199 protein-coding genes, 3 tRNA genes, 1 other RNA gene and 5 pseudogenes (2 of these 208 cut by a window edge) are annotated in these 230686 nt (G+C 62.3%); 90 read left to right on the forward strand and 118 right to left on the reverse strand.

The window, feature by feature from the left end; all coding sequences use genetic code 11:
• From AB1286_RS02110 to AB1286_RS02130, 5 genes are all read right to left on the reverse strand, one after another.
• A protein-coding gene (locus AB1286_RS02110) for a 3-ketoacyl-ACP reductase (RefSeq protein WP_430361704.1) crosses the window boundary here: on the reverse strand, nt 1-589 show its 5' portion. Its footprint begins 152 nt before the window's first position; the window shows 589 of its 741 coding nt (coding positions 1-589); its start codon is at nt 587-589; its stop codon lies off the left edge, out of view.
• A gap of 97 nt (nt 590-686) precedes the next feature.
• Entirely contained in the window at nt 687-1868 is a 1182-nt protein-coding gene (locus AB1286_RS02115) for an acetyl-CoA C-acetyltransferase (protein WP_430361705.1), read from the reverse strand.
• A 73-nt stretch (nt 1869-1941) separates the two neighbouring features.
• Entirely contained in the window at nt 1942-3771 is a 1830-nt protein-coding gene (gene phaC, locus AB1286_RS02120; RefSeq protein ID WP_430364965.1) for a class I poly(R)-hydroxyalkanoic acid synthase, read from the reverse strand.
• Nucleotides 3772-4184: 413 nt separating this feature from the next.
• Nucleotides 4185-5021, reverse strand: coding sequence for a peptidoglycan editing factor PgeF (pgeF, locus tag AB1286_RS02125; RefSeq protein ID WP_430364966.1), 837 nt, complete (start codon nt 5019-5021; stop codon nt 4185-4187).
• A 30-nt stretch (nt 5022-5051) separates the two neighbouring features.
• Nucleotides 5052-6248 carry an RluA family pseudouridine synthase gene (locus AB1286_RS02130; RefSeq protein ID WP_430361706.1) on the reverse strand — a complete coding sequence of 399 codons (1197 nt, stop codon included), beginning with the start codon at nt 6246-6248 and terminating at the stop codon, nt 5052-5054.
• 71 nt (nt 6249-6319) lie between these two features.
• Here AB1286_RS02130 and AB1286_RS02135 point away from each other — a divergent pair, with 71 nt between their 5' ends.
• Entirely contained in the window at nt 6320-7165 is an 846-nt protein-coding gene (locus tag AB1286_RS02135; protein WP_430364967.1) for an outer membrane protein assembly factor BamD, read from the forward strand.
• A 132-nt stretch (nt 7166-7297) separates the two neighbouring features.
• On the opposite strand, the gene AB1286_RS02140 is transcribed toward AB1286_RS02135, so the two are convergent.
• The 3 genes from AB1286_RS02140 to AB1286_RS02150 form a co-directional block, all read right to left on the reverse strand.
• Nucleotides 7298-9601 (reverse strand): ATP-dependent DNA helicase, encoded by a 2304-nt coding sequence (locus tag AB1286_RS02140; protein WP_430361707.1) that lies wholly within the window; start codon nt 9599-9601, stop codon nt 7298-7300.
• 64 nt (nt 9602-9665) lie between these two features.
• Nucleotides 9666-9881, reverse strand: a complete 216-nt coding sequence (locus AB1286_RS02145) for a DUF465 domain-containing protein (RefSeq protein ID WP_430361708.1) — start codon at nt 9879-9881, stop codon at nt 9666-9668.
• A gap of 88 nt (nt 9882-9969) precedes the next feature.
• A complete protein-coding gene (locus AB1286_RS02150; protein ID WP_430361709.1) occupies nt 9970-10770 on the reverse strand; it encodes a colicin transporter in 801 nt (266 codons plus the stop codon).
• Between the two features lie 134 nt (nt 10771-10904).
• Between AB1286_RS02150 and AB1286_RS02155 the strand changes: the two genes are divergently transcribed.
• Nucleotides 10905-13223, forward strand: a complete 2319-nt coding sequence (locus AB1286_RS02155; protein WP_430361710.1) for a Tex family protein — start codon at nt 10905-10907, stop codon at nt 13221-13223.
• A 107-nt stretch (nt 13224-13330) separates the two neighbouring features.
• Here the strand turns inward: AB1286_RS02155 and AB1286_RS02160 are convergent, their stop codons facing one another.
• From AB1286_RS02160 to ndk, 18 genes are all read right to left on the reverse strand, one after another.
• The gene (locus tag AB1286_RS02160) at nt 13331-13720 is read right to left on the reverse strand and encodes a hypothetical protein (protein ID WP_430361711.1); all 390 of its coding nucleotides are present in this window, start codon (nt 13718-13720) and stop codon (nt 13331-13333) included.
• Between the two features lie 458 nt (nt 13721-14178).
• Nucleotides 14179-16071 carry a potassium transporter Kup gene (locus tag AB1286_RS02165; RefSeq protein WP_430361712.1) on the reverse strand — a complete coding sequence of 631 codons (1893 nt, stop codon included), beginning with the start codon at nt 16069-16071 and terminating at the stop codon, nt 14179-14181.
• Between the two features lie 149 nt (nt 16072-16220).
• A complete protein-coding gene (locus tag AB1286_RS02170) occupies nt 16221-16808 on the reverse strand; it encodes a phosphoribosyltransferase (RefSeq protein ID WP_430361713.1) in 588 nt (195 codons plus the stop codon).
• A gap of 3 nt (nt 16809-16811) precedes the next feature.
• Nucleotides 16812-18158, reverse strand: coding sequence for an adenylosuccinate synthase (locus AB1286_RS02175; RefSeq protein ID WP_430361714.1), 1347 nt, complete (start codon nt 18156-18158; stop codon nt 16812-16814).
• A gap of 127 nt (nt 18159-18285) precedes the next feature.
• Nucleotides 18286-19452 carry an ATP phosphoribosyltransferase regulatory subunit gene (locus AB1286_RS02180; protein ID WP_430361715.1) on the reverse strand — a complete coding sequence of 389 codons (1167 nt, stop codon included), beginning with the start codon at nt 19450-19452 and terminating at the stop codon, nt 18286-18288.
• 107 nt (nt 19453-19559) lie between these two features.
• Nucleotides 19560-19751: a DUF2065 domain-containing protein gene (locus tag AB1286_RS02185; RefSeq protein ID WP_430361716.1), complete on the reverse strand. Its 192-nt coding sequence runs from the start codon at nt 19749-19751 to the stop codon at nt 19560-19562.
• Nucleotides 19752-19792: 41 nt separating this feature from the next.
• A complete protein-coding gene (hflC, locus tag AB1286_RS02190) occupies nt 19793-20701 on the reverse strand; it encodes a protease modulator HflC (RefSeq protein ID WP_430361717.1) in 909 nt (302 codons plus the stop codon).
• Between the two features lie 12 nt (nt 20702-20713).
• The gene (gene hflK / locus AB1286_RS02195; RefSeq protein WP_430361718.1) at nt 20714-22069 is read right to left on the reverse strand and encodes an FtsH protease activity modulator HflK; all 1356 of its coding nucleotides are present in this window, start codon (nt 22067-22069) and stop codon (nt 20714-20716) included.
• 32 nt (nt 22070-22101) lie between these two features.
• Nucleotides 22102-23301, reverse strand: coding sequence for a GTPase HflX (gene hflX / locus AB1286_RS02200; protein ID WP_430361719.1), 1200 nt, complete (start codon nt 23299-23301; stop codon nt 22102-22104).
• Nucleotides 23302-23377: 76 nt separating this feature from the next.
• The gene (hfq, locus tag AB1286_RS02205; RefSeq protein ID WP_430361720.1) at nt 23378-23614 is read right to left on the reverse strand and encodes an RNA chaperone Hfq; all 237 of its coding nucleotides are present in this window, start codon (nt 23612-23614) and stop codon (nt 23378-23380) included.
• A gap of 143 nt (nt 23615-23757) precedes the next feature.
• Nucleotides 23758-25095, reverse strand: coding sequence for a ribosome biogenesis GTPase Der (gene der, locus AB1286_RS02210; RefSeq protein WP_430361721.1), 1338 nt, complete (start codon nt 25093-25095; stop codon nt 23758-23760).
• A gap of 311 nt (nt 25096-25406) precedes the next feature.
• Entirely contained in the window at nt 25407-26552 is a 1146-nt protein-coding gene (gene bamB, locus AB1286_RS02215; protein ID WP_430361722.1) for an outer membrane protein assembly factor BamB, read from the reverse strand.
• A gap of 66 nt (nt 26553-26618) precedes the next feature.
• Complete coding sequence (locus AB1286_RS02220) at nt 26619-27248, reverse strand: tetratricopeptide repeat protein (RefSeq protein ID WP_430361723.1); 630 nt, start codon at nt 27246-27248, stop codon at nt 26619-26621.
• A gap of 57 nt (nt 27249-27305) precedes the next feature.
• Nucleotides 27306-28643, reverse strand: a complete 1338-nt coding sequence (gene hisS, locus AB1286_RS02225) for a histidine--tRNA ligase (protein WP_430361724.1) — start codon at nt 28641-28643, stop codon at nt 27306-27308.
• Nucleotides 28644-28661: 18 nt separating this feature from the next.
• Complete coding sequence (ispG, locus tag AB1286_RS02230; RefSeq protein ID WP_430361725.1) at nt 28662-29966, reverse strand: flavodoxin-dependent (E)-4-hydroxy-3-methylbut-2-enyl-diphosphate synthase; 1305 nt, start codon at nt 29964-29966, stop codon at nt 28662-28664.
• Between the two features lie 92 nt (nt 29967-30058).
• The gene (locus AB1286_RS02235; RefSeq protein ID WP_430361726.1) at nt 30059-31219 is read right to left on the reverse strand and encodes a helix-turn-helix domain-containing protein; all 1161 of its coding nucleotides are present in this window, start codon (nt 31217-31219) and stop codon (nt 30059-30061) included.
• A 138-nt stretch (nt 31220-31357) separates the two neighbouring features.
• Entirely contained in the window at nt 31358-32515 is a 1158-nt protein-coding gene (gene rlmN / locus AB1286_RS02240) for a 23S rRNA (adenine(2503)-C(2))-methyltransferase RlmN (protein WP_430361727.1), read from the reverse strand.
• A gap of 114 nt (nt 32516-32629) precedes the next feature.
• On the reverse strand, nt 32630-33055 hold the full coding sequence (gene ndk / locus AB1286_RS02245) for a nucleoside-diphosphate kinase (RefSeq protein ID WP_430361728.1): 426 nt from the start codon (nt 33053-33055) through the stop codon (nt 32630-32632).
• Nucleotides 33056-33294: 239 nt separating this feature from the next.
• Between ndk and AB1286_RS02250 the strand changes: the two genes are divergently transcribed.
• Nucleotides 33295-33996, forward strand: a complete 702-nt coding sequence (locus AB1286_RS02250; protein ID WP_430361729.1) for a Bax inhibitor-1/YccA family protein — start codon at nt 33295-33297, stop codon at nt 33994-33996.
• A gap of 141 nt (nt 33997-34137) precedes the next feature.
• Here AB1286_RS02250 and rlmD read toward each other — a convergent pair whose 3' ends face one another.
• Nucleotides 34138-35532: a 23S rRNA (uracil(1939)-C(5))-methyltransferase RlmD gene (gene rlmD / locus AB1286_RS02255; RefSeq protein WP_430361730.1), complete on the reverse strand. Its 1395-nt coding sequence runs from the start codon at nt 35530-35532 to the stop codon at nt 34138-34140.
• A gap of 72 nt (nt 35533-35604) precedes the next feature.
• Between rlmD and AB1286_RS02260 the strand changes: the two genes are divergently transcribed.
• Nucleotides 35605-36459 carry an endonuclease/exonuclease/phosphatase family protein gene (locus AB1286_RS02260; protein ID WP_430361731.1) on the forward strand — a complete coding sequence of 285 codons (855 nt, stop codon included), beginning with the start codon at nt 35605-35607 and terminating at the stop codon, nt 36457-36459.
• Nucleotides 36460-36483: 24 nt separating this feature from the next.
• Here the strand turns inward: AB1286_RS02260 and AB1286_RS02265 are convergent, their stop codons facing one another.
• From AB1286_RS02265 to surE, 5 genes are read right to left on the reverse strand one after another with little or no spacing between them, the layout of a single operon-like run.
• Nucleotides 36484-37287, reverse strand: a complete 804-nt coding sequence (locus AB1286_RS02265; RefSeq protein ID WP_430361732.1) for a 3'-5' exonuclease — start codon at nt 37285-37287, stop codon at nt 36484-36486.
• A gap of 26 nt (nt 37288-37313) precedes the next feature.
• Complete coding sequence (rpoS, locus tag AB1286_RS02270; protein ID WP_430361733.1) at nt 37314-38411, reverse strand: RNA polymerase sigma factor RpoS; 1098 nt, start codon at nt 38409-38411, stop codon at nt 37314-37316.
• Between the two features lie 11 nt (nt 38412-38422).
• Nucleotides 38423-39388, reverse strand: coding sequence for a peptidoglycan DD-metalloendopeptidase family protein (locus AB1286_RS02275; protein WP_430361734.1), 966 nt, complete (start codon nt 39386-39388; stop codon nt 38423-38425).
• 5 nt (nt 39389-39393) lie between these two features.
• Entirely contained in the window at nt 39394-40242 is an 849-nt protein-coding gene (locus AB1286_RS02280; protein WP_430361735.1) for a protein-L-isoaspartate(D-aspartate) O-methyltransferase, read from the reverse strand.
• The gene (gene surE, locus AB1286_RS02285; protein ID WP_430361736.1) at nt 40239-40997 is read right to left on the reverse strand and encodes a 5'/3'-nucleotidase SurE; all 759 of its coding nucleotides are present in this window, start codon (nt 40995-40997) and stop codon (nt 40239-40241) included. The genes AB1286_RS02280 and surE overlap by 4 nt, the downstream gene beginning before the upstream one ends.
• A gap of 203 nt (nt 40998-41200) precedes the next feature.
• Here surE and AB1286_RS02290 point away from each other — a divergent pair, with 203 nt between their 5' ends.
• Nucleotides 41201-42175 carry an NADPH:quinone oxidoreductase family protein gene (locus AB1286_RS02290; RefSeq protein ID WP_430361737.1) on the forward strand — a complete coding sequence of 325 codons (975 nt, stop codon included), beginning with the start codon at nt 41201-41203 and terminating at the stop codon, nt 42173-42175.
• 75 nt (nt 42176-42250) lie between these two features.
• On the opposite strand, the gene AB1286_RS02295 is transcribed toward AB1286_RS02290, so the two are convergent.
• From AB1286_RS02295 to ffs, 5 genes are all read right to left on the reverse strand, one after another.
• On the reverse strand, nt 42251-43456 hold the full coding sequence (locus AB1286_RS02295; protein WP_430361738.1) for a CaiB/BaiF CoA transferase family protein: 1206 nt from the start codon (nt 43454-43456) through the stop codon (nt 42251-42253).
• A 43-nt stretch (nt 43457-43499) separates the two neighbouring features.
• Complete coding sequence (gene recR, locus AB1286_RS02300; RefSeq protein ID WP_430361739.1) at nt 43500-44096, reverse strand: recombination mediator RecR; 597 nt, start codon at nt 44094-44096, stop codon at nt 43500-43502.
• A 39-nt stretch (nt 44097-44135) separates the two neighbouring features.
• Nucleotides 44136-44462 carry a YbaB/EbfC family nucleoid-associated protein gene (locus AB1286_RS02305; protein ID WP_102646965.1) on the reverse strand — a complete coding sequence of 109 codons (327 nt, stop codon included), beginning with the start codon at nt 44460-44462 and terminating at the stop codon, nt 44136-44138.
• Nucleotides 44463-44580: 118 nt separating this feature from the next.
• Complete coding sequence (locus tag AB1286_RS02310) at nt 44581-47049, reverse strand: DNA polymerase III subunit gamma/tau (RefSeq protein WP_430361740.1); 2469 nt, start codon at nt 47047-47049, stop codon at nt 44581-44583.
• A gap of 228 nt (nt 47050-47277) precedes the next feature.
• An RNA gene (gene ffs, locus AB1286_RS02315) (signal recognition particle sRNA small type) lies at nt 47278-47376 on the reverse strand.
• Nucleotides 47377-47739: 363 nt separating this feature from the next.
• Here ffs and trxA point away from each other — a divergent pair.
• The 6 genes from trxA (at nt 47740) to AB1286_RS02345 (ending at nt 54270) form a co-directional block, all read left to right on the forward strand.
• On the forward strand, nt 47740-48066 hold the full coding sequence (gene trxA, locus AB1286_RS02320) for a thioredoxin TrxA (protein WP_102647006.1): 327 nt from the start codon (nt 47740-47742) through the stop codon (nt 48064-48066).
• Nucleotides 48067-48252: 186 nt separating this feature from the next.
• The gene (gene rho / locus AB1286_RS02325) at nt 48253-49515 is read left to right on the forward strand and encodes a transcription termination factor Rho (protein ID WP_116136381.1); all 1263 of its coding nucleotides are present in this window, start codon (nt 48253-48255) and stop codon (nt 49513-49515) included.
• Nucleotides 49516-49574: 59 nt separating this feature from the next.
• Nucleotides 49575-50414, forward strand: coding sequence for a M90 family metallopeptidase (locus tag AB1286_RS02330; protein ID WP_430361741.1), 840 nt, complete (start codon nt 49575-49577; stop codon nt 50412-50414).
• Between the two features lie 221 nt (nt 50415-50635).
• Nucleotides 50636-50899 (forward strand): type B 50S ribosomal protein L31, encoded by a 264-nt coding sequence (locus AB1286_RS02335; RefSeq protein ID WP_430361742.1) that lies wholly within the window; start codon nt 50636-50638, stop codon nt 50897-50899.
• 237 nt (nt 50900-51136) lie between these two features.
• Nucleotides 51137-52897 (forward strand): ArnT family glycosyltransferase, encoded by a 1761-nt coding sequence (locus AB1286_RS02340; RefSeq protein WP_430361743.1) that lies wholly within the window; start codon nt 51137-51139, stop codon nt 52895-52897.
• 8 nt (nt 52898-52905) lie between these two features.
• Nucleotides 52906-54270, forward strand: a complete 1365-nt coding sequence (locus AB1286_RS02345) for an MATE family efflux transporter (RefSeq protein ID WP_430361744.1) — start codon at nt 52906-52908, stop codon at nt 54268-54270.
• A gap of 6 nt (nt 54271-54276) precedes the next feature.
• On the opposite strand, the gene AB1286_RS02350 is transcribed toward AB1286_RS02345, so the two are convergent.
• From AB1286_RS02350 to AB1286_RS02365, 4 genes are all read right to left on the reverse strand, one after another.
• The gene (locus tag AB1286_RS02350; RefSeq protein ID WP_430361745.1) at nt 54277-54693 is read right to left on the reverse strand and encodes a carboxymuconolactone decarboxylase family protein; all 417 of its coding nucleotides are present in this window, start codon (nt 54691-54693) and stop codon (nt 54277-54279) included.
• The gene (locus AB1286_RS02355; protein ID WP_430361746.1) at nt 54636-55103 is read right to left on the reverse strand and encodes a MerR family transcriptional regulator; all 468 of its coding nucleotides are present in this window, start codon (nt 55101-55103) and stop codon (nt 54636-54638) included. Before AB1286_RS02355 ends, AB1286_RS02350 begins: the two co-directional genes overlap by 58 nt.
• 112 nt (nt 55104-55215) lie before the next feature.
• Complete coding sequence (gene clpB / locus AB1286_RS02360) at nt 55216-57813, reverse strand: ATP-dependent chaperone ClpB (RefSeq protein ID WP_430361747.1); 2598 nt, start codon at nt 57811-57813, stop codon at nt 55216-55218.
• Between the two features lie 103 nt (nt 57814-57916).
• Nucleotides 57917-58408, reverse strand: a complete 492-nt coding sequence (locus AB1286_RS02365) for an Rrf2 family transcriptional regulator (protein WP_430361748.1) — start codon at nt 58406-58408, stop codon at nt 57917-57919.
• A gap of 239 nt (nt 58409-58647) precedes the next feature.
• Here AB1286_RS02365 and AB1286_RS02370 point away from each other — a divergent pair, with 239 nt between their 5' ends.
• On the forward strand, nt 58648-59148 hold the full coding sequence (locus AB1286_RS02370) for a group III truncated hemoglobin (protein WP_430361749.1): 501 nt from the start codon (nt 58648-58650) through the stop codon (nt 59146-59148).
• Between the two features lie 30 nt (nt 59149-59178).
• Here the strand turns inward: AB1286_RS02370 and moaE are convergent, their stop codons facing one another.
• The 6 genes from moaE to AB1286_RS02400 form a co-directional block, all read right to left on the reverse strand.
• Nucleotides 59179-59670 (reverse strand): molybdopterin synthase catalytic subunit MoaE, encoded by a 492-nt coding sequence (gene moaE, locus AB1286_RS02375; RefSeq protein WP_430361750.1) that lies wholly within the window; start codon nt 59668-59670, stop codon nt 59179-59181.
• A gap of 17 nt (nt 59671-59687) precedes the next feature.
• Nucleotides 59688-59945 (reverse strand): molybdopterin converting factor subunit 1, encoded by a 258-nt coding sequence (moaD, locus tag AB1286_RS02380; protein ID WP_430361751.1) that lies wholly within the window; start codon nt 59943-59945, stop codon nt 59688-59690.
• A 37-nt stretch (nt 59946-59982) separates the two neighbouring features.
• Nucleotides 59983-61239, reverse strand: a complete 1257-nt coding sequence (locus AB1286_RS02385; protein WP_430361752.1) for a molybdopterin molybdotransferase MoeA — start codon at nt 61237-61239, stop codon at nt 59983-59985.
• Nucleotides 61240-61373: 134 nt separating this feature from the next.
• Nucleotides 61374-62825: a threonine synthase gene (gene thrC, locus AB1286_RS02390; RefSeq protein ID WP_430361753.1), complete on the reverse strand. Its 1452-nt coding sequence runs from the start codon at nt 62823-62825 to the stop codon at nt 61374-61376.
• 34 nt (nt 62826-62859) lie between these two features.
• Complete coding sequence (locus AB1286_RS02395) at nt 62860-64185, reverse strand: homoserine dehydrogenase (protein WP_430361754.1); 1326 nt, start codon at nt 64183-64185, stop codon at nt 62860-62862.
• 80 nt (nt 64186-64265) lie between these two features.
• A complete protein-coding gene (locus AB1286_RS02400) occupies nt 64266-65513 on the reverse strand; it encodes a pyridoxal phosphate-dependent aminotransferase (protein ID WP_430361755.1) in 1248 nt (415 codons plus the stop codon).
• A gap of 340 nt (nt 65514-65853) precedes the next feature.
• Here AB1286_RS02400 and AB1286_RS02405 point away from each other — a divergent pair, with 340 nt between their 5' ends.
• From AB1286_RS02405 to AB1286_RS02455, 11 genes are all read left to right on the forward strand, one after another.
• Nucleotides 65854-66228: an Mth938-like domain-containing protein gene (locus AB1286_RS02405; protein ID WP_430361756.1), complete on the forward strand. Its 375-nt coding sequence runs from the start codon at nt 65854-65856 to the stop codon at nt 66226-66228.
• A 108-nt stretch (nt 66229-66336) separates the two neighbouring features.
• Nucleotides 66337-68073 carry a glycosyltransferase family 39 protein gene (locus AB1286_RS02410; RefSeq protein WP_430361757.1) on the forward strand — a complete coding sequence of 579 codons (1737 nt, stop codon included), beginning with the start codon at nt 66337-66339 and terminating at the stop codon, nt 68071-68073.
• A 27-nt stretch (nt 68074-68100) separates the two neighbouring features.
• Nucleotides 68101-68472, forward strand: a complete 372-nt coding sequence (locus tag AB1286_RS02415) for an SMR family transporter (protein WP_430361758.1) — start codon at nt 68101-68103, stop codon at nt 68470-68472.
• A 110-nt stretch (nt 68473-68582) separates the two neighbouring features.
• Entirely contained in the window at nt 68583-69737 is a 1155-nt protein-coding gene (locus tag AB1286_RS02420; protein ID WP_430361759.1) for a DegT/DnrJ/EryC1/StrS family aminotransferase, read from the forward strand.
• Nucleotides 69738-69743: 6 nt separating this feature from the next.
• Complete coding sequence (locus tag AB1286_RS02425) at nt 69744-70778, forward strand: glycosyltransferase (RefSeq protein WP_430361760.1); 1035 nt, start codon at nt 69744-69746, stop codon at nt 70776-70778.
• Nucleotides 70775-71722 carry a formyltransferase gene (locus AB1286_RS02430; RefSeq protein WP_430361761.1) on the forward strand — a complete coding sequence of 316 codons (948 nt, stop codon included), beginning with the start codon at nt 70775-70777 and terminating at the stop codon, nt 71720-71722. Before AB1286_RS02425 ends, AB1286_RS02430 begins: the two co-directional genes overlap by 4 nt.
• The gene (locus AB1286_RS02435; RefSeq protein ID WP_430361762.1) at nt 71719-72795 is read left to right on the forward strand and encodes a bifunctional UDP-4-keto-pentose/UDP-xylose synthase; all 1077 of its coding nucleotides are present in this window, start codon (nt 71719-71721) and stop codon (nt 72793-72795) included. Before AB1286_RS02430 ends, AB1286_RS02435 begins: the two co-directional genes overlap by 4 nt.
• A 42-nt stretch (nt 72796-72837) precedes the next feature.
• Nucleotides 72838-73734, forward strand: a complete 897-nt coding sequence (locus AB1286_RS02440) for a 4-deoxy-4-formamido-L-arabinose-phosphoundecaprenol deformylase (RefSeq protein WP_430361763.1) — start codon at nt 72838-72840, stop codon at nt 73732-73734.
• Between the two features lie 79 nt (nt 73735-73813).
• A complete protein-coding gene (locus AB1286_RS02445) occupies nt 73814-74275 on the forward strand; it encodes a peroxiredoxin (RefSeq protein WP_430361764.1) in 462 nt (153 codons plus the stop codon).
• 328 nt (nt 74276-74603) lie between these two features.
• Entirely contained in the window at nt 74604-76427 is a 1824-nt protein-coding gene (locus AB1286_RS02450) for a PhoH family protein (protein ID WP_430361765.1), read from the forward strand.
• 288 nt (nt 76428-76715) lie between these two features.
• The gene (locus tag AB1286_RS02455; RefSeq protein WP_430361766.1) at nt 76716-77747 is read left to right on the forward strand and encodes a C40 family peptidase; all 1032 of its coding nucleotides are present in this window, start codon (nt 76716-76718) and stop codon (nt 77745-77747) included.
• A 120-nt stretch (nt 77748-77867) separates the two neighbouring features.
• On the opposite strand, the gene AB1286_RS02460 is transcribed toward AB1286_RS02455, so the two are convergent.
• Together AB1286_RS02460 and AB1286_RS02465 are read right to left on the reverse strand one after the other, a co-directional pair.
• A complete protein-coding gene (locus tag AB1286_RS02460; RefSeq protein ID WP_430361767.1) occupies nt 77868-78878 on the reverse strand; it encodes an inorganic phosphate transporter in 1011 nt (336 codons plus the stop codon).
• Nucleotides 78879-78896: 18 nt separating this feature from the next.
• Nucleotides 78897-79523: a DUF47 domain-containing protein gene (locus tag AB1286_RS02465; RefSeq protein ID WP_430361768.1), complete on the reverse strand. Its 627-nt coding sequence runs from the start codon at nt 79521-79523 to the stop codon at nt 78897-78899.
• Between the two features lie 436 nt (nt 79524-79959).
• On the opposite strand from AB1286_RS02465, the gene AB1286_RS02470 reads away from it, so the two are divergent.
• Nucleotides 79960-80229: a helix-turn-helix transcriptional regulator gene (locus tag AB1286_RS02470; protein WP_430361769.1), complete on the forward strand. Its 270-nt coding sequence runs from the start codon at nt 79960-79962 to the stop codon at nt 80227-80229.
• A gap of 146 nt (nt 80230-80375) precedes the next feature.
• Nucleotides 80376-80603 carry a hypothetical protein gene (locus tag AB1286_RS02475; RefSeq protein ID WP_430361770.1) on the forward strand — a complete coding sequence of 76 codons (228 nt, stop codon included), beginning with the start codon at nt 80376-80378 and terminating at the stop codon, nt 80601-80603.
• Between the two features lie 34 nt (nt 80604-80637).
• On the opposite strand, the gene AB1286_RS02480 is transcribed toward AB1286_RS02475, so the two are convergent.
• From AB1286_RS02480 to AB1286_RS02510, 7 genes and pseudogenes are all read right to left on the reverse strand, one after another.
• Entirely contained in the window at nt 80638-81576 is a 939-nt protein-coding gene (locus AB1286_RS02480) for a hypothetical protein (RefSeq protein WP_430361771.1), read from the reverse strand.
• 63 nt (nt 81577-81639) lie between these two features.
• A complete protein-coding gene (locus AB1286_RS02485) occupies nt 81640-81954 on the reverse strand; it encodes a hypothetical protein (protein WP_430361772.1) in 315 nt (104 codons plus the stop codon).
• A gap of 72 nt (nt 81955-82026) precedes the next feature.
• Nucleotides 82027-83207 (reverse strand): IS3 family transposase gene (locus tag AB1286_RS02490; RefSeq protein WP_430361773.1). Its coding sequence is split into 2 segments (ribosomal slippage): nt 82027-82955 and nt 82955-83207, totalling 1182 coding nucleotides; the frame shifts between segments, so codons are not numbered across the junction.
• Nucleotides 83208-84034: 827 nt separating this feature from the next.
• Entirely contained in the window at nt 84035-84856 is an 822-nt protein-coding gene (locus AB1286_RS02495; protein WP_430361774.1) for a competence protein CoiA, read from the reverse strand.
• Nucleotides 84857-84879: 23 nt separating this feature from the next.
• A pseudogene (locus AB1286_RS02500) lies at nt 84880-85224 on the reverse strand (immunity 52 family protein); the annotation flags it as partial.
• A 68-nt stretch (nt 85225-85292) separates the two neighbouring features.
• Nucleotides 85293-86270: a hypothetical protein gene (locus AB1286_RS02505; RefSeq protein WP_430361775.1), complete on the reverse strand. Its 978-nt coding sequence runs from the start codon at nt 86268-86270 to the stop codon at nt 85293-85295.
• 280 nt (nt 86271-86550) lie between these two features.
• On the reverse strand, nt 86551-87273 hold the full coding sequence (locus tag AB1286_RS02510) for a hypothetical protein (protein ID WP_430361776.1): 723 nt from the start codon (nt 87271-87273) through the stop codon (nt 86551-86553).
• 182 nt (nt 87274-87455) lie between these two features.
• On the opposite strand from AB1286_RS02510, the gene AB1286_RS02515 reads away from it, so the two are divergent.
• The 5 genes from AB1286_RS02515 to tnpC all read left to right on the forward strand — a co-directional run bounded on the left by AB1286_RS02515 (nt 87456) and on the right by tnpC (nt 91536).
• Entirely contained in the window at nt 87456-88022 is a 567-nt protein-coding gene (locus AB1286_RS02515; RefSeq protein WP_430361777.1) for a hypothetical protein, read from the forward strand.
• Nucleotides 88023-88051: 29 nt separating this feature from the next.
• Nucleotides 88052-88510 (forward strand): hypothetical protein, encoded by a 459-nt coding sequence (locus tag AB1286_RS02520; protein WP_430361778.1) that lies wholly within the window; start codon nt 88052-88054, stop codon nt 88508-88510.
• A 706-nt stretch (nt 88511-89216) separates the two neighbouring features.
• Complete coding sequence (tnpA, locus tag AB1286_RS02525; RefSeq protein ID WP_430361779.1) at nt 89217-89609, forward strand: IS66-like element accessory protein TnpA; 393 nt, start codon at nt 89217-89219, stop codon at nt 89607-89609.
• A complete protein-coding gene (gene tnpB / locus AB1286_RS02530; RefSeq protein WP_430361780.1) occupies nt 89606-89941 on the forward strand; it encodes an IS66 family insertion sequence element accessory protein TnpB in 336 nt (111 codons plus the stop codon). Before tnpA ends, tnpB begins: the two co-directional genes overlap by 4 nt.
• A 62-nt stretch (nt 89942-90003) precedes the next feature.
• Nucleotides 90004-91536: an IS66 family transposase gene (gene tnpC, locus AB1286_RS02535; protein WP_430361781.1), complete on the forward strand. Its 1533-nt coding sequence runs from the start codon at nt 90004-90006 to the stop codon at nt 91534-91536.
• Between the two features lie 439 nt (nt 91537-91975).
• Here tnpC and AB1286_RS02540 read toward each other — a convergent pair whose 3' ends face one another.
• The 7 genes from AB1286_RS02540 to AB1286_RS02570 form a co-directional block, all read right to left on the reverse strand.
• Nucleotides 91976-93475, reverse strand: a complete 1500-nt coding sequence (locus tag AB1286_RS02540; protein ID WP_430361782.1) for a glycoside hydrolase family 64 protein — start codon at nt 93473-93475, stop codon at nt 91976-91978.
• A 454-nt stretch (nt 93476-93929) separates the two neighbouring features.
• Complete coding sequence (gene dnaB / locus AB1286_RS02545) at nt 93930-96359, reverse strand: replicative DNA helicase (RefSeq protein ID WP_430361783.1); 2430 nt, start codon at nt 96357-96359, stop codon at nt 93930-93932.
• A gap of 148 nt (nt 96360-96507) precedes the next feature.
• Nucleotides 96508-96960: a 50S ribosomal protein L9 gene (rplI, locus tag AB1286_RS02550; RefSeq protein ID WP_430361784.1), complete on the reverse strand. Its 453-nt coding sequence runs from the start codon at nt 96958-96960 to the stop codon at nt 96508-96510.
• Between the two features lie 27 nt (nt 96961-96987).
• Entirely contained in the window at nt 96988-97263 is a 276-nt protein-coding gene (gene rpsR / locus AB1286_RS02555; protein WP_018442035.1) for a 30S ribosomal protein S18, read from the reverse strand.
• 2 nt (nt 97264-97265) lie between these two features.
• Nucleotides 97266-97565, reverse strand: a complete 300-nt coding sequence (gene priB, locus AB1286_RS02560) for a primosomal replication protein N (RefSeq protein ID WP_116136353.1) — start codon at nt 97563-97565, stop codon at nt 97266-97268.
• Nucleotides 97566-97616: 51 nt separating this feature from the next.
• Nucleotides 97617-97994, reverse strand: coding sequence for a 30S ribosomal protein S6 (gene rpsF / locus AB1286_RS02565; protein WP_102646935.1), 378 nt, complete (start codon nt 97992-97994; stop codon nt 97617-97619).
• A 190-nt stretch (nt 97995-98184) separates the two neighbouring features.
• The gene (locus AB1286_RS02570) at nt 98185-99108 is read right to left on the reverse strand and encodes a LysR family transcriptional regulator (RefSeq protein ID WP_430364968.1); all 924 of its coding nucleotides are present in this window, start codon (nt 99106-99108) and stop codon (nt 98185-98187) included.
• 177 nt (nt 99109-99285) lie between these two features.
• Between AB1286_RS02570 and gcl the strand changes: the two genes are divergently transcribed.
• From gcl to AB1286_RS02585, 3 genes are all read left to right on the forward strand, one after another.
• Nucleotides 99286-101061, forward strand: a complete 1776-nt coding sequence (gene gcl / locus AB1286_RS02575) for a glyoxylate carboligase (RefSeq protein ID WP_430361785.1) — start codon at nt 99286-99288, stop codon at nt 101059-101061.
• Between the two features lie 100 nt (nt 101062-101161).
• Nucleotides 101162-101956, forward strand: coding sequence for a hydroxypyruvate isomerase (gene hyi, locus AB1286_RS02580; RefSeq protein WP_430361786.1), 795 nt, complete (start codon nt 101162-101164; stop codon nt 101954-101956).
• A gap of 75 nt (nt 101957-102031) precedes the next feature.
• Nucleotides 102032-102937, forward strand: coding sequence for a 2-hydroxy-3-oxopropionate reductase (locus tag AB1286_RS02585; protein WP_430361787.1), 906 nt, complete (start codon nt 102032-102034; stop codon nt 102935-102937).
• 349 nt (nt 102938-103286) lie between these two features.
• Here AB1286_RS02585 and AB1286_RS02590 read toward each other — a convergent pair whose 3' ends face one another.
• Nucleotides 103287-104309, reverse strand: coding sequence for an asparaginase (locus AB1286_RS02590; RefSeq protein ID WP_430361788.1), 1023 nt, complete (start codon nt 104307-104309; stop codon nt 103287-103289).
• 88 nt (nt 104310-104397) lie between these two features.
• Nucleotides 104398-105324, reverse strand: coding sequence for a CysB family HTH-type transcriptional regulator (locus tag AB1286_RS02595; protein ID WP_430361789.1), 927 nt, complete (start codon nt 105322-105324; stop codon nt 104398-104400).
• Nucleotides 105325-105543: 219 nt separating this feature from the next.
• Between AB1286_RS02595 and lexA the strand changes: the two genes are divergently transcribed.
• From lexA to AB1286_RS02610, 3 genes are all read left to right on the forward strand, one after another.
• A complete protein-coding gene (lexA, locus tag AB1286_RS02600; RefSeq protein WP_430361790.1) occupies nt 105544-106191 on the forward strand; it encodes a transcriptional repressor LexA in 648 nt (215 codons plus the stop codon).
• 24 nt (nt 106192-106215) lie between these two features.
• Nucleotides 106216-106545, forward strand: coding sequence for a hypothetical protein (locus tag AB1286_RS02605; protein ID WP_430361791.1), 330 nt, complete (start codon nt 106216-106218; stop codon nt 106543-106545).
• A gap of 143 nt (nt 106546-106688) precedes the next feature.
• Entirely contained in the window at nt 106689-107270 is a 582-nt protein-coding gene (locus AB1286_RS02610; RefSeq protein ID WP_430361792.1) for a DUF2939 domain-containing protein, read from the forward strand.
• 87 nt (nt 107271-107357) lie between these two features.
• On the opposite strand, the gene AB1286_RS02615 is transcribed toward AB1286_RS02610, so the two are convergent.
• Nucleotides 107358-107861 carry a universal stress protein gene (locus AB1286_RS02615; RefSeq protein ID WP_430361793.1) on the reverse strand — a complete coding sequence of 168 codons (504 nt, stop codon included), beginning with the start codon at nt 107859-107861 and terminating at the stop codon, nt 107358-107360.
• A gap of 237 nt (nt 107862-108098) precedes the next feature.
• On the opposite strand from AB1286_RS02615, the gene nodI reads away from it, so the two are divergent.
• The gene (gene nodI / locus AB1286_RS02620; RefSeq protein WP_430361794.1) at nt 108099-109013 is read left to right on the forward strand and encodes a nodulation factor ABC transporter ATP-binding protein NodI; all 915 of its coding nucleotides are present in this window, start codon (nt 108099-108101) and stop codon (nt 109011-109013) included.
• Nucleotides 109014-109110: 97 nt separating this feature from the next.
• On the forward strand, nt 109111-109956 hold the full coding sequence (locus AB1286_RS02625; RefSeq protein WP_430361795.1) for an ABC transporter permease: 846 nt from the start codon (nt 109111-109113) through the stop codon (nt 109954-109956).
• Between the two features lie 59 nt (nt 109957-110015).
• Here AB1286_RS02625 and AB1286_RS02630 read toward each other — a convergent pair whose 3' ends face one another.
• Nucleotides 110016-110438 carry a hypothetical protein gene (locus AB1286_RS02630; protein WP_430361796.1) on the reverse strand — a complete coding sequence of 141 codons (423 nt, stop codon included), beginning with the start codon at nt 110436-110438 and terminating at the stop codon, nt 110016-110018.
• A gap of 475 nt (nt 110439-110913) precedes the next feature.
• Here AB1286_RS02630 and AB1286_RS02635 point away from each other — a divergent pair, with 475 nt between their 5' ends.
• From AB1286_RS02635 to AB1286_RS02660, 6 genes are all read left to right on the forward strand, one after another.
• A complete protein-coding gene (locus tag AB1286_RS02635; RefSeq protein WP_430361797.1) occupies nt 110914-112419 on the forward strand; it encodes an MmgE/PrpD family protein in 1506 nt (501 codons plus the stop codon).
• Between the two features lie 262 nt (nt 112420-112681).
• Nucleotides 112682-112963 (forward strand): hypothetical protein, encoded by a 282-nt coding sequence (locus AB1286_RS02640; RefSeq protein WP_430361798.1) that lies wholly within the window; start codon nt 112682-112684, stop codon nt 112961-112963.
• A complete protein-coding gene (locus tag AB1286_RS02645; protein WP_430361799.1) occupies nt 112914-113222 on the forward strand; it encodes a hypothetical protein in 309 nt (102 codons plus the stop codon). Before AB1286_RS02640 ends, AB1286_RS02645 begins: the two co-directional genes overlap by 50 nt.
• On the forward strand, nt 113219-113491 hold the full coding sequence (locus AB1286_RS02650) for a hypothetical protein (protein ID WP_430361800.1): 273 nt from the start codon (nt 113219-113221) through the stop codon (nt 113489-113491). Before AB1286_RS02645 ends, AB1286_RS02650 begins: the two co-directional genes overlap by 4 nt.
• A 4-nt stretch (nt 113492-113495) precedes the next feature.
• Entirely contained in the window at nt 113496-113813 is a 318-nt protein-coding gene (locus tag AB1286_RS02655) for a type II toxin-antitoxin system RelE/ParE family toxin (RefSeq protein WP_430361801.1), read from the forward strand.
• A 3-nt stretch (nt 113814-113816) separates the two neighbouring features.
• Nucleotides 113817-114098, forward strand: coding sequence for a helix-turn-helix domain-containing protein (locus AB1286_RS02660; protein ID WP_430361802.1), 282 nt, complete (start codon nt 113817-113819; stop codon nt 114096-114098).
• A gap of 565 nt (nt 114099-114663) precedes the next feature.
• Here the strand turns inward: AB1286_RS02660 and AB1286_RS02665 are convergent.
• Both AB1286_RS02665 and dusA read right to left on the reverse strand, forming a co-directional pair.
• Nucleotides 114664-114739: transfer RNA gene (locus AB1286_RS02665), tRNA-His, on the reverse strand.
• Between the two features lie 80 nt (nt 114740-114819).
• Entirely contained in the window at nt 114820-115818 is a 999-nt protein-coding gene (gene dusA / locus AB1286_RS02670; RefSeq protein WP_430361803.1) for a tRNA dihydrouridine(20/20a) synthase DusA, read from the reverse strand.
• A gap of 125 nt (nt 115819-115943) precedes the next feature.
• Between dusA and AB1286_RS02675 the strand changes: the two genes are divergently transcribed.
• The gene (locus AB1286_RS02675; protein WP_430361804.1) at nt 115944-116921 is read left to right on the forward strand and encodes a PRC-barrel domain-containing protein; all 978 of its coding nucleotides are present in this window, start codon (nt 115944-115946) and stop codon (nt 116919-116921) included.
• A gap of 11 nt (nt 116922-116932) precedes the next feature.
• The gene (locus tag AB1286_RS02680; protein ID WP_430361805.1) at nt 116933-118195 is read left to right on the forward strand and encodes an MFS transporter; all 1263 of its coding nucleotides are present in this window, start codon (nt 116933-116935) and stop codon (nt 118193-118195) included.
• An 83-nt stretch (nt 118196-118278) separates the two neighbouring features.
• On the opposite strand, the gene AB1286_RS02685 is transcribed toward AB1286_RS02680, so the two are convergent.
• Together AB1286_RS02685 and AB1286_RS02690 are read right to left on the reverse strand one after the other, a co-directional pair.
• Nucleotides 118279-118539, reverse strand: coding sequence for a hypothetical protein (locus tag AB1286_RS02685; protein WP_430361806.1), 261 nt, complete (start codon nt 118537-118539; stop codon nt 118279-118281).
• Nucleotides 118540-118590: 51 nt separating this feature from the next.
• Complete coding sequence (locus AB1286_RS02690) at nt 118591-118788, reverse strand: hypothetical protein (RefSeq protein ID WP_430361807.1); 198 nt, start codon at nt 118786-118788, stop codon at nt 118591-118593.
• A gap of 186 nt (nt 118789-118974) precedes the next feature.
• On the opposite strand from AB1286_RS02690, the gene AB1286_RS02695 reads away from it, so the two are divergent.
• Nucleotides 118975-119403: a hypothetical protein gene (locus tag AB1286_RS02695; RefSeq protein WP_430361808.1), complete on the forward strand. Its 429-nt coding sequence runs from the start codon at nt 118975-118977 to the stop codon at nt 119401-119403.
• Between the two features lie 26 nt (nt 119404-119429).
• On the opposite strand, the gene AB1286_RS02700 is transcribed toward AB1286_RS02695, so the two are convergent.
• Nucleotides 119430-120581, reverse strand: a complete 1152-nt coding sequence (locus tag AB1286_RS02700; RefSeq protein ID WP_430361809.1) for an enoyl-CoA hydratase/isomerase family protein — start codon at nt 120579-120581, stop codon at nt 119430-119432.
• A gap of 120 nt (nt 120582-120701) precedes the next feature.
• On the opposite strand from AB1286_RS02700, the gene AB1286_RS02705 reads away from it, so the two are divergent.
• Nucleotides 120702-120914: a hypothetical protein gene (locus AB1286_RS02705; RefSeq protein WP_430364969.1), complete on the forward strand. Its 213-nt coding sequence runs from the start codon at nt 120702-120704 to the stop codon at nt 120912-120914.
• Nucleotides 120915-120930: 16 nt separating this feature from the next.
• On the opposite strand, the gene AB1286_RS02710 is transcribed toward AB1286_RS02705, so the two are convergent.
• Both AB1286_RS02710 and AB1286_RS02715 read right to left on the reverse strand, forming a co-directional pair.
• Nucleotides 120931-121269, reverse strand: a complete 339-nt coding sequence (locus tag AB1286_RS02710; RefSeq protein WP_430361810.1) for a DMT family transporter — start codon at nt 121267-121269, stop codon at nt 120931-120933.
• Nucleotides 121270-121272: 3 nt separating this feature from the next.
• Nucleotides 121273-121770 carry a heme-degrading domain-containing protein gene (locus AB1286_RS02715; protein ID WP_430361811.1) on the reverse strand — a complete coding sequence of 166 codons (498 nt, stop codon included), beginning with the start codon at nt 121768-121770 and terminating at the stop codon, nt 121273-121275.
• A gap of 122 nt (nt 121771-121892) precedes the next feature.
• Here AB1286_RS02715 and AB1286_RS02720 point away from each other — a divergent pair.
• The 9 genes from AB1286_RS02720 to AB1286_RS02760 all read left to right on the forward strand — a co-directional run bounded on the left by AB1286_RS02720 (nt 121893) and on the right by AB1286_RS02760 (nt 129028).
• Nucleotides 121893-121969 (forward strand) — tRNA-Met (locus tag AB1286_RS02720).
• Between the two features lie 340 nt (nt 121970-122309).
• Nucleotides 122310-123710, forward strand: coding sequence for an L-lactate MFS transporter (locus AB1286_RS02725; RefSeq protein WP_430361812.1), 1401 nt, complete (start codon nt 122310-122312; stop codon nt 123708-123710).
• A 12-nt stretch (nt 123711-123722) separates the two neighbouring features.
• A complete protein-coding gene (locus AB1286_RS02730; RefSeq protein ID WP_430361813.1) occupies nt 123723-123854 on the forward strand; it encodes an MFS transporter small subunit in 132 nt (43 codons plus the stop codon).
• A 142-nt stretch (nt 123855-123996) separates the two neighbouring features.
• Nucleotides 123997-124542 carry an NUDIX hydrolase gene (locus AB1286_RS02735; protein ID WP_430361814.1) on the forward strand — a complete coding sequence of 182 codons (546 nt, stop codon included), beginning with the start codon at nt 123997-123999 and terminating at the stop codon, nt 124540-124542.
• A 38-nt stretch (nt 124543-124580) separates the two neighbouring features.
• Nucleotides 124581-125318: a leucyl/phenylalanyl-tRNA--protein transferase gene (gene aat, locus AB1286_RS02740; RefSeq protein ID WP_430361815.1), complete on the forward strand. Its 738-nt coding sequence runs from the start codon at nt 124581-124583 to the stop codon at nt 125316-125318.
• A 76-nt stretch (nt 125319-125394) separates the two neighbouring features.
• Nucleotides 125395-126162, forward strand: coding sequence for an arginyltransferase (locus tag AB1286_RS02745; RefSeq protein ID WP_430361816.1), 768 nt, complete (start codon nt 125395-125397; stop codon nt 126160-126162).
• A 75-nt stretch (nt 126163-126237) separates the two neighbouring features.
• Nucleotides 126238-127275, forward strand: a complete 1038-nt coding sequence (locus AB1286_RS02750) for a quinone-dependent dihydroorotate dehydrogenase (RefSeq protein WP_430361817.1) — start codon at nt 126238-126240, stop codon at nt 127273-127275.
• A 101-nt stretch (nt 127276-127376) separates the two neighbouring features.
• Complete coding sequence (locus AB1286_RS02755; RefSeq protein ID WP_430361818.1) at nt 127377-128174, forward strand: cystine ABC transporter substrate-binding protein; 798 nt, start codon at nt 127377-127379, stop codon at nt 128172-128174.
• A gap of 194 nt (nt 128175-128368) precedes the next feature.
• Nucleotides 128369-129028 (forward strand): amino acid ABC transporter permease, encoded by a 660-nt coding sequence (locus AB1286_RS02760; protein ID WP_430361819.1) that lies wholly within the window; start codon nt 128369-128371, stop codon nt 129026-129028.
• Nucleotides 129029-129046: 18 nt separating this feature from the next.
• On the opposite strand, the gene lepB is transcribed toward AB1286_RS02760, so the two are convergent.
• The 4 genes from lepB to AB1286_RS02780 form a co-directional block, all read right to left on the reverse strand.
• Nucleotides 129047-129742, reverse strand: a complete 696-nt coding sequence (gene lepB / locus AB1286_RS02765) for a signal peptidase I (RefSeq protein WP_430361820.1) — start codon at nt 129740-129742, stop codon at nt 129047-129049.
• Nucleotides 129743-129906: 164 nt separating this feature from the next.
• Nucleotides 129907-130770 (reverse strand): hypothetical protein, encoded by an 864-nt coding sequence (locus AB1286_RS02770; protein WP_430361821.1) that lies wholly within the window; start codon nt 130768-130770, stop codon nt 129907-129909.
• A 254-nt stretch (nt 130771-131024) separates the two neighbouring features.
• Nucleotides 131025-132002 (reverse strand): Gfo/Idh/MocA family protein, encoded by a 978-nt coding sequence (locus AB1286_RS02775; protein WP_430361822.1) that lies wholly within the window; start codon nt 132000-132002, stop codon nt 131025-131027.
• A 194-nt stretch (nt 132003-132196) separates the two neighbouring features.
• Nucleotides 132197-132913 (reverse strand): FadR/GntR family transcriptional regulator, encoded by a 717-nt coding sequence (locus AB1286_RS02780; protein ID WP_430361823.1) that lies wholly within the window; start codon nt 132911-132913, stop codon nt 132197-132199.
• Nucleotides 132914-134024: 1111 nt separating this feature from the next.
• Here AB1286_RS02780 and AB1286_RS02785 point away from each other — a divergent pair.
• On the forward strand, nt 134025-134759 hold the full coding sequence (locus AB1286_RS02785) for a Crp/Fnr family transcriptional regulator (RefSeq protein WP_430361824.1): 735 nt from the start codon (nt 134025-134027) through the stop codon (nt 134757-134759).
• A 50-nt stretch (nt 134760-134809) separates the two neighbouring features.
• Here AB1286_RS02785 and AB1286_RS02790 read toward each other — a convergent pair whose 3' ends face one another.
• The 4 genes from AB1286_RS02790 to AB1286_RS02805 form a co-directional block, all read right to left on the reverse strand.
• A complete protein-coding gene (locus AB1286_RS02790) occupies nt 134810-135046 on the reverse strand; it encodes a hypothetical protein (RefSeq protein WP_430361825.1) in 237 nt (78 codons plus the stop codon).
• 103 nt (nt 135047-135149) lie between these two features.
• The gene (gene rpiA, locus AB1286_RS02795) at nt 135150-135848 is read right to left on the reverse strand and encodes a ribose-5-phosphate isomerase RpiA (protein ID WP_430361826.1); all 699 of its coding nucleotides are present in this window, start codon (nt 135846-135848) and stop codon (nt 135150-135152) included.
• A 125-nt stretch (nt 135849-135973) separates the two neighbouring features.
• A complete protein-coding gene (locus tag AB1286_RS02800) occupies nt 135974-136984 on the reverse strand; it encodes a phospholipase D-like domain-containing protein (RefSeq protein ID WP_430361827.1) in 1011 nt (336 codons plus the stop codon).
• A gap of 374 nt (nt 136985-137358) precedes the next feature.
• A complete protein-coding gene (locus AB1286_RS02805) occupies nt 137359-138228 on the reverse strand; it encodes an IclR family transcriptional regulator (RefSeq protein WP_430361828.1) in 870 nt (289 codons plus the stop codon).
• Nucleotides 138229-138546: 318 nt separating this feature from the next.
• Between AB1286_RS02805 and AB1286_RS02810 the strand changes: the two are divergent.
• From AB1286_RS02810 to AB1286_RS02850, 9 genes and pseudogenes are all read left to right on the forward strand, one after another.
• Nucleotides 138547-139294, forward strand: a pseudogene (locus AB1286_RS02810) (ABC transporter ATP-binding protein); the annotation flags it as partial.
• A gap of 77 nt (nt 139295-139371) precedes the next feature.
• Nucleotides 139372-139632 (forward strand): annotated as a pseudogene (locus AB1286_RS02815) (TOBE domain-containing protein); the annotation flags it as partial.
• An 88-nt stretch (nt 139633-139720) separates the two neighbouring features.
• On the forward strand, nt 139721-140551 hold the full coding sequence (locus tag AB1286_RS02820) for an ABC transporter permease (RefSeq protein ID WP_430364970.1): 831 nt from the start codon (nt 139721-139723) through the stop codon (nt 140549-140551).
• Between the two features lie 15 nt (nt 140552-140566).
• A complete protein-coding gene (locus AB1286_RS02825) occupies nt 140567-141361 on the forward strand; it encodes an ABC transporter permease (RefSeq protein WP_430361829.1) in 795 nt (264 codons plus the stop codon).
• Nucleotides 141362-141396: 35 nt separating this feature from the next.
• A complete protein-coding gene (locus tag AB1286_RS02830) occupies nt 141397-141723 on the forward strand; it encodes a (2Fe-2S)-binding protein (RefSeq protein WP_430361830.1) in 327 nt (108 codons plus the stop codon).
• Nucleotides 141720-143243, forward strand: coding sequence for an FAD-dependent oxidoreductase (locus AB1286_RS02835; RefSeq protein WP_430361831.1), 1524 nt, complete (start codon nt 141720-141722; stop codon nt 143241-143243). The genes AB1286_RS02830 and AB1286_RS02835 overlap by 4 nt, the downstream gene beginning before the upstream one ends.
• Nucleotides 143236-144354 (forward strand): NAD(P)/FAD-dependent oxidoreductase, encoded by a 1119-nt coding sequence (locus tag AB1286_RS02840; protein WP_430361832.1) that lies wholly within the window; start codon nt 143236-143238, stop codon nt 144352-144354. Before AB1286_RS02835 ends, AB1286_RS02840 begins: the two co-directional genes overlap by 8 nt.
• A 31-nt stretch (nt 144355-144385) precedes the next feature.
• On the forward strand, nt 144386-145435 hold the full coding sequence (locus AB1286_RS02845) for an ABC transporter substrate-binding protein (RefSeq protein ID WP_430361833.1): 1050 nt from the start codon (nt 144386-144388) through the stop codon (nt 145433-145435).
• Between the two features lie 235 nt (nt 145436-145670).
• Nucleotides 145671-146444 (forward strand): annotated as a pseudogene (locus tag AB1286_RS02850) (hypothetical protein); the annotation flags it as partial.
• A gap of 1 nt (nt 146445) precedes the next feature.
• Here the strand turns inward: AB1286_RS02850 and rlmB are convergent.
• Complete coding sequence (rlmB, locus tag AB1286_RS02855) at nt 146446-147189, reverse strand: 23S rRNA (guanosine(2251)-2'-O)-methyltransferase RlmB (RefSeq protein WP_430361834.1); 744 nt, start codon at nt 147187-147189, stop codon at nt 146446-146448.
• 127 nt (nt 147190-147316) lie between these two features.
• On the reverse strand, nt 147317-149788 hold the full coding sequence (gene rnr / locus AB1286_RS02860) for a ribonuclease R (protein ID WP_430361835.1): 2472 nt from the start codon (nt 149786-149788) through the stop codon (nt 147317-147319).
• 240 nt (nt 149789-150028) lie between these two features.
• Here rnr and AB1286_RS02865 point away from each other — a divergent pair.
• Nucleotides 150029-150115 (forward strand) — tRNA-Leu (locus tag AB1286_RS02865).
• Nucleotides 150116-150285: 170 nt separating this feature from the next.
• Here AB1286_RS02865 and AB1286_RS02870 read toward each other — a convergent pair.
• On the reverse strand, nt 150286-150717 hold the full coding sequence (locus AB1286_RS02870; protein WP_430361836.1) for a DUF29 domain-containing protein: 432 nt from the start codon (nt 150715-150717) through the stop codon (nt 150286-150288).
• Between the two features lie 894 nt (nt 150718-151611).
• Between AB1286_RS02870 and AB1286_RS02875 the strand changes: the two genes are divergently transcribed.
• Nucleotides 151612-151839: a SymE family type I addiction module toxin gene (locus tag AB1286_RS02875; RefSeq protein ID WP_430361837.1), complete on the forward strand. Its 228-nt coding sequence runs from the start codon at nt 151612-151614 to the stop codon at nt 151837-151839.
• Nucleotides 151840-151947: 108 nt separating this feature from the next.
• Here AB1286_RS02875 and AB1286_RS02880 read toward each other — a convergent pair whose 3' ends face one another.
• The 5 genes from AB1286_RS02880 to AB1286_RS02900 form a co-directional block, all read right to left on the reverse strand.
• Nucleotides 151948-152277 (reverse strand): colicin immunity protein, encoded by a 330-nt coding sequence (locus tag AB1286_RS02880; RefSeq protein ID WP_430361838.1) that lies wholly within the window; start codon nt 152275-152277, stop codon nt 151948-151950.
• 6 nt (nt 152278-152283) lie between these two features.
• Nucleotides 152284-152583 (reverse strand): colicin E5-related ribonuclease, encoded by a 300-nt coding sequence (locus AB1286_RS02885; RefSeq protein WP_430361839.1) that lies wholly within the window; start codon nt 152581-152583, stop codon nt 152284-152286.
• A gap of 442 nt (nt 152584-153025) precedes the next feature.
• The gene (locus AB1286_RS02890; protein WP_430361840.1) at nt 153026-153295 is read right to left on the reverse strand and encodes a type II toxin-antitoxin system RelE family toxin; all 270 of its coding nucleotides are present in this window, start codon (nt 153293-153295) and stop codon (nt 153026-153028) included.
• Complete coding sequence (relB, locus tag AB1286_RS02895; protein WP_430361841.1) at nt 153279-153503, reverse strand: type II toxin-antitoxin system RelB family antitoxin; 225 nt, start codon at nt 153501-153503, stop codon at nt 153279-153281. The genes AB1286_RS02890 and relB overlap by 17 nt, the downstream gene beginning before the upstream one ends.
• 53 nt (nt 153504-153556) lie before the next feature.
• Complete coding sequence (locus tag AB1286_RS02900) at nt 153557-154231, reverse strand: tyrosine-type recombinase/integrase (RefSeq protein WP_430361842.1); 675 nt, start codon at nt 154229-154231, stop codon at nt 153557-153559.
• A gap of 306 nt (nt 154232-154537) precedes the next feature.
• Here AB1286_RS02900 and istA point away from each other — a divergent pair, with 306 nt between their 5' ends.
• The 3 genes from istA to AB1286_RS02915 all read left to right on the forward strand — a co-directional run bounded on the left by istA (nt 154538) and on the right by AB1286_RS02915 (nt 157263).
• Nucleotides 154538-156061, forward strand: coding sequence for an IS21 family transposase (gene istA, locus AB1286_RS02905; RefSeq protein WP_430361843.1), 1524 nt, complete (start codon nt 154538-154540; stop codon nt 156059-156061).
• A gap of 14 nt (nt 156062-156075) precedes the next feature.
• A complete protein-coding gene (gene istB / locus AB1286_RS02910; protein WP_430361844.1) occupies nt 156076-156846 on the forward strand; it encodes an IS21-like element helper ATPase IstB in 771 nt (256 codons plus the stop codon).
• Nucleotides 156847-157200: 354 nt separating this feature from the next.
• On the forward strand, nt 157201-157263 hold the full coding sequence (locus tag AB1286_RS02915; protein WP_430364971.1) for a hypothetical protein: 63 nt from the start codon (nt 157201-157203) through the stop codon (nt 157261-157263).
• Between the two features lie 86 nt (nt 157264-157349).
• On the opposite strand, the gene AB1286_RS02920 is transcribed toward AB1286_RS02915, so the two are convergent.
• The 5 genes from AB1286_RS02920 to AB1286_RS02940 form a co-directional block, all read right to left on the reverse strand.
• Nucleotides 157350-157688, reverse strand: a complete 339-nt coding sequence (locus tag AB1286_RS02920) for a DUF2489 domain-containing protein (RefSeq protein WP_430361845.1) — start codon at nt 157686-157688, stop codon at nt 157350-157352.
• Nucleotides 157689-157700: 12 nt separating this feature from the next.
• The gene (locus AB1286_RS02925) at nt 157701-169475 is read right to left on the reverse strand and encodes a filamentous hemagglutinin N-terminal domain-containing protein (RefSeq protein ID WP_430361846.1); all 11775 of its coding nucleotides are present in this window, start codon (nt 169473-169475) and stop codon (nt 157701-157703) included.
• Nucleotides 169476-169594: 119 nt separating this feature from the next.
• Nucleotides 169595-170479, reverse strand: a complete 885-nt coding sequence (locus tag AB1286_RS02930) for a peptidyl-prolyl cis-trans isomerase (RefSeq protein ID WP_430361847.1) — start codon at nt 170477-170479, stop codon at nt 169595-169597.
• Between the two features lie 54 nt (nt 170480-170533).
• Entirely contained in the window at nt 170534-172384 is a 1851-nt protein-coding gene (locus AB1286_RS02935) for a ShlB/FhaC/HecB family hemolysin secretion/activation protein (protein WP_430361848.1), read from the reverse strand.
• Nucleotides 172369-174498, reverse strand: a complete 2130-nt coding sequence (locus AB1286_RS02940; RefSeq protein ID WP_430361849.1) for a filamentous hemagglutinin N-terminal domain-containing protein — start codon at nt 174496-174498, stop codon at nt 172369-172371. The genes AB1286_RS02935 and AB1286_RS02940 overlap by 16 nt, the downstream gene beginning before the upstream one ends.
• Nucleotides 174499-175129: 631 nt before the next feature.
• Between AB1286_RS02940 and AB1286_RS02945 the strand changes: the two genes are divergently transcribed.
• The 3 genes from AB1286_RS02945 (at nt 175130) to AB1286_RS02955 (ending at nt 178103) form a co-directional block, all read left to right on the forward strand.
• Nucleotides 175130-175990, forward strand: a complete 861-nt coding sequence (locus AB1286_RS02945; protein WP_430361850.1) for a MurR/RpiR family transcriptional regulator — start codon at nt 175130-175132, stop codon at nt 175988-175990.
• A 158-nt stretch (nt 175991-176148) separates the two neighbouring features.
• Nucleotides 176149-177480: an aspartate aminotransferase family protein gene (locus AB1286_RS02950; RefSeq protein ID WP_430361851.1), complete on the forward strand. Its 1332-nt coding sequence runs from the start codon at nt 176149-176151 to the stop codon at nt 177478-177480.
• 68 nt (nt 177481-177548) lie between these two features.
• Nucleotides 177549-178103 (forward strand): carboxymuconolactone decarboxylase family protein, encoded by a 555-nt coding sequence (locus AB1286_RS02955; protein WP_430361852.1) that lies wholly within the window; start codon nt 177549-177551, stop codon nt 178101-178103.
• A gap of 20 nt (nt 178104-178123) precedes the next feature.
• Here the strand turns inward: AB1286_RS02955 and AB1286_RS02960 are convergent, their stop codons facing one another.
• The 4 genes from AB1286_RS02960 to AB1286_RS02975 all read right to left on the reverse strand — a co-directional run bounded on the left by AB1286_RS02960 (nt 178124) and on the right by AB1286_RS02975 (nt 193987).
• Nucleotides 178124-178669, reverse strand: a complete 546-nt coding sequence (locus AB1286_RS02960; protein WP_430361853.1) for a GNAT family N-acetyltransferase — start codon at nt 178667-178669, stop codon at nt 178124-178126.
• A 38-nt stretch (nt 178670-178707) separates the two neighbouring features.
• Complete coding sequence (dbpA, locus tag AB1286_RS02965; RefSeq protein WP_430361854.1) at nt 178708-180105, reverse strand: ATP-dependent RNA helicase DbpA; 1398 nt, start codon at nt 180103-180105, stop codon at nt 178708-178710.
• A gap of 62 nt (nt 180106-180167) precedes the next feature.
• Nucleotides 180168-180599, reverse strand: a complete 432-nt coding sequence (locus tag AB1286_RS02970) for a hypothetical protein (RefSeq protein WP_430361855.1) — start codon at nt 180597-180599, stop codon at nt 180168-180170.
• A 209-nt stretch (nt 180600-180808) separates the two neighbouring features.
• Nucleotides 180809-193987: an NUDIX domain-containing protein gene (locus AB1286_RS02975; protein WP_430361856.1), complete on the reverse strand. Its 13179-nt coding sequence runs from the start codon at nt 193985-193987 to the stop codon at nt 180809-180811.
• A 359-nt stretch (nt 193988-194346) separates the two neighbouring features.
• Between AB1286_RS02975 and AB1286_RS02980 the strand changes: the two genes are divergently transcribed.
• Complete coding sequence (locus tag AB1286_RS02980; protein ID WP_430361857.1) at nt 194347-194964, forward strand: isochorismatase family cysteine hydrolase; 618 nt, start codon at nt 194347-194349, stop codon at nt 194962-194964.
• A gap of 42 nt (nt 194965-195006) precedes the next feature.
• Here AB1286_RS02980 and AB1286_RS02985 read toward each other — a convergent pair whose 3' ends face one another.
• Genes AB1286_RS02985 through nosZ form a run of 9 tightly spaced genes read right to left on the reverse strand, consistent with a single transcriptional unit; the run spans nt 195007 to nt 203796 of the window.
• Entirely contained in the window at nt 195007-197139 is a 2133-nt protein-coding gene (locus AB1286_RS02985; protein ID WP_430361858.1) for a 4Fe-4S binding protein, read from the reverse strand.
• An 11-nt stretch (nt 197140-197150) separates the two neighbouring features.
• Nucleotides 197151-197597, reverse strand: coding sequence for a c-type cytochrome (locus tag AB1286_RS02990; protein ID WP_430361859.1), 447 nt, complete (start codon nt 197595-197597; stop codon nt 197151-197153).
• 12 nt (nt 197598-197609) lie between these two features.
• A complete protein-coding gene (locus AB1286_RS02995; RefSeq protein WP_430361860.1) occupies nt 197610-198026 on the reverse strand; it encodes a hypothetical protein in 417 nt (138 codons plus the stop codon).
• A gap of 2 nt (nt 198027-198028) precedes the next feature.
• Nucleotides 198029-198295, reverse strand: coding sequence for a hypothetical protein (locus AB1286_RS03000; RefSeq protein WP_430361861.1), 267 nt, complete (start codon nt 198293-198295; stop codon nt 198029-198031).
• A gap of 10 nt (nt 198296-198305) precedes the next feature.
• Nucleotides 198306-198824, reverse strand: a complete 519-nt coding sequence (locus AB1286_RS03005; RefSeq protein ID WP_430361862.1) for a nitrous oxide reductase accessory protein NosL — start codon at nt 198822-198824, stop codon at nt 198306-198308.
• Nucleotides 198821-199654 (reverse strand): ABC transporter permease, encoded by an 834-nt coding sequence (locus AB1286_RS03010; protein WP_430361863.1) that lies wholly within the window; start codon nt 199652-199654, stop codon nt 198821-198823. Before AB1286_RS03010 ends, AB1286_RS03005 begins: the two co-directional genes overlap by 4 nt.
• Nucleotides 199651-200559: an ABC transporter ATP-binding protein gene (locus AB1286_RS03015; RefSeq protein ID WP_430361864.1), complete on the reverse strand. Its 909-nt coding sequence runs from the start codon at nt 200557-200559 to the stop codon at nt 199651-199653. Before AB1286_RS03015 ends, AB1286_RS03010 begins: the two co-directional genes overlap by 4 nt.
• On the reverse strand, nt 200556-201815 hold the full coding sequence (locus AB1286_RS03020; RefSeq protein ID WP_430361865.1) for a nitrous oxide reductase family maturation protein NosD: 1260 nt from the start codon (nt 201813-201815) through the stop codon (nt 200556-200558). Before AB1286_RS03020 ends, AB1286_RS03015 begins: the two co-directional genes overlap by 4 nt.
• Before the next feature lie 19 nt (nt 201816-201834).
• Nucleotides 201835-203796 (reverse strand): TAT-dependent nitrous-oxide reductase, encoded by a 1962-nt coding sequence (gene nosZ, locus AB1286_RS03025; RefSeq protein ID WP_430361866.1) that lies wholly within the window; start codon nt 203794-203796, stop codon nt 201835-201837.
• A 335-nt stretch (nt 203797-204131) separates the two neighbouring features.
• Between nosZ and AB1286_RS03030 the strand changes: the two genes are divergently transcribed.
• From AB1286_RS03030 to AB1286_RS03050, 5 genes are all read left to right on the forward strand, one after another.
• The gene (locus AB1286_RS03030; RefSeq protein WP_430361867.1) at nt 204132-205190 is read left to right on the forward strand and encodes an FAD:protein FMN transferase; all 1059 of its coding nucleotides are present in this window, start codon (nt 204132-204134) and stop codon (nt 205188-205190) included.
• A gap of 21 nt (nt 205191-205211) precedes the next feature.
• Entirely contained in the window at nt 205212-206159 is a 948-nt protein-coding gene (locus AB1286_RS03035; RefSeq protein ID WP_430361868.1) for an ABC transporter ATP-binding protein, read from the forward strand.
• Nucleotides 206156-206896 carry an ABC transporter permease gene (locus AB1286_RS03040; RefSeq protein WP_430361869.1) on the forward strand — a complete coding sequence of 247 codons (741 nt, stop codon included), beginning with the start codon at nt 206156-206158 and terminating at the stop codon, nt 206894-206896. The genes AB1286_RS03035 and AB1286_RS03040 overlap by 4 nt, the downstream gene beginning before the upstream one ends.
• An 83-nt stretch (nt 206897-206979) precedes the next feature.
• Nucleotides 206980-207504 carry a hemerythrin domain-containing protein gene (locus tag AB1286_RS03045; protein WP_430361870.1) on the forward strand — a complete coding sequence of 175 codons (525 nt, stop codon included), beginning with the start codon at nt 206980-206982 and terminating at the stop codon, nt 207502-207504.
• 111 nt (nt 207505-207615) lie between these two features.
• Nucleotides 207616-208356: a sulfite exporter TauE/SafE family protein gene (locus AB1286_RS03050; RefSeq protein ID WP_430364972.1), complete on the forward strand. Its 741-nt coding sequence runs from the start codon at nt 207616-207618 to the stop codon at nt 208354-208356.
• Here AB1286_RS03050 and AB1286_RS03055 read toward each other — a convergent pair.
• Nucleotides 208349-209311, reverse strand: coding sequence for a fatty acid desaturase (locus tag AB1286_RS03055; protein WP_430361871.1), 963 nt, complete (start codon nt 209309-209311; stop codon nt 208349-208351). The two genes, AB1286_RS03050 and AB1286_RS03055, sit on opposite strands and share 8 nt — an antisense overlap.
• A gap of 190 nt (nt 209312-209501) precedes the next feature.
• Between AB1286_RS03055 and AB1286_RS03060 the strand changes: the two genes are divergently transcribed.
• The 3 genes from AB1286_RS03060 to AB1286_RS03070 all read left to right on the forward strand — a co-directional run bounded on the left by AB1286_RS03060 (nt 209502) and on the right by AB1286_RS03070 (nt 214552).
• Entirely contained in the window at nt 209502-210326 is an 825-nt protein-coding gene (locus AB1286_RS03060) for a phosphate/phosphite/phosphonate ABC transporter substrate-binding protein (protein WP_430361872.1), read from the forward strand.
• A gap of 207 nt (nt 210327-210533) precedes the next feature.
• A complete protein-coding gene (locus AB1286_RS03065) occupies nt 210534-212096 on the forward strand; it encodes an SLC13 family permease (RefSeq protein ID WP_430361873.1) in 1563 nt (520 codons plus the stop codon).
• 35 nt (nt 212097-212131) lie between these two features.
• Nucleotides 212132-214552, forward strand: a complete 2421-nt coding sequence (locus tag AB1286_RS03070; protein WP_430361874.1) for a hypothetical protein — start codon at nt 212132-212134, stop codon at nt 214550-214552.
• 21 nt (nt 214553-214573) lie between these two features.
• Here AB1286_RS03070 and rbsD read toward each other — a convergent pair whose 3' ends face one another.
• From rbsD to AB1286_RS03100, 6 genes are all read right to left on the reverse strand, one after another.
• The gene (gene rbsD, locus AB1286_RS03075; protein ID WP_430361875.1) at nt 214574-214972 is read right to left on the reverse strand and encodes a D-ribose pyranase; all 399 of its coding nucleotides are present in this window, start codon (nt 214970-214972) and stop codon (nt 214574-214576) included.
• Between the two features lie 5 nt (nt 214973-214977).
• Complete coding sequence (gene rbsK, locus AB1286_RS03080; protein ID WP_430361876.1) at nt 214978-215922, reverse strand: ribokinase; 945 nt, start codon at nt 215920-215922, stop codon at nt 214978-214980.
• A gap of 5 nt (nt 215923-215927) precedes the next feature.
• Nucleotides 215928-216965: a LacI family DNA-binding transcriptional regulator gene (locus AB1286_RS03085; protein ID WP_430361877.1), complete on the reverse strand. Its 1038-nt coding sequence runs from the start codon at nt 216963-216965 to the stop codon at nt 215928-215930.
• 35 nt (nt 216966-217000) lie between these two features.
• On the reverse strand, nt 217001-217999 hold the full coding sequence (locus AB1286_RS03090) for an ABC transporter permease (RefSeq protein WP_430361878.1): 999 nt from the start codon (nt 217997-217999) through the stop codon (nt 217001-217003).
• Nucleotides 217996-219561 carry a sugar ABC transporter ATP-binding protein gene (locus AB1286_RS03095; RefSeq protein ID WP_430361879.1) on the reverse strand — a complete coding sequence of 522 codons (1566 nt, stop codon included), beginning with the start codon at nt 219559-219561 and terminating at the stop codon, nt 217996-217998. The genes AB1286_RS03090 and AB1286_RS03095 overlap by 4 nt, the downstream gene beginning before the upstream one ends.
• A 65-nt stretch (nt 219562-219626) precedes the next feature.
• Nucleotides 219627-220586, reverse strand: coding sequence for a sugar ABC transporter substrate-binding protein (locus tag AB1286_RS03100; protein ID WP_430361880.1), 960 nt, complete (start codon nt 220584-220586; stop codon nt 219627-219629).
• 363 nt (nt 220587-220949) lie between these two features.
• Between AB1286_RS03100 and AB1286_RS03105 the strand changes: the two genes are divergently transcribed.
• Nucleotides 220950-221825, forward strand: coding sequence for an LOG family protein (locus AB1286_RS03105; RefSeq protein ID WP_430361881.1), 876 nt, complete (start codon nt 220950-220952; stop codon nt 221823-221825).
• A 53-nt stretch (nt 221826-221878) separates the two neighbouring features.
• On the opposite strand, the gene AB1286_RS03110 is transcribed toward AB1286_RS03105, so the two are convergent.
• Complete coding sequence (locus AB1286_RS03110) at nt 221879-222091, reverse strand: DUF2964 family protein (protein ID WP_430361882.1); 213 nt, start codon at nt 222089-222091, stop codon at nt 221879-221881.
• Nucleotides 222092-222414: 323 nt separating this feature from the next.
• Here AB1286_RS03110 and AB1286_RS03115 point away from each other — a divergent pair.
• The 3 genes and pseudogenes from AB1286_RS03115 to AB1286_RS03125 form a co-directional block, all read left to right on the forward strand.
• Nucleotides 222415-223368: pseudogene (locus tag AB1286_RS03115) on the forward strand (bifunctional enoyl-CoA hydratase/phosphate acetyltransferase); the annotation flags it as partial.
• Nucleotides 223369-223763: 395 nt separating this feature from the next.
• Nucleotides 223764-225392 carry a PAS domain S-box protein gene (locus AB1286_RS03120; protein ID WP_430361883.1) on the forward strand — a complete coding sequence of 543 codons (1629 nt, stop codon included), beginning with the start codon at nt 223764-223766 and terminating at the stop codon, nt 225390-225392.
• Nucleotides 225393-225733: 341 nt separating this feature from the next.
• A complete protein-coding gene (locus tag AB1286_RS03125) occupies nt 225734-225859 on the forward strand; it encodes a hypothetical protein (protein ID WP_430361884.1) in 126 nt (41 codons plus the stop codon).
• Nucleotides 225860-225929: 70 nt separating this feature from the next.
• Here AB1286_RS03125 and AB1286_RS03130 read toward each other — a convergent pair whose 3' ends face one another.
• Both AB1286_RS03130 and AB1286_RS03135 read right to left on the reverse strand, forming a co-directional pair.
• Nucleotides 225930-227495 (reverse strand): sulfatase-like hydrolase/transferase, encoded by a 1566-nt coding sequence (locus AB1286_RS03130; protein WP_430361885.1) that lies wholly within the window; start codon nt 227493-227495, stop codon nt 225930-225932.
• A 36-nt stretch (nt 227496-227531) separates the two neighbouring features.
• Nucleotides 227532-228878: an MFS transporter gene (locus AB1286_RS03135; RefSeq protein ID WP_430361886.1), complete on the reverse strand. Its 1347-nt coding sequence runs from the start codon at nt 228876-228878 to the stop codon at nt 227532-227534.
• Between the two features lie 228 nt (nt 228879-229106).
• Here AB1286_RS03135 and AB1286_RS03140 point away from each other — a divergent pair, with 228 nt between their 5' ends.
• Together AB1286_RS03140 and AB1286_RS03145 are read left to right on the forward strand one after the other, a co-directional pair.
• Entirely contained in the window at nt 229107-230057 is a 951-nt protein-coding gene (locus tag AB1286_RS03140; RefSeq protein WP_430361887.1) for a LysR substrate-binding domain-containing protein, read from the forward strand.
• Between the two features lie 73 nt (nt 230058-230130).
• On the forward strand, nt 230131-230686 hold the start of the coding sequence (locus AB1286_RS03145; protein WP_430361888.1) for a PLP-dependent aminotransferase family protein. The gene runs 974 nt beyond the window's last position; 556 of the gene's 1530 nt are visible here — the first part of the coding sequence; the start codon lies at nt 230131-230133; its stop codon lies beyond the right edge, outside the window.

Below are 230686 nucleotides of genomic sequence, written 5' to 3' on the forward strand. Positions count from 1 at the left end.
CCGCGCGAATCGATTTCACCATATCCGTGCCGATATAGCCTGGCGATACCGTATTGACCGTCACGCCCTTGGTCGCCACTTCTTGCGCCAGCGCCATCGTGAAGCCGTGAATGCCGGCCTTGGCCGTCGAATAGTTCGTCTGCCCGAACTGACCCTTTTGCCCGTTCACGGACGAAATGTTGATGACGCGTCCGAAGCCGCGCTCCACCATGCCGTCGATCACTTGCTTCGTGACGTTAAACAGGCTCGTGAGGTTCGTATCGATGACGGCCGTCCAATCCTCGTGCGTCATCTTGCGGAACACGACGTCGCGCGTGATGCCCGCGTTGTTGACGAGCACGTCGACCTCGCCTACCTCGGCCTTCACCTTGTCGAATGCGGCTTTGGTGGATTCCCAGTCGCCGACGTTACCCTCCGACGCGACGAAATCGTAGCCGAGCGCCTTTTGTTGCTCGAGCCAAGTGACGCGGCGCGGCGAGTTCGGACCGCAACCTGCCACCACCTTGAAGCCTTGCCGATGCAGGCGCTGACAAATCCCAGTGCCGATGCCGCCCATCCCGCCCGTTACGTACGCAATACGCTGAGTCATGAGTCACGCTCCATTCCTGTTTTTCTGGGGACGCCTTGCGGCGCCCCTCCTCCGTACCGCCGCGCGCGGCCCTTCGCGGCGGCGCTTCGCGCTTCGATCAGAAGCGCTCGACCGCGAGTGCGACACCCATCCCGCCGCCAATACAAAGCGAGGCCAAACCGCGCTTCGCGTCACGCTTTTTCATCTCGTGCAGCAACGTCACGAGAATCCGGCAACCGGATGCGCCGATCGGGTGACCGATGGCGATCGCGCCGCCGTTCACGTTGATCTTCGACGTATCCCAGCCCATCTGCTTGTGGACAGCCAGCGCCTGCGCCGCGAACGCCTCGTTGATTTCCATCAGATCGAGGTCGCCCACCGACCAGCCCGCGCGCTCGAGACAACGGCGCGAAGCCGGCACCGGCCCCATCCCCATCACTTTAGGATCGACGCCTGCGTTAGCGTAGGCCTTGATGCGCGCAAGCGGCGTCAGGCCAAGTGCTTCGGCCTTTTTCGCCGACATGACGAGCACGGCCGCGGCGCCATCATTAATGCCCGATGCGTTAGCCGCCGTCACCGTGCCTTCCTTCGAGAAGGCGGGCTTCAAACTAGCGAGCGCATCCGGAGTTACGCCGTGACGAACGAATTCGTCCGTGACGAAGCTGATCGGTTCACCCTTGCGTTGCAGGATCTCGACCGGAACGATTTCGTCGTCGAAACGTCCGGCCTTTTGCGCCGCCTCGGCCTTGTTTTGCGACAGCGCGGCGAACTTGTCCTGCTCTTCGCGCGTAATGCCGTATTCCTTCGCCACATTCTCGGCCGTGATGCCCATGTGGTACTGGTTGTAGACGTCCCATAGGCCGTCGACGATCATCGTGTCGATGAGCTTGGCATCGCCCATGCGGAAGCCGTCGCGCGATCCGGGCAACACGTGCGGCGCCGCGCTCATGTTCTCTTGGCCGCCGGCAACGACGATGTCGGCGTCGCCCGCGATCACGGCATTCGCGGCCAACATCACGGCCTTCAAACCCGAGCCGCATACCTTGTTGATCGTCATGCCCGGCACGGCCGAGGGCAACCCAGCCTTGATCAGCGCCTGACGCGCCGGGTTCTGGCCTGAGCCGGCCGCGAGCACTTGGCCCAAGATGACTTCGCTCACCTGCTCGGGCTTGACGCCCGCGCGCTCGAGCACCGCGCGAACGACCGTCGCACCGAGTTCCGGTGCGGGGATCTTCGCGAGCGAGCCGCCGAACTTGCCCACGGCGGTGCGAGCGGCCGATACGATCACTACGTCAGTCATTTTGCGACTCCTTGCGGGTGAGGCGGCTCAATGAAAAGCCGCGCATCCTAGTTGGAAATCTTAGCGGGCGCGCTCAATCGCGCTCTTGAACGTAACGCCCCGGCGCGGGCTCGATGACCGGGTATTCGGCCGATCCGAGCTGCGCACGTACCTTCACCTTCTTGCCTCCGTACGGCTCGAGCCACGCCATCCAGTCGGGCCACCAACTGCCGGGCTTCTCGACGGCTTGGTCGAACCAGTCGTCCGGGTTGCCCGGCAGCGTCTTTTCATTGCCTTCGTGCGACCAATAGCTGCGCTTGCCTTTCGCCGGTGGGTTGATGACCCCCGCGATATGCCCCGACGCGCCGAGCACGAAGCGCTGGGGCCCCGTCAGCAAGGGGGCCGACGCATATGCCGTACGCCACGGCACGATATGGTCGTCGCGCGAGCCGTAGATGAACGTCGGCACGTCGATGCGCGACAAATCGAGCGCCTCGCCGCACACCGTCAACGCACCCGGCTCGCGCAACTTGTTCTCGAGGTATGTGTTGCGCAGATACCAGACGTACATCGGTCCCGGCAAATTCGTCGAATCCCCGTTCCAGTACAGCAAGTCGAACGGCGCCGGCGTGCGCCCTTTGAGATAGTTGTCGACCACGTAGTTCCATACGAGATCGTTGGGGCGTAGAAACGAGAATGCGTTGGCAAACTCGATCCCGCGCATGAGCCCCGGCGGCGCGCCGTTGCCGCCGCCGATCGCTTGCTCGCGCATGCGCACGTGGGCTTCGTCGACGAACACGTCGAGCACGCCGGTATCGGAGAAATCGAGCATCGCCGTGAGCAGCGTCATCGACGCCGCCGGATGTTCTCCGCGCGCCGCGAGCACGGCCAGCGCCGCCGCGATCATGGTGCCGCCGATGCAGAAGCCGAACGTATTGATCTGCTCTCGCCCGCTGACGCTCTTGACTACGTCGATCGCGGCAAGCACGCCGTCGTTGATGTAGTCGTCCCAGGTTTTCCCGGCGAGCGACGCATCGACATTGCGCCAGGAAATCATGAAGACCTGGTGTCCGCTCTCGAGCGCATGCGCGACGAGCGAACTCTCGGGCTGCAAATCGAGAATGTAGAACTTGTTGATGCAAGGCGGCACCATCAGCAGCGGGCGCTCGAACACGCTCGGCGTGCGCGGCTGGTACTGGATCAGCTGGATGAGCTCGTTTTCGAAGACGACGGCGCCCTCGGTCGCGCCGATGTTCTTGCCCACGACGAAGCGCGATTCGTCGCTCTGCGAAATCTTGCCGCGACGCATATCCGCCAAGAGATTCATGACGCCTTGGCGCAGGCTCTCCCCGTGCGTGTCGAGCAGCGCCTTTTGCGCTTCGGGATTCAACGCGAGAAAGTTGCTCGGCGAGGCCGCGGCGGTCCACTGTCCGACCGCGAAGCGGATCCGCTCACGCGTCTTCGCATCGGCATCGACCGCATCGGCCAACGCTTGCAGGTAGCGCGCATTGAGCAGATACCAAGCGGCCGTATAAGCGAATGCGGGCGTCGCCTTCCAGGCCTCCGAACTGAAGCGCCGATCGGGCAACTCGGGCGTCGTTTTGTCGGCGCCGCTCGCTTGTTGCAGCAGCGCGAGGCAATCGCGCGAGTAATCCGCTTGCAGCGCTTGCAGCCGCTCGGGCGGGATCGACGCGACGGGGAGCTTCATCCCCGCGAAGGCCTGCTGGGCGTCGGCCATCGAAGGCAGCCCAAGCGAGGGAATCGGCGGCATAGGCGGCATCTGAAAACCGAACGGAAACGCGCCATTGCCCGCATGGCCGTTCGGCGCTTGGCCCGCCATCGCGCCGGGCTGCGCCGCCGGCCATTTGCTCGGATCGGCAAACGAGCGCCAAGCGCCCATCCAACCCTCGAACATCCGTTGCATGTCCGCGTTGCCTGCTTCGGCTTGCTGCTCGCGGCTCGAAGACGTTTCGGTCTGAGAAGAAGTCGATCGACGTTTTGATGCAGTCATACCCGCTTTTGGCCGTGAGTCTCGGAAGACTGGTTGAGAGGCGGGCGTCGAGCATACGTGGGCGAACCCTCGCGACCCTCGCTGCGCTCACCCTTGCGAGCGGTCATTCTTGCTCCCCGCCACGAGGCATGTCAATGCTTCGGACCGATTTTGCCGCAGCGCGATAGGTTTTTTATTATCGTTTTCCCGATGTCGATCGCGAACGCGCAAGCCAAGCCCCACCGGCATGCGCGCCCGGTCGCGCACCGCCGGCCCATGCTCCGCGCGGCCGAGCCTGGGGCTTTCGCGGTATCGCTCGTTGTGCGGCGCGGGGATGCCGAGCCGCGTCAGTCGGCCAGCCAGACAAGCGCCGCCATTCGGCCCGTCACACGGTCGCGCCGATACGAATAAAAACGCTCGCGATCGGTCACCGTGCAGGCGTCCCCGCCGCTCACCCGCGTCACGCCGAGTCGCGCCAAGCGCAGACGTGCGAGCGCGTATAGATCAGCCCAATGCTTGCCGGGCGTTCCCGCGCGCGGCACGAAAGCATGAGCGGTCGCCTCGCGCTCCGCAGGCTTGGCCGCCGCCAGAAAGGCGTCGCGCACCTCGTCGCCGACTTCGAATGCCTGCGGGCCGATAGCCGGCCCCAGATACGCATGGAGCGTGTCCGGGGCGCAATTCGCGAGCTCGGCAACGCGCCGCGCGCTCTTTTCGACAATGCCGGCCACGAGGCCGCGCCAGCCCGCATGCGCCGCGCCCACCGCTCGCCCTTGCTCGTCGCTGAGCAGAACCGGCAAGCAATCGGCCACCATGACGAGACAAGCCACGCCGGGCTTCGACGTCACGCTTGCGTCGGCTCGCACCGGGACGTCCGGCGGCACTTCGTCGGCGAGCACGACCGCATCTGCGTGAACTTGTTCGAGCCATGCGGCACGCACGCCGGCAAGCGAAAGCAAACGTGCTCGATTGGCTGTCACATGAACGGGATCGTCACCGGTATGCAGACCGAGGTTCAGGCCGCCCGGCGCTTCGCCCTCGCCCGTCCAGCGGCCGTAGGGCGGCAAGCTTACGCCGCCCGCGCGCGTCGTGACGAGCGCGCGTACGCGCGGCGGCACATCCCAATCGGGACGTAGGCATTGCGCTTCGGTCAACGCCGGCGGCGCGATATCGGGTTTCATCGTCATCGGTTGTCTTAGTCGTTCGTTGAGCATCCGTCATTCGATATCGGCGTCTTCGTCCTCGTAGTCGCCCTCGAAAACGTCGGACTCGTCGTACCCCTCGTCGTCGAACTCGCCTTCTTCGAACTGAGCGGCTTCCTGCCCGAAGCCAAGCGCTTGGACGAGTTCGGCCATATCGTCGGGCAGCTCGGCCCGCCAACGTATCGGCCGTCCCGTGCCCGGGTGCACGAGCCCAAGTTGCCACGCATGAAGCGCTTGCCGCGCGAAGCCGCCCGGCAACGGCGCGCTCGAGCGGCGGCCCCGTGCGCTGCCGTACACGGGATCGCCGAGCAACGGATGCCCGGCATGCGCGCAATGCACGCGAATCTGATGGGTGCGGCCCGTCTCGAGATCGCAATGAATGGCGCTCACGGTTTGCTGTTTCCAAATCGTCTGATCGACGAGACGGAAACGCGTGCGCGCGCTTTTGCCCGAGGCCCCCGCCACCACGGCCATGCGGGTACGTTCGCGCGGATCGCGCCCGATCGGTGCGTCGATGAGGCCTTCGCCGGGCATTGCGCCCCATACGAGCGCGACATAACGGCGCTTGACGGTACGCGCCTGGAGTTGACGCACGAGATCGGTTTGCGCTTCGAGCGTACGGGCGATCACCATCAGGCCCGACGTCTCTTTGTCGAGCCGATGAACGATACCGGCGCGCGGCAATCCGGCTGCGTCGGGGTAGCGATAAAGCAGCCCGTTCAAGATCGTGCCGCTCCAATTGCCCGCGGCCGGGTGCACGACGAGGCCGGCGGGCTTATTGATGACGACAAGCGTCTCGTCCTCGTAGACGACGTCGAGCGGCACCGGCTCAGGGGTAAACGCAAGCTGCTCCGGCAGACGATCGGGGGTAAGCTCGATGCGCGCGTCGAGCGGCACCGCCTGACGCACTTTCGCCGGCGCGCCGTTCAGCAATACACGCCCGGCTTCGGTCCAGCTTTGCAAGCGGCTGCGCGAGAATTCCGGAAACACCTTGGCGAGTACTTTGTCGAGCCGCTCTCCGGCTAGCGCGGCGGGCACGAGCGCGATGCGCGGCGCGTCGTCCGGCGCATTTGCGGCGCTAAGTATGTCGGAGGCAGAGCAAGCGTTCGAGGTCTTGTCTGCGCGAGCGTCGGCGGGACTGCTGCTTCGGCTATAATCGGCGCTTTCATCGATAGGGCCGAGCATGTTGCCGGAAGGACGTGTGCGGGTCATTGAAACTGGGTCACTGAGTGAGACTGATTGCTAGGAAGCGTGGAGAAATGCGGCGAGCCTTCAACACCATGATGCGCACGGCCTCGTGCGCGGCAAGCCGCGCGGCGAAGCGTGCGGTTCAATCCGCTTCGGCCGGCCTGGCCCTTGCCGCGGCCGCGATGCTCGTGGCAGGCTGCCACGGCCTGCCGCAAAAGACCGACGAGACGGCTGGCTGGGCGAATAACAAATTATACTCGGAGGCCCAGGATGCATTGACGAGCGGCGACTGGGGCAAGTGCGCGAAATACTTCGAGGCGCTCGAAGGCCGCGACCCGTTCGGCCATTTTGCACAACAGGCGGAGATCAACGTCGCCTATTGCAATTGGAAAGACAGCGAGACGGCCGCTGCCGATGAAGCGATCGATCGCTTCATTCGACTGCACCCCGATCACCCCGACATCGCCTACGCGTACTACTTGAAGGGGATGATTCACTTCAACGACGACCTCGGCCTGTTCGGGCGCTTCTCCGGCCAGGACATGAGCGAACGCGATCCGAAATCGCTGCGCGAGTCGTACGATGCCTTCAAAGTCGTCGTGGATAAATATCCCGATAGCAAGTACGCGCCGGATGCGGCCGCTCGCATGCGCTACATCGTGAACGCACTCGCTTCCTACGAAGTGCACGCGGCCGATTACTACTATCGTCGCGGCGCATACGTGGCGGCGATCAACCGCGCGCAGTCGGCGGTCAAGGAGTACAAGAACGCCCCCGCGATCGAGGACGCGCTTCACATCATGATGCTCTCGTACACGAAGCTCAATGAGACGAAGCTTGCCGACGACACGCGCCGCGTGCTCGCCGGGACGTTCCCGGATAGCCCCTACATCACCGGCCACCCGCGCCCCGGCACGAAGAAATCCTGGTGGCAGTTCTAAGCCAAGACCGGCGAAGCGCCCACGGTTCGGCACGTTAGACCCATTAGCGGGCGCGGCGCCGAGCCAAGAAAAAACCGGCCACTTGGGCCGGTTTTTTGTCGTCTTTCGATTGGACGGGCGGGACTTGCCCGCTCAACGCTGCGCTTTGCCTTCCTCGAAAAATTCCCGCACGACCTCGATTTCGCGCGTGCGCTTGAACGGCGGGAGACTTTGCCAGATTCGCCGGCCATACGGTTTATCGACGAGGCGCGTATCGCAGATCATCAACACGCCCCGGTCGGTTTCGGCGCGAATGAGGCGGCCGGCGCCCTGCTTCAACGTAATGACCGCCTGCGGCAACTGATGCACGGCGAACGGGCTAAGCCCCTTTTTCGTCAGCGCGTCGAGCCGCGCCGATAGCACCGGATCGTCGGGCGGCGCAAACGGCAGCTTGTCGATGACGACGAGCGAAAGCGCGTCGCCGCGTACGTCCACGCCTTCCCAGAAGCTTTGGCTTCCGACTAGGATCGCGTTGCCGTAGGCACGAAAACGGTCGAGCAACTCCGTGCGGCTCGCATCGCCTTGGACGAGCAACGGCATCGCCCATCCGCGGGCCTCGATCACTTCACGCAATTTGTTCGCGATGCGATCCACCGCGCGCAACGTCGTGCAGAGGAAGAAAACGCCCCCGCCCGCCGCTTCGATGGCGGGCAACGCAGCTTCGAACACGGCGTCCGTGAAAGCCGGCGACGACGGCTGCGGCAAATTGCGAGGAACGTAAAGCAGCCCTTGCGTACCGTAATCGAAAGGACTGGGCAGCGTCATCGAACGGCGAGCGTCGAGCCCCATCTGCGCCGCATAGTGCGTGAAGTCGCCGCGCACGGACAAGGTGGCCGACGTGAAGATCCATGCGCGCGGCACCCCCGCGCGCTGCTTCGCGAAAATCGGCGCGACCGAAAGCGGCGTTTCATGGAGTTGAACGGAATGGGCGAACACTTCTACCCAGCGAATCCGTTCGTTGAAATCGGCGCCGCCGGACGGTGTTGCCGCGGACGACGCGGCCGTGGCCGCCGGCGCGGGCGTTTCCTCGGCAGGCAGCGATGTCCACCTTGAAAGCTGATCTTGCAATTCGCGCGCTCGCCGCATGCAGGCGCCGAGCGATTCCGCGCGCTCGGCCTGACCGGCAAGCGCGGCCGCGACCGCCTCCAGCGCCGCCTCGAGGGCGTCGAGCGCGCCGTACAGCGGATGATCCTCGCCTAGCTGCGCCGCGGAGACGCGAAGGGTGTCGTCTTTGAACGCGAGCCGGACGTCGCGCGCCGCGCGCTCCAGGGCCGCGCCGAGCTTAACCCATTCGACGGCGTCGCGCGCATGCGCCAAGCCCTCGGCCACCACGTCGCGTGCCAGTTCGAGCAGCTGCGCCGTCGATAGCGTTTCGCCGAAAAAGAGCGTGGCCGTCTCGGGCAGTTGGTGCGCTTCGTCGAATACGATCGTATTGGCCGTCGGCAGCAGTTCGGCCATCCCCGTGTCGCGCAACATGATGTCGGCGAAAAACAGGTGGTGGTTGACGACGACGATGTCGGCCTGCTGGGCCTCGCGCCGCGCCTGCATAACGAAGCAGTCCTTGTAGTTCGGGCACTCCTGACCGAGACAGTTTTCGCGCGTCGACGTAACCATCGACCAGACGGGGGCGGTCTCGGGCACGCTCGCGAGTTCGGCCTTGTCGCCCGTGCGCGTGATCTTGGCGAAGCGAACGATGTCCTGCAAATAGGCCGTATCTTGCCGTGACGGCAAGCGTCCATTGTCGGCCGTGCGTTGCAGATAGTAATGGCACAGGTAGTTGGCGCGCCCCTTGAGCATCGCAACGGACACCGGCACGGCGAGCGCGTCGCGCACGGTCGGCACGTCGCGCTGAAAGAGCTGATCCTGCAAGTGCTTCGTGCCCGTCGAGATGATGACCTTGCCGCCCCAGAGCATGGCGGGGACGAGATACGCAAATGTCTTGCCGGTGCCCGTGCCGGCTTCCACGATCAGCGTGTTCTCGCCGGCCGCGCCTTCCTCGGATGGGGTGTGCTCATCGCGCGCGGCACCCGCGCCCTCGGCACGCGCTTCGCCCTCGCCGCGCAAACGGCGCGCGGGGCGGCGTTGCGCCTCGAACATAGCGGGTTCGGGCATGGCGCGCCCAGACGCCTCCATGGCGGCAGCCACCGCGCACGCCATCTCGATTTGAGATGCGCGGGGCCGGTAGCCGTCGATCGTGCGCGCGAGCAGGCCGTCGTTCGCGAAAATCGCGTCGAGTTCGGCGCGCCGGCGCGGGGCGAGCGCAGCGGCAAGCGCGTGCGGCGAGCGCACGTCCTGCTTGGCGGGCGCCGTCTGCGCGGCGCCATCGGGCTGCCCCTTGGGCGATTGCGGCGCCGCGGCGAGCGGCGCCTCGTTAGAGGCATCGAGCGGTGAATTCAAGGCAAGCGTTTCCCTGCAATGACCGGCGCGAGGCGCGCGGCGCGAACGCTTGCCCGTTCGCCGCTTACGCGTGCCCGTCCGGTTCGAGCTGCAATTGCAGCAACAAGATGTCGTCTTTGACCTTGAGCTTGCGTTTTTTCAGACGCCTTAGCTCAAGGTCGGTGATGTCCGAGGAGACCGCCAGTTTATCGATCATGCGATCGAGTTCGCTATGCTCCGATTGCAGTTGCAAAATACGATCGCGAAGCGTGTTCGGTTGGATCGCCTGATGGCCACGCATGGTCGACTCCTCGGTTCGTTGGGCGCGCCTCCCGCTCCTTGCGGCTAACACGCCCGAGGTTACCGTCCACCAGCAAAACCGCTATGCCTCAGTCGCTGTCCTGCTGCTCCTGTTGCAGACGCTTTTGCTGTTCCTGCTGCTGCTTCTGTTCCTGCTGCTGTTCTTGCGCTTTTTGCGCAGCCTGCTTCTGGCGCGCTTCCACATCGGTCTTGTGCTGCGCCGCATCCGTCTGCTTTTGCGCAAATCGCGCTGCTCGATCGGCTCGCTCGGCCGCGTCCTTCGCCGCGTTCTGCCGGGCCTGATCGAGCTTGCGCTGATAGTCCGACTGCTTGTTGCCGAAAGCCGCCTGATTGGCCGCGCGCTGCGGCGCCTCGGCGCCGCGCTGAGCTTGATCGAGCTCGTGCTGACGCTGCTTTTGCTCGTACGCCTGGGTATTGGCCGCCGCCGTCGCCTCGCGCTGCGGCGCTTGCTGCTCGTCGCGTGCGCGACGCAGCGCGTCTTGCTCGTCGCGTTGCTGCGCATGCGCGGCCCGGCGCTCGTCGTCAAGCGCGAGCTGTTCGGCGTGGATACGCCCGCGCGCGGTGCGCATCTTGTCGCGCGCGCGGTCTAGGCAGGCATTGACGAAAAACTTGCTATAGCAGTTGTGCGCTGCGACACCGTATTCGTACTCGTTTTCAGCGGTGCGGGTGTCAAGCGCCTGCTGGCGCGCCTGGAAATCGCGCGTGCGTGCGGCCGCCGCGTCGCTTGCGGGCGCGTCGGCCGGTGCGACTTGTGCAATGGCGGCCGGCATCGCGAACGAACACGCGAGCGCCGTCGCGGCGAGAGTCGCGGCACGCAGAACAAAGGAAAAACGGGAGGTTGGCAACGTCGTAGGCGGGGATCGGAACATGGTCGAAATTCTAACACCCACGCCCGACCGCCCGGGCATTTGTGGCAAAATGCGCCGCTTCAGCAACCCGGCCGCCGGCCGGCGTTTCCCCATTTTCGGGGCACGCTACCGGGGCCCCGCAGCCAAACGCTTCTATGACGGACACCGTAGCACTCAAGATCGTACAGCGCATCGCGACCGAACTGACCGTGCAGCCGCGCCAAGTCGCCGCGGCCGTGCAACTGCTCGACGAAGGCGCGACAGTCCCGTTCATCGCCCGCTACCGCAAGGAAGTCACGGACAACCTCGACGATACGCAACTGCGCCACCTCGAAGAGCGCCTGCTTTATCTTCGCGAAATGGAAGAGCGGCGCGCCACGATCCTCGCGAGCATCGAGGAACAAGGCAAGCTGACCGACGAGCTGCGCACGGCCATCGATATTGCCGACAGCAAACAAGCCCTCGAAGACCTCTATCTGCCCTACAAGCCCAAGCGCCGCACACGCGCGCAAATTGCGCGCGAGGCGGGGCTCGAACCGCTCGCGCAGGCGCTCTTGGCCGATCCGCGCCTGGATCCGCAAACGGAAGCGGCAGCGTATGTCAACGCCGAAAAAGGCGTGGCGGACGTCAAAGCGGCGCTCGACGGCGCGCGCGACATCCTTTCGGAGCAGTTCGGCGAAACGGCGGAATTGCTCGGCAAGCTGCGCGAGTACCTGACCGAGCGCGGCATCGTTTCCTCGTCGGTCGTGGAAGGCAAGGAAAACGAGGAAGGCGAGAAATTCCGCGATTACTACGATTACGCCGAAACCTGGAAAACGGTGCCCTCGCACCGTGCGCTCGCGTTGTTCCGCGGCCGCAATGCCGGCGTGTTGATGATCAAGCTCGGACTCGGCGAGGAGCTCGACGCGCAGGTGCCGCATCCCTGCGAGGCGATCATTGCTCGCCACGCCGGCATCTCGAATCAAAACCGCCCGGCCGACAAGTGGCTTTCCGACGTCTGCCGCTGGTCCTGGCGCGTGAAAGTGCAGCCGCACCTGGAAAACGAACTGCTCACGCAGTTGCGCGAAGCCGCCGAGCATGAAGCGATTCGCGTGTTCGCGCGCAATCTGAAGGATTTGCTGCTGGCCGCGCCGGCAGGCCCGAAGGCCGTGATCGGCCTCGATCCGGGTCTGCGCACCGGGGTCAAGGTGGCCGTCGTCGACCGCACGGGCAAGCTGCTCGCGACCGATACGATCTACCCGCACGAGCCCCGTCGCGACTGGGACGGCTCTCTCGCCAAGCTCGCCCGACTCGCGGCTCAAACGCAGGCCGAGCTGATCAGCATCGGCAACGGCACGGCATCGCGCGAAACGGACAAGTTGGCGAGCGAACTCATCGCCCGCCACCCTGAACTGAAGCTGCAAAAGATCGTCGTTTCCGAGGCCGGCGCCTCGGTTTATTCGGCGTCCGAACTCGCCGCCAAGGAATTTCCGGATCTCGACGTCTCGCTGCGCGGCGCCGTGTCGATCGCGCGTCGCCTTCAAGATCCGCTCGCCGAACTCGTGAAGATCGAACCGAAGGCGATCGGCGTCGGCCAATACCAGCACGACGTCAATCAGCGTGAGCTCGCCCGCTCGCTCGATGCGGTGGTGGAAGACTGCGTGAACGCGGTTGGCGTCGATGCCAATACCGCGTCGATCGCCTTGCTCGCCCGCGTCTCGGGGCTAAACAGCACACTCGCGCGCAACATCGTCGAGTTTCGCGATGCGAACGGCCCCTTCCCCTCGCGCGAACACCTTCGCAAAGTGCCTCGCCTCGGCGACAAGACGTTCGAGCAAGCAGCCGGCTTCTTGCGTATCAACGGCGGCGAGAACCCGCTCGACCGGTCCTCGGTGCACCCGGAAGCCTATCCGGTCGTCGAGCGCATGCTCGCGAAAATTCGCAAGCAGATCGGCGACGTCCTCGGCAATCGCGAAGCGCTGAGCGGTTTGTCGCCCACCGAGTTCGTCGATGAACGTTTCGGCCTGCCGACCGTGCGCGACATCCTCTCCGAGCTCGAGAAGCCGGGCCGCGATCCGCGCCCCGAATTCAAGACGGCCACGTTCCGCGAAGGCGTCGAGAAAATCTCCGATCTGACGCCTGGCATGGTCCTCGAAGGCGTCGTCACGAACGTCGCCGCATTCGGCGCGTTCGTCGATATCGGCGTGCATCAAGACGGGCTCGTTCACGTCTCGGCGATGTCGACCAAGTTCATCAAGGATCCACACGAGGTCGTCAAAGCCGGCCAGGTCGTCAAGGTCAAGGTGATCGACGTCGACGTCAAACGCCAGCGCATCGCATTGACGATGCGGCTTGCCGACGACGCGGCCCCCGCCTCGCGCGACGAGCGCGGCGGCAGCCGTCCGGGAGGAGCGTCGCGCCCGCAGCAGCGTACGCGCGAGGCGGAACCGGCGGGCGCGATGGCGGCGGCGTTCGCCAAGCTCAAACAGCGCTAAACCGGCGCGTGCTCAGCGAGGGCATGCTACTGCCGACATTGCGTCGGGTGTGGCGTTCCCCCTGAGCCCGCTCACTCCATCGGACGTGCGATTCCGCATAGGGCGGATCAGATGTTCTCGAAATCCGTCGGTAGCGCTATCGAATTGCGCAAGCCATGCTGGGTCGCAGTGTCAGCATATGCCGCAGCATTGACCACTGCGTCCTCAAGGGTCCATACCTGATTGCGGTAGTAATAGCTTGAGGACGTAGTCCAATGATCAATACCCGCCTTCACGCCCGGCAATAACGTCTTCTTCCCGTCGTTAGTGCTGAATACGGGAAACCAGCGACTAAGCGTGCTGCCGCTACGTCCAAGACACACAAAGTAATGCCCCCCCTGAACGGGTACAGCATTGTGCGACACCTCGCTGTTACCGAATTTTGCGGGATCGAGAAAAAGGACCAAACCTTCCTTGATCTCGTCGTGATAATCGTGAGAGGTATTCAGATCGGACATGACTTCACTCCAGGAGTCGAAAGGGATACGCGATGACCCAGCCGACCATCGGACTATCCACGTCGATAGAACCGGGATCGAGCACCTGTGAAGGTGCCGACGCGTCAGTACACGATTGCTACGACCAGTGCTCAACGCAAAAGAGTCGGCGGGTGTAACGACGATAGCGGGCCCGTGCAGCGAGAAAAATGGTGCATTCGCCCTATCACGAGTCGTGTCACGTTCCGCACTGCCAAGACAGGTATTCGGCACCTGTATTCCGGGCTTAGCGGTGTATAGCGGAGGGGTGGAAGACGATCCGGCCACCGGCCGGCACTGACATGACGTATTCGTGCGCGTCGCGGTCATAGTGCTCATGCCGAGTGCGAACGGGCGCATGAACAAAAAAGCCGCGTCTCATCGAACGCGGCTTTTTTTGTTCCTGCGGGATGGGCGACGCAGCACGTCGCCATCTTGCTTTAAATCTCGATCTTCGTTCCGAGTTCTACCACGCGGTTAGCCGGAATGCGGAAGAAGTCGGTCGGCTTGGCGGCGTTCTGGTGCATCCAAGCAAAGATGCGCTCGCGCAGGATCGACATGCCCGGCAGTTGCGTCGGCACGACCGTTTCGCGCGCCAGGAAGAACGACGTATCCATAAGTTCGAATTGCATGCCGCACATGCGTTCGAGCTCGAATAGAACCGCTTTGACGTCCGGCGTTTCGTTGAAGCCGTACACGGCCCGGACGAGATATAAGCCGCCGCCGACGTCCTTGAGCGTGATGCGCTCGTCGTCCTTGACGTAAGGAATGTCGCGCGTGACGAACGTCAAAAAGATCGTTCGCTCGTGCAGCACTTTGTTGTGCTTCAGGTTATGCAGCAAGCTCACCGGAACGAGCGAGTCGCTGCCCGTCAAATAAATCGCCGTACCCGACACACGATGCGGCGGGTGCGCCAACAGCCCCTGCACGAACGGCGCCAGCGGAATACCGTCGGCTGCCGTACGCTCCTTCACGAGCAAGCGGCCCTTGTACCACGTCATCAGCAGGAAGAACAGCAAGGCGCCGATACCGAGCGGCAGCCAGCCCCCTTCGGCGACCTTCAGTAAGTTCGCCCCGAAGAATGCGACGTCCACCGTCATGAATGCGGCGATGATGACGGCCACGAGCGCTTTGTTCCAGTTCCACACCTTGACCATCACGACGCAGGCCAGCACGGTCGTCATGACCATCGTCGTCGTGACCGCGATGCCGTACGCGGCGGCAAGATTGTCGGAGCTCTTGAAAGCAAGTACGACGCACAAAATGATGAACAGCAGCAGCCAGTTCACGACAGGCACGTAGATCTGGCCGATCGCCAGTTCGGAGGTGTGAAGCACCTTCATCCGCGGCACGTAGCCGAGTTGGATGGCTTGGCTCGTCAGCGAATAGGCGCCCGAGATCACGGCTTGCGAGGCGATCACCGTCGCCACGGTGGACAAGACAACCAACGGCAAGAGCGCCCATTGCGGCGCCATCAGAAAGAACGGATTTTCGATTGCCTTCGGGTTTTGCATCAGCAAAGCGCCTTGCCCGAAGTAATTGAGCACGAGCGCCGGCATGACAAGCAGGTACCACGCAAGACGGATCGGCCGCGCACCGAAGTGTCCCATGTCGGCATACAGCGCCTCCGCGCCCGTCAGCACGAGGAAAACCGATCCCAGCACGACATACGCTTGGAGCATATGCGCGTGCATGAAAGAAAACGCGTAATACGGGTTGAGCGCGGCGATGATTTGCGGCGCGTGCATGATGTGGTGAACGCCGAGAACGGCCAGCGTCGCGAACCAGACCAGCATGATCGGGCCGAAGAGCTTGCCCACGAGCGACGTGCCGTGGCGCTGAATCCAAAATAGCGCGACCAGGATCACCATCGTGATCGGCAAGACGAGATGCGAGAGTTGCGGCGTGGCGATCTCGAGCCCTTCCACCGCCGAAATAACCGAGATAGCGGGCGTAATGACGGCGTCGCCATAGAACATACAGGCGCCGAAAATGCCGAGCATCATCAGGAAGCCCGCGAAGCGCGATTTCGTCGAGAACGGCCGCAGGGAGAGCGCCATCAAGGCGAGTACGCCGCCCTCGCCGTTGTTGTCCGCCCGCATCACGAACAGGACGTACTTGATCGACACCACGAAAATAATTGCCCAGAACAGCAGCGAAATCACGCCGAGAATCGAATGATCGGTCAACGCGATACCGTGGGCGGGACTGAACGCTTCTTTGAGCGAATACAGCGGACTTGTGCCGATATCTCCGAAGACGACGCCAATCGCCGCTAGCGCAAGCGACGGCAAAGAATGCTGTCGAAGATCGTCGTGGTTGTTGTCTGTCATAAACGCGACCGGGTGGTACCCGGATAAGCCGAGAGCGAGCGCTATTCTAGCGGTGCAACGATGGGGAATACAGACAAAAAGAGCGGAGTCAGTCGACTCCGCTCAATTGTCGGTGCAGTCACGAATGCCGTAGTCAGACTAAACGCAAATTACGTGCCGGACGGCATATTTTGGGCAACGCCGCGCTTGATCCAGGCGCCAAGATTATGGGGCCGGACCGTATCCCATTCCTCGAACGGCTGGTGAATCCACGGGTTTGTGGCCAAATGCTGGACAAAGTAGTCCGGCTTGACCTTCGAGCAGGCCTTATACCAAAGCACGGCCGAGCGCACCGCCGTGACGGCCGGATAGCGCTCCTTCAGATGCTGCTGCACGCGCGCGAGCGTCACGCCCGAATCGACGAGATCGTCGACGAGCAACACGTTGCCAGACAGATCGCCGCGCGTCATCGTGATGTACTGCGCGATATCGAGGTCGCCCTGCTGCGTGCCCGCCGCTTCGCGATAGGAACTCGTCGCGAGAATCGCAAGCGGCAGGTCGTAGATGCGCGAAAGTTGATCGCCGACGCGCAGCCCGCCTCGCGCCAGACACAGGATGTTGTCGAACTTCCATCCCGACTCGTGCACGCCGAGCGCCAACAACTCGATGAGCCGGTGGTATTCGTCCCAGCTCACCCAGAGGTTTTTGTCGTCGTTGCGAGGATCCGTCATCGCGATCATCGTCATGTTCTGCGTCATCGATTAGACCTTGAACGGATGGCGCAACAAGATCGTTTCGTCGCGATCCGGCCCCGTCGAAACCATATCGATCGGCACACCGGCGACTTCTTGCACGCGCGTGAGGTACGCCTGCGCGTTGGCCGGCAGTTGGCTCCATTGCGTGATACCGATCGTGCTTTCCTTCCAGCCGCCGAACGTCTCGTACACGGGCTCGCAGCGCGCCACTTCAGCCGCGCCGCGCGGCAGTAGATCGGCGCTCTTGCCGTCCACCTTGTAACCGACGCAAAGCTTCACTTCTTCGAGGCCGTCGAGCACGTCGAGCTTCGTCATGCAAAGTCCCGACACGCCGTTGATCTGAATCGAGCGGCGCAGCGCGGCAGCGTCGAGCCAGCCGGTGCGGCGCGGACGGCCCGTCACCGAACCGAATTCCTTGCCGACGTTGGCCAGCGTCACGCCCACGGCTTCCTGGCGCTGGGGATTGTCCGCGTCATAAAGTTCGCTCGGGAACGGACCCGAACCGACGCGCGTGCAGTACGCCTTCGTAATACCGAGGATGTAATGCAGCTTCTGCGGCCCCACCCCGGCGCCCGCCGAAGCGGCACCCGCCACGCAGTTGCTCGACGTGACGAACGGATAGGTACCGTGATCGATGTCGAGCAGCGTGCCTTGTGCGCCTTCGAACAACAGATTGCGGCCGGCCTCGTTTTCCTCGTACAGGCGACGCGATACGTCGGTGACCATCGGCGCGAGACGCTCGGCGTAACCCAGCATCGTGTCCAGCGTTTGCTGAAAATCGACGGCGGCGGCGCCCAGGTATTGGGTCAGCACGAAATTATGGAAATCGAGGTTTTCGCGCAGGCGGTCGGCGAACGTCTGGGGCAAGAACAAGTCCTGCACGCGCAGTGCGCGGCGCCCCACTTTGTCTTCGTATGCCGGCCCGATGCCGCGCCCGGTCGTACCGATCTTGCCGGCACCGCGACGCGCTTCGCGGGCCTGATCGATCGCCACGTGGTACGGGAGAATCAGCGTCGTTGCCTCGGAGATGAACAGACGACGGCTCACGTCGAGGCCTGCGCCTTCGAGCTCGTCGATCTCCTTGAACAGCGCCTCGGGGGACAGCACCACGCCGTTGCCGATGTAGCAAGCGACGCCGGCGCGCATGATGCCCGACGGAATCAAGCGCAAAATCGTCTTCTTGCCGCCGATGATGAGCGTGTGCCCGGCATTGTGGCCGCCCTGGAAACGTACGACGCCTTGCGCGTGGTCCGTCAGCCAGTCGACGATCTTGCCCTTGCCTTCATCACCCCATTGAGTCCCGACGACGACGACGTTGCGTCCCTGGGCTGCATTCACTGCGCTGGCAGACATGTTGTTTCGTTAGCTGGTTAAAAACGTATTCTACCCATGTTCGCGGAAGCTTCCGAATTTTTCCGTTTCGCTTCAACGGCATGGACCATTCGAGCATGACCGTTAGGGCACCTGACGCCCCACCCGGTCAAGCTCCCGCATTCGGTTGGCGCGCCTGTACGACCCAGGCCCCGTCGCGCTCCACGAGCACGCGGTCGAACGCGAACTCGTCGAGCGCATGATCGTGCCCCGGCAATGCCTGAATCACGACCTCGCCCGCGTCGCGCAACGCGGCGACGCGTTCGCGCAACAGATCGTCATGCTTCCAAGGTGCGAGGATGGCGCTGCTGCGCGCTTCGATCGGGGAAATGCGTGCGATTTCGCGCAGATCGAGCGAAAAACCCGTCGCGGGACGTGCGCGCCCGTACGCTTGGCCGACATGGTCGTAACGTCCACCGCGCGCCAGCGCGTTCGGCACGCCGGCGACGTAAGCCGAAAACATCACGCCGCTGTGATACGCATAGCCGCGCAGATCGGCGAGATCGATCGTGACGTCCCCGCCTTCGACACGCGCGGCGAGGAACGCCAAGTCGTCGAGTGCCTGCGTAATCGCCGGCCACTGCGGTAGCTGCTGCCGCGCGCGCTCGATCACCGACGCATCGCCGTACAACGCGGGCAACGCGCGCAGCGCATCGCGTACTTGCGGCTCGAGATCGCGCGTGAGCTCTTCGATACGCGGTACGTCTTTGCCCGCCAGCGCTTCGTACAGCGTCTCGCCGCGTGCACTGGCAGCGGGATCGCGCTCGAACAAGGCGAGCAGCACGCCCGCGTGGCAAAGATCGAGCCGGACGTTTTCGATGCCTGCCAAACGCAGGACGTCCATCATCAGCTGTTGAATTTCGAGATCGGCTTCGAGGCCCGCATGACCGTAGATCTCGGCGCCGATCTGGATTTGCTCGCGCGTGGCGTGCAAGCCACGCGGGCGCGTATGCAATACGCTGCCGGCGTAACAGAGGCGCGTCACGCCTTGCCGATTGAGCAGATGGGCGTCGATGCGGGCGACTTGCGGCGTCGTATCGGCGCGCAGCCCGAGCGTGCGCCCAGAGAGCTGATCGACGAGTTTGAAGGTGCGCAAATTCAGATCGCTGCCGCCGCCCGTCAGCAGCGACTCGAGGTACTCGAGCAGCGGCGGCATCACCATCTCGTATCCGTACGTACGGAAGCGATCGAGCAGCGCGCGTCGCAGTTCTTCGATCTTGCGCGCCTCGGAAGGCAACACATCGGCGATATTTTCGGGAAGCAGCCAGGTCGACATCGGATCAGTCCTACGACGTAAATGAAGGCGCGCGAGGCGCAGCCAAAAGCGAATCGAGCGAAGCGTGAAACGGCACGCGCCTGTCGCGCGAACGGCCGCGGCAGCCGTCAGGTGGCCGCGAGAAGCAGCAGCAGGCCGAGCGCCATGACGATCAATCCTCCGATGCGAATATGGTGCGTCGGCCGCTCCGCTATTTTACGAAACGTGTCGCGCCACGCTGTCGGAAACACGAACGGGAACATGCCCTCGATGATCAGCATCAGAGCAATCGCAAGCAATAACGAGGCAGCCATATCCATGGAGATGCCGGCGCAGCCGATCGATCGGCCGCGCCCCTGAATCAATGTTTGCGTGAAGCCGAGGCGGCCGGAGTGACGGGCGCGCCGCTACCGTCGGGGCTGCGCATGAAGCGGAAAAATTCGCTGTCCGGATCGACGACAATGACGTCGCCCGGCTTGAACACGCCGCGATACGCTTGCAAGCTTTCGTAGAACTGATAAAAGCCCGGGTCGCGACCGAAGGCGTCCGCGGCAATCGCAGCCGCCTTGGCATCGCCCTCGCCTTTGACCGCCTGCGCCGTCGAATAGGCATCGGCTAGCACCGCTTCGCGCTGACGCTCGGCATCGGCCTTGATCTGCGCCACCTCGGTCGCGCTTTGCGCGCGCTCGTCGCTCGCCACCTGTTCCTGCGCGGCGGACATCCGTTTGTAGACCGCCTCCGCGCTTGCTTGCGGAAAGTCGACGCGTACGAGACTCAGATCGACGAGGTCGATACCGAGCGCCTTCGCCTGCGCCGCCATGGCCGCCTTGGCCTCTTGCGCAAGCTCGCCTTGGTGCGAGAGCGCGTCGGCGAGCGTGCGCTTGGCAAACGCCGCCCCAAGCGCGACGCGCATTTGTCCCGCGAGCCGATCCAGCGCGCTTTGCTGGTCCGCATCGGTTTCGGCGAACAGCTTGAGCGCATCGGCCACGCGGTATTTCAACACCGGCGTCACGAGCAAGTCGTTCTTATCGGACGTAGCGAAACGCTCCGCGTCAGTCGAGGCGAGCGTACGGACGCGCGTGTCGACCAACATGGCCGCTTGTAGCGGCGTGGGCAGTTTCACGTGCAAGCCGGGGCCCACGAGCGTGGGATGTTCGCCGCCATGAGAATAAACGACCGCGACGTGCCGCTGATCGACGACGAGCACGGTCGACGCCCCTGCGAACAAGACGGCCACGACGACCACCACGAGCGCAACGATACGATTCATGTCGAGCGCTCCTTATTGCTGCAAGTCGTCTTCGCGCGCACGGCTGCGCAGCGAATCGCGCGAACGCAACGCGTCGCTGGCGGCGGCCGGCTGGCTGGCCGCATTCGGCTCAGCCGGCGACGCCGCCGTGGGCACGGTGGGTGCGGTGCTCGATGCCGCCGACGGCGCGCTCGCTGTCGGCGCGCCGGCAGCCTCGGACGAACCGTGTCGATTGCCCTCGAGCAGCTTGTCCACCGAGAGGTTGACGACGCTGCCGCCCGCCTTACCGCTTACGAAAATCTTGGTCGAATTGGCGTAAATGTCGCGCATGGTTTCCAGATACATCCGCTCGCGCACGACAGCCGGCGCCTTCGCGTATTGGGCGTAGACCTGATTGAAGCGCTCGGCGTCGCCTTGTGCGTCGGAGACGACACGTGCGGCGTAGGCCTTGGCGTCGTCGAGGGTCCGCTGAGCCTGAGCCTTCGCACCGGGCAGGATCTGCCCCGCGTAGGCTTGCGCCTCGGCCTTCGCGTTCGCGCGCTCTTGCTTTGCGCGCGTAGCGTCCGCGTAAGCGCTTTGCACGGCGGCCGGCGGGTCGATCGACATGATCGTGACGCCTGTCACAGCAAGCCCGCTGCGATAGAGGTCGAGTGCTTTTTGGATCGCTTGCGTGATGGGCTCGCGAAGCGCATCGCGATTGCCGCCGAGCAGGCTCTCGGTACTTTGCGCCCCGGCGATCTCGCGTACGGCCGCCTGCGCAGCCTGGGTAACGGCGAGATCCGGATCGGCCGTGCGGAACAGGTAATCCGTTGCCGACTTCACTTGATATTGAACCGCTAGACGCACGTCGACGATATCCCCGTCGCGCGTGACCACCGAAGCGTCTTTCGTGCCGGCGTCGCTCATCGCATTGCCGCGGCCGATCTCGACCGAGCGGACCTGCGCGACATTGACGATTTCATGCGTTTCGAACGGATACGGCATGCGCAAGTGCACGCCGGGTTCCACGGTGCCGCGATATTTGCCGAATTGCAGCACGACGCCCGTTTGACCGTCTTGCACGACGAACACGCCGCTGCCGATATAGATCGCGACGAGCACGCCGATGACGATGCCAACGCCGATGCGCGCTGCGCGCCCGTTATCCGGACGCCGGTCGCCAGGACCCGAACCCGGGCCTTTGCCGCCGAACAGACGCGACAAGCGGCGGTTGAATTCCCGCCACATTTCATCGAGATCGGGCGGGCCGTCTTCATCGCCGGGACCACGCTTCGGCTCGTTCGGCCGCTGGCGACTGCCATTGCCGTCGCCTCGCCCCCAGCGGGGATCGCTGATCGATAGAATGGCGCGCGCACGCAGCCAGAAACTCCGCTCGTTGTATTCGTTCACCAGTGTTCGTTCGCTCGAGTTGGGAGAACCGGTCAATGCAGATCGGAGCGCCGTGTCCACACATCGGACGAGCCCGATGCGTCTGGGTCTTCATGCCCATGCGCCGGCGGTGCCGCTTCCGGCTGCGCCCGCCCGCTATCCGGGAGATGTTCTGAGGTGGCGATTTCGGCGATGGCTGCGCGCAGCGTATCCAAGCCTTGCCCCGTGCGCGCGCTCAAAAAGACGCGCGAAATATTACCATACTCGTCTCGCTCGACCGTGCCGCCGCGAGCTGCCAACTCGGGCACTGCGTCGATTTTGTTGAAGACGAGAACCTGCCGCACGGTTTGCGCGCCGATCTCGCCGAGCACTTCGTTCACTTGGTCGATCTGGTCGAGGCGCACGGCGCTCGATGCATCGACGACATGCAACAGCAAATCGGCGTGAATCGTTTCTTCGAGCGTCGCTCGAAACGCGGCCACGAGTTGGTGCGGCAATTCTCGAATGAAGCCGACCGTATCGGAAACGATCACCTGCCCCGCTTCATCGCCGAGATAGAGCCGTCGCGAGGTCGTATCGAGCGTGGCGAAGAGCTGATCCGCCGCATAGGCCTGCGCTTTCGTCAGCGCGTTGAACAGCGTGGACTTGCCCGCGTTGGTATAGCCGACGAGCGATACGGACATCGCGCGATTGCGGGCCCGTTGGCGCCTTTGCGTACCGTGTTGACGGCGCAGCTTGTCGAGCCGCCCCTTGAGCATCTTGATACGCTCGCCGATCAAGCGACGGTCGGTTTCGAGCTGGGTCTCGCCAGGGCCACGCAGGCCGATACCGCCTTTTTGACGTTCGAGGTGGGTCCAAGCGCGCACAAGGCGCGTGGCGATGTATTGCAATTGCGCCAATTCGACCTGCAACTTGCCCTCGTGGCTACGCGCACGCTGCGCGAAGATATCGAGAATAAGGCTCGTGCGATCGACGACCCGCCGGTTAAGCGTGCGCTCCAAATTGCGCTGCTGCGCCGGCGCCAAAGCGTGATTGAAGATGACGATTTCGACGTCGTTGGCCTCGCAAGCAAGGCGCAATTCCTCGGCCTTACCGCTGCCGACGAATAACGCCGCGTCGGGGCTCGAGCGACGCCCGGTCAAGGTCACGGCGGGATGTGCGCCCGCGCTTTGCGCGAGCAGACTGAGTTCTTCGAGACTGGCTTCGAAGTCGATTTTTCCGAAATCGATGCCGACGAGCGCTGCGTTGATCAAATTGATGGGCGTCTAAATGAGAAGCGGCCGGCGCGCACGCCGATCAGTCGGCGCCGCGCCGGCCGCTAAGATGAGATTAGGCCGCTTCCGCATCCGGATGGAAATTCACCGGACGGGCCGGCACGACCGTCGAAATGGCATGCTTGTAGACCATTTGGGTCACGGTGTTACGGAGCAACACGACGTACTGGTCGAACGATTCGATGTTCCCTTGAAGCTTGATGCCGTTGACCAAATAGATGGAAACCGGCACGTGCTCTTTGCGCAGTGCGTTCAGAAACGGGTCTTGTAACAGTTGCCCTTTGTTGCTCATAGCAAACTCCGTCGTTTTTTTGCAGGTTGGATCCGGATTGGGACGAAGAAAAAGAAATCCGCCGCCAATCGCTACACTATAGCCGATTTTCGTTGTCCCTCGGGCCGCCCAGGCCATCCGGCCAAGGCGCCGCGGGCGCCGAATCAGCTCTTATCGGTGTACGGGTTCGTCGACGAGCGGAACTCTATGCGCAATGGAGTTCCCGTCAGCGAGAAAGTTTCGCGGAAGCGATTTTCCAGATAGCGCTTGTAGGTTTCCGTCACGGCGTCGAGCGCGTTGCCGTGGATGACGATGATTGGCGGATTTTGACCGCCTTGGTGCGCGTAACGCAGCTTCGGGCGCACCGGACCGCGCCGGCGCGGCTGCTGGAATTCCACGGCTTCGATGAGTGCGCGCGTGAGCTTCGGCGTCGGCAATTTCGCCATGGCGGCTGCGTAGGCATCGTCGACCGATCGCATGAGCGGGCCGATGCCGGTCTTTTCCGTCGCCGAGATGAAATGGAACTTGGCGAACTCCAAGAATTTCAGCTTGCGAATCATGTCGGCTTTCGTGCGATCGCGTGTGTGCGCATCGAGGCCGTCCCATTTGTTGACGCCCACCACGAGCGCCCGCCCTTGCTCCACCACGAATCCGGCAATGTGGGCGTCCTGATCGGAAATGTCCTGGCGTGCATCGAGCAGCAAAATGACGACGTTCGCGTCGGCAATCGACTGTAGCGTCTTGACGACCGAAAATTTCTCGATCGCTTCGAACACCTTGCCGCGCCGGCGCAGGCCGGCCGTATCGATCAGCGTGTACTTCTTGCCCTGGCGTTCGAAATCGACGTAAATCGAATCGCGCGTCGTGCCGGGCATATCGAACGCGATCACGCGCTCTTCGCCGATCAGCGTATTGACGAGCGTCGACTTGCCCACGTTGGGCCGCCCGACGATCGCGATTTTCACGCCGCGCGCGCCGCTCTCCTCTTCCGACTCTTCCGGATGGCCCGCATAGGCGATTTCCAGGGAGTCGTTGATCATCTCGGTCACACCGTCGCCGTGCGCCGCCGAAATCGCGCGCGGATCGCCGAGACCGAGTTCATAGAAGTCGGATGCGACGGCCGTGTACTTCATGCCCTCGGCCTTGTTCACGACGAGCACGATCGGACGGCCGGTCTTGCGCAGATAATCGGCGATCGTCTTGTCCTGCGGCGCCAGCCCGTTACGTCCGTCGACGATAAAGACGACGACGTCCGACTCCTCGACGGCTTGCCGCGTTTGCCGCGCCATCTCGTGCAAGATCCCGTCCTTGGCGACGGGTTCGAAGCCGCCGGTGTCCACCACGAGATACGCACGGTCACCCATGCGCCCCTCGCCGTAGTGGCGATCGCGCGTCAAGCCCGGCAAATCGGCGACGAGGGCGTCGCGCGAACGCGTGAGCCGGTTGAACAGGGTGGATTTCCCCACATTGGGGCGCCCGACTAGGGCAATTACGGGTTTCATCTGACGTTATCTAAAAGAGGCATGCGCCACGGTGCCGGCTCGCCGATGCGGCGAGTTGCGGAACCAACGGCGCATCGATACGCCGCATACGGCACGAGCCGGCAGGACGCGCCGGCCCCTAGCATCGCGCTTGCTCGCAAGCGGCCGCAGGGCGCACGACAGTGCGCCACTGCTCGAAAATTATCACGATACGACGGCGTGCAAGGCACCGCGCATCCATCTGCCGGCGGCGTGCCACGCGCGCCGGTACTCAAAAACGCCCGCGGCCGGCTGAGCCGGCCTGCGGTCTACGACCCGACTCGACGAACCGCTCAGTGCGAGACGAATCCGTACAAGTCGCCGTCGTGCGTTTGCACGATCAAGGTATCGCCCACCGCGACGGGCGCGGCCGTGATCGGGCTTCCGTCTGTCTTCGCGCGGGCGAGGAACTTGCCGTCGTCACGCGACAGGAAGTGAACGTAGCCCTTGTAATCGCCGACGACGACATCGGGGCCGAGCAGGTAAGGCGTGCTCAGATCCCGGTTCTTCAATTGGTCGTTCTTCCACAGCGGCTTGCCCGTAGTCGCATCGAACGCTTGGAGCACCGACCAATCGTCGGGCGCCACCACCGCCGTGCGGTCCGCGGCGAGGCCTGCCACGCCCGAGAACGTCTGCTCCCAAACGGGCTGACCGCTGTTCGCATCGAAACAGCTGATGCGGCCTTGGAACGTCACGGCGCAGGCCTCGGCGCCGACGAGCGTCGGCGCCCCGGTTACGTCGTTGATCCGCTCCACTTCGGTCACGCCCTTCGGGAACGACACGGGCGCCTGCCAGTAATCGTCGCCCGTCTTCAGGTTGATTGCCGACAGCGAGCCGCCCGGAAAGCCAGCAAGTACCGCGGCTTGGGCTGCGAACGCCATGCCGGCCGATACACGCAAGTTCAACGGAACGGCCCGGTTGCGATATTGCCAGCGCAATTCGCCCGTGGATGCATTGAACGCGCTGATTTGACCGTCGATCGTGCGCACAACCACATAACCGTTGCCGACGAGCGGCGGCGAGACGATCTCGCCGGGCACCGTCGTCTTCCACAGCAGCTTGCCGTCCCCATCGAGCACCTCGACGCCGCCCTTTTCCGCGCCGACGGCCGTATAGGTGCCGTCGCTGCCCACGCCCGAAGTCAGGTCGTCATGCAGCTTCGTGCTCCAAACCTTTCGCCCGGTCTTCCCGTCGATCTTCGCGACGGACCCGTTCGATCCCGCAGCGTAGACGTAATCGCCAACCACGAGCGGCGAGAAGAAATAACGCCCCGCCTTGCCCACGCTCGTCCTCCAGGCTTGCTCGACTTTGAAGACGGGCTTGAACTCGGTGAGCGGCACCGGGTCACGGCGCGGGTCCTTGGTGGACGAGCAAGCGGCCATCGCAAGGACGGTCATCGCGCAAGCGACGGGCACGGCGAAACGTTTCAGCAAATTCATCGGTGAGCGAGGCTTCGTCAAAGGTTGTTCAGTTAAGACCGGCTAGCGGCGACGCGGACGCGCCACTCAACCGCCGAGCGCGTCGAGCTTGAATTGGATCAGCCGGCGAGCGGACGTATTGCTCTTGCTCAGCGACGAGAGCGCAAGCTGATAAGCACTGCGCGCGTCGCTGCGCTTGCCCGCGGCCGCCAGCAGATCGCCGCGACGATCCGCCACGGCGCCTTGGAAGCCCTCGGGCGGCGTACCGTCGAGCAGCGCGAGCCCGGCGTCGTACGCCTTCTCGTCGAGCAATACGGCGGCCAGACGCAGCCTCGCGATTTCCTTGTACTCGTCGTCCCTCGCGTGATCGATCGCCCATTGCAATTGCGCCTTCGCGCCGGTGACGTCACCCGCTTCATAGAGCGCCTTGGCAGCCGCGAGCGCGGTCATTTGGCCATATGCGGTTCCGCCGTAGCGCGACTCCATATCGCCGGCGTCGCGCGCGATCACGGCCTTATCGGTCCCACGGACCGACTGCTGCACTTGCTCATAGAGCACCGCAGCCTGCGTAGCCTGACGCCGCTGCCAAAAATGCCAGCCGTTCCAAGCGGCCGCGGCGACCAGCGCCACGAGGACGATCCAAGTGGACGCATTGCCCCACTGCGCCCACCAAGCCTTGAAGCTCTCTATCGATTCTTGTTCGTCGTGATAACTCATCGCTAAGCGATTCCTTCTTGTCTCGAGCCGTTCTTATCGTGACCGGCGACCATTGCGTCAGTCGTCGCCGTCTTCGGCGGTTGCAACCATCGCATTGATTAGAAATTCGGTCAAGTTTTCAACCGGCACAGTGCGTTGTTCGCTCTTTTCCGCCGTCGCGGTCTCACGCAGCGGTTTGATGCCGACGGTGCCGTTCGCCACCTCGTCCTCGCCGAGAACGACCGCGAATGCAGCCCCGCTCGCATCGGCTCGCTTCATTTGCGACTTGAAGCTGGCAGATACGCCATCCGCGCTGCAATGAAGGATCACGTCCAGACCGGTATCCCGCAAACGCTCCGCGATGATGAACGCTTGCTCGCGTGCGCTCTCGCCTTGGTGGACGACGTAGACGTCGCATCCCTCTTCTTGCGGGACGAGCGATTCTTCCTTCAGCAATTCGAGGATACGTTCGACACCCATCGCCCAGCCGCAGGCCGCCGTCGGCTTGCCGCCCAACTGTTCGATCAGCGGATCGTAACGACCGCCCGCGGCAACCGTGCCTTGCGCGCCGAGCTTATCGGTCACCCACTCGAACACCGTCAAGTTGTAGTAGTCGAGACCGCGCACAAGCCGCGGATTGATCGTGAACGGGATGTTGTTCGCTTTGAGCAAACGTTGCAGCCCATCGAAGTGCGCACGCGATGCGTCGCCGAGGAAGTCGATCAGCTTCGGCGCATTTTGCGCGATCTCCTGCAACGCGGGATTCTTCGTGTCGAGCACCCGCAGCGGATTCGTGTAAAGGCGGCGCTTCGCATCTTCATCGAGCGCGTCGATATGCTTTTCGAGATAAGCGATCAACTCGACGCGGTGTGCCGCGCGCTCCTCGGCCAGGCCCAGCGAGTTGATTTCGAGACGGATACCGGTCAAGCCGAGATCGTCCCAAAGCCGCTGACACATCAAGATGATTTCGGCATCGGTATCCGGGCCCGCAAAGCCCAGCGCCTCGACGCCCACTTGATGGAACTGGCGATAGCGGCCGCGTTGCGGACGTTCGTGACGGAACATCGGCCCGATGTACCACAGCCGCTTCGGGCCGTCGTAAAGCAAATTGTGCTCGATGGCCGAGCGCACGACGGCAGCCGTATTTTCCGGACGCAATGTCAGATGCTCGCCGTTGAGCGAATCGACGAAGCTATACATCTCCTTCTCGACGATATCGGTCACTTCGCCGATGCCGCGCGTGAAGAGTTGCGTGTGCTCGACGATCGGGGTACGGATGTTCTGATAGCCGTACGCACGCAGCATCGATTTGACCGTCGACTCGAAGAAGTCCCACAGCGCGGCATCCGCCGGCAGGATGTCGTTCATGCCTTTGACGCCGGCAAGCTTCTCGAGCTTTCGCTTCTGTTCTGTCATCGTTGTTCGGTTGACTCGTTAATTTGCGACGCTCGCGCTGCCGTAACGGCGCTCGACGTAATCGCTCACGATTTGCTGGAATTCTTCGGCAATGCGCTCGCCGCGCAGCGTCTTGACCTTTTCGCCGTCGATGAAGACGGGCGCAGCCGGGTTTTCGCCGGAGCCGGGCAAGCTGATGCCGATGTTGGCTTGTTTCGACTCGCCGGGCCCGTTCACGATGCACCCCATGACCGCTACGTGCATCTTCTCGACACCGGGGTACGCGTCGCGCCAGACCGGCATTTGCGCGCGCAGATAGTTTTGAATCTGCGACGCGAGTTCTTGGAACAGCGTGCTCGTGGTGCGGCCGCAGCCCGGGCACGCGATGACCATCGGCGTAAACGAACGCAGGCCCATCGTCTGCAAGATTTCCTGACCGACGATGACTTCGCCCGTGCGCGATGCGCCCGGCTCGGGCGTCAGCGAGATGCGGATCGTGTCGCCGATACCTTCTTGCAGCAGCACGCCGAGCGCGGCCGTGGAGGCCACGATGCCCTTCGAGCCCATGCCGGCTTCGGTCAAGCCGAGATGCAAGGCAAAGGAGCAACGGCGCGACAACTCGCGGTAGACGGCGATCAGGTCCTGCACGCCGCTCACCTTGCACGAAAGGATGATCTTGTTGCGCGGCAAGCCCAATTCGACGGCGCGTTCGGCCGAACCGATCGCCGACTGAATCAGCGCTTCGTACATCACGCTTTGCGCTTCCCACGGCTCGCTGCGCGCGGCGTTCTCGTCCATCATGCGCGCGAGCAGGTCCTGATCGAGGCTGCCCCAGTTAACGCCGATCCGCACCGGCTTGTCATAGCGCGCCGCGGCTTCGATCATTTGCGCGAATTGCGTGTCGCGCTTCGCGCCCTGGCCGACGTTGCCCGGGTTGATCCGATACTTCGACAGCGCTTCGGCGCACGCGGGGTAATCGCGCAACAACAAATGGCCGTTGTAGTGGAAATCGCCGACGAGCGGCACGGTTACGCCCATCCGGTCGAGCTGCTCGCGGACCGCCGGCACGGCCTGAGCGGCCTCCGGCGTATTGACCGTAATGCGCACGAGCTCGGAGCCCGCCTGAGCGAGCTCTTTCACCTGGATAGCCGTGCCGATCGCATCGGCCGTATCCGTATTCGTCATCGATTGGATACGCACGGGCGCATCGCCGCCGATCGTGACGAGTTGGCCGCCCCAGCGAACATCGACCGCGTGCGAGGCGCGACGCTTCGCGGGACCGCCGAAAACCGGCACGGAAGAACAAATCTGACTGCTGCTGTCGGTAGGCATCGAAAGACCCATGAGTCCTAGTTATGCTGCGCGCGCGGCTCGCCGTGCGGCCACGCGCCCGAAATGAAGATCGAGCCGCGGCGCGCCGCCGCGGCATTGGACCATTACGGCAACGTGAAATGCGCGACGTTGCCTTTGTTCGGACCGAATTTCGCCGCGTCGACCGGTTGTCCGTCGAGCGTCATCGATTCGAGCCCTGCGCGGTTGCCCGCGGTGACCTTGAAGGGCGGTACGCCCTGCACTTGCTTCGTCTCTCCGGCGTGGACGAGGCCCGAGAAGACTTCCTTGCCGTCCTTGTCGCGGACGCTAAACCAGCTGTCCTTGGAAACGGTGACGCCGACCGTCGCGACGCCCGATGCCGGGGCCGACGCGGCCGTGGACGCCTGCTCGCTCGTACCCGCTTGCGGCTGTGGCACAGCGGCCTGACTCGGCGCGGGCGCCGCCGCCGAAGCGGCCGCAGGGGGTGCCGCCGGCACCGACGCCGCAACGGTCGCCGAAGCCGTTTGCTCGCCGCTCGGCTGCGAAGCGGCGGGGGCCGACGTCGGCTCGAGGTGGGTGATCGCAGGCGCACTCGCCTCCGTGGATGCCGACCCCGCGTCGGACGCGGCTGCCGCGCCGGAGGCGCCCGCCGATTGCGTAAGGACGAGCCCCGTCGAAGTCGCCCCCGATGCGGGCACCGCAACACCCGACGCCGGACCGGCCGGATTCGCCGCCATGCCGCCCGCACTCGCCTTCAGGCGTGCGAGCCAGGCCGACGAATCGCCGCCCTGGTGCCACATGGCCAGCGCAATGACGACGATGACGCCGGCCGCGACGCCCCACCACCATGAGCGATGCTTCGGCGTGCCGCCGAGCGACACCGAGACGCGCCCCCGCGGCAAATCGGCGCCCGTCGAAGCAGGCATAGACAAATCGGGCTCGGGCTCGCCTTTGACGCGGCGCAATGCCTGCGCGAACGGTTCAGGATCGGTGCCGAGCATCTTGGCGTAGCTGCGGATGACGCCGAGCGCGAACGTGGTGCCGGGCAACTGGCTGATGTCGCCTGCCTCGAGCGCACGCATTTTGTTCGGGGAGACCTTCAGCCGAGCCGATACGTCATCGACGGACCAACCCTTCGCTTCCCGCAATTGCGCAAGACGAGCGCCCACCGCGGCCAGCGAGTCCAGCGGTGCGTACGAGGCGCCGGGCGCCGTCTGCGGCACGGCGCTTGAACGTCCCGAACTCGTCTGTGTGCCTTCTGATTGCGGATGCTGCGGCTCACTCATCCCTGATCCTCGCGTCGATTCTCTTTTTCCACCCCGCGCCCGCCGGGCTCATTCGATGCCCTCGATGCGCGGACCGTCTGTCTCACAACGTTTCGGCGGCGCGCACACAGCGCCGCCTCCCCTTTTCGTCCGCCCGCGTCAGCGCACGGGCCGCACTTCAATGATCTTGCCCGAGGAGCCGCCCGAGGCGCGCCCCATCCGCTGCGCGACGCGCGTGCGATCCTTGACCGCGCCGGCGAGTTGTCCGCAGGCGGCATCGATATCGTCGCCGCGGGTCTTACGCACCGTCGTCACGACGCCCGCATCGATGAGCACCTGCGCGAAACGCTTGATCCGGTCGTTCTTGGAACGCAACAGCCCCGACTCCGGGAACGGGTTGAACGGGATCAAGTTGAACTTGCACGGCACGTCGGCCGTCAGCGCGAGCAATTCGCGCGCATGGGCGTCGCTATCGTTCACGCCGTCGAGCATGCAGTACTCGAACGTGATGAAATCGCGCGGGGCGACTTCGAGATAGCGCCGACAGGCCGCCATCAACTCACGCAGAGGATACTTCTTGTTCAGCGGCACTAAGATGTCGCGCAACGCGTCGTTCGGCGCATGCAGCGATACCGCCAGCGCCACCGGCAGATCGGCGCCGAGCCGATCCATCATCGGCACGACGCCCGAGGTCGATACCGTCACGCGCCGCCGAGACAGGCCGTAAGCGTTGTCGTCGAGCATCAGGCGAAGTGCCGGCACCAGCGCGTCGTAGTTGAGCAGGGGCTCGCCCATGCCCATCATCACGACGTTCGTGATGACGCGCTCGCCTTTGTTGTCCGGCGCGTGCGGGCGGCCAAGCGCCGCGCGCAACGCGAATTCGGCCATCCGAAGCTGGCCGATAATTTCACCCGTCGTCAGATTGCGGGAAAAACCTTGCTTGCCCGTCGAGCAAAACCGGCAATTGACCGCGCAGCCGGCCTGCGACGACACGCATAGCGTGCCGCGCGTCTCTTCGGGAATGAATACCGTTTCCACGGCATTGCCGTTACCGACATCGACAAGCCACTTGCGCGTACCGTCGCCCGACACGTGATCGCTGACCACGGGCGGCATCACGATCGCCGCGCGGTCTTTGAGCTTCGTGCGCAGCGATTTCGCGAGGTCGGTCATGCCGTCGAAATCGGCGGCGTTGTACTGGTGAATCCAGCGCTGCAACTGCTTGGCGCGAAATGCCTTCTCGCCGAGGCTGTCGCAATAGGCGACGAGCCCCGCGGCATCGAGGTCGAGAAGGTTGACGGTAGGACTGCTCGTCATGTTTGATCCTGCTGTTTCAGTGCGGCGCACCCGGGGCAGCCGCGCTAAGGCGCGGCGCCGGGCCGGGCGAGCCGCCCGCGCCAAGCGGCATATGCTTACGTACGTACCCGGCGATCAGCGCGAGTAGACGTTGATTTCCGGGAAGAAGAACGCGATTTCCACGGCTGCCGTTTCGGCGGCGTCCGAACCGTGCACGGCGTTCGCATCGATGCTGTCCGCGAAATCGGCGCGGATCGTGCCCTTGTCGGCCTTCTTCGGATCCGTCGCGCCCATCAGGTCGCGGTTCGTCAGGATCGCATTCTCGCCTTCGAGCACTTGCACCATGACCGGGCCCGAGATCATGAATTCGACCAGATCCTTGAAGAACGGACGAGCGGCGTGAACGGCGTAGAACTTCTCTGCATCCGCGCGCGAAAGCTGAGCCATGCGCGACGCGACGATCTTCAGGCCCGCGTTTTCGAAGCGGCTGTAGATCTGGCCAATCACGTTCTTCGCCACTGCATCGGGCTTGATAATCGACAGGGTACGCTCGATCGCCATAAAAACTCCAAAAAATTAAGGGGTTACGAATTCTAACGAATCTGCAATTGTAGCATGTTCCAGTGTATGATTGCGATCGATCCCCACCTCCGATGAAACTTCGTCCGAAAAGTCGAAAGGGAGCTTGAAACTCCCGCTCATAGGACCGATCTTAGGAGGCGACGGGATGGGCATGCGCGGCCGCCAAACCGGCCCCAAGCGCAACCCGGTTTCGAATGCGTTTAACGCAAGGAGAAAGCATGAACGACTATCCGTATAACGTCGCCCGCGGCGGTGCCGTCGGTTCGGCGGCCATCCGCAACCGCGTGCTCCGCAATACCTACTGGCTGCTCGCGTTGTCGATGGTGCCCACCGTGATCGGCGCCTGGATCGGGGTCGTGAGCGGTTTTTCGCTGTTCGCCGCGACGAGCCCGATGATGAGCATGCTCGCGTTCTTCGCGATCGCATTCGGCTTCATGTTCGCCATCGAGCGCACCAAGCAAAGCAGCCTCGGCGTCGTCTTCCTGTTGGGCTTCACGTTCTTCATGGGCCTGATGCTCTCGCGGCTTCTGACGATCATCCTGCACTTCTCGAACGGCCCGTCGCTCATCATGATGGCGTTCGGCGGCACGGCGGTCATTTTTGCCGCGATGGCGTCCATCGCCACGGTCAGCAAGCGCGATTTCTCGGGGCTTGGCCAATGGCTGTTCATGGGCGTGATCGTCATCTTGCTCGCGTCGGTGGCGAATATCTTCCTGCATCTACCGGCGCTCATGCTGACGGTGTCGGTGCTCGCGATCGTGATTTTCTCGGGCTTCATGCTGTTCGACGTCCAGCGCGTCGTGAACGGCGGCGAAACGAACTACATCACGGCAACGCTTGCGATCTACCTCGATCTGTACAACGTGTTCGTGAACTTGCTGTCGCTGCTCGGCATCTTCGGCGGCAACAACCGGAACTGATCGCCGGCGGGCGCGTTGCGCTCGCTTAGCGTCGCGCCGCCGGTTGGCGGCGATAGGTAGCCTGAAACGAAAAGCCCCCATGTCTGCCTATGCAGCATGGGGGCTTTGTTTTATGCGCCGCGCGCAGCGGCGACGAACGCGTTAATCGCGCTCGAAAAGCGCGATCGACTCCACATGCGACGTGTGCGGAAACATGTTGACGACGCCCGCCCCTTTTAACCGGTAGCCGGCTTCATGCACGAGCAGCCCCGCGTCGCGCGCCAGCGTGGCCGGATTGCACGACACGTAGACGATTCGGCTCGGTAGCGAGCCTTGTCCGCTTTGAGCGATGTCCGCGAGCGCCTTCGAGACGGCGAGTGCGCCTTCGCGCGGCGGGTCGATCAGGAATTTGTCGAACGGCCCCAGTGCGCGCAAATCGTCCGCCGTCACCTCGAACAGGTTGCGACAAGCGAACGAAGTGTGCCGATCGACGCCGTTGACCTTGGCATTGGCGAGCGCGCGCGAGGTCAACGCTTCGCTTCCCTCGATCCCCACCACTTCGCGCGCCAGACGCGCCAACGGCAACGTGAAGTTGCCGAGGCCACAAAAAAGGTCCAGAACGCGATCGCTGCGAGCCGGGGACAACAATCGCAGCGCGCGACCGACGAGCACGCGATTGATGGCGTGATTGACCTGCGTAAAGTCCGTCGGCTTGAACGGCATGCGAATGCCGAACTCGGGCAGCGTGTAATCGAGTTGGACGTCGAGCGGATAGAACGGCACGGCCGTATCCGGTCCTTTCGGCTGCACCCAGAATTGCACCCGGTGCTGATCGGCGAATGCGCGAACGTGCGCCTCGTCCTCAGGCGTCATCGGTTCCAGTACGCGCAGCACGAGCGCCGTGACGCTCGCGCCGACGGCCAACTCGATTTGCGGCAGGCGGTCGCGAATCGACAGACTCTCGACGAGCCGGCGCAGCGGCACGAGCATCGCCGAGACGTCGGGCGGCAGCACCTCGCAGCTCGTCATGTCCGCAACGTAGCTGCTTTTCCTCTCATGAAACCCTACTAACACGCCGCCCTTCTTCGCGACGTGGCGCACCGTCAACCGGGCGCGATAGCGGTAGCCCCACGACGGTCCGTGAATGGGTCGAAAAACGGTTTCGGGCTTGAGCTTCGACAGATGCCAGAGATTGTCTTCGAGCACGCGCTGTTTAATCGCCACTTGCGCGCGCTCGTCGAGATGTTGCATCGAACAACCGCCGCAGGTGCCGAAAAAACGGCATTGCGGCGTCGTGCGCATGCCGCTTGCGCGCAGCACGTCGACGACTTGCGCCTGCTCGAAACTCGCCTTCTTGCGGTAGCTCGAATAAGTGACGCGCTCCCCAGGCAGCGCGCCTTCGACGAAAATGACCTTGCCGGGCTCGCCGTTCTCGGTCGTCAGACGCCCCACTCCACGCGCCTCCATGTCGAGCGAATCGATCTCGATCACAGGCGGTTCGGCGGGCGATGCGCCGCCCTCGGAGCGACGCGCGATACTACGGGGAAATTCGGACACCTGCGGCTTCCTGATGGACATGACACGAAAGGCGAGATTGTAGACGAACAGCGCAAGCGGACGGAGGCGATCGTGAAACTCGTGAGTTGGAACGTGCAATGGGGGCGCGACGCGCTAGGCCGCGTCGATCTCGGCCGAACAATCGACGAAGCCCGGCACCTCGCCGATTTCGACATCCTCTGCATGCAGGAAATCACGCGCGGCTTCGGCGTCTTGCCGGGCGGCCCCGGCCCCGATCAGTTCGAGGAAATCGCCCAAGCGCTACCGGGATTCGCCGTTCTCGACGCCGTCGGCGCCGATCTCCCGTCGCTCGACGGCTCGCCAAGGCGCCGTCAATTCGGCAACGCCATCGCCACCCGCCTGCCTGTCTTGCAGGTCATCCGTCATTCGCTGCCTTGGCCGGCCGATGCCGCCGCCCCCTCGATGCAACGCGTCGCGCTCGAGGCCGTCGTCGTCGCTGACCAAGGTCCGCTACGAATTCTCGTTACTCATCTCGAATTTTATTCGCTGAAGCAGCGTCTGGCGCAGGTCGACGAATTGCGACGTCTACAACGCGAGGCCGCCGACCACGCCGCGCATCCGGCGCCGGCCGAAAATGCGATGGGCCCGTTCGCCGCAACCTCGCGCCCCGTCAGCGCAATCGTATGCGGGGACTTCAACAGCGAGTACGGCTCGCAGGCGTATCAGGCGTTCATCGCGCCATTGGCGGGCGCCCCCGGCTTCGTCGACGCCTGGACCGCACTGCACCCCAGGGCGACGCCGCCGCTGACGGCCGGCGTCTACGACACAGCGCAGTGGAGCGACGGGCCGATCACGTGCGACTTCGTGTTCGTGACCGAGGACATCCGCGCTCGGCTGCGAAGCTGCGAGATCGACGGCAAGACCCAGGCTTCCGACCACCAGCCGATCGTCGTGGAAATCGATTGACTCGAGTGCCGCGCAAAAACGTTTTCAGCGCAGCGTTGCGGACGCGATAGCCGGCTCGGAAAACGCTGCGAGGTATTCGCCCCAGTGAGGCGCGCTCTCTTGCGTAAGCGATTGTTTGACGAAGGCGATTTCGTCGGCGTATTCGTCCGGCGAGAATGCACCACGCATCAATTGGAATCGGCAGTAAAGCAAGTAGGTGTTGACGACGTCCGTTTCGCAGTAGTTACGAATCTCGTCGATACGCCCTTCGCGGAACGCGTTCCAGACCTGGCCGCCATCCATGCCGAGCTTGCCCGGAAAACCGCATAGCTTGGCCAGGGAATCGAGCGGCGCATTGGCTCTCGCTTGATACATCGCGAGCACGTCCATCAAGTCGGTGTGCCGCGAGTGATAGCGGCTAATGTAGTTATTCCACTTGAAGTCGCGATCGTCCTCGCCAAGATCCCAATAGCGCGAGGCCGGGATGCCGTGCACCAGTGCGCGGTAATGCAAAACGGGCAAATCGAACCCGCCGCCGTTCCACGAGACCAATTGCGGCGTGTACTTTTCGATGACGCGATAAAACGACTGAATGAGCGCGCCCTCGCCGTCCTCGACGGTGCCGAGCGAGCGCACACGCAAACCCGCCCGGTCGCGGAACACGCAGGAGATCGCGGCCACGCGCTGGAGGTAGTGCGGGAGGAAATCGCTGCCGGTTTTTTCCCGGCGCGCGGCGAATGCGTGTTCGGCGACATCGGCGTCGCTCATCGAATCGGGCAAATCGTCGAGACGGCGAATGCCGGCGACATCGGGAATCGTCTCGATGTCGAAAACGAGAATCGGAATCATGAATATCTAAAGTACCGCGCCCGCGCCTACAGCACTGCGTCTTTGCGCACGCCGTTCGACGCGAAAAAGCGCTTCAAGCGCACGAGCGCTTCTTGCTGAATCTGTCGCACGCGTTCGCGCGTGAGACCCATTTCGTCGGCCAATTCCTCGAGCGTCGCGGGTTCGATGTGATTGAGCCCGAAGCGCCGCTCGATCACATGACGATGCTTATCGGACAGCCGCGAGAGCCATGCGCGTGTAAGCGTTTCCAACTCGCGATGCTGCACTTCGGCATCGGGGGACTGGCTTTGATCGTCGGAGAGCAAATCGAGCAAAGAGCTAGCCGGATCGAGGTCGAGCGGTGCGTCGAGCGAGGCCGTATGCTCGTTCAACGCCAAAATATCCGTGACCTCGTCGGTCGTCTTGCCCGTCAAGTAGGCGATGTCGTCGATGCTGGCATCGCGCCGCTCGGCCGGCTCACCCGAATTCATCGAATTCTTCTCGAGGTGCCGCTTCGCGCGCAATACCTGATTGAGCTCGCGGATCACGTGCACAGGCAGCCGGACCGTACGCGCCTGATTCATGATCGCCCGCTCGATACTCTGGCGTATCCACCAGGTCGCGTAGGTCGAAAAGCGGAAGCCGCGCGTCGGATCGAATTTCTCGATCGCATGCATCAGCCCGAGGTTGCCTTCCTCGATCAGATCGAGCAGCGGCACGCCGCGATTCAGATAGCCCTTGGCGATGCTGACCACGAGCCGCAGATTGCGCTCGATCATGACCTGCCGAGCCTCGAACTCGCCCGCCTTAGCCAGTCGCGAGTAGCGTTGCTCCTCTTCCACCGTCAGGAGGGGCTTCACGCTGATGCGATTTAGGTAATGCTGAATCGTGTCGGCGGTCAGCTCGGCTTGCAGCAAGGCTCGGAAATCGTCGGGATCCGGGCCGGATTCGGTCGACCCCTCGCGTTCCTCGCCGCCCTCCTCGGCTTGCTCCGAGGAGCTTTCCTGCTCCAACTCGGTTTCGGAGTCGGCGGGGTCCTCCTCGGGCTCGTTCGTCGAAGCGCCCGCGTCGTGCACCAACTCGTGCGTAACGCGGCTGAGCGTGTCCGTTTCGGCTTGCTGCTTGCGGCGCTTCGATGTCGGCATGGTCGTATCGCTTATTGCGGCGGCAAGTATTTCATCGGATCGACAGGTTTGCCCTGTCGGCGGATCTCAAAGTGCAGCATCACGCGGTCGGAATCGGTGTTGCCCATCTGGGCGATCTCCTGCCCCTTCGTCACCGCATCCCCCTCTTTTACCATCAAAGTGCGGTTGTGTGCATAGGCGGTGAGATACGTTGCGTTGTGTTTGATGATAATGAGATTGCCGTAGCCGCGCAGCCCATTTCCTGCGTAGACAACACGTCCTGCCGCGGACGCTTTGACCGCTTCGCCCACGCTTCCGCCGATATTCAGGCCTTTGTTCGTCGAGTCGTCGAACGCGTTGAGGACCGGGCCGCGTACCGGCCACGAGAAGTTGACGTTCCCGTCGGCCATCGGCGAGCTGGCCGACGATGCGCCGGCAGCCGGTTGCGGCGGAATCGTCGTTGCCGTCGCGCCGGGACCCGTACCGTAGACCGGCGGCACGGCCGCGTTCGCGCTCGCTGCCCCGGCGGCGCTGGCCGACGAGGATGGCGTCAGCGGTGCGCCTGTGACCGCGCCCCCGGTGGTCACAGGTGCGGTTGCGACGCCGGGCGTGATTGCGGCTACGTTCGCACCCGGGGGCGCGACGCGCAGCAATTGGTCGACTTCGATCTGATTCGGATTCGCCAGGTTGTTCCAAGCAGCGATATCGCGATAGTTCTGACCGTTCTCGAGTGCGATGCGGTAGAGCGTATCGCCGGGCTTCACGCGGTAGTAACCGGGCGGCGGCGGACCGAGCGGCACGGCCGGCTGCGATGCGCCTTGCGCAACCGCCGGCGCGCCGCTCGTGGCAAGTGCGCTCGAGCGATCGACGACAGGCGCTTGATCGAGCCGCGTGGCGCACGCGGCGAGCGTTGTGAGGGCAAGCACACAGACGACGCGCTGAACGGCGGTCAGCCGAGGCTGTTCGTTGTTTGTTTGCATCGCGCGCAACGTAAACATCGGTGTCAAATCACTCCGGATTTTAAAGGGACAAAGAAAACGCGATCAAGACGAGACTCCCGCCACTGGCTGGCGGATATGCGCTCGATGAGCGTCAGCACCTGGGCCTGAGCACTTTGCGAGCCGACCGGCGCGACGAGCCTACCGCCGACCGCCAGTTGCTCGAGCAGGGCCTGCGGCACATCGAGCCCCGCGGCCGCGATCACGATCGCATCGAACGGCGCGGCGGCGGACAAACCCACGCGCCCGTCGCCATAGTGCAGGCGAATGTTCGGCACCCGCAGCGGCCGCAGGTTGAGCTTCGCACGCTCGTAAAGCGGCTTGATTCGTTCGATCGAATAGACGTCTTTGGCGACACGGCTCAATACCGCCGCCTGATAACCGCAACCCGTTCCGATTTCGAGCACACGATCGAGCGCGCGGCCGGCGCAAGCCAGCTCCAGCATGCGCGCCACGACGGACGGCTTCGAAATCGTCTGGTGATGGCCGATCGGCAGCGCCGCATCCTCGTACGCCTGCACCGCGAGCCCCGGGTCGACGAACATATGGCGCGGAACGGCCGCCAATGCGTCGAGCACCCGAGCGTCGGCAATACCGTTTGCTCTGAGCCGTTCGACCATGCGTTCGCGCACCCGTTCCGACGTCAGCGCGAACGAACTCGCGAGCGGCACGTTGGGTGCGCCGATTTTGTCGGCGGCGTACGACGCCTGCGTGTCAGGCCGGCGCGCTGCATTCTCGCGCGGCGCAAGCGGCTCGCGTGGGCGCGTGCGCTCGCGGGTATCCGCCGCCGCACGCGGCTTGCGCTCGAGATCGGCAAGCCCGAGCGGAAAACGCTTGGCCCGTTCGCTCGTCATGAATCGCGACGCGCGGCACGCGCCCATTCGCGCGTGGCCGCCATCATTTGGGTATGAGTCAAATCGAGCTGGAGCGGCGTGATCGACACCCGGCCGTTCGCGAGCGCATGGAAATCGGTACCCTCGCTCGCGTCGAGCGCGGCACCCGACGGTCCGATCCAGTAAATGGGCTCTCCCCGCGGATCGGTTTGCCGAATGACGGGCTGCGATGGGTGACGCTTGCCGAGCCGCGTGACCTCCCATTCGCCGAGCGCCTCGTACGGCGCATTCGGAATGTTGACGTTCAGCAGCGGATGGGTCGGCAACGGGTGCGCCAGAAAGTGACGGACGATGTCGGCCGCGACGCGCGCCGCATCTTCCAGATGGGCCCAGTCTTTCTCGACAAGCGAGAACGCAATCGCCGGCACGCCGAACATCACCCCTTCCGTCGCGGCCGCGACCGTGCCCGAGTACAGGGTGTCCTCGCCCACATTTTGGCCATTGTTGATGCCCGAGACGACGAGATCGGGCTTGTCGTCGAGCATCCCCGTCAAGGCAATGTGCACCGAGTCGGTGGGCGTACCGTTCACGTAGTAGAACCCGTTGGCCGATCGCCAGACCGATAGCGGACGCGATAGCGTCAGCGAATTGGATGCGCCGCTGCAATTTTGCTCCGGCGCCATCACCGTCACCTCGCCAAGCGGCTTGAGAGCGTGATAGAGCGCCGCAAGACCGGGCGCGAGATAACCGTCGTCGTTGCTCAGTAGGATTCGCATCCGCCGATTGTAACCGAGGAGCGCTGGCGTCTGAATGCCCAAGCGAGCCTATCGACATCGAAACGTTCTTCCGAAAAAAGGCACGGTCGTTCGACTTGATCTACACTGCATCGGCGCCCCGGCAGCGCGCGCGAAACCAACCGTTGGAGTCGTCATTTCGCACCGCGTTGAGAGGCCCCGTCCATTCGCTCGAGGAAATGCCCATGCGCGCCATCCGATGCCATCAGTACGGACCACCCGACACGCTCGTCGTCGATACGTTGCCCGATTTGCAGCCGGGCCCCGGCGAGGTCGTCATCGACGTTAAAGCAGCGAGCGTCAATTTCCCGGACGTGCTCGTCATCGAGAACAAGTATCAATTCAAACCGCCGCTGCCGTTCACGCCGGGCTCGGAGGTCGCGGGCATCGTGCGCGCGGTGGGCGACGGCGTGTCGAACGTGCGCATCGGGATGCCCGTGGCCGCCTTTACGCGCGTGGGCGGATTCGCCGAGCAAGCGCTCGCGTCCGCCGAGGCGTGCGTGCCGCTACCCGAGCCTGCGGACTTTGCCGCGGCGGCCGCGTTCACGCTCGCCTACGGAACCTCGCACCATGCCGTGGTGGACCGCGGCGCGCTACGCGCCGGCGAAACCATGCTCGTGCTCGGCGCCGCCGGCGGCGTCGGGCTCGCCGCGGTGGAAATCGGGAAAGCGCTCGGCGCGCGCGTGATCGCGGCCGCCTCCAGCGACGAAAAGCTCGCCGTCGCGCGCGAGCACGGCGCCGATGCCACGATTCGCTACGACACCGAGAATCTTCGCGAACGAATCGCCGCGCTGACGGACGGCCGCGGACCCGATGTCATCTACGATCCGGTCGGCGGCTCGTTCGCCGAGCCGGCGTTTCGGAGCATCGCCTGGCGCGGCCGGTATCTCGTCGTGGGCTTCGCCGGCGGCGAGATACCGAAGCTGCCGTTGAATCTGCCCTTGTTGAAGGGGGCGAGCATCGTCGGCGTGTTTTGGGGAGAATTCGCGGCGCGCGAACCGGCGCGCAATGCGCAGGCTTTCGAGACGCTATTGCGCTGGCTGCGCGAGGGAAAGCTGCGCCCACACGTGAGCGCACGCTATGCGCTGGAAGATACGCCGCGCGCATTGGCGGACATGGCGCAGCGGCGCGTGACAGGCAAGATCGTCATCACGCCCTGAACCGTTGCGCTCAGACTATCGGCCGCTCGGCATACGCCGACGCGGCATTCGCCCCTCGAAGCGCCGATTTCGGCGCTAGACGATCTTGCGTGCGCGCAGGTCGGCGATCGCGGCGGCATCGTAGCCGAGGGCAGCCAGCACCTCATCCGTATGCTCGCCGAGTGACGGTCCGAGCCAGCGAGTGCCGCCCGGCGTATCCGAAAACTTCGGCGTTACGTTCGGCAATGCGATATCGAGCCCATCTTGCCACTTGAAATGCTCGATCATCTTGCGCGCCGCGAACTGCGGATCGGTGAACATATCGGCGGCACTATAGATGCGGCCGACCGGCACGTCGGCCGCGTTCAAGACATCGAGCGCTTCGTCGATCGTACGTCCGGCCAGCCACGCGGAGATCGCATCGTCGATCTCACGCGTACGGGGCACGCGGCCGTCGTTGTGCGCGAGCGCCGGATCGTTCGCGAGATCGGCGCGTTCGATCGCCACCATCAACCGTTTGAAGATTGGGTCGCTGTTGCCGCCGATGACGATGCTGCCGTCTTTGCACGCGTAAGTGTTCGACGGGACGATGCCCGGCAGCGACGCGCCCGTGCGCTCGCGCACCGCGCCGTAGACGCCGTATTCGGGCACGATGCTTTCCATCATGTTGAAGACGGCCTCGTAAAGCGCGACGTCGACGATCTGCCCTTTCCCGCCGTTCGCCTGCCGATGATGAAGCGCCATGAGCGCGCCGATCACCGCGTGCAGCGCGGCGATGGAATCGCCGATCGAGATACCGATACGCGGCGGCGGCAGATCGGGATAACCGGTGATGTGGCGCAGGCCTCCCATCGCCTCCGCAATGGAGCCGAACCCGGGCCGATCGCGATACGGCCCGGTCTGACCGTAACCCGATAGACGAACCATGACGAGGCCGGGATTCTCGGCACTCAGTACGTCGTAGCCGAGGCCGAGTTTTTCGAGCAGGCCCGGTCGAAAGTTTTCGACGACGATATCGGCTTCGCGCGCGAGTTGCGTCAAGATCCGCTTGCCCTCCGGCGCCTTCAAGTTCAGCGTCACGGACTTCTTGTTGCGCGCCTGAACCGCCCACCAGAGCGAGGTACCGCCGGACTCCGGGTAAAGCATGCGCCATTTGCGCAGCGGATCGCCGCCGCTCGGATCTTCGATCTTGATGACGTCCGCGCCGAACTCCCCCATCAGCCGCGAGGCGAATGGGCCCGCAATCAGCGTACCGAGTTCGAGCACCTTGACGCCCGCAAGCGGGCCGGCCGATGGGCTCATCTGTATCGTCTCCTCCAAGAGCGTGGGCGCGCCCACGTCCGATTTATAGCGAGCGCCGATCGAGCATCGCCCGCGCGATCGTGCCGGCGTCGACGTATTCGAGCTCGCCGCCCACGGGAACGCCGCGCGCAAGCCGCGTCACGGACAACTCGCGCGCTTTCAGCGTCTGCGCCAGGTAGTGGGCCGTCGCCTCGCCTTCGTTCGTAAAGTTCGTCGCGAGCACCACTTCCTTGACCACGCCGTCCGAGGCGCGTTTGACGAGCCGCTCGAAGTGAATTTCCTTCGGGCCGATACCGTCGAGCGGACTCAAGCGCCCCATGAGGACGAAGTACAGCCCGCGGTAGGTCATCGTTTGCTCGAGCATGATCTGATCCGCCGGCGTCTCGACGACGCACAGCAACGTGGGATCGCGCGACTCGTCGCTACAGACGTCGCATACGCGTGCTTCGGTGAACGTGTTGCACTTTTCGCAATGACGCAGATGCTCGGTCGCGAAAAGCAGCGAACGGCCTAGGCGCTCGGCGCCTTCCCGATCGTGCTGCATCAAGTGGTAGGCCATACGCTGCGCGGATTTCGGTCCGACGCCCGGCAGCGTGCGCAGCGCTTCGACGAGCGCGACGAGTGCGGAAGGCTGTTTCATGTCTCGGTGAGCTTCGCCAAGCGGATCGCGAGCGCCTCCTTAAAACGGCAGCTTGAATCCGGGCGGCAGCGGCAGACCGGACGTCATGCCGCTCATCTTCTCTTGCGCCGTCGCCTCGGCCTTGCGCACCGCGTCGTTGAACGCGGCGGCCACGAGGTCTTCGAGCATGTCCTTGTCGTCGGCGAGCAGGCTCGGATCGATCGAGACGCGGCGCACGTCGTTCTTGCAAGTCATCGTCACCTTCACGAGCCCGGCACCCGACTGGCCTTCGACCTCGATCAGCGCAAGCTGCTCTTGCATCTTCTTCATGTTTTCCTGCATTTGCTGGGCTTGCTTCATGAGCCCGGCGAGTTGGCCTTTCATCATGGATGTGCTCCTTGGATCGTGTGGACGTTGCATGCGGTGCTCGCATCAAGGCGGCGCCGCGAATGGATGATGGAAAAAAGCGATTCTGCTCGTTGCGCTACGCAGCTGCATTCGCCGCTTAGCGTGCTCCCGCTCCCGCTTCGGAATCGGGCGTCACCGGCTTGACCGAGCCCGGCACGATACTCGCACCGAATTCGCGAATCAACGACTGAACGAAAGGATCGGAACCGATCGCGCGCTCGGCCTCGCGCTGGCGCTCCGCGCGTGCGGCCGCGTCCAATACCGCCGCCGTGCGGCGCGCCGGACCGACCACGACGCGGACATCGACGGCCGTGCCGAGCTTTTCCGCCAACGCGGCTTTGAGCTTGGCCACCTGGGCGGCGTCAGCGTATTGCGGAACCGGGACGCTCAGCGACAGCGTTTGGCCCTCCAATTCGGTCAACTCGCTGTTGAACGCGAGCTGATGGGCGACCCCCGTCAGCCCGAGGCTACCCGCTAGCGCCGGCCAATCGCCCGAGAACCCGACGGCGTCGAGCGCAATAGACGGCGGCAGCTTGCTGAGGTCGACGGCGGGCGTCGTGGGTACGGCCGGCGAATCGAAGCGCGCGTCGAGCCGCACGTCGTCCGGTCCGGCGCCGAAGACGGGGATAAACCCATCGTCGGGCGGCCCGGCGAAGTAGTCGTCCTCCGAGGACGGCGGCGGATAGTCGTCGAGCGGCGGCATATCGTCCCACGGGGCCGGGGCCGCGCTGCGCTCGGGAGCGGCCGATCGCTCGGGCCGAGGCGACATGGCCTCCGGGGCGCGCGGACGCGGCGTCGGGACGACGACCGGCGTACGAGGCGCCGCGGGTTTGACGGGAGCAGCCACCGCGGGCTTGGCCGCCGGCCGATTGCGATCCGTCGATACGCGCAAGCCCGCATTGCGCAAGACGTCCAAAGCGGCGCTCGCGCCACCCGTACGCGAGCGCGATTCGCCCTGCGACTCGGCGAAAGGATCGCCGGCATCGGCTCGCGGCACGCTCGGCGCCGCCTCGGGCGCAGCGGGCGTCGCGCGAGCCGTCGCGGGCTGCGTCTGCGAATTCGGGGGCGCCGTCGGGGCTAACTCGGGCGACGCGTCGATCTCGGCTTGCAACGCGCGCGTGTCGCCGGCGTCGGCTGTGACCGCCGCCGCTTCGTTCGTACTTGCCGGATCGGGCATCGACGCAACGGCGGCCGTGGACGCACCGTCATCGCGTTCGACCGCGGCGACGGGCGCAGCGCCCTCTCCCGCATCGGTTGAACCGGCTCGGCTCGGCGCCTCGGGCGACGAGGCCGCCGATTGCGGCGCAGGCGCGCGCACCGGCGTCTCGCCCGCAACCGGCTGCGGCGCCGCCGCGTTTTGAGCCGCGCCGCGATTTGCTTGAGCGACAACGGCCGCACCGCGCGCTCCCGCCGGGCCCGCTGACGCACCCGGCCCACCGGGGCGTTTCGGTGCCGGCCCGGCCGGCCCCGACCCGGGCGGCAACGCCGGCTCGAACGCGAGCATGCGCAGCAACGTCATCGTGAAGCCCGCGTACTCGTCCGGGGCAAGACCGAGTTCGGCGCGCCCGAGCGTGGCGATCTGATAGAACAACTGAACTTGCTCGGGCGTGAGCGCGTCGGCGAATCGGCGCAAGTCGTTTGCCTCGGGCCATTCGTCGAGCACGGACGCAGGCGCGAACTGCGCCCAGGCCACGCGATGCAACAGACTCGCCAAATCCTGCAACGCCGTGGAGAACGACAGGCTGCGCGAAGCCATTTCGTCGGCGATCGACAGCACGAGCGGACCGTCGGAGGCGGCGATCGCATCGAGCAAACGAATCAGATAACTCTGATCGAGTGCGCCGAGCATGCCGCGCACGGCTTCCTCGGTCACCTGATTGGCCGAGTACGCGATCGCTTGATCGGTCAGCGACAGCGCGTCGCGCATGCTGCCTTCCGCCGCCCGCGCAAGCAGACGCAAGGCCTGCGGCTCGAAAACGATCTGCTCGGCCTCGAGAATCTTTTCGAGATGCCCGACGATATGGCCGGCCGGCATCTGCTTCAGATTGAATTGCAGGCAGCGCGAGAGCACCGTGACGGGGATCTTTTGCGGATCGGTCGTCGCGAGGATGAACTTGATATGCGGCGGCGGCTCCTCCAGCGTCTTCAGCATCGCGTTGAAGGCGTGGTTGGTCAGCATGTGCACTTCGTCGATCATATAGACCTTGAAGCGCGCATCGACGGGCGCATAAACGGCGCGCTCGAGCAGCGCGGCCATTTCATCCACGCCGCGATTGCTTGCCGCATCCATTTCGACGTAATCGACGAAACGTCCTTCGTCGATCTCGCGGCACGCGCGGCAAACGCCGCACGGCTTCGCCGTGATGCCGGTTTCGCAATTGAGCGCTTTGGCAAAGATACGAGAGAGCGTGGTCTTGCCGACGCCTCGCGTTCCGGTGAACAGATAGGCGTGGTGCAGACGCGCACCGTCGAGCGCGTGCGTGAGCGCGCGCACGACGTGTTCTTGTCCGACGAGCGAAGCGAAATCCCTCGGTCGCCACTTGCGTGCGAGAACTTGATAGGTCATCGCGAAATTGTATCAGCAACGCTGCGGCGCCAATGCGATTGCGCTGTGCGAAGCGACGCAAGAGCACGCAACGAGCGGGCCACGAATCCCAGGGTCCGAGTACGGGGCGAATGCGACGATAAGGGGAAATGCGCGGGAAATGCGATCGCGACGCCGGATACGGCAAGCGTATGCGAAACAGCGGAAGGGGAAACAGCGAGAGAGAAACGAGAGAAGAGAAAAGCGGAAGGTGACGAGCCCGACCCTCGGCACTGGTGGAAAACGGCTGTGGCTGCTTCGTTCCCGACCTGACCAGGTTGACCGCCCCTCCATGCGAGGAGGCCCGTCACGTCGCATTCTATCATCGGTTCAGGCGATTCGCGCAATTTGTTTCGCACCGCACCATCGCCGCACTTGTGCGCGGAAGGGGCGGCCCCTGCCCGGCACCACGTGCGCAAGCGCGCGTGCCGGGGCTATCGCTTCGTACGACGCATAGCAATTTGGGCTAATATGACAACTAGGCGACCCGCGATTCGATTCACGCGAGCCTCGTAGAACGGCTCGTCCTTACGCGCTTTTTATACGAAGCCGGCGCCGCGTCCGATGCCGGTATGCCCGTGCGGCCATGCGCACTCGGAACGATTTCCGGTTTTAGTGTATCGTGGCGAGCAATTTCAGACGCGGGCCTCGAACCCGAAGAGGTACTTTTACATGAGCGAACAAATCAAGCACATCAGCGACGCATCGTTCGAACAGGACGTCGTGAAATCCGACAAGCCCGTGCTTCTCGATTTCTGGGCCGAGTGGTGCGGTCCGTGCAAAATGATTGCCCCGATTCTCGACGAAGTTGCAAAGGATTACGGCGACCGTCTTCAAATCGCCAAGATCAACGTCGACGAGCACCAATCGACGCCGGCCAAGTTCGGCGTGCGCGGCATCCCCACGCTGATCCTGTTCAAGAACGGAGCCGTGGCGGCGCAGAAGGTCGGCGCATTGTCGAAGTCGCAATTGACCGCGTTTCTCGACAGCCATCTGTGATGAGCCTGCCGGGCCTGTTGCAACACGACAACAGGCCCGGTGTGCGGCATAGCGGCCGATAGAGCCGCACGTTCTCTGTGCTATGCTAGAATCATAAGACTTCAAGACGTATAAGTCTCTGAGCGGTTCCGCTCAACTCTCCTCCCACATTTCTTTTCGTCGCACCTTCCCCGGCGGGATTTCCGTATGCATTTATCCGAGCTTAAGTCTCTGCACGTGTCTCAATTGATCGAGATGGCGAACGGCCTCGAGATCGAAAGCGCGAACCGTTTGCGCAAGCAAGAGCTGATGTTCGCCATCCTGAAGAAGCGCGCCAAAACCGGCGAGACCATTTTCGGCGACGGCACGCTCGAAGTGCTGCCCGACGGCTTCGGCTTCCTGCGCTCCCCCGAGATGTCCTACCTCGCGAGCACGGACGACATCTATATCAGCCCCTCGCAAATCCGGCGTTTCAATCTGCATACGGGCGATACGATCGAAGGCGAAGTGCGCACGCCGAAGGACGGCGAACGCTACTTCGCACTAGTCAAGGTCGACAAGGTCAACGGACAGCCGCCCGAGGCCTCGAAACATAAGATCATGTTCGAGAACCTCACGCCGCTGCATCCGAACAAGCCGCTCTTGCTCGAGCGCGAGATGCGCGGCGAGGAAAACGTCACGGGCCGGATCATCGATATGATCGCCCCGATCGGCAAAGGTCAGCGCGGCCTGCTCGTCGCTTCGCCGAAGTCCGGTAAGACGGTGATGCTTCAGCACATCGCGCACGCGATCAAGCAGAACCACCCCGATGTCGTGCTGTTCGTCCTGTTGATCGACGAACGCCCCGAGGAAGTGACCGAAATGCAGCGTTCGGTGGCAGGCGAAGTCATCGCCTCCACGTTCGACGAACCGGCAACGCGCCACGTGCAAGTGGCCGAGATGGTCATCGAAAAGGCGAAGCGCCTCGTCGAGATGAAGCAAGACGTCGTCATTCTGCTCGACTCGATCACGCGTCTCGCGCGCGCCTACAACACGGTGATTCCCGCTTCGGGCAAGGTGTTGACGGGCGGTGTCGATGCGAACGCGCTGCAACGTCCGAAGCGCTTCTTCGGCGCGGCGCGCAACATCGAAGAAGGCGGCTCGCTCACGATCATCGGCACGGCGCTCATCGAAACGGGCAGCCGCATGGACGACGTGATCTACGAAGAGTTCAAGGGCACAGGCAACATGGAAGTGCACCTTGAGCGTCGCCTCGCCGAAAAGCGCGTCTACCCGTCGATCAATTTGAACAAGTCGGGCACGCGTCGCGAAGAATTGCTCATCAAGCCTGAAATCCTCCAAAAGATTTGGGTGTTGCGCAAATTCATCCATGACATGGATGAAGTCGAAGCGATGGAGTTCTTGCTCGACAAGATCCGCCAAACGAAGAGCAATTCCGAGTTCTTCGATTTGATGCGCCGCGGCGGCTAAGGCATCGCGCCGCCTTCGTCGAACGACGAAGGCGGCAACCCTCCCTCTTCTCTCCCCCGATGCTCTCGAAGCTCACGCGCTGGTTCGATACGCGCCGCCGCGAGCGCGCGTTGCGCGAACACGCCATCGAAGATGCGCTGTGGCAGGCAACGCTACAGGGCTTGCCTTTTCTCGGCTATCTCGACGCCGGCGATCTCGTCCGATTACGCGAGATGACGAGTCTGTTCATCGCTCAAAAGCAATTTTCGACCACGCACGAGCTTGAGCTAACCGACAAGATGATGGTCGGCATCGCCGTGCAAGCCTGCCTCCCGGTGCTCAATCTCAGCCTCGATTTGTATCGCGGCTGGGTGGGCATCACCGTCTATCCGGGAGAGTTCGTCATTCGCAAGACCGTCGAGGACGAAGACGGCGTCGTGCACGAAGTGGAGCACGACGCGAGCGGCGAAGCATGGGAAGGCGGCCCGGTCATTCTCTCGTGGGAAGATGCGCAACTGACCGACGGTCAAGACGCGTATAACGTCGTCATCCACGAATTCGCGCACAAAATCGACATGCTGACGGGCGAAACGGACGGCCACCCGCCTCTATTCCGGCGTTGGCACGCCCCACTCGATGCGCAAACCTGGGCCGACGTATTCGATCATGCCTACGATCGCTTTTGCGCCTTCGTCGATAACGTCCCGCGCCGCCGCTGGGCGCGCTTCGAGCGCGAATCGCTGATCGATCCCTACGCGGCGGATCATCCCTCGGAGTTCTTCGCCGTCTGTAGCGAGGCGCTTTTCGTGCAGCCGCAGGCATTCGAGCAGCAATACCCGGAGCTCTACCGCCTTCTGGCGCGCTACTACCGTCAAGATCCCGCGCGCAAAGGCGTTCTCGTCGATACCGATACCCGCTAGCCCTAGCCGGGCCGGTGAAACCAACGCCTGATCGAGCGGCCGCGCCTCTCGCTTTTAGCGCACGAATAATTCGTCAACCGCCTGATTTTCTGGCATAATCTCCGTTTTTCGACCTTAGGCAAGTGGCTCGCGCCTTCGGCATGCCGTACGCTCGCTCCGCTGGAGCAGATTCGCGCGGCCATGCAGCGTGGGTTGGCTACCGCCAGACTAAAGGAAATATCATGAAAGAAGGCATTCACCCCAATTACCGCGAAGTCGTTTTCCACGACCTGTCGAACGGCTTCATGTTCGTGACGCGCTCGACGATTCAAACGCGCGAAACGGTCGAGCACAACGGCAAGACCTACCCGCTCGCCAAGATCGAAGTTTCGTCGGAATCGCACCCGTTCTACACGGGTCAGCAAAAGATCATGGACACGGCAGGCCGCGTCGAGAAGTTCAACAAGAAGTTCGGCGCGCGCGCAGCCGGCAAGGCAGCGAAGTAAGTCCACGCGCCAAGCAATGCGCCCGGCCCTCACGCCGGACCGAACAAAAGGGCAGCAATATGCTGCCCTTTTTTACGACATGGGCAGCCTAACGCTGCCCATTTTCGTTGGTGCGAAGGAACAGATCCGTCGCGTCGCATGGCGGGCGCGGCGGCGCGCGACTACAATGCCGGATCGCGCGCGCCCTGCCGCCCGCCCTATAAGCATGACAACCGCCGTCCGAGACCCGCAGCCTGCATGAGACCCGTCGTTCGCCTTACCGCATCCGCCACGCGCGCGCTTCCGCGCTGGCTGCTGCTTACGCTTTGCATCGTCTACGCGGCGTTCGGCCTGTTCGGCCGCGATCCTTGGAAAAACGAGGACGCGGCGGGCTTCGGCGTGATGTGGACGATGGCCGGCGGCAATGCGCACGATTGGCTGTTGCCGAATCTTGTCGGCAAGTTCATCACCGATGACGGACCGCTCGGATACTGGTTCGGCGCCATTTCGATCCGCGCGCTCGCGCCCTGGGTCGATGCCTCCAACGCGTCGCGCCTCGCTACGGGCTTGCTGTTTTGCGCGACGTGCGCGTTTGTCTGGTATGCGGCGTATCTGCTCGGCCGGCGAGCAGAAGTTCAGCCGTTCAAGTATGCGTTCGGCGGCGAACCCGAGCCGCGCGATTACGGCCGCACGTTGGCCGACGGCGCCCTCCTGATTCTCGTCGCATGCTTCGGACTCGCCGAGCGCGGACACGAGTCCACCCCGCAGCTCTCGCAATTCATGGCCGTCGCCATGCTCGTCTATGCGCTCGTGCGCGGTGCCGACAAGCCGTTGCAGGGCGCGCTATGGTGGGCGTTGGCCCTCGGGATGCTGGCGCTATCGGGCAATCCGTTACTCGTGATCGCATTGCTCCTCAGCACGCTGGCCATGATCGTGGCGGTGCGCGAGCTGCGTTCCGTTTGGCTGCTCGTCGTCGGCCTCCCGCTCGCCGTTGCGCTCTCGCTAGCGTGGCCGCTCGTCATCTTGCACGCGTACCCCGACGATGCGCGGTGGTTCGTCGAGCAATGGATCAACGGCAGCATCAACCGGTTTTCGGCTCCGCCGGGCCACGTCTGGCTCTACGCGTTCAAGAACCTGCCGTTGTTCACTTGGCCCGCATGGCCGCTGGCCCTTTGGGCCTGGGTCAGTTGGGGCGGGTTGCGCCGCAAACCGCACGTGGCGATCCCCGTGTCGGTCGCATTGCCGCTGATCGTGCTCGCGGTACTGCAAAGCCATCAAACGAATCGGCTTTATATCTTGCTGCTCCCGCCGCTGGCGACGCTGGCCGCCTTCGCGCTGCCGACGCTCAAGCGCGGCGCGATCAATGCAATCGACTGGTTTGCCGTGCTCAGTTTTTCGATTCTCGGCATCTTCGTTTGGCTCGTCTGGCTCGCGGCGCAAACCGGCTTTCCGCATCCGCTTGCGCACAATCTTGCCCGGCTCGTCCCGGGCTTCGTCCCTCAATTCAACGTGCTGTCGCTCGCCTGCGCGATCGCGGCAACGGTTTGCTGGCTCGCGCTCGTGCGCTGGCGCATCGCGCGGCACCCCAAGGTGCTCTGGCGCAGCGTCGTCCTATCCAGCGCCGGGACGACGCTCATGTGGGTACTACTGATGACGCTATGGCTGCCCATGGTGAACTACAGCCGGACCTATCGAGACGTCGCGCTGCAAATCGCCGAGCATCTCCCCGACGACTACACCTGCATCTCCCCTGTTCGGCTTGGTGATGCACAACTCGCCTCGTTCGCCTATTTCGCCGATATGCAGTTCTCGTTCAATCAGGACTGCGACGTACTGCTCCGGCAAGATACCGCCGACTTCAGCGCGCCCAGCCCGATGCTCAATTACGCTTGGAAGCTCGTGTGGGAAGGCCGGCGCGCGGCAGACCGAGACGAGCTGTTCCGCCTTTACGTGCGCGTCGATCGGCCCGCGCCCAAAGTCGAGCGGCATCGACACACTATCCGCCAACGTCGCTCCTAGCGTCTCCCATGTTTGCCGATATCCGTAAAATCGCCGCCCTCGCCTGGCCGGTCTTGATCGGCCAATTGGCCGTGATCGCCTTCGGCGTCATGGACACGGTGATGGTGGGCCGGTATTCCGCCGTCGATTTGGCGGCGCTCGGGCTCGGCTCTTCGGTCTACGTCTCGGTGTTCGTCGGCCTCACAGGCGTCGTGCTCGCCATGCAACCGATCACCGCCCAACTGTTCGGCGCGCGGCGTTACACGGAAATCGGCGAGGAAGTGCGCCAGGGGCTCTGGCTGTCGGCGGCCCTCGCCGTGCTCGGGTTTGTCGTCATGTTTTTCCCCGGGCCGTTGCTGGCCATCTCGAAAGTGCCGCCCGCGCTGCACGAGCGCACCGAAACGTATCTTCGTATCGCCGCGTTCGGATTGCCCGCGAGCCTCGTCTTCCGCGTCTATACGTCCCTTGCGAATGGAATCGGCAAGCCACGGCTCGTCATGATCCTGCAAGTCGCCGCGCTGCTGCTCAAGATTCCGCTCAACCTGTGGTTCATCTTCGGCGGTTTCGGCGTGCCGGCGCTAGGCGGTCCGGGCTGCGCGCTCGCCAGCACGGTGATCAACTACTCGTTCGCTGCCATCGGCCTGACGTTGCTCGCCAAGCTCGACATCTTCGAGCAATTCGAGATCTTCAAGCATTTCTGTTGGCCCGAGCGCAAGCGCCAGATCGCCCTGCTCAAGCTCGGCGTACCGATGGGACTCTCGTATTTGATCGAAGTCACCTCGTACACGTTCATGGCGCTGTTCATCGCGCGCTTCGGCACGACGACGCTCGCCGGTCACCAGATCACGGGCAACCTCGGCGCGGTGCTTTATATGACGCCGATGTCGATCGGTATCGCGACGTCGACGCTGGTCGCCCAAGCGCTCGGCGCGCATCGGTATGAGGAGGCTCGCACGTTGGCGCGGCACGGTATCGTCATGGCCTGCTCGATCGGGCTCGCCTACGCGATTCTCGCCTTCGTCTTCAGGCCGGCGATTTTGGCGGGCTATACGACCAACGCGGCGGTCGTCGCGGCCGCCATGCCTTTGCTGCCGATCATGCTCGTCTATCACATCTTCGACACGTTCCAGACGGTAACGGCGTTCGTGCTACGAGCCTATAAGGTCGCGGTCGTACCGACCGTCATCTATGCGTTCGCGCTGTGGGGCGTTGGGCTCGGCGGCGGCTACGCGCTGGGCTTCGACGTGAGCGGCGCTATTCCGCCCTGGCTCACGGGCGCGCGCGGCTTCTGGGCCGCGAGCGCAGCCAGCCTAGCCATGGCCGGCGCCGGTTTATTCGCCCATTTGCGCGCGATCAGCGCACGCCGGATACGCGAAGCACCGGCGGCGCCCTAACGCGGCTTAGGCGGCGGCAGCAGCCGTAGCCGCGTCGCGCGCGGCGAACACCTCGCGCGCCGCGAACAGTGCGTTCAACGCAGCGGGGAACCCTGCATACAGGGCCATCTGCATGAACACTTCGACGATCTCCTCGCGGGTGCAGCCTACGTTGAGCGCCCCTTCGATATGCACTTTCAATTGCGGTTGCGCATTGCCGAGGGCAGCGAGCGCGGCGATCGTCGCAATCTCGCGTGACTTCAGGTCGAGCCCCGGGCGGCTATAGATGTCGCCAAAGCCGAATTCGATCAAAAGCCGCCCGAAATCCGGCGCGATTTCGGCCAGCGACGCGACCACCCGCTCGCCGACTTCGCCGTCGACCTCTTTCAGCTTTTCCCATCCACGTGCGTAGCGGTCGTTGTTTGCGTTCGTGTCGATTGCCATGCTTGTTCCTTTGACGGTTGAGGGTTGGGCTTGTCATCCGTCATGTCGATCAGCATCGCATCGTAGTCGCGGATCTTCTGCTCGATCGCGGCTAGATTGGCCTGCCACTGGCGCAACTCCTCTTGCACCGCATCGCGATGCTCGAGCAGTAACGCGCGCCGCTCGTAAGCGGTCGAGGGGCCTTGGGCTCTCAGTTCCGCGATCGCCTGCATACGAGCGATCGGCATCCCCGTGGCCTTGAGCCGCATCACCAAGCGCAACCATTCGATGTCGACCGGAGAATAGAGCCGGTGCCCCGCCCCTGAGCGAGACACAGCTCGAATCAACCCCGCTTGTTCGTAGTACCGCAGCGTGTGGGTCGAAACACCTAGTGTTTCAGCCATTCGACCGATTGTGAGTGCTTCCGACATGACGACCTCAACGTTAAGACTTCGAGCGCACTCTAAGTCAAGCGCCTTCGCAAAGCAAAAAAAATGGCCGAGCGCGTGAACGCTCGGCCATGACTAGACGACTATCGCGCCGTTAATGCACCACGCGCTCGAACACCAATTTGCCGCCTTCCACTTCGACGGGAATGACGTCCTTGGGCCCGAAGCGACCCGCAAGAATAAGCTTGGCGACCGGATTCTCGATCTCTTGCTGAATCGCCCGTTTGAGCGGCCGCGCGCCGAACAGCGGATCGTAGCCCACCTTCGCAATCTGCTCGAGCGCCGCATCCGACACCACGAGCTGCATGTCGAGCTTCGCGAGACGCTCGTGCAAACGCTGCAATTGGATCTTCGCGATCGACTCGATATTGTTGCGATCGAGCGAATGGAACACCACGACCTCGTCGATCCGGTTCAAGAACTCGGGTCGGAAATGCAGCTTGACCTCTCCCCACACGGCGTCGCGCACGGCTTCCTGCGGTTCGTCGGCCATCGATTGAATCATTTGCGAACCGAGGTTCGACGTCATGACGATCACCGTGTTCTTGAAGTCGACGGTACGTCCCTGGCCATCGGTCATACGGCCATCGTCGAGCACTTGCAGCAGCACGTTGAAGACATCGGGATGGGCCTTCTCGATTTCGTCGAGCAAGATCACGCTGTACGGCTTGCGGCGCACCGCTTCCGTCAGATAACCACCTTCCTCGTAGCCGATATAGCCCGGCGGCGCGCCGATCAGCCGCGCGACGCTATGCTTTTCCATGAACTCGCTCATGTCGATCCGAATGAGGTGCTCCTCGGAATCGAACAGGAACGAGGCCAGCGCTTTGCACAACTCGGTCTTACCGACGCCGGTCGGCCCAAGGAACAAGAACGAGCCGTAAGGCCGGTTCGGATCGGCCAACCCGGCGCGCGAGCGACGGATCGCATCGGCCACGGCCACGATCGCTTCGTCTTGTCCAACCACGCGCTCATGCAACTTCGCTTCGATCTGAAGCAGCTTCTCGCGCTCGCCTTGCATCATTCGCGCAACGGGGATCCCCGTTGCGCGGGAGACCACTTCGGCGATCTCTTCCGCACCGACCTGCGTGCGCAGCAGACGCGGTTGCGTCGGATTGTTCTGCTCCTTCGCTTCGGCTTGCGTCACTTGCTTTAAGCGCGCCTCGAGTTCGGGCAGCTTGCCGTACTGGAGCTCGGCCACCTTCTCGAGCTTCCCTTCGCGCTGCAAGCGTACGATCTCGGCGCGCGTCTTTTCGATCTCTTCCTTCAGCTGCGCACTGCCCTGCACGGCCGCCTTCTCGGCCATCCAGATTTCCTCCAGATCGGAATACTCGCGATTGAGCCGCTCGATTTCCTCCTCGATCAGTTGCAGCCGCTTTTGCGACGCCTCATCCTTCTCCTTCTTCACGGCCTCGCGTTCGATCTTCAACTGGATCAAGCGGCGATCGAGCCGGTCCATTTCCTCGGGCTTCGAATCGATCTCCATCTTGATCTTCGAGGCGGCCTCGTCGATCAGATCGATTGCCTTATCGGGCAGAAAACGGTCTGTAATATAGCGATGCGAAAGCTCCGCCGCGGCGACGATCGCCGGATCGGTAATCTCGACGCCATGGTGCAGCTCGTACTTTTCTTGCAGCCCGCGCAAGATGGCGATGGTGGCTTCTACCGACGGCTCGTCGACGAGCACCTTCTGAAAGCGCCGCTCGAGTGCCGCATCCTTTTCGATGTATTTGCGATACTCGTCGAGCGTCGTCGCGCCGATGCAATGCAGCTCGCCGCGCGCAAGCGCGGGCTTAAGCATGTTGCCGGCATCCATCGCGCCTTCGGCCTTGCCCGCGCCCACCATCGTGTGGATTTCGTCGATGAAAACGATCGTCTGGCCTTCGTCGCGCGCGATGTCTTGCAAGACAGCCTTTAGGCGTTCCTCGAACTCGCCGCGATACTTGGCACCCGCGAGCAACCCAGCCATGTCGAGCGACAACACGCGCTTGCTCTTGAGCGACTCGGGCACCTCGCCATTCACGATGCGTTGCGCCAAGCCCTCGACGATCGCCGTCTTACCGACACCGGGTTCGCCGATCAGCACAGGATTGTTCTTCGTGCGGCGCTGCAAGATTTGGATCGAACGACGAATTTCGTCGTCGCGGCCGATGACGGGGTCGAGCTTGCCGGCCCGCGCGCGTTCGGTCAGGTCGATCGTGTACTTCTTCAGCGCTTCTCGTTGGCTCTCGGCGTCGGCGCTGTGCACCTGCGCACCGCCGCGGACAGCCGCGATCGCCGCCTCGAGCGACTTACGGGTGAGACCGTACTGACGCGCGAGCCGCCCCGCTTCGCCCTTGTCGTCGGCCACGGCGAGCAAGAACATTTCGCTCGCGATGAACGTATCGTTGAGTTGCTGGGCTTCCTTGTCGGCCTGATTGAGCAAGCCGTTCAGCTCGCGGCTGATCTGCACGTTGCCGTCGGTGCCCTGCACCTGCGGCAGGCGCCCGATCGCCTCGTTCAACGCGGTTTGCAGGGCCTGCACATGCACGCCGGCACGCGAAAGCAGCGAGCGCGCGGAGCCGTCTTGCTGCGCCACGAGCGCGGCCAGGACGTGAAGCGGTTCGATGTACTGCTGGCCCCGACCCACGGCGAGGCTTTGGGCATCGGCGAGCGCTTCTTGGAATTTGGTGGTGAGCTTGTCGATTCTCATGAAGAGACCTCCAATTTTTGACTATCACCAAAATGAGGTGCTCTCGGCGGGTTTCAAGCGCTATTTTTGCTTCGCCGTGCCAGGTTTATGCGTTGAACCCGTCCTAAGTCGCCGCAATCGGCACCACGGGCCGGGTGTTCACACTCCCGACGGCGGGCAAACCGAGCAGCTCGGCGAGCGGCGCCGCCGGGCCCGCGAGCTCGCCCAACGTGTATCGATCGAGTTCCGCAAGGAACGCGCCGCGCGCCGCTTCGAATACATGCTTGAGACGGCACTGCGGCTCGATGACGCAGCGGCGCGGCTCGGCACCTTCGCGCGGAAAACAACCAACCAGCGCAAAATCGTTCTCGGTTCCGCGCACCACCTCGCCGATCGTCAAGCTCAACGAGCGCGCATTGAGTCGCAGGCCGCCGTGCCGTCCTCGCACGGTCTCGATCCAGCCCAGTTCGCCAAGCCGCTGAACGACCTTCATCAGATGGTTCTTGGAAATGCCGTAGGCGTCCGAAATGTCGTGGATCGTCGTTAGGCCCTCGTCGCGCACGGCCAAGAACAGCAGCACGCGCAACGCGTAATCGGTGTAGTCGGTGAGTCTCATCGGCAGGCAACGGCTCGATTGGCGCGCGGCGAAAGCGGCGGGACGCAGTGCGCCCCGCGGCAAAACCTCACCGCGCGAAGGGTTGTATGGGCGGCGGCTTGACCATAACATGCATTGGCCGCGCAGGTAATATCATGTGCGCTCGGCGCTTTCCCAATAATTTAGCGTGCTTTGCACGCGGTTTGCGGGGGATTAGATCAAAAACCGCTTTGGACTTTCGTACTTAGATGCCGCCCTCCATGAATTCGAACGACGCGCCCGTAGCAAGGCCCCTCGCGCGTCACGGCGAACCCACCGCTGAGAACATCCGCGAACTGGTGTATGCGTTCTATGATCGCGTGCGTGCCGATGCGCTGCTGGGACCGGTATTCGACGCGGTATTGGAAGGCCGGTGGGACGAGCACTTGCCGAAGATGTGCCTGTTCTGGGGCAGCCTCGTACTGGGCGATAAGCGCTATCGCGGCAACGTCCAACAAGCGCACCAGCCCCTAGAGGGCATCGAACCGCAACATTTCAGCCGTTGGCTGCGTTTGTTTCTCGATACGGTGTGCGACCGCTACGAACCGGCGGCCGCCGTGCGTTTCATGGAACCTGCGCTCAGAATTGCGCAAAGCTTGCAGTTGAGCCGTTTCGGCTGGGATTATGCGATTCCGCCCGAGCAGCAGGCGCTGCTCGATCGCATCGCCCCGAAGCGTCCACGCGACGATTTGTCGCATGAACAACCGGGGCGCGAGGGCTGATCGCGTGGCGATACGGGCGACCGACGGGCGTCAGCCCGGCGGCGTGTCATCCGAGGCCGCATTGGCCCCCGCAATCCCCCAGCGGGCGAGCGCGGCATCGTCGGCCACACGGGCGTCCACCCAGCGCGCGCCGTTCGGCGTCGTCTCTTTCTTCCAAAACGGCGCCTGGGTCTTCAAATAGTCCATCACGAACGAGCAGGCGTCGAATGCGTCTTGTCGGTGCGCAGACGTCGCTGCCGCCAACACGATCTGGTCGCGCGGGAAAAGTTTGCCCACGCGGTGCACGATCAGCACCTCGGAGCCCGGCCAGCGCCGTTTCGCTTCCTGCTCGATGCCATCGAGCGCTTTTTCGGTCATGCCCGGATAATGCTCGAGCTCCATCGCCTCGACGTTTTCGCCTTCGCTCAAATCGCGGACGGTCCCGACGAACGCCACCACGGCACCGATTTTGGGATTCTCGGCACGTAGCGCCGCGATTTCGGTCGACAGGTCGAAGTCTTCCGTTTGCACGCGAACAGTCATTTGCTGGCTCCCGATCCTCAGCCGCCTGTGACGGGTGGGAAAAACGCCACTTCGCACCCGTCGGTGAGCCGTGCGCCGGCATCCGTCATCGTGTGGTTGCAAGCCATACGCAGGGCGCGGCCCTCCGCGAGCGCTTCGGACCATGCGCCCCCGCGCGTACGCAGCCATGCCCGGACGTCGCCGACGGTGGCAATGCCTTCCGGCACCGTCACCGCTTCCCCGGCGAGGCCGACCGCCTCGCGCACGCTCGCAAAATACTTAAGCTCGATCTTCATATTGGATTACCGTTTCGGCGCCCGCAGGCGCACCCCGTCAGCCTAGCAATTCGGAGAATGGAAGAAAACGCACCGTCTCGCCGGCGCTGATCGCGTGATTCGGCGGATTGTCGATCAAGCCGTCTCCCCAAACGGTCGAAGTCAACACCGCGGAGCTTTGATTCGGGAACACATCGAGCCCTCCCGCGCCATTAATGCGGGCACGCAGGAATTCGTTACGCCGATCGGCCTTCGCTTGCGTGAAATCGGCGCGCAGCGAGATGGCGCGGGGCTCGACGTCGCGTACGCCCGACAGACGCAACAAAAACGGCCGCACGAAAAGCAAGAACGTGACGAAGCTCGAAACGGGGTTGCCCGGCAAGCCGATGAAATGGGCCTCTCCGCCTCGGGGCGACGCCGCGTCGCGGCGCACGGCGCCGAATGCTAGGGGCTTGCCCGGTTTCATCGCGATTTGCCATAACGCGAGCCGGCCCTGCGACTCCACAGCGGGCTTCACATGGTCTTCCTCGCCCACGGACACGCCGCCGGACGTCAAGATCAGGTCATGCTCGCGCGCCGCCGCGGCAAGCGCATCGCAGGTGGCATCGAAACGGTCGGGGACGATGCCGAGATCGGTCACGTCGCAGTTCAGGCGCGCCAGCAGCGCCCGTAGCGTGAAGCGGTTCGAGTTGTAAATGCCGCCCGGCTGCAAGGGCTCGCCCGGCATAGTCAGCTCATCGCCCGTGAAGAACACCGCAACGCGCAGGCGCCGCGTGAGTTCGAGCCGTGCCGCTCCGATGGAAGCCGCCAACCCGAGCGCTTGCGGCGAAAGCCGAGTGCCGGCCGGCAAAATGACGGCCCCGCGGCGAATATCCGCGCCTTGTGCGGTGATCCACTCGCCCGCCTTCGGCGTATGCAAAATCGCGACGGCGTCGCCGTCCGTTTCCGTTTGTTCTTGCATGACGACCGCATCCGCACCGGGCGGAATCGGCGCCCCCGTGAAGATGCGCGCGGCCGTACCGGCGGCCAGCGGCTCGGGGCGATGTCCGGCGGGCACGCGTTGAGAAACGGGCAGCCGGCGGTCGCCTTGCAATAGATCGGCGATCCGCACCGCGTAGCCGTCCATCATGCTGGTGTGCGTGGGCGGCACGTCGAGTGCCGATACGACGTCGGCGCTAAGCACCCGGTCGAGCGCAGCGAGCGTCGCGACCGATTCGGTTTCGGCGATGGGTGCGGCTGCGGCAAGCAACGTGGCGAGTGCTTCGGCCGTCGACAGAAGCGGCGCGCGGGGCGTCAATGGAGATGGCGTGGACATCGGCAAGCGATTCTCGCTGCGAAAACTCCCATTGTAGCGAGGCGTCGGCCGATCGGACATAGGACTAGCGGCAAGCTGCGCGTGGGCGCAACTCGCCTGCCGTCTTGATGGGAAACGTAAAGCGCCCTTCGCCGTCAATCGCCCGTGTGGTCGGCGATGAACGCCTTCACCCGGGCTGCGTCGGCCGGGAGTACGTCGAAGCGCTGCGGGAGCGATTCGAGCCCGGCGAATGCAGCGGGCCGCTCGGGATCGCGCCCGAGCGCTTCAAGAATCGTCTCGCCGAACTTGATCGGCTGCGCGGTTTCCAGCACGATCATCGGCACGCCGGGATCCAAGTTCTCGCGGGCGACCTTAAGCCCATCGGCCGTATGCGTATCGATGACCTGGCCGTAGCGCGCATCGACGTCGCGGATCGTTGCAACGCGATCGTCGTGCGTGCTGCGCCCCGAGACGAAGCCGAACTCCCGCACCCGTGCGAAGTCTCCGCTCGCGGCCAAATCGAACCCGCCCTTTTCTTCGACGTCGCGGAACAGTTGAAGCACGCGCCCCGGATCTCGGCCGAGCAGATCGAAGACAAAGCGTTCGAAGTTGGACGCCTTGGAGATGTCCATGCTCGGGCTCGTCGTGTGGTAAGTCTGCGCCGCGCCGCGCACGCGATAGCTGCCCGTGCGGAAGAACTCGTCGAGCACGTCGTTCTCGTTCGTGGCGACGACGAGCTTTTCGATCGGCAACCCCATCATCCGCGCGATATGCCCGGCGCAGACGTTGCCGAAGTTGCCCGACGGCACCGTGAACGAGACGCGCTCGTCGTTCGACTGCGTCGCCGCGAAATAACCCTTGAAGTAGTACACGACCTGGGCAACGACACGCGCCCAGTTGATCGAGTTGACCGTGCCGATCCGGTGCCGCGCTTTGAAAGCGTGATCGTTCGAGACTGCTTTCACGATGTCTTGGCAATCGTCGAACACCCCTTCGACGGCCAAATTGAAGATGTTCGGCTCCTGCAAGCTGTACATCTGCGCGGTCTGGAACGCGCTCATCTTACGATGCGGCGAAAGCATGAACACGCGGATGCCGGCCTTGCCGCGCATCGCATACTCGGCGGCGCTGCCCGTGTCGCCCGACGTCGCGCCGAGGATGTTCAGCGTTTGCCCGTGCTTCGCAAGCGTGTACTCGAACAAATTGCCGAGCAACTGCATCGCCATATCCTTGAACGCAAGCGTCGGCCCGTTCGACAGGGCCAACAGCGACAACTGCGCCCCGTTTTCGACACCGAGCGGCGTAAGCGGCGTAATGTCGCCCGCATTCTCGCCGGCGCGCACGTTGCGATAGACGTCGGCGCGATAGGTACGATGCGTCAGTTGGAGCAGATCGGCTGAGGGAATATCGTCGCAGAACTTGCTCAGCACTTCGAAGGCGAGATCGGCGTACGGCAACGCACGCCAGCGTGCGAGTTCCTCGGACGTCACACGCGGATAGTCGGCCGGCAGATATAAGCCACCGTCCTTGGCGAGCCCGGTGAGCAAGATGTCGGAAAACGTATGGCGCTCACCGATGCCGGCGCCGCGCGTGGAAATGTAGTTCATGGTCAACTCGATAACTTCGATTTCGGTGTCGGACTTAGCCCTGGGCTTCGATCCGCAGCTTGGTGACGTTCGAGACGACGGTCGAAAGAGCCTCGATGCGCGCGATAGCCGCATTCACATTCTTTTCGAGCGTGTCGTGCGTGATGATGATGACGTCGGTCTCGCCGTTGTCCGCGATCTGCTCGGCTTCCTTTTGCAGCAAGGCGTCGATCGAAATGCCGGCCTCGGCCAGGATGCGCGTGATATCGGCCAGCACGCCCGTCACGTCGGCCACCCGCAGACGCAGGTAATAGCCGCTCGTCACTTCCTCGATCGGCAGCACCGGCGTATCGGCCAAGCTTTGCGGTTGGAATGCGAGGTGCGGCACGCGGTGGCCCGGATCGGCGGTATGCAAACGCGTCACGTCGACGAGATCGGCAACGACAGCCGAGGCGGTCGGCTCGGCGCCGGCGCCCTTACCGTAGTAAAGCGTCGTGCCGACTGCGTCGCCGTGGACTTCCACCGCGTTCATCGCGCCTTCGACGCTCGCGAGCAGTCGCTTCGCCGAGATCAGCGTCGGATGCACGCGCAGCTCGATGCCGCGCTCGGTGCGACGCGTAATCCCGAGCAGCTTGATCCGGTAGCCGAGGTCCTCGGCGTATTTGATGTCGATCGACGCGAGCTTGCTGATCCCTTCGACGTACGCACGATCGAACTGCATCGGGATCCCGAACGCGATCGCACTCATGATCGTGAGCTTGTGGGCCGCGTCTACGCCTTCGATATCGAACGTCGGATCGGCTTCAGCATAGCCCAGCGCTTGGGCGCCGGCCAGCGCCGTCGCGAAATCGACGCCGCGCTCGCGCATCTCCGAGAGGATGTAGTTCGTCGTGCCGTTGATGATCCCCGCGATCGACTGAATCCGATTGGCGGTCAGCCCTTCTCGCAGGGCCTTGATGATCGGAATGCCGCCGGCCACGGCCGCCTCGAACGCCACCATGACGCCTTGGGCGCGCGCAGCCGCGAAAATCTCGGTGCCGTGCACGGCCAGCAGCGCTTTATTGGCCGTCACCACGTGTTTGCCCTTCGAGATGGCCCGCAGCACGAGCTCGCGTGCGATGCCGGTGCCGCCGATCATTTCGGCCACGATATCGATAGCGGGATCGTCGATGACGGCGTCGAAATCGCTGCCGAGTTGCACCGTGTTCGCGGCCTCGCCGAGCGCGGCCAGCGCCTTGGCCGGATTGCGCACCGCGATGCGGGCAATCTCGATCCCACGGCCGGCGCGGCGTTTGATTTCTTCCTGGTTGCGGCGCAGCACCGTGAAGGTGCCGCTGCCCACCGTGCCGAAGCCCAACAAGCCAACTTTGATCGGTTCCATGCAGCGTTTTCTAATTTAGATGATTCAATGAAAGGGGAAAGCGAGGCGGCCGGCCGGGGCCGCCCGCCGCAAGCCGCGGCTTACGTGCCGTGACGCTTGCGATAGCCTTCGAGAAAGCGCCCGATGCGGTTGATCGAGTCGGTCAAATCGTCCACGTTCGGCAAGAAGACGACGCGGAAATGATCGGGTCGCGGCCAATTGAAGCCGCTGCCCTGTACGAGCAGCACGCGCTCCTCGAGCAGCAAATCGAGGATGAATTGCTGATCGTCCTTGATCGGATACACCTCCGGATCGAGGCGCGGGAACATGTAGAGCGCCGCTTCCGGCTTGACGCAGCTCACGCCCGGAATCGCATTGAGCATCTCGTAGGCGACCTGCCGCTGCCGGTACAGCCGTCCGCCCGGCGCGATCAGATCGTTGATGCTCTGATAGCCGCCGAGCGCCGTTTGGATCGCGTACTGTCCCGGTACGTTCGGACACAACCGCATCGACGCGAGAATGCCGAGTCCTTCGAAGTAGTCCTTGCCGCGGCGCCGATTTTCGCCGGTCAACCCCGAGACGTACATCCAGCCAGCGCGATAGCCGCACGAGCGATAGCTCTTGGAGAGGCTATTGAACGTGACGGTGACGACGTCCTCCGAGAGCGCGCCGAGCGACGTGTGCTTCTTGCCGTCGTAGACGATCTTGTCGTACACCTCGTCGGCGAAGACGATGAGCCCGTGCTGCCGCGCAATCTCGAGCAGATCGAGCAGAAGTTCGTCCGAATAGAGCGCCCCCGTCGGATTGTTCGGATTGATGACGACGAGCGCGCGCGTGTTTGGCGTGATTTTCGAGCGAAGATCGTCGAGATCGGGCATCCACGCGTTCGATTCGTCGCACAAATAGTGCACCGGCGTGCCGCCCGAGAGGCTCACCGCCGCGGTCCAGAGCGGATAGTCGGGAGCCGGAAGCAGCACTTCGTCGCCGTCGTTGAGCAGCCCCTGCATCGCCATGACGATGAGTTCCGAGGCGCCGTTGCCGATGTAGATGTCGTCAAGTTCGACGCCGACCACGCCCTTTTGCTGCGAGTAGTGCATGATCGCCTTGCGCGCGGCGAATACCCCTTTCGAATCCGAATAGCCGGACGAGGCCGACAAATTGCGGATCATGTCCTGGATGATTTCGTCCGGCGCGTCGAACCCGAACGGCGCCAAGTTGCCGATGTTCAGCTTGATGATGCGATGTCCGTCTTCCTCGAGACGCTTGGCGTGCTCAAGCACAGGCCCGCGGATGTCGTAGCAGACGTTGAGCAGCTTGTTCGATTTAAGAATCGGTTTCACGGCGAGCACAGTTCCTGGGGAGAGCCGAAAGACGGGGGGCGCGGGCCGAGCGCGCGGGTATCGGATGCGCGCAAAGCATTGCTGCGCCCATGTGACGGCGGGTTCGCCGGATAAAACGCGCGCGGCCTGTTCGCCCGTTTGACGGCGCACTTTTGGCGCGCCGAATGGCGACTAATCGGATTTGCTCGCGCGCGTGCACGATGCTGGGCGCCGCGGGGCGGCTAAAAAGTTATAATTTAGCGGATTTCGGCCGAGTTTCGCAATGCACCATTCGTCGCGAAAGCCCCTTTCGGCCTCGATGCGGCCCGCGAGCGGTCATGCCCGGGCCGACGAAACAACGGAAACAAATTTGAAATTACACCAGGACTCGAGCGGCGCGCTCAATACGGTGACCGGTTACGGCACCCATTACGTCGACGTCAATCTCGTGCGTCACGAAACCAGCATTTTGCTGATGCCCGACACGCCTGTACAGGCATGGCCGGTCACGTCGTTCGAGGCGCTCGCGCCCGAACACTTCGAGCTCTTGCTCGAGCAGACACCCGAGCTCGTCGTGTTCGGCAGCGGCGCGCGCCTGCGTTTCCCGCATCCGCGCCTCACGGCTGCGCTCGCTGCCCGGCGTATCGGCGTGGAAACCATGGATTTCATGGCCGCCTGCCGCACCTACAACATCCTGATGGCCGAAGGCCGGCGCGTCGCCGCCGCCCTGCTCATCGAGCGATGAACGCGCGAGCGGCTTGCCTGCCCGCATCCGGCCCGACACATGTCGTGTGGTGCGCGCAGGCAAGCCGCGCCGCCCGCTCACACCGATAGACCTCCCGAACGCCGCCCTATGCCGCTTCAACGATATTCCCGCGCCGACAGCGCCGTCGCATCGAACCGCACGCCGCCCGCCGGGGCCGCGGCGACGTCTTGGCCCGTTAGCGGGCTCACGATCGTCCTTCTCGTCCTTGCACTCGCCCTGCTTTGGTTCGTTCCGCTCGGCTGGCGCCACCTCGTGCCGAGCGACGAAGGCCGCTACGCCGAAATGGCGCGCGAGATGCTCGTGACCGGCGACTGGATCACGCCCCGCTATAACGGCTACAAGTATTTCGAAAAGCCGCCGCTGCAAACCTGGATGAATGCGCTCACGTTCGCCTGGTTCGGCATGGGCGCATGGCAAGCAAGGCTTTACACCGCCCTCGCGGGCTTTGCCGGCGTCCTCGTCGCAGGCTACACGGCGGCGCGGCTCGTCAATCCGGCCGCGGGCTTCGCGGCGGCGCTCGTCCTCGCAAGCGCGCCGTATTGGCAACTGATGGGCCACTTCAATACGCTCGACATGGGGCTCTCCTTTTGGATGGAGGTCACGTTGTGCGCGATGCTGCTCGCGCAGCGCATCGGCATCGGCGCGCGCGAGGCGCGCCGATGGATGTGGGTGTGCTGGGCTGCGATGGCGCTCGCCGTACTGTCGAAAGGCCTCATCGGGCTGTTGCTGCCGGGCGGCGTACTGGTCGTCTATTCATTGATCCAGCGCGATTGGGCGTTATGGAAACGGCTCTACTTGCCGAGCGGCCTCGTCGTCTTTTTCGCTGTCGCGACGCCGTGGTTCGTGCTGATGCAGCAGCGCAACCCCGAGTTCTTCAACTTTTTCTTCATCGTTCAGCAGTTCGATCGATATCTGACCCCCGACCAGCACCGCCCCGGCCCCGTCTACTACTTCGTCTGGGTGCTGCTCGTAGGCTTCCTGCCCTGGCTGCCCATCGCTTGGCGCAGTATCCGTTACGCGTTGGCCCAGCCGCGACAATTGAACGGCTTCGCGCCGGGCAAGCTGCTCGTGATTTGGTGCGCCTTCATTTTCCTGTTCTTCAGCGCGTCGCATTCGAAACTCGTGTCGTACGTGCTGCCCGTCGCGCCGGCGCTCGCCCTCCTGTTCGGGGCGTACCTGCCGCACGTATCGCGTCAAGCGTGGCGCCGCCATCTCGTCGGTTACGCCGTCTTTCTGGTGGCGGCCGCGATCGGCGCCGTATTCATCGCGCGCCTCGGCGATGCGCGAACGCCTAACGCCCTATATCGCGATTTCCGCATCTGGGTATTCGTTGCACTCGGCGTGGCGTTCGTCCTGACCTTAGCGGCGCTCGCGGTCCTCAAACGCACGGAGCGCGGCGTGCTGGCATCGGCGGCCGTGTTCGGCGCGGCTTGGGTCGCGCTCTGCACCATCGCCGGCACCGGCCACGAAGTCTTCGGCCGCCAAAGCTCGGGGGCGCTGCTCGCACCGGCTGTCAAGGCCGAGTTGGCTCGCCTGCCGGCCGATGCGCCGTTTTATTCCGTCGGCATGCTCGACCATACGTTGCCGTTCTATATCGGCCATACGATGATCATGGTCGCCAGCCCCGACGAATTGCTGTTCGGCGTCACGCAAGAGCCGTCGAAATGGGTACCGACGATCGAAGCGTGGATCGCCCGCTGGAATGCCGGCGGGCCCGCCCTCGCCGAGATGCCGCCCGACCGCTATCGCGACCTCGTCGCCCAGCATGTGCCGATGCGCGTCATCGCCCGCGATGCGCGGCGCGTCGTCGTCGAAAAGCCCTGATCGCCCGCAACGCCTTTTTTTGACTTGATGAATCCAATCTCTCTTTTTTGCATTTTGGCCGGCGTGACGTTGAACGCTTGCGCGCAGTTGTTGCTCAAGGCGGGTACGAACGCCGTTGGACACTTCGAATTCACCCGTGCGAATATTCTGCCGATCGGCTTCAAACTCGCCACCCAACTGCCAATCATCGGCGGCCTGGCCTGCTATGTGGTGAGCGTCGTCGTTTGGATCGTCGGGCTCTCGCGCGTCGATGTCTCGATCGCCTATCCGATGCTCTCGCTCGGCTACGTGCTCAACGCGTTCGCGGCCTGGTATTTGTTCGGCGAGGTCTTGAGCGTGCAGCGCCTCGTCGGTATCGGCATCATCTTGCTCGGCGTATTCGTACTGGCGCGAAGCTGAGCGCCCCCCCCCGGAAGCGGCAGCCGCGCTTCGAGACGCATTGAAAAACATTGCCCGGCGCCGCGCGCCGCGCCAACCTAACTACACACTTCGATACTCGAGCCAAGCCCATGACCCAAGACACCCTTTCATTCCTGCCTTTCGTGCGACCCGAGATCGACGAAGAAACGATCGCCGGTGTCGCCGACGTGCTGCGCTCGGGCTGGATCACGACGGGTCCGCAAAATCAGGCATTCGAGGAGCAGCTTTCCGCGTTTTGCGGCGGCCGGCCCGTTCGCACCTTCAACTCGGGAACGGCTACGCTCGAAATCGGGTTACGCATCGCGGGCGTGGGCCCGGGCGACGAGGTCATCACCACGCCGGCATCGTGGGTCGCCACGGCGAACGTCATTCTCGAGGTGGGCGCAACGCCGGTGTTCGTCGACATCGACCCCGTCACGCGCAATATCGATCTCGGTTTGCTGGAAAAGGCGATCACCCCGCGCACCAAGGCGATCATTCCCGTCTACCTGGGCGGCTTGCCGGTCGATATGGATCGTCTCTACGAGATCGCGCGGGCCTACAAGCTGCGCGTGATCGAGGATGCAGCACAAGCCTTCGGCTCGACCTGGCGAGGCGAGCGCATCGGCAAGCTCGGCGACATCGTTTCCTTCAGCTTCCACGCCAACAAGAACCTGACCTCGATCGAGGGCGGCGCGCTCGTGCTGAATAACGAAGACGAAGCCGAACTGGCGCGCAAATACCGCTTGCAAGGCATCACGCGCAAGGGCTACGACGGCATGGACTGCGACCTGCTCGGCGGCAAGTACAATCTCACCGACGTGGCGGCACGCGTCGGACTGGGCCAGCTCGCGCAGATCGAGCGCTTTATCACCCAGCGCAAGGCGCTCGCTCGGGCCTACTTCGCGGGGTTCGAAGGCGGCGCGGCGGTCTCGCTCGGCGTGGGCCTGCCGCTCGCGGATTTCGAGAACGGCAACTGGCACATGTTCCAGATCACGCTGCCCTTGGAGCGCCTGACCATCGACCGCGCGAGCTTCATGCAAAAGCTGCATGACGATTACCGGATCGGCTCGGGCTTGCATTACCCGGCCATTCACCTGTTCACGCTTTACCGCGCGCGCGGCTTTGCGCCCGGCATGTTCCCGCATGCCGAGCGCTTCGGCGCGACGACGGTCACGCTGCCGCTGTTCACGCTGATGACCGAGCGCGACGTGGCCCGCGTGTGCGGCGCCGTCAATGAGATCTGCGAACAATATGGGAAATAAGCGGACATGAGTTATACGGAACACCGACCGGCACAACCGGAAGTCTCGGTCGTCATCCCCGTCTACAACGAGGAAGCGGGACTGCACGCCCTCTACGCACGCCTGTACCCGGCGCTCGATGCGTTGGGCACGAGTTACGAAGTCATCTTCATCAACGACGGTAGTCGCGACAAGTCGGCCGCGCTGCTGGCCGAGCAATTTCGCGCGCGCCCCGATACCACCCGGGTCGTTCTGCTCAACGGCAACTATGGCCAACACATGGCGATCCTCGCGGGCTTCGAAGCGTCGCGCGGCGAAATCGTCATTACGCTCGATGCCGACTTGCAAAATCCACCCGAGGAAATCGGCAAGCTCGTGTCGAAGATGCGGGAGGGCTACGATTACGTCGGCTCCATCCGTATGCAGCGCCAGGACACGCTGTGGCGGCGCAAGGCTTCGCGCGCGATGAACCGGCTGCGCGAGCGGATTACGCACATCAAGATGACCGACCAGGGCTGCATGCTGCGCGCATACAGCCGTGGGATCATCGATACGATCAACCGCTGCGGCGAAGTCAACACGTTCATCCCGGCCCTCGCCTATACGTTCGCCCAGAACCCGATCGAAGTCGACGTCGCGCACGAAGAGCGCTTCGCCGGCGAGTCGAAGTACTCGCTCTACAGCCTCATTCGGTTGAATTTCGACCTTGTGACGGGCTTCTCGGTCGTGCCGCTGCAATGGCTCTCGTTCATCGGCGTGATTTTGTCGATGGGTTCGGCGGGCTTGTTTCTCCTGTTGGTGATACGGCGTTTCGTGATCGGCGCTGAAGTCCAAGGCGTATTCACGCTCTTCGCCATTACGTTCTTCATGCTCGGCGTCATCATCTTCGCGCTGGGCCTGCTCGGCGAGTATATCGGCCGCATTTATCAACAGGTGCGCGCACGGCCTCGCTATCTCGTCCAGACGATCCTCGAAGGGCGCCCCGGCGACGTCCCCTCGACCGCGCGCGCGCCGGCCGTGGCCGGCGGCGTCCAAGCAGGCCCCGAGGAGCGCAGCCGATGAAACCGCGCGCCGTCGTCTTCGCCTATCACAACGTCGGCGTGCGCTGCTTGCGCGTGCTGCTCGCGCGCGGCATCGATGTCGCACTCGTCGTCACGCACGAAGACAATCCGGCCGAGCGCATTTGGTTCGGCAGCGTCGCGCAGGTCGCGGCCGAGCACGGCATCGAGACGATTACGCCCACCGATCCGGCCGGGGCGGCGCTTCGCGAGGCGGTCTCGCGCGCGAGGCCCGATTTCATCTTCTCGTTCTATTACCGGCACATGCTGCCGGCCGAGCTGCTTGCGCTCGCGCCGCGCGGTGCCTACAACATGCACGGCTCGCTGTTGCCCAAGTATCGCGGCCGTGTGCCGACCAATTGGGCCGTGCTGAACGGCGAAACCGAGACGGGCGCGACGTTGCACGAGATGGCGGCCAAGCCCGACGCGGGCGCGATCGTCGCGCAAACGAGCGTGCCGATCTTGCCCGACGACACGGCGCAAGAGGTGTTCGACAAGGTCACCGTCGCCGCCGAGCAGACGCTTTGGCGCGTGTTGCCCGCGCTCGTGGCGGGAGAAGCGCCCCACCTGCCCAACGACCTTGCCAAAGGCAGCTACTTCGGCGGACGCAAGCCCGAGGACGGCCGGATCGACTGGTCCAAACCCGCGGCGCAGGTCTATAACCTGATCCGCGCGGTCGCCCCGCCTTACCCCGGCGCCTTCACCGAGATCGGCGAGGATCGCTTCGTCGTCGCCCGTGCTCGCCTGGCCGGCCTAGAGGCCATGGCCCAAGCGCACCTGGCCGATTTGCCCCCCGGTCTGCACGTAAGCGATAATACTTGTTTCGGCGTGTGCGGCGACGCGCGCGCCATCGTCATTTCCGAGCTGCGGCATCAGCGCGACGGGCAAGAAACCGTCGTCACGCCTTCGCAGTTCGCCCAGCTCACTTATGGTTCCCGCCACCCATGAATTCCGTTAAAACCGAACGTTCCGCCAAGAAAGTCCTCATTCTCGGCGTCAATGGCTTCATCGGCCATCATTTATCCAAGCGTATCCTCGAGACGACCGACTGGGAAGTGTTCGGCATGGACATGCAGACGGACCGCCTCGGCGACCTGACGCAGCATGAGCGGATGCACTTCTTCGAAGGCGACATCACGATCAACAAGGAATGGGTGGAATATCACGTGAAGAAGTGCGACGTGATCTTGCCGCTCGTGGCGATCGCAACGCCTGCCACCTATGTGCAACAGCCGCTGCGCGTGTTCGAACTCGATTTCGAAGCGAACCTGCCGATCGTGCGCTCGGCCGTCAAATACCGTAAGCACCTCGTCTTTCCGTCGACGTCGGAAGTCTACGGCATGTGCGCCGACGACGAATTCGACCCGGAAGCATCGGCGCTCACCTACGGCCCGATCAACAAGCCGCGCTGGATCTACGCTTGCTCCAAGCAGCTCATGGACCGCGTGATTTGGGGTTACGGCATGCAAGAAGGCCTGAACTTCACGCTGTTCCGCCCGTTCAACTGGATCGGGCCGGGCCTCGATTCGATCTATACGCCGAAGGAAGGCAGCTCGCGCGTCGTCACGCAGTTCCTCGGCCACATCGTGCGCGGGGAGAACATCAGCCTCGTCGACGGCGGCTCGCAAAAGCGCGCCTTCACGGATATCGACGACGGCATCAGCGCGCTGATGAAGATCATCGAAAATCCGAACGGCATCGCGTCGGGCAAGATCTACAACATCGGCAATCCGACGAACAACTTCTCGGTGCGCGAGCTCGCCCACAAGATGCTCGCGCTCGCGTCCGAATATCCGGAGTACGCCGAATCGGCGAAGGCCGTGAACCTCGTCGAGACGTCCTCGGGCGCTTACTACGGCAAGGGCTATCAAGACGTGCAAAACCGCGTGCCGAAGATCGAAAACACGATGGCCGAGCTCAACTGGGCACCGAAGGCAACGTTCGACGAGGCGCTGCGCAAGATTTTCGAAGCGTACCGCGGCCACGTGGCCGAAGCGCGCGCACTCGTCGAGCAGCAGTAATCTCGGCTTCGCCGCCCAGCCGCCACGCTTGAAGGACCGCCGTTGCCTCGTATCGTTCTGAAAATCGACGTCGACACCCTGCGCGGTACGCGCGAGGGCGTGCCCAACCTCGCGCGCATGCTCGACCGCTTCAAGGCGCGCGCGACCTTCCTATTCAGCCTCGGCCCGGATCATACGGGCTGGGCGCTGCGGCGCGTGTTGCGGCCGGGCTTCTTGAAGAAGGTTTCGCGCACGTCGGTGCTCGAGCATTACGGCATCAAGCAACTGATGTACGGCGTGTTGTTGCCGGGCCCCGACATCGGCCTGCGGGCGACAGCCGAGATGCGCGCCATCCACGAGGCCGGCTTCGAGTGCGGCATTCACACGTGGGATCACGTCTATTGGCAGGACAACGTGCGCTCGCGCGGGCAAGCCTGGACCGCCGGCGAGATGCAAAAAAGCTTTGCCCGGTTCGTCGACGTCTTCGGCGCGCCGCCCGCCACGCACGGTTCGGCGGGCTGGCAGATGAACGAGCATGCGTTCGAGCAGATCGACGCTTGGGGCATGCGCTACGCGTCCGATGGGCGCGGCCACTCGCCCTATCGGCCTGTCGTGGGCGGCAAGACGCTAAATCACGTGCAGTTGCCGACGACGTTGCCCACACTAGACGAGTTGATCGGCGTGGACGGCTGCGACGAATCCAACGTCGCCGAGCGCCTGCTCGCCGCGACCGAACGCAGCCCCACCGATCAAGTCTTCACGCTGCACGCCGAGCTCGAGGGGCAAAAGCTTGCGCCCATCTTCGAGCGGCTACTGGCGGGCTGGCACGCTCAGGGTCACACATTTGCGACGATGGGCGATTACCATGCCGCGCTGGACCTCGGCCAGTTGCCATCGTACCCTGTCACCTGGGGTGCGATTCCGGGGCGTTCGGGCGAGCTCATCGTCCAACCGGACTGAGCGAGCGCCGCTGGCCCGGCGGCCATGCCACCCGCATCGGCCCACTCGACCATTTGCGCGATAAAAACAGGAGAACCACGTGCCCATTGCAGTCGACCAACCCGTCCCTGATTTTTCGGCCCCCGCGACGGGCGGCGATTTCACGCTGTCCGGCCTGCGCGGCAAGAAGCTCGTCTTGTACTTCTATCCGAAAGACAACACGCCGGGCTGCACGACAGAGGGTTTGCAGTTTCGCGACCTGTATCCGAAGTTCAAGAAGGCCGGCGCTGAAATCGTCGGTGTGTCTCGGGACAGCCTGCGTTCGCACGAAAACTTCAAATCCAAGCTGGAGTTGCCGTTTCCGTTGATTTCGGATGCCGACGAGGCGCTGTGCACGCTGTTTAGCGTCATCAAAATGAAAAAGATGTATGGCAAAGAAGTGCGTGGCATCGAGCGTTCGACGTTCCTGATCGACGGAGAAGGCGTCCTTAGGCGCGAATGGCGTGGGGTAAAAGTCCCTGGGCATGTCGATGAAACGCTGGAGGCTGTACAAGCACTTTGACGCGCGTTATATTGCGTTGCAATGAGTTCCCGTTCACTTCGTCTTGTCCGCTTGAGCGCCGTCGATCAGATCGACGTTTCATCTGTCAGGCGCCGCGCGACGCTCGAAACCGAGCCGCTTGCTCCATCGCAACAGGAGCGGCGGCTTTTTTGTTTTTCGGCGGCTTCGTCGTTGCTCGCCGCCGGTCTCTTGCGAAGGAGCTGATCGAAATCTAGGCGAACCGGCGAACCGAAACCTGAAACGCGCCGTGCGATAGCCGGCCCCCCGCGAACGAGGGGTCGAGCGTTCGACGGCGCACGAGATGCGACCCGATTCTTTGAGGGAAACCATGCCTTTGCCTACCCCGCCCAGCAAGCTCGGCAGTCTATTGCCGCCCGATGAATTCAAGGCGAAAGCCAGGCCGGCGCGTGGCGCCAAAAAACAGGGGACGATGGGGGAGCAAACCGAAGCGGCCGAGTACGGCGCGACCGCCCATGTCGCCGCCCCGATGGGCACGGCCGCCAACGCAGGCGCAACGGTGCGCCCGATGCAATCCTCCCCGGCCGCCGAGCCCGCTCCCGCCCCGCGTAGCCGTAAAACGAAGCAGACCGCCGCGCTATTGCAGCCCGTGACGCAGCCGGCGACGCCCGCCGCCGCCCCGGCTCCCGCGCAAGCACGCAAGCAAGAACCGGCCGCGGTCACGGAGCCGGCCGCGCAAGCGAGCGCCACGCGCGGCGCCGCCAAGCCCCGGACGACGAAAGCAGCCGTGGTCGAGACCGAATTGCGCAAGCTCTTCGTCCTCGATACGAATGTGCTGATGCACGATCCGACCTGCCTCTTCCGCTTCGAGGAACACGACGTCTATCTGCCGATGATGACGCTCGAGGAACTCGACAATCATAAGAAGGGGATGTCGGAAGTTGCCCGCAATGCGCGCCAGGTCAGCCGGACGCTCGATTCGCTCGTGGCGAACGCCGGAGTGATCACCGAGGGGCTGCCGCTCGCCGGACTCGGCAGCCGGGAAGCACTCGGGCGGCTGTACTTCCAGACGAAGCTAGCGGACATCGAGCCCGTCGAGGGGCTACCGCAGGGCAAGGCCGACAATCAGATTCTGGGCGTCGTTCGCGCGTTGCAGCGCGATCGCCAAGATCGTCAAGTCGTGCTGGTGTCGAAAGACATCAACATGCGGATCAAAGCGCACGCGCTCGGTCTGCCGGCCGAAGATTACTTCAACGACCAGGTGCTCGAGGACAAGGATCTCTTGTTCTCGGGCGTACGCGCGCTGCCCCAAGACTTTTGGACGAAGCACGCCAAGGGCATGGAAAGCTGGCAGGAGAACAAGACCGGCACCACGTATTACCGTGTCACCGGTCCGTTGTGTCCTTCGCTGCTCGTCAACGAGTTCGTCTATCTTGAGCCGCAAACGGGCGAACCGCCGTTCCAGGCTATCGTGCGCGAGCTGAACGGCAAAACGGCCGTGCTACAGACGCTACGCGACTACAGCCATCACAAGAACAATGTTTGGGGGATCACCGCGCGCAATCGCGAGCAGAATTTCGCGCTGAACCTCTTGATGAACCCCGACATCGACTTCGTGACGCTGCTGGGTCAAGCCGGTACCGGCAAGACGCTCGTCGCGCTGGCCGCGGGCCTCGCCCAGGTGCTCGACGAGAAGCGCTACAACGAGATCATCGTGACGCGGGCGACGGTGCCCGTGGGCGAGGATATCGGCTTCTTGCCCGGGACCGAGGAAGAGAAGATGCAGCCTTGGATGGGCGCGTTCGACGACAACCTCGAAGTGCTGCAACGCACGGAAGACAGCGCGGGCGAATGGGGCCGCGCCGCCACGCAGGAGCTGATCCGCTCCCGCTTGAAGATCAAGAGCATGAATTTCATGCGTGGCCGAACGTTCGTCGACAAGTACCTCATCATCGACGAAGCGCAAAACCTGACGCCGAAACAAATGAAGACGCTCGTGACGCGCGCGGGCCCCGGCACCAAGATCGTCTGCCTCGGCAACATCGCGCAGATCGATACGCCGTATCTCACCGAAGGCAGTTCGGGGCTGACTTACGTCGTCGATCGCTTCAAAGGCTGGACGCACAGCGGCCATGTCACGCTTGCCCGCGGCGAACGTTCGCGGCTCGCAGACTACGCCTCCGACATCCTCTGATCGACCGCCGGGACCGTCTCGGTTCCGGTCGCCGCGATGGCTCAAACGCCCGGCTTGCCGGGCGTTTTTCTTTTTTGGGGTCGCAGCACTTGCTCGTGCTTGTATGTCGGTGCACCGCAACGCATCCCGGCCGAACTTCAAGTAAATTATGAAGAATTCTTGCCGAAGGCCCGCCGGCAGGGCTACTATCGGCCGCAACAGCGCGTTGCGAGAGGTGCTGCTGCTGGCCGGAGCACTTCCCCTGGCCAGTCCGCGGCCTCGCGTCGTGCACCCACGGTTGATCGCTCCATGAGATCTTGGCTTGTCATTCTTGTCGTGCTGTTCTTGGCCGCGTGCTCGAGCGCGCCGCCGAGGGCCGTGCGCTCGAGCGGCGCGACATTGGGCGAAAACACGTGGCGGACCATGCCGCCCGGCTTCCCGCGCTTCGTCGATCACAGTACCGGCCGCGAGGAAATCTCGATCGAGGCAATGAGCCTCATCGGCATCCCGTATCGTTGGGGCGGCAATACGCCCGACAGCGGGTTCGATTGCAGCGGTCTCGTGAGGTATGTCGTCGCGCGCGCCGCCGAGGTCGATTTGCCGCGAACGACGGCCGATATGAGTCATCGAGGGGAAACGATCGAGCCCGATGAAATCGCACCGGGCGATTTGATCTTTTTCAACACGACAGGCCGAGCCCACTCGCATGTGGGAATCTACGTCGGGAAGCTGCGCTTCGTGAATGCGCCTTCGACCGGCGGCACCGTGCGGCTCGACTATCTGACCAATCCCTACTGGGCCAAACACTTCGACGGCATCCGGCGCGTCGCCGCGCCGCTCAAGCCCAACTCGCCGTTCGATGCGCCGACCGAACTCGCGGCGCCGCGCATGCCGGCGAAACCGGATTCGCCGGCTGCGCAACCAAGACAATCGGCCGTTGCGGCCGTAGGCACGGGCACGGCGACGACAAACGCATTACCGGTTGCCGCGGCGCAGATGCCCGAACAGCCGGCCGCATCGACGGCGCCGGCGCCAACCGTCGCACCGGCGCCCGCCGTCGCATCGACGGCGCCTGCTCCGGTGCCCGCCCCGCCCGCCCCGGCTACCGCCGCGGATGGCGAAGACGCGATCGCGGCCGCAGCCGACGCCTTCGAGCCGCCTCCGCCGGTCGCTCGTCAGGCGGCGCAGCAGGCCCGTCGAGCCGGCGCCGTATCAGTACACCCTATGCCCGCGGAATCGAACGTGCAGGTCATGCGCGCTTCGACGATGCCAAGCGGCGAACGTGCGCCGACTTCGACCAGCGACGACCCGATTGCCCGGTTCGCCAACAACGGCGATTGATCCGCGCGGCTTCCCAAAATGAAAAAAGCGATGCTAGGGCCGCAAGCCCAAGCATCGCTCTTGCACGAGCGTGTCAAGCGACCCATCGTTCCGGGCCGCACCTCGCCTTCGATTCTTCGATTACAGGAACCGGTGTCCGAGCCACCAAGCGGCCGCGGACAGGAGCGCCGAGGCCGGGATCGTTAGAACCCATGCCCAGACGATGCTACCGGCTACGCCCCAACGCACGGCCGATAGCTTGCGCGTCGCGCCCACGCCGACGATGGCGCCCGTGATCGTGTGCGTCGTCGAGACGGGCACGCCGATCGCCGATGCCAGGAACAGCGTGATCGCACCACCCGCTTCGGCGCAAAAACCGCCGACCGGTTTGAGCTTCGTGATCTTTTGCCCCATCGTGCGCACGATCCGCCAGCCGCCGAAGAGCGTGCCGAGACCCATCGACAGATAACATGCGCCGATCACCCATACCGGCGGCGCGGAGGCGGTAGCCGATGCGTAACCGGTGGCGATCAACAGCATCCAAATGATGCCGATCGTCTTTTGCGCATCGTTCCCGCCGTGCCCGAGGCTATACAGACCGGCCGAAATGAATTGCAAACGCCGGAAGCGCCGATCGACTTTGCTTGGCGGCGTTCGGAAGTAGATCCACGACACGGCGGTCATGAAGAACGAGCCCAGCACGAAACCAAGCAGCGGCGAGATGAAAATGAATGCGACGGTCTTCAAGATGCCGTCGATGTTCAACGCCCACCAGCCCGATTTGGCCAGCGCAGCACCCACAAGCCCGCCGATCAGCGCATGCGAGGAGCTCGCCGGGATGCCGAAGCGCCAGGTCAGGATGTTCCAAACGATCGCGCCGGCCAAGGCGCCGAAAATGACATAGTGGTCGACGATCTTCGGATCGATCGTGCCCTTGCCGACCGTCTGCGCGACCTTGAGGTGGAAGATGAAATAAGCGATGACGTTGCAGGCCGCGGCAAACGCGACGGCCTGTTGCGGCTTGAGCACACCCGTCGACACGACGGTCGCGATCGAGTTGGCCGCGTCGTGAAAGCCGTTCATGAAATCGAAGGCCAGCGCGACGATGATCAACGTCGCGAGACCCCATGTGGCGATCTGAATCGATTGCATCGGTATCGTCCGCCCGCGTTACGCGTTTTCCAACACGATGCCTTCGATGATGTTCGCCACATCTTCGCACTTGTCCGTGATCGATTCGAGCAACTCGTACACGGCCTTGAGCTTGATGAGCGTCTTGACGTTGTCTTCCTCGCGGAACAGCTTCGACATCGCCGCGCGCAGGACCCGATCGGCCTCCGATTCGAGACGATCGATTTCCTCGCAGGCGCTGAGGATCTGACGCGCCTGGCTCATGTCCGACAGCATGTTCACGGCGTTTTGGACGTGCTTGGCCGTTTGCGTGCAGATGTGCGCCAACTGGCTCGCCTCCGACGTCATGACCTGCACGTCGTAGAGCGACACGGCCGTCGCGACGTCCTCCATCAAATCGAGGATGTCGTCCATCGTCGTGATGAGCTTATGAATCTCGTCGCGGTCGAGCGGCGTGATGAAAGTCTTGTGCAGCAGGTCGATCGTCTCGTGCGTCAGTTTGTCTGCCGCCTTTTCGCTGGCCTGCACGCGCTGCTTGTGGACTTCGGCTTCGCTGAGGTTGTCGACGAGTCGTTCGAGCTCCTCGCTCGCAGAAACGATGCACTTCGCGTGCTCGTTGAAAATTTCAAAGAACTTGCCCTCGGTGGGCATGAATCGACCGAACATAGGATTAACTAAAACCGCTTAAAATCAATCAGTTATGAGCGCGACACCTACCGCTTCGACGCTTTTTGCGCCTCATACGCATTTCGACTTTGGCCGTTCGCCCGTAGATATCGCGACTTCCCGGGCGACCTCGCACGGCGGCTGTAGGTGACAAATTTGTGACGGCGCACAGTGTACCGGAAAGCGACCTGCCCCCGGTCACCATCGCAACCGGCGTGCCCCTGTCCGTGGCGGCGGCGCAACCGCCACCGTTTCAGCAAGGGCGGCCCCACCGTCACAAAAAAACTGCCGAATTTCGCGTGCCCCAGCAAATGGAGTTCGTTGAACGGATTTGTTCAGCAACGTCTCGGGCCGTCGATAGCCCGAAAGATTTTGGCCGCATGCAGCGACTACAGATGGATCAAAGGAAACGAAAATGGTAAAGGAACCAGCCCGCTTGAGCCGCGCAGACTTTATCACCGGGCTCGTGCCGAAACGCAAACCGGTCGGCAAGGTCAGACGCGAACACGACAGCGCCAAAGGCGGCAATCGCATTTTGCGCCCCGTTGAAGTCGAGGAACGCTCGGGTATCAGCCGCGCGAAGGTTTACCAATTGATAGCGCAGGACGAGAATTTTCCGGCTCGCAAAAAGCTCAGTGCGCGCGTGGTCGGGTGGATAGAGTCAGAAATTGACGATTACATCGCGTCGCTGCCCGATGCGTCATAACCGCTCCGGGAAAAACTGCGCCGCCGAGATGTAACGGAGGCGCAGTTTTTGAGCAGCCCAAGAATTTATTCGGTGCACGCACCGAATTCTCGGATCGGATAAAAGCCCGTTGCGATGGCTCGGGCGTCCCTCTCGACCATCGCGTCGTGAACGAATTTCCGTTTCGCGATTCGCTTGCCAAACGCCTATACGCGGCCTTGGTCGTGCCGAGGCCGCTGGATGAGGTAGATTTCAAGCTCGATGACGAACTCGCCCGGAAAGTTGGCAGTGTCATTTTCGGTTTGCTGGCCGTCCATCAACAGGGACTAAAGCAGCACATTAGCATGACATCCAATGTCGAAGCGGTAAAAAACTCGAAACCACCGACCTATTGACAGTGCAAAAATAAACCGGGCAATGAACCGGTTTTCACCTGCTACGTGAAGTAGCGACATTTTTCATCATCGTGAGCAGCATCTTCGTGAAAGACGGCTTTTGGATATTCAGCGCGACGTGTCCATTTTTCAACTGAACGGAATTCGTCCTGTCCACCTGAACTGGTTGACCGTTCATCATCACAAAGCCATCTTTCACGCCCTTGGCGGTAATGCTGAACACGCCATTATCATTAATGGTATCCGGTTCTTCTTGATGGAATTCCACCCCTTTAGATGCGGTGGATAGCTGCTCCTGCTTAACAGCAAACGTCCCGAATTCTGCCGCAAGCGAATTCGTATTATCAGCAGTTGCATCGCGCGTTGCATACTTTTCCAGAAACTGGAAATTCATAATGTGATTCTGACCGTAGCCGGGGTCTAAAATGTAATTCAAGAACCCTTGGTCTAGCTTTGTGTTACTACTGTTGCTTTGAATCGCCTTTGCCGACGCCGCATCTTCATCACTGAAATAGAAGGTAAGGCGATGGCCCTCATTATCGTATCGCGGCGTATCATTCCAGTTCGACACAGGCGTGCCTTCGGTTTGCCGGTAATATGCAAGCTGAAACGCCACGTAGTCCACATAACGTGGATCCGCCCCCGTCTGCTGTGCATACGCGTACATACCCGACAGTGCGCTGCGATCATCAGCAGTGAGCCACATGACAGGATTTGCGCCGACGTTCGCTTGTGACATTCCGACTAGCGGCGTTGCCGGAACCGCCTGTTCCGAGCCGTACAATCGCGAAAGCATAATCGCTTCGCCGCTAAGACTTACACTATCCGTCTGCGCCGGTTGCGTCGAAGCAGAGGCATATGCAGCAGTCGAGCCAGCCGCATCATTTGTCGTCGGCGTTACGGCCGATTTGACTGTAGCAGCGTTGGCGGTGGTACCGTTGGTCGCCATCGAAAGGTTCGAACTGATTTCCATAAGAGGCCCCATTTCATCAAATCAACGGCCCCGCGTGAGAAAGCAACGCGGGGCGCAGACTCATCAATACGAGTAGTTGTAAGTCACCGTTTCGGTACCTACCGGGTTCAGCCTTGCATGAGGCGATCCGGTCATGTTATGCATAATTCGAACCGACGCGCCTTGGCCAAAGAAATAATTGTTGAAAGCAGCGATATTGTTGTTCGTTCCGGCGGCGAGATTGTAGACACACTGTGCAGGTTGCGTCGTGTAAGGCGCAAAGTAGCAGACGGAAACAGCATCGCTCGTTGCGCCGACATAAGACGTAATCTGAACGTTCAAGCCGGTCAGCGTCTTTGTTGCACCGAGTTGCGAGCCCGGAAAATCAGGTCCGGTCAACGAGAAAAATTCCCCGTCCGACCCACCGGTACTGACCTTGCCCCTGTTTCGCGAATCCCATAGCTGAGAGCTTTATGCGGCTCGCCCCTGCTGAGCGGCGAACCAGTTTTTCTCGAACGTCATGGGGCTGACGTAGTCGAGCGTCGAGTGTAGCCGGCGCGAATTATAAAAGCCAAGCCAGTCGACGATTTCATCCATTGCAGCACGCCGCGTCACGAAGTGCCGACCATGCAGGCGTGCGACTTTCAGCGAACCCCATAGGCTTTCGGTTGGCGCATTATCCCAACAGTCGCCACGCCGGCTCATTGAGGAACGCATACCGTACGCTCTTAGCGAGTCCTGGAAGAGCCCGCTGCAATACTGACTGCCCCTGTCGCTATGGACGATGACGCCAGCGTCTGGGCGGCGCCGGAACCACGCCATACGCAGCGCGTCGGTGACCAGTTCTGCTTTCATGTGTGACTGCATCGACCAGCCCACCACCTGTCTGCTGAACAGGTCGATGATGACCGCCAGATAAACCCAGCCTTCGGCCGTCGCACAGTACGTGATGTCGCTTGTCCAGACCTGATTCGGCGCCGTCGCCGTAAAGTTGCGCGCCAACAAGTTCGGCGCCACCGGCAGGTTGTGGTTCGAGTTCGTCGTCGCGATGTATTTGCGCTTGTGCCGGGCCCGGATACCATGCTGTGCCATCAGTTTGCGTACACGCTCCTTGCCAACGCGAACGCCGCGTGCAACCAGCTCTTTCCACATGCGCGGCCAGCCGTACTCGCCTTTGACCTCTGCGTGAATCGCCTTGATATGCGCCAGCAGCGCATCGTCGCTTACGCGGCTTCGGCGGGGCTTGTCCTGCGCGGTACGTTGCCGCCGCTGATGAAAGCCGCTAGGGCTCACATCGAGCACCTCGCACAGCACCGAAATCGGCCAGTGATGGCGATTGCGCTCGATGAACGCGTACTTCACGTCGACTCCTTCGCGAAGTACGCGCACGCTTTTTTTAAAATATCGCGCTCCATCTTTAAGCGTGCAACTTCGGCGCGCAGCCTCGACAGTTCCATCTGCTCCGGGCTCACCGGCTTTGTGCCGGCCCCGCCAAGCTTGCCTTCCTGCTCAGCCTTCAGCCAGTTGGAAATCGACTGCGCCGGTAAATCCAGCGTCGCGGCGACCGCCGCAACGCTCTGACCGGCCTTGACCAGCCGAACCGCTTCCAGCTTGAATTCGAGCGTGTAGCGCGCCCGCGTCGTCTTGTTCATCTTCTTGACTCTCCTTGCTTGAGTTTAAACGCTCAGCAAGGGATTCGTTTTGCGGGGGCAAGCTCAGTACCGTTCGAATAAATGAGGACGCTCGAAGGCGTCGTTGTTTTCGTGATCGCACCGGTAGTTTGCGCGTGAGCGCCAACAAAAGCGGAAGACAGCACTGCGGCCAACAGCAATTTCTTCGTGATCTGTCGTTTCATAGTTTTTCTCATATGTTGAACAAAAGCCCGAGCGCAACGCCTGAGCTCGGGCCGACGAACCGGATACCTATTCATCAGACGAATTATCGGCACGGGGTCAGAAAAACTTTAGGGACCCGAAAAGATTATTTGCTTTGCATCTTCCGCTAATGGTGCGTCGAGCCCGGCGCTCAGAAACGAAAAACCGGTCATCGAGCCGCTTTCGTTTTACTACCGTTCACGCGACGAATCTGTTACGCAGCTTCCACCAGCATGAAATATTGGCCCGATCGGAAGTGGAGATTTCAGATTTTCGCGACCCTGAACCTCGCTGCACGGTCGTGCAATAAAAAACCCAGCCAATCAATTGATTTAGCTGGGTTTTCGGCACTTCACGGGACGTTGGCGAACGCCCCCGAACTCGCGCTTACATATTCTCGATCAAAATCTACGGATCGCCAATAAGCTGTTGATTCATAACGATCTACATGGCGGCGGTATGCTCGTTCCCCGTCAATTTCCCCGTCACGAAAAAATCCAAACGCCGAACGCGCGCGAAAGGCGAACGAACCCCGACCGTCGCGGAATTCAACATGACGCCGTTGCGAACGAATCGCCGCCCAACACTGCCGGCGAACCCTGCACTCAACCGATGGGATAGAAACGTGTCGCAATGGCGCGCGCGTCCGTCTCGACCATAGCATCGTGGACGAATTTCCGTTTTGCCACGTAGCGCATGCAGCGGAGTCCTGATTCGTCGTACGCCATCAATTGCGCCAGCCAGTCTTCGCCAAAATCGATGTAGACCGGGCATGTGGCATCGAGCCACGTGCGGCGCGGTCGAACCCAATCGTATTGATGATGCCCGCTATACGTCGCGTTCAATTGACTCTCAACTCTGCGTATCGGGTGAATCTCGTGCAAGCCGTCGCCAAGGTCGGCCTTAGTCGCCTTAGGGTTATAGGTCAGGCATTGCGATAGACGAAAGAATGCTCCCTCCGAATCGCGCGTCGCCTTTACCCAAACAAGATCGCGGGCAACCTCCGATGCCGGATCCGGCAGAGCGTGGCAAATATCGAAGTTCCGCCGAAATCCACGCCCGTCGATGATCCACACAAGGTTGCCGTAGAACGCTTCACGCGACACACGTTCGGCATCGGTAATTGCCGAATGTTGCACCTCGACGACGATACCTGTCGGAGTTTTGATATCGGCCCGATGAATTTCACCGTCAGGGGCGACGTGTGAGATTTCGCGGCAGTCAGCAGGAAACAGTTTTTTCCATTCGCGGTGCCACGGCGTTTCGTTCTCCCACCACGGGTCGCAGTCGCGGCGGCTGGCGTGCGCCCAATGGTGCATCACGCGGGGACCGCATTTCGCAATGGCGGCTGCACCGCACGTAGGGCAAGAGCCGTGACCACCTGGAAACGCCTCGCGGCGCTGATCTTCAACGATGGCGAACTGCACCTATCATCCCTCGTTGGCGTTTTTTAGATATCCGCGTAGGACGGCAGCAAGTCCTGATCGACCAAGCGAATTTCGATGCGGTTCGCAACCTCCACATGCTCCGAGTTATCGGCCAAAAATACGGCATCCGTGACGCTCACGATGATCGTTCCGATTTGTTTTCTACTCGTTTCCGGTACAGGAATCAGCGCGCGAGCCTCGGGCACCTGCTGCACTGTGATGACCTTCGGGATGTACAGCATCCAGCGGACACCGGGCTTTTCGTCGAACACATGTTTCTCGGAATACGCTCTTGGCCCGACCAACACATAGACGGGGTTGTGGACTCGGGCGACCGCAGAAACTACGCCCTCCATCGCAGCGAAGTCGGCAAGTTATTGCGCCGGTTCTGTCTTCTCCCGCAGGTCAATCTCCCCCGTAGGAAGAAGCGTTTCAATTATTGGCTAGTAAGGCTGCTGGCTATGCATTTTTTCATAGCGCTTGGACTGGTGGCGCATGATTGTATGTAGTTTTTGCATTCCTCCAACGAGCCGAACATCCCAATAGATGCTGACGAGTCCGTCGTAGTCGGATGGTCGAGAACTATGCTCTTTACTGCGGCACATGCACCAGCAAGGTTGCTAGGGTTGACCGCTGCACCAGCTAAAGAGACCGACTCCAAGACTGATCCGCCAGCCAATATGTATTTGCTATTAATCTTCCCGTCGGACAAGATGTAGAACTTCGGTTCCGCTTGAGCATCAGTAACCGAAAATGAACCCGTGCCGTCATAGGTGATTGATGCCAAATCGGTGTTCATCACCTTTGCGTCAGCACCAAACTTCATACCATCCGTATTGGAAACCGTATATTTCGCAGAAATGTAGCCGCGAATGATGGACACCTTCGCACCGTCCACCGCCGTAAGGCACGCCGGATTTTTAAGAATCGACATAGTTGCTGATTCAGATAGTATCTGGGTTGATATGTCCGAAATATCCGCACGCAAAGAGGGGCCTGTGCTAAGGGAAATATTCAACGCCTGTAGCTGCGGTATCGCATGAGTAAGCAAGTCACCGGGGTCGGCAGAAATCCTGACTGCCCTGTTCGCAGTAAAGCTCGGTATGATCGGCCCAAGATCCGGCAGAGGCAAATCAGCATGGTTATATAAACAAGTATTGGAAATCTCGGTATTGGAATCATCGCCGCGTAGCACTGTCCCTATTGGAAAAGCAATCTTGACCGCTGCGACACGCATGTTGTTTGGCCGTCCGATATCGGTGTTTAGCCAATTGGCTAGGGTGCTTTGATAGGCGGACCACCCGTTGAGTTGAGCACCGATCGGGCTGACCTGTTCTTTATTCGGCGTGCAGAGCAAACAGCATCCGGACATCAGTTCACACGCAGCCAGCAGAGCTGCCATCCCCGTTTTCATAGCTCACTCCATCTGACTCTTCAATACACGAGCCCTTGTGTAGTTATAGACGGCTTGAATGAAATTTTCTACCCTCGTTGTGTTGTTGCGGCCAAGTTAGCATCCATCGGCAGCGCTATTGAGATAGTGCGCCACTGCCCGCTCGATCTGCTTCACATCGCCGTCAACGGTGTTTTCCAACCCAGGTCCCGGGAGGCTGACTTTTTGGCGAAGATACCGCCACAAGTGCAGCGCGTCAGATTCTCCGGTATGTCGCTGCGCGATAGATCGTCTGATTACGTCATCGCCAAGTCGGCACTTCAATAGGCGCAAAGTGCGTTCGGTACAGGAATATTCGTTCGAAAGCCCCGGCGTAGACCGTCGCCCCTCCCGGCCAAGAAATGTCTTGATCGGATGCCGGGTTCCACAAGTTCACAACCATCAACAACCAATACGCGTCGCACGCAAGGTACTTCTTCGCCTGCTCCGTCTTCTCCGCAATGTTTTTTTCGATGCGCGGCAACGCGAGCGAAGGCACGGCGTAGCTTTGCGTTATGCGCCATTTGGCGTCGGGATACTCATGACCGTTCCAGTAAACCCATTGGAGTTCGGGTATGTGTTCGAAGGCGTAGTCGGGAATGGCGTCAGACGGCCCATGCTCGACGCTCCGTCCGAGTTCCGCGATGGCCTTGGCAAGCGTCTCAACCCTGCGTATCGGCTTCTCGAAATTAAACGCGAAATGAAGTTCTATCGGGCGACCGCTTGCGGCGCTATATAGCGCTTGCGCCTGCTTCGCTACAGCGTCGCGGTACAGTTTCTGCGCTTGTTCGCTGTCGGGATTGTCCCCGTCTTCGGGGTACAGGTCTGTAATTTCGATGCCAATCTTTCGCGGCCCGTCGATCACCACGTCCGGCATGTCACCGTACGCGATGGAACTTTCCGGTAGCTCGAAGTCACGCGCGAACATTTCGAAGACCGCTCTTTCCTGCGCCTGTTTCCTGTCGTTCTTTGTAGATCGGCCCATGGCATCCGTCGCTCTGCGTTCGATACGACATACTAGCTTACTCACGCCACTAGGCGCCCTTGCGAAGTGGACTTCCCACGCTGGCCGGATAACATGTACCCTCGCATGAACGGCCATTTCTCAATAGCCGGGCCTAGCGAACAACAACCACGACGCAACTGACCGACTCAGCCGGGGATACTGTGAAATCAAAGGACGGAACAAAAGCCGCAACGAAGGCTACGAACAAGGGTGCATCCAAGCGCATCACGTTGGAAAGAGCCATGTATCAGGATGCGCAATGGGTCATTCACTACGGCGAATTGCAGGAAGCCAAGCTGCGACGTGGCCGTCCTCCCACCGCAGCCAGTACGGAACACCTCTTCCGTATTGTCGGTGAGAAATTGCCTTTTGACGCTTTAGACGACGTTCGCCGACATTTGAAGGACCAAGGGCATTCGACGAACGGCGTATACATCGCTCACGACTCTATGGGTTGCCCTCGGTACATAGGGCGCGGGAACATCTTTCAAAGGCTCGCTGCCCGAAAGAAACGGAATCAGCTAGAGCTAGCGTACTTTTCATTCTACGTAGTTGCAGCGAAAAAGCACGAACGAGAAATCGAGACTCTGCTTATTCGCGCAGCCAGCTTCTTACTCGAATTTAACAACAAGAAAAGACGTGTCGGGATATTGCCCGGAGCCGTAGGAGACTACGAAGCAGGCACCATCTTCTACCAACGGCAATATACTAGAGGCGCACGCCCCTAATTTCAGGCCCCTCCCTTTCAGAGCGAACCTTGACGCTAGAACCCGGTTCGATCGTCTGCAAAATCACTGCGGCCTCAGAATTGGTATGCTCGCAGGTGACATCTCATGACCGATCGGTATTGTCGGCACTTCATCACTGGCAGGACTTGCTCGGCGCGTTCCTGGGAGCCGTGATAGGCATCGTTGGCGCGCTGATCGTCGCGAGCGCTACCAAGCGACGCAGCCGGAATATCGCGGCGCTCCTGCTGCTTCCCGATTTGAAGTCCTACATGTCCATCACCGCCGTCGCCACCATCCCCACCACTACCACCATCACCGCCGTCGCCACCATCCCCACCGCCATCGCCAACGCCGCCCAGAAGAGAGCCGGCATCGCCTACCATGGTGCCGCTGACCTCGACGCCGTTCGCGGCCACAACCGCCCATCCAAGCGAACCGCCCTGCGAATTGTCGAGCAACTCTTTATATCCGCCATACGTGCCTTTTGAGTCGTAAAGGAACTGGAAGGTCGCAATATCAGCACTATGCTACACACAATCACAACTAATTTAACGACAATTGATGAAAATCAATCCGCAAAAACGTCGATTTTGTATGCAAATCCTTTCATTTTTTTGCAACGCACGAAAAAGTGACCGGGAAATCATCGTGATTCCTCTAAGTGATTTAGCATAGCGGCACGGCCGATTGAACACACCCAAAACGTTGCTGAGCACATCGCCCTCCAGCGCTTGCCATCGATCTAGATCCTGTGCGCCGTCTTGATCCACGTGCGCGAACGAAGACGGGTTGAAGGCCAAGACGGCGCCCAAGTACCTAGCTCTCGCGATCCTCGCTTACTTAAATTAAACAAACGAAGAAATCCACCCATTAATCTATCTGGAATTTATCAATATGAAGAAAATTACTTTCCAAACATCCTTCTCCCTTCAAAACTCAGCAACTCACTAACGCATCTCCCCTCGCATTTGAGTTAGGCTGTTTCGCATTATCACCAAAGATGGAGAGTACATATGTTTCCGACACGCGCACGCTTTCGCTTACAGTTTGTAGCTGTCGCTGTGGCCAGCGTGTTAGGAGGAATAGCCGAACCTGTCACTGCGATGTAAGCACCCGGCAAAGTCGCCTTGAAGCTCGAGTGTTCTGACGCGAGCATCGTGTCCATTAACAACTTTTAATGGACAGGTGTACACGATGGAAGAACTCGTAGCGAATCGCGAAGTCGCAGTGCAGCCGGTGCGGCGCCGCCGGCATAGCAAAGAATTCAAGGCGGAAGTGATGCGCGCGGCGATGCAGCCGCACGTGTCAATCGCGGCGGTGGCGCTGCACTATCGTCTCAATGCCAATTTGGTTCGCACATGGATCACCCGGCAAGCCAAGCGGCACGGGGCTACACAGGCCAGTCATTCAACTAATGTGTCACCCGCGGAATTTGTTCCGCTACAACTCGCGGCGCCGCCGAGCGTTGCGCCGGCGCCGGGCGCAATCGAGGTGGAAGTGCGCCGTGGAGCGACGGTGGTCACGGTGCGTTGGCCATTGTCGGCCGCCAGCGACTGCGCTGCGTGGTTGCAAGGTTGGCTGCGGTGATTCGCATCGAGGCGATTTGGCTGGCGACCGAACCGCTGGATATGCGCGCCGGCACCGAGACGATCCTCGCACGTGTCGTCAAGGTCTTCGGCTCGGCACGCCCGCATCACGCGTACTTGTTCGCCAACAAGAACTCGACGCGCATGAAGGTGCTCGTCTATGACGGCTTGGGTATCTGGCTGGCCGCTCGGCGTCTGAACAAGGGGCGGTTCATCTGGACGAATGGGGACCTGATGATCGCCACCGCGCTCAACTCCGAGCAATTGCAGGCGCTGGTGATGGGGCTGCCCTGGCGCACGCTTGCCCACGATCACGCGATCACGGTCGTGTAATGTCCCTAAAGCCGTAAACTGGCTTGCTTCCGCGGCGCGGTGGGTTCTGGCAGACTGCCCGCATGAACCTACCCGCCAATCTCGACGCTATGAGTCCCGACGAACTGCGCACGCTGGCTGCGCAGTTGATGGCTCAGGTTGGCGAGAACGAGCGGGAGCTGCGCTACCGCCAGACGCGCATCGACCAGCTCACGCACGAGATTGCTACGCTCAGGCGCCTGCAATTCGGCAAGCGCAGCGAGCAACTGAACGTCGAGCAGATGAGCTTGCTGAACGAAGCCATCGACGCCGACCTGGCCGCGCTGGAAATCGAGCTCGAGCAGTTGAAGTCGAAGCCGCCCGAGGACAAGCAGCGCCAGCAGCCCAAGCGTGCGCCGTTGCCAGCACGCTTGCCGCGCACCGACATCCACCATGAACCCGACGACATCACGTGCGCCTGCGGTTGCCAGCGCGTGCGTATCGGCGAGGACATCAGCGAGAAGCTGGACTATACGCCGGGCGTGTTCACGGTCGAACGTCACATCCGCGGTAAATGGGCCTGCAAGGCATGCGAGACGCTGATTCAGGCACCCGTTGCGCCCCATGTGATCGACAAGGGCATTGCCACCGTCGGGTTGCTCGCCCAGGTGTTGGTCGCGAAGTACGGCGATCACTTACCGTTGTACCGTCAAGAACGCATCTTTGAACGCGCGGGTCTTGCCATCCCCCAGTCAACGCTGGGCGAGTGGGTTGGCGTTTGCGGTGTGCGATTGCAGCCGCTGGTCGACGCGCTTCGGGAGGTGCTTCTCCAGCACGACGTGCTGCACGCCGACGAGACGCCGGTGCAAATGCTCGTTCCCGGCAAAGGAAAGACACAGCGCGCGTATGTATGGGCATACGCCACGACGCAGTTCACCGACGTGCGCGCCGTCGTCTACGAGTTCGCCGATAGCCGCGCGGGCGAACATGCTCGCAAGTTCCTCGGCAACTGGCGCGGCAAGCTTGTATGTGACGATCACAGCGGCTACAAAGCCGGATTCGAGTTGGGCATCACCGAGATCGCATGTGTTGCCCATGCAAGACGCAAATTCTTTGAGCTGCACGCCAGCAACAAGAGTGCAATCGCCGAGCAGGCGCTGAAATACTACGGCGAACTTTACGCGGTCGAGCGCGATGTCGCAGAACTCACTCCCGATCACAGACGTGAAGTGCGCCAAGAACGCGCTCGGCCGATCGCCGATGCGTTACATCAATGGATGCTCGCCCAACGCAAACTCGTCTCTGAGGGATCGGCGATCGCCAGGGCACTCGACTACAGCCTCAGGCGTTGGGAGGCGTTCACGCGTTATCTGGACGACGGGCACGTGCCCATTGATAACAACTGGCTCGAGAACCAGATCCGTCCTTGGGCCATCAGTCGGTCGAACTGGTTGTTTGCCGGTTCGTTGCGCGCCGGACAACGCGCTGCGGCGATCATGAGCCTCATTCGATCCGCGCAGCTCAACGGCCACGATCCCTACGTCTATCTGAAAGACGTCCTCAATCGATTGCCCACTCATCGAGCCGACGACATCGCCGCGCTTCTACCGCATCGTTGGGTACCTGCCGCAGCTTGATCGCCAGCGCTTTGCGCCCGGGATGCCTTCACCGGGTGCTTACACTGCGATGGCGGATTCGGCGATTTGGTGCGTTGCAAACCCGAATGCGTCCACGGCTACCCTTGAGAGTGCGTTGGACTACGCGTGCGGCGCAGGGGGGAATTGCGCGCCTATCCAGGCCGGCGGTGCGTGCTACTCTCCCAACACGCTTGCCGCGCACGCCTCCTATGCGATGAACAGCTTCTTCCAGAATGGCGGGCAGAATCCGAGCTTTTGCAATTTCAATGGAGCGGCTCAGATCACGAATGTCGACCCGTCCACCCCCGGGTGCCCCTATCCTTATTGACTCGTAGGCATCAAGGCACATAAAACGAAGGCGCGGACAGCGATTGTTGTCCGCGCCTTCATTGTTGATATCGCCGAAAGACCGTCTTCGTCGCGATGCCAATGTCGACCGTTACCAGCCCACTCTGACCGTCGCGATCGTCGGGTTGGTGCCGACCAGCGACGAGCTAAAGCCACTCACGTCGTCGTACGGAAACCCATATGAGAGATTGCCGATCGCATGGGCATGCCAGAACTGAGAATAGGAATTGGTAGGCTGGGTCGTATAGAAAGCGCCGGCGCTGCTCCATAACGCGGGATTCTCCGCAACGTGCCGGTTGAGAGCCGCGCACAATTGCGCCTGGATCTGCAACTGTTTAGCGGTAGCCGCACCCGGTGCGGCGTTTCTCGCGTCATTGAGCACGCCGTTCCCAAGCAGCACCTCGCCTGTCGTCGGCATCGCATTGATGTAATACGTGCCCTGCCCATCCGTGAACTGGAACTGTCCATTGACGACATGCCCCGTAAAGGTCCCTTGGGCGTCGGTAAAGGTTAGGTTTTGCGTCGTATATTGATTCCAGATCGATTGGATGTAGCTGTCCAGATAAGTCGAGTTGGGACCGCCCGCACTGAATCCGCCGTGCCCCGGCGCAACGATGCGATACGGGGCGTGAACCAGCGATTGGAAGGCGGCGGGCACCTGCGCCTGAAACTCCTGGAACAGCGCCGCGCGCGTTTCCGTTTCGCCCACGGTCTTGTCATACCCGCCTTGGCCCTGCAACCGCAGTTGAAGCGGGAAGCCGAACTGATCGACGCGCGTCGTATTGCCGAAGAAATTCGAGCTGTTTATATCGAACTCGATGAAATCGAACGTCACGTCGATGTTCGGATCGGTCGGATTGTCGATATTCGGTCCGGTGTAGCCCGTCACTGGGTTGCCGACCGCTTGCAGATACATCGTACTGCCTAGGCTCAGGTACATACGGGCAGAGGTAATTTGTGGAATCGTGACCGAGTTGCATTGCGACAGCGGAATCGAATAATTCGCATAGCCGATGCCATTCTTCGCCTGCTCCGAATCATCGGATGCACTCATTGGAACGAGTGCGCCAGCGCAATTGACGTGGACATAGGCATTATTATTCGCCGGGTCCATACCCACTATGGTCCAGTACACCTGACTATCGGGGTACGCGCCATTGGTGCCGTTGACTAGATTGATCGTCGTTCCCGCCGCGGGAAATGACCCTTGAGGCGGACTCGATCCGCCCGCCCCCATCGTGAATTGAGCCCACGTCGTGTCGAATGCGGAGCCGTCCGCCTGCCCCACCGTGAACGCATAGTTCACGACATTCCCGGTCGGAATACCGGTTACCGAATACGCCCCATTCGTTCCCGACATCGTCATGGCGACGTTCATTTGCGGATTGTTACCGACTACATAATGCAAAATGATCCATGCACCACCCGACGCGTTGAATGCGACCGTGTTCCCGTTGACCACCGAGTAACTGCCGACCGACGATGGCGGCGGGTTCGACGCCGCTTGGGACAGGCTTGCATTAGTCAGCAAAGCGGCGAAAAGAAGTTTTAGCCAAATATTGAACAGCGACCTGAATTTCTCTCGTCTCATCTTTCTTTCTCCTGAGTGGAATCGATTGGGGATATCGATCGGGAGCTGATTAATCGCGACCTGATTCTTATGCCGCGATAATATGAAAAATACAGATACGAGGCAGTGCTTCTGATGAGCACTCGAAAAACCTGTTGGCGAGGGATATGGCCGCTGAAAATATAGTAGTATGAATGAGAGGTGTCAATGAATTTATGTATGCGCTTCGGCTATATGATTGTTTCGAGCGGCTTATAAACATCAAAATCAGAATGACGGTGTGTTTAGGAAAATACCCTACCCCTCAATAAAATGAGAGGTGAAAAGCCGTGCGGTATTTTTTGTTTTATGTAGTCGATGAGATCGGGAGGAATTCGATCTTATTTCGCACCGAAGAATCGAACGCGCGAAACCCGCTCCCGGCCACACCGGGAGCGAGAACGCAGCAGAGGTAGTCGCGGACGGCAGTGCGTGGTTACTCGCCGCCCATGAAGGTCTGCGGGCCCGCGAAGTTGTCGAACTTCGTGTACTGCCCGTGGAACGTGAGCCGCACGGGGCCGATCGGGCCGTTACGCTGCTTACCGATGATGATCTCGGCCGTACCTTTATCGGGGCTATCGGGGTTGTACACCTCATCCCGATAGATGAACAAGATCACGTCCGCGTCCTGTTCGATAGCGCCCGACTCACGCAAGTCCGACATCACGGGCCGCTTGTTCGGCCGCTGTTCCAAGCTACGGTTCAACTGCGAGAGCGCGATCACGGGCACGTCGAGCTCTTTGGCCAGCCCCTTGAGCGAACGCGAGATTTCGGAGATTTCCGTTGCCCGATTCTCGCCCGAGGACGAGCCCGACATCAGCTGCAAGTAGTCGATGATGATGAGTCCGAGCTTGCCGCATTGGCGTGCCAAGCGTCGCGCGCGCGAGCGCAATTCCATCGGGTTCAAGCCGCCGGTCTCGTCGATGAAAAGCTGCGCCTCGCTCATTTTCTGCACGGCGTGCGTGAGCTTGGGCCAATCCTCATCGGTCAAGCGCCCGGTACGCATCCGGTGCTGATCGAGCCGGCCGACCGAGCCCAGCATCCGCATGACGAGCTGCGTACCCGGCATTTCCATCGAGAATACGGCGACGGGCAATCCGTACTCCACCGCGACGTATTCGCCGACGTTCATCGAAAATGCGGTGTTGTGCGTGACGACGTAATCGTCCGTGACGTAAAGCCGCGACGGGTGCGACACGGAGATGCATTGCGTCTGCGTACGCCGCGTAGGTTCGATCGAAACGACGACCGGCATTTTGCGCCTCGTGCGCCCGCGCTCGAGCCGCTCCCGCTTGCCTTCGAACAGAAAGAGGCTTTGCGGGTCGGGATGGCTAATCGTGCATTGGTAGGCGGTTGCCCCTTCCTGCCGTACGCCGTCACGCACGAACCACGTCTTCTTGGGCGATACCGAGCACCATCCGCCAAGCGAGCGGACGAGTTCCGTCACATCGCGTGCGAGCCGCACACTCGCCGTCGAATATCGCACTGTGCCCCACGACTCGACCCACCCGTCCGTGTCGAGCAGACCACGCAGCAGATCGAGCCGGGCCGGTTTGGCAGCGTCCAGATAAGCGCGCGGGATGAATTTGTCGTAGCTCGTGCACCCCCACAGATCGAGCCGCTCCAATGCCTGCTTGATCGGGTTCACGTTCGGACGCACTGTGCCGGCCATAGCCGGGCGGCGTTTGATGCGCCAGTCGTACTGCCCCGCGTACTCAAGCTGCATGTTCTCGCCGGCGCGCGCGCGCATCCGTGCAAGCGTCTCGTCGGCTTTGACGCTAAAGCGCACCGACGTCCCGCCGATCGCCCCGTCGCCCAGCAACGCGCCGAGCACCCAAGGGTCCACGGGCAACGCTTCGGCGTGGCCGAAATCGCCGCTCGGCAGATCGATCCACAAGCGATTCCGGTACCGCTCGCGCGTCAGCAGCGTCCGCAATTGCGCCGTATCGACAACACGCGGACGCTCCCACCCGCGAAAATGGACTCGCCAAAGGTGTTCGTCACAACACTCGGCCGAACGCCCATCGGAGAACGTTACGCGATAGGCTTGCCGTTCGCCTTGCGGATAGATGCCCGTCACCATCGAGGGAGCACCATCGACGGACGCTAGCGCGTCCCCAAGCTCGAGATCGCCCATCCGCTTCCAGCCGGTCAGCGTCTTGACTCGCGCGTCGAGCGGCTGCGCTTTACCCATCGACGGGCGTCCGGCAACGATGATCAGCTCGCCGCCGTGCATACCGGACGTCATCCGGTCCAAATCGACGAACCCCGTCGGCGTGCCTGTGACGTCGCTCGGATTGGCCGTGTGGTAAAGCGTATCGATGCGCTCGACCACTTCGGTAAGCAACGGCCCGATTTCGAGAAAGCCCTGCGTACCGCGCGCGCCATCCTCGGCGATCGAAAACACTTTCGATTCAGCCTCGTCCAGCAGTTGCCGCACTTCCTTGCCCTGCGGATTGAACGCGTCGGCCGAGATCTCGTCAGCTACCGAGACCAAGCGCCGCAGCACGGCGCGATCGCGCACGATTTCCGCGTAGCGCCGGATGTTCGCGGCGCTCGGCGTATTCTGGGCGAGCGCATTCAGATACGCCAAGCCGCCCACGTCCTCCGCCTTGCCGGACGTGGTCAGCGCCTCGTACACGGTCACGACGTCAGCCGGCCGCGTCGTCGAGATCAGCTTACCGATATGCTCGAAAATAATCCTGTGGTCATACCGGTAGAAGTCGCTCTGGGACAGGAAATCGGCAATGCGATCCCAGGCGGCGTTGTCCAGCAGCAGGCCACCGAGCACCGATTGCTCGGCCTCGATCGAATGCGGCGGGACTTTCAGCGATTCGAGTTGCGGATCGTTCGTCGGTGCGTTCATGGGGAGGCATTATCGCGAAATGGCGGGGCCTTCGCCAGCGGCGAAAACGAGGCCAAAACAAAAAAGGCAGGAACCGGCGCTCCGGCTCCTGCCCTCTTCAATCTATGCGCCAAACCGGGGCGATACCCGGTTCGGCTAGCGGTACGGCTTAAGCGTGCTCGCCGAGCACCGAAACCGTCACGTCGACCGTCACGTCCGTATGCAGCGAAACTTGCACGGGGTGGTCGCCGACCATCTTCAGCGGGCCTTGCGGCAGACGCACTTGCGCCTTTTCGACCGCGAAGCCTTGCTTCGTCAGCGTTTCAGCGATGTCGGCGTTCGTCACCGAGCCGAACAGACGGCCGTCGACGCCAGCCTTCTGGCCGATCTGGATCGTCAGGCCTTCCATCTTCGTGCCTTGCGCTTGCGCAGCAGCCAGCTTCTCTGCGGCAGCCTTTTCGAGATCGGCGCGACGCACTTCGAATTCAGCGATCGCGGCCTTCGTTGCACGGCGTGCGAGCTTTTGCGGGATCAGGAAGTTACGGGCATAGCCGTCCTTGACCTTGACCACATCGCCGAGGTTGCCGACGTTGACGACCTTTTCCAAAAGAATGATTTGCATTCGGATTCTCCTTATCGCGTCGTCTGATTAGGCCTTGTGCAGGTCGGTGTACGGCAAGAGCGCGAGGAAACGTGCGCGCTTGATCGCCGTATCGAGCTGGCGTTGATAGTGGGCCTTCGTACCCGTCAGACGAGCCGGCGTGATCTTGCCGTTTTCGCCGATGAAGTCCTTCAGCGTTTCGATGTCTTTGTAGTCGATGTACTCGACGCCAGCAGCCGTGAAGCGGCAAAACTTCTTGCGCTTGAACAGAGGGTTTTGTTGCTGACGGCGCTTGTCGAATTTCTTACCAGTCGGGCGGGGCATGTTCAGTCCTTTCCAATGTCCTGCAATTCTGTGATGTGAAACACCAAGGTTCTCGCGTTGCGGTTCTTCTTCGCCAGGAAGCCGGTGAAGAGCGTTTCGACGCCCATCTCACACGTTTCGAGCTTCCCGCTAGCGGCACCCGCGGCCAAGGCGGGCATCGTCAATTCAACTTGCCGGACGATGCCGGCCTCGACGACTTCCCCGCGATGTTGCAGCGTACAGCTTGCGATCGGAACGCCCGCCGGCGTATAGCGCAGCGGCTCGCGCTCGACCACGCTAGCCGTAAGTTGCAGCCTGTTCACGAGAGCGGCGAAAAACCGGTGGAACCCAGGTGGCTTAAACCGTGAATACCGTTAAGCCTGCGCTTCGGACGGCTGCGACGAGGCAGCTGCCTTCTTGGCTTCTTCGCGCTGCACTTCCTTCATCATCGGCGAAGGGCCCGTTTCGGCCTTCTTCATCTTGACGATCAGGTGACGCAGCACGGCGTCGTTGAACTTGAATGCGTGCTCGAGCTCTTCGAGCGTAGCTTGGTCGCATTCGATGTTCATGCAGACGTAGTGAGCCTTCGCGAGTTTCTCGATCATGTAGGCCAATTGGCGACGGCCCCAGTCTTCGATGCGGTGGATATTGCCGCCGCGCGCGGTAATCGTGGATTTGTACCGCTCGATCATCGCGGGCACTTGCTCGCTTTGATCGGGGTGTACGACGAAGACGATTTCGTAATGACGCATACACACTCCTTGTGGATTGAAGCCACCCGGGCGTCGATGGCCCGATACCTGGGCGCGAATCCGAATCCCATGGATGATCGCGCGGATCGAGCCAACCGGTGTGGCAAGTGAGAAGCCGGAAAGTATAGCGGATCGGGCGCGGGAGCGCAATTTGCATCTTGCGTTCGGCCCGCCGCCGCCCTGTATCCGGCTAATCGGCCTCTTCCGCGATGCCGCCCCAATAGCCTGGGCGCGCATAGACCTCTTTCAGGTAATCGATGAAATACCGTACCTTCGCCGGCACGTAGCGCAACTGCGGGTAGACGGCGAGGATGTCGTACTCGGGCAACGCGAATTCGTCCAAGACGGTCTGAAGCTCGCCCCGGGCAAGCTGGTCGGCAATCTCCCAGGTCGAGCGCCAGCCGAGACCGAGGCCCTCCGATGCCCATCGGTGCAACAGTTCGCCGTCGTTGCAATCGAGCGAGCCGGTCACCCGCATCGTCACGCGCTTGCCGCCGCGCTGAAAGTACCAGCCGCGGTTTTGTCCGCCCTGAAGATTGAAGGCCAGACAATTATGCGCGAGCAAATCCTCTAGCGACCGCGGACGGCCGTGCCGCGCGAAGTACGCGGGCGTACCGCAGACGACCCGCCGGTTGGTCGCGAGTTTGACGGCGACGAAGTTCGGGTCCACCGCCCCGCCGATCCGGATCGACAAATCGTAGCCCTCGCGCACGAGGTCGACGACGCGATCGGTCAAATTGAACGACATTTGCAGCCCGGGCTTATCCGCTAAAAACGGCGGCGCAAGCGGCGCGACGTGCTTGCGCCCGAACGCCGCCGGCGCCGAGACGATCAAGTGCCCGCTGACGGCCTGCCGCCCGGCGGCCAACTCGTTTTCCGCCTGATCCCAATCGGCGAGCAGCCCCTTGCAGCGCTCCAGAAAAGCGGCGCCCGCCTCGCTCACGACGAGGCGCCGCGTCGAACGGTACATGAGCTTTACGCCGAGGCGTTTTTCGAGTGCGTCGATGCGGCGCCCAAGGATCACGGGCGACACGCCTTCTTCCAACGCCGCCGAAGCCAGGCTGCCCGCCTCGGCCACGCGTACGAATGTTTCGATCTGCTTGAAACGGTCCATCTTCTCGTCCTTGCCCGGCGCCGCCCGGGTGGGCGCCGCTCGCTTCGCATCCATCGATTCAATACTTTTTGTATCGAAATACCGAACCCGAAGCGATCTTATCAAACCTTTCCCGTAGTCCTACAGTGCAACTAACCCGCTATTTGTGCATTGGACGAACAGGAAAAGGAGACACCCATGCCTAAGATGAGAGCCGTCGACGCAGCCGTGCTCGTGCTGGAAAAAGAAGGCATCGAGACGGCGTTCGGCGTACCCGGCGCCGCGATCAACCCGTTTTACTCGGCACTGCGCCGCGCCGGCGGCATCAGCCACGTCCTCGCTCGTCACGTCGAAGGCGCATCCCATATGGCCGAGGGCTATACGCGCGCCGCACCCGGCAACATCGGCGTGTGCATCGGGACGTCGGGTCCTGCCGGTACCGATATGATTACCGGACTTTACTCGGCTCAAGCTGACTCGATTCCTATTCTCGCTATCACGGGTCAAGCACCCCGCGCTCGGCTCTATAAGGAAGACTTCCAAGCCGTCGATATCGAATCGATCGCCAAGCCGGTCACCAAGTGGGCCGTCACCGTGCGCGAACCGGCGCTCGTGCCGCGCGCGTTCCAGCAAGCATTCCATTTGATGCGCTCGGGCCGTCCCGGTCCGGTGCTGATCGATCTGCCGATCGACGTGCAGCTCGCCGAAATCGAATTCGACATCGACACCTACGAGCCGCTGCCGGTCTACAAGCCGAAGGCGACGCGCAAGCAGATCGAAGCCGCGCTCGAGATGCTCAATGCGTCCGAGCGTCCGCTGATCGTGTCGGGCGGCGGCGTGCTCAATGCAGGCGCGGAGGCGCTGCTCGTCGAATTCGCCGAAACGCTCGGCGTGCCCGTCATACCGACGCTCATGTCCTGGGGAGCCATCGCCGACGATCACCCGTTGATGGCCGGCATGGTCGGCTTGCAGACGTCGCATCGCTACGGCAACGCAACGCTGCTCGAATCCGATTTCGTGCTCGGCATCGGCAATCGGTGGGCCAATCGCCACACGGGCAGCGTCGATGTCTACACGAAGGGACGCAAATTCGTGCACGTGGACATCGAGCCGACGCAAATCGGCCGCGTGTTCGGCCCCGATCTCGGGATCGTATCGGACGCGAAGGCGGCGCTCGAACTGTTTATCGAAGTGGCGCGCGAATGGAAGGCCGCAGGCAAGCTCAAGGATCGCTCGGACTGGAGCGACGCCTGCCAAGCGCGCAAGCGCAGCTTGCAGCGCAAGACTCACTTTGAAAACGTGCCGATCAAGCCCCAGCGCGTGTACGAAGAGATGAACAAAGTCTTCGGTCGCGATACCTGCTACGTCAGCACGATCGGGCTCTCGCAAATCGCCGCCGCGCAGTTCCTGCACGTCTATAAGGCGCGCAACTGGATCAATTGCGGCCAAGCCGGCCCGCTCGGCTGGACGATCCCCGCCGCGCTCGGCGTGCGGGCCGCGGACCCGAGCCGTCCGATCGTCGCGTTGTCGGGCGATTACGACTTCCAGTTCATGATCGAAGAGTTGGCCGTCGGCGCACAGTTCAAGCTGCCCTACGTGCACGTCGTCGTGAACAACTCGTACCTCGGGCTGATCCGCCAGGCGCAGCGCGCCTTCGAAATGGATTACTGCGTCCAGTTGGCGTTCGAGAACATCAACGCACCGGAGCTTAACGGCTACGGCGTGGACCACGTGGCCGTGGCCGAAGGTCTCGGCTGCAAGGCGCTGCGCGTGTTCGAGCCGGGTGAAATCGCGCCCGCGTTGCAAAAGGCGCAAGCCTTGGCTGCCGAGTTCAGCGTGCCGGTCGTCGTCGAAGTGATCCTCGAACGCGTCACGAACATCGCGATGGGCACGGAAATCGACGCCATCAACGAATTCGAGCCGCTCGCGGATTCGCGCAACGACGCGCCGACGGCGATCTCGCTGCTCGACTGACGCGTAGGCCGTGCTGCTTACCCGACATATCGAACGCCCCGACGATCGCCGCACTCGCAGCGATCGTCGCTCCCCTGACCGACCGAAGAGTGACCGCAACATGCCGAAATTCGCAGCCAATTTGACCATGCTGTTCAACGAAGTGCCGTTCCTCGAGCGTTTCGAGGCCGCGGCACGCGCGGGATTCAATGCCGTCGAATTCCTGTTCCCCTACCCGTTCAGCCCGGCCGAGCTGGCCGAGCGGCTGGAGGCGAATCGCTTGCGTCTCGTCTTGCACAACTTGCCGGCGGGCAATTGGGAGGCCGGTGAACGCGGGATCGCGTGCCTGCCCGATCGCGTGGCGGAGTTCCGCGACGGCGTAGGACGCGCCATCGAATATGCGAAAGCGTTGCGCGTGCCGCAACTCAATTGCCTCGTCGGCATCCCGACTTCCGACATTTCGCCCGAACGCGCTCGTTCGACGATCGTCGAAAACTTGCGCTATGCCGCCGGCGCGCTCGAAAAGGAAGGCATCAAGCTGCTCGTCGAGCCGTGCAACTCGTACGACATTCCGGGCTTCGCACTCAATCGATCGAGCGAAGCGCTCGAGGTGATCCGCGATGTGGCATCGAGCAATCTCTATCTCCAGTACGACATCTATCACATGCAACGCATGGAGGGCGAGCTCGCCGCGACGTTGCAAAAACTGCTGCCGCGCATCGCGCACGTTCAACTGGCCGATAACCCCGGGCGGCACGAACCGGGCACGGGCGAGATCAACTACGCGTTCTTGTTCGATTGGCTCGACCGGCTGGGCTACAGCGGCTACATCGGTTGCGAATACAAGCCACGCACAACGACGCTCGAGGGCCTTTCGTGGGTGCGCGAGATCGCCGGCGCGCGCGGCGCGCGCTGATGCCCCTTCGCGGGGAAACGCTCGAACGCCCTCGCACCTCCTAAGACGACATACAGCTAAACGGACTACATCGACATGGCAAAGATCGGTTTCATCGGCCTCGGCATTATGGGCGCGCACATGGCGCGCAACCTCCTCAAGGGCGGGCATACGCTCGTCGTGAACGGCGCCTATCCGGTGCCGGACGATTTGCGCGAAAGCGCAACGGTCGAGGCGGATTCGACAGCGGTTGCGCGTGAATCGGAGATCGTCATCTCGATGGTTCCCGATACCCCCGACGTCGCCAACGTCTTGTTCGGCGACGACGGCGTGGCAAAGGGCCTCTCGGCCGGCAAGCTCGTGATCGACATGAGCTCCATCTCGCCGCTCGACACGCAAGAGTTTGCCAAACGCATCAACGCGCTCGGGTGCGACTACCTCGACGCGCCCGTCTCGGGCGGCGAAGTCGGTGCCCGCGAGGCGACGCTCTCGATCATGGTCGGCGGCCCGGAAGCAGCGTTCCAGCACGCCAAGCCCTTGTTCGAACTGATGGGCAAGAACATTACGCTCGTCGGCGAAAACGGCGCCGGACAGACCTGCAAAGTCGCCAACCAGATCATCGTCGCCCTGAACATCGAGGCCGTCGCGGAAGCGCTGCTGTTCGCGGCACGCTCGGGCGCGGATCCCGAACGCGTGCGCCGCGCGCTGATGGGCGGTTTCGCCGCGTCGCGCATCCTCGAGGTGCACGGCGCTCGCATGACCGCGCGCACCTTCAAGCCCGGCTTCCGGATCGACTTGCACCGCAAGGATTTGAACTTGGCCCTCGACGGCGCGCGCCGGCTCGGCGTCGCACTGCCCCACACTGCCAGCGCGCAGCAGCTGTTTAGCGTATGCGCGGCGCACGACGGCGGCAGTTGGGATCACTCGGCGATGCTGCGCGCACTCGAGATCATGTCCGGTTTCGAGATCGCCGAAGCGCCGGCCGAAGCGGTGGCCGCCTGACAGCGTAGCCGTTCAGCAGTATTCGGCCGTTCGATGAAAACCGAACGGCCAGCACGTGGGGCGCCTCGCCGGCACGTGCAAGGCAAGACCGAGGGGCAACCCGGGCATCGCATGATGGCCGGCGAAAACGAGGTCGACACCGAGCACGCGCATGGCAGGCAAAAAGCCGCTTTCGGGCTGAGAGCGGCAGTGGGGTCCGCAGCGGCACCCGGCGACGCCGGGGAAGCCTTGGTCGGTCAGACGTCGTCGTCGGGTGTCCGCCTGTCGGATTGTCACGCTTTCAATCGCCGCGAGCGTTCGCTCGTGCGCTTCAATTTGGGCCCCAAAGGGCCCGCTCTACGCTTTTCGTTCAGTAGGTGTCGAACATGCGCTGCAACGCGACCGGTTCGCGTACGCCCACGACCAGCGCGAGCATCAACAGCACACGCGCCTTGTACGGATTGAGCGAGCCGGCGCTGACGAACCCTAGCGCGTCGTCGGGCGCCGCGCCGTTACGCATGACATGCCCCGAGCCGACCCTTGATGCGCGCACGACCGCGATGCCGTGCGAGCGCGCGTCGGCGAGCGCCGCTTGGACAGACGCATGGATGGACCCGTTACCGGTACCGGCTACGACGATACCGTGCACGCCCGCGGCCACGAGCGCATCGACGGCGATGCGCGACGCACCGGCATAGCTCGTGACGACTTCGACCACCGGCCAGGCCTCGCCCGCCACGAACGGCGTTGCCGCCGTGTGTGCGCGCGTGACGGTTCGCGCGAATTCCACGCGACCATCTTGCACCCAGCCCAGCGCGCCGATCTCCGGCGAGTGAAACGCGTCGACGGCGTAGGTGCTCGTCTTCACGACGTCGCGCGCGCTGTGGATTCGATTGTTGAAAGCGACCAAGACGCCCTGCCCTTGCGCGGCCCGCGAGGCGGCGACGGTAACGGCGCCGAGCAGATTCAACGGACCGTCGGCCGAAAGCGCCGACGACGGGCGCATCGCCGCCGTCATCACGACGGGCTTCGGCGTCTTGACGGTCAGATGCAGCGCGTAAGCCGTTTCTTCGAGCGTATCGGTGCCGTGGGTCACGACGATACCGTCGATGTCCTCGCGCGCAGCCAGCACCGCGATCTGCGCGGCAAGCGTCGTCCAGAGCGACGCATCGAGATCCTTGCTGTCGATGCTCGCCACTTGCTGCGCTTCGATGTGGGCCACGCTCGATAACGCCGGCACGGCGGCCAGCAGCTTATCGACGCCGACGACGCCGGCCTGATAGCCCGAGGTTTGCGAAGCATCGGCCGCCGAGCCGGCGATCGTGCCGCCGGTCGCCAGCACGGCGATGCGCGGCAGCGCCGCTTGAGAGGAGGAAGTTTGGGTCGTAATCATGGGCGCCATTTTAACCGCGCCGCGTATCGCGGCGAACGCCCTGATTTCACCTACCCTCGCTGCGCGGATGCCGCAACGAGGGTGGAACTCAAGCCGCTTCGCGCAACTGCCCCGACATGCCGGCTTCGGACAACTGCGGCGCGAACATTTCGATGAAGCGGTATGCGTAGGCTCGCATGAAGGCCCCCCTGCGCAGACCGACGCGCGTCGTGCTGCCTTCGAACAGATGTTGCGTGTCGAGCGCCACAAGTTCCGAATCGCGCTTCGGATCGTAAGCCATGGCCGCGACGATACCCACGCCCATCCCCAACTCGACATACGTCTTGATGACGTCGGCATCGATTGCCGTCAGCACGACGTCCGGCAGCACGCCGATTTTGGCGAACGACGCGTCGATATGCGAGCGGCCCGTAAAATCGCGGTCGTAAGTCACGATCGGATATTCCGCGACATGCTCGAGCGTCACGCGCTCCCGGCCGGCAAGCGGGTGGCCCTTGGGCACGACGACGATGTGGTGCCACGAGTAGCAAGGGAACGTGACGATGTCGGAAAAACGATCGAGCGCCTCGGTCGAAATCGCGATATCGGCCTCGCCGTCGATCAGCATTTGGGCAATCTGTTGCGGATTGCCTTGGCGCAAGGCCAGTTGCACTTTGGGATAGGCGCGCGTGAACTCGCGCACGACTTTGGGCAGCGCATAGCGCGCCTGCGTGTGCGTCGTCGCGACGACGAGGTGCCCCGTCTGCTCGTCGGCATATTGCCGGGCGACGCGGCGCATGTTCTCGGCGTCGAGCAGCATGCGTTCGATCAGTTGATGCACGGCCTTGCCCGGCTCGGTGAGCCCCGTGAGCCGCTTGCCGCGGCGCACGAAAATGTCGATGCCGAGTTCGTCCTCCAGATCTTTGATCTGCTTGGACACGCCCGACTGGGACGTGAATAGCGCGTTGGCGACTTCCGTCAGATTCAGATTGCGGCGCACCGCCTCGCGCACGAAGCGCAACTGCTGAAAGTTCATGCGAGTGTCTCTCTAGAACAAGCGGAATCGTCGGTCGGCGCCGACTCTCGGCGCCCGGGTCGAGCCAGTCTAGGCGAAGCTTTTTATTCCCAGAACTAATAAATCCTCATTTTTTTATATCGATTCGTACTAAAGCTGCGGTGGGGTCGCAACACAGGGCTTGATCTTCGTCGAATACTGTATAAAAATACAGCAACCTGTCTATCCATACAGTGCGACATGACCAAACTTACCGCAAGGCAGCAGCAGGTATACGATCTGATCCGCCAATCGATCGAGCAGAGCGGCTTCCCGCCCACTCGCGCCGAGATTGCTGCGGCACTTGGGTTCTCGTCGGCGAACTCGGCCGAAGAACATCTGCGCGCGCTCGCCCGCAAAGGCGTCATCGAATTAGCGGCCGGCGCCTCGCGCGGCATTCGGCTGCTGGCGCCCGAGGACATGCCGCATCAGTTCTCGCTACCGCATCCGGCTTTGATGCAGCTTTCGTTGCCGCTCGTCGGCCGCGTCGCCGCCGGCAGCCCGATCCTCGCGCAAGAGCACATTTCGCAGCACTACGCCTGCGATCCGGCGCTGTTTTCGAGCAAGCCCGATTACCTATTGAAGGTGCGCGGGCTATCGATGCGCGACGCCGGCATTCTCGACGGCGACTTGTTGGCCGTGCAAAAGCGCACCGAAGCCAAAGACGGCCAAATCATCGTCGCCCGTCTGGGAGACGACGTGACCGTCAAACGCCTGAAACGCCGTCCCAACGGTATCGAGCTGATCGCCGAAAACCCGGACTACGAGAACATCTTCGTTCAAGCCGGCAGCGCCGATTTCGCGCTCGAAGGCATTGCGGTCGGGCTGATTCGCCCGTCCGAATTTTGATTCCGCACACGTTAGGGAGCCGCCATGGATCGCCTTGCCCGCCTCATGCCTTTCCGCACTTTCGGCCGCTTGCGCCATTTGCGCGGACTCATCCAGTGCCCGCCGCTCGAGGCCGCCGCGATCAGCCCCGCGCGGCAGCCTGACACGGCAACGCAGCCTGCCGCGTTGCCGGCATTCGCGCGCGTCTCGCTCAATAGCGCACTGCATGCCGAACCGGCACGTCGCGCGCCGGTTCGCGTCTATCACGGTCCGTCTCGTGTGATCCTCGTCGGCTCGATCGACGCCGTATGCAAAATGATCGATCGATGCATCGACGATGAACGTGCAGGCGTAGCCGCGGCGCAATGGGGTTGAGACGCTTGCGGGAGAATGGGCGGCATGGGGGATCGTTTCGGCGCGATCGCTGTCAATGAACAACATTGAACATCGATAAAGGCCATCCTTTCATGACCGCAGAGAACCGTTCCAATCCACGAAAGCCACTCACGACAACGCTCGTGACAGGCATCGTATTCATCGTCGTGGTGCTTGCCGTTTTCGCTTACGCCTCGCCCTATCTCGTCCTCAGCCGGCTGAGAGAGGCAGTGCAAGCGCGCGATACGGCAACGATCAATCGCTATGTCGACTATCCCGCGTTGCGAGCTAGTCTCAAGGTCGAAGTGACTCAGATGTTGAGTCGGCGTGTCGATGCGGAAAAGCTTCAACATCCGCTTACGGCATTGGGCGCGCTAGTCGGTATGGCATTCGTGAATCCGCTCGTCGATGCCTATGCGACACCGGACGGCGTCGTCGCATTGCTCAAAGGCATGCCGCCTCGAGGCGAGCCCGGAGAGGCACCGCCGCCGGCCGGAGATCGACAAGCGGGCGCGGCACCGCAAGCCCAAGAAACGCCGGCGGGACCCGCTTCCGCGCCGGGCCAAGTGTCCGCGCCGCGCGCCAAGGCAGATGCCGGCTATCGCGATACGAGCACGTTCGCAGTCACGTATACGCGCGATACCGGTGGCGTGCCCTATAGCGTCATCTTGCATCGCCGCGGCTGGTTCACGTGGCAAATCGACGCGGTCGAGCTCAATCGTTGACGCGCCGATAAGCGACGAGATGAGCCGGACGTCTCCGGCTCGCGTGGTGGCAGCGATCGCCGCAGGCCGGCAGCAATAGAGCCACGCTCAGGTACCGGCGCCGCCAGCCGATGTGGCGGCCGTCGCTTTGACATCGACGGCTTCCTTCTCGTGCGCGGTCGATACCGCAACGAGAATGCTGCAAGAGACGCGATCGAGCAAAAGCGTATTGCCGGAGCCCATCCACCATCGCGACAACCCGCTGCGCGCGCGATGGCCGACGACAATGAGATCGACCTTCAGTTCATCCGCCAAATTGGCGATCTCATCGATCGGATGGCCGAAGGCGAAATGGCCGTGCGCCAGTACGCCGCGTTCGGTCAACCAGTCGACACCTTCTTGAAGAATTTCGCGAGCGGCATCCTCGAACCGGCCGCAAGCCACGTCCGTCAGCAGACCCGCGCTTTGCGCGATACTCGTGCGCATATCGACGACCGATAGCAAGTGCGTTTCCGCTTTGAGATCGAGCGCGAGATCGGCACCGCAACGCAAGGCTTTGCGGCCTTCGCGCGTGCCGTCATAACACAGTAAGATTTTTTTGTAGCTCGCCATTATGGCCTCCGAGCCCGCGCGGATCGCGGTGTGTCGTTTCAATCATGGTGCGGCGCATTTGGACTTGCAAGGCTAGGAAAACGCCTAGATCTCGCTCATCGGCTCATGCACGCATCGCCGCCTGCGCTGCGCCGCACCAGCGAAGCATGCGTTGCCTTCACGAGGACGACAGTGCGCGATGCAATAGAATGGGGCACCGTCGGCCCTGAACTTGTGCGGTACCTCTCGTCCGTCCTCATGTCCAACAACACCATCGAATTTCGCGACGTGGTGAAGCACTACAGCGATAAAGCCGTCGTCGACGGCTTGTCGTTCCATGTTCGCGCCGGCGAATGCTTCGGCCTGCTTGGGCCGAATGGCGCCGGCAAAACCACGACCCTGAAGATGCTGCTCGGGCTCGTCGAACCGGATGCCGGAACAATCGCGCTGTGCGGGTATGCCATTCCGTCCGGCGCGCGTTTTGCGCGTCAACGTGTGGGCGTCGTTCCACAGTTCGATAACCTCGACCCCGATTTCAGCGTACGCGAAAACCTGCTGGTGTTTGGCCGCTACTACGGACTATCGGCGAGCAAGACGCGCGCCATGGTGCCCGAGCTGCTCGAGTTCGCGCGCCTCGAAAGCAAAGCCGATGCACGCGTCGGCGAACTTTCGGGCGGTATGAAGCGCAGGCTGACGCTCGCCCGCTCGCTGATCAACGATCCGGACGTGCTGGTTCTCGATGAACCGACGACCGGGCTCGATCCGCAAGCGCGCCATCTGATTTGGGACCGGTTGCGCTCTTTGCTCGCTCGCGGCAAAACGATCTTGCTTACGACGCATTTCATGGAGGAAGCGGAGCGGCTATGCGATCGGCTTTGCATCATCGAAGAAGGACGCAAGATCGCCGAAGGCGCTCCACGCGACCTCGTCGAGCAGGAAATCGGCTGCGATGTCATCGAAGTCTACGGCCCGGCGCCAACGGTTTTGCGCGATGAGTTGGCGCCCTTTGCGACGCGCACCGAGATCAGCGGCGAGACCTTGTTTTGCTATGTACGCGACGCCGAACCCGTCCATGCACGCCTGGCGGGTCGCGCGGGTTTGCGCTACGTGCATCGGCCCGCGAATCTCGAAGACGTCTTCTTAAGGCTGACGGGACGAGAAATGCAGGATTGAGTGTGATTTTGGCGTGGGTACCCGTTCGGCATGGTGCTCCGCATGATGACGACGAAGACGAATTGAGACGTGCATAACGGTTGACGAGAACGAAACCATGGATGCCCCCTCCTACGAGACGCGTGCGCAGACACGCGGCGCGGCCAAACAGGCGCAAGGAAACCGTTGGCGACTGGCGCTACCGGCCAACGCGACAAACTGGACCGCGGTTTGGCGACGCAACTATCTCGTTTGGCGCAAGCTCGCGGCGGCTTCACTGATCGGCAACTTGGCCGATCCGATGATCTATCTGTTCGGACTCGGCCTTGGGCTGGGCTTGATGGTGGGGCACGTCGACGGCGTGTCGTACATTGCCTTTCTCGCGGCCGGCACCGTCGGCTCCAGCGTGATGATGTCGGCTACGTTCGAATCCATGTATTCGGGATTTTCGCGCATGCATGTGCAGCGAACGTGGGAAGCGATCATGCATACGCCGCTCACGCTTGGGGATATCGTCGTCGGTGAAATTATTTGGGCCGCGAGCAAAGCGATCCTCTCGGGCTCGGCGATCATGCTGGTGGCCGGCGTGCTGGGCTATGCGCAGTTTCCGTCGATGTTGATGGCCCTACCCGTCGTGGCGCTGGCCGGACTCGCATTCGCAAGTCTCGCGATGATCGTGACGGCGCTCGCCCCGTCGTACGACTTCTTCATGTTCTACCAAACGCTGGTACTCACCCCGATGCTGCTGCTTTCGGGCGTGTTCTTTCCGCTGTCGCAGTTGCCGCAGGGCGTGCGTCACGCCGCGATGGTTCTACCGCTAGCCCATGCAGTGGAGCTCATACGCGCCGCTATGCTGGGACGCCCCGTGGAGGGCGTCGCCCTGCATCTTGGCGTGCTCGCGGTGTACGCGATCGCGCCGTTCTTTATCTGCGCCGTCTTGTTTAGGCGTCGTTTGATGCGGTAAAACGCAGGCAAAACGCACGGCCCAACCGCGCGTGCCGAGACGCCAGCGCGTTGCGGCTCTTACTCTTCGTCGTCGTTCCAGGGCACGTCGACGTCGCTGATGAACGCAACCATCGCAAACGGGCGGGCCTCGTGCCGGCCGACCTTGCCGTCCGCGCGTTGCCATTCGAGACGAAACACGACCGACGGCGTATCCGCCAGCAACCACACCGTACGGATCTCATCCGGGTCTGCCTCCGCGACGGGACCGTCGAGCGAGATCAATAGCGTCTGGGGCCAGAGGCCGCCGTCCGGATCGTAAATACGCTCGCCATCGGGAATCGATGTGAACGCTTCGACGCCGATCGTGGCGCAAGCGTCGACGACCATCTTGCCTAGGGCCTGCAAAACTGCCGTGGCGCGCACGGAATTCGCCTGCCGAATCGCGAGATCGCCGCGCGTCAATGCTTGCTCGAGTTTGGGGTGGGTCTTGTGTGTGCCCATGATCGTATGTTGGCTCGCTCGTTTCTCGGGTTGTTCTCGTCGGCGTCCCGTGTCCGCCGCCGTCCAATGGACGAATCGTACCACCTGTCATGCATCGAACCGCTGCTCGATCGCTTAGCCGAACGGGTAACGCGCGTCTCGGAAGGCACATCGCTCAGATCGCGTTCGCCGGATTGCGTCCGTTGAACCGCGCTATCTCCGAACAAACGTCGCATCGAGCGCTCACCTCTGCCGCATAGAAAAATGAAACCAATTTTCACTTTTTAAGCCCTCAAAAACCCTCTTTACCCTCCGCTGACTTCGCCCACAGCTCCGCCGTCTCTGCCAGCTCAAATCTCACAAGGGTTAACGATAGGCTTGACGAAATTCCCGCCAAATAAAAAAATGAAAGTCACTTTCATTTTATCGGATGTCGCAATTTTACATTCCCGGGCAGGGATAAAACGCGACCCGACACCCATGAGGAGACCGAGTTATGTCTAGCACTTTGCCCCGTCGACGCGCGTTTTTGCTCCACGCGCTGGCGGGCACCGCGGGCTTCGCGTTCGCTGGCACTTCATCGCCGCGATCGCTTGGCAATGGTGGGAACGCGGCCGATGTTGCGCCGCAGCCGATCGCCAACCGCCTCGCCGAGTATGTTCATCGGCTGCGCTATGAAGATATCGACGCGAGTGCGCTCGAAGCACTAAAGCTTCGGCTCGTCGACACGTTCGGCTGCGCCCTTGCAGCGTTGAAAGAACCGGTCGTTCAGCGCTGCTTCGATGTGGCCGAAGCGGCGACGAACGGCGCGTCTACGCTGGTCGGAACGGGGCAGCGCACGACGCCTGAGTTGGCCGCATTCGCGAACGGCGCCGCCATCCGTTACTACGATCTCAACGACGGCTATGCGGCCAAGGAAATCGGCCATCCGAGCGACTTCATTTCGGTGAGTCTCGCCGTCGCGCAAGCCGAACGGCGCCCGATTGAGGACTTCGTCTTAGCCTCGCTGATCGCCTATGAAATCGAGTGCCGGCTGTTCGACGCCGCCGCGATCAGCCCGCTCGGCTGGGACAATCCGAGTTATGGCGTCGTCACTGCCGCCCTAACCGCGGGAAAGTTGATGCAACTCTCTGTCGATCAGTTGACTCAAGCCGTCAACATTGCCCTCATCGATCACGTCGCGATGAACCAGACGAGAACTCAAGTGCTCTCGAATTGGAAGGGACTCGCCGACGCCTCGGCGGCAAAGAGCGGCTTTTTCGCGGCAACGCTCGCGCGCCAAGGAATTACAGGCCCAAGTCCGATCTTCGAAGGCAACTTCGGATTCGAGAAGCTTGTCTCCGGCCACCCTATCCCCATCGATACGGCTACCTTCGGGGGCCGAGGACACCCGTACCGGATCGTCGATGTCCTTGTGAAGCCCTATCCGGCACAAGGGCACACCCTGACTGCGGTAGAGGCGGCCATTCGGCTCTCGGCCAAAATCAAGGATCGTTCCCAAATCGAGAAGATCGTGGTCGCGACTACCGAACCGGGGTACAAAATCACCGGAAGCGGACCTTACGTCTGGGCGCCGGCCACTAAGGAAACCGCCGACCACAGCATGCCCTACGTCGTCGGCCGAGCGTTGATCGACGGTACCTTGACGAACGAGAGCTACGCGCCCGAGAAATTAGGCGCCGCCGACGTTCGGGAGTTGATGCAAAAAATTCGTGTCGAGGAGGACCCGGCGCTCACCGCGCTCTATCCCAAGCACATACCGAATCGCGTGTCGGTGTATCTGCGCTCGGGCGATGTGCTATCGGAACGCGTCGACGACCTACCGGGCGCAGCCGGCGCTCCCCTGACCCGTCCGATGATCGAAGCGAAGTTTTGGCGCACGGTGGGCAAAACGGTGACGCGCGAAAACGGCGACGCGCTGATCGAGCGCATTTGGTCGATCGAGCGGCTGCACGGCGTGGACGCCTTGCTTGAAGTCGCACGGGTCGAGAAGGTGGCGTAAGAGCTGGGATCACCTTCGTCGGATTGAGCGAGAGAGCAACACCATGTCGAATGGTGCGGCGCGCTCTTTAGTCTTAAAGCTTGCTCATGAGATTGCAAATCTTTTGCCTTTCGTCATACATTACGCGCCTCACCGCGGTCGAGGACAAGATGCCAGCCCAGTGCGTATTCACTCTAAATGGCAAGAACACCTCAATGCTCTCTTGCAGCGGCTTCGGTGCCGTCGCCGCATTCTTCGCTAATGGCCCGTACGTCGATGTGCGATGAAACATCTCATGCGTTTCGTAATGGCACTTATGCTGACCGGCCCGGTTTTTCTTGGGCTATCGCGCATCGATCCGCTCGCGCGCTGGGTAGGAAGTGAAGCAGCATGGTCCACGCTGTCGCCGCTGTTCCGGTTATTCGATGCGGTTGGAATCGAGGGTGAGGAAACCATATTGCTCTGCGTACTGCTCGTGCTGAGCTTCGTCGTCTCAACCGCCATCATATGGAGTGTTGCGGCTGTGCTGGCGCGTCTGCGCACGAACAGCACAATTACGCATTGATCAGCCTCCCCCTACGGAATGGAAGTACGAATCGAGCGGCGAATACCAAAGGCTCATCGACCCGCAGGCCGTCGCCGCTCGCCTTTCAAGAGACGCCCTGCCGAAGCAGGGCGCCAAGACCGATTTCATTCAAAGCGCGCAGCTAGCCGCGTGGTTCGGTGCGCTCCGCCAGCTCAATTACCCGGTCATGGAAGGGTATCTGGTTGGCCTGCTACTTACCGGCGCGCGCCGGGAGGAACTGGCCGAACTGCGCCGGTGACGCTGCACGGTTTGCGGCGGTCATTCTCGAGTCTGGGCGAGTGGACGGAAGTCCCGTCTGACATCAAGACGCAAATCAGGGGCCCCAAGCCTTCCGCCATCGCTGAACGCCACTACAACGGGCACCCGCTCGACCTGCTGCGCATGTGGCACGACAAGCTGGAAGCATGGATTCTCAAGGAGGCAGGTATCGGCTTCAGGCCCGAGCAGAACCAACAGGGTCAGCAGGCGGTCAGTCAGCAATCTGCAAACATAGCAAAAAAGAGATAAACTGATGACGTGGCATGTTGAACTGATACCCGAGGCCGAAGCCGAATTGATGGAGCTGCCTTCCGATATGCGCGCCCGTTTCCTGCACATTGCGGAGATGCTAGCGGAGTTCGGACCGCAGCGTATAGGGATGCCCCATGTGCGCCCGCTGGAGGGGAAGCTATGGGAAATCCGCATGACGGGCCGAGATGGCATCGCGCGGGCGGTATATGTTACGAGGACTGGGCAGCGGCTGGTTGTGCTGCACGTGTTTGTGAAGAAGACGCAAAAGACCCCGCGCCGTGCCATCGAAACGGCCTACGCCCGGATGAAAGAGGACTGAACAATGACTGACCTCGCAACCCTGAAGAAGCGCCTGCTGGCGGATCCTGCTACCCGGGCCGAGTACGAGGAGCAGGCGCCGGAATTTGCCGTCGCGAGCGAACTCATCGCCGCTCGCGTGCGTGCCGGACTGACTCAGGAACAGGTGGCCGAGAGGATGCAGACGACGCAATCGACCATCGCACGTATGGAGAGTGGCCGCACGATGCCGTCGCTGCGCACGCTATCCCGCTACGCCGAAGCGACGGGAAGCCGCGCTATCATCCGCCTAGAATCAGCGACCTGATCGCTTTGCCCCCGCCTAGCTCGACGGAGCGAAACGCCGCGTCCCGACGCGGGGACGATTTTGCTCATGGCCAAGCCTATGGGTTCACTGTTGACGGGAGGTCTCCGGGCTGTTTTCTGTTCACGTCGCAATACATTTCGAGCCGCAATCATGCCTCGATAGTCGTTGATTCTGGCGATCCATTCTTAGAGTTCTCAGGGAAGTTTTGCGAGCTTCGACATGCCATCATTCAGTACGCCACATCAATCAGGCGGGTCGGCGGCATGCCGGGCGTGGCGTTGGCCGTGGCTCTCGACAATGATGGAGCCAAGAGCGGCTAGCGGCACGGGAAGGGAGAGACTCTTGGCATGCAGTTCCGAGAGTCATGCCAAAACAATCGCGAAGGCGGCACCCACGGCGAGTGACAAATTCGCCGCAAAACGATGCCAAATCGCGCGCGACGCTACAGTGGACGCCTTGCTTGAAGTCGCACGGGTCGAGAAGGTGGCGTAAGAGTTCGATGCTCAGCCGATGCTGGAAAGCAAAAAGCCCGATCACAAGGATCAGGCTTTTTGCTTGAATTCTTTGGGGTGGCTGATGGGACTCGAACCCACGACGACAGGAATCACAATCCTGGACTCTACCAACTGAGCTACAGCCACCACTGTTACTTCTTGTTCTTCGCCGGCGTCGCCAACGAAGAAGCGAGATTATACGAATAGAATTGCCGCTTGCATAGCCCCTAATCGATAATTTCGGAAGGCTCGCGAAGATGGCTGCGCGCCTCGTCGAAAATCGACAGATCGCCGGTTGCTAGCTGCTTGTTGTCCGAAAGCACGCGTCGCCAACCGCGCGCGCCGGCCACGCCGCGGTACAACCCGAGCGTATGGCGTGTGATGGCACCGAGAAACGTGCCGCGCGCGAGTTCGCTCGCGCAATAGTCGATGAGTCCCGCCTCGATTTCTTCACGGGTCTTGGCGCCCTCGCCGCCGTAAAAGCGCGCATCGACGTCGGCCAGCACGAACGGATTGTGATAAGCCTCGCGTCCCAGCATCACCCCATCGACATGCTGCAAATGCAACTGCACTTCGTCGAGCGTCTTGATCCCGCCGTTGATGACGATCTCGAGCGACGGAAAATCGCGCTTGAGGCGGTAGGCGTATTCGTACTTCAAAGGCGGGATTTCGCGATTTTCTTTCGGCGAAAGGCCCTTCAAGATCGCGTTGCGCGCGTGGACGATGAACACTTCGCATCCGGCTTCGGCGATCGTGCCGACGAAATCGCGCACGAACGCATAATCCTCGACGGCATCGACGCCGATTCGATGCTTGACCGTCACGGGAACCGAAACGGCATCGCGCATCGCGCGCACGCAATCGGCGACGAGCTTCGGTTCGTTCATCAAACAGGCCCCGAACGCCCCTCGCTGCACACGCTCGGACGGACACCCGCAATTGAGATTGATTTCCTCATAGCCCCACTGCTCGCCAAGCTTGGCGGCGCGCGCGAGGTCGTCGGGTTCGCTGCCGCCCAACTGCAAGGCCACGGGGCTTTCCTCTGCCGTAAAGGCCAGGTGTCGAGCGACATCGCCGAACAGCAACGCGCCCGTCGTCACCATTTCGGTATAAAGCCAGGTATGGCGCGAGATGAGCCGATGGAAGTAGCGACAGTGGCGATCGGTCCAGTCCATCATCGGCGCGACGGAAACACGGCGAGGACTGGTTGAGGGGAGTGGCGACATGATGAGTAAACAAACGGCAAGCCCGTAATTTTACCTCAGCCGCTAGAATGGAGGCCGCGTGAACGCGGCGGCGCCTGCGAATGCGCCGCCTTACCCGCCGCCGCAGATATTAGGAGCTTTGGTCAATGAACGACGGATCGCCCCGTCAGCGCCTCGTCCGGCGCGCCCTTCTCGTCCTACTGCTAACGATGCTGGCCGGATGCAGCACACTGTTCGGACCACCTCCCCCTACCCCGGCGGAGGACCCCGATCTCAACGTCATGCCCGTCGAGCCCGAGCCGACGGAGCCCGCGTCGGAGCCGCAAGCCTCCGCGCCCACGGCAGCGTCCACGCCCCGCGAAGCGCCCGAACATAAGCGCGTCGCGCCCAAGCCCGTCTATCGGCCGCCGCGCAAACCGCAGCCCGTGCCGCCGCCTCAGCCGGCCAAGCCCGCCCCGCCGCCCCCGTTGATCGCAACGCGCGCGCTCGCAGCCGGCGAAACGCACGGCTTGCTCGATGCGCGCGTGCAACGCCCCGACGGCAAGGTCATCGGACGCGCCATCGATATGTTCGTCGATATGGCCGGCAAGCCGCGCGAGATGCTCGTCAACTTAGCCGGCTTCATGGGCATCGGCGACCGTAAGATGCGCTTCCCCTGGAGCGATTTTCGTTTCGACCCGAAACGCGGCACCGCCCCGATTACGCTCTCGATCGGCCCGAACGAAGCGCCCGCGGCCGCCTCGGCCAAAGCCAAGGAAAACGCGGCCGGCAAACCGGGCGGCGCAGGCGCGAACGATGCGCACCTGCTCGGCGTGATCGACGCTACGACCGAACGCGGCAACGGCGCGCGCGTAGGACGCGTTGTCGATGTGCTGATCGACAGTCATGGAGAACCGCAAGCGGCCGTCGTCGATGTCGGCAGTTTGATTCATGAGCGGCGCAGCATCGCGGCCGACTGGTCCGCGCTGCGTTTCGTTCCGAAGGACGATGCCCTGACGCTACAAACGGATTTGTCGGACGCGCAAGTGAACGCCGCACCGCCTTATATGCCCAATCAACCGGTACGCGCCGTCGCGCCGCCCGCGACCGACGCGGCAGCGTCGGCCGGCCGTCCCAACAAGTAACGAACGCGCAGATGGCAATTACACGAAGTCTTCGCGCGCTCGATTGGCTGAACTTCTTTCTGGCCAACGTCCAGACGGGGTTCGGCCCGTTCATCGCGTCCTACCTGACCGCCAATAAGTGGACCCAGGGCGAGATCGGCATCGCCTTGAGCGTCGGCACAGCCACGGCCATGTTGAGCCAAGTGCCGGCCGGCGCTCTCATCGACGCACTGCGCAATAAGAAAGCCGCCGGCGCCGCGGCGATCGTGGCGATCGCGGCTTGCGCGCTACTACTCGCCGCCAGCCCGACCTTGTTGCCTGTTCTAGCCGCCGAACTCTTTCACGGGTTCGCGAGTTGTATGCTGACGCCGGCGATCGCCGCCATCTCGTTCGCACTGGTAGGCCGCCATGCGCTCGGCGACCGGCTCGGGCGCAATGCGCGCTTCGCCTCGATCGGCAGCGCGTTCGCCGCGGCGGCGATGGGCGCGTTCGGCGAATACTCGTCGGCGCGCGCCGTGTTCTGGCTGACCGCCGCCTTGACCGTACCCGCGCTCATTGCGTTGACGATGATCGAGCATACCGGGCGGGCCGCGCTCTCCTCACGGCGCGAAACGAGCGTGCCCGAGGCGCCAAAGACGTCCGCCGCCGATACCCGCGAACACCGCGAGAGCATCAGTTCACTGCTGCGCGACCGTCGCGTCCTGATTTTCGCCGCCTGCATCGCGCTGTTCCATCTATCGAACGCGGCGATGCTCAATCTCGCAGCAGGCGAAGTGACGGCCCATATGACCGACAACGTGCAACTCGTCATCGCGGCCTGCATCATCGTGCCGCAAATGGTGGTGGCGGCGATGTCGCCGTGGGTCGGGCGCTCGGCCGAACGCTGGGGGCGCCGCCCGCTTCTCGTGTTCGGGTTCGCGGCGCTGCCGGTACGCGCGCTGCTGTTCGCCGGTGTCACGAGCCCCTATCTGCTCGTGCCGGTGCAACTGCTCGACGGCATCAGTGCGGCCGTCTTCGGTGTCATGTTGCCGCTGATCGCAGCGGACGTCGCGGGCGGCAAAGGCCACTACAACCTTTGCATCGGCTTGTTCGGGCTCACGGCGGGTATCGGCGCAACGCTGAGCACGCTCGCCGCCGGCTTCATTTCCGATCGCTTCGGCAATACCGTCAGTTTCATGGGGCTGGCCGCGGCGGGTGCGCTGGCCGTACTGCTCGTTTGGGCGGCACTACCCGAGACGCGCGACGAGAGCGAAGCCGGCTCCGCCGAGCACGCCAGCGAACCGTCGACAACCTGACCGATCGCCCATGCGGCCCGTCGTACGGGCCCATGGCGAGCGGGAAGGGACGCGCATCGACGTATGGAGCGACGCGTGGGCCGCTAAGGCTCGCGCGGCCAAACGCACAACAGTTCGGCATCGACTGCCGCCCGCGCCGCGCCGAGCGCATGCTGGGCTGCGCGCTGCTCGGTGGGCCAGGCATCGTCGACCGAAAGCAAACGCCAATCCAGGGCAATTTCGCTGTCGCGCAAGACGCGATAATGCGATTTCAGGCCTGTCATGACCTGTTCGACGGCGACTTCGAGCGTAAATCCACGATAGCGCTCGATGTAATCGCCCATATCGAGACCGTTCGGTTCCATAGCCGCCCCTCCGATACCGTCTTGCCGCCGGCGCACGCCGACGCCTGTCGCCTAATCGCAATCTCCGGACAAATACTTGCGTCCGTCACAGGTGATTTCGATCACTCCACTGCCGGTTTCGTCGGCAAGGCCCGCGCTCAACAACTCGGCGGCGATCGAGGTGGAGACAAGCGGCGGCGCTTGGCCGACGCCCACTTCGTCCAAGCGCCGCAGCGCCTCGACCGCGTCAGGACTCAAGGATTTGGACATGGCCCACTCCTTAACATGTGCAATCGCACTTTCAGAGTAGCATTTTCTGAGCGTTGCGCAGACCGCGGCACGCCATGCAGCGGGCGATCGAGCCAGCCCCGCCTATAATGTCGCTCGTTTCGATTTTCGCGAACGCGCACGGGCCGCGCCATGCGGTCCGCATCAAGAACATTCGCCCCGCACTACATGCAAAAATTCATTCTGCCTTTCGTCTCGGGATTTCTTGCGGCGCTGTTTTTCCGGGAAGCCACGCTAGGGTTGCTGCATGCCGCAGGCTTGATCGCCGCCACGGGCTTTTCCACCGATCCGTTTCTTCCCCTCGGCATTCCGGAATTCATCGCGAACGCGATCTGGAGCGCCGCGTGGGCAGTGCTGATGGCGTGGCTGCTGCGCGTTGGGCCCGAAGGTGCGGCCCCCTGGTTGCCGGCGTTCGTATTCGGCGGGATCGTCCTGACGGCCGCGCGCATCTTCGTCGTCGACCCGGCGCGCGGAATCTGGCCGAGCGGCAATATGCTGCCGCATCTGGCCGTGAGTTTCGCGGCGAATGCAGTTTGGGGCTGGGGAGCGCTCGTATTCATGCGCGCCTTCATGCGCCCCTCGCAAGACGAATCGTAACGGGCGGAAAACCACCGCCACGTGGCCTAACCGAGCAACTGGCGCAGCGGATGCCCCTCGAGCGACCACGAACTCACGAACATATGCTCGACCTCGGCGCGCGTCACGTCCTCTATGCCGGCGATACGCCAAACGGGACGGTCGTCCTTGTCGACGATGCGGGCACGCACGCCTTCGATGACGTCGCCATGATCGAACATCGATCGCGTCAAATCGAGATCGCGCCGTAGGCAATCGGACATCGGTCCTTCCGCACGTGTCACGACCTCGAGCGCGACGGCCATCGACAAAGGCGAGCGCTCCCGCATGGAACGGATCGCATCCTGAGCCCATTCTCGCCCGCCGGGCTCGGTCTCCGATTCGAGGGACGCGAGAATGGCCGCGACGTCCGGCTGGCTGAAATGCCGATCGATCCACCCTCGCGCCGCGGCTAGCGAGAGCGCGTCGGAATACTCGCCTTGCCTAAGCTGCGCGACGGGCGCGGTGCGGCTGGCGAACCGCGCCACGCAGGCCAGAACGTCCTGCGCATCGGACAGCGGCGCCCCGGCGAGTGCGTCGATCAACGCGGGAATCTCAGACGTTTCCAAATAGGCATCGGCCAACCCGGCATAGATCGCATCGGCCGCACCGATCGTCGCGCCCGTCACAGCCAGATAGCGACCGATCGCACCGGGCGTGCGCGCGAGAAACCAGCCGGCACCGACGTCGGGGAAAAAGCCGATGCGCGTCTCCGGCATCGCCATCTTCGTCGTCTCGCTCACGATCCGCATCCCGCCGGTGCGATGGGCGCCCTGCGAAATACCCATGCCGCCGCCCATGACGACGCCCTGCATAAGCGCGATGTAGGGCTTGCCATACGTGAAGATGGCGTGATCGAGCGCGTATTCCTCGGTAAAGAACGCATCGAGCGCCGCGACATCGCCGCGACGCCCTGCCTCATAGAAAAAACGCACGTCGCCGCCGGCGCAAAATGCCCGCGGATGCAAGCTGCGTGCAACGACCGCCAGCACCCGCGGATCGTCGCGCCACGCGTCGAGCGCGGCATGAATCGCGCGAATCATCGGCAGAGAAAGCGCGTTCAGCGCCTGCGGCCGATTCAACTCGATGAAACCGATACGGTTTTCGACTCGGGTAAGCACTTCGTCGCAGGCGACGGGAATCGATTCTGGCGTGGACATGAGGGCGGGCGAAAAGTCGATAAACGACCAAGGTAGCACGCGCGCGGCGCATGCGGTGTCTTGCGGGCCGTGCCCGTTTTTTGCTACACAATGACAGCCGACATTCAAGCGAACGCCGCCATGGACCAGTACTTTCTCCACGACCGCTCTGTGCCGGAACCCGAGGCATCGACCGCGTGGTTCGACTATGCCGAGCGTCACGGCATCGATGTGCCGCGCGCGATCAGCCTATGGGAAGACGCCGCCACGCCCGACGGCGAAACGAGCCGCCAAGCGGTGGCGCAAGCGGGCATTCGAATTCTCGTCGATCAAGGCGGCGGAGCCGCCGCCTGACCTTCGCAACCGCTCGTCAGTGCGCCTGCATATTCGAGAAGAGGTTGAGCACGACCACGCCCGCGACGATCAGCGAGAGCCCTGCCACGGCAGCCAAATCGGGAACTTGCCGGTAAAGCACCATCGCCACGAGCGTGATGAGGACGATACCGACGCCGGACCAAATGGCGTAGACGATGCCGACCGGCATGGACTTGAGCGTCATCGACAAGCAGTAGAACGCGAGCCCGTATCCTGCGACGACGACCAGCGCCGGCGCAAGGCGCGTGAACCCTTCGGAGGCGCGTAGCGCCGAGGTACCGATAACTTCGGCCACGATCGCGATAGCCAGCCACGCATAACCCGAGCCGCGCATCGACTAAACCTTATCGAGCGCGAGCTCGGCGAAATCGTGTTCGAGCTCGGCGCACAACGCTTCGACGACGAGCTCATGATCCGCGCGCTGCGTCAGTCCCGAAACGGTGACGGAGCCGATCACGCCGACGCCCGCCAGCGTAATCGGGAAAGAGCCGCCGGCCGCCGCATATTCGGCCGCGAGCAAACCGTATTTTTCCGCGAGGGTCGCGCTCGTCTGTTGCAACCGCAAGGCGACCGCGTACGAGCTGCGCCGGAAATGCGCGACGACATTGCTCTTGCGCCGCACCCACGCCGAGTTGTCGGGCGCGGTACCGTCCAGGGCGGAAAAAAAGAGCGGCAATCCAAACGTACGAATGTCGATCGCGATCGTGTGATTGCGGGCGATGGCGAGCTCGCGCAGAAAAACGCCGAGCGTCCATGCGCGCGCGGCATCGAAGCGCGTGAAGACAAGCGTTCGCTCTTGATGGGTGATGGCTTGGAGGTCGTGTTCGAGGTTCATGCGCCGATTCTAGCGTACCGGCAGCGGGCGGGCGTGCGTCGACACGTCGTCGATTTGTTCCCTTCCGTCGATTTGTGTTGCACGGCCTTTTGGTTTCCCCTATAATCTCATCTTTCGACGGACGCGGGGTGGAGCAGTCTGGCAGCTCGTCGGGCTCATAACCCGAAGGTCGTAGGTTCAAATCCTACCCCCGCAACCAAGCGCTTAAGCTAAAAGCCAGTTCAGTCAAAGCGCAACAATCGCGAAAGAAGCTGGAAAGTCCGCCCGAAAGCGCTTTTCAGGAACATCGCGAAAAACACAGAAGCCCGATCCCTTGATCGGGCTTTTTGTTTTTTCGGGCCTAGCTCCGGGCCACTATGTGATCAGCTTGCTGATTAACATGCACCTAAGTCATCCGTCAGAACCCTTTATGCATTCCGGTTTCCTATTGCAGGTACTAACCTCCCCTCATATCGTTGAGTAGGCATCGAATATGTTCGCATGACGATCATGCATGTTCGTTAGCCGATCGACGACAACGATACGAGATGGAGACCCCTGTGAACAGCACGCCCCATTCGTCCGGCCTAGCCGGTTCACCGCCGTTTCTTTCTAAACAGGCGACCGTCGCTAAACCAGGCTTTTCGCGCTGGATGGTGCCGCCCGCCGCCCTCGCCGTGCATCTGTGCATCGGCCAGGCTTATGCGTTCTCTGTTTTCAACGGGCCGCTGACCAAGGTCATCGGTATCACGCAATCCGCCCCCGGCGACTGGTCGCTCACGACGCTTGGGTGGATTTTCTCGCTGGCCATCGTATTCCTCGGACTGTCGGCCGCGTTCGCCGGCAAATGGCTCGAGCATGTGGGGCCGCGTCGCACGATGCTTACGGCCGCAAGCTGCTTCGGCGGGGGCTTCCTCGTTTCAGCGCTCGGCGTCTGGCTACATCAAATCGTTCTGCTTTATCTCGGCTATGGGGTCATCGGCGGCATCGGGCTGGGGCTCGGCTACGTCTCCCCCGTCTCGACGTTGATTCGCTGGTTTCCCGATCGCCGCGGCATGGCCACGGGCATGGCGATCATGGGCTTCGGCGGCGGCGCGATGATCGCCGCACCGCTTTCGGTCGCCTTGATGAATCACTTCAAGAGCGCAACGAGCGTGGGCGTGGCGGAGACGTTCGTGGTACTCGGCATTGCCTACTTCATCTCGATGACGATCGGCGCGCTCGCCATCCGCGTGCCTCCCGTCGACTGGAAACCGGCGGGCTGGGTGCCGCCGGACACCGCCCATAAGATGATCACGCGCAACCACGTGCACATCGACCGCGCCTTGACGACACCGCAGTTCTATCTCGTCTGGCTCGTGCTGTTCCTGAACGTTACGGCGGGCATCGGCATTCTGGGTCAAGCGTCGGTCATGATCCAGGAAAGCTTCAAGAACACGGTAACCGCTTCGGCGGCCGCCGGCTTCGTCGGTTTGCTCTCGCTATTCAATATGGGTGGGCGATTCGTCTGGGCATCGTCGTCCGATAAATTGGGCCGCAAGAACACCTACTTCGTGTTCTTCGTGCTCGGCGCGGTACTCTATTACCTGGTTCCCAGCTTCGCGCAATCGGGCAATATCGCCCTATTCGTCCTGTCCTATTGCGTGATCCTCTCGATGTACGGCGGCGGCTTCTCCACCGTGCCCGCCTATCTCGCCGACCTGTTCGGCACGGCGTTCGTCGGGGGCATCCACGGCCGTCTGCTTACGGCATGGGCTGCCGCGGGCGTCGCGGGCCCGGTGCTCGTCAATTACATCCGTGCCTATGAAGTCGCTCACGGCGTAGCCAAGGCCGACGCCTACACGATGACGGTTCACATCATGGCCGTGCTGCTCGTGGTGGGCTTCGTCTGCAACCTGCTCGTCAAGCGCGTCGATCCGGCTCATCACATGAGCGACGACGAACTCGCGGCCGAGCGCTAAGGAGACCCAACCATGCAAAACGCTACGCAACCCACGCGGCAAACCAGTGCCGTCAAATTAATCGTGTTTTGGGCCTACGTGCTGATCCCGCTGACCTGGGGTGTCGTCAACACTCTGAGGCAAGCGATGAAACTGTTCAGCTAAACGCGCCCGAAGCGCAGCTTGGACGAGCCGGGCCCAGCCCGGCTTTTTCGTTTTCGGGCGAGGCGTCCGAACGCGGCGCCCGTCGTGCTGCATGCGGCGCGCCCGGTGATACACTCGCATCACCCAGTTCCGCACCGTCCCTATGAAATTCTGCTCAGTTTGCGGTCAAGCAGTCAGCTTACGCATCCCCGCCGGCGATAATCGCGAACGCTTCGTTTGCGAACACTGCGGCACCGTGCACTATCAAAATCCGCGCAACGTCGTGGGCACCGTCCCCGTCTGGGAAGACAAGGTGCTGCTGTGCCGGCGCGCGATCGAACCGCGCTACGGTTATTGGACGCTGCCCGCCGGATTCATGGAGATGGGCGAAACGACGGCCGAAGCGGCCGCGCGGGAAACGCTCGAAGAAGCCGGCGCGCGCGTCGAGGTGCAGCATCTTTTCTCGCTGCTGAACGTCCCGCACGTCCATCAAGTGCATTTGTTCTATCTCGCTCGCCTGCTCGATATCGATGTCGCAGCCGGCGAGGAAAGTCTAGAGGTGCGTTTGTTCGACGAGGCCGATATTCCTTGGGACGATATCGCTTTCCCGACGGTTGGCCAAACGCTGCGCTTTTTCTTCGCCGATCGCACCGCCGGCACCTACGGTCTGCACACGGGCGATATCTTCCGCTCACTGCGCGACGGTTGAGCGCCGGCCCCCCGCCGCTCCCATGAACGCGCCCTAGCATGGTCCCCTGGCTCGGCCCCGACGATCCGTTTCCGCCCGTCGCACGTGCGCTCGGCCGCGCGAGCGGCGCGCCGGGCTTGCTTGCCGCAAGCTCCGATTTGCTCCCTTGGCGGCTCGTCGACGCCTATCGGCAAGGCATTTTCCCGTGGTATTCCGAAGGCCAGCCCGTCTTATGGTGGAGCCCGGACCCGCGGATGGTCCTATTCCCGCGCGAATTCAAAGTCTCGCCATCGCTACGCAAAACGCTTAAACGGGTGTTACGCGATCCGCGTTGGGAAATTCGCGTCGACGCCGATTTCTCGGCGGTGATGCGCAGTTGCGCACAGTCGCCGCGCCGCGGCCAGCAAGGCACTTGGATCACCGACCAGATTCTCGACGCCTACACGTCGCTCCATCGTATCGGCGATGCGCACAGTATCGAAACTTGGCTCGACGGCCGGCGCGTGGGCGGCCTGTACGGGGTTTCGCTGGGGCGCATGTTCTTCGGCGAATCGATGTTCGCGGAGGTCAGCGACGCATCGAAGATCGCGCTGGCCGCTCTCGTCGGTCACCTGCGCCGTCACGAAATAGAAATGATAGACTGCCAGCAAAACACGCCGCATCTCGCCTCCCTTGGCGGACGCGAGATCGCGCGCAAGACGTTCGTCGCCCATCTGCGCACCGCCGTGGCCGCGGCTTCCATTCCGTGGCAGTTCGACAAGGCGGCGTTGCTCGAAGTCCTGCCGCATGCGGTGTAGCTTGACGCGCGTGCCGCCGCTCGCCGATATGCGAGCCGGCCCGTTGGAATAACGGACAATGCATTGAGAGCCGCCGATGACTCACCCGAATGAGCTGCCGCTTTCACCGCTTTCCGCGCTGCAATTTTATGCGACCGCGCCGTATCCTTGCAGCTACCTGGAAGGGCGTATCGCGCGCTCGCAGGTCGCGACGCCGAGCCATCTGATCAACTCAGACGTTTATACCGACCTCGTCAAAGCCGGTTTCCGGCGCTCGGGTGTCTTTACCTATCGGCCGTATTGCGAACGCTGCCATGCTTGCGTACCGGTGCGCGTACCGGTGTGCGCATTCATGCCGAACCGAACCCAGCGACGGGTCTGGAAGCGGCATGGGACGCTCGTCGCCGCCGTCTCGCCGCTGCACTACGAGGAAGAGCATTACGTGCTCTACATGCGCTACCAGGCCGCGCGCCATGCCGGTGGCGGGATGGATCGCGACAGCCGCGACCAGTACGAGCAATTCCTCTTGCATAGCCGAATCAACTCGCGTCTCGTCGAATTCCGCGAGCCGGCCAACGCGCCGGACGAGATCGGCGTATTGCGCATGGTCAGCATGATCGACATCCTCGGCGACGGACTCTCGTCGGTCTACACGTTCTTCGAGCCCGATGCCGTCCATGCGAGTTACGGCACCTACAACATCCTTTGGCAAATCGAGCAAGCGAGAAGCTTAGGACTGCCATACGTCTATCTCGGTTACTGGATCAGGGAAAGCGCGAAGATGTCCTATAAGTCGAACTTCAGACCGCTCGAAGGACTCGTGGATGGGCACTGGGCGCCGCTCGACATCACGGAGCGGCCCTAGCAAGGAGTCAAAACGACCACCGAACGGATACCGGTAAAATAGCGAGCTTCATATTTCTTAAACGCCGGCCCTCTAGTGTTCAGCTCCCTTTACCCGCTCGTCCGCTCCCGCCTCTTTCGCATGGACGCGGAAGATGCCCACCATCTCACGCTCGGAATGCTCGGCGCCGCCGGCCGCACGGGGCTCGCGCGCCTGCTTGCGCCGCACGTGCCCGACTTGCCGCGCACCGTGATGGGCATTGCCTTCCGCAATCCGGTCGGCCTCGCCGCTGGCCTCGACAAGGAAGGCGCCTGCATCGACGGGCTCGCCGCCCTCGGCTTCGGCTTCATCGAAGTGGGCACGGTTACGCCGCGCGCCCAACCGGGCAACCCGCGCCCGCGCATTTTCCGTCTCCCCGAGGCCGGCGCGCTCATCAATCGAATGGGCTTCAACAATCGCGGCGTGGATCAGTTCGTCAAAAACGTTCAAGCCGCGCGCTATCGCGGGCCCCTTGGCCTGAACATCGGCAAAAATGCCGACACGCCGATCGAAAGAGCAGCCGACGACTACCTGTATTGCCTCGAACGCGTCTACCCGTTCGCGAGCTATGTCACGATCAACATCTCGTCGCCGAACACGAAAAATCTGCGGCAATTGCAAGGCGCGAACGAACTCGATGCGCTCATCGGGGCGTTGAAGGACAAGCAACAGCGCCTTGCCGATATGCACGGCAAGCTCGTGCCGCTCGCACTGAAGATCGCCCCCGATCTCGACGACGAACAGATCAAAGCGATCGCCGATACGTTGCTGCGCCACCGTATCGAAGGGGTCATCGCAACCAACACGACGCTTTCGCGCGCAGCCGTGACAGGCATGGCCCATGCGGACGAGACGGGCGGTTTATCGGGCAAGCCCGTCTTCGATGCGTCGAACGCGGTTATTCGGAAGCTGCGCGCCGAAGTCGGCGAAGACGTTGCCATCATCGGCGTGGGCGGCATCGCATCGGGTCAAGATGCCGTGGCCAAGCTGGCGGCGGGCGCGTCCCTCGTGCAGCTATACACGGGCTTCATTTATCGCGGTCCGGCGCTTGTGGGCGAATGTGTCGACGCGATCGCGCATGCGGCCCGCATATAAACATAAACAAACGGTATTTATGGCGTGATTGCGTTTTCGCTATCATGGCTGCACCCGCAAGCGCCCCCCTTTTCCGGTGCTTCGCAAAGGAGACTGAAACCATGAAATTCGCGATGTTCAAGAAAGTCCTAACCGCCGGCGTCGTCGGCCTCACCTTCGTCGCTGCGACCGCTCACGCGGCAGACCTGCTCGATCAGGTCAAGGCGCGCGGCACGCTGCGCATCGGCTGCGAAGGGACGTTCCCGCCGTTCGACTCCAAAGCCCCGAACGGCGAGCTGGTTGGGTTCGACGTCGACATCGCCAAGGCTGTCGCCGCGAAGCTCGGCGTGAAGCCGGAGTTCATCACGACGGAATGGAGCGGCATCATCGCGGGCTTGCAAGCCGGCAAGTTCGATGTAATCGTCAATCAAGTCGGCGTGACCCCCGAACGCCAGAAGGTGCTCGATTTCTCGCCCGGCTACACGTTCTCGGGCGCGGAGCTGATCCAGCGCAAGAACGACGACCGTCAGTTCAAGTCGCTCGAGGAGCTGAAGGGCCATAAGCTCGGCGTGGGCCTCGGCACGAACTACATGGATATGGCCAAGTCGGTGCCGGGCATCGACGTCAAGACCTATCCGGGCGCGCCCGAGTATCTGAGCGATCTCGCCGCCGGACGGATCGACGCCGCGCTGAACGACCGCTTGATGGTCGCTTACTTGCTCAAAAACTCGCAGTTGCCGTTGCGCCCGGGCGCGATGGTCGGCACGGGCAACCCGTCGGGGATTCCGTTCAAGAAGGACAACCCGAAGTTCGCGAAGGCGATTGCGGACGCGATGAACCAGCTCGAAGCCGACGGCACGTTCGCGAAGATCTCCGAGAAGTGGTTCGGCATCGACGTCACGAAGCCGGTCGCCAAGTAATTCATCGGCTCGCAGAAAGCATGAACGCGCGAGGGCGGCATCGCTTGGATGCCGCCCTTCGCTTTTGGCGTGGGCCACGTCTCGACGAGTGCGACGCGCCTCTTCAACGCGGCACGGTCGGCGCGTATATCATGTGCGCTCACCTGCCCGACGCCCTCGGGCCGATTCGTTAGCTGTCCTCAACAACAAACGCTATGTCCACCACTACGCTGCTCGTCCAATCGATGCCCGTGCTCGCACAGGGCGCCGTCTTGACGGTCAAGTTCGCGGTTCTTTCGATGATCTTCGGGCTGATCGCGGCCGTCGTTCTCGCGCTGATGGGCATCAGCCATAGCAAGCCGCTCAATTGGATCGCGCGCGTCTACGTGAGCGTGATGCGCGGAACGCCGCTACTCGTCCAGATTTTCGTGGTTTATTACGGACTGCCGAGCCTCGGGATTTCGCTCGACCCGACACCGGCCGGCGTCATCGCGTTGTCTGCGAACGTCGCGGCCTATCTTTCGGAAAGCATGCGAGGCGCGATCAACGGCATTCATCGCGGACAGTGGCTCGCCGCCTACAGTCTCGGCCTTTCGCGCCGCCAAACGCTGCGTTACGTGATCGGCCCGCAAGCACTGCGCATCGCCGTGCCGAGCCTATCCAACAGCCTCATCAGCCTGATCAAGGATACGTCGCTCGTATCCGTCATCACGGTTACCGAATTGCTGCGCAGCGCTCAGGAAATCATCGCCTCGACGTATCAACCGCTGCCGCTTTACCTCGCAGCGGCGGCCGTCTACTGGATGCTGTGTCAGGTCCTCGAATGGGTGCAGCACCGCTACGAACGCCGGCTGGCGCTGCCGACCCGCCATTGAAGGCCGGGCCCGGCGCGCTCAATTCGAAGCGAGCGGTTGATCGAGCGCCGCGCCGAAGCGATTCACGCGCGGCAAAAAGAAGTGCTCGGGATCGAGCGAGAACGCCACGTTGCGTGCACGCCCCATCACCTCGTTGCGCGGAATAAAGCCGAAATAGCGCGAGTCGGCGCTATCGTCGCGATTATCGCCGAGCATCAGGTATTCCCCGGCCGGCACCGTTACGGGACCGAACGAGCTAACAGGACTCGGCGCCATCGGCGACAGGCGCACGACGTGCGAGACGCCGTCGAATCGCTCGGCCAAATAGACGGCCTGCCCGGACGCCACATCGTTCATCGGCGCTTTCGAAAGCGGGCGATAGGCGGCGCGCACGCCGTTCACATACAAGACGTTTTCGCGCAACGCAATCACATCGCCGGGCACGCCGATGACGCGCTTGACGAGCAATTCGTGGGCTGCCTTCGAATCGACCGTCACGATATCGCCGCGCTGGGGATCGGCCAAATGCGCGATTTCGATATGCGTAAGCGGTACACGCAGGTCATAGGCCATCTTGTCGACGAAAATTCGGTCGCCGATGCGGATCGTAGGTAGCATCGACCCCGTAGGCACGACGTTCCAATCGGCGATCGCGCTGCGAAACAGCACCATCAAAAACAGAAACGCGACGAGGTTCTTATTCGAGCGCCAGAGATTGGCGAAATACTTGGACATGAAAGCCGCTCCTTGATGGACTTTGATGCTTCGTGCGGCCGTCAACGCGCGGCATACTCATCCCCGCGATGCGGCAATTGCAAGGCCGCATCGTAGCATGGTCCGCCACCGTCCTAAGAGCGTCCGGTGCCCCGCCTCGCCATCGAGGCACCGGTAGCAAAGGCTTAGTGAAAGTAGAAATCGATCTCCCCGTCAACCGCCGAATTGCTCACGATCACCGTTGTCTTACCGCTTTGCGTGACAGGAGGCTTGGTCGTCGTGCTGATCTGCCAATTGAGGCTCGCGGGAGTCGTCACCCCCTCTCTTCGAACCAAATTGATCTTGCTCATCGCGGTGTACTCATTGACCGGCCAATGGCGCGGTTCGTTGGAAGTGGCCTCGAAGCATTGACATATAGAACTGATATCGTTCGGGCGTTCGACGGTAAGATCCGCTTCCACAAAATTTTCGAACGATTGCTTAAATGTCCAGTAGCTAGCCGAACGGCCGACATACTTGATGACGCCCGTCAGCACTTCCTTGGGCTCCACCGGCAGGAAGGTGCTGTGCACCGCATAGCCACCCACGAACGCCCAATTGGCGATGGTGTAGCCCATCAACCCGTTCGCCCACTGCAAGACCGGCTGCAACGTCCCGCCATCCGCGCCGTTCCATAGAAAGAACGTTTTCTCGTCGGGTTCGTGCGGGTATTCGGGAACAACCCAAGTCGTACTGAACCGCCCGACACGCGTCGCGCCCGCGGACGTGAAATACCCCGGATAAACCACATCTAAGTAATCGCCGGACAATCCGTGCGCTTTGAGGTGCTCGGAACAGAGTCTTTTTGCGCGAGCGCGAGGATCTTCGCTCGATGCGTCTTCGGAAACCGCGCCATGGTCGGCAACGATGGCACCCGATTGGATATCCTTCGAGACCAATCGGCCATTGGACACGCCCACGATCTCACCGGCGCCGACCGCGACGACATCGGACGCCGGCATGTGGCCGTACGGCGTCAATACAAGCCCGTTATTATCCGCCTTAAGCATAATCTCTCCGCGACAGGGATTTGCACTATGTCGATCGGCGCTATCGGCCGCGATCGGCATAGCACGAAAATATCGATAGATTTGAAAGCGATAAGCGCCTTCGATAGGACATCGTATATCGCCTATATCCCATCGAGGCCCTAGCATCGACGCCGCGAAACGCGGCTTCCCAGAGTATGTGAATATCGGGGTTTATCTATCGAATGACGCGGCGGGAATGGCAGCGGCAATAACCTAAACGTCGTGTAAAGCCGCTATTCTCCGGGGAATTTCAAGCCGAGCGTAGCCCTTGCGGCGTCGCACATGGCGATCATCTGCAACGACTTCTCGTGCGTCATCACCGGGCTTTCCAACGCACCGGCGCGAATCAACTCGCAAAAATGCGCCGTCTCGTAGTTGAGCCCGCCGCCTTCGAACGGCACGTTCAATTCGACTACGCGCCCGCCGGCATAGCTGATCGTCGCGCGCACGGGATTCCACCATTTTTCGTGGATCCAAACGTGCCCAAGCGGTCCCGCGAGGAGCGCATCGCCCTTTCCGTCCAAATCGAGCCCACAAAAGATCTGAGCGATGCCCGACTCGTGCCGGCAATGGACGCTTGCGAACGTGTCGACGCCCGACTGCCCAAGCCGTCCGAACGTTTGCACGTCGAGCGGCGCACCGAGCCAATCGACGGCGAGAAACATTTCATAAATGCCGATATCGAGCAACGCGCCGCCGCCCTCCGTCAGCGAGAACGACGGATGATCGGCGGGGACATCGGCGACGGCAAATCCCGCCCGCACGAGGCCGACCTGACCGACCGGGTCATCGCGCAGATGCTCGCGCAACTTTCGGTACAGCGGGAAAAACGGCGGCTTCATCGCCTCCATGAACAGACGTTTCGACGCACGCGCCGTCTCGAGCACGGCTTCGAGCTGCCGCGCGTTCAACGTCGCCGGCTTCTCGCAGAGCACGTGCTTGCCGGCCGCCAATGCCGCGCGGGCGAAATCGGCATGGGTATCGTTCAGCGTGGCGATATAGACGGCGTCGATGTCGCTGGCCAGAAGCTCATCCACGCTTGCGCTTGCTTGCCCGCCATGCCGATGCACAAATGCGTCGACGCTTTCGGCGCGACGCGACCAGACACGGGCAATGCGCGCGCCGGGTACGTGAGCCAGGCCCTGCGCAAAGCGATGCGCGATACGCCCGGCACCCACAATGCCCCAATCGATCGTTCCAGTTTCGTTCATCGTCGGCTCATTCCTCGTTCAATAGCGGCGCGATCGCGGGACCCTATGGTCCTCGATCGAAACGCCCGACATCATAAGACGCACGCGATTGCCATGCGTTCTATTCCCGAAAAATGAAAAGATCGATAAATCATTGCCTGAAATGAAAAGACCGGCCGCTCACGGCGCCGGTCTTGCGCGCGATGCGCGATCGATCATTTCCGGTTGGGCATTTCCACCGAAAACTCACGGCTGATTTCATCCGCCGCAAAGTCGATGACGGCGAGCGCCGCCGCTTCGGCTTCCTTTGGATCTCGCCGCTCGATCGCCTCCACGAGCCGCTCGTGCGTACGCACCGAGATCTCCCATGCACCCGGCTTTTGACTCAGCATCGGGTGAGTGGCCGATAACGCGCCGCGAATGATGGCCGCCATTTGCTGGAAGAACTGATTGCCGCTCGCGTGAACGATGCGTGTATGCAACAGTTCGTCGGCGGCTTGGTAGCCCGCATCGCCGGGCGCGAGCGTTTTAAACACTTCAAACGCCTCGCGAATCGCGGCCACTTCCGACACGCTTGCGCGAGAAGCGGCCTGCGCCGCGGCGCGCGGTTCGATCAGCATCCGAAACTCGATCACGTCGCGCATGAACTGCGGATCGGGCTTCGCTCGAAAACGCCAGTTCACGACGTCCTCGTCGATCATGCGCCAATCGCGCATCGACCGTATCCGCGTGCCCACTTTCGGCCGAACGTCGAGCATATCGCGTGCGAGCAGCATCGATAGCGCTTCGCGCATGACCGTGCGGCTTACGTCGAACTCTTTCGATAGCACGTCCTGCGGCGGCAGAATCGCACCGTATTTTTCCTCGACGATCCCACTCACGAGCCCGTCCATGACCTTGCTCACCAGCGAACGGTCTTTGCCCTGCTCCATAACTCCCCCCGATGCGCCATGCGACGCTTCTTTGCCTGATTCATTGCGCACCTCCCGCCAAACCTCGGCCGGTAAGCGTTACGGTGCTTCGATCCGTCGCGACGCGCCATTGGGAAACGCCTGAACAGGGTTATCCCTCTGACGAAATCGGTGCATGCGGCACACCGCGTTTCGTCCGATCATCTGGCCGCCCCGCCGGCGCGCTCCCATTTAGTTCGGACAACTGCATAATTTCGCGAGCCTGCGGCGACCACCTTGACGCAGCTCACGTCCTCGATAGATTCGACCACGGACGAAACGTTTCGTTGTCCGAAGCAACGTACGACGAATCGTCATGGCTGCACGGTACGTCCGCCGCAACCGTAATACCGTTCGCAATCGCACCCAGATCGATCGGTTCATTCGCCATAGGGGAAATCACGCAAGGACAAGGCATCGCGTCCGTGTCTCAACAATGACTCATTTGCGGCACGCCGCTTTTGCGCGAGCGAACGCGGTCTACGGGCTTGGATCGGCCGGCTCGAAAGGGTTCGCAAAGGAGCCGTTTAAAACGGCGCCGCCGCGGGGACCCGCACCGGTTGGCGCAGGCTGCGGCCGCCTTACGGCAACTGAGCGAGAAGGCCCGTGCGCCGTGCAACACAACTGAATCAATTCTCTCGGCGGCGGCGCGCTCGCCGCGTGCCCCGCCGGGCGGACGTACGCGCCGATAGACCGTTCGCGCCCACCTCGAACCCTAAGCCGATCAAACACTTGGATTCACTATTTGAACGTGCTTTGCAACACGCTAAGGGCCTAGCCGGATGTGCAGATTTGAAACAAAAAGCGGGGGTAGCGCACATTGGGCTCGATGCGGCCGCGCACGCGTCGAGCCCAGCCTCGTTGCGACAGGGCTTGGCACGATCCTCGCGAATGAGGGGCGCACACCGAGCGCTGCCGCACAGACGGCGCAACGGCCAGGGAGAAAGGCCAAAACGACGCCGGAACGTGCGAGCATCATCAGCCGATGATTCAATCCTCGTCGATGCCCGCGCGCTTCGCCCGCCAAGTAACAAACAAGCCGCAAGAGCACGTGTACGAGACGCACGACGCGGCACGCTACCGAGGACCGATCATGTTGACGCTACAATCCGACCTTCACGGCAATCACCTGCTCGGCGCGCTGCCGTCGCACGAATGGCAGGCTCTGACGCCGCACCTTGAATTGGTCCATCTGCGCACGGAGCAATTGCTTTGCGACTGCGGACATAAGATTCACCACGTCTATTTCCCGACCACGGCCATCATCTCGATCCTTTCGATGATGGAAGACGGCGGCTCCGTGGAATTGGCCGCGGTGGGACGCGAAGGCATGACGGGCGTACAAGTACTGACGGGCGGCGAGACGATGCCGAGCCGCGTGCAGGTGCAATGCTCGGGCTTCGCCTACCGGATGAGCGCGCAACAGCTCAAGCAGGAAATCGCACGTTCCGATCTACTGCGCCGGCTGATGCTGCTTTACATGCAGGCCTTGCTGACGCAAGTGGCGCAAACGGCAGCCTGCAATCGTCACCATTCGCTGAGCAAGCAGCTATGCCGGTGGCTCTTGATCGAAATCGATCGCGCCGCGACCAATGAGCTGGCCGTGACTCAACAGTTGATTGCCGACATGCTCGGCGTGCGGCGCGAAGGGATCACGGAAGCCGCCGGCAAGCTGCACGATCAAGGACTGATCCATCACAGCCGCGGCCACATCAAAGTGCTCGACCGCAAAGGCCTCGAAGCCCGCGCGTGCGAGTGCTACGGGCTCGTCAAGCGCGAGTTCGACCGGCTGCTTCCGAGTCTGCATCAAACGAACACGATCGATTGAACGGCGTCCGGCGGGGCGGCTCGATTGCGCCGCCTCTCGCCCGCCTTCGCTCAACGGGCGTCGGACCCGATTCGTATCCGCGCTTGGACCTCGAACAGCGCGGCGAGCATGCCCAGATGAGCACGCTCGTCGGCCGCTTCCTGCTCGGACATTCCGCCGCAGGCCTGTCCGCCGACGACGATGCCAAGCCCTAACGCGTAGTTGCTTGCGAACGCCGTCGGCTCCGCCTGCCCGTCTTTCAGCCGCGAATAGGCCGTATCGAGGGCCTGCCTCAGTTCGCGTTGCATGATCGGATCAATCCTTAAAACGTATGGTGCGCCGCCACGCGCTGCGTCGCGGCGGCTTTTCTCTACCGGGTACCGGGTTATACGGCAAAAACCGATCCACCCTTTAGCCGTTCGAGCGATAGTCGAGGGTTTGTACGCCCTCGTCCGAACCGAGCAAGCAAAAATCGGCGCCGCGGCTCGCGAACAGGCCCACGGTGACAACGCCGGGCCACGCGTTGATTTGCGCTTCGAGCGCGCACGGATCGTGGATCGTCAGATGTTTGACGTCCAAAATTTCATTGCCGTTGTCGGTGATATACGGAGCGCCTTGGACGTTCACACGCAAAACCGGCACGCCGCCCAGCGCCGTCAGCTTGCGGCCGATGGCCGTGCGCGCCATCGGCAGCACCTCCACCGGAAGGGGAAAACCGCCCAGCACCGGCACGCGCTTGGAGGCATCGGCAATACAGACGAATACTTCGGCCACCGAAGCGACGATTTTCTCGCGCGTGAGCGCACCGCCGCCGCCCTTGATCATCGCGCCTTTCGGATCGATTTCATCGGCACCGTCGACGTATACGGGCAGCGATTCCACTTCGTTCAAATCGAACACCTTGATGCCGTGCTGCGCCAGCCGCGCCGTCGTGGCGATCGAACTCGATACGGCGCCGCGATAGCGATGCTTTTGCGCCGCGAGCGCATCGATGAAACAGTTCGCGGTCGAACCGGTTCCGATGCCGATCACGGCACCTTCGGCCACGTTGGCGTTTACATAATCGGCGGCGGCTTGGCCGACCAATCGCTTGAGTTCGTCTTGAGTCATGGCGCGAGGAAAAATTGCAGGCGAAAGGCGTGAGTTTACCGGAGTCGCGCCCGCCCCTCGCAATTCGTGCGGGCAGGCGCTTCCTCTTATGCCGTCAACGCGTCAAGACCGCCCTGACGCAGAGCTCAGAGGAACGGCGATTGCGTCGAATTCGCTCCAGTGCCGTAAAGCGTGCCGCCTCGGAAATCCGATTGCAGCACCGACGCGAGCGATGCCATTGCCGTCGCATCTTGGGTCACGAGCCCCAGTTCGCGATTGCGGGTGAGCGAGGCGACCGAGAAGTTCTCGGAACCGACGAAGGCATCGGCGCTCGACGTACCGTAGTCGGCAAGAATCACTTTCGCGTGGATGTAAAGCGACGCATTCGGGTCGTAGGTGCTGATCAGCACGCCCGCCGCGTTGAGCTTGTCGTAGTTGCTCGCGTACTTCGAGTTGTAGGTCATCGTCACCTGGACTTGCACGCCGCGCTGGGCGGCGTTGACGAGCGCCGTCACGATCTTCGAATTGCTCATTTCCTCGTTTTCGATTTGCAGCGTGCTCGTCGCCGAGTTGATGACCTTGAGGAGCGCGCTCGTCGAATTCGTAGGACTCCAAACCAAATCGTCGCCCGTCGGAGGCGTAACGGCATCGCTTGAGAAATCGGCGTCAAATGTGGTTTCGATGGCGGCGACGTCGTTCGCATCGTGATCGATGACGGCGAAATCTCGCGAACTGGCGTAATAGCGGCTCGTGAGATTGAGCGTCATGACGGCAGCCGTCTGCCCGTCGACGACGATCGCCTTCTCATGCGTCGCCGAGTAGCTCGGGTTCGCCCACACCACGTTCACGCCGTTTCCGCTCAAGTAGTCGTACGCGGCCTGGTTGTGGCTCGATTCGAGGTTCTGATCGAGGATGACCCGCACCGCCACGCCCTTGGCCGCTAGCTGCACCAGAATGTCCTCGGCCTGCGTATCGACGAGTTCGTACATCGTCATATCGAGCGTTTTGGTCGCGGACTGCATAAGCGTGTAGATGGGCGTCAAACCTTGGTCGGGCTCCGTCACGAGCGTCGGAGCCGTCGTAGCGGCGGCGGCGACCTGCGCGCCCGCCGCCAGCATGGTCGCGCAAACGAATGCGCCCAACAGGGATCGCTTCATCAATGACCTCCAGAAATTTGAGATTGCCCCGGTAGGTACTGACTGGTCTTTTACTTTTTCGACGATCGCCAGTCTTTCAAATTCATCTCGATCTGGCGCGCGCTTTATTCCGCGATCCGCATTAAACTCCATTCATAAATACAGAATAAATATCTTTTCCTACAAATACTACCAGGTCACGACCACCCCATCCTCACATGCGTTTTGCCGATATGAAAATCAAACAGATCTTTCCGATTAAATCATCGATTATTACAATAATCCTATATTTCAATTCAATGAAATTGTCGATTCGAACGAATATGCCAATAGAGCCGGGACGGCGCCATCGATGCTCGACTGGCGCCCGGCGAAGCGGCGTGCTCGCGACGCCGTTACGCCCCGAGCGAGGCGCTAAGTCCGTGCGCCGGCCGCCGCTTGAGGGCGACGTCGAAGGGGTTCGTCATGGGGCCGATGAGGTCCGCTTGACGCTTTAACAATTCGACGACCATCGGCAAACGGTCGTCGCCGAGACGAGACGACAACGTGCCGACGCTCAACGCCGCCACGGCCGTTCCCGTGCGATCGAGAATAGGCACGGCCACGCCCGCCATCCCTTCGAGGACGCCGCTGTTGCGCGCGGCGTAGCCGAGCTGCCGTACCCGTTCGATTTCAGTACGCAGATAAACCTCGTCGAGCACGCCATGGCCGCGAATTCGCGGTACGTTAAAGCGGATGATTTCTTCGCGCTCGGCTTCCGGCAAGAACGCTAGGATCGCAAGGCTGCCCTGTCCCACCCCAAGCGCGATCCGCCCGCCGACATCGTTTGTAAACGAGCGAATCGGGAACGGGCCTTCGCATAGATCGAGGCATACCGCATCGAAGCCGCTTTTAGCGAGCAAGAAGATCGTTTCCCCGAGACTCGCGCAAAGCCTCAGCAACGCAGGGCGGCACAGCATCCGCATCCCGCCTGGATTCCCCGCTTGCGCCGCGAGCGCGAAAAAGTCCACGCCGAGCCGGTATAGCTTCGAGCGCTCGTCTTGTTCGACGACGCCCTCGGCGATCAGCGCGCGCAAGATACGGTGCGTCGTGCCTTGCGTAAGCCCGACGATTTTCGCGAGTTGCGTGACGCGCACCCCGCTCGTTTGCTGCGACGCCAACGCACGCACAAGGGCGAACGCCCGGGGAAGCATCCCCACGCCCGGTGCATCCGCATGCTCGTCGCCGCCGTTGAAGTCGTCCTCCGATAGGCGTACCCCGCTCATATCATCGTCCTCCGTCCTCAGGTTCTAATCAATGGAATTTATTCGGGCTTATCGATCGCCCGCGCGGTACCTCAGCTTTCGATACCCTCCGCCCTGCCGCAGTCTTCATCGAGGGATAACCCTCACCGCATGCGATGAAATACTCTCACGCTTCGGTCCGAAACGCGTTCCACTGGCCGGAATATTTTCTATTTTCCTATCGTTGAACGGAATTCGAAATTGACTCGGTCTATATGGCTGGACAGAATCGGCTCAGCCTGATGCCCGATGCCGCTTGCGCATCGCGAGGGCGTACCTATCAGGGAAGGGAGCCGAACCATGTCGTTCCTCACGCTTGCCGACGTTTCGAAATCGTTCGGCAACTTGCATGCAGTCACCGAATTGAATTTGTCGGTGGAAAAAGGCGAATTCGTTTCGCTGCTCGGCCCCTCGGGCTGCGGCAAGACCACCACGCTGCAAATGATTGCCGGCTTCGTCCAGGCAACGAGCGGCCGCATCGTGCTCGACGGCCGCGACATCACCGATACGAAGCCCAATCAGCGCGGGCTCGGCATCGTCTTTCAAAGCTATGCCCTGTTTCCGCATATGACCGTCGCGCAAAACGTGCGCTTCGGGCTCGAGATGCGGCGCATCGGCAAGGCCGAAAGCGACGCGCGCGTGCGCGAAGCGCTCTCGCTCGTGCGCCTGGATGCCCTGGCCGATCGCTTTCCGCGCGAACTCTCGGGCGGGCAGCGTCAGCGCGTCGCGATCGCTCGCGCGGTCGTCATCGCACCGCCCGTTCTACTGCTCGACGAACCCATGTCGAACCTCGATGCGAAGCTGCGCGAGGAGATGCAATTCGAGCTCAGAGCGATTCAACGCCGCATCGGGACGACGACGATCATGGTCACGCACGACCAATCGGAGGCGCTGTCCATCAGCGATCGTGTGGTCGTTATGGAGGCGGGCCGCATTACGCAAGTCGACACACCCTATCGCGCGTACGAACGCCCGGAAAATCGCTTCGTCTCCGAGTTCATCGGCAAGGCCAATCTGTTCTCGGGCACGGTCGTGGCGCACGACGACGCGAACGTGCACGTCTCGATCGGTGCCGATCGCATCGAAGTCGGTCAAGCCCCGCATCAGCGAACCGATCCGTTGACGATCGGCGACGCCGTCACGGTCTGCATCCGCCCCGAGAAGGTTCGCCTCGATCTCACCGGCAACGGCCGCGTGCCTGCAACGGTCACGAGCCGCTTCTTCCTCGGCAGCCAGTGGCTCTATCGCGTGGATTGCCGGCTTGGCGAAATCCTCGTGTGCTGTCAGAACGAAGGCGACGAGCCGATTGCGGAAGGCGAAACGGTCGGCATCGATTGGAAGCGCGAAGCCGTGCGCTTGGTCGCGAGGGACGCCCGCCATGCCTAACGCGACGCTCGAAGCTGCCGCGGCACCGGCCTCGCGGCCGCAAGCCGCACACCCGGAGCGCCGCGCGCCTTGGCGAGCCTATGCCCCGATGTGGTTGCTATGCGCCCCGGCGCTCGCTTTATTCGCGGCGCTCGTCCTCGTGCCCCTCGCGATGACGTTCGTCTTGACGTTCTACCGCTTCGATCCGTCGGTCGGTTCGATCGCCGCGTTCCAGTTCGGCAACTACGTCAACGTCTTGAGTTCGCCCTACTACCAAACGATCTTTTTGCGTACGTTCGGCATCGCGGCAATCACCACGTTGTTGTGCGCAGCCATCGGCGCGCCGGAAGCCTACGTTCTGTCGAAGATGCGCGACCCGTGGCGCTCGGCCTGCCTGCTCGTCATCCTCGCGCCGCTGCTCGTGTCCGTCGTCGTTCGCGCATTCGGCTGGAGCATGCTGCTGGGCACCGCGGGCGTCGTCAACCAAGCGCTCGCGCGCTTCGGTCTCGGGCCGTACAAGCTCGAATACACCAACTTTGCGATCGTCATCGCGCTCGTGCACGTGATGCTGCCGTTTATGGTCATCCCCGTTTGGACCTCGCTGCAAAAGCTCGACCCGCAAACCGAGCAAGCCGCGCTGTCGTTGATGGCCTCGCCCGCCACGACGCTACGCCGCGTCGTGCTGCCGCAGATCATGCCGGGCGTACTCTCGGGCAGCTTGATGGTGTTCGGGCTCTCGGCAAGCGCCTTCGCGATTCCGGGGCTCCTCGGCGGAAGACGGTTGAAGGTGGCCGCCACCGCTGTCTACGACGAATTTCTCGGCTCCCTTAATTGGCCCCTCGGCGCGACGATCGCATTGCTGCTGCTGGCCGCCAACCTCGTCATCATGCTGACCTACTACCGCGTACTCGAGCGCCGTTACGGCCGCGCGATGGGCTGAGCCAAGGAGATCGACATGCGACGCAACGGCCCCTTCGCCCTCGCCTTCCATACGCTCGTCATTGCATTCGTGCTGGCGCCGCTCGTCATCGTCGTACTCGTCGCGTTTACGCCCGACGAAACGCTGACGCTGCCCACGCACGGCATCTCGTTGCGATGGTTCAAAGCGATCCTGCAATATCCCGATTTCATTTCGGCCTTCTTCACGAGCGTGAAGCTCGCCTTCGCCTCGGCCACGCTCTCGTTGACGATCGCATTGCCCGCCGGCTTGGCCATCGCTCGGGCGCGTTTTCCCGGGCGCGACTTTTTGAACGCCTTGTTGCTGTCGCCGCTCGTCATCCCCGGGCTGGTCTTAGGCATTGCGCTACTGCGCTTCTTTGCCCTGATCGGCGCAACGGGCTCGTTCGCCTGGCTTGTCTTGGCCCACACAGTCATCGTGACCCCGTTCGTGCTGCGGCTCGTTCTAGCCGCCGCGACCGGGCTCGATCGCAGCGTCGAGCATGCCGCGCAATCGCTCGGGGCCGATGCTTGGACGACCTTTCGGCGCGTGACTCTGCCCATGATCGTGCCTGGAATTACGGGCGGCTGGCTGCTCGCGTTCATCAATAGCTTCGACGAACTCACGATGTCGATCTTCGTCACGTCGCCGCAGACGGTCACGCTGCCGGTACGCATGTACATGTATGCGACGGAATCGATCGATCCCATGATGGCGTCCGTATCGACGCTCGTGATCTTCGTCACGGCCGGCGCGATGTTGCTGCTCGATCGCATCTACGGACTGAACCGCATTCTGATCGGTCAGCATTGAACGCATCGCCTCATCCTTACTTAGGACTTCGAAATATGTGCCAAGACGAAGCACAGTTGGTGCGCTTAGCCGAAGGCGACCGCCCCCCCGTGTTCTTCTCGCTCGACGGCACCCCTACTCGTGCACTCGAGGGCGATACGGTGCTGACGGCCATTTTGACCGCCCGGCGCACGCTGCGCGTCTCGGACTTCAGCGGCGAGCCGCGCGCCGGGTTTTGCTTGATCGGCGCTTGCCAGGACTGTTGGGTAAGGACCGAAGATGGACGGCGGCTGCGCGCCTGCACGACCGCAATCGAAACCGGCATGCGTCTGCTTACGCACGCTCCCGATACCCAGCGCACACCCACGCAGGCAGCACGATGACTCGTCAAGCACAAGTGGTCATCGTCGGCGCCGGTCCCGCCGGCGTGCGCGCAGCCGAGACGCTCGTCGCCGAGGGCGTGCGTCCGATCGTCATCGATGAAAACGCGCGCTGGGGCGGCCAAATCTATCGTCAGCAACCCGAGGGCGCAGGCTTTCGACGCGAGCCGCGCGAGCTGTACGGTTTCGAAGCGCGCAAGGCTACCGCGTTGCACACCGCGATGGCCAAGTTGCTGCCGCATCTCGACTATCGTCCCCATACGCTGGCTTGGGCGTGCGACACGCAAACAAGTGCGGACTCGACATCGACATCGCCCGTTGACGATTCGCCCCCCTTCGCGGGCCAACTGGCCACGCTGTGCGGTACGCGTGAGCAGAACGTGCCGTTTACGCATCTGATCGTCGCAAGCGGGGCAACCGATCGCGTGCTGCCGATGCCGGGTTGGACGTTGCCCGGCGTCTACACGCTCGGCGCCGCGCAAACCGCGCTCAAATCGCAAGGATGCGCAATCGGCCGACGCATCGTTTTCGCCGGTACTGGACCGTTGCTTTATCTCGTAGCCTATCAATACGCAAAAGCCGGTGCACGCGTGCTCGCCGTGCTCGATACGAGCCGTGCCGGCAAGCAAGCCGCAGCCTTGCCCAAGCTCATGGCACAGCCGTCCGTTCTCGCGAAAGGCATGTATTACGTCGGCTGGCTTCTCGCGCGAGGTATTCGAATCGAGCGCGGCGTGCAGCTCGAACGCGTGCTCGGCGAAGGACATGTCGCCGGTATCGCTTGGCGTACCGATGCGGCGGCGCCCGGTTCGATCGGCGAGCATATCCATACGCTCGAATGCGATGCCGTCGGCTTCGGCTTCGGCCTGCGCCCCGAAACCCAACTCGCCGATATCGCCGGCTGCCGGTTTCGCTACGACGCGCTCAACCGATGCTGGCTTCCCGAACGCGACGACGCGGGACGCACGTCGGTCCGCGGCATCTATGTCGCAGGCGATGGCGCCGGCATCGCGGGGGCCGACGCGGCCGAGGGCGCCGGACGTCTTGCCGCGCTTGCAGTGCTAGACGATTTGGACGAACGCTCGCCCGGGCGCAAGCCGCCGCACAAGCCCTCGCGGATCGACGACGCCGCTTCACTGCGTCGTGCGCAGCTGCGCACGAGTACGTTTCGCGCGGGACTCGAATCTGCGTTCCCCGCGCCGTTCGAACGCGCCGGCGCCTGGCCGGACACGATGACCGTCTGCCGCTGCGAGGAAATCGAAGCCGGAGCGTTACGCCAATGCATTCGTTCCGGCGCGGCGCGCGAAATCAATCGGCTCAAAGCGCTGACCCGGGTCGGGATGGGACGCTGCCAGGGCCGAATGTGCGGCGAAGCGGCCGTGGCACTGCTCGCGCATGAAACGCATCTGCCCCCCGAGGCGTTGGGGCGCATGCGGGCCCAAGCCCCGATCAAACCGATTCCGCTCGCGGCCGCGCTGTGCGACGAGCGTGTCGCGGCCGTACCCGAGGACGCACGCGATGAATGAATCGGCACGCCACTTCGATGTCGCGATCGCCGGCGGCGGGCTCGTCGGCGCATCGAGCGCGCTCGCGCTCTCGCGTAGGGGAATGCGCGTGCTCCTCATCGAGCGCGGCTACTGCGGCGCGCAAGCGAGCGGCGTGAACTACGGCGGCGTGCGCTGCCAAGGACGCCCCGCCGAGCAGCTGCCGCTCGCGATGCGCGCGCGACGAATTTGGGACGATCTGCCTCGGCGGATCGGCATCGACGGCGAATTCGTGGTGTCGGGACATTTGCGCCTAGCGCGCAGCGAGGCCGATCTCGCCGGCCTCGAGGCCTACGCGCGAATGGCCGCCGAACACGGCTTGGCGTTGCAGATCATGTCCGGCGCCGCATTTCGGCGGCGCTATCCCTGGCTTGGCGCCGCCGCGATCGGCGGCTCGCTGTGCGCGAGCGACGGCCATGCGAACCCGCGGCTCGTCTCGCCCGCATTCGCACGCGCGGCGCGCCAGGCCGGCGCGCTCGTCCTCGAGCAGACCGCGCTCACGCAGGCGCACTACGACGGCAAACGCTTCTCGCTGCATGCAGGCGAGGCGACCTTCGAAAGCGACTGGCTCATCAACGCCGCCGGCGCATGGGCGCTTACGCTCGCGGAACGCTTCGGCGACGCCGTCCCCATGAAACCCATCTATCCGAATATGTGGGTAACCGAGCCGCTACCGCATTTTCTCGACCACAACCTTGGCGTATTCGGCGGCGGGATCTACGCCCGCCAAGTCGAACGCGGCAATTGCGTGATCGGCGGCGGACGCGGCCATGGCGACGGGCAATTCGCTCAGCCGTCCTCGGATGCGACGCGAGCCGTCATGCGCGATGCCTGCGCGCTGTTGCCGGCATTGCGCGATGCCCTGCTCATTCGAACCTGGAGCGGCGTGGAAGGCTGCACGCCCGATCACAATCCCGTGATCGGCGCGAGTCGCAACGTGCCGCGCCTCTTGCATGCATTCGGCTTTTCCGGCGGCGGGTTTTTGCTCGCACCCGGCGTCGGCGAAGTTCTCGCCGACCTCGTGATCGACGGCGCCACCGAGACGCCGCTCGACGCATTCGGTGTCAACCGCTTCTCGGCCGTGCCCGCATGACGCTTCGCTCTTCAATCATTAGGAGACCTGAATGAAAGTAATCCGCACTCTCTCGGCCGCCACGATCCTGGCAGGCATGACACTGGCCTCGCCTGCCGCATGGTCGCAGTCGAAGACGATCTATATCGGCATGAACGGCGGGCCGATGGAGAAGGCTTACACGAGCCAAGTCCTGCCGGCATTCGAAAAGGCGAACAATGTACAAGTCACCGTCGTACCGGGTACTTCATCGGATATCTTGGCTAAGCTGCTCGCCAACCGCGCACACCCGCAAGTGCATGTGGCCTTTCTCGACGACGGCGTGATGGCGCGTGCCGTTAGCCTTGGCGTCTGCGAAAAGCTCGAGGATTCGCCCGTGCTCAAGGAGCTCTATCCGTTCGCGCGCATGAAGGACGACGTCGGTGCGGGCGTGCAGCTCGGCATGACGGGAATCGCCTATAACAAGAAGCTGTTTGCCGAGAAGGGATGGGCGCCGCCCACTTCGTGGCTCGACTTCGCCGATCCGAAATACAAAGGCAAGGTCGTCTTTCAATCGGCCTCGAGCAGCACGTTCGGCCTGCATGGGTTGTTGGCGTTGAACCGCATTTGGGGCGGCAGCGAACAAAACGTCGAGCCGGCCTTCACGAAATGGCCCAGCACGGTTGGCCCCAACGTCGTCGAATACATTCCGAACTCGGCCAAGATTTCGGAGATGGTGCAAACCGGAGAAGCGGCGCTCTTCCCGCTTACGCCGACCGGCGTCGCCGACTTGCAGGACAAGGGCTTGCCCGTCGCATACGTGAATCCTAAAGAAGGCCCGGTGCTGCTGCTCGTCGACGTATGCGTCGTCAAGAACAATCCCGACGATCAGCTCGCGCAAAAACTCGCGCAGTTCTTGCTCTCCGCGCCCGCGCAAGAGAAAGCCGCCGAAGCCGGCAAGCAAATTCCTACGAATCATCTCGCCAAAATGCCGGCATCGATGCAGCAAAGCCTCGGCAATATCGACGAGCTCGTGCATAAGGTCACCGTCGTCGACTGGAATGCGATCAACGCGCACCGCGCGCAGTGGGATACGCGTTGGAATCAGCAGATCGAAAGATAACGGTCTACGAAATTGCGAGGTTAAGACGGCGCGTATAACGCGCCGTTTTTATTTTAATAGCATTTATTCGTTGGGCATCGATCGAGAGTCGCCTACCAAATATTGCGGCTATGCCGTCGTTAATCGCGTCGATAAAGTAACGACCGATTTTCAATATTTGGGTTTTTGCAATCGACGATGAAAATCTTAGGCGCGGACATTGCTTTGCCGAACGGCTCGGGACATGCGTCCCGCCGTACGCGTACTGAGCGCCGACATTTCGGACCCCGACGGATACGATCGCGCGGTAGCGGAGAGCGGCCTAACGGTTCGAGATATCGACGGCATCGCGCGCCCTGCCCGTCTCGCCGATTTATTGCATACGAACATGTTCCTGCTGCATAACCGCAGGCTCAAAGTACGCGGCCGCGAGGAGGCGGAAGCCATTCTCGAGCGCAGCTTAGAGGAACTCGATCCCACTCAGTTGCGTGCTGTGATCGACACGTATTTCGGGACCGTGGTGGATATCGCGGACGGCCTGGTGCCGCTCACGCTCGCGCAATTGAAAAACCTCTTCCGCGTGGCCCATAGCGACGCACGAGGGCTCGTGCCGGGCTATGTAGCCGCGGCCGATTTGATCGACATGATTAGGCGTTGGAAACCGCATATTCGCCATGGTTTCCTGGCGGTCGAAGGGCACAGCCCCTGGGCCGAGAACTTGACGCAAGCGGGAACGCCGCGACGTGGGACCCACGCGCGCACCGATCTACTACCGTCGGTGTTCAATTGGGGCATGCACTTCGTGTCGCGTCAGCTCATGATGCCGTTCAACGAATTCATCCTGGCGATGAGTCTTGCCGGATTGAGCCCGCGAGCGGGCGTGCATGGGCGGATTCATCCGGAAGGCTTTCCCGGTCTCGATTTGCTCAGCGATTACCGGTTTTTCAGCATTGCGGACTACGTGCCGCATGATGCGCTAGCGTCGTCCGAGGCGACATGGCAGTCGTCCTCGAACGATCAGGCCTACTGACTTAAGCTTTGATCCCGCGCTGGCGAACGGCTTCGAACAAACATACGCCGCTCGCCACCGACACGTTCAGGCTTTCCACCGTGCCGGCCATCGGGATGCGCATCACTTCGTCGCAGGTATCGTGCGTCAAGCGGCGCATCCCCTCGCCTTCCGCGCCCATGACGATCGCGACGGGACCGTCGAGCTTCGTTTCGTAGACCGTCGCTTTAGCGTCGCCGGCGGTACCGATGATCCACACGCCGGCATCCTTCAATTCGCGCAGCGCGCGGGCCAAATTCGTGACCGTGATGTAGGGCACCGTGTCGGCCGCGCCACTGGCCACCTTGGCCGCGGTGGCGTTCAAGCCCACGGCCTTATCGCGCGGCGCGATCACCGCGTGCGCGCCCGCCCCGTCCGCCACGCGCAGACAGGCACCGAGGTTATGCGGATCGGTCACGCCGTCGAGCACGAGCAGTAGCGCGGGGCCGTCGATACCGTCGAGCAGTTCCGCGAGATTCTGCGCAAGCGGCAAATCGGTTGCGCGCGCAACGACCCCTTGGTGACGCTCGGTATGCGCGAGCCCCCACAGACGCATTTCGTCGGCGGCGATCAAACGCACCCCGGCTTCCTTGGCCGTTTGCAGAAACTCCTGCATGCGACGGTCGCGTCGCGTGGCGTCGTAAAACACTTCTTCGACGGTGGATGCGTCGTGCCGCAAGCGTGCGGTCACCGCATGAAAGCCGTATAAAACTTTGAGACGTGCCATAGCTAAATGAAATCGGTATAACGTCAAGCCTAAAAAGGCGAAAGCACAGCGGCGCTCCGATGCACTCGCTGTGCCCATGAATGCGTCGCGGCGCGACCGAGCGTCGCCGCGAGTCGAACGCGGAAAGTCAGCCCTTCTTGCGAGGGCGTGCCTTCGGTGCGCCCTTGGCCGCCGTGCCGCGTTTCTTAGCCGCTTGAGCTCGGGCGGCCCGTGCTTCGACGACCGCTGCCGACTTGCTCGGCGCCGCCTTCTTGCGCCGTGCGCCCTCTGCCTGCGGCAGCGCACGCACGCGTGGCCCACGTCCCGGCAGCGGCAGCTCGGGCTCTCCGACCGGACGACCGGCGGGGGCTCGCGTGGTGGGGGCAGCCTTGGCCGGCGTATCGCGGACGAGCCGGAAATCGATCTTGCGTGCATCCAGATCGACGCGGCTCACTTGGACGCGCACGCGATCCGAGAGCCGATAGCGAATGCCCGTGCGTTCGCCGCGCAGCTCGTTTTTGATCTCGTCGTATTGGAAGTAATCCGAGCCCAATTCGGTCACATGCACGAGCCCTTCGATAAACAGCGAGTCGAGCTGCACGAAGATACCGAACGAGGTCACGCCGCTCACCATCCCGCCGTACTCCTCACCGAGCTTGTCGCGCATGAAGTAGCACTTGAGCCAGGTTTCGACGTCACGCGATGCTTCGTCGGCGCGCCGCTCGTTGGCTGAGCAATGCAAGCCGAGTTCTTCCCAGATCGCCGTGTTTTCGCGCGAGCGCGTGCGCGTTTGCTCGTCGGCCTGCTGCATCGCGCGAGCGCGCGGCGACAGCGCCGTATTGAGCACGACGCCATTGGGCGCCTCCGGTCGATACTTCGTACCCGACAAGATCGCGTAGATCGCGCGGTGCGTCAGCAAGTCCGGGTAACGCCGAATCGGACTCGTGAAATGCGCGTAGGCATCGTAGGCGAGACCGAAGTGACCGATGTTGTCGGGACTATAGACGGCTTGTTGCATCGAGCGTAGCAGCATCGTTTGCAGCATCTGCGCATCGGGCCGATCGCGGATTTGCGCCATCAGCGCCGCGTAGTCGCTCGCGTGCGGCGTATTGCCGCCGCCGAGCGAGAGGCCCATGCCACGCAGGAACGTGCGCAAGTTCTCTAGCTTTTCGGCGGTGGGCCCCGCGTGAATCCGGTACAACCCCGAATGCTTGTTGCGCTTCATGAAGTCGGCCGCGCAGACGTTCGCGGCGAGCATGCATTCTTCGATGAGCTTGTGCGCGTCGTTGCGCTGGCGCGGCAGGATCTGCTCGATCTTGCCTTGCGCGTTGCAGACGATATAGGTTTCCGTCGTTTCGAAGTCGATTGCACCGCGCTTCTGGCGGGCGGCGAACAGTGCCTTGAAAACGCCGTACAGGTTTTGCAGTTGCGGGACGAGTGCCGCGCGCCGCGCCGCTTCCGGGCCCTTCGTATTCGAGAGCACCGCGGCCACTTCCGTATAAGTGAGCCGTGCGGCCGAGTGCATCACGCCCGGATAGAATTGATAGGCCTTGATCTCACCGCGGGCGGTGATCAGCATGTCGCAGACGAGTACGCAGCGATCGACCTCGGGATTGAGCGAGCACAGTCCGTTCGAGAGCTTTTCCGGCAGCATCGGAATGACGCGGCGCGGGAAGTAGACGGAGGTGCTGCGTTCGACCGCGTCCGAATCGAGCGCCGTATCGGGCCTGACGTAATGCGAGACGTCGGCGATCGCGACGATGAGCCGGAAGCCGTCGCCGCGCCCGACCTTCGTGGGCTCGCAATAGACGGCATCGTCGAAATCGCGGGCGTCCTCGCCGTCGATCGTCACGAGCGGCACATCGCGGAGATCGACACGATGGCGGATGTCGACGGGGCGCACTTCGTCGGGCAGCCCGGCGGCTTGCGCGACCGCGGCGTCGCTGAATTCGTGCGGCACGCCGTACTTGCGCACGGCGATTTCGATTTCCATGCCGGGATCGTCGATGTCGCCTAGCACCTCCACGACGCGGCCGAGCGGCTGCGAATGCCGGCTTGGGAAATCGGTCAGCTCGACGACGACGATTTGACCGACCTTGGCCTTCTTCGTGTTTTGCGTGACGAGGATGTCGTGGTTGATGCGCTTGTCTTCGGGCGCGACGATCAGGGCGCCGTTTTCGTTGAGCAGGCGGCCGATCACGCGTTTGTTGGCGCGCTCGGTCACTTCGACGATATGCCCTTCGGGGCGGCCGCGGCGATCGTAGCCGACGATGCGTGCGAGGACGCGGTCGCCGTGCATGACCTTTTGCATTTCGGCGTTCGGCAGGAACAGATCGTCTTGCGCGTCGTCGCGAATGATGAAGCCGTAGCCGTCGCGATGGCCCTGCACGCGGCCGGCGACGAAATTGGACGGATGAGCGAGCTGATAGTAGCCGCGTTTATCGAGCCGGATTTGGCCGTCGCGCTCCATGGCGCCTAGGCGCTTGAAGAATCCTTCGCGCTCCTGGCGCTTGATCGACAGGGTCTCGGCAATGTCGTTGGCGGCGAGCGGCGTTTCGCTCGTGCGCAGCACACCGAGGATTTCCTCGCGGCTAGGGATCGGGTACGGGTATTTGCTCAAGGGGCGCTTGTCGATGATTGTTCTGGCTCGATACGGTTTGACACGGCAATGCGCGCCATTCTAACACCCGTAGAAGCCGTGGCGACCGCCGCTCGGGGCTGGGCGGGCGTTTTGCGTCGATGGCCGGTCTTGGGCGGGAAATGGGGCTCGGTGCGGTTCGCTTTTCGAAAAATGGCAAAGTGCTTGACAGCCCAGTCTACGACATTTATAGTAGCGATCTTTGTTGCAAAACGCACACCTGCCCAGGTGGCGGAATTGGTAGACGCACTAGGTTCAGGTCCTAGCGGTGGCAACATCGTGGAGGTTCGAGTCCTCTCCTGGGCACCAAGTTTTAGAAAAAGCCAGCGATTAGCTGGCTTTTTTTATTTCTGGTCTCGCGCGAGCGGTGAGCGGGGGGGATTGCGGCGGCGGCCGAGCGGCTTGTGATTGCGCTGTCTCTTGAGCGACTACGTTGGCATTGAACAGGCCGTGGCGGGCTCCTGTTAGCGCCCCTACGATCAGTCCGGCATAAACTCCTCGTCCAACACCTGCTCCATGGACCACGGGCAAGTTTCGGGGAATATATCGAGTCCGGTCTCGCTAACCGCCTGTGCGAGAGCCTTTGCCCATACAACCCGCATCCACGCAGCATCCGCCAACTTCGGTTTCAGGCTGGGTGCCTCATCCAGAAGGTAGGCAACGTCCAGTCGTTGAGCCTTGATCGTTCTTAGCCAACTTGCGCCACGACGCGAGGACTGGAACTGCCACTTGAGCAGGTGCCCCAGCAGGACGGCCATGCGGCTGATTAGTTCGCGTTGTTCGCTCTTGCCCACGTCCTCGATTTCCTCTGCGATGTGCTCGATGTCCAGCGCCGAGAATTTGCCCGCGCGCAACAACGCAGCCTGTTCATTGGCCCATGCCACCACGTCCTTCTCGTAGCTCGTTCCCATTTTTCGGCCCCTAAGCTCAGTCACGCATGGCGCCATTTTAACCACTCCAGTAAGTTCACCCTATTCCTCCGTTTCGCCCTCGGTTTGTGCCTCGGCGTCCAATGCATCTAACGAAGCGGCCACCGTCGCCGGCGGTTCGACCTCTGGCATCAGTGTCACACGCGTCGGCCTCGGCGGATGCTTAGCCGAATGGATATCCTTCGGCGCTCGGATGCTTACCCGCATGGACAACGGCTTCGTCTGGATATCTCCTTGACCGAGCATCGCCAGTCCGACGAAGTTATGCCGCAGGTCGCGAGCACCTTGCGGCGGACGGTGCGGAGGACGGGGCACATCTCGCGATTTGGCCGCAACGCGGCCCGTGGAATCGTCTGTGCGCAACACATGCATCCGGGTTGGTCGGGGGCGCAAGACATAACGCTGCGTTATCAACTGCCGGGAATCGGCTGTTGATAATTGCCTTTGCGTTATGTTCAATCGGCTGATGTCCGACAGGGACGAGGGCAGCCGGCAGACGATTACCCCCAGCCCTTCGTTACCCTCGGCCCGACGGGCCGCAAGAACCCTCCTCGTCACATCTCCAGGCCTACCGGCCCGCTCAAACCCTTCGTGACCAATCCTGGCCACCGGTCAGGATTTCCGGGCCGCTCCAGCACGGCACTTCTTCTCTTCCTCTCGGTATCGGGCCGCATGGCCCGCACTGGCATTACTGCCCAGCGTACTAGGCCGATCGGTTAATAGTTAGGACTACTTATTTTTATTACAATCAAAGACTTAACATCGCAGCTAACGGGAGAAAGGCTACCCCTTCCATCGCCGTAAACGCAGCGCGGGCCGCATGGGCTGGAACCCATACGACCCGCTGACCACCATCAACTCGCATCAGGAGTCGATATGGCTGACGCCGATCATAAAGCATTTGACGACGCTCATCCCTCGCGCAGCGTCACGATCCAGCAATCGCCACGCTGGCGCCCCTACTCCCCTCGCCGACGACCCGCACCGCCGCTCGTGCCTTGGTTCAAGCTCTCGGGCCGGTGGCTCGAGCAAGCCGGATTCATGCCTTACCAACGACTCACGATCGAAGTCCAACTCGGTAAGCTCGTCATCACGCATGCTTGAGTGAGTCCGCGCGCGGCAACCAGAAGTAAATGGATTGCCGCGTTGTAGTCCTCACCATAAAGCCTCACTGTGCCCCTGTGCATTCTTCCCACCGCGTCTGTCTAGAGATCACCAGCCGGTCAGCCGCGGTGCCGTCACAACAAATACATCGTGCGCTTCGCTTTCTGAGCGAATGAACTCGGCCGCGGCTAGATTGTTTCGTTCCGCGGCACCAATATCAACAGGGGGCTCGACTCCGTCCCAAATGCAATCGAGCCTCGCTTCGAATCCAGGTGTATGCCATATCCCACCCTCGATCCGAGCGATAACCAAACCATGTTGACTCGCTCGCTCACAAACGGCAATTGCCGCATTGGCGGACAGCTTCATCACGACACTCCCGCCGATTAAGAAGAAGTCGTCCGATGAATCGTAGCAACGTTGGAGATCAATTTTCACCGCGACTCACTTCCATTTAATTCGACTATCGGGAATCCAACCAGGATCGTTCTTGCCGCTTACCTGAACGACTTCGCCGGTCCGGTCATTGACCACCACGTAACCGCTCTTCGAGCCATACACAGATGCCGGATCGTTTCTCGGCAACCCATCAGGAGCCTTCGCCGCGGATCGATTATCCATCGTCGATCCGACAGGTCCATCACTGACGACCTCTTGCACTTCTTGCTGCGTCCATCCGCGCGCTTCAGGCTGACCACCAATCTTGCCGTCGATAATAACCCCGCCCGCACCATCTAGCGGCACCGCCGTCCGACTCCCCGTCGTCGTGGGCAGCGTGCCCCCTCGCGCTGCCCCGGTCCCTCCCGTCAGCAACGGACTGTCGCCCCCGTTACCGCCGTGGCAATCGTGTTCGCACTGAACGCCGACACCGCCCCACCTATGGCCCCATATCCAACACCCGAGGCAACCTCTGACCGCAACAGCCCGCAAACCTAGACGCGGCTTGGCTTTGCAGCCCGGCATCGCCTAGATGCGGTTTGGCCAGAAGGATTTTTTGCCTAGACGCGCTTTTCAGCCCTTGGATGCCCCGGTGAGGGAAGTTAAAGAACGATGGCGCGTAAGCGCCGACGGGCCGATTGTATCGGCCCGTCGGAGTTAGCTGGAAGGGATGGAGAGTGCCGCACAAGCGCGGCTAAGAAGGAAGCGCGTCGGCCTGCAACTAGCGCGTCGGCCTGCAACTAGCTCGTCACCGATACACTTCGCGCCGGTTGCCCAAGCGCAGCACCTCGATCGTGATGCGCGAGTCTTCGATCTGGCAGATCAACCGCCAGTCGCCAACGCGGTACTTCCAGAATTCGCCTAGCTCACTGCCCTTGAGGGCTTCGCCAATCGAGCGCGGATCGTCCAATGCTGATACGCGCTCTCGAAGGAAGATCACGATACGCCGAGCAACCGCACGGTCTAGCTTGCCGAGCTGCTTCTCGGCAGTTTGCGAGATCTCAATCCGCCAAGCCAAGCCGCGCCTCCACCTCGTCTAACGACGAGGTCTGTTCCTTACCAGATCGGACGCGCTTGGCTACACGCTCGGCCAAGTAGAGATCTTCCAAGTCTTCCAGGTGCTGCTCGATGGCCTCGCGGGCATAGAACGTCTTAGTGCGCCCGGTGCGCTTGGCCAGCGCCTCCAGGCGAGATTCAAGTTCTTCGGATAAACGAATGGCTAGCATGGCAGCTTCCGGCAAGTTTGCTATACACGTATAACGCATTATACTCCCTCTCATTATTCCGAGTCCGCCTCGTCGTCAAGTATGGCTAACAGGTCAGCCGCCGTCGGCGGTTCGTCGCGCTCGTCACCGCGCCGAGCCGGCGCCGTACGGCCAAGCCGCGCCGGATGCGTCCCCGCATGGAAATCCTTCAGCGCCCGGATGCTCACCCGCGCGTAAACCTGTGTCGTCTTAATGTCCGCGTGCCCTAGCATCGCTTGGACGAACCGAACGTCGGCCCCGTTCTCCAGCATCTGCGTGGCCATCGCGCGCCGGAACAGGTGACAGCTACCGATGCTGCCCAACCCGGCCGCTCGCTCACAATTGCGCGCCGTCTGCGTCATCCGGTTATCCGAGAACGCTTGGCCCGTTACCGTAAGGAACAGCGTGCCGTCGTCGCCCGCGATCGCCAGCTCCGGCCACACCTCGTCGCAATACCGGGCCACCCACGCCAGCGCCTGATCGCCGATCGGAATCATCCGATCTTTCTTGCCCTTGCCTTGCCGGATCATCAGCGTGCCGCGATCGTAATCGACGTCGCGCTGTTGTAGCTCGGTGATATCCATCCGCCGGATCCCCGTGCAGTACGGCGTTTCCAGCATCGCTCTATTTGGCACGCCCAGCGCCGTCGTCGTGTCGGGTAGGTTCTCCACGCTCAGCACTGCGGTGCGAGACGACTCGGCGGCTTGCACCGCATGCCAATCCGCGCTTTTGCGTTGAGGGGTTGTTTTCCGTTACGCAGTAACGGCTAATTGGGGAGCCCCTTGGGGGCTGTCATCTTCCGCCATATAGGAGCCACCGGGCTTCCGGCATAAAGGAGCCGGGGCGTTTTCGGCATAAAGGAGCCACTTCGTTTCCGGCATATAGGAGCCAGCCGGTTTTCGGCATATAGGAGCCAGGGAAGGAATCGAGCATCTCGATTGTGATGCTCATTGCAGGCTTAACTTGTGGGGCGTGATCCCCCAAGGGAGGCTGCGATGGGCCGACGGAGAATCGAGATGCATCAATATCGACAGGTTCTCGTGCGCATGCGCCACGGGGATTCCGAGCGCGAACTGGCGCGCTGCCGCTACATGGGCCGACGCAAGCTCGCCGCACTGCGAGAGTTGGCCGAGCAATGCGGCTGGCTCAAGCCCGATGCGCCGCTACCGGATGACGCCGAGATCGCCGCGGCGCTAGGCCCGCCGCACAAGGCAAGGTCGACTGTTTCAGGGCTCGAGGTCCACCGCGCCTTGATTGCGTCCTGGCTCGAGCAGAACGTGCCCGGCACCGCGATTCTGGCCGCATTACGGCGTGAGCACGGCTACACCGGCAGCTATTCGTCGGTGTATCGCATGATCGTTTCGATCAACGCCGATCGGCCGCCCGACGCCACCGTGCCGCTGAGCTTTGCGCCCGGCGAAGCCGCCCAAGTCGATTTCGGCGCCGGCCCGATGCTGCCCGACGCCGACGGCGTGTTCCGGCGCACGTGGGCGTTCGTGATGACGCTTGCCTTCTCGCGACACCAGTACGTCGAATTCGTCTGGGACCAGACGGTTGCGACTTGGCTCGGGTGCCATCGCCGCGCGTTCGAATGGTTCGGCGCGGTGCCTGCGCGCGTGATCATCGACAACCCCAAGTGCGCAATCACGCGTGCCTGTACGTACGATCCCGTCGTGCAACGCGCCTATGCAGAATGTGCCGAAGGCTACGGCTTCCGCATCGACCCTTGCCCGCCGGCCGATCCGCCCAAGAAGGGCATCGTCGAAGCCGGCGTCAAATACGTAAAAGGCAATTTCTTGCCGCTGCGCCAGTTCCGCGACTTCACGGATCTGAACGAGCAGACCCGTCACTGGGTCATGCACGAAGCGGGACGTCGCATCCACGGCACTACGCGCAAGGCCCCACTCGATCTGTTCGAGCTCGAACGGCCGCTAATGCGCGAACTGCCGGACGTCGCACCCGACCTGGGCACTTGGCACAAGGTCTCGGTCCACCGCGACTGCCATGTCGCGCATCAGCGCATGCTGTATTCCGTGCCATTCTCGTTGGTCGGCAAGCGGTTGTGGCTGCGTGCGACCGATGCTTCGATCTGCATCTACGACGATTACCGACTCGTGGCTTCGCATGTGCGCGGCCGTCGTCCCGGCGATCGGCTCACCGTGCGCGACCATCTGCCGCCCGAGGCTCGCGCGTTTCTCGCTCACGATCGCCAGTGGTGTCTCGAACAGGCGAGGCGCGTGGGACCGGCTTGTGCCGAGCTCATCGAGCTGCTACTGGCCGATCACATCCTCGAACGCTTGCGCGCGGCACAGGGTGTCATGCGTTTGCAAAAGCCGTACGGCGCCTCGCGCCTGGAAGCGGCCTGCGCTCGCGCGCTGGCACACGCCAGTCCCTTCTATCGGACCGTCAAGACCATTCTTGTGGGCGGCTTCGACCAACATCCACTTAGCGATTGCAGCGAACACGTCCACGCCCCCGGCGCGCGTTTCGCCCGCGACGCACAGTCTCTGTTTGCTCCCGACGCCGATGTGCGTCATTAACCCAGGAGATGGCCATGCAACCCATGCCAGCCTTGACCCCGCATCTGAAGCAATTGCGTCTGTCCGGTATCCTCGACTCGCTCGAAGCGCGCAATCGCCAAGCGATCGATGCGAAGCTCTCTTACGTCGACTTCCTGGCGCTGCTGATCGAAGACGAAGTCGCCCGGCGTGAACAGAAGAAGTTTGCGCTGCGCATGCGACGCGCCGCCTTCCGCACGAGCAAGACACTGGAGCAATTCGACTTCGATCGGCTGCCGCAATTGAACCGCGCGCTCGTGCATGATCTGGCCGGCGGCCGTTACCTCGGCGAACATGCCCCGGTGCTCATCGTCGGGCCTTGCGGTACTGGTAAGAGCCACTTGGCCCAGGCTCTCGGCCATTGCGCCGTTCGTCAAGGCGTCGACGTGCTGTTCACCTCCTGCACCCAGCTCACCACGAGCTTGAATGCAGCACGTGCCACCGGCGCTTACGAGCGCCGACTTGCCAGCTTAATGCGCGTCGAATTGCTGATCATCGATGACTTTGGGCTCAAGCCGCTACGTCCGCCCGCCGACGAGGACCTGCATGAACTGATCCCCGAACGTTACGAGGCGGCGTCCACCATCGTCACGAGCAACCTCGATCTGACCGAATGGGATCAAGCGTTCCCGGCCAATCGATTGCTCGCCTCGGCCACGCTCGACCGCCTGCGCCACAACGCTTACTGCTTGGTGCTAGACGGTCATTCCTATCGAAGCCCACGACACATTCCGGAGCATCACTTGAACCTTGCAAACGCCACCTAAACGGCCCATTCTTGAACAGCAAAGATGCTCGTTTCTACCCACTTCTGCTGGCGCCTATATGCCGAAAACGCCCCGGCTCCTTTATGCCGGAAGGTGACACCCCTTCCAGCGCCGTAAGCGCAGCGCGGGCCGCATGGGCTGCAACCCATACGACCCGCTGACCACCATCAACTCGCACTAGGAGTCGATATGGCTGACGCCAATCTTAAAGCATTTGACGACGCTCATCCTCCGCGCAGCGTCACGATTCAGCAATCGCCACGCTGGCGCCCCTACTCGCCCCGCCGACGGCCCGCACCGCCCCTCGTGCCTTGGTTCAAGCTCTCAGGCCGGTGGCTGGAGCAAGCCGGCTTCATGCCTTACCAACGACTTAAGATCGAAGTCCAGCAACAGCGGCTCGTAATCACTCCTGCTTGAGTGGACCACAGCCCAGCAGACCGATGTACAACTGGGTTTGCCCATTGCTGTAGTCCGAGCAACAACCCTTGCACCGCCCTCACAAGTTACGGATGCCGGCCCGCGCCGAATCGCGCAATCAGATTCCTACAGGCCGGCGAAGCAAACGGTTTTGCCCATTCCTCAGTCCGTTGGAACTCCGGTTCCAATGCAGCAAGAGCAGCCGGAGACCATAACGACCGCTGCGCTTCGAGAGGCAGATGATCGGTCTCCGACTGGATAACGACGAAGGCATCGAAATCAGGATCTCTGTCTGCGATCCCGCTCAACCGACTTTTGATGGCGAGCACCTGTACCGCTCCCTCAAGAAACGACAGCTCGCCATCTAACATCGCTTGCGCTACCGATACCAATCGGTTGTGCTCTACAGTTTCTGTTTCATTCATAGCGCGGTGATCTCATCTCAGCGGGATCGATTTCGGCTCCACCACCTGCCCAGTCACTGCATTCCGATAGGCGTGGATTTCAAACTGCGATCCGTCTGCAGCCGTATAGCTTGTACTGCTCACTTTGCTCCAATCGCTGACCTGGCCGCCATACTCAGAGACCAGGCGGGAGGCATCCCTCAAAGTAACGTTGGTCCCGTTCCCTGCAATGCTAATACCGTTTCCGGACATCAACTGCGACAGTTGCTCTTGACTCGCCAACGACTTGTTTAGGTTTAGTCCATTGATGACGTTAGCTGCACTATCTGCCCCAGCGGTCGGGTTTGTTGCTGCGGCGCTCGACAAACTACCCGCAACGAGCCCACTAATCCCGAAGACGCCGTACGTCTCACCGATACCGCCCACCACCGGATTGCCGTATTGGAAGTACGGCGTGTAGCCCGACGCTCCCGGCAACGAGCCGCTTGCCAGGTTCAAGCCAACGTTGCCCATCCCCTTCAGCAGATCCAGGTTCGTCGCCGATTCCATCGCCGGCACATTCGCGCCCGCGACGAGCCCATCGGCAACGTTGTCCGGCATATGGAACGCGAGCTGATTGAAGGCGTTCGTGGCCGTGTCGCTGACGCTGCCCAGCACGTTCTTAGCCATCTGCAAGCAGCTTTCCGGGTGCCCCAAGCAGTTGTTCAGCGCTTCGTTTTGCGCAGCGCTCGCCCCACCCATCGCATTTTGCCCAGCCAGCCCCGCGGCAAGACCGCCCACGAGTGACGCGATCCCACCAATCGCAGCAGTCTGCCCCGACGTAATGTTCGGATCACCACCCGTCACCGCGTTCGCAACAAACGGCGTCAATACCGCACTAGCCGCCCCACCAATGGCCCCACCCAAGCACCCCGTCCCCTCCGCGGCGGACGCAGCACAGCCCAACGCCGCATGTGCTACATCGTAGCCAATAGACCCTTGCGCGAAGAACGAACTCGAGTCCTCTCCCGCGTTACCAATCGCGTATGCCCCCGCTGCCGCCAAATCGCCTACAGCATCGTTCTTCAGGTTGTTGAGGAAGCTGCCGCCTTCGATCGCCGTCTGCACTCCGGCGTTGATCGTTGCGGTCGCGCCCATGGCCGCAATTTCCGTCGGCAGATTGCTCGCGGCCGTTTGACCTGCTTCGGGAACCAACGAGCCGCCGATGTTAGAAATACCCGCCAACTGCCCCAGCGTGCTTGTATTCTGCGGCAGACTATTCAACCCTTGGTCCCAGTTTCCGATACCAAGAGAGCCCGTGGTGCTGTTGTAGGTAATGCCGTTCGTTAAGCCTGCCGTCAGCCCACCGATTGCCCCCGCTTCCAAGATCGAACCGAAATTAATCCCGTTGCCGGAGATCACCTGACTCGCGAGACTTCCCGCCATTCCGCTGGCCATGCCGACGACGACCGCTTCCCCGAGCGTCATGCTTGCTAACGTCGCGCCCATCGCCGCCGCTGCCGCGCCAGCCGTCACGATCGAAGCCGCAATAGCCGCCACCATCGCAGCGATCTGCGACACTCCGAACCCACCCGCCGCCACAAAGTTCGTGTGCAGGTTGTCGCTAACCGTCGTCTGCGTGAAATTGCCGCCCAACTGCTGAAGCACCTGCCCCAGCAACTGTTGTGTCGCAGCGTTGTTCGCAGAACCGTCCGCATTGACTTCCTGCAACAGCCCACCAATCTGATTGAGCTGCGACACGTTCAACGACATCTGCCCAGCCGCCGCAGTCATGAAACCGCCTGGCTGTACGACCGTGCCCGTCGTTTCTTCGTATCCCGAATCCATGTCGTTACCAGCGTTCGTCCAGATTTGGCCGACGTCCACCTGGTTCGCCTGGTTCGTCAACGTTCCCGTATTGACCGTCAACGATCCGTCCGAAGCGATCGTGCCGGTGTTCAGAACGCTGCCACCGTTATCCTTATTTCCAAAATTGAGCTTGATGCTGTCGCTCGCGACGATGTTCCCGTCCGCCGATAGCGCCGATGTATTCGCAGGCAAGTACACCTGCGGCATCAGCGCCGTCACGGTCGGACATGCCAGCGTGCCCGTCGCCGAGCACCCCGGCTCAGGTACGGTCTGCTCCACGTACCACAGCATCGGCTGCGTCAGCTCGTTGATCTGCTGCTGCGTCAGCGCTTGACCTAACTGGATGTTGTTCGCCTTGGCATACTCCGTTGCGTTGGCATACAGGACCAGCTTTTCCTGATCCGTGACCGATAGCTGCTCTTGGCTATCGCTCGCGAGTCCATTGACGAACGTCGCCTGGCCCGTTTCCTTCAGAGCCTGCGTTTGCAACGCCGCATCTTCCGCCTGCGGGTTGTAGTAAAACAGCGATGTGCCTGGCTGGAGGTTTGACGGCAAGTTCGCGAGCAACAGCTCGGGCGTGACGACATCCAAATTCGTACCCGTACCGCCAAGTACATAATTCGGCCCCCGTGTGGCGTTGCTGGACGCCGCCGCTCGCACAGCGGAAAACGGTTGCACGCCAAGCGTTGCCGGGATCGACAAGTTAAGCCCGCCCGAAGCCGGGGCGAGACTGATCACTTGCGGCGGATTGCCTACCGTGGGCGTGTAGGTATTCGACTTCGTGATGCCGTTCGCCAGGTTTGTGCCGGTAAGCGAGACCGTCTGCCCCACCACATTGCCAACGTTGACGATTTTCCCGCCTGAGGTGATCGATAGATTCGGGGCTTCGATCGTCGAAGCGATATTGCCGACCGGCGTCGGCGGATCGATCACACCACCTACATTCGTGTACGCGCTGCCGTAAAGTGCGGTGCACTCGGCCGAACTACCGCAGCCCCATACTTCGTGCGTCGCGTCCTTCCTGAAATCGCCTCGGTCCTGGATCCAGTGCGAGTGCCAATACGCGTTAAGCGTTTGCGCTTGATTGACAACGGGGCCTGCCACATTGATCGTGGCGTTCGCTCCGGCGGTGATCAGGCTGCCCACGTTCGTCAGCGTCCCGGCTTGCATATTCAGCGTGTTGCCGGCGCCGATGACGGACGACTCGCCCGATTGCTGATCGACGTATCCCTCGCAGTAGCTGCTGTTGTACCCGCCGGCGGTCATACACCCGGAGTACTGTTCGATCTTGCCGTAATTCTGATGCACCGGTACGGGTGGCGGCATCGTATTTGTGATCGCCCCCGAGACGTTCAATGAGATGTCGTTACCAGCGAGGATGTTGCCCGACGTATTGGTCAACGTCTGAGCGGCAGTAGTCGATCCCGCACTTGACCCAACGCCCGACACCACAATGTTGTGGCCTGCAATCAAGTTCCCGTAGGTGTTGTTAATGGTGCCTGCGGAAATCGTCAAGTCATTGCCGGCGATGATCGAGGCGTTGTCTTGCGTATAGCTGAACGTCGCCGTATTGGGGTTCTCGCCCCTAACGTACCCGTTGAAATCAAGACAGTTGTATCCGGTCGTCCCGGCCACGCAACCCGTTTGCGTCGACGTTTGCTGGTTATTGACGCCTTGATTCGTTACCGTCGCACCGGACAAGTTTACGTTGTGCTGCGCGTAAAGCGTTCCCTCGTTAACTAGGTTTCCACCGCTTATGTTCAGATCGTTGCCGGCAGCCACTAGACCCGTCGGAGTGGACCAAGTTAACGTTGCGTTAGCCACACCAGGCGTGAGATTGCCAAGCACGAACTGCAACGGATAAACATTGTTTGCCGGGTCCAGCGAATTAGGTGCAGTAATCCCCGGCTCACACGGGTATTGACACTGTGCGCCAAAAGGCACCACCGCAAGAATTTGGTTGACGAAAGATGTCAACTGCGCTGGATCGACCCACGTGGTGGACGTCTGCGTAAGCGTCGGTGCTACAGCGCCGTTACGCAACGATTGGACGTTCAGCGAAACGTTACCGCCGGCCCCCACTTGCCCGCCTTGATTCGAGAACGAATTCGCCACCAACGAAACGTTGGCGCCCGCGGAAATGGTGCCGGCATTGCCCGGCTGTTGGACGGTGGTAGTTCGATATACCGTCGGGAGCGTAAGGGATACCGACGCCAACGCCCCATTCATTACACTGGGTTCGACAAACCATTCGTTAGCAAACACCGGAATGTCGCCAGCGCCGTGGTCACTAAGGAGTTCAACATTCAACTCGTTGAACGTTACCGTCCCGGATCCGGCGATCGGCGTTTGTGATGCCAGCGAGCAATCGGCCTCGCACCGGCCCGCCTGCGCAGGATTGCTATTGGTCGCGTTCTGAAGCGTACCCCACAGGCCGGTCGGCGACAGCAAGTTCCCCAGTGTAGCCGTTCCGGATATGAGTCCAGTACCGCTGTCGCCATCGGCTGCGGTTTCTTGCCATGGGTACTGCCATTGCTCAGTGCCAACCACCGATGACCAAAGAACGTTAGGATCGGTAACAATCGTCGTGGAGGTCGTCGCCCCCGTTGGCATCGTCTGATCGTTCTCAATTGTGGCCGCCGTGATGCTGACGTTATTCCCAGCGACAATCTTCCCACCGGTATTGTTCACATCCCCCGAGAGATTGAACGCCACATTGCCCTGGGCCTGAGTCGTACCTGATTGATTATCGAAACTAGACCCGGACGCGTTGACACTGCCTTGCGCCTCGATCGTCCCGCGATTGATGACAGCGCCGGACAGATTGACATCACCGTCGGCATGCACGCGCCCATCGATGGCATTCGACAACACCCCCGATATATTGACCGAAGAGCCCCCGACAACTTGCCCGAAGTTCTCGATTACGCCATTCGATGAAAGTGAAAACGCCCCCGTGCTATTGACCGCCCCGTGAATTACCGCGCCGTTGAGCGCATTAACCGAAGCACTCCCCGCGTTGACATTCCACGTCCCGCCAACATCGAGGCTACCCACGGTCATCGACAGCTGCCCACCGGCATAAATCCCACCGCCCGATGCGGCAGACGGATCCCACGCCATGTTTGCAAGCGATAGCGCCGCGTTATACGCCGCACTCATCTGCCCGTTGGTGTTGTCGAATCCCCCCGTTCCACCCAACACGGTCAACGACAAATTGCCGGTCGTCGCCCCTGCCTGAAACGGGTTACCGGCGATGATCAAGCCGTTCGCATTGCTGAACGTGCCCGTTGTGACCGTCACGGCATCATTGCCGAGAATCGTCCCACCGCCGTTCGCCAGATTGCCGCCAACGTTGATGGTCGTCGTTTTACCGTTGATCGTGCCGGCGTTCGTCATGTTCGACGATGCCGTCAGCGTTGTCGCCCCCGTTGAAGCGAGCGACGCGCCCGAGCCGTTCGATATCGTTCCCGCGCTGACGGTAAGCGGACCACCCGACAGCACCTGGCTGTTCGCCGCGTTCGTGTACGAGCCGCCGTTCGCGTTGAACGATGCCGCACCCGCGACTAGGGTCTGCCCCGAGGTCGTAATTGCGCTCGTCGCCGTTTCTGTCAGCGCACCACCGACGATCATCGACCCGCTACGGATCGCGGCGCCACTCATCGCGGCATCGTGCGTGACATAGAGCTGTGCCGCGGTGGTGTCCACGGTGCCCCGCGCGGCAGCCGTGAAGCCTTGAGATGCGGTTGTCGTTCCCGTCATCGTGACGTTGCCGCCGTTCAACGAGACGTTGCCGGCCAGCACATTCGTACCGCCAAGTGCCAAGTTTTGGCCTGCGGTCAACGTTGCCGTGCCATTACCTTGCAAACCTGCCGCGGTCAAATTGCCGCTTGTCGCGGTCAACGTCAGCGCGCCGCCCGCTGCGATGCCCGATGTCGCCGTCAGGTTGTGGGCCGCCGTCGCGTTGAATGTGCCGCCGACTTGCGCAGGCCCGAAGCTCATGCTGCCGGCCGTAGACGTCAATGTCGCGTTACCGACCGCCGTGAGCATCCCCAACGTCAGATCGTTAGCGCTATGGACCGATACGTTGCTGGCACTCTCGATGCCCTGACCGAGCGAAAGCGCACCACCGGCCGTAGCGTTGATCGCTTGCCCAAAGGCCAGGCCGCCCGTACCGGTCATGTCTCCGCCCGCTTGGAACGTACCCGCACCGTCGCCCCAAAGCATCCCGGCAATCGACATCGCACCGCCCGATGTCAGGCTCGTGTTTCCGTTGACGAGCGCGGAGCCGATCGACAGCGCGCCCCCGGAAGTCGCCGTGAGGTTCGTAACAGCCGATACCGGTCCATTCAATGCCAGCGCACCGTTCGTGGCAGCGACATTGATATCGCCGTTCGCGCCGAGCGAACCGCTAATCGTTAGGTTTCGCCCAGCAGTGGCCGTGAAGGCACCGCCCGCCGTCGTTTGCCCTCCAACCGTCAAATCGCGCGCGGCGGACAGCGTCGCTGCGCCGCCCGCTTGCGCTGCGCCTACAACGGTAAGATCGCCGGCCCCGTTGTGTCCCAGGGCCTGCAACGTCAGCGTCGTTCCGGACTGTACGCTGCCAAACGAGGCATCGTTCGCAGCGCTCGCGTTGACCTCCTTCGCTGCGGTCAGGGCACCCACGACGCCGATCGAGCCTCCCGAGCGCAAAGTGGCAGCCCCGTTGCCGAACGCGATCGAAGCCGCATTTATATCGCCGCCCGCTTGCAGCACCCCGGCGGATGCGTCCGCCGCTTGCCCGCTCAGTGCCCCGAGCGTCATCGAGGTACCCGACGTGAGCGCGATATCGCCATTCGCCGTGGTCGCCCCGCCGATAGCGAGCGATTGCCCCGCGGATGCCGTCAATGCGCCCTGTCCGGCTACTCCATTTGCAGATAAGGCGCCGGTTTGCGCAGCCATCGATACGTCGCCGACCGAATTGAGCGCACCCGTCAACGTAAGGTTGCGTCCCGCGCTCAATGTCGTAACCGCGCCGCTGTTTGTCGTCCCTGCGACCGCGATGTCCCGTGCGGCTGAAACGTTCAATGCACCCAAGGCAGCGACGTTGCCACCGAACTTCGCGTCTCCGCCGCCGGCATTTCCGGTCGCCGTCACGGTTAGCGATTGGCTTGCTTGAACGCTACCTAGACCGGCGCTATTGCGTGCGGTGACGCTAACCGTTTTGGCTGCAAGCGAACCAGTGAGAGCCGTATCGTGCCCGGCGGTCAACACGGCAGCGTTGCCGGCGGAAATCGCACCCGCTCCACTAAGATCGGTACCCGATGTCAGCGTGGCGTTACCTTGTGCGCTCATTGCACCAGATACCGTCAGAGCGGCACCGGCATTCGCAACGATGTCCGTCGCCGCGGTAACCCCCGCACCGAATGTGGCATTGGCTCCAGCCGACGCAGTCAATGCCCCGCCCGTCGTCAAGCCCGCGGAAGTCGTCAAGTTGCCGGACGCGGCACTGAGCGAGAGATCGGTCGTTGCGGTAACAGCATTGGCCACGGACAAGTTTCGGCCGGCATTGACGCTGCAAGATGCACCGCATGCAAGGGTGCCCATCAGTGCGACATCTCGCGCCGCATTTACGCTAAAGGCGCCGGGCGAGGCGACTGCGCCGTTCACCGTTACGTCTCCGGGTCCACCAAGAGGAGCGGACGCCGTTCCTTTGGCCGTAAGGGCAATCGACGTCGCGGATGTCAACGCGCCGAGCGTTGCACTTCCAATCGCGGTGACTTGAATCGCGTTCGCTTGAAGCAAGCCGGTCAAATTGACATCGGTCGCGGCATTGAGGGTCGCCGCCCCACTGAACACACCGGTAGTCGTCCCGCCGCCCAGATCGTTGATCGCGGCGCCGGCCGTGAGCGTCCCGTTTGCGCCAACGAGCGTCCCGCCAAGCGTCAGGTTGCCGCCGGCGTTCAGGTCGACGTCGCCGATCGCACTCGTCGACGTGCCGAGCGCGATGTTTTGGCCGGTCGCGACGGTAAGCTTGCCGCCGCTATTGATCCCGCCCGTGGCCGAGAGGCTCCCTGACGTGGCGACCAAGGTGGTGTCGCCGACCGATTCGATCGCACCGCTCACCTTGATATCGTGCGACGCGCCCACGTTCGTCACCGCCCCGCCGCCGAGCTTGCCGTTGACGATGACGTCTTGCGCAGCCGTCAAGCTGACAGCGCCCGGAGCAGCCGACGTGCCGTTAAGCGTGATCGTACCGCCGCCTGCCGTACCGTTCGCCCTCAGTATCAATGCGTTCGAAGACTCCGTATCGGCCAGCGTCAAATCATTGCCGGCGGTAATGCCAACGCCCGCGCCTTGCAACAATCCGCCGAGTTGAACGTTACGTCCCGCCAGTACGGTCGCGCTCTGCGCGAACGCCGTGCTTCCTGTGCCGTTCAGATCGCGGCCGACGACGAGCAACCCCGAGGCCTTTCCATTCAGCGCGCCGCCCAAGGTCATGTCTTGGCCCGAGCCGAGCATCACCGTGCTCGCGACGGTCGTTGGTCCACCCAACGCGAGGTTGGTGCCCGCGCTAGCGGTGAACTTGCCGCCTACGTTCAGCGCGCCGCTCGTCGTCACATTGCCTGTGTTTGCGGTGATGCCAAGATCCGTTGCGGACTGTATCGCGCCAGTTACCGACACATTGCGTCCGGCATTCAGCGCAATCGCACTTCCCCCCGATAACGTGCCCGCTACGTTGACATCACGGGCTGCATTGAGCGTCGTGGTGTCGACAGTACTCGACGCGCCGTTTAGCGTTACGTCTCCGCCTCCTGCCAAGCCGAATGCACCGACCGCCAGCGTCGAACCCGATTCGACGTTCGACAGCGACGCGCTGTTACCGGCCTGAACGTTGAGTTGCCCGGCCTCGAGCACGCCGGTCAAGTCGACATCGTGGTTGGCCGTCAACACAGCGGCCTTGGTAAATGCCGTCGCCCCGGCACCGGTCATGTCGGTACCGGCCGCGAGCGTCCCACTCAACGCAACGAGCGCACCGCCCAACGATAGGGATTGCCCCGCCGATATCGCCGCGCTGCCCACCGCACTTGTTTGCTGTGAACCAAGCGCAAGCGCCTGTCCGGCAGACATTGTCAGCGAACCGTTCGTACTTACGTTCGCAACGGCGTTCAATGACCCGGCTGTCGCCTTTATCGACATGTCACCGATCGAGCTCAATGCACCGTTTACGCTGACGTTGCGTTGTGCGGTTGCATCGACCGTATCGTTTCCGGCCAAGGTCCCGGTCGAGGCAAGCGTCAGGTCACGCGCAGCCGCTAGCTTCGCGGCACCGAACGAAGAGATGGCGCCGCTCAGCGTTACGTCTCCGCCACCCGATGTGCCTAGCGCCGTTACGTTCAACGTCTTGTTCGCTTGGACGTTGGCAAGGGTGACGGTATTGCCCGCGGTAATGCCGACATTCGCACCTTGCAGCGCGCCTTCGACGTTGGTGTCACCACTCGATGTAAGCGACGCGTCCTTCAAGAAGTTCGCGCTACCGACGATATCGAGCTTGCCGGATGACGTCAGCGTACCGTTACCTTGCGCGGCCAGGGTGCCCGTCACCGAGAGATCGCCGCCAGCGGTCAACATTGTGTCGCCGACGCTAGATGCGGCGCCGCCTAACGTCAACGCTCCCCCGGAGTTCACACTCAATGCGCCGCTGGCGTTCAGCTTGCCCGTCGATGAGACCGCGCCAGCGGCGGAGATTGTCATCGCCTGGCTGGTACCGGCCGTTTGAAGGGTTCCTGCGATAGAGACGTTACGTTTGGCGTTCAGCTTCATCGCATCGGCGGCAGCAAAAGCGCCCTTGATAGCGATATCGCGTGCTGCCATGACGTTCGTCGCACCGATCGAGGAGCCATTGCCGTTAAGCGCGACATCGCCCGCTCCGGCGGTCCCGTTTGCGGTCACGCTTAGGTTGCCCGTGGATTCCACGTCCGCAAGCGTCACGCTGTTGCCGCCGACGACTTGTAGTTCCCCGCCGACCAATTTGCCCGTCAGCGCGACATCTCTGCCCGCGGTCAGTCCGCCTTGCGTGCCGAACGCGATCGACCCGTCGCCGGTGATATCGGTACCTGCCGTCAGCGTGCCGGCCGCTTGGCCTAGTACGACGCCGGAGACTTCGGCTGCCTGCTGCGCAGTGAGCGTCGCTACCCCGGTTGCTGCGATCCCTCCCGCGATAGCTAGATTGCGCTGGGCAGATACCGACAAGGCCGCACCGGAAGCAAGGGATCCGTCGATTTGTGCATCGAGCCCAGCAGTCAGCGTTGTGCCTTGACCGGTCACTTGAGACGCGCTGCCGATTGTCGTCGTCGCGCCGGAGGTAAATGCGATCGCCCCGCCTGCATTGACGTTCGAGTTGATCGTCAGATTGCCGGCGGCACTGGCCGAGAATGCACCGCCGCTCGTCATAGGGCCGTTGAGCATGATGTCGCCGGCAGCCTGCCCTTGCGTCGCAACGGTTAGCGAACCGCCGATCTGCGACGTATTGAGCGTGAGGGACGAGCCAGCCGTGACGGATGCATTGCCGTTGGCCTGTAACGCGGCGATATTTGCATTGCCGCCCGCCGCAACGGACATGTTCGCGCCCGATTGCAACGTGCCCGTCGACGTCAAGTCACCGCCGGCGCTCAACTCATATCCGCCCACGCCTAACCCAGTCCCCGACAACGTCGCGTTCCCCGCACTCGTCATCGACACGTCTTGCTGCGCGGCGTGGCTGGCAGCCGTCAAATCCCCATTCGACGACAGCGTCAAATTCCCCGCATTGGCCGAGAGCGCCGCATCGGTCCTCACGCCCATGCCCTGCGCAGTACCGATAACGGAGATCTGCCCCGCCGTCATCGCACCGAAGTTCGTCGCATCGATCGCATAGCCTTGCGTCGCATTGCCGATCGAAGCTGCGGTATTCGCGCTTCCGTTCGACCGCGTCGCGTAGGTCGTGCCGGTTGCATCCGTCGCGTTCGGGCTCACGACTTGATCGCCCGCGATCACGTTGATCCGGGTACCGGCATACAGTGGCGCGTTGATGCCCACGGTCTCGCCGATCATGTCGATCGTCCCGACCGTACCTTCGATCCCCGCCCCCGGCCCGTTCGTGCCCGCGTTGCCTTCGATCTGGATGTGGCCGCCCTTCACGTCGTACGCGACCGCTTGGGCATTCGTGAAGTCCGTTTGCGTCCCGCCTATGCCCGTCAAGAACTGCGGCGTACCCGTGGTGAGCGTCACGCCGATCGTGTTCGTGAACCCCGCCCCGCGCACAGCAATCCCGTTCGGATTCGCGATGATCACGGTCGCCGGTGCGCCGAACACTTCCAGCGGACCGTTAAGCACACTCATGAACGCGCTGCCGGTCGAGGTGACCTGGTTCACGATCATGCTGGCCGTGCGGCCGTTCAGATTCGGATTGGCGGTTACGTTGCCGCCCGTCAGCGTCGTTCCGCCTTGCAGGCTGTTGTTCAGAATCAACCCGACCGGGTCGACGTTGAAGCTCTGATACTGATTGAGCGAGATCCCAGCGGCATTAGGCGCCGTGATATTGACGACAGGTACGCCGCCGCTCGCCCCCGTCGATTGGGTCAGCTTCGGTTGAAACGAGAGCGGTGCCGTGGGATCGGCGATTGCAGCGGCTTCGGCTACTTGCATCGCGAACCGGACACGCAGCGAGGCAAGGTCTTGAATCACGCCCCACGCATCGTCGCTCAGATGCCGCTCGCCCGCCGCCAGCACGCCCGCATCCGCACGGCCTTGCTCGACCGTCACCGTGATTGGGCCGATAAACAGGGTAGCCGCAAGCAGCGCGCTCAGCGCACGCTGCCACATGCGGTAAGGGCGTGCCTCACCCCTTGCGATGGTCCTGTCCGAATGCAATTGCAAACGCTCACGCGCTGCACGTGCTTGTTCGAACCGTTGCCAGCTTCCCCGTATCGACTTGTTCATGTCGGTGCGATTTTTGTTAGTTTATTGACGTCGTTCTATTTGCCGGCGGCCAGCCGGCGTTGCATCGCATCGAGCGATGCCCACCCCAACTACGACTTGCTTACAACCGCTGCCCAAGCTCACTGCTCGATGTGCGCGCTCTTCACGAGGTCCGTCACGACCTGTGCCGTCGCCTTCGCCATCGCGACTTGCTCGAGCTCCTTGCGCAATTGCGCCTTCGATTGATCGAACGTCGGAATCTGCGTCGGCCGCATTTGATCGACACGCAAAATCCAGAACTGATCGCCCAATTGAATCGGTGCGCTGGAAACGGCGCCCTGCGGCAATTTCACGAGCGCTTCGGCTACCGGTTGCGGCCAGCCTTGCGTCTGACCTTCGACGATCGGCGTCTTGAACGACACCCAATTCAGCGCCCCACCCTGCGCAGCGCTGGGCCCCTGGCTGTATTGCTTCGCGAGCTGCGCGAAATCGCCGCCTTTCTTCAATTGATCGAGCACCGTCTTCGCCGTGGCCGCATCCTTGACCACGATCGCGCTGGACTTGTATTCGTTTTGGCCGAGCGAGGCGACGATCGCATCGTACTTGGCCTTCACATCCGCATCGGTCACGGGCGCCGGCTTGATGGCGTCGCGCAGATACGCTTGCATCATGAGCATGGCCTTCGCCTGCTCGAGGCTAGCCTTCACGTCGGCATGCGTGTCGTAGTGGGCCTTTTGCGCAGCCTGACGAAACAGCTCACGCGCGATGAGCTGATTTTTCATCGTCGTGCGTACTTGGGGCGTGTCCGGCTGACCGCTCTGGCGCACCGCCGCGTCCACGTCCGCTTGCGCGATCGAAACGCCATTGACGCGAGCGGCAACGCCCGTGGGCAGCGTAACGCCCGCAGCGGGAGCGGCCGGTGCCGACTCTTGCGCGCCGAATGCGGGCGCGACGAGCATGCTCAATAGAGCCGTCACAGCGATGCCGTGCTTGAACGTCGTTCTCAGGTTCTGTTGGTTTTTCATCGGATGTCCTCGTGATTCTTAAGTTCGATAACGCAACGTGCAGCGCAATACTCGCTACGTCGCCCAATTCAAAGTAAAAAGCAGCACGCGCGATTTCGGCCCCAAGGCCGCGGGCTGCAATAAAGCCTGCCCTGCCAGCACCTCGCCCGAAATCGACTGTGAATGAAAGGTCCACTGCATGCGAGCACCGATCCCGACGCCCGCCATCGACGGCCAACCGCCTTGCGCAACCAGATGCGCCTTACCCCCGTCCAGGAACAGGTACGGCTCCCAATGCCCGCCGCGCCAGGCCGGCGCGTTCGACCAAACCCATTCGTTGCGCAGATAGAACCCGGTGTCCCCGCTCACGGCCGCCTGCGAGAAGCCCCGCACGGTGTCGCTGCCGCCCAGAAAGATTTGCTCGTTGCCGAAAAGTGCATCATGGCTGTACTGGCCGTTCAACGTGCCGCGATAGGTCCAATCGGTCGGTCCGATGCTAGCGAGCGGCAATTGCAACGTCGCATTCCAATCGGCCCGTGTGAACTGCGCGTGCGCATCGCTCTCGCCGATGCCTGGTTGGTTGTGTGAAGCGGCCAACCACGGCAAGCCTTGCGACACCCCGAATTCCGCCGTGAACGCGCCAGGCTGGTTGTGTGCCGCGAAGTGCCAAAGACCGGACAACGCCAAGCGCAAGACCGTCAAGTTCTCCGGCTCGAACTCGAAATCGTTGACGTTGCGCTGCGAGCTCATCTTCGTGAGGGTCGCGTCGACCGAAAGTCGCGACGTGGCCGAGCGTGCGAACACGTCGTTCCACCCGAGGATCTGGCTGAACGTGCGGCCGTACAGCAACGCCGTATCGCCGATCAACTGCTGATATTCCGATACCGACGTCGTATAGCTGAACGTCTGCGATCCGAACGGCACGGCGGCGGACAGCACGACCGCGTTCGTATCGGTACTCCCGATATACGAAAGCCCCAGCGACTCCTGAAACCCGAGTACGTTGTCTGCTTCGGCGCCGCCTCGATAACGAAGCTTGCCGGTCGAAGGGTCGCCGTAGTTGTCCACGCCGAGGTTGTAGTTGAATCGATTGCCGAACGCATTCGTGATCGCGACGATCGAATCGCCGGCGGCTTGGCCCGGCAACACTTGGATCTGGGCTTGATTGCGGCGCAAGCGATTGATCTGATCGACGCCTTGTTCGAGATCCGGCAACCGCAGCACGTCGCCGACGCTTTCGGGAAATGCCCAAGCCGTCCCCGCATCGGTGAGCAATCCACCGCCTTTCGTCTGCGGCAACCCGCTTTTAGGCAATGGCGGAGCCGGCCGCAGCGGCGCTCCGTTCAGCATGAACGCTTCGATCCGGCCGGGCACGATCGTCACGGCAAGCGTGCCCGTGGAGAGATGCTGCGGTGTGCTCAGATAGACACGCGTCGTGATGTAGCCGTGCGCGATATACGCTTCGGTCAATCGGCGCAGCAGCAAGTCGATACGGTTGCGGCCGAGGCGTTTGCCGATGAAGGGGCGCGTCACCGCATCGAGCTGCTTATCCGTCAGCACCGTTTCGCCTGAGAACGCAATATGGTCGATCAGGAACGTCGGCCCCGGATCGGGCAGCGTTTCGATGTCAGCGCTTTCCGGCAAATTCGGCACCGAGGGCAACGGCGCAGGCGCCGCCTGAATCTGTGCCGGCGCGGCGTTGAGTTCGCGCTGCCGCTGCTGCGTGCGCGCGTCATCGAGCATGCGCTGCCCCGGATCTTGAACCGTCGGCAATGCGGGCGGTGGCGCCGGCGGCAAGCTGGGCTGCCCCGGCGCCGGCCGTGGCGGCGACGGCGGCACCCCTTGCGCCGCCGCGTGGCATGCCGGCCACGACAAGGCCAATGCCGCCGAAAGCCGCATCAAGGCAACGCTTACAGGCCGAGCCATGAGACCAATCCCAAATGGCCACCGATCGTCACCGGCTGTTGGCGCGGCGGGGAGATCGTCACGATGCCTTTCGTTGCCGTCACGCCACCCGCTCCGGAAAACACACCGCCGTCGATGACGCCTTGGCCGACCAGCGTGACCTGGCCCGATCCGGCTTCGAACACGCCGCCGTCATCGTCCGCATACAGCGTCGCCCAGCTATTGCCGAACCATGCTTTGAGCCCGAAGTTGCGGTTGTAGGCCGAATAGCCCATGACGCCGCGTGCGATGACGGTCGGCGCGGCGATGGTCAAGTTGCCGCCGAACGAGTCGACGTATCCGCCCACGTTGAGCGCTTGCGTCCCGGCAGTGACGGAGATATCACCCCCGGCCTGAATCATTCCGCCGAAAGGCTGAACGGTGCTGGACGCGCTCTCGTGACAAAAGATCAAGCACGACTGCTGAAACGACGCTTGCCCCGTAAACACGGCTTCGTTCGTGAACTGCTGCTGCGCGGCGATTGTGATCTTGCCGGCGTTCGTCGTGATCGAGCCGCCGTCGTTGACAACGTTCTTGCCACTTAGCTTGATGTCGCCGCTATCGGACCAGATATACGACGTCTGCGTCGGCGCTTGCAGCGAGCCGTAGTCGACATCGAACCGATTGACGTCGTCAGAAAAGATGAAGCGATGGCCGTGATTGGAATACGAAGTCGGTGTGCCACCGTTCGCGCCGAACGTATGGTCGATGATGTTATCGATGTCGCCGCCAGCCGCGATCGTTACCGCCTGGTTCGATTCGATCCGTGCGTTGTGGTTGATCACGTTGCCGCCGGCCTTGATCACCACATCGTCTTTCTGACCGAAGACGACACCGAGCGTGCCCGGCTGCGTCGTGTCCGACGCATTGGTGAAATTGCCGGCTGCCGACAACGTGACGGCGCCGAGCGAGGCGGTATTGCCGGAAATACGCGTGGCGCCTTGAATCAGGCTACTCGTCTGCGTGATATCGCCGCTGCTTTGAATGACGACACCGCTCGCCTGCGAGGAGATCGTCGATTCGGTTACGCCGTCGTTCGTTGCGCTAAAGCCGGCGCTCGAGATCGTGACGCCGCCGCCAGCCACCACACTTGCGCCCTTCAGCGATAGCGCACCCGTCGCTTGCATCGCAGCATTGCCTGCGGCGGTCACGGTGCTGCCCGTGAGCAGTTGGATCCCACCCGCCGCATCGACCGTGAAATCGCCGGCGTTGGCGAGTATCGTTCCCGCGCTGCGCACACCCGCGCCCAGATCCGTCGCGATGAGCTTGATGGAGCCCGCCGTGACGCTGCCGGCGGGCTCGACGTCGATCGCGATGGCGTTCGGATTGGACGCCTGCGCGTTGGCCAACGAGAGCCAATCGTTATTGTTGTCGTTGGGTGACACGCCCGTATTCAGCGTCACTTGCGAAGTGCCCGCAACCGCGCGGACATAGGCCGTGGACGACGAGAACGCGTTCGTCACGGGACCATTCAGTTGGACCTGCTTCGCGATCAGCTCTAGTCCGATCAGCGTGCCGGCGAGGCCGCCCGGCCCGATCGTGATCGTTCCGCCTTGCGTGCCCAGCAAAACGTTTCGCTGAAACTGTCCCGGCGCCAGCTGTACGTCCGCGTAACTGACTTGCCCGGTGGTGAGCGCAACGTGGCCAGTGTTGACGAACGAGCCACCGTTGACGGTAATCCCATTCGGATTGGCCAGCACGACGTTCGCGCGAGAGCCGAGCACGGTGATGTCGCCCTCGATCAGACTCGGGTTCGTGCTGGTGACCTGATTGACGATCGTGCGTGCATTGGCACTCGTATTGTCGAGCGTCGCCCCGGCTCGCGTGACGTTGAAACTCGAATACGTGTTGCTCGAAACGCCGTATGTGGCGGGAGCGATCGAAACGGTTTGACGTCCGTCGCCCGAAGTGGTCACGCGCGTGGACGTGCCGCCGTCCGGCACGATGCCGGGCGCGGCGCCGGCATGTGCAAGCCGGACCACCATAAACGCCAGCAGCGCCGCGTGGCTCGAATGCCAGCGCGCACGCAGCCACAACCTACCCTTCGATTCGACGGCTTTACCCGTGAACCCCGCACGGCCTATCCGCAATTGCATTGGTCTATTTCGCCGATGCGTCCAGTCCGCGTTCAATCGCAGGCTTGCGCTCGGTTTTTGATGAATTATTTGTCTTGCCCCGGCACAGCGCTACGCTATGCCGAATCGCCCCGGAAACTGCGAGGCGCATGCTAACAAAAATCAACAGACAAATCGGTTAAAAAAAGCTATCGGGTAACGCCGGCTGACTTTCGACCCGGTCGCATTCCTCTATCAACCGTCCTGTTGAAAGGTATCGCTTTGTGCCGGAAAAACGGCGCGGATCCAGCCGGTACAAAGGTCAAAGGCCGATTAGACAAAGCCTTCTCGAAAGGCGTGATATTTTCGAAAATTACACCGGATCTTTCAATTTTCTTTCTGTTTTTGCAGTTTTCGATTGTCAAGATATGTTGTAAAAAAGCTGCCCGCCCCGCAGTCGCAATCGACTCATTCTTACGTCTGAACCATCCGTTTGCATCGATCTAGGGCGTCGTCCAACAAATGAACGAGCAACTCAAACGAGTGGCAACAAACGTTGTAATATGAGTCGACTATGCACCAAAGGCCGATCTCTGACGCATCAGAAGCCAAGCCCGCGGCAGGGTTCCTGCTCTAACTGCCTCATCGATTGCGCGTTGCGCAGACCACAAACGTGACCACCCATTTCGAAGCCCTTGCCACGCTAATCCGCGAGCGGTTCCAAGATTTCAGTCCGCAGTTCCAGACCGGTGCTGCCTTTCTGCTCGACAACCCCGACGAGATCGCAGTCCTATCGATGCGTAAAGTGGCCGAGAGGGCAAACGTTCAACCGGCAGCATTGGTTCGGCTGGCTCAACAGCTTGGCTTTCCCGGTTGGAATGAGCTTCGAGAGGTTTTTGTCGGCCGCGTTCGAACCCGCCCGGAGCCTTTAACGTCTCGCGCCAAAGCGTTGATGAATGCAAACTCAGTCGATTCCCTGTCGCATCGACTCGCCGCGGCTCAGACACATAATCTGGAACTGACTTTCAGTCAAAGCGCAGAGTCCATCGCTAGCGCCGCCAAGCTGTTACGGAAGGCGCCGCATGTACACGTCGCAGGTTTCCGTTCCTGCTTTCCTGTCGCGTTTAGCCTGGTGTACGGGTATCGACTGTTTAGATCGTCGGTTAGCCTCATCTCCGCCGAAGCCGGCACGCTCGAAATGCAACTTCGCGCCATCGAACGCAAGCACGCGACGATCGTAGTGAGCTTTGCGCCCTATTCCGTCGAGTCGGTGCGCGTTGCCGAAGCAGCCGTCAGCCAGGGATCCAAACTGATCGCATTGACGGATAGCGTCGTCTCGCCGATCGCGCTGAATGCAGACCAGGTCTTACTGTTTTCGCACGACACGCCTTCCTTCTTCCCCTCACTGCTCGCAGCGAATGCAATCGCGGAATGGCTCGTCGCGCAGTTGCTTTCCCTGGAAGGGCCAGAGGCTGTCGAACGGTTAGGTCTGTCCGAGACGGCCCTGCATCGACACGGCGCCTACATGGCGTAGATCCTCTCCACAAAAGCGCCTTCAAAAGGACTCTGCGGCAGCCGTCTGGTTTTTCTTGACAACATTCGTTGTCATTACCTATCATTATTTAATCGAACGTTGTCTTTATTGAACATCGAGACCCAAACGCCGGAACGCAGTTCGCGAAAGAGAGTGTTATGACTTCCGTTTTCCATCGGGTGCCTCGCGTCAATCTTCCGATCGCGGTCGGCGGTGACGGTATCGAAATCATCGACTCCACGGGAAAGCGTTATATCGACGCCTGCGGTGGCGCCGCGGTCTCTTGTCTGGGTCACAGCAACCAGCGTGTGATCGATGCGATCAAGCGGCAAGTGCAGGCGTTGCCATACGCGCATACCGGCTTTTTCTCCAGCGAACCGGCGGAAGAACTCGCTGAGCGATTGGCGCGCACGGCACCGGGCAGTCTGAATCACGTCTACATGCTGAGCGGCGGCTCCGAAGCCGTCGAGGCGGCGTTGAAAATGGCGCGCCAGTATTTCGTCGAAAAAGGGCAACCTCAACGTCGGCATTTCATTGCGCGGCGGCAGAGCTACCACGGCAATACATTGGGAGCGCTTGCCATCGGCGGCAACGCTTGGAGACGCGAGCCGTTCCTCCCGATCCTGATAGAAGCTCATCACGTTACGCCGTGCTTTGCTTATCGCGAACAACGCAATGACGAATCGGAAGAAGCATTCGCTCAACGTCTGGCCGATGAACTCGAGGCAAAGATCGTCGAACTTGGCGAAGACCGTGTCGCCGCTTTCGTCGCCGAAACGGTAGTGGGCGCGACTGCGGGTGCCGTGCCGCCCGTTCGCGAATACTTCAAGAAAATCCGAGCCGTCTGCGACAAGTACGGCGTGCTTCTGATCCTCGACGAGATCATGTGCGGGATGGGACGAACCGGATATTTGTTCGCATGCGAGGAAGACGGCGTGACGCCGGATATCCTGACGATCGCCAAAGGCTTGGGAGCCGGATACCAACCGGTTGGCGCAACCCTTGTAACCGACGAAATCTTTGACACGATTGTCGGCGGCTCGGGCTTCTTCCAGCACGGTCACACTTATATGGCCCATGCAACAGCCATGGCCGCCGCACTCGAAGTGCAGAAGGTCATCGAAGAAGAAAGGCTTCTCGATAACGTTCGCACTCGAGGCGAACAGCTTCGCAGCGTTTTGAAGGAAACCTTTGCCTCGAACGCGCACGTCGGCGATATCCGTGGCCGCGGTCTGTTCGTTGGAATCGAGTTCGTCGATTCGCGAGAATCCAAGAAGCCGTTCGCCCCCACGCTGAAAATCAACGCGCGAATTAAATCCGAGGCGTTCAAGCGGGGGCTGATGGTCTATCCGATGGGCGGCACGATCGACGGCAAAGTGGGCGACCATGTCCTGCTCGCCCCGCCGTTCATTACCACCGACTCGCAAATCGAAACGATTGTGGAACGCTTGCAGCAAGCCGTCGACGCGGCCATCGGCTCCGTTCAGTAATTCGCAGCGTTGCCCTCTATTCTCTATATGAGGGCAATCCATTCCCGAGATACGAGGGCTTGCCCAATATGTCCAATCGACTCCCTGACTTCGACATCAACACCGCGTCCGATGAACAGAAGGCCGTACTCGAGGAAATCCTGACGGGCCCCAGAGGCAACTTGAACGGCCCCTTTCTAGGTTGGATTCATAGCCCCGAACTCGCGAATCATGCTCAGCGGCTCGGTGCTTTTTGTCGCTACAAAACGGGGTTATCGCTTCGTCATTCCGAGCTTGCCATCCTAGTCACCGCGGCGCGGTGGCGTTCGCAGGCGGAATGGTTCATCCACTACCCGATTGCCGTCGAGGCCGGTGTGCCGGCGGACCTTCTGGACGAGATCAGGACTGGCCGCCCTCCTACTTTCAAGACTGCCGAAGACCAGATCATCTACACCTTCGCTTCCGAGCTCTACCAAGAATCGCGCGTCAGCGATATCACCTACAACGCCGCCGTGAAGCACTTCGGCGAAACCGTTGTCATCAATCTTGTGGGCTTGCTGGGCTACTACGCGCTCGTGGCGATGACGTTGAACGTCTTCAACATGCGAGCGCAAGGACAAGACACGCTACCGTTCGTGGAGTAAGCGAGTCCTCGTCCGGGAGGTCATCCTGCTTGTCCCGCCCCCACCACACGCTCGCATATCATCGACTCCATCCCCCGATACGTCACGCGCTGCATCGGTACATAGCCGCACTTCTGGGCCACGCGCAGCGACAGAGCGTTCTCCGGATCGATCATGCAAATTGTGGGACTACTCGGCCAACGCCGGTCGGCCCAGCGGGTCGCCGCAAGCACCGCTTCCGTCGCATACCCTTTTCCGTGCACGTCCGGCACTAGCGCCCAGCCCGCCTCGGGCACCCCTTTCGACGGCAAACCCAAATCGCGCTGATAGTCCGCAAAGCCCACTTCTCCGACGTAGCGCCCGGTCTCGCGCTCAATGACCACCCAATAGCCGTAATCCAGCATCTGCCAGTGACCGATATAACGCAGCAGCCGAGCCCATGTTTCCTCGCGCGTGAAAGGCCGGCCGCCGATGAAGCGCGTCACGCCCGAGTCGGACCACATCGCGACACTGCTTTCGAAATGGTCGCGGCTCGGCAGCCGCAGCATGAGGCGCTCGGTATCGATTTGTCGATCGAAATGGGACATCGAAGCGAATCCGACTAAATAAGAGAAATGATCGCGCGTCACTCGTCCATCAAACGGACTTTTACCTTCTTGCCTTTAACCTTACCGGCATTGAGCTTGCGCAGCGCATCGCGTGCGATACCGCGCTCCACCGCAACATAGGTCGAATACTCGGTAACGTTGATCTTGCCGATCTGTGCGCTACTGAAACCCGCCTCGCCAGTTAGCGCCCCCAACACATCGCCGGGACGAATCTTCTCTTTGCGGCCGCCAAGAATTTGGATCGTTTCCATCGGCGGCAACAGCGGCTCGCTCTTCGCGGCCGTCAGTTCGCCAAGCGGATGCCATTCGACGTCGCGCTTTTGCGCTTGCTCGATCGCACCGACGCGCCCCATCTCGTTCATGCTCGCAAGACTGAGCGCCCACCCATCCTGATCGGCGCGACCCGTGCGTCCGATCCGGTGAACGTGCACTTCGGGATCCGGCGTCACGTCGACGTTGATCACGGCTTCGAGTTGCGTGAAGTCGAGGCCGCGCGCGGCAACGTCCGTTGCGACGAGCACCGAACAACTACGATTCGCAAACTGGATCAGCACTTGATCGCGGTCACGCTGATCGAGCTCGCCATGCAACGCCAAGGCATGAAAACCCTGTGCGCGCAGTACATCGAGCAAGTCCCGGCATTGTTGCTTCGTGTTGCAAAACGCGATTGTGCTCACGGGACGATAGTGATTCAGCAGTAGACCGACCGCATGCAGCCGCTCGTCCTCGGTCACCTCGTAGAAGCGCTGCCGAATCTTACTGTCGTCGTGACGCTCCTCGAGCATCACCTCTTTCGGGTTACGCAAAAAACGCTGGCTAAGTTTGGCGATGCCTTCCGGATAGGTCGCCGAGAACAGTAACGTTTGCCGCTCCTTCGGACATTGATTCGCAACGGTCGCGATATCGTCGTAGAAGCCCATGTCGAGCATGCGGTCCGCTTCGTCGAGCACAAGCGTATTGAGCGCGCCAAGCGGAAGATTGCCGCGTGCCAGATGGTCCATGATGCGCCCTGGCGTGCCGACGACAATATGCGCGCCATGCTCGAGACTCGCGCTCTGGGGCGCCATCGGCGTGCCGCCGCACAGCGTCAGCACCTTGACGTTTTCCTCGGCGCGCGCAAGGCGGCGGATCTCCTGCGTCACTTGATCGGCCAGCTCCCGAGTGGGGCATAGCACCATTGCCTGCACGTCGAAACGGCGCGCATCGAGCCGCGCGAGCAACGCAAGCGAGAATGCCGCCGTCTTGCCGCTGCCGGTCTTCGCCTGAGCGATCAAGTCGTGCCCCGCCAGCGCGATGGGCAGGCTTGCTGCCTGGATCGGCGTCATGGACACATAGCCGAGCCGAGCGAGGTTGGCTAGCGTGGCGGGCGCGAGTGCGAGGTCGCTAAACGGCGTGGCCGTCGGTTTGTTTGTCATGTCGTAGCGTTACATCAAATAGAACGAGCCGCGCAATACCCTAGCGATCGCGCACAACGCAATCAGCGGTAGATGCTCTTGGTAGATTGAAGCCGCGTCAAGACGCCGCCTTTGAGTCGAAACCACCCGTCCGAGCCTTGCATCACGACATCGTCACCCTGCCAAAACACGCGCCTGACGTTCATTCGCTTACCCGAGCGCTGCACCAGCGGCGGATTGCGGCGGAAGTCGTACAGCACGGGGCCCGAATCGGTCGTCACAACCGACCGCGCGACGGTGTCGGTCGTATCGGCGAGCTCGTCGAAATGCGTGAGTGCATTCGCATGAAAGCGATCGAACGGCTTCCCATCGAGCGACGCGACGAAATCGCCCTCCAAGCGCGCGAATTGCACGCTTCCCGCGGGGGTGACGATCGGCCCGGTGTCATCGCTTTGTGCGTGCGCGCCAGCTGTTAAACAGGTGGCCGCGAGTACCCCCAGGAACAGTCGTTTCATTGCTTTCTTCCAGATTCGGCGGCCTTGCGCGCGGGTTCGATGAATAGTCGCCGCAGAGTGTAATGGGTGCGCGCGCTCGCGGCAACCGCGCGGACACGCCAAGCCGGCGGTCGCGCCCCCGTCCCCCGAAGCGTTGAAAGGGGACAGGGCATGCCACTTTCTAGCGCTCTTTTGTGAATGTCATCGCGCTAATGGGCGGGGCGCGACGGCTATATGGATAATGTCGAGCCAGGCGCGTCCGTCAGCATCCACTCGACGTTAGGCGCGCCGGCCTGCTTCGACATCCGCAGGAAATCGCGCGTGCCCAGCGCTGCCCACGCGCGGCCGCCGGGCGCCGATGCGGCGATGTCGTGGGGCTCCATCAGCGAAATGTCCGCGTCGAGCGGCAAATCCTGTGTCGAATCCGCTCGCCCTCTGGCTTTCGCCAGGTCGTATGCTCGCGAGACCATGCCGGAAAGCCTGGCCAGCCGAGTCGAAGGTGTCCGATCTTGGCCAACCCCGCTTCGCTCTAACGGTATTTGCCACTCCTGGACTAGGTTCGACAGGTAGTGATCCGCATCGCGCAATGCGAGGCTCTTGCTATTGCGCACATTCAGTGTACGAATGCCGACGACGTAATCCAGCGCCTGGGCATGCGTCCGGATTAACGGAGCCGTATGCAGCTCGCCATCCGAAACCGATGCGCGCGCCACGAGCAAGGCACTATTGACGATGTAACGCACCGCGGCGTCGTGTTGCTCGCCCTCGCCTTCGACGGTTCGACGCTTCCCCGTCTCGCCGCGCGGCTGAGCGGGTTCCGTTTGCAACACGGGCTCGATGCGCGTGCGCAACGCGTCGACAAAATCGGAGCGCGCCGGTGTGATGCCGTTCGCAGGCTGCAACGACGCCCGTGTATCCGCCAGCAACCGGCCATATGCGTCGGGTGCGAGCGTGGTCTCGTAGAGCGCCTTCAGCGGACCCGAGAGCGGCGGCCGAGCTTGCGTCTCCGGATCTTCATCGACCGCGCCACCCCGTATGCGAGGCATGATGACGAGCGTGCCGTCACTCGGGTCGCGCAGCGCTTCGAAGTGTTGTCCGTGCTTGACGCCGTTCGGCATGAGGATGTCGTTCGGATCGGTGGGAGGCGCATGGCGGCCGCCCAATAGCACCGCTTGCGCCGTTTGCCCGGCCGCATCGGTCAATATGACGGAACGACCGTCTTCGCTCGGCGTCACATCAGCCAAGTCGCCGAGTTCAATGCGCTCGGCGGTCGGCTCGCCGCCGCCTGTCTCGCGCGCAGCGTTGCGCACGACGCCCGAGAGCCAAGGCAAATCGTCGAGATGCGGTCCCACGGGAATCGCCCGTCTCCATCGCAACGGATCGGCGACGACCGCACGGCCATCGGGCCGCCCGTTCTCGCCGATCTTGCCCAAAAACATGTCGAAGTCGGTGATGTCGATGCTGCGCGCGATCAACGAATCGTGCACGTGCGTAATCGAGGCGGCCGTCTCGGGTGTAATCGGTATGCCGGCATGGCGGAGCAACGTGAGCATCGCGCGTTCGGCAACCACGTCCCGCGGCTGTCCTTCGATCGCTTTCATCAGGGATTTGTAGCTCGTCGCATAGCGATCGGAAAACACCGCGGGCCTGCCGAGGTAACGCCCTTGTTCCAAGTCGAGCACCGGCACGCCTTCGCCTCGCAACGCCTCGAGCACGGCCTTTTCCTGATCCAGCGCCTCGGCGGGCCGCGAATCTCGCAGCACGGTCACGACCTTCGGTGCCCCGGACGGCGTATTGATCGCGTAGGCCACCTTCGAGTTGCCGTAGCCGAGAACGACATCAGCCGTTTCGCCCTCGCCGGCGGGGACGACCGCATCCTCCCCCGTATGCAGCCGCCATGCGCGGGGGTCATCGACGTTCGAAGCGCCGTCGCGCGCCAGCACGGGGACTTGCAGATGCCGTAGTAAACGAGCTAATGTCGGCGCCGCCTCGGGCGCATCCGCATCGGTCAGCAGCACCACGCGCGTCCGCTTGGGGAACGTATCGGCGCCGACGACCTGGTGCGCGAGCGCCTCCGCGGACAGCGGCATGCCCGCGCCGTCGACCATCTGGCCGTTGCGGACCGCCGCCGCGACGACGAAGTCGCCATGCGTGCTCGGCGCGTTGCCGAATCGACTCAGTGGCGTACGGGTCGGAGGAGACGAGACGATGAGATCGGGCATCTGCCGCGCCAGGGTCAGCAAGGAAGACGCTGTATCGGTCGAGGACGGCAACGCCGCATCGGGCGCCAACTGCGCAGTCACTCGGCTATGAAGGCCACCGGCCAGGCTCCAATCGACGGGGGTGCGCTGCAAATGCGCGCATGCCTCGTCCAACGTGCGGCCGAGTACGGTGTCGCGCACATCGACACCGCGCTCCACGGCCTCCGACGTTTCCCTCGCACGATCGCCGCCGCCGATCGTCAGCGCCGACGCATTGGTCAGCCCCATCGCATCGACAACCTGGGCGACGACGCGTCCGCCTCGCGACGGCTCTAGACTCCATCCGCTGGAAAGCAATACCTGGGGTGCGTCGCCATGGATGCCCGAGGCTTGCCGCGGCGAGATCAAGACGTATGAAGCGGGGTCGTCAGCGACCGAGGCGGTAAGATCGCCGTTCCAGCCCTTGGACCAAACCAGCGCCTCGCCGGCAACCGGTGCCGGCTCACCCTGCGCTACGCGTTGTCCTTCTTGCGTTGAGAGCGTTGCTTCTCGAGCGCCGCTTGGGCCGCCGCTCGCTTGCGCGCCGCTTCCTCCTCCAGTTGACGAATCCGCTCCTCGCGCTGCTTCGGCGTCAACCCCGTCAGCCCCAGGCGCGCGTCCCGCGTTTGCTGTGACATCTTCTTCGCTCCCATTCGATGCAATACGGTCCAGGCCCGGCGCCGCCGCCGTTGCGGCTAAATGCGATCGAGCTTTGCCTTGTGCGTCGCTGCTTTGCTCGAGCGCACTCAGTGTAACCTCGGGCGCTTGGCCGTCCGGTTCGATTTCGCTCGCCGGTTCCTCGTCAACGGCTCCGCCCCGCATCACGGGCGTGATGAAGAATTCGCCGGTTTCGGGATCGGTCACGAGTAAGAAGTGTTGCCCTTGCGCCGGCCCTCCGGGCAGACGCACATCGGCCGGATCGAGCGTGAGCGCACGCGCGCCCGTTCCGAGCACCCGCGCCGATACCGTGGCGCCCGAGTCGAGCGTCAACGTCACGGTTCGTCCGTCCTTCCACGGCTCGATGCTTTGCAAACGCCCCGTTTGCAGCTTCGCAAGCGTCGCCTGCAACGTCTTGCTACGGTTCACCCCCTTGTCCGCCTCCGTGAAGATCTCCGAGAGCGTACTGTCTTCGGTAATCTTCGCGTACCCGAGGTGCATTCCTACGCCGTATTCGCCCTCGCGTTTCGGGTGCGGGACATCGGTCAACCCGTTTTGCTCCGCATAGGCGGTCAAGCGCCGCTGCGCGCCCTGCAAGGCCCCGCGCAGCGCCCCCTCGTCGAGCGGACCCGCCACGACGATGCCCACCTCGTCGCCGCCCGTACGCATCGGTATGACATCGGCCCCCGTATGCGCCAGCTCGTCGGCGACGATACCGACGATCGAACGATAATGCGCGTTGGCCACTTCCGCGACGTCGTTCATCGCCGCATTGAGCCCGCCGAGGTTGAAGATGTCGCCGGACACGTAATACGCCGTACCGTCGCTGCTTCTCACATAGTCGCGGGTACGCTTGACGGTGCTTGACTTGACCGACGCCTGACGCGCGTCGAAGAAGCCCGAAACGTCGTCGAGCGCGACGGGCTGGACAAGCGAGCGCGCCTGCTCGGGCGTCAATCCATAACCGCATGCCCGCTCGATATAGTCGAGTGCCGCGGCTTCGGCGGGATCTGTTACGTGCGTCGTGGGCCGCAGCTCGTAGGCAAAGGGTTCGACCGGCGGCGCGCTCTGTCGTCCCGGCCCGGACGGCGGCGCAAGCGCCGAGACGTTCTGTGCGCCCTCGTCTTCCGATACGCTCGGTGCTTCGTCCGTCGAACGATTGCCCGAAGTCTTGCTGCGATTCACACCGAGGTCGGCTTCGGTGAAGATGTCGGACAGCGACAGTCCGGGCAAAATCGGCGCAGCGCCGAAGTGCATACCGACGCCTTTTTCGCCCTTGCGCTTCGGATGCGGAATATCGGCGAGCCCCTGTTCTTTCGCATAGCCGGCGATGCGATCGCGCGCGGATTGCAGCGCGGACGCAATCGACTCGTCATCGGCCGAGCCCACCACGACGAATCCTAATTCGTCGCCTCCCGTCCGCATAGGAACGACCTTGGCTCCCGTTCGCGACAGTTCCTCGTCGGCGATATGCGCCATTGCCTGATAGTGGACATTCGCGTGTTCGGCCACATCTTCGAACGCTGCATTTAGTCCGCCTAGGTTGTAGATATCGGCGGAGATGTAATACGCCGTATCGTCGGTCGCCTCAACATGACGGCTCGCGTCGCTCACGGTTGTCGCCTTGACGTGGCCCTGCCGTGCATCGAAAAACTGCGTCGTGTTATCGCGCGGGGACGTCCACTGAAGGTCTTCGAGCGCCTCCGGGCTCAAGTCGTACTGCGATGCGACCTCATGGAACGCCTCGGCCGCGATCGCGTCGGGATCCTTGAATCCGCCCGGCGCTTCGACGGTGGACGACGCGTCGGGCATCGTCGTTCCACCCCCGTGCGTCAACTCGATCACGAGATTCCAGTATCCGCGCGGACTCGCTTCGTAATGCGCGGAGGCCGGCGTCAACCCTAGCTTGCTCAGCGCGCGCATGCCGGTGCCGGCGAGCGGCGTTTGCGCGGCCGGCACACCCGCATCGCGCGCCGCCACGGTCTCCGGATGCTCGACGTCGTCGAACACCAATCGCCCGGTAGGCCGCACGTTGGCTTGCTCGAGCGCGCAAGCGAGCAGTTGATGGCCGCTGCCCTTCGGCAAGCCACCCTTGCGCAGATCGAGCACACGAACGGTACTCGCGTTGACCGGGCCGGCTCCGATCGGTCCGGTCGCATCCTCGGCAACGAGATTGACGGCCACCGCGGGATCGGTCTCGTGCGCAAGCTCGAAGGCATCGTCGCCGATCGTCGTTCCGACGAGCTGTGCGTTAAAGGCCTGCTCGTCGTCGGACAACACGCGTGTGGGCAGGCCGACCGTCTCGGGCGGCGCCGGCTCGCCTACCGTCGATTCGATCGGGGTGGCATTGCCCTCATGCTCGAACAACGCTCTAACGACGCGCGCATCGCGTGCCGTTCTAACCGTGCCGGCCAACTCGCCGCGCGGAACGAGGTACATGCCTTGCGTTTCCCACCCCATCGCCGCAGGATTTCCGCCGATGCGGCGAGCAAGGTAGTAGCGCGTCTTCGTTTTGCCGGTTTTCGTTTTGAAATCCGTCAAATAAGCCAAGAGCTCGACGTGCAACCCGGTCTCTTCATATCCTTCCTTGACGGCGGTCGCCTGCAACGACAAACCTTCGTCGACCGAGCCCTTGGGAAACGTGCGGTGCCCGGTAAAGTGATTCGTCGATTCGATGATCCACACCCGTCCGTCGGGTTCGACGATCACTACGCCGGCCTTCTTGACCGAGGCGTCGGCCGCCGGCTCGACCAGGTCCGGATTCTGACCGGAGACGTTCTGCCAGCCCTCCAGTGTCGTTGGCGGCTCCCATGCCGTCATGGGCACGCCGCCCAGGACATCGGGATGGGCACCGTCCGGTACGAATACGGCCGTCGCGGCCGGGTCGTGCCACGTGCTCTGGGCGCTCGGTTCGGTGGGCGCCTCGATGACAACCGGTTTGCCGTGTTCGTCGCGTCGCGGGTGAATGCGCGGCGGCGGCGCCTCGCTCGAGGCCGCCGTCGGCGGCGACGCGGCGAATTTCGCGACGTTCGAAGCGGCGGCGGGCTTGGAAGCCTGAGCACCGCGACTAACGGGACCGGTACCCCGGGGCGGGATTTCGATCGTCTTCGCGCTTCCGGGGATGATCCGACTTTGCAGGTCCATCGCATCGGCCCAGCGCAACCCGAATTGATCGGGCGAAGCAAGCCAATCTCCGAGCACCGGTTTGTCTTCGTTGCCGGGCGCCGTCGCGTCGCCCTGATGCACGGCGTTGCGCCGGATCTGGTCGAGGACCGATCGCGGAACCTCGAAGGTATGCATCACGACGTCGTCCATCCCGCCGCGCTTTTGCTCGTAGTAGTCGAGCGATCGCTGCATCGGCCCGAGATTGAGCCAGACGACCGAGCCTCGGTTCTGCTGCGTATCGAGGAACGTGACGTTGCCTTCGTCGTCGAGATGTACGCGCTTGTTTTGCGCGCCTTCGACGCGCGACACCGTCACCGTGTTCTTGCGCACGGCATTGCCGTCGGGCGCCCAGGCGTCGTCCGTCATTAAGAGCACGGGGCTACCGAGCTCGTCGGCGAGCGCGCGCGCGAACGGCTGGCGCTGCGCATCGGGCACCGTGGTCAACAGCATGACGGGTGCATTCGACGTATGCCCCGCCGCGCGGGCCGATTCGGCGACTTGCGAAGGTCCGCGCGCCAGCAACTCGCTCGTGTTGCCGTTGATGACGAACATGCCTTGCGGCGCGAGGTAAGTGTCGATCTTGACCGGATCGTCATCCGCGAAAACTTCGAGGTTCGACGATTGCCGTTGTTCGAGCAAGTTCCACTTGACGCGGATCGGCTGCGCGCCGTCGGGCTGCGACAGCCCTCGGTTCATATCGGGTTGCCAAACCGGATGCGAAACGGCATCCGGAAAATGCAACAGCCAGTTGCGATCCTCATAGCTGCCTTCGAGGCCGTACACCGGCGCGTGCATTTCATTGGCCAACTGCTGCGCGAACGAGTCCGCGCCGCCGGCCGTATATTCCGCCAGCACGGCGATCGGTTGACCGGGCGTGTAAGTCCGTTCCTCGAGGCCGAAGTTCTCGCTGAGGCGATTGGCCAGACGCTGCGGCGTAACGAGCCGGCGCCGCAAATCCATGATCGCGGTGACCGGTCGTCCGTTCAGATCGAACAGCGCGTCGGGCGTGCCAAGCGCGCTGACCACATGGACATCCGGCGCGATCGTAATGACGTTGGTCGCGTCGCGGCGCTCGTGGTTGGGGCGGAACACCCACTGCGTATCGACCTTTCTCGCCTCGGTGTAGATAAGACCGGTCTCGTTGACGTAGGTCGCCATCCACTGGTTCAGCGGATATTCGCTCTTCTTGACGGGAAAGCCCGTTTCGAAAGGCCCCTTGTTTTCGGGAGAGCGGCGGATAGGCGACCGAGACGGATTCGGACCCGCACCGCCCGCATCGACACCCGTTCGCGCGGCATTCTCGGACTCGGCCTCGTCCGCTATCGCAACGCTCTTGCGAGGAACATAAAGCAACGCCGCGGGATCTTCGACCACGGGCAGTGCCGAATAGAACAATTGGTCGCGTTCACCGGGGCGCGCCTTCGGACGCGTCAGTCGCGGCAACCCGCCGAACGGGCGCATGGCGTTGCTTGGGCTTTGCGCGTCGTCGCCCATGGCCCAAGGGTCGTCGTCCGTCGCGCCGCCGCGTATGCGCGGCATCAGCACATACTCGCCGGTATCCGGATCGGCGACGACTTCGAAACGCTGACCTCGGTCCGGCTGGTTCGGCAACAAGATGTCGTCCGGCTGCGCGTTCGCCGATGTCCGCGCGCCCCCTAGCGCCTGAGCATCGATAACGCTGCCGTCCGCGAGCCGGATCTGCACCGAGCGGCCGTCGGCCGAGCGCGAGAAACCGACTACCGTCAGCGGATTTTCATGCGCGGAGACGGCTAGACCGTCGACATTGATCGTCGGCTGATTGCTTTGCGACGGTGCGGGCTCGTCGCCCGTTTGCGTGGACTTGGATGGCTGCGTGCGAGACAAAAGCACACTCGCTAGTGCAGCAAGTCGGGCGTTGCGGACAACGACCTGGTCTTCGGGCGACTCGCCAAGCGTGATCGTTCGCGACGGATCGACGCTCGCACCGGCGGGAAGCAGATCGCTCAACTGCTGCATTTCCTCCGGCGTCAACGGCGCGCGGCGATCGCCGTTTCCGCCGCCGCCGAACAACCCAGTCTCCGATGCGGCATCCCTCGCTTGCAGCAGGTCCGGCACTTGGCGCTTGCCGGTCAATTCGGCAATGCGCGCCGCCTGGTTTTCGTCGAGCCCGATCAGCGCGGTTTCACTGATGTTGACCTCGCCCGATCGCAGCAAACGCACGCCCTGCGGCAGCGCTTCGTTCACCGCTTGCACATGCGCCGCTTGCGCGACTTCGGTTTCCGCGTGCATGCGGCTCACTCCGGCGCCCGACGCCATGAGGCCGGCGGACGAAAAGAAGTTGAGCCAGTCTCCCAAGCTCGCTTGACCGCCGCTCGTCACCAACCCATAGCCTTGCTGCGCCATCGAGCCGAGATTCGTCAGCATGGCCAGGATGCCTGCGGCCTTAAACCCACTCGCGCCGGCGAGCGACGTCAAGCCGCGTGTGGCCGCCGCGGTGCGCAACGCCGCTGCGTTGGAGCCCGTCAACCGCGCACGCAGCAAGCGCGCGGTCCAGCTATCGTCGAACACGCGCATGCCGCGATAACCCGGTGCGGCCAACTCCGCACGTGCAAGCGCGAGCGGGCTCGCATCGCGCGAGACACCGATGATGCGTGCGGCGTTCGCGAATGCCGCGTCGCCGGCCGACAAACGCGCTGCCATCGTACCCGTGCGCGCAAGCAAGCCCGCGCCGCTCGCTGCGCCGCCGAATGCACTGGCCGCGAGAGTGAGCCAATTGACCCAATTGTGCGTACCGCCCGGCGCGGACAACTTGCGGACCGCATCGACCGTTCCGGCCGCCGCGCTCACCGCAAATCCGATATCGGCCGCCTCGGAAAGCATCATGAGCCATAGCGGCGCGGTCTCGGGCAACGTGATCATCGCGGCAATCCCGCCCGCGATGGTTAGCCCCGTCACGATGTCGCCACGCAGGTTTTCCCAGTCGTACCAGTGGTCGTATGGCTTGTAATCGACGAAATAGGCATTGCCGGTCTGGACCACGCCCGATGCATCGACGACCCAATGCGGCTGGACGAGCATGAATCCCTTATTGAATCCCGTATGCGATTGCCAATCCGAATAGCCGTTGCGCGCGGTGGTGTCGGCGGGGCCTACGTCGATCATGTGCCCGTCCGCCGCGACGCCTTCGAGTAGCGTAAAGCTCGTCGCTTTATCGTCCTTCGACGGCGCGCGCGATTTCCACCATTGGCCCGATAGCGAGGCGACGGTGACGGGCGAAGCACCGTCGGGCTTTTTGACCCCCTCTCCTTGCAACAACGCTTGCGCCGCATCGCCGAGTGTCGTCTTATGGCCCGACGCATCGAAGATCACGTCGTTGACGTTAAATAGCGCGAATTCGCCGATCGATAAGGCCTGCTCGTCGGCAAGCGAGGTGGGGCTGTAGTCGGTCTTCAACCCATTGGCCTGACCGAGCGTATTGATAAATTGATCGTAGCTTGTGGCTACCTGCATACCGTCTTGCCATTGCAGTCCGGCGAGATGTTGCTGTGCCGTCACGACCGTCCCGCTGCCCGGCACGAATGCCGTATCGGCTGTGAGCGCACCGTTGCCGTCGTGACCGACGTTGATCGGTTTCGCCGGTTTGCCGAGATTGGGAATTCCTGTCTCGCGCGCGATTTCGATACCGAGGTCGCTCGTTGGGTCGTCGTCGAGCATGTCCTGCGCAAGCTGCACCTGCCCGCCTTGCTTTTTCAGGCTGCCGAGATTCAGGCCTTCGCCCCAAACGACCGCACCGCCTTCATCCATGATCGTTTGCGTATTCAGGCGCGAACTGTAATCAACGCTGCCGAACTCCTTATCGCCGACGATCATCTGCTCGAGCGCCCCGCGCAAGGCGGTCATATCCGCGTTCTGCGCTCCGCCGCCCTCGACGTAGATCCGCGAAATCTGCGTCAAATCGTTAGCGCTTTTCGTCCATCCCACGAGCTGCGCCGTCGAGAATCCCGAAGCGTCGGCCCCGGCCGGAAACAACTGATGCAGCACGAGCGCCGCCATATCCGGGCTCGTCCCTTGCAAGATATCGGCCAGCGTCTTGAGCTTATCGGGATCCTTCTTTTGGCCGTACACCGCATCATGAATCGCGCCGATGAGTTGCTTGACCGACGGATCGTTGGCGGCGCCGTCGAGCAACTCGGCATAGAACATCGTGCCTTGGTACGCCTGCAAGCGCGTGCTCACCGTATGCAGGCGCGCCCGAAGGCTCGCCGCGTCGCCACCCGCGCTCGGCGGAGCCGAGCCGATGATCGAGTTCAGCGCGGATACCTTCAATTGCGAGATCGTCGCATCGCCCATCACTTGCCGATAAAGCTGCGGGTCGCCCTGCTCCAGCCCCGACGTCTCGTACGTCAGCATTTGCGCGCCGGCCACGTCGCCTGCCGACGCATCGGCCCCGGAGGGCGTGGCCGCTTGCTGCGCGTACTGCACCTGCCCGACGATCTGTAGCGCGTTGAGCCCCGTCTGCCATTGATCGAAGGCGCTCTCGAGCGCCTTCGCCTCCGGCGAATCCTTGCCGGCCGACTGTGCCGCTTCGATCTGCGGCGCAAGCGCCGTCAATTCGAGTTCGTTTTGCGCCTTCCACATCGTATCGAGGTGAAGCGGATCGGACTGCCACGCGCTATCTGTAGGCGCCTTGCCGGCTGCCGCGTTCAACGCGGCCGAGAGCGCCGCATGATACTGCCGCAACGCGTCGGCCGCGGCGCTTTGGTCGCTAGCATCGTTCTTGTTTTTGTCCGCCTTGCTTTGGGCGTCCTGCCACGCGGCGTAGGCCGTATTGACCTTATCGACGAGTCCGCCGCCGCCGTTTTTCCCGGACAACGCATCGGTATCGGGCTTGACGTCCTGCTTCATGCCGACGATGGCCGGATCGGTTGACGACGCAGGTGCACCGTTCACCACTTTGTCGATGGTCGAGGCGTCGATCAGGTTCAACGCCTTTAACTGCTGCGACGCGAGATCGATCGGATCGGCGCTCGTCGGATCCTTGTAGTACGAGGGCAAATTCTGCTGCCCCAAGACCGTCAACGCAGCCTGGGTCAGCACGACGTCCGATTGCTTCGATCCGCTCAGCCACGCTCGGGTCAGGGCGATGGCCTCTTTCATCGTCATGCCGTCGGAAACGAGACTTTGCAGGTACTGCGCCGCACTCGGCCCGCCTTGGTCGGCGAGCGGGATGTTCGGCGTAAGCCCGCCATTTGCGACTTGCCCCGATTGCAGCGTATTCGTCGCGGCGTCCAACGTCCGCGCATCGAATAGCTGATCCTGTTTCAGTTCGGATGCCGCTTGAGCGATCAAATCGCTCGGCGCCTTCGCCTTGCCGCTGTTGATCGCCTGCGCGTCGATTTGCCCTTGCTGAGCGAGCATCGCTTCGGCCCAAGTCCGATCGTCGATCGACGGGTTCGCCTTGCGCACTGCCGCCAGCGCCTTTTCTAGCGCCGCGGCATCGGACTGGCCAGTCTTCAACTGCGGGCTGAGCGCGCTTTCCGCCGTGGCCAGCGTCCCGGCGCCGTCGGCCGCGGGCGTCACCGGCGCCGCGTTCGGCTTTAGACTCGTGTACTTCGCGAGCGTCTTGCCCAGGTCGCTATCGGGCGATTGATCGATTAGCGACTGGTAAAGCGCCGTGGGATCGTTGAGCTGGGAATTGCTCAGGTAGGCCAGCGGTTGAAACGCATTCGCGAGCGTATCCTCATGCGCCGCATTTTCCCGATTCAGCTCCGAGAGCAACGCCTGCAACTTCGTTTTCAACGCGCCGACGAGCGGCTGCACAACCGTGCTTTGCGGCCCGCCGACCGCATCGACGATACGCGCGAGCGGACCGTAATAGGAATCGCGCTGACGCATCGTCTCCGTGCCCGCGAACATGTATTCCGGGCCATCACCCACAAGCGAGACGATCTTGTCTTGCAACTTCGCGTACAGCGCCTTCGCCAGTTCCGGCGAAGCCTTCGCCGTCCCCTCCAGCAAATCTGCGATGTCGGACAGGTTGCCCGGCGTACCGACCGCCTGCATGTTTTGCTGGGTCGTGCTCGCGGCCAACGTATCGTGCAGCAACGGGTCGAAGAGCGCCGTGCCGCGATACTTCGATAGTGCCGCGCCTTCGGCGTCCAGCGTGTCTTGCGCGCTTTTTCCGCGTGCGCCGGTGATATCGGCAAGCGCGGCGGCTCGCAGATAGACGATACGCTGATCGTCGCTAACCTCTTGGTCGAGCGCGCTGCATGTCGGGGCACCCGCGAGTTGCCGCGTCAGCGTTTGCGCCGCATTGATATTTCCATTCGCGCCGCCGCCCCGAGCGGCCGCGACCGCATCGACGATTTGTGCCGCCTTTAGCGAGACGAGCAGATCGTCGGCCTTCGGCGCCCCCGCCACGCCCTTGGCCGTGTTCAGCTTGACTACCGTCTGCTCGGCTTGCCAGCGGCGATCGATTTGCAGGAGATCGCCGCGCCAGTTCCCGTTGGACTGGCCTGCCGCTGCATCGAGTTCGGTCGAGAGCGCTTGATGATAGGCCGCGTCATCGCGTGCCAGTTGCGCATCGGTCGCGTGATTGGCCTTATCGGTTTGGTACGTTCGGTAAGCGTTCTGCGCCTGCGTCGCCGCCGCATCGAGCCCGGCGCTAGGGTCGACCTTGACTGTCAACGCCTTCAGTGCGGCCTCTTGTACCGGTTTCGCGAAAATACCCAGTCCATCTACCTGCTGCGTAGCGGCTTGCAACGGATCGAAATCGGTATGACCCGCCTCGGTCTTCGCCGCGGCATCGCCTTCGATCGCCGTGGCCGCTTCGTCGAGCGAGACTTCGTTGCGCTCGTCGCCGCCGAACTGAACGCGAGCGGCGTTGACCGCTTCGGCGAGCGTCATTCCGCCGTCCAACCCTTGTTGGATGGCCGTGCGTGCCGCATCCGCGTCGATCGGCGATTTTGTATCGGCCGCACTCGTCGCGAGCGGCTGGTCGGTCAGCGACTTCGTCGCCGCATCGAGGGTCGAGTAGTCGAATACGTGAGTAAGACCGACTTCGCTCGCGGCTTGCTCGATTGGGTCGACATGCGTATCGGTCTGTGCGGCATGGGCGGCGTCGACTTGCGCTTGCAGCAAAATTGCCGCGCGCGCAAGCGCCTCCCGGCTGATCGCAGCATTAGTCCGCTCGATCTGCTCGATCGCCGCTTGCAAAGCGGCTGCATCGTTAGGAGGGAGGTCTTTGAGTTGCCCGCGCAATGCGCTTTGCGCACTCGAAACATCCGCAGCGGAAGGCGGAGGCGGAGGATTGCTGGGCACCGGCCTCACCGGCACGCCCATCATGACGCCATTCGGTCCGTCGATCATCGGTTTTCCGGTTTTCCGGTTATCGCCAAGTCCGGTGACAAGCCTATTGCCTACGGTCCTTGGGTCGAGCTGGGGTACGTAAGTCGAAGATGGGCGAGCGATAGGCGGCTGCGCCGATGCATTGCGCTCGGCTTCGACCCGTCAAAATATCGCGGAACCTAGTAGGCATCGCAAGGCAAGCATTCGTAGTTGCCCGCTGCGAATCGATGCATTTCAAATTTCAAACTACGATGCCGATCGATCGCCTCGTACGACGGCTCCGATGCCTACGAAGCTTCGTTGCGATGGCTGGCACGTAATGGGGTCATACTTGCTATCCCGCACCACCCATTCGATTTGGAGGCACGATGGCAGCCGGTATGACTTCGGATTTGAATAAGAACGAGACAGCCAGGCACGATGAAACGCCGCCCATTCCTGCGATCGTCCCTACGCGATGCGCGCTGCTCGTCATGCACTACCAAACCGACATTCTTGGGCTGTTTCCGTCTGTCGCCGAAGGCTTGCTCGCAAATACGCGCGCCTTATGCGAGGCAGCGCGGACCAAAGGCGTCGGGATCTTTTTTGCGAATTTACGGTTCAGCCCCGGCTACCCGGAAGTCAGCCCAGCGAATAAGAACGGACAAGGCATCAAGGGCCTTGGCTTGTTTACCGACGATCGCCTGGCACCGGAGCTCGACCGGCGCGCCGACGAACCGCTCATCTATGCGCACCGCGCCAGCGTATTCGTCGGCACCGACCTAGAGGTTCGGCTTTCCGCGCGAGGGATCGATTCGCTGATCATGGTCGGCATTGCGTCGACCGGCGTCGTCCTTTCGTCGGTGTCCTATGCGAGCGACGCCGATTTCCGTTTGTACACGGTCAAGGATTGTTGCTACGACCCAGACGAAATCGTGCATGAGCACTTGTTCGCCACCGCATTCGAGTCGCGCACGACCGTCCTCTCGATCGAGGAAGCCCTACGGTTGCTGGGCTAAGCTAGGCGTTCGCAAGCGCCGGATTCAGCGCCTTTAAACGCCTCATATCCGTTTGATGGGAATGAAATGCCCATCCTTGCCGACCGGCGTAAGCGGCAACCCTTCCCGCTCGCGCCGTTTTCGTTCTTTCGACAACGGTGGGCATGCATGCTCGTCGTAGTACATGACCATGCAGTCGAGACACAGCATGCATTCCATTTGATCGATCCGCCCCGCGTCATCGATGGCTTGCGAGCCGCAGCCGACGGCACATGCATGGCAACTCGTGCATTCGCTCTTGCGGCGTAGCTTGAACAGGCGCAAGCGCCCAGGCAGCGCGAGGCTCGCGCCGAGCGGGCACAGATACTTGCAGAACGGGCGCTCGACGAAAATCGAAGCACCGACGACAACCGTCCAAAACAGCACGAACGGCCACGACCGGTGGAACACGCCAACGAGGAACGTGGTCTTGAACGGCTCGACTTCCGCGAGCTTTTCGGCCCACGGCATCGAAAAGAACGACACGGCAAGCAAAACCGCGAACACGACGTACTTCAGCTTGCGAAGCCGGTTGTGCCAGACCATCGGCAGCTTGCGCTGCAACTTCTTTAGGCCCACCGCGCGCGCGATCTTAAAGAGCATTTCGGACATCGAACCGAACGGGCACATCCAGCCGCAAAAAAGACCGCGCCCCCAAACGATGACCGTAACGGCGATCACGATCCAAAACATAAAAATGAACGGATCGGATAAGAAAAGCCCGATGTTCCACCCCCCGAACAGCGAATGAATCAGCGTCAACACTTGCGTGATCGACGGCTGCGCCAGCTCGTACCCTCCCGCGAAGCCCACCGCAATGAGCCAGCTTGCGGTCTTCGGCCATGCCACCCAGCGCTTGTCGTTGCGCTTGGCCAAGCGTACCCAGCGATCGCGCATGACGAAAAAGAACACGACCGCAAACGCCCAACTCGCGAAGAGCCCGATCTCCAACGCTTTGGCACGCCATGCACTGTGCCAGGCCGGCGCGGCCGCCTCGACATGCGGGCGGCCGCCGACGAGAAAGCGCCCGGGCAGCCAGTACGGCGAGTTGAATGCGGAAAAGCTCTTGGCTCCCGTTTCCTGATCGATCTTGTGGCCGAGGAAAACGAATTTCCATGGGTAGGCCGCGCTGAATTTGCCGCTTCGAACGATGAAAATGCCCGTTTCGTTGAACGACGGCGCCCCGGCGGCCTGCAATGTGTACAGATTCAGGTAATCCGAATCTTTGAACGTGAAGGCGTTGATGCCTTGCCTCACTTGAATCCGATCGAAGATGCCGCCGCGAACGAAACCCGATCCCTTAAACGACTCGCTACCGTTCGAGACGACGAACAGCGCGTGTTCGCCCGGTTTCAAGCGATCCATGAGCTGCGTATAGTCGTAATCGCCGAGGATGCTCTTGCCGATCGCGGGTGCGTTTAGATACCCATAATAGAGATCGAGGTAAGGTCCGCCCGTATCGGCCGCGCCCACATCGCTAGCATGGACTTCCAAATGTTGAACGGCGCCCATCGCAACGAGCGCCTGCCAACCGTAACGCGCATCCGCCGGCGCCAACTTTGCCTGGGGCAAGGCGGCTTCCTTGACGATCCCGACCTGGCTCGCGACCGCGATCGCACAGCGCGAAATCAATTGGTTTTCGGCAATGGCGGTGACGGTCGCGCCCGAAATCGCATCCAGCCCCGCGCTCCCCGCTTCCCCGCGGCCGATTTCAAAACGAGCGCCGGCAAACTTGCCGAGGTATTGATGCAAAAAAGCCAGCAGTTTCGATTCGGGAATGCCGACCAGCAAGATCGGCTCGCTGTGTTTCAGTACTTTAACGCCCGTGATAACGCCTTTCGTATCCATCCCGATCAACGTCACGATCGGCTTGCCCGAGTACCCTTGGATGTCGACGATGTCCGTCGACAAAAATACATATCCCTTCAGGGTGCGCGCATGGCCATCGTCGGCGTAAGCCTTCACGTACGGCGGGTTGCCCGTTCGCGCCGAAAACGCGTTCGTGCCCGGCAGCACGCCCGCGCAGTCGGTCCATTTACACAGATCGGGTTGGCTGAACAGCGCATCCGGCAACTCTTGCTCATACATGGAAGCGAAAGTCGGAGACGCCGTCATCGCCAGCAATATCAACGCGAAAAGCCAAGACGTTATCTTCATGGGCGTTAGGTTCACGACGCTTTCGCAACCATATAGTCGACGGCTGCCTTCACCTCGTCGTCCTTCAGGCCCGGATTCGCCCCGCGCGGCGGCATCGTGCCGTTATTGCCCGTGAAGCCTTCGAGCGCGTGCTTGTACAAGGTCGGCTTGCCCTTCGCGATCCGGGGTCCCCAATCGGCTTTATTGCCGAACACCGGCGCGCCGGCGGCCCCCGTTTGATGGCACATGAAGCAAACGCTCTTGAACACTTTCTCGCCCGTCGGATTCGGCGCGGCGGCCGCCGCTTCCGGCGCCGCGGCTGCGGGCGCTTCGGTCGACACGGATGCAACGGGGGCGATCGGCTTCGACGGCGAAGCGGCAGCGGCCGTTTGCGGGCCGGCCCCGCCCTTATCGCACGCCGCCAAACCGAATACGAGGGAAAATCCGACTGCTGCGATCAACACGTTACGGCTTTTCATGGTCTTTCCTTATCAAGCATTGGCACAGACAGGGGTTTGCGTGCCGGACGCTTCCGGCGTCTCGCACCCAAACCGAGATTCGTAACCGAGAAGCGGTTGCGCGAGCAGCCGCTCGATGAGCATCCGGACGTTGCGCCAGGGCTCGGCGTCGATCTCGCTGACGGGATCCGCGACGACGGTACCGTCGGGCATATGCAGGTGGTTCGGATACGTGGCGAGCCCGCGATGCACCGGCGCGGTATCGATCCGCATCTCGGCTTCGCCCCAGCGCCACTCGAATGCATATTCGTTGCGCTCGGCCACACGAATGAGCAAGGCAACGCCGTTAGGCAGGCTGACCTCGATCGCATCGCGACACAACGTGACCGACACTTCCGGCATTGCGCCGAATGTCGTCTCGATGCTTTCTTTCAGTTCGATATGCTGCATCGTCATACTCCGGTGGCCAGTAATTCGCGCAACTGCGCACGCACTGCGTCGCGCGTTTGCGCGAGCGTCTTGGCGGCGAGATAGCGCTCGTAGGCCGGATGCTCGTCGACTTCGCTGGAAGCAATCCGTTCGAGTAAAACGTCTTCTTGCTCGACGCCGTACGCGCCCAAAATCCGTTTGCGGTCTTCGCGCAAGTCGTACAGCAACCGACTGAGCGAATCGAGTTGTAATGCCGCTTCCGACGGCACGTGCTGAAAGAAATGCGTCATGCGACCTCTCCTACATGTTTTGATCTTTGACGACCCCGCCATCGGTCGTCGCCATATCGATGGAAATGCCATCGAACCGATAGAGTTTTCCGCCTTCGGCCTGCATGAACCGCCGGGCATCGTCTTCCTTCGCAAAAGAGGCGAATGTCTGCCCCATCGCGCCAAGCTGTTTCGAACCCACGACGTAGTAGGCCTGTTTGGCATCGATCCAATGCCCGACCGGGTGTCGCCAATCGGTGCTTGCCATGTCCTGCACGTACATCGCACCGATCTTTCTGTCGTGTTCGGGACGCAGAAAGACCGAGAACAGGCCAAGCGTGTCGCAGAAAAAGTCCGCCTGTCCATCGGCATAGACGATTTGCGCTTTCGGCCCGGGGTAGTCGTTCAAACTCATGCCGTCCAGCACGCTGACCGTCGTATCGGTCACTTCATGCGGCGACGGCAACGGCTGTTCGCGGGTTCCACACCCGGCGGTCAGCGCGACGAGCAGCGCGGCGACGGCCATGCATCCGGAAAATCGCCTATTCATCGATCGAATCTCCAAGCGGCGAGACCTAGCGGCGCCACGATCCACGCCAGCATCGCCAAACCAAGAACCATGGGCTCGGCGAGCGCGGCGGGAAACACGCTCACGAGTCCATACATCGTGTGCAAATCGCCGGGACCGAAGATGTTCAAGATGCGGAAAACGTCCGCCGGATTGAGTATCAACAGCACCGGAAACAACGGGCCGACGACGGCGCCGCCCGTCAGCACGAGTGCGCCGAGCAGCAGCAAGTCATAGACGAGTACGAAGAAAAACCACAGCGCCACCGCGACGCCGCTCGCCGAAGTACGGCTGCGGCAAAACGCCGACGCCGACACGGCAAGGCTTAGGAATACCCAGCCGAGCAGCACTGCGCTGACGACGAAGCCGGCGTACTGATACCAATCGGCGGCGGGCGCGCGCAGCGCGATCACGATGCCCGCGAGCCCGAACCCGGCGAGCGTCGCGCACGTGAGCGCGGCGGCCAGACCCAGGTACTTGCCGAGCACGAGTTGGATACGGCTGATCGGGTAGGACAGCATCAGATTTAACGTGCCGCGTTCGCGCTCTCCGACGAGCGCATCGAAACCGAGAATCAATGCGATGAGCGGCAGCAGGTAAATCGTGAGACTAACGAGGCTGGCGATCAGCGGTTCGATGCCCTGGAAGCCGACCACGCCCTGCACGGCCGCGCCGAAGTAGGACGTCACGACCGTGAACGCGGCGAATACGAGCGAGACGGCCAGCACCCAGCGGCTGCGTAGACGATCGTGGAATTCCTTGCCGGCGATGACGCACACCTGCGTCCGATACGTACAATGCGAGGCGCTCATGCCATCGTCTCCGTACAACCGAGAAACACGTCCTCGAGCGAGGGTTCCTGAATTTGCAGATCCGCAATCCGATCGGAGAGCGACGACAGCGCGGCGAGTGCAGTCATCTTCGCGTGGCGCGGACATTGCAAGCCGATATGCCGCCCACGCGCCGTCAAGTTGAAAAACGGTGCGCGGCGCAACTCGGCTTCGAGCGGACCGATATCGTCGCTATTGGCGAGGACGTCGATCGAAATCGGCAAATCGGTTTGGCCGCGTAACGTCTGCACGCTGCCCACCGCGCGAATCCGGCCGCCGTGCAAGATCGCCAGGCGATCCACGCGCTGCTGAATCTCCGCCAGGATGTGCGATGTGACGACGATCGTCGCGCCCGCTTGCTGGCGCGTTCTCAGCGTTTGATAAAACTCGCGGATGCCTTTCGGATCGAGCCCGTTTGTCGGCTCGTCAAGGAACAGCAATTTAGGATCGCCGAGCAGCGCCTGCGCAAAACCGAGACGCTGCTTCATCCCTTTCGAATACTCGCGTACCTTGCGCGACGCCGCGCCGCTCAAGCCCACCTCGTCGAGCAGCGGCTCGCATTGAGCAAGCCCGACGCCCTTGAGCTTCGCGAAAAAGCGCAACGTCTCGATGCCGGTCAGATTGTCGTAGAGCACGACGTTTTCGGGCAAATAGCCCAGCGTGCGCTTGACCGCGAGAAAGCCGCGCCCGCGCGCCGCTTCGCCGCGAATGCGAACCTCGCCCGCGTCCGCCGGCACGAGTCCCAGCATCAACTGAAACAAGGTACTTTTGCCGGCGCCGTTGCGGCCGATCAGCCCGAAGAGCTCGCCTTGACGGATGCTCAGATCGACGCCGTCGATCGCGCGCACGCCGCCGAAGGCCTTGGCCACGCCCATAAGTTCGATCATCTGGATTGCTCCATTTGGCGCGTCCAAGCCGCATGCAGCGGCCGCATCCGCGGCGCTTGGTCGACAACGCTCGGCACGTTCATCAACGGAAACTGCTGAGCGATCAGACGAAGCGATTGCAATGCAGGGCTGTTCATCAATACGTTGATCATCGGCACGCGCCAGGTCAGGCGATCGACGAGATCGTTCGCCGTGTACGGGATATCGCCGACGCCGCGCGAACGCTTGTCCCAGCCGAAATAGTTGCTCCAATAGTTTCCGGTCCATGCGACATCGCTCGCGGCGACATAGCGGATCTGTTCGTGGTTGCCGATGAAGTCGTTGCCCGCCACGTCGTTATGGACCGACCCGCCCCACAAGTGAACGCCCACGGCGTTGTCGGCGACGACGTTGTCGCGAATCGTGTTGTACTCGGCGTCGTAAATGAAGAAACCGCGCTGGTTTTCCGACACGACGTTGTTTTCGACGACGGAGTCTTGCACGGTCCGCAACATGATCCCTTGGTCGGTATTGCCCCAGACCTCGTTGTTTTTCACGACCTGATTGCGCGCTTCCATGATCGCGAGGCCACCTCGGTTGTGATAGACCCGATTGCCGTCCCACACGTTGTAATAGGAGTTCATGTAATGCGTGCCGTAGCGCACGTTATGAATCACGTTGTTCTTGAACAATGCGTGATGCGACACGTCCACATAGATACCGTCCCGCGTATAGCTGATCGCATTGCCGACGATCTGGGCACCGGTCGTGTTGTAGAGCTGGATGCCGTTGCCTCGCTGCGGCGACAGGAAGTCGCGTTTGCCGACGATGACATTGCCGGTGATGCGCACGTCCGCCGCATGCTCGATCCACATCCCGAACAAGTTGTAGACGAGCTCGCAGTGATCGATCCGAGCCCGATCCGAGCCGGGCTGCACGTAAATGCCGGCGTTTTGCGCCGTCAGATCTGCGCCGCTATCGAATACGGCCAGATCGCTGATCGTGACGTCGGGCGAAGCGACGCGAATCACGTCTCCGGCGCCGCCGCCGTCGATCACCGGATGGCCTTCCCCGCGCAACGTCAGCGGCTTGGCGATTTTCAAGTTTTCGACGTAGTGCCCGCCATGAATGACGATCGTGTCTCCCGCCCGCGCCGCGTCGATGGCGGCGCTCACGCGCTGCCCCGGATAGACGGCGAGCGTTGCGCCCGCCGCGGCAAAAGCCTGCATGAGGGCCGTCGCGACCACGGACATCGCCGCGAGCGGGAGCTTAGACATGGTGGGGTGTCCGCTCGAGTTATGCCTGAACGATCATTCGCGAGCGCATTTCCAAATGCAGCGCATGGCAGAAGTTCGTGCAGTAGCACCAGAAGACGCCGGGCTTATCGGCGACGAACGTCACCGATTGCGTTTGCTGCGGATGCACGACGAAGCTGATGTTGTAAAAGGGAATCGCGAACCCGTGCGTCAGATCCTCAACCTTGTCGAGATTGGTCAGGATGATCGTGACCTCGTCGCCCTTCTTCACGGTCCATTCGCGCAATCCGAACGTCGGAGCCTGCGAGGTCAGATAGATCGTGACTTTCTTACCTTGCCGTTCGAGGCGGTTTTCCTTCGGCGTTTTCACGGCGAGCGGAAACTCGTCGAGGTCATAGATTTGCCGCGTCTTGATGATGTCGCGGCGAACCATGATCGAGTCGTGCGGCTCCGGATAAAGCGGATGGTCTCCCACGAGCACCATCTTCTCGCCGCTGATGTCGATCAGTTGCGAGCTATCCGGGTGCAGTGGTCCGACCGGCAGATAGCGGTCTTTCGAGAACTTGTTGTCGGAAATGAAGTACTGGCCGTCGGGCTCTCTCGTTTCGCCCATCGAGGTGAAGCCATGGCCCGGCTGATAGTGCACGTCGATGCGATCGACGACGACTTTCGCGTTCTTGTCGCCCTTGTATGCCTTGATAGCCGCTTCGAGGTCCCACTTCACGATTTGGCTGTCGAGGAACAGCGTCGTATAGACGAAGCCGCGACCGTCGAAGCCCGTATGCAAGGGGCCGAGACCGATCTCGGGTTCGGCGACCACCGTATCCCTCGGCTCTTTGAGGCCACCGTCGAACCACTTCAACACCAACTCGTGAGAAATCAACGTCGCCGTCGGCGAGAGCTTGCCGGAACAGGCGTAGTACTTACCGTCGGGCGAAACGTTCACGCCGTGGGGATTCTTGGGCACCGGCACGTAGCAGGTCAGCGCCGTCTTGGGATCGGCGTTGGCTTCGTGCGTGCCGTCCACGACCGGCACCGGCGAGTTGCCGATATGGAAAAACTTCCCGTTCTTCACGGCCGCTTCGATACGGGCGACATTGAAGAACACGCAAGCATCGCGCTCGGCCGCCATCATCTCTTCGTAATGGACGCCGTTCTCGGTGTTGTACTGATTCGAGCATGCAAGCTTGCCGTCGTACGAGGACGCCACCAAATCGAGATTACCGTCGATCTTGACTTGCCAACGCGGCTCCATCGTCTTGGCGTCGACACACGTGAAAAGACAGAAATACTTTTTCGGATCGTTCAGATCGCGTCCGTCGTTGGGCTGCGGAATGTGAAACTCGCCGCCGCAGAAAACGCGCGTGGTGTAGTTGATCTTTTCGTCGATCGGATCGCGCTTATCGGGAAAGATTCCGTGAAAGCCCTGCACGTTCGGCAACTGCGTAATTGCGTCGCACTCCATCGTATCGAGACGCACGCGCGCCACACGCGCATTGATCTTGTCGTTGACGAAAATGTGCTTGCCGTCATAAACGCCGTCGGTATACGACATGTGCACGTGGTGCGTATCGCCGTTGATGTAATTGAGCTGCCCGTTCGGCCTCGTACCGATGATCTTGCGCGATTCGTTCGTGATGCCCCAGCCGGACATACAGTCGACGTTGAAAACGGGAACGCGCCGAATCTCGCGCCCCGAGGGCAATCCGTGAATGCGGAGGTCACCCGAGTGGCCACCGCTGGAGAACGCGTAATAGGTGTCCAGCTTGCCCGGATGGACTTCGTACTTGTCCCAGTTGATCGCCGCATCCGCGCTCGCGCCGCCGCTTGCGCCGCTCGCGGCAGCGGCAGGCGCCCCGTTTCCGTTCTTATTGCAGCCCGCCAGGCCGAGCGACAAACTCGCGCCGGCAAGCCCCGCGACGGCCGAGGAAGTGAGAAATCTGCGACGCCTCGTGTCGGGCTGAGCCACAGTCTCTTCGGATTTTCCCTTGATAAAAGTCATCACATTCTCACTATTCAATTCGGTTTCGCGACAGGTAGCGGTGAGGTTTCTGATTCGATGCGAGCGGTGTCGCCCACATCGCCCCGCTAGTGTCACGTGCCCGCACCCTCATGTTGTTTGATCGAACTCAAATGAAGTAGACTTAATGCATCTTTTAAGTACTGCTTGCGGCGAGGTGCCGCGGGCAAGCCGGGAACACAGGGAACGCGCGACGTGACGCTTGATATCGATCAAGCGAGTAGACGGGCCGCGAAACCATAATCGCCGGCAAATCGATGCGTGCATCGATTAGTTATCCTTACTTTGGTCAAACCCTTCGAGGCGTCGGGGGATCGTTGAGCTCACGAAAATTCGTTCCAATCGCCGCGGCGCTTTCGCTCGTCGTGGCCGCCGTCCTCTGGCTCACGTTGAGGACGCCCGAGCTCTACGTTCAAGGGACCTACGTCTTCGGTACGCGCGTGCAATTGGCCGTGTATGGGGTTTCGCTCGAACACGCGCAGCAAGACGCCGATGCCGTCTTTGCCCACTTCCGGTCGATGCACCGAGAGCTTCATGCTTGGCAACCGTCCGAGGTCACTGCGCTGAACCAAAGCATTGCGGCAGGCACACCGTTTCAAGCGACACCGGAGTTAGCGGCGATTCTTCGTCATGCCCGCGCGCTCTCGTTGCAGACGCAAGGATTGTTCGATCCCGGCATCGGCCGGCTCGTGCGGCTTTGGGGCTTTCAAGCGGATCAGTTCGATACCCAACCGCCATCGCGCGAGAGCGTGCTGCGCGAGCACGCGTCGCATCCGCGCATCGCGGACCTCACGATCTCGGATTCGGGCGTCGTTGCGAGCGCGAATCGGGCAGTCGCGCTCGATCTGGGCGGTTATGCCAAGGGTTGGTCGCTCGATGAGGCGGCGGCAATTCTGCGCCAGCGCGGCGTGAAGAACGCATTGGTGGATGTGGGCGGCAACCTGCTCGCCATCGGTACGAAGGGCGGCGCGCCCTGGCGAGTCGGCATTCAAGACCCGCGCAAAGCCGGCACGCTGGCGACGCTCGAGTTGCGCGACGGCGAGGCCATCGGCACGAGCGGAGACTATGCGCGCTTTTACCGGAGCAACGGCGTCCGCTATTGCCACATCATCGATCCTCGCACCGGCTTTCCCGCGACGCTTAGCGAGTCGGTGACCGTTCTCGTGAGGCCGGGTCCGCACGCCGGTGCATTGTCCGACGGTGCGAGCAAAGCGCCGTTCGTCGCCGGGCCTGCGCTTGCGATGTCCTTTGCGAGCAAGGTCGGTGTCGACTCCGTGTTGCTCGTCGATGCGCAAGGCCGGGTTTGGGTATCGGCTCCCATGGCCGAACGCGTGCAATTTACGGATCCGACGCTGCGGCCGGCGCGGCTCGAATGATTGACGGCAGGAGTAGCGGCGATGCCCGATCGACACCGTATCGAAGTCATTAACGTCAGCTACGCTCGCGGCTCGCGCGATATCTTGCGCGATGTCGACCTCGCCGTCGAACCCGGCAAACTCGTTGCCATGGTCGGGCTCAATGGTGCCGGAAAAACCACGCTCATCTCGCTGCTTGCGACACTGGCCGTGCCACGTCAAGGCCGCATCGTCGTGAACGGCATCGACGCCGCACGCGAGCCCTCCAAGGTGCGAGCATCGATCGGCGTGGTTTTTCAGGCATCGGCGCTCGAGCCTCGCCTCAGTGCGCGCGAGAACTTATGGTTCATTGCCCGTTGCCAAGGATTGCGCGGGCGCGCGGCGCGACAACGCGTGGACGAATTGCTCGCGTCTCTCAGTCTCGGCGAACAAGCGGCAACGTGCGTCGGATCGCTCTCGGGCGGCCAGCGGCGGCGCCTAGAACTCGCTCGTGCACTCGTGGCGCGCCCGCAGGTACTGTTGCTCGACGAGCCGACGATCGGCCTGGATGTTGCTGCACGTCAGGCGTTCTGGGCGGAAATCAAGACGCTTGCGGACACCGGGCATACGATCCTGTGTTCGACGCATCACACCGACGAAGCGCGCGACGCCGACAGCGTCGTCGTCCTCGATCGGGGGCGTGTGCTCGCGCATGCGTCGTGGCGTTCGCTCTGCGGCTCCGTGGCCGGCGCAGTGCGTCTGCAAACGCCGCATGCCCGCGAGGCGAGCCGATGGCTGAGCGAGCACGGTTATTCGGCGCAGTGCGAGGGAGATGCGGTCGCCGTAGCGTGCGCCGATCCGCAAGCCGTGTTGCCTGCCCTGCTGCGGCAGATTCCGTATGCGGTGGACGTCGTGCGGATCGCGACGCCGGATCTGCACGACGTCCTCCAGCATTGCATCGGGAGACACGATGAAGAGGCAATCGCGACACGTGAGTTGACGACGGCATGAGCAATCTACTAGCAATCGTCTGGTTCGATTCGAAACGATTCTGGTCGTCGCCGCTTCGGCTCGTATTCGGCATCACGCAGCCCTTGTTATATCTGCTGGTTTTGGGCGCGGCGCTCAGGGGTGGAACCTATGCGGAGATCAGCGGCTATCAAGCGTATATTTATCCGGGCGTCATCGGACTTTCATTGATGTTCACCTCCCTATCGGCCGCCGTAGGTATCGTGCACGACCGGCAAACCGGCATGCTCGCCGCGTTGCTCGTTTCGCCCGTCAGCCGGCTCGAGGTGGCGGGTGCGAAGATCGTCGGCGGCGCAACCGTGGCCTGGGTGCAGAGCCTCTTGCTGCTACCGTTTTCACCGGTCGTCGGGATCGGGCTGACGCCGTTGAACTTGATCGCCCTACTGGCTGCGATGGCGTTCGCCGCGCTTGCGTTCTCCGCCCTTGGACTTGCTTTGGCGTTGCCGTTTCGATCGGTGATCGTTTTTCCGGTGGTCTCGAACGCCCTGCTCTTACCGATGTTCTTTCTATCGGGCGCGCTTTATTCGCTCGACCTCGCACCGCCATGGATCCGGTACGCCGCCGCATACGATCCCGCGGCGTACGGTGTCGATTTAATGCGCGGCGTACTGACGAGGCAATTCGCGATCGCGCCCGCGCTTTCGCTCGCAACGCTTGCCGCGTGTCTTGTCTGCGCCGGTTCTCTCGTGATGCTTCAGTTGAATCGGCGCAATGTCTGAATGCGCGTAGGTATCCATTCGACCGGTCACTCGCGCTTCATGCAATGCCACTTATCCTTCGCCCTATGAAACCGATCAACCCTTTGAGTCAACCCGCCCCCTCGTTCGACGAACCGCTCGAAATGCTTAGGGCTTGCCACGAACGCATCGCCGCGCAGTGCGCGACGCTCGAGCGGCTTGCCGCTCACCTGCGAACGCACGGCGCCGACGAGCAGGCGCAGCAAGCTGCGAGAAACATCATGCGTTACTTCGATATCGCGGGGCCCCACCATCATGCCGACGAAGAGCAGGATCTTTTGCCGCTGCTATTGGAGGCGAGCCGGCGCCGAGGCTCGCCGCTCGCGGAAAGGATCGCGTCGTTGCCCGACTTGCACCGGGTTCTCGACGCAGCCTGGGCGGATTTACGCGCCGTATTGACGGATATCGCTCAAGGGATCGCGACACCGCTCGAACCGCCCGTCGTGGAGAACTTCGTGCAGGCCTATCGCGAGCACATGGCATTCGAGGAACAGGAGGTGTTTCCCATGGCCGAAGCATGGCTCGATCGCCCGCAGCTCGAGAAGCTCAGTGCGGCCATGGTCGCGCGGCGTAACATCAAGCCGCAATGAGCGGCTGAGCTACGCGCGCCCACTGCGCCGACCAGTTAAATGTTGAGCCGCCCAGGAGCGAGGTAGTATCGAGTACTTTTCGACCACTTCTCTCTCCACGCTCGATTCATGCTGCTAACCCTCGTTCTTCTGGCCGGCGTTTGGGCAGGCCTACAAAACGCCCTCGCCGGCGGCGGCTCGTTCGTCACGCTGCCCGCATTGATCGTGTCGGGTATGACGCCGCTTGCCGCCAACATCACCTCGACCGTCGCGTTGTTTCCGGGGCAGGTCATGTCGGGCGTCGCCGGGCGGCGCCTCGTGACCGGCGCCAATGGATTGCCGTTTTCCGTATTGTTCGGCGTCAGCGTGGTGGGGGGTGCGCTGGGTGGCGTGTTGTTGCTCGTCACGCCTTCATCGGTCTTCGCCCGGCTCGTTCCTTGGCTTGTGCTCTTCGCCACCGCTGTATTCGCTTGGGGGAGCTTCTTTCGCCGTACGCAAGAAACGAAGACGCATCTTTCGCCTACCGCAGCCGCGTTCGCTCAATTTTTGATTGCGATCTACGGCGGCTATTTCGGTGGAGGCATCGGATTTCTAATGATGGCGGCGCTGGCGATGGCGGGGCTGCCCACGCGCAACGCGGGTGCGACCAAGAATGCGTTGGCCGGCGTAATGAACGCCGCCGCCGTCGCGATCTTCGTCACGTCCTCGCTGTTGCATTGGCGCGAAGCCATCGTGCTCGGGACGGGTGCCATGGTCGGCGGGCTCGCCGGCGTATGGGCCCTACGCCGCGTGAACGAGCGCGTCCTGCGGATCGCGATCGTCTGCATCGGCGTTGCGTTGACAGTCGGGTTATTCCTTAAACCGATCAGTTGATGTTCGGTCTAGAAGACGGGTATTCGACGGCATCGGTCGCCCGCCATGCGTATCGCCGAATGAGCGCGCCGTAGCCGCCGATCACGAAGCCGCCGGATTTTTCCCGGTAGGCCTCGCGCCGCATCCGGTAGGCGCGCGGCAGATGGAACCAAGGCAGCGCGGGCAGATCGTGATGAACGAGGTGGAAGTTGTTGTTCAAGAATAAAAGACGCATCGCGAGCCCAGCCTCATTGATTGCGATGCGCGCCTTCGGATGCGATGCCGCCCGATGCTCGTACAGCGAGCGCACCATTGCAAGGCCAAGCGCGGGCCACGCGACGCCGACCAGATAATGCCACCAAGCGATACCCGCGTAGCGCTCGACCCAGCCTAGCAGCAGCACGACTCCCACGCCGTGCGCAAGCCACATCGGTACGTGGCGCCGATCGCCTCGGACAACGGCCTTCGCTTCCTCGGCAAGCATCGCGGCGACGCTCGTCGGCGGCCCCACGACGATGCGCCCGATTAACGTTTTACGTGCCTGCCACAGCGCTCGGCGCCAGCGCGGCAAGCGGGCCCATTCGTCCCCGTCGACGTAGTTCGTCTCCGGATCGATGCCGGGAACGGTCAGCGCCTCGTCGCGATGATGGGCAAGATGGCTCTCTCGATAGAGGGTATAGGGATACCACACCGAAAGCGGCGGCCAGCCGAGGAGCATGTTCAATCGGGCCCAACGGGTGGGATGCCCGTGCAGCAACTCATGCTGCAAGGACAGGTGCCAGGCGCCAAGCAGTGCTAGTAGCGGCGTGGCAACGACCGGCAACAAACGTCCACTGTGCAGCATCGACAAAATGCCGAACCAGCTACCGTAGATTGCGACGATCAGCGTCCAGGTGGGCCACTCGCTACGGCTTAAGAAGTCGCCTTGCAGCGCCGCGATTTCGCGCGCATGTTCCGTGTCGAAGTATTCGGCCATTCTGGTCGCGGTGGGCTTGGACGTCACGCCGAGGGAAGGCGCAGGCTCATAACATAGCGAAAGACTCCGTTCGGGCTAACCAATGGATTCGAATTTGCTTATCCGCGCAAGCATGAGGCGCTAGCGCCGGGCAGTCGTGCCTCGGCTGACCTCATTCACGGCGCACGCCCGAACGACCTACAATGCGCCGATGAACCGTTGGATCGCCGCCCTCCCCATGTATAACGTCACGCCGCGACACGAGCGGTTGTGGCGCGCCCTGCTGGCCGATACGCTCGCCGCATTCGCCCGCGCCGGCGGCCCGGACCGCGTCGCGATAGCGGACGAGCCGCTCGGCGAACTCACGGGGCTATGGCGACGCACAGACTTGTTGCTCTCCCAAACCTGCGGCTTTCCCTATCGCATGCTCGGGCTGCGCGACGACGTTCATCTAGTCGCCACTCCGGTCTTCGACGCCGAAGGTTGCGATGGACCGAACTACCGCAGCGCGTTCGTCGTGTCTGCTTCAGCGTGGCAGCGCGGCGCCACGGCGTTACCAGCTTGTTTTGGATTGCGGGCGGCGTGCAACGGCATGGATTCGCACAGCGGTATGAACGCCCTGCGCCATGCCGTCGCCGCGCATGCGATCGAGGGACGCTTCTTCTCCTCGGTCTTGTGGAGCGGCTCTCATGTGGAGTCGCTCAAAGCGTTAGCCGGCGGGCGAGCGGACATCGCCGCAATCGACTGCGTGACGCTCGCCCTACTGCGTGACGGTCTCCCCGACTTGCTACATGACCTACACGTGATCGGTATGAGCGCCTGTGCGCCGGGCCTACCGTTGATCGCATCGCACACGCTCGGAGAGGCGTCTCTCGATCGGCTGCGCGTCGCATTAAAGCAGGCGCTCGAATCCGACCCGCACCGAGCGAGCATGCTGCGACTTCGCGGCTTCGTATCGCTACCCGCCGAAAATTACGATCGGATCGAACAGATGGCGCGCGAGGCGAGCGCGCTTGGCTACCCCGCACTGCGCTAGGGCTCGGGAGGCAGCTCCATCGATTGCCCCCCGTTCCGCCCATCCACGCTATCGCCTTCCAAATCTTAGGAAAACTAACGATTCGCACTGCTTGTCATATCGATATGAGAAGCAATTGGATGGCTTCGCTGGTATTACTTCGTATCATGGCATCCCGCTGCCGGCCCCGTTGGACGGCATAGCCGGAACATAACAAGGAGAATGGCCGTGAGCGATGAAACCCTCGGCGTGCCGCGGCACGAGCACGTGCGCGGGCTTGCGAGCGGCACGCACCCGAGCATCGGGGCGCCCCTCACCAATGCATTTAAACGGCGAGACGGTCGTTCTGCCGTCGCGCGTGCCCGGCTCGGCTTCTTTGCCGCTTGGCTCGCATTCGTCGCCATCGGTTGGCTGATTCCCACGCCCACGGGGCTCAGTGCTCAGGGCAAGGCAACGCTCGCCGTGGTTGCCTGGGTGGCGATCGTGTGGGTCACCGAGGCTATCCCTGTCGGCGTGAGCGGCATGCTCGTACCGATGCTCCTCGTGCTTTCGCACGCGAGTCCCACGTTTTCGAAAGCGGCAAACGGCTTTGCCGCACCGGTCGTCTTTTTGTGTCTGGCGGCATTCCTGTTTTCGTCCATCATGCAGGCGAGCGGTCTCGATCGCCGCATCGCACTCGCGTTGCTCAATCGCTTCAAAGTGCGAACCGCGAACGGTGTGATCTGGGCCATGTTCGCCGTGAATTTCGTCATGTCGAGCGTCGTGCCCGCCGCTAACGCACGCGCCGCCGCGCTGCTACCCGTGACGAACGGGATCGTCGGACTGTTCGGCGATTCGCCGCGTGAACGAGCGGCGAAAAAAGCGATCGTGATTCAGACGCTCGTCTACGGCGCCATGATCAGCGGCATGTGCATTCTGACCGCACACTTGCCGAACATGGTGGTGGCAGGACTAATCGAAAAGCAACTCGGCATCCGCATCTCCTACCTCAGATGGTTCGAATTGCAATGGCCTTACCTTGGTATGTTCGCCATCACGCAATGCTGGGTGCAGTACTACTTCCGTTCACGCCGCGTGCCTATCCCCGGCGGCCGCGCGGCCATCGCCCAGATGCGAGCGAATCTTGCGCCCTCTACGGGCAACGATTGGACCGTGCTCGCCGTATTCGGCGGCGTCGCGGGCATGTGGGCCACCGAAGCCTTTCATCACGTGCCTTCCGAACTCGTGGCGTTGATCGGGCTCGCGATCCTGTTCGCACCGGGCGTGCTCTCGTTCGGCTGGGCCGACGTGGAGCGGCGCACCATCTGGGGCACCTTGTTTCTGCTAGGCGGCGCGCTCTCGCTTGCCGCGGCCATCGGCGCCTCGGGCCTTGCGCAATGGGCCGCCGACCACATTTACGTTTTCGCACGCGGTCACGGATGGTGGGCTACGCTCGCGATCGTCATGCTTGCCACGCACGTCATCCGCATCGGCATGCTCTCGAACGTCGCGGCGGTGACGATGATATCGCCGATCGCACTCGCACTGGCGCTGCGTCTCGGGCTAAACCCCGTCGCATTCACGATGCTCGTGAGCGACACCGACAGCTTCGCTTATCTATTGCCGACGCAGATCACCGCAGGCGTGATCGCTTATAGCAGCGGCGTTTTCACGACGGCCGACTACGCGAAAGTGGGCGCCGTATCGGTACTGATCGCCATCGTCTATGGACTATGCGTCATCGCTCCGTGGTACGCGTTCCTCGGCGTGCCGGTGTGGGATGCCGCCGCGCCCTGGCCGTTCGCGCATTGAAGCCCTGCCCTTCTCACGTTACGCAAAAATCAAACATGAGCCACGCCTATGACTCGGCGCCGCAACAAGCGCATGCGCTGCGCGAGCGCCTCGGCCCGCACGTTGCCCCCAAAGGGCTCTACGAACGGCTGAAGCAATTGCCTTTCGCGGGCAGCGCGCGCTGCAACGTAACGAGGCTGGAGGCCGGAAGCTGGAGCGAGATCGTGCTGGACTATGAAGTCGGATCGTCCGGGATCGCCGATGGCGGCTGGCTGAAAGCCACATTCAAGTTCTACTCCGACTGGTCGCTGTTTCAAACGAGCGACCCGAGCGCGGCGAACTATATCAGCGCGCAATACCAAGCCTCGCCGCTCCTGCCGGGACAAAGTCCGGCCACGGTACAGGCGTTGAACGTGCGTTTCGATCAGAAGGGCCATGAACGCCCCTATCAAAAGGCCGTGATCGTCGACGTGGTGGACGGCTATCTAAACGCCGGCGATCACATCGTCATTCGGCTCGGCGACCGGCGACGCGGGCCCGGCACGCGCGTTCAAACCTTTGCCGAGGATGATTTTCGGTTTCGCCTCTCTGTCGATCCGCTCGGCACGTCGCGCTTCGTGACCGTACCCGACGACATTTCAATCGATATTCATGCCGGTGCGCCCGCCGATGTGCTGCTCGCCGGCCCGCGCTTCGTTCGCCCCGGCGAGGCGGCACCGTTCAGGCTGTCCCTGCAAGACCGTTGGGGCAACGCTTGCCGCGACCTCGGCACAAGCGGCCGTGACGGCGGCCTAACGGCGCGCGTCGTCGCGTACGACGCGCAGAATCGAATCGTCTACGCCCGCGAGCACGCATTGCCGGCCGCGGGCTTCGCCACGTGCGCGCTCGACGATCTGCCCACCACGTCGGGTGCGCTGCACATCGTCGCCGACGTACCGGCCGATCCCGATATACGGACGGCCGTCGCCTACCTGGCGGTGGACGCCGCATTGCCCGCACCACGCTCGCTATATGCCGATTTGCATGTGCATGCGCACGACACCGTGGGCACGAATAGTCCCGCGTACAACGCGCAATATGCAAGGGACATCGGAGGGATCGATGTCCTCGGCTATACGGCGAACGACTTTCAGATCACGGACGAAAACTGGAAGCTCGGTCTACGTGACGTAGCACCATTCAACGTGCCGGGCCGCTTCGTCGTCTACCCGGTCCAGGAGTGGTGCGGCAGCTCGACGGCGGGCGGCGACCATAACGTCGTATTCCTCGGCGACGGACAGCCTGGCTTTCCCTATAACGCCCGCGGCGAGCACAACCGCACCCTCGTCTGGAACGAAGACATGAAGGGCAACGCGGTCAAGCTGGGGCGCTGGCCGGTTGAGGAACTATGGGATGCCTACGCGGACGACGCAGAAAATCACCTCGTCATGCCTCATGTCGGCGGGCGCCGCTACATTCCCGACTGGCATCACCCTAAGCTTGAACGGCTCGTTGAAATCGCCTCCTCGTGGGGCCATTTCGGCTGGCTCTATCAGGATGTCATCGCGCGCGGTTACCGGCTCGGCGTGGCGGCGAGCGGCGACGAGCACCGCGGACGGCCCGGCGGCGGCGCGCCAGGTGTACAGGTTTTCGGGGTACATGGCGGGTTGACCGGCGTGCTCGCCGACACCCTCGATGCGCGCACGGTAGGACGTGCCTTGCGCGCGCGACGCACGTGGGCCACGACGGGAGAACACAGCGCGCTGCTCGTGCACAGCGGCGAGCACTGGCAAGGCGACGAATTCACGCATCGCGGGCCCGCTACGCTCGACTATCGGCTGCTAGGCCGTGCGGGGTGGGAGTATGTTGCGGCCTACGATCACGACGGCCTGCTCTGGGAGCGAAACCTGCACGAGGAGTTGGGGTACGCCGAACGTTTGATTCGAGTTCGCTGGGGCGGCGCACGCATTCGCGACCGCTATCGCTGGGCAGCTTGGCGCGGACGTATCGTCATACGCAACGGAACGATCCATCGCGTAATCCCCAGCGGCTTCGAGCACATCGAGGAGTCGGCCTGGCGAGTAGGCGCTACGGAAATCGGGTTTAGGAGCGATACGTACGGCGACGCGGATTCCATCGAGATCGACGTCAGCAACTTGGCCGCGGCAACGATCGTCGTCGAGGGCACGATCGACAGTTTCGTCAAAGTCGGCGACCCGTCGCAAGCGAACCCATTTGCGCATGCGCCGAGCTTTCGCTATGAGATCAGCGGCGCCGAGCTGCTCGCCCGAGGCAAGTCGACCCACGCGTTAGGCGGCACGGAGCTGTTCGTCGCCGTCGAGCGGCTGACCGAGCAGCCCCTTCCGATTGATCTAGCGGGCAGTGTCGACGTTGCGCCGAAAAACGGGCCGTTCGGCTTTCGGCCCGTCTATTTTTTCGGGAGGCAGCGTGACGACAGCAAGGTATGGTCGTCGGCGCAATTCATCCGCTTCGAATGACGCAACGGCTCGAAGGCAGCCTCAAAACGTGACGCCGGCCACCAGCATGAGGTTCGCGTACGGCGTACATTCGCCCGTACGCACCACGGCGCGGGCCCGATGAGAAAGCCGCTTCAATTCCTCGTGCGTCACCACTTCGCGCGTACCGATCTGGTCCGCCCACTCGCTCGAAAGCCAAGCGTCGCCTCGCGCGAGCGTCTCGCCGGCGACGATATGCGACTCCACCTGCATCTCGGTCAGCAAGACGCGAACGGTCGTGGCGAGATCGGGCACGCCCGGCGTCAGCGCGAGATCGATGATCTCGGGGCCGGCACCATGCGGAGCGGGCATTCCGGCATCCGCGACCAACACCATATCGCCATGCCCCAACGTTGCGACGAGGCGCGACAGCGCGCTATTGAGTAAGTGCGTCTTCTTCATGTCGTTCAGTCGGCCCAGCGGGTTATTTCGTGCGAATACGGAATCGAGGTTTGCGCCCCGGCGCGCGTCACGGAAAGCGCCGCAGCGGCCTGGCCGAACCGCACGGCCTCGTCGAGCGAGCGTTTCGCGGCGAGCGCCGCGCACAAGCCGCCCACGAACGTATCGCCGGCCGCCGTCGTATCGATCGCGGCGACTTCGGGCGCCGAATAGTGGCGCCCGTCCTCACCTTCGGCCAGGACCAGCACGCCCTGCTTGCCGAGCGTGACGATCACGTTGCGCGCCCCCTGCCGCCGCAGCGCCCTCGCCGCCTCGAGCGCACTGTCGGGCGAATCGACGGCAACGCCCGACAGCACCGACGCCTCGCCTTCGTTCGGAATCAAGAAGTCTGCGCTCTCGAGCCATTCGCGCGAAAGCGGTTCGGTGGCCGGCGCAGGATTGAGCACGACGATCCGACCGTGGCCGCGCGCCGCCCGCATCGCGGCAAGCACCGTTTCGCACGGCACTTCGAGCTGGCAAACGAGCACGTCGGCCTGCTCGATCGCTTTCTCGTGCGCGGCGACCTCACGCGGTGTCAGCGCGCCGTTGCTGCCGGCGACGATCACGATCGCGTTTTGTCCCGCATCGTCGACGACGATCATCGCGATGCCCGTCGGCAACGTCGGATCGGTTGCAATCCCGCCGCAATCGATACCGTCTCGGCGCAAGCCCGCGACGAGCTGGGCACCGTTTTCATCGTTACCGATGCAACCGATCATCGCGACGTGCGCACCCAAGCGTGCCGCCGCAACGGCCTGATTGCCGCCCTTGCCGCCGGGCACCTTAACGAACGATCGGCCGGCCAACGTCTCGCCCGCGCTCGGCAAGCGCGGGGCGCGAATCACCAGATCCATGTTCAGGCTGCCGACGACGGCGACGCGGCCTGCCTCTCGTTGCACTGCTGTTGTACTCATCGATGTCATGAGGCAATGTGATTGGATTCATGTCCCGCATGCGCGAGAAGGCGCGTGCTCGACTCGCGCACGAGCAAGCGCGGCTCGATCAAGAGCGTGCGCGCGGGACCCGTAACGGTACCGTTGATGCGTTCGAGCAAGGTATTGGCCGCCGCATCGCCTAGGCGCAAAATCGCCTGACCCACGGTCGACAACGCCGGATAGACATAGCGGCTCATTTCCACATCGTCGAACCCGACGATCGAGCAGTCGGCCGGGATGCGCAGCCCGCGTTCGGCGGCAGCGCGCAGCGCACCCATCGCCATCAGGTCGTTGCTCGCGAAAATCGCCGTCGGCGCGATAGTGTCGAAGAGTTCGCACGCTGCGGCGTACCCGCCCGGGCACGTGAAGTTGCCCTCCACGACCGCACCGGGCAACACCGGCACGCCGCGCTCGGCCATCGCACGCCTAAAGCCCGCGACGCGAATCGCGCTCACGACCGTATCGCTCGCTCCCGCGATGCAGCCGATGCGCGTATGACCGAGCTCGAGCAAATGCTGCGTCGCCATCATTGCACCGGCTTCATGATCGATCTGAACGAGGTCGGCATCGAGCCCGGCAATCGGACGGTCGACGATCACGATCGGCACGCGCACCGCCTTCAAATCGTCGGCCACCGATTCGTCGTCGTCGACGGAGGCGACGATGACGCCGTCGATCCGATTCTGGTGCAGCGCGCGCAAACATTCGCGCTGCGTGACGAGGTTGTTATCGGAATTGCAGAGAAAGACGCAGTAGCCGCGACGCCTGAGCGAGCCTTCGATCCCGCGCGCGAACTCCGCGAAGTACGGGTTGGTGTTGTTCGGCACGACGAGGCCGATCGTCGAGGTGGTCTTCGCCTTCAGCGAACGCGCGGGCGCCGACGGCACATAGTTCATCTCGGCGATGGCCGCCAGCACGCGCTCGCGCTTTTCCTCGCTGACAGGGCGCGTGTTGTTCAGGACGTGGGACACCGTGGTGTACGACACCCCTGCTCGCTTTGCTACGTCTCGGATAGTCCACATGATCTGTTCGCTGGTCGCGCGCGAAGCGTCTGCGCTTATGCCTGACGCGCGCCGCGCCGGCTCCGATAGGTATCGAGCACCACCGCGACGACGATCACGGCCCCCGTGATGATGCGCTTGGTCGGCTCGTTCGCGCCGATCTGCGCCAGGCCCGCCGCGAGCACGGAGATAATCAGTACACCGAAGAACGTGGTGATCACCGAGCCGCGTCCGCCCATGAGGCTCGTCCCGCCGATCACGACCGCCGCGATCACTTGCAGCTCGATCCCCACGCCGGCGTTCGGGTCCGCCGCTTCGAGGCGCGAAACCTGGAACAACGACGCGAGCCCGGCGAGCGCGCCCATCAACGCGAACACGATGACCTTGTACGGCCGCGGGTCGATGCCGGCCAGCCGTACCGCGGTTTCATTCGTGCCGATACCGATGAGGCAGCGGCCGAACACGGTCCGGCGCAGCACCAATTGCGCTACGACGATGACCACCATCGCGATAACGAACGCAGGCGAGATGCCGGCCGCGAACGGATTGGCCAGCCAATCGAAGGTGCTCCCGATATAAGACGTACGCGAATTGGTCAGCTGATAGGCGAGCCCGCGCGCCATTTCGAGTACGCCGAGCGATACGATGAACGACGGAATTCGCCATGCGACCGTCACGAACCCGGTCAGGCTGCCCGCGAGCGCGGCGACGACGAGGCCGGCGAACGCCGCCGGGACCGCGCTCCAATGCCATTGCAGCGCGACGACGCTGACGGCGGAGGCGGACAGCGCGAGCACCGAGCCGACCGACAAATCGATACCGGCGATGATCAGCACGAACGTCATGCCGACCGACATCACGACGAGATCGGGAATTTGGTTAGCGATCGTGACGAACGTCTCGTATGTGAAAAAGTGCGAGCTGAGCGTGGAGAACAGCGCGATCATCGCGGCCAGCGCGCCGACGAGGCCGAGATAGCTCGTGAGTTCGAACCGCGTCGCGCTCTTCACTTTGGGGGCCGCCGTGTCGATGGGCGTGTTGGAGGAAATCGTCATGATGCTTCTCTCGTCAAAAGTGCGTCACGTTTTGCGTAGCCCGAGAATGCCGCGGCCAGCAAATCGTCTTGAGTCCATTCGTCGCGCTCGAAGATGCGAACGAGCTTACCCGCCGACATCACGCCGATTCGATCGCAAATGAGCATGAGTTCGCGCAGCTCGCTCGAGACGACGACGAGCGCCTTGCCCTTTTTCGCTTCTTCGCCGAGCAGGCTATAGATTTCGAATTTCGCGCCGACGTCGATGCCGCGCGTCGGCTCGTCGAACAGCAGCACATCGGCATCGCGTTCGAGCCAGCGCCCGATCACCACCTTCTGCTGATTGCCGCCCGACAGCTCGCCCACCGCCTGCTGCTCGTCGGCGCAGCGGATCCGCATGGCGTCGACATGCCGCTTGGCCAGCGCCTTTTCGCGAGCCGTGTCGATCCACCCCAAGCGCGAAACGGCACCGAAGTTGTTGAGCGCAATGTTCGAGGCGATCGACTGCGTGAGCAGCAGCCCTTCGCTCTTCCGATCCTCGGTGATGAGGGCCATGCCCCGCTTCACGGCGTCGGCGGGCGAGCCGATCGACACGCGTTCGGGCGGCAGGCCCATCGCGATCTCGCCGCCATCCTTGGGATCGGCGCCGAAAATCGCCCGCAACAGCTCGGTGCGTCCCGAACCGATCAAACCGCTAATGCCGAAAATTTCGCCGCTTTTGACCTCGAACGAGACGTTCTGAACGGCCGCTCCGCGCGAGAGCTTATCCACACGCAGCATGGGTGCGCCGATCTTGCGCTCGCCGAAGTCGATCGTCTCGCCGATCTCGCGCCCCACCATCTGCGTGACGAGGCGGTCGGTCGTGTACTCGGCGATCGGCCCTACGCTTACGAGCTTACCGTCGCGCAACACGGCCACGCGTTCGGAAATACCCGCCAATTCCTCGAGCCGATGCGAGATATAGACGATCGACACGCCGTCTTTCTTCAGACGTTCGATCTGATGAAACAACAAGTCGACTTCACGGCCCGTCAACATCGCGGTGGGCTCGTCGAGGATCAGCACGCGGCAGTCGCCGATCAAGTTACGCGCGATCTCGACGAGCTGCTGGTGGCCGATCCCGAGTTCGCTGACGGGCGTATCGGGATCGAGCGCTTCGAGCCCGACGCGCGCCATCGCGACCCGCGCGTCTTCGCGCAGACGCTTGCGGGAGATCCACCCGATGCCTTTGATGGCGGGCAGACAATTGAGGAACAAGTTTTCGGCGATCGTCAGCGTAGGCAGCAGGTTCAACTCCTGCATCACCATCCGCACGCCGAGCGCTTCCGCTTCGCGGCGGCTCGTGGGGGCATAGGGCTGTCCGCAATAATGCATGACGCCGGCAGTCGGTTCGACGAGACCGCTGACGATCTTCGAGAGCGTACTCTTGCCCGCGCCGTTTTCGCCCGTGAGCGCGAGCACCTCGCCCGCGTTCAGGGTGAGATCGATGCCCGCGAGGACGGGCACGGCGTACGTCTTGCCCACTCCGCTCACCGTCAGCACCGGGCCGCCGCGCGGCACGGCGGCCGTTGAAACTGCTTTCATGCACCCTCCTTCGCAAGCGCACCAGCGCAGGCCGGTCTGGTCCCCGGCCTGACTATACGTCGAACTTACTTCTTGACGACGAGTTCGACGGGCGTTTCGACGAGGCTCGACAGCTCGCTTTGCTTCTTATGCCCGTGGATCGCCTTGAGCGCCGTGTCGATACCGAATACGGCCTGCTTCGCGGCAAACTGATCGACGGTCGCCAAAACGCGGCCGTCGGCCAGCATCGGCTTGATGGCGGCAATGTTGTCATAGCCCACCACCGCCACCTTGCCCGCGCGACCGGCCGCACGAATCGCCGCAACCGCGCCGAGCGCCATGTTGTCGTTGCCGCACAGGAGCGCCTTCAGGTTGGGATCGGCGTTAAGCATCGAAGACGCGACCGCGTTGCCCTTGTCGATTTCCCAATCGCCCGACTGCACGGAGGCGACCTTCATGCCGGCCGCCGCCATGGCGTCCTTGAAGCCGGCCGTGCGCTGCTGCGCGTTCGTCGTCGTCGACACGCCTTCGATGATGCCGACTTCGTCGCCCTTGCTCAGTTTCGCGGCGAGGTAGTCGCCGGCCAAGCGCGCGCCCTTGCGATTGTCGGGACCGACGAACGGCACCGTGAGGCCCTTCGACTTCAGCACATCCGGATCGAGGCGGTTGTCGATGTTCACGACGATGATGCCCGCATCGATCGCCTTCTTGATAACCGGCACCATGGCCTTCGAATCGGCCGGCGCGATCACGATGGCATCGACCTTCGATACGATCATTTGGTCGACGATACGAATCTGGGCGGCCGTGTCGGTCTCGTCCTTGATCCCGTTCGAAATCAGATCGAAGTCGGCGGCATGGTGTTTCTGGTAGTCCTTGGCGCCGTCTTCCATCGTCAGGAAGAACTCGTTCGCCAGCGATTTCATGATCAGTGCGACTTTGGGCTTGTGCGCGGCGTCTTGCGCCTGCGCGCCTGCCGGCAGCATGACGGCGGCAGCCAACCCGATGCATGCGGCCAGCACGCGGCGACGGACGGGGGTCTTCATAACATGTCTCCTGGAAATCGTTCGATTTGGTTTGTCAATTGCGGCTGCCTGCGCGTTTTCCCGCAACCGGTTGCGCAACCGGTTGCGCAACAAACATCATCGAAATGACGGGAAAACAATGCGCGCAACCGGTTGCGCATCGAATGTTCGAGGAGACGTTTCGTAAAGTCAACCGTTGATTGTTGTGCGGTGCGCCATGGGCCGAGGGATGCTCGCCGCCTGTAGCAGTCCCCGGCCGCGAAGTCGATTCCCCTTCTAATGGACGCAGTTGATTTGCGTCAGCAAGGGCCGGCGATTTAAGCGGATGATGATTTGACGAACATCCTGAAGGCATCCCCCCCGCCATCCCGAGGCACGCACGCAATGACAGAGCGTAAGAATCACGAAGACCCGACAGAAGACGAAGCACAAGCCGCCGAGCGAATCGAAAGGCTCATTGCAAGCCCGAGCTATCTGCAAGCTGATGAAGACCAAGCGTTTTTGATGCGCCCCGAGATGTGCGCCGTGCGTTTGCAGCTCGACTTTTGGAAAACCGAAGAGATTTTGCAGCGCCAGCGCATCGAGCATACGGTAGTCGTCTACGGCAGCACGCGCTTGGTCGAGCCGCGAGCCGCTCGAGAGCGGCTCGATTTGGCCGAGCGTGCGGTACTGTCGGATGCGACGCGTGCGCCCGCCGTCGACACCGCGAAGCGCCTGCTGGACAAGAGCCGGTTTTATTCGATCGCCCGCGAATTCGGCCGGCTCGTGGGTAGCCAGCGTGCCACCGCCCTCCTTCCGAAGCTCGCGGTCGTGACGGGCGGAGGCCCCGGCATCATGGAGGCGGCCAACCGCGGGGCATTCGAATCGGGCGCCCCGAGCATCGGTTTGAATATTTCATTGCCGCACGAGCAGCGTCCCAACCCCTACATCAGTCCCGATCTTTGCTTCAAACTGCACTACTTCGCGATCCGCAAAATGCACTTGCTCGAACGCGCGAAGGCGGCCGTTTTCTTTCCCGGCGGCTACGGCACGTGCGACGAACTCTTCGAAGTGCTCACGCTGTTGCAGACGGCCAAGATCGCGCCGTTGCCCGTCGTGCTCGTCGGCGAGCAGTACTGGCGGCGGGCGATCGATTTCGATTTTCTTGTCGACGAAGGAACGATCGCCCCGAACGATGTCGACTTGTTCACCTACGCCGAATCCGCCGATGAGATTTGGGAGGCAATTTCCGCGTGGCATTGCATGAGGCGCTGTCAGTAAAAGGCGTAACGGGTTGCGAGTCGCCGACGTTCGCGCTTCGCGAACCGCGTTCGCTACTTTTTGTGATGTCCGGTCAGCTCGTCATCCATCCCCTCGCGCGGATTGAGGAAGACGACGAATCCCGCCACCCCCGAAATCAAGGCCGCTATGCCATAGCGCACAAAGTTGTCTTGGTCGAAGACCACTCCGCGAATCGCCGCGAAGATGCCGAAAATCGCGACAAAGATGGAAAACGTTGCAAATCCGACTCGGTACTTGGCTCGCATCGCCGTACTCCCGTTACCCAGCAAGACACGTCATTTCATTCGTGTCGACAGCCACCGCGGGCCACCTCGATCCGGGCACGTCGCCCGAACCTCAAGTGCATATCGTCCGCTTATAGGCGGCTGAGCGGTTGATATGGGTCAACCGTCATCCGCTTCGGCGTTCGTATGATCATGGACGTGTACGCCTTATCGCCCATAGTCCACGCGCGCCGCAATCGCCGATTGCATACGCGCCCCCGAGGGAGCGAGATCGAACCATGGAAAACGCGGACCAAGACCTATTGCGCGACCGCCTCATCGACAAATTGACCGGTGCCGATTCGGCGGCACATCATCACGATCGCTATGAAGCCTTCATTCGCGACGCGCGCCGCCACCCGGCGCTGCGCACCGCGATCGTCCATCCATGCTCGCCCGAAGCGATCCGCGCAGCCGTCGAGGCGCGCGAGGCCAATCTGCTCGAGCCGATTCTGGTCGGCCCGGAAGCGAAGATCCGTGCCGCCGCGAGCGCCGCCGGGATCGACCTCGACGGCATGCCGATCGAGGCTGTCGAACATAGCCATGCCGCTGCCGCGCGCGCTGTCGAGTTGGGATCTTCCGGCAAGGTCGCGGCATTGATGAAAGGCAGCCTGCATACCGACGAATTGCTCGCCGCCGTGGTCGCGCCGGGCTCGGGACTGCGCACGGAGCGGCGTATCAGTCACATCTATGCGATGGATGTGCCCGCCTATCCGAAGCCGCTCGTGATCACGGATGCGGCGATCAACATCGCGCCGAACCTCGAGCAAAAGCGCGATATTTGCCAGAATGCGATCGACTTTCTGCGCGCAATGGGCGTCGAAGAGCCGCGCGTGGCGATTCTTGCCGCGGTCGAAACCGTCAATCCCAAGATGCAATCCACGCTCGACGCCGCCGCGCTGACCGTCATGGCCCGGCGCGGCCAAATTACGGGCGGCCTCGTGGACGGTCCCCTCGCGTTCGACAACGCGGTCGATCTCGCGGCGGCGAAAACCAAGGGCATCGTCTCTCCCGTCGCCGGCCAAGCGGACATCCTGCTGATGCCCGATCTCGAAGCCGGCAACATGCTTGCCAAGCAACTGATGTATTTCGCGGGCGCGGACGGTGCCGGCCTCGTGCTCGGCGCGCGTTTGCCGATCATTCTCACGAGCCGCGCCGATTCGCTGCGCGTACGCCTGGCATCGGCGGCGCTCGCCAAGCTCCTCGCCGAGCGCACCGCGAAATCCGATTTGGGCGACGCGGCAATCCACGTCGAGTAAATTTCGCCCCCGCCGAGGGAAAACCGAATCGTAATTATGGGTTTTCTTTCGGCGCCGCCCCTTAATTGCATTGCATAAAAAAACGCAATCCGGCGGCAACGATCGACTCCGCGTCAATCCGAACATTGCGTTGCAAGTGTCACTTATTCCAACGTTGGCCGGTGCCCTTGCGCGCCCTCTTTTAAATTGCAGGCGCTTGACTATACTTCGTACGATCTAGTGAATCCGGTGATTTTCCAGGCGTCCAGGCGGGGACACTCGAGTCGTCCGACGTTGACGATCGATCCGCTCTCTATTGCCGCTTGGGTCCCACTTCCATGCGAATCGCCGCAGGGGCGACCGCAGCCACGCTTCGCACTCGAGGGAGACGTCGATATGGCGTTGGCGAGGATCCGATGAACGCTATCGCTGGATGGTTTACGTCCGCGGGATTCATGCCGCACGGTTATTGCTTTCAATGGTCTCCCGGACTGCTTTGGACTTATGTCGGCGCGGATGCGGTCATCGCGTTGTCGTACTACTCGATTCCCATTGCACTGTGGACGCTTTCGCGCCGCCGCAGCGAACTGCCATTCAGTTGGCTGTTTCTTATGTTCGCGCTGTTTATCCTCGCATGCGGCACGACTCATCTCATCGCCATTTTGGATATCTGGCAGCCCGAGTATTGGCTCGATGCAAGCGTGAAAACGATCACCGCGATCGCCTCGCTCGCCACCGCCGTCGTCGTTTGGCCGCTCATACCGAAGGCGCTTGCCCTACCGAGTCCTAGGCAACTGAAAGCCGCCAACGACAACCTCCTTCGCGAGATCGCCGCGCGGCGCGAAACGGAATTCCAGTTGCAGGAACTGAATCGCGAACTAGAGCAGCGCGTCGCGCAGCGCACCGCCGAGCTCGAGCGCGTAGCCGATTCGCTTCGTCAAAAAAGCGAGGAACTCGAACATACGTTGCAATCGCTATGCGACAGCGAAACGCGCTTTCGGACCACGTTCGAGCAGGCCGCCGTGGGTATCGCGCACGTGGGGACGAGCGGGCGCTGGTTGCGCGTGAATCAAAAGCTGTGCGATATCGTCGGCTACACGCGCGACGAGCTCTTGTCCAAAACCTTTCAGGACATCACGCACCCCGACGATCTCGACACCGACCTCGCGCAAATGCGCGAGATTCTCGATGGACGGCTCGATACGTACACGCTCGAAAAGCGCTACCTAAAAAAAGATGCTAGCGAATTGTGGATCGAGCTGACCGTCGCGTTAGTGCGCGATAACGGAGGCATACCCGACTATTTCATCTCCGTCGTTGCGGATATCGGCGAACGCAAGCGCGCCGAGGAAGCGCTGCGTATTTCGCGCGAAGAGCTACGGCATCTGTCCGCGCACATCCTACAGATCCGCGAGGAAGAAAACGGGCGCATCGCCCGCGAACTGCACGATGACTTCGCCCAGAAGCTAAGCGCGCTCAAAATGGCGGTCGCAATGATGGAAAATGCCCTCCCCAGCGACGATTCGAGCGCCTCCATCAGGCGCAACCCGCGTGCGGCGGCAGCCCTCGTCGATAAACTCATCGATTCCGTGCGGCAAATCGCGGCCGAACTTCGCCCGGCCATGCTCGACGATCTCGGCCTGATCGCCGCGATCGACTGGCTCGCGAACGAGTTTTCAAGGCGCCATAACGTGCGTATCGTGCGCCACATCGATGCGCACGCGATCACGTTCAATCGGGCCAGCCGCATCGAATTGTTCCGGATCATTCAGGAGGCGCTCGCGAACGTGGCCCGACATTCGGGCGCGACCGAAGTCGTGCTGAACCTAGCGTGCGACGACTCGTATTGCGTCGTACGCGTTGCCGATAACGGCCGCGGCGCCGCCTTCGACATGAACGCGGGCCTGCGCTCGTTCGGCTTGCTCGGAATACGGGAGCGAGCTGCCCTGTTAGGCGGCGACATCCAAATCACGACGTCGCCGGGATCGGGTTTCGTACTGGCCGCGACGCTCCCTCTTGCCGTGGTGGAAGCCGAGGAAGCTTAACGCCCCGCACCGACCGCGACGTTTCATTCTTGCGACGGTTTTGTGCGCCCGCATACGGCCGTGGCCTCGACCGGCATTTTCTTGAAACCACCCCTCGAGCCCCCGAAAGCGGCCATTGTCGAGCGCGGAGCGACAATGAAGCGAGCGTCGTTTTTGCCGCCGCTTTCATCCATCCCTTGCCGAAAACGCGCGCGTCGAGGTCTCGCGTTTCGAGCGCGAAACGTCTAGCCCTCTTCAGCGGGCGCTATCTCGCGTCGTCCCTGCAACGAACGTCGATGGCACGGCATCTGCTCTGTTCTTGGCCAATCAACCTCACGATTCCCGTCCGTGAGGAGGCCAAAATGAAATATCTCGTGATTGCTCTATTGAGCTGTCCGGTCGGGCTCGCCTATGAGCTCAGGCCGATGGAAATGCGTGAAGCGCTTGTTCAAGCGCTTCACTTCGTACTCCTACATATCGCCAGCTAATGGCGATCCGGCCCCTTCTCGCCTACCCGCAGCCGCGCAGACAGGCGAGATGCAGCCGCCGTTCACAAATCTACCAAACGCCGTAGAACACGCCGGCGCGCTTGTATCGGTGCGTGCCGCATTCCACGTCGTCCTCGGTGACCGTCGTGCGGTTTTTCAGGCCGAGCGTCCACGCAAGCAAACGCTCGCGCATCGCCTGCCTTACCGCACCGAACGCGGGATCCGTTCCGAGGTCGACGAACTCCTCGGGGTCGGCGTGCAAATCGAAGAGCTGCGGCGCAAAGCCCTGCCAATGGATATATTTCCACGCATCCGTTCGCACCATCCAGCCGCGACACGCATCGGGCTCGCGGCCGAGCAATAAACGCGCTTGCCGATAGCTGTAGTCGAGTTCGGAGAAAACCGCGTCGCGCCACGGCGTGCCCGCATCCGCTGCGCGCGTCAGCGCCAATAGAGAACGACCTTCGATGCGGTGCGCCGGGATCGGCATGCCGAGTGCATCCAAGATCGTCGGTACCGTGTCGATCGCCTCCACGAAACGCGAATCGGCGCGGCCGCGCGTGGCGTCGGCTTCGGGCGAAGGATCGTAGACGATGTACGGCACGCGCTGCACGGTGTCGTAAAACAATTCCTTTTCGCCGAGCCAGTGGTCGCCAAGAAAATCGCCATGGTCTGCGGTGAAGACAATCAACGTGTCCTTCCAGCGACCCAGCTTGTCCAGCGTCTCCCAAAGCCTGCCGAGATGATCGTCGAGCTGGCCGATCAAACCTTGGTAAGCGGGCCGCACCTTCGCGACGACCTCGTCGCGCATGAAATTGGCGCATTCCTCTTGCTGGAAGTACGCACCCGTTACCGGATGCGGCGCCGCGCGCTCGCGTTGCGATCGTCGCACCGGCAAGCATTGGTCGAACGAATACTTGCGGTGATAAGGCGCCGGCGCCATATACGGCCAATGCGGCTTCACATAAGACAAATGCATCGCCCAGGGCGCATCCCCTTGCCCCTCGATGAAACGGATCGCCTGATCGGTGCTGTAGGCCGTCTCCGAATCGGCTTCCCGCACGCGCGCCGGCAAGTGCACGTTGCGCATCTGCCAGCCGCTGACGATGCGGCCCTGCTCGTCCTGCGCCGAAATCACATAGTCGGTCCACGGATCGTCGCTTCGATAACCGCGTTCGCGCAGATAGCCGGCGTAGCCGCCCGCCGGTTCGGCGTGATGACCGTCGTAGCGATCGACGAGCGTGAAATGCCCCTCGCGCAGCAACGCACCCAAGGCATTGCCGCCGTCTAAATCGAGACGCTGCAATCCCCGGTTATCCGGCATGACGTGCGTCTTGCCGACGAGCGCGAGCTTCATATCGCGCTCGGCAAGGTATTCGCCGAGCGTGATCTCGTCGATCGAAAGCGGAACGCGATTCCATGTCGCCCCGTGGCTCGCCACGTAACGGCCCGTGTAAAAAGACATGCGCGACGGGCCGCATACGCCCGACTGCACGAAGGCTCGGTCGAACTTCACGCCGCGCCGGGCTAAGCGATCGATGTTCGGCGTGGCGAGATAGGGGTGGCCATAGCAAGACAGATGATCTGCCCGCAACTGGTCGCACATCACGAAAAGCACATTGCGTATCGTCGACATCTTTCAGTATTCGAATTCGAGGCGGGATCCGGACACTCAGCGCGATAGCGCGCGGTCGCGCGCGGCCCCACGCGATGCGGCGGCACGCGGCGCGAGATCGGGCATCGGGCGCAGCGCGATAAGACCGACCAGCATCGCCGCCGTGACGAAGTACGCCGGCATCATCTTGTTGCCGGTCGCATCGATGAGCCAGGTCACGAGAAACGGCGAGAAGCCGCCGAACAGCGTCGTAGCCACGTTGTAGGAAATCGAAAGCCCGGTTGCGCGCACCTGGGCGGGAAACAATTCGGCGAGCGCGGTCGAGGCCGGTCCCAGCGCGGCCGCCATCAGCACGGCAAACACCAGTTCGACGGACAGCAGCCGCGGCAAGCTCGGCCCGGCCACGAGCCAGACGAATAGCGGATAGATACTCACGACGTAAAGCGCCATCGACGCCCCCATCACCGGCTTGCGGCCGATGCGATCGGACAGCAAGCCGAACAGCGGCGTCAAAATCATCCGCAATGTGCCCGTGGCCACGAGCACGATAAACGGTGCGGACACAGGCAACCCGAGTTGCCGCACCGAATACGCGGGCAGATAGACGTTGAGCACGTATTGCGCGACCGAGCTGGCCACGACGAGCCCGAAGGCGATCCAGAGCGCGGCCTGGTGCTCGCGCCAGACGATCGCAAGCGTCGAGGTGCGCTTGGCGGACGGCGGCGCCCGGCCGGATTCGTTCGTATCGCCGCTTTGCTCGAAGGCAGGCGGTTCGTGCAATCGCGTACGAATGTAAAAACCGACAGGCCCGATCAAGAGGCCGAACAGAAACGGAATGCGCCATCCCCAGGCATCGAGGGCATGTTCGCTGAGTCCGCGCGTGACGAGGGCTCCCATCAGCGCCGCCGTCACGGCCGCCACGAATTGGCCGAAGTTTTGCCAGCTTCCATAAAAGCCGCGCCGATCCGGCGGCGCATATTCGATCAACATCGACGTAGCGCTGCCGAACTCGCCTCCCGCCGATAGCCCCTGAAGCAATCGCGCCAGCACGACGATGATCGGCGCCGCAATGCCGATCGTCGCGTAGCCCGGTGTGAACGCCATCATGGCCGACGACACGGTCATCAAGGCGATGACGAGCGAGAGCGCCGCTTTACGTCCGGCGCGGTCGGCGTAGATCCCAAGCAAGATGCCGCCGATCGGCCGCATCAAGAACGCACTGCCGAAAGTGGCCGTCGTCATCAGCATCGAAACCGTCGGATCGGAAGACGGGAAAAACTGCCGCGCAATGACGACCGATAGAAAGCCGAACACGATGAAGTCGTACCACTCGAAAGCGTTGCCGATCGTGCTGGCGACGATAGCCCGCCGGTTCGCGCGGGGCAGCGCCGGGTGAATCCGCATGGTCATCTCCTGATAGCTGCGGCCGTTCCCGCGGTTGGGCGCGGCGGCGTCTCGTGTTTAAGTCGTCTCGGTAGCGCGGGCCTTAAAGGTCGCGCTACCGGCATTGCAATCTCGGCATGCATCGTCGATTGTCCTCATTTACATCGTGACGGTCCAATGAGATATTGCCTTCGATTCATAAAATAAAGGTTATGGATTGTGATTTCCGGGTCGAAGCTCCCTGCCGCCATGCCGCTCGATCGCACCGCGATCGACAGTTACTTCTCTCGTCAATTGAAGCTGCGCCATTTGCAATTGCTGGTGGCTCTCGCCGAACGGCAGACGGTGGGTAAAGTGGCGAGCGCGTTGCACGTCACGCAGCCGGCGGTCTCGAAGATGCTCGGCGAAATGGAAAAAGGCATCGGGGTAGCGCTCTTCGAGCGCGACGGCCGGCGCATTCGTCCCACGGCGCATGGCGAATGCATGATTCGCCATGCGCGCGAGCTGCTGCTGCTCGCGCAGCGCGCCAGCGAGGAGTTGCACGCGATGTCCGGCGGCACTGAGGGCCGTGTCGAGGTGGGCGTGTTGTCGGTAGCCGCGCCGATCCTAATACCGGCGGCAGTGGCGTTATTCAAGCAGCGCGCGCCCACCGCCACCGTCTGTCTGCACGAAGGCACGCTCGATCAACTCGTGCCGGCGCTGCGCGCGGGCCAGCTCGATATGATCGTGGGGCGCCAGGCCCGCGGGCTCGCGGCACCGGAATTCGCCACCCAATCGCTCTTCGACGACCCTACCGTCATCGTCGTTGCGCGCACGCATCCGCTCGCGCGCCGCAAGCGCATCAAATGGGCCGACCTGGCCGGTTTGGCTTGGATCGTGCCGAGTGCCGGTGCGCCGATGCATCGGCACTTGCTCTCCGTGCTGAACGCGCACGGGGTCGATACGCCGATCAATACCGTGGAGTCGGTGGTGATCGACGCCAATGTGGCGATGTTGCAGGCGTGCCCGATGCTCGGCCTGCTACCTCGTTCGCTCGCGCGGCATCACGAGGAGAATGGCACGCTCAAAATCCTTCCGCTGAGTCTCGGCGCGGCGCTCGGGCCCGTCAGCACGACCTGGTGCGCCGATGCGCAAGACACGCCCGCCTGTGCGCTCTTTCGCTCGTGTTTGGCCGACGCAGCCGAGCAAACACGCATTTGAGCCGGGTGCGCATCGCCTTTATCATCGCAGTACGCAGCGCCGTTTCGATCCTCGATCAACGTTAGGAGTCAGCATGCCGAGCCGCACACCGGCGGCCCTATGGGCCCAGCAATTCACGCGGTCGTCGGCATCGAAGACGAGCCTGCAAGATCAGATCCGGCAGATGCTCGTGGCCGCCATCCTCGACGGCCAATTGCCGCCCGATGTCGCGCTGCCGTCGAGCCGCGAGCTCGCCGACCAACTCGGCGTCGCACGCAATACCGTCGTGCTCGCTTATCAAATGCTCGTCGAGGAAGGCTATTTGATTTCCCGCGAGCGCAGCGGGCACTTCGTCCACCCGGAAATGCTGCGCGGCGCGGCCGCCTCGCGCTGCGCGCCGCCCGCATCGGCGCCTCCCGACGACGACATCGCCGCACGCCCGGTATGGCGCAAACGGATCTCGAATCCCCCCTCGCAGCAGCGCAATATCGTCAAGCCCGCCAACTGGCAGCACTACGAATTCCCCTTCATCTACGGGCAATTCGATCAATCGCTCTTTCCGACCAACGACTGGCGAGAGTGCTGCATGAAAGCGCTGTCGATCATGGAGATCCGCAACTGGGCGCCCGATTTGATCGAGCGCGACGACG

Source organism: Trinickia sp. NRRL B-1857, assembly GCF_050470685.1.
GTDB lineage: Bacteria > Pseudomonadota > Gammaproteobacteria > Burkholderiales > Burkholderiaceae > Trinickia.

What these genes read in the sequence shown, in the direction of transcription:
- AB1286_RS02280 (WP_430361735.1), bottom strand. Translation starts at nt 40,242, where the DNA reads ATGACGAGCGAACGGGCCAAGCGTTTTCCGCTCGGGCTTGCCGATCTC.
- AB1286_RS02875 (WP_430361837.1), top strand. Translation starts at nt 151,612, where the DNA reads ATGGCTGACGCCGATCATAAAGCATTTGACGACGCTCATCCCTCGCGC.
- hyi (WP_430361786.1), top strand. Translation starts at nt 101,162, where the DNA reads ATGCCGAAATTCGCAGCCAATTTGACCATGCTGTTCAACGAAGTGCCG.
- AB1286_RS03125 (WP_430361884.1), top strand. Translation starts at nt 225,734, where the DNA reads ATGAAATATCTCGTGATTGCTCTATTGAGCTGTCCGGTCGGGCTCGCC.
- AB1286_RS02175 (WP_430361714.1), bottom strand. Translation starts at nt 18,158, where the DNA reads ATGTCTGCCAGCGCAGTGAATGCAGCCCAGGGACGCAACGTCGTCGTC.
- rpsF (WP_102646935.1), bottom strand. Translation starts at nt 97,994, where the DNA reads ATGCGTCATTACGAAATCGTCTTCGTCGTACACCCCGATCAAAGCGAG.
- dbpA (WP_430361854.1), bottom strand. Translation starts at nt 180,105, where the DNA reads ATGACAAACAAACCGACGGCCACGCCGTTTAGCGACCTCGCACTCGCG.
- AB1286_RS02980 (WP_430361857.1), top strand. Translation starts at nt 194,347, where the DNA reads ATGACTTCGGATTTGAATAAGAACGAGACAGCCAGGCACGATGAAACG.
- hflC (WP_430361717.1), bottom strand. Translation starts at nt 20,701, where the DNA reads ATGAATCGTATCGTTGCGCTCGTGGTGGTCGTCGTGGCCGTCTTGTTC.
- AB1286_RS03100 (WP_430361880.1), bottom strand. Translation starts at nt 220,586, where the DNA reads ATGAAGACCCCCGTCCGTCGCCGCGTGCTGGCCGCATGCATCGGGTTG.
- AB1286_RS03040 (WP_430361869.1), top strand. Translation starts at nt 206,156, where the DNA reads ATGAGCAATCTACTAGCAATCGTCTGGTTCGATTCGAAACGATTCTGG.
- AB1286_RS02870 (WP_430361836.1), bottom strand. Translation starts at nt 150,717, where the DNA reads ATGGGAACGAGCTACGAGAAGGACGTGGTGGCATGGGCCAATGAACAG.
- rbsK (WP_430361876.1), bottom strand. Translation starts at nt 215,922, where the DNA reads ATGAGTACAACAGCAGTGCAACGAGAGGCAGGCCGCGTCGCCGTCGTC.
- AB1286_RS02960 (WP_430361853.1), bottom strand. Translation starts at nt 178,669, where the DNA reads ATGTCCCATTTCGATCGACAAATCGATACCGAGCGCCTCATGCTGCGG.
- rpoS (WP_430361733.1), bottom strand. Translation starts at nt 38,411, where the DNA reads ATGCCGACATCGAAGCGCCGCAAGCAGCAAGCCGAAACGGACACGCTC.
- AB1286_RS02340 (WP_430361743.1), top strand. Translation starts at nt 51,137, where the DNA reads ATGAGACCCGTCGTTCGCCTTACCGCATCCGCCACGCGCGCGCTTCCG.
- AB1286_RS02265 (WP_430361732.1), bottom strand. Translation starts at nt 37,287, where the DNA reads ATGATTCCGATTCTCGTTTTCGACATCGAGACGATTCCCGATGTCGCC.
- AB1286_RS03135 (WP_430361886.1), bottom strand. Translation starts at nt 228,878, where the DNA reads ATGCGGATTCACCCGGCGCTGCCCCGCGCGAACCGGCGGGCTATCGTC.
- AB1286_RS02705 (WP_430364969.1), top strand. Translation starts at nt 120,702, where the DNA reads ATGGACCAGTACTTTCTCCACGACCGCTCTGTGCCGGAACCCGAGGCA.
- AB1286_RS02160 (WP_430361711.1), bottom strand. Translation starts at nt 13,720, where the DNA reads ATGTCCGATCTGAATACCTCTCACGATTATCACGACGAGATCAAGGAA.
- AB1286_RS02715 (WP_430361811.1), bottom strand. Translation starts at nt 121,770, where the DNA reads ATGAACCTCGAACACGACCTCCAAGCCATCACCCATCAAGAGCGAACG.
- AB1286_RS02950 (WP_430361851.1), top strand. Translation starts at nt 176,149, where the DNA reads ATGACTTCCGTTTTCCATCGGGTGCCTCGCGTCAATCTTCCGATCGCG.
- AB1286_RS02940 (WP_430361849.1), bottom strand. Translation starts at nt 174,498, where the DNA reads ATGCAATTGCGGATAGGCCGTGCGGGGTTCACGGGTAAAGCCGTCGAA.
- AB1286_RS02135 (WP_430364967.1), top strand. Translation starts at nt 6,320, where the DNA reads ATGCGCACGGCCTCGTGCGCGGCAAGCCGCGCGGCGAAGCGTGCGGTT.
- AB1286_RS02505 (WP_430361775.1), bottom strand. Translation starts at nt 86,270, where the DNA reads ATGAAAACGGGGATGGCAGCTCTGCTGGCTGCGTGTGAACTGATGTCC.
- AB1286_RS02840 (WP_430361832.1), top strand. Translation starts at nt 143,236, where the DNA reads ATGAATGAATCGGCACGCCACTTCGATGTCGCGATCGCCGGCGGCGGG.
- AB1286_RS02615 (WP_430361793.1), bottom strand. Translation starts at nt 107,861, where the DNA reads ATGGCGAGCTACAAAAAAATCTTACTGTGTTATGACGGCACGCGCGAA.
- AB1286_RS02415 (WP_430361758.1), top strand. Translation starts at nt 68,101, where the DNA reads ATGAATCCAATCTCTCTTTTTTGCATTTTGGCCGGCGTGACGTTGAAC.
- AB1286_RS02990 (WP_430361859.1), bottom strand. Translation starts at nt 197,597, where the DNA reads ATGAAAAGCCGTAACGTGTTGATCGCAGCAGTCGGATTTTCCCTCGTA.
- AB1286_RS02710 (WP_430361810.1), bottom strand. Translation starts at nt 121,269, where the DNA reads ATGCGCGGCTCGGGTTATGCGTGGCTGGCTATCGCGATCGTGGCCGAA.
- nosZ (WP_430361866.1), bottom strand. Translation starts at nt 203,796, where the DNA reads ATGACTTTTATCAAGGGAAAATCCGAAGAGACTGTGGCTCAGCCCGAC.
- AB1286_RS02385 (WP_430361752.1), bottom strand. Translation starts at nt 61,239, where the DNA reads ATGTCCACGCCATCTCCATTGACGCCCCGCGCGCCGCTTCTGTCGACG.
- AB1286_RS02920 (WP_430361845.1), bottom strand. Translation starts at nt 157,688, where the DNA reads ATGAATGAAACAGAAACTGTAGAGCACAACCGATTGGTATCGGTAGCG.
- AB1286_RS02635 (WP_430361797.1), top strand. Translation starts at nt 110,914, where the DNA reads ATGTCTAGCACTTTGCCCCGTCGACGCGCGTTTTTGCTCCACGCGCTG.
- AB1286_RS03095 (WP_430361879.1), bottom strand. Translation starts at nt 219,561, where the DNA reads ATGAAAGCAGTTTCAACGGCCGCCGTGCCGCGCGGCGGCCCGGTGCTG.
- rplI (WP_430361784.1), bottom strand. Translation starts at nt 96,960, where the DNA reads ATGCAAATCATTCTTTTGGAAAAGGTCGTCAACGTCGGCAACCTCGGC.
- AB1286_RS02355 (WP_430361746.1), bottom strand. Translation starts at nt 55,103, where the DNA reads ATGTCGGAAGCACTCACAATCGGTCGAATGGCTGAAACACTAGGTGTT.
- AB1286_RS02570 (WP_430364968.1), bottom strand. Translation starts at nt 99,108, where the DNA reads ATGGACCGTTTCAAGCAGATCGAAACATTCGTACGCGTGGCCGAGGCG.
- AB1286_RS02700 (WP_430361809.1), bottom strand. Translation starts at nt 120,581, where the DNA reads ATGTCCACGCCAGAATCGATTCCCGTCGCCTGCGACGAAGTGCTTACC.
- ndk (WP_430361728.1), bottom strand. Translation starts at nt 33,055, where the DNA reads ATGGCGATCGAGCGTACCCTGTCGATTATCAAGCCCGATGCAGTGGCG.
- istB (WP_430361844.1), top strand. Translation starts at nt 156,076, where the DNA reads ATGCAACCCATGCCAGCCTTGACCCCGCATCTGAAGCAATTGCGTCTG.
- AB1286_RS03110 (WP_430361882.1), bottom strand. Translation starts at nt 222,091, where the DNA reads ATGCGAGCCAAGTACCGAGTCGGATTTGCAACGTTTTCCATCTTTGTC.
- rlmN (WP_430361727.1), bottom strand. Translation starts at nt 32,515, where the DNA reads ATGACGAGCAGTCCTACCGTCAACCTTCTCGACCTCGATGCCGCGGGG.
- AB1286_RS02660 (WP_430361802.1), top strand. Translation starts at nt 113,817, where the DNA reads ATGACTGACCTCGCAACCCTGAAGAAGCGCCTGCTGGCGGATCCTGCT.
- AB1286_RS02995 (WP_430361860.1), bottom strand. Translation starts at nt 198,026, where the DNA reads ATGCAGCATATCGAACTGAAAGAAAGCATCGAGACGACATTCGGCGCA.
- AB1286_RS02310 (WP_430361740.1), bottom strand. Translation starts at nt 47,049, where the DNA reads ATGACCTATCAAGTTCTCGCACGCAAGTGGCGACCGAGGGATTTCGCT.
- AB1286_RS03070 (WP_430361874.1), top strand. Translation starts at nt 212,132, where the DNA reads ATGAGCCACGCCTATGACTCGGCGCCGCAACAAGCGCATGCGCTGCGC.
- rho (WP_116136381.1), top strand. Translation starts at nt 48,253, where the DNA reads ATGCATTTATCCGAGCTTAAGTCTCTGCACGTGTCTCAATTGATCGAG.
- AB1286_RS02480 (WP_430361771.1), bottom strand. Translation starts at nt 81,576, where the DNA reads ATGGAAATCAGTTCGAACCTTTCGATGGCGACCAACGGTACCACCGCC.
- phaC (WP_430364965.1), bottom strand. Translation starts at nt 3,771, where the DNA reads ATGCAACGGATGTTCGAGGGTTGGATGGGCGCTTGGCGCTCGTTTGCC.
- tnpA (WP_430361779.1), top strand. Translation starts at nt 89,217, where the DNA reads ATGGAAGAACTCGTAGCGAATCGCGAAGTCGCAGTGCAGCCGGTGCGG.
- AB1286_RS02955 (WP_430361852.1), top strand. Translation starts at nt 177,549, where the DNA reads ATGTCCAATCGACTCCCTGACTTCGACATCAACACCGCGTCCGATGAA.
- AB1286_RS03000 (WP_430361861.1), bottom strand. Translation starts at nt 198,295, where the DNA reads ATGACGCATTTCTTTCAGCACGTGCCGTCGGAAGCGGCATTACAACTC.
- hisS (WP_430361724.1), bottom strand. Translation starts at nt 28,643, where the DNA reads ATGACAGAACAGAAGCGAAAGCTCGAGAAGCTTGCCGGCGTCAAAGGC.
- AB1286_RS02275 (WP_430361734.1), bottom strand. Translation starts at nt 39,388, where the DNA reads ATGTTTACGTTGCGCGCGATGCAAACAAACAACGAACAGCCTCGGCTG.
- AB1286_RS02790 (WP_430361825.1), bottom strand. Translation starts at nt 135,046, where the DNA reads ATGCAACGCGAACTGAGGCAGGCCCTCGATACGGCCTATTCGCGGCTG.
- AB1286_RS02755 (WP_430361818.1), top strand. Translation starts at nt 127,377, where the DNA reads ATGAAATTCGCGATGTTCAAGAAAGTCCTAACCGCCGGCGTCGTCGGC.
- AB1286_RS02845 (WP_430361833.1), top strand. Translation starts at nt 144,386, where the DNA reads ATGAAAGTAATCCGCACTCTCTCGGCCGCCACGATCCTGGCAGGCATG.
- AB1286_RS03060 (WP_430361872.1), top strand. Translation starts at nt 209,502, where the DNA reads ATGAACCGTTGGATCGCCGCCCTCCCCATGTATAACGTCACGCCGCGA.
- pgeF (WP_430364966.1), bottom strand. Translation starts at nt 5,021, where the DNA reads ATGACGATGAAACCCGATATCGCGCCGCCGGCGTTGACCGAAGCGCAA.
- AB1286_RS02655 (WP_430361801.1), top strand. Translation starts at nt 113,496, where the DNA reads ATGACGTGGCATGTTGAACTGATACCCGAGGCCGAAGCCGAATTGATG.
- AB1286_RS02410 (WP_430361757.1), top strand. Translation starts at nt 66,337, where the DNA reads ATGCCGCTTCAACGATATTCCCGCGCCGACAGCGCCGTCGCATCGAAC.
- hfq (WP_430361720.1), bottom strand. Translation starts at nt 23,614, where the DNA reads ATGAGCAACAAAGGGCAACTGTTACAAGACCCGTTTCTGAACGCACTG.
- AB1286_RS02590 (WP_430361788.1), bottom strand. Translation starts at nt 104,309, where the DNA reads ATGATTACGACCCAAACTTCCTCCTCTCAAGCGGCGCTGCCGCGCATC.
- gcl (WP_430361785.1), top strand. Translation starts at nt 99,286, where the DNA reads ATGCCTAAGATGAGAGCCGTCGACGCAGCCGTGCTCGTGCTGGAAAAA.
- AB1286_RS02510 (WP_430361776.1), bottom strand. Translation starts at nt 87,273, where the DNA reads ATGGGCCGATCTACAAAGAACGACAGGAAACAGGCGCAGGAAAGAGCG.
- AB1286_RS02540 (WP_430361782.1), bottom strand. Translation starts at nt 93,475, where the DNA reads ATGAGACGAGAGAAATTCAGGTCGCTGTTCAATATTTGGCTAAAACTT.
- AB1286_RS03105 (WP_430361881.1), top strand. Translation starts at nt 220,950, where the DNA reads ATGACAGAGCGTAAGAATCACGAAGACCCGACAGAAGACGAAGCACAA.
- AB1286_RS03090 (WP_430361878.1), bottom strand. Translation starts at nt 217,999, where the DNA reads ATGACGATTTCCTCCAACACGCCCATCGACACGGCGGCCCCCAAAGTG.
- AB1286_RS02925 (WP_430361846.1), bottom strand. Translation starts at nt 169,475, where the DNA reads ATGAACAAGTCGATACGGGGAAGCTGGCAACGGTTCGAACAAGCACGT.
- trxA (WP_102647006.1), top strand. Translation starts at nt 47,740, where the DNA reads ATGAGCGAACAAATCAAGCACATCAGCGACGCATCGTTCGAACAGGAC.
- surE (WP_430361736.1), bottom strand. Translation starts at nt 40,997, where the DNA reads ATGCGAATCCTACTGAGCAACGACGACGGTTATCTCGCGCCCGGTCTT.
- AB1286_RS03130 (WP_430361885.1), bottom strand. Translation starts at nt 227,495, where the DNA reads ATGTCGACGATACGCAATGTGCTTTTCGTGATGTGCGACCAGTTGCGG.
- AB1286_RS02680 (WP_430361805.1), top strand. Translation starts at nt 116,933, where the DNA reads ATGGCAATTACACGAAGTCTTCGCGCGCTCGATTGGCTGAACTTCTTT.
- AB1286_RS02640 (WP_430361798.1), top strand. Translation starts at nt 112,682, where the DNA reads ATGAAACATCTCATGCGTTTCGTAATGGCACTTATGCTGACCGGCCCG.
- AB1286_RS02435 (WP_430361762.1), top strand. Translation starts at nt 71,719, where the DNA reads ATGAATTCCGTTAAAACCGAACGTTCCGCCAAGAAAGTCCTCATTCTC.
- AB1286_RS02420 (WP_430361759.1), top strand. Translation starts at nt 68,583, where the DNA reads ATGACCCAAGACACCCTTTCATTCCTGCCTTTCGTGCGACCCGAGATC.
- AB1286_RS02825 (WP_430361829.1), top strand. Translation starts at nt 140,567, where the DNA reads ATGCGACGCAACGGCCCCTTCGCCCTCGCCTTCCATACGCTCGTCATT.
- recR (WP_430361739.1), bottom strand. Translation starts at nt 44,096, where the DNA reads ATGAAACAGCCTTCCGCACTCGTCGCGCTCGTCGAAGCGCTGCGCACG.
- AB1286_RS02585 (WP_430361787.1), top strand. Translation starts at nt 102,032, where the DNA reads ATGGCAAAGATCGGTTTCATCGGCCTCGGCATTATGGGCGCGCACATG.
- AB1286_RS02625 (WP_430361795.1), top strand. Translation starts at nt 109,111, where the DNA reads ATGGATGCCCCCTCCTACGAGACGCGTGCGCAGACACGCGGCGCGGCC.
- nodI (WP_430361794.1), top strand. Translation starts at nt 108,099, where the DNA reads ATGTCCAACAACACCATCGAATTTCGCGACGTGGTGAAGCACTACAGC.
- AB1286_RS02785 (WP_430361824.1), top strand. Translation starts at nt 134,025, where the DNA reads ATGTTGACGCTACAATCCGACCTTCACGGCAATCACCTGCTCGGCGCG.
- AB1286_RS02985 (WP_430361858.1), bottom strand. Translation starts at nt 197,139, where the DNA reads ATGAAGATAACGTCTTGGCTTTTCGCGTTGATATTGCTGGCGATGACG.
- AB1286_RS02235 (WP_430361726.1), bottom strand. Translation starts at nt 31,219, where the DNA reads ATGAGTGAGCCGCAGCATCCGCAATCAGAAGGCACACAGACGAGTTCG.
- lexA (WP_430361790.1), top strand. Translation starts at nt 105,544, where the DNA reads ATGACCAAACTTACCGCAAGGCAGCAGCAGGTATACGATCTGATCCGC.
- AB1286_RS03015 (WP_430361864.1), bottom strand. Translation starts at nt 200,559, where the DNA reads ATGATCGAACTTATGGGCGTGGCCAAGGCCTTCGGCGGCGTGCGCGCG.
- AB1286_RS02350 (WP_430361745.1), bottom strand. Translation starts at nt 54,693, where the DNA reads ATGGCAATCGACACGAACGCAAACAACGACCGCTACGCACGTGGATGG.
- AB1286_RS02935 (WP_430361848.1), bottom strand. Translation starts at nt 172,384, where the DNA reads ATGGCTCGGCCTGTAAGCGTTGCCTTGATGCGGCTTTCGGCGGCATTG.
- AB1286_RS02835 (WP_430361831.1), top strand. Translation starts at nt 141,720, where the DNA reads ATGACTCGTCAAGCACAAGTGGTCATCGTCGGCGCCGGTCCCGCCGGC.
- AB1286_RS02250 (WP_430361729.1), top strand. Translation starts at nt 33,295, where the DNA reads ATGAACGACTATCCGTATAACGTCGCCCGCGGCGGTGCCGTCGGTTCG.
- AB1286_RS03020 (WP_430361865.1), bottom strand. Translation starts at nt 201,815, where the DNA reads ATGTCTAAGCTCCCGCTCGCGGCGATGTCCGTGGTCGCGACGGCCCTC.
- rpsR (WP_018442035.1), bottom strand. Translation starts at nt 97,263, where the DNA reads ATGCCCCGCCCGACTGGTAAGAAATTCGACAAGCGCCGTCAGCAACAA.
- AB1286_RS02395 (WP_430361754.1), bottom strand. Translation starts at nt 64,185, where the DNA reads ATGGAACCGATCAAAGTTGGCTTGTTGGGCTTCGGCACGGTGGGCAGC.
- AB1286_RS02745 (WP_430361816.1), top strand. Translation starts at nt 125,395, where the DNA reads ATGACTCACCCGAATGAGCTGCCGCTTTCACCGCTTTCCGCGCTGCAA.
- AB1286_RS02730 (WP_430361813.1), top strand. Translation starts at nt 123,723, where the DNA reads ATGCAAAACGCTACGCAACCCACGCGGCAAACCAGTGCCGTCAAATTA.
- lepB (WP_430361820.1), bottom strand. Translation starts at nt 129,742, where the DNA reads ATGTCCAAGTATTTCGCCAATCTCTGGCGCTCGAATAAGAACCTCGTC.
- AB1286_RS02150 (WP_430361709.1), bottom strand. Translation starts at nt 10,770, where the DNA reads ATGTTCCGATCCCCGCCTACGACGTTGCCAACCTCCCGTTTTTCCTTT.
- ispG (WP_430361725.1), bottom strand. Translation starts at nt 29,966, where the DNA reads ATGGGTCTTTCGATGCCTACCGACAGCAGCAGTCAGATTTGTTCTTCC.
- AB1286_RS02130 (WP_430361706.1), bottom strand. Translation starts at nt 6,248, where the DNA reads ATGACCCGCACACGTCCTTCCGGCAACATGCTCGGCCCTATCGATGAA.
- AB1286_RS03140 (WP_430361887.1), top strand. Translation starts at nt 229,107, where the DNA reads ATGCCGCTCGATCGCACCGCGATCGACAGTTACTTCTCTCGTCAATTG.
- AB1286_RS02455 (WP_430361766.1), top strand. Translation starts at nt 76,716, where the DNA reads ATGAGATCTTGGCTTGTCATTCTTGTCGTGCTGTTCTTGGCCGCGTGC.
- AB1286_RS03120 (WP_430361883.1), top strand. Translation starts at nt 223,764, where the DNA reads ATGAACGCTATCGCTGGATGGTTTACGTCCGCGGGATTCATGCCGCAC.
- AB1286_RS02155 (WP_430361710.1), top strand. Translation starts at nt 10,905, where the DNA reads ATGACGGACACCGTAGCACTCAAGATCGTACAGCGCATCGCGACCGAA.
- AB1286_RS02675 (WP_430361804.1), top strand. Translation starts at nt 115,944, where the DNA reads ATGAACGACGGATCGCCCCGTCAGCGCCTCGTCCGGCGCGCCCTTCTC.
- AB1286_RS02970 (WP_430361855.1), bottom strand. Translation starts at nt 180,599, where the DNA reads ATGAAACGACTGTTCCTGGGGGTACTCGCGGCCACCTGTTTAACAGCT.
- AB1286_RS02930 (WP_430361847.1), bottom strand. Translation starts at nt 170,479, where the DNA reads ATGAAAAACCAACAGAACCTGAGAACGACGTTCAAGCACGGCATCGCT.
- AB1286_RS02595 (WP_430361789.1), bottom strand. Translation starts at nt 105,324, where the DNA reads ATGAACTTTCAGCAGTTGCGCTTCGTGCGCGAGGCGGTGCGCCGCAAT.
- AB1286_RS02805 (WP_430361828.1), bottom strand. Translation starts at nt 138,228, where the DNA reads ATGAGCGGGGTACGCCTATCGGAGGACGACTTCAACGGCGGCGACGAG.
- AB1286_RS02450 (WP_430361765.1), top strand. Translation starts at nt 74,604, where the DNA reads ATGCCTTTGCCTACCCCGCCCAGCAAGCTCGGCAGTCTATTGCCGCCC.
- rlmB (WP_430361834.1), bottom strand. Translation starts at nt 147,189, where the DNA reads ATGGCACGTCTCAAAGTTTTATACGGCTTTCATGCGGTGACCGCACGC.
- relB (WP_430361841.1), bottom strand. Translation starts at nt 153,503, where the DNA reads ATGCTAGCCATTCGTTTATCCGAAGAACTTGAATCTCGCCTGGAGGCG.
- AB1286_RS02170 (WP_430361713.1), bottom strand. Translation starts at nt 16,808, where the DNA reads ATGACGCAGAACATGACGATGATCGCGATGACGGATCCTCGCAACGAC.
- istA (WP_430361843.1), top strand. Translation starts at nt 154,538, where the DNA reads ATGCATCAATATCGACAGGTTCTCGTGCGCATGCGCCACGGGGATTCC.
- AB1286_RS02975 (WP_430361856.1), bottom strand. Translation starts at nt 193,987, where the DNA reads ATGATCGACGGACCGAATGGCGTCATGATGGGCGTGCCGGTGAGGCCG.
- AB1286_RS02695 (WP_430361808.1), top strand. Translation starts at nt 118,975, where the DNA reads ATGCAAAAATTCATTCTGCCTTTCGTCTCGGGATTTCTTGCGGCGCTG.
- AB1286_RS02165 (WP_430361712.1), bottom strand. Translation starts at nt 16,071, where the DNA reads ATGACAGACAACAACCACGACGATCTTCGACAGCATTCTTTGCCGTCG.
- AB1286_RS02690 (WP_430361807.1), bottom strand. Translation starts at nt 118,788, where the DNA reads ATGTCCAAATCCTTGAGTCCTGACGCGGTCGAGGCGCTGCGGCGCTTG.
- AB1286_RS02770 (WP_430361821.1), bottom strand. Translation starts at nt 130,770, where the DNA reads ATGCTTAAGGCGGATAATAACGGGCTTGTATTGACGCCGTACGGCCAC.
- moaE (WP_430361750.1), bottom strand. Translation starts at nt 59,670, where the DNA reads ATGACTGTTCGCGTGCAAACGGAAGACTTCGACCTGTCGACCGAAATC.
- AB1286_RS02220 (WP_430361723.1), bottom strand. Translation starts at nt 27,248, where the DNA reads ATGAGTTATCACGACGAACAAGAATCGATAGAGAGCTTCAAGGCTTGG.
- AB1286_RS02465 (WP_430361768.1), bottom strand. Translation starts at nt 79,523, where the DNA reads ATGTTCGGTCGATTCATGCCCACCGAGGGCAAGTTCTTTGAAATTTTC.
- AB1286_RS03035 (WP_430361868.1), top strand. Translation starts at nt 205,212, where the DNA reads ATGCCCGATCGACACCGTATCGAAGTCATTAACGTCAGCTACGCTCGC.
- AB1286_RS02305 (WP_102646965.1), bottom strand. Translation starts at nt 44,462, where the DNA reads ATGATGAAAGGCCAACTCGCCGGGCTCATGAAGCAAGCCCAGCAAATG.
- thrC (WP_430361753.1), bottom strand. Translation starts at nt 62,825, where the DNA reads ATGAACTACATTTCCACGCGCGGCGCCGGCATCGGTGAGCGCCATACG.
- AB1286_RS02630 (WP_430361796.1), bottom strand. Translation starts at nt 110,438, where the DNA reads ATGGGCACACACAAGACCCACCCCAAACTCGAGCAAGCATTGACGCGC.
- AB1286_RS03085 (WP_430361877.1), bottom strand. Translation starts at nt 216,965, where the DNA reads ATGTGGACTATCCGAGACGTAGCAAAGCGAGCAGGGGTGTCGTACACC.
- moaD (WP_430361751.1), bottom strand. Translation starts at nt 59,945, where the DNA reads ATGAAGATCGAGCTTAAGTATTTTGCGAGCGTGCGCGAGGCGGTCGGC.
- AB1286_RS03055 (WP_430361871.1), bottom strand. Translation starts at nt 209,311, where the DNA reads ATGGCCGAATACTTCGACACGGAACATGCGCGCGAAATCGCGGCGCTG.
- aat (WP_430361815.1), top strand. Translation starts at nt 124,581, where the DNA reads ATGGTCCCCTGGCTCGGCCCCGACGATCCGTTTCCGCCCGTCGCACGT.
- AB1286_RS02180 (WP_430361715.1), bottom strand. Translation starts at nt 19,452, where the DNA reads ATGTCGACCTGGCTGCTTCCCGAAAATATCGCCGATGTGTTGCCTTCC.
- AB1286_RS02295 (WP_430361738.1), bottom strand. Translation starts at nt 43,456, where the DNA reads ATGAGCCCATCGGCCGGCCCGCTTGCGGGCGTCAAGGTGCTCGAACTC.
- AB1286_RS02430 (WP_430361761.1), top strand. Translation starts at nt 70,775, where the DNA reads ATGAAACCGCGCGCCGTCGTCTTCGCCTATCACAACGTCGGCGTGCGC.
- AB1286_RS02760 (WP_430361819.1), top strand. Translation starts at nt 128,369, where the DNA reads ATGTCCACCACTACGCTGCTCGTCCAATCGATGCCCGTGCTCGCACAG.
- AB1286_RS03005 (WP_430361862.1), bottom strand. Translation starts at nt 198,824, where the DNA reads ATGAATAGGCGATTTTCCGGATGCATGGCCGTCGCCGCGCTGCTCGTC.
- AB1286_RS02605 (WP_430361791.1), top strand. Translation starts at nt 106,216, where the DNA reads ATGGATCGCCTTGCCCGCCTCATGCCTTTCCGCACTTTCGGCCGCTTG.
- dnaB (WP_430361783.1), bottom strand. Translation starts at nt 96,359, where the DNA reads ATGAACGCACCGACGAACGATCCGCAACTCGAATCGCTGAAAGTCCCG.
- AB1286_RS02685 (WP_430361806.1), bottom strand. Translation starts at nt 118,539, where the DNA reads ATGGAACCGAACGGTCTCGATATGGGCGATTACATCGAGCGCTATCGT.
- AB1286_RS02780 (WP_430361823.1), bottom strand. Translation starts at nt 132,913, where the DNA reads ATGGAGCAGGGCAAAGACCGTTCGCTGGTGAGCAAGGTCATGGACGGG.
- AB1286_RS03010 (WP_430361863.1), bottom strand. Translation starts at nt 199,654, where the DNA reads ATGAGCGCCTCGCATTGTACGTATCGGACGCAGGTGTGCGTCATCGCC.
- AB1286_RS02460 (WP_430361767.1), bottom strand. Translation starts at nt 78,878, where the DNA reads ATGCAATCGATTCAGATCGCCACATGGGGTCTCGCGACGTTGATCATC.
- AB1286_RS02290 (WP_430361737.1), top strand. Translation starts at nt 41,201, where the DNA reads ATGCGCGCCATCCGATGCCATCAGTACGGACCACCCGACACGCTCGTC.
- AB1286_RS02775 (WP_430361822.1), bottom strand. Translation starts at nt 132,002, where the DNA reads ATGAACGAAACTGGAACGATCGATTGGGGCATTGTGGGTGCCGGGCGT.
- AB1286_RS02335 (WP_430361742.1), top strand. Translation starts at nt 50,636, where the DNA reads ATGAAAGAAGGCATTCACCCCAATTACCGCGAAGTCGTTTTCCACGAC.
- tnpC (WP_430361781.1), top strand. Translation starts at nt 90,004, where the DNA reads ATGAACCTACCCGCCAATCTCGACGCTATGAGTCCCGACGAACTGCGC.
- bamB (WP_430361722.1), bottom strand. Translation starts at nt 26,552, where the DNA reads ATGAATTTGCTGAAACGTTTCGCCGTGCCCGTCGCTTGCGCGATGACC.
- AB1286_RS02345 (WP_430361744.1), top strand. Translation starts at nt 52,906, where the DNA reads ATGTTTGCCGATATCCGTAAAATCGCCGCCCTCGCCTGGCCGGTCTTG.
- AB1286_RS02330 (WP_430361741.1), top strand. Translation starts at nt 49,575, where the DNA reads ATGCTCTCGAAGCTCACGCGCTGGTTCGATACGCGCCGCCGCGAGCGC.
- AB1286_RS02185 (WP_430361716.1), bottom strand. Translation starts at nt 19,751, where the DNA reads ATGGATATGGCTGCCTCGTTATTGCTTGCGATTGCTCTGATGCTGATC.
- dusA (WP_430361803.1), bottom strand. Translation starts at nt 115,818, where the DNA reads ATGTCGCCACTCCCCTCAACCAGTCCTCGCCGTGTTTCCGTCGCGCCG.
- AB1286_RS02425 (WP_430361760.1), top strand. Translation starts at nt 69,744, where the DNA reads ATGAGTTATACGGAACACCGACCGGCACAACCGGAAGTCTCGGTCGTC.
- AB1286_RS02145 (WP_430361708.1), bottom strand. Translation starts at nt 9,881, where the DNA reads ATGCGTGGCCATCAGGCGATCCAACCGAACACGCTTCGCGATCGTATT.
- der (WP_430361721.1), bottom strand. Translation starts at nt 25,095, where the DNA reads ATGAAACCCGTAATTGCCCTAGTCGGGCGCCCCAATGTGGGGAAATCC.
- AB1286_RS02800 (WP_430361827.1), bottom strand. Translation starts at nt 136,984, where the DNA reads ATGAAGCGATCCCTGTTGGGCGCATTCGTTTGCGCGACCATGCTGGCG.
- rbsD (WP_430361875.1), bottom strand. Translation starts at nt 214,972, where the DNA reads ATGAAGAAGACGCACTTACTCAATAGCGCGCTGTCGCGCCTCGTCGCA.
- clpB (WP_430361747.1), bottom strand. Translation starts at nt 57,813, where the DNA reads ATGAGAATCGACAAGCTCACCACCAAATTCCAAGAAGCGCTCGCCGAT.
- AB1286_RS02820 (WP_430364970.1), top strand. Translation starts at nt 139,721, where the DNA reads ATGTGGTTGCTATGCGCCCCGGCGCTCGCTTTATTCGCGGCGCTCGTC.
- rpiA (WP_430361826.1), bottom strand. Translation starts at nt 135,848, where the DNA reads ATGACTCAAGACGAACTCAAGCGATTGGTCGGCCAAGCCGCCGCCGAT.
- AB1286_RS02830 (WP_430361830.1), top strand. Translation starts at nt 141,397, where the DNA reads ATGTGCCAAGACGAAGCACAGTTGGTGCGCTTAGCCGAAGGCGACCGC.
- AB1286_RS02365 (WP_430361748.1), bottom strand. Translation starts at nt 58,408, where the DNA reads ATGAGACTCACCGACTACACCGATTACGCGTTGCGCGTGCTGCTGTTC.
- AB1286_RS02735 (WP_430361814.1), top strand. Translation starts at nt 123,997, where the DNA reads ATGAAATTCTGCTCAGTTTGCGGTCAAGCAGTCAGCTTACGCATCCCC.
- AB1286_RS02115 (WP_430361705.1), bottom strand. Translation starts at nt 1,868, where the DNA reads ATGACTGACGTAGTGATCGTATCGGCCGCTCGCACCGCCGTGGGCAAG.
- AB1286_RS02370 (WP_430361749.1), top strand. Translation starts at nt 58,648, where the DNA reads ATGAATTCGAACGACGCGCCCGTAGCAAGGCCCCTCGCGCGTCACGGC.